This window comes from Sorangium sp. So ce1036, from assembly GCF_051369805.1.
GTDB lineage: Bacteria > Myxococcota_A > Polyangia > Polyangiales > Polyangiaceae > Sorangium > Sorangium cellulosum_F.
In genome coordinates this window covers 3,715,122-3,945,807 of record NZ_JBBMOX010000001.1, presented here as the reverse complement: position 1 = coordinate 3,945,807, position 230,686 = coordinate 3,715,122, and the positions used below count along the sequence as shown (strand labels likewise).

Genomic DNA, 230,686 nt, shown 5'->3' with positions numbered 1-230,686 from the left:
ATCAGGTGATCGCCTCGCGCATCTCCGCCGGTCAAAAGGCGAAGGCGAGCCTCCAGTTCGCGGTGCGCTGGGCCACGGGCAAATCCCACGGCCTGCTGTCGCCGATCAACGCCGTCAATTTCGAGAGCAAGGCGCCCTACAGCCCGATCCCGCCGCGCCTCGATCCGGTCGAGATCTTCACCGAGCTCTTCGGCACGCTGAACCCCGACGCGAAGGACGACGCCGCCCTGCGCCTCGCGCGAAAGCAATCGATCCTCGACTTCCTCGACCGGCGCTACGCTTCCCTGTCGGCGCGGCTCGGCGCCGCCGACAGGCAGAAGATCGACCAGCACCTGACGAAGATCCGCGAGATCGAGGAGAGCCTCAGCAAGACGCCGGTCACGACGAGCGCTTGCCGGGCGCCGATGATGGTCGACACGTCCGACTACAACCCGCGCACGGGGCTCCACGCGGACGACAACGGCGCGGTCAAGGACACCTCGACCGACGCGGCGATCCCCAAGGTCGGCAAGCTCATGATGGACATGATGGTGATGGCGCTCGCCTGCGACATCACCGCGGTCGGCACCTTGCAGTGGAGCGACACGGAGGCGAAGCACACCTTCCCGTGGCTGAACCTGAGCGAGCACCACCACTTCTACCAGCACGACGGCGGCTTCCGGCCGGCCGAGTGCGAGCGCATCTGCAACTGGTATTCGAAGCAGCACGCCTATCTCCTGCAGGAGATGGAGAAGGTCGACATGGGCGGCCACTCGCTGCTCGACGAGAGCGTCGTCTTCTTCGGCTCCGAGCTCTCGGATCCGCCGAGCCACAGGAAGAACAACATGCCGTTCTTGCTGGCCGGCGGCGGCGGGGGCCTGCGCGCCGGACGCTGGGTCCGGTACCCGAACCTCCCGCACAACAACCTGCTCGTCTCGATCCTGAACCTGTTCGGCGACGGCCGGACCACGTTCGGCGACCCGAGCCACTGCACCGGGCCGCTCACGAACTTGACGTAGCACGGAGCGACCCGTCTTCTCCACCGGCTCGATGCGACCGACGACCGCGCCGCGACCCCCTGCGTAGGCCCGGTGGCCGAGCGCGTCGTCGGCGGGAGTCGCGGACGGGCGAGGCCATGCGTCCTCCTCGGTCAGGAGGAACGCCAGCCGGTCGCGGATGCGCTGCTGGCCCTCGACCGCCTCCTGCGCCGTGAGCTCGCGGAGCACCCCGAGCACGATGACGCTCTCCCAGTCGGCGAGGCGCTGGATGGGGTCGACCTGGAAGCAGACCTCCGGGTTCTCGCGCATCATCCTGACCTTGGCGCCTTCCGCCGAGCGCAGGGTGTGCCCGTGGCGGCCCATCACGATGAGCTGGGCGTCGTCCTCTTCCGCGCACCGGAGGATCTCTTCCGCGGGAGACCCCACCCGGACGAGCGGGACGACGCGGGCCGCGTCGCCGAGCTTTGCCGGTGTGCGGCGGCGCCCGCAGCGGGCGGCGGAGCCGCCGCGTGACCTGAACATCGCCGCCGCTCGGCGCCATGGCCCGAGACATGGATGGCGCAGGATCGGTCACGAGCAGGGCCCACGCCGGCGGGCGGACCGGCGAAGCTCTACGGCGCTGGCGCCTGCCCGGCCAGGATCCCATCGAGGCGCCGGAGCACCACTTCGAGCCGCTCGATCGCCGCTTTCAGATACGCCCGGTACTCTCGATCGTCGGTGTGAACCAGCTCTTCTCTCATTCCCACGAGCCGGATCGACAGGGCGGTCCTCATGTCTTTCGCTTCGCGCTCATCGAGCTCGAAAATGAGCATCGATCTCTCCCTGGGACGGGGCGGAGCACGCTCCGTACCGCGCAGCGAGCCGCACAGGCGGCCTCCCTGGCCTCGCCCTCCTTCGCCTCGGCCGCCCTCCTGCGCGACACCCCGGCCTCGTGGCACATCACCTGCTTCGACGGCGGGGAGGGTGGGTATCGTGCGCGCCGCCGACTGGCAGGGATCTCACGCATGAGCGCGGCGGCGCCGGCAGGGGTGGCGCCCTCCGCGCGCGAGGAGGCGCGCCGCCGGATCGGGCGCTATGCCGCGCGATCCGGGTCCACGACCACCTCTACGATGTGCTCGATCGCCCGGTCATCTCGGACGCCGAGTACGATCGCCGGCGCGACGAGCTGAAGCGGCTGGAGCGACTGGACCCCAACGTGAGAGCCAGGCGGGAACCCGACGGGAACCGAGGGGCGCATGGAAAACATCGACATCGCTCGCGTCTTCGAGGAGGTGGCGGACCTGCTCGAAATCCAGGACGAGAGCCCGTTCCGCGTGCGGGCCTACCGCACCGCGGCGCGCACCCTCGGGGCGCTCGGCGAGCCCGTCGCGGGGCTCGTCGAGCGCGAGGGCGCGGGCGCGCTCACCGCCTTGCCCGGGATCGGCAAGGACCTCGCGGGCAAGATCGTCGAGCTCCTCGAGACCGGCGAGCTGTCGCTGCTGAAGGAGCTGACGGCGAAGACCCCCGAGAGCCTCGTCGGGATGATGCGGATCCCGTCGCTCGGGCCGAAGCGCGCGCGCCTGCTCCACGACAGCCTCGGCGTCGCGACGGTCGACGAGCTCGAGGAGGCCGCGCGGTCGGGTCGCCTCGTCGGCGTGCGCGGCTTCGGCGAGAAGCTCGCCGCGACGATCCTCGACGGCTGCCTGAAGCGGCGGGCGACCGCCGGGCGCGTGCGGCTCGCGGACGCCGAGGCGCAGGTCGAGCCGCTGCTCCGGCACCTCAGGGCGGCGCGCGAGGCCCTGGTCGTCGAGGTGGCCGGCAGCCTCCGGCGCCGCAAGGAGACGGTGGGCGACGTCGACATCCTCGTGTCCGCGCGGCGCGGAGAGCCGGTCGCGGCGCGCCTCCTTTCGTATCCGGAGATCAAGCAGGTGCTCGCCCGCGGCGCGACGAAGTGCTCGGTCGTGCTGCGGTCCGGGCTCCAGATCGACCTCCGCGTCGTGCCGCCGGCGTCCTACGGCGCGGCCCTCCACTACTTCACCGGCTCGAAGGCCCACAACATCGCCGTCCGCACGCTGGGCGTGGGCCGCGGGCTGAAGATCAACGAATACGGGGTCTTCCGGGGCGACCGGCGGATCGGGGGCCAGGCGGAGGAGGACGTCTTCCGCGCGGTCGGGCTGCCCTGGATCCCGCCCGAGCTGCGCGAGGACGCCGGCGAGATCGAGGCCGCGCGCGCGCGGCGGCTCCCCGAGCTCGTCGAGGTCGGCGCCATCCGGGGCGACCTCCACGTGCACACGACGTACACTGACGGGCGCGACGAGCTCGAGGCGATGGTCGAGGCGTGCGTGGCCCGCGGGTACGACTACGTGGCCATCACCGACCCCACGCGGGCGGTCCGCGTGGCGGGCGGGCTCGACGCGTCGGGGCTCCGCAGGCAGGCGCGGGCCATCGACCGGCTCCGCCGGACGATCGGCGGGATCACGATCCTGCACGGGGCCGAGGTCGACATCCTCGAGGACGGAGCGCTCGACCTCGACGACGCGGCGCTGGCGGCGCTCGATTACGTCGTCGCCAGCGTGCGCTCGAAGCTGACGATGGCGGAGCCCGACATGACGCGCCGTGTCCTCCGCGCGCTCGAGAGCCCGTTCGTGACGGCGCTCGGCCACCCGACCGGGCGCCTCCTCGGCAAGCGCGAGCCGTACGCGCTCGACCTGCCGCGGATCGCGCGCGCCGCGCGCGATCTCGGCGTGCTGCTCGAGATCAACGCGCAGCCCGAGCGCCTGGACCTCTGCGACGTCCACATCCGCCTCGCGCGAGAGGCCGGCGCGAAGCTCGTGGTCGCCACCGACGCGCACGCCGTGGCCGAGCTCGACTTCATGCGCCACGGGATCGATCAGGCGCGGCGGGGCTGGTGCGCCGCGGCCGACATCGCGAACACGGCGCCCCTCGCGGAGTTCCTGGAGCTCATCGGCAGGCGCAGGCGCGCGGCGACCGCCGCCGCGAGATCGCGCCCGGCCAGGAGCGCCGCCAGCGCGTAGGCCCCCGGAGCGGCGGCCCGAGCCGAGGCCGCAAGCGCGCGAGGCGCGCCGGCGCTCCTGGGCGTGCGCCCTCTACCGATCCAGCCCCTTGTCCTCGCACGCGCGGCCCCGGTCCAGAGGCTCGCCGTGCTCCTCTTCCTCTTCTTCCCGCGGCTCTTCGAGCGCTCCCGGGGAGAGGCCCTCGTCCGCCTGGCGACGGGAGGTTTTGAGAGGTGCTCCAGGGGGAATAGGAGGGGGAAATGCTGGGACGGCCCTCCCCCTCTCCTCTTGGCGGCCTCGGCGGCTTGGCGGTTCTTCTGCTGATCCGGGGCAACTCCCCGCAATCGTGCTAGGGCGCGCCGGTCCAGCGCAGATCGGCGATCATGGGGAGGTGGTCCGAGCCGAGGTCCGGCCCGACCCACGCGCGCTCGCTCGTCCAGCCCGGTCCGACGAGCACGTGGTCGATGCGAACACCGAACCAGCGCGTCCGCTTCGTCGCGCCGAAGCCCAGCCCGGCGCGGGAGAACGCGTTCTCGAAGCCTGCCCAGAAGCGCCGGTAGATGGCGCTGTCGACCGGCATGTTGAAGTCGCCGACGATGACCGCCGGATAGGGCGCCTCGTCGACCCACTGCCTCGCGAGCTCCGATTCCCAGGTGCGCAGCGCGATGTTCCTGTCATGCTCCTCCGCCTGCTTCCATCCGCCGTGGATCAGCGCCTCGATCGCGTCCCGCGGTGTCTCGAGGTGCAGGTGGATGAGGGAGAAGGCGCGACCCCCGGCCGGCTGCACGCTCGACGGCTCGGGTGAAGGCGCGCCCGCCGCCGCGCCGGCGCTGCGGCCGGAGGAGCTGGCCGAAGCGGCAGCGGCCGCGCGGTCCGGCAGCGCGATCGCATAGCGGAGGATGGCGCCGTGGCCGCCGGCACGCCAGACGTCGCTGCGATCCCTGGATTCGATCTTCTGGAGAGGATGCCGGCTCAGAAGGCACATCCCGCGCTCGGTGTGGACGAACCACGCCGGAAAGGCTTCTTCCAGCGACCGCGCCGGAATGCTGCACTCCTGCAGCGCGAACACGTCGGGTCGGGCCTCGGCGACGAAGCGCCCGAGGCGCCCCGGATCGAGCGCACGAGCCCCCATGTTGAAGGAGGCCACGCGCAGATCGCTCTCGCCCGTCGCCCCGACGAGCGCGCGGGGCGAGACCGAGAGCCCCAGGATGGGCCCGACCACGATCACGGACGCGACGGAGAGCGGGAGGAGGGCCCGGCGCCGCGCCGCGAGCGCGGCGGGCACGAGCACGAGGAGGGGGAGAGCGAGGAGCGCGCGCGGGCCGAAGAGGAAGAGCGTCCCGGGCCAGAAGCGGTCGCCCACGACCGGCAGGGCGAGCCAGATCGCGACGACCCCGAGGAGGTAGAGCACGGCGCCGGCGAGCACGAGCCGCCGGAGCAGCCGCCAGCGCGGCGCAGGAGCAGTAGGCCGCGCAGCAGGTGCTTGCGGCTCCGATGTCGCTCCCCTCCCCTGGTCCCTGAGCCGCATGGCTGTCCGTTCGCGGGCGTGAAGACGCCGTCTCGACGAGGAGCGGCATAGTTCACATCAGCGGCAGGCGCAACCGCCACCACTGGATAATCTGAAAGCTATCCATCGACGCCGGCGGACACGCGTCAAGCGCTGTCGGCGCCGGTGACCATGGTCGGAATCCGTGGTGGCCCGCGGTCCCCTACCCCGCGCCCTGCGATCTCGCGGAGTCCCTCCGGACCTCGGCGCCGAGGCGCCTCCGGACAGATCGGCCCCTGGAGCACCAGAGGCGCTGTCCGATACCAGACGACCGGATTCGTCGCGTCGTGACGACGCTCTCCCGCTCCGAGGCGCCCTCCAGGGCGGACCCGGACGCGGGAGGCACGATCGCCCCCATCCCGCATGCGCGCTCCTGTATAGTGGGGGCCTCACGGGAAATTCGCATGTTCTCCCTCGACAATCGTGTTCAGGAATATGCCTGGGGCTCGCGGACGGCCATCGCGGCGCTGCTCGGACAGCCGCCTTCCGACAGGCCACAGGCCGAGCTGTGGATGGGCGCCCACCCGGCCGCCTCCTCGTGCGTCGAGATCGACGGGCGGAAGGAGCGCCTGATCGACGCCATCGCCGGGCGCGCGGAGGCCTTCCTCGGCGAGCCGGTCCGCGCGCGCTTCGGCGCGCAGCTCCCGTTCCTGCTCAAGGTGCTCGCGGCCGATCAGCCGCTGTCGCTCCAGGCGCACCCGGACGAGGCGCAGGCGCGGCGCGGGTTCGACGCGGAGAACGCGGCCGGCATCCCGCTCGACGCGCCCGGGCGCACCTACCGCGATCCGCACCACAAGCCCGAGCTGCTCTGCGCGCTCACCCCGTTCGACGCGCTCTGCGGCTTCAGGCCGGCCGAGGCCCTGCGCGAGGTGCTCGAGCTCGTCGCCGGGGGCCCGGGGGACGCGCTCGTCCCGCGCGTCGCCGCGCCGATCGACGCGGCCGCGGTCGCGGGGCTCGTCCGGGGCCTGCTGGCGCTCGACCCGGCGGCGCGGCGGGAGCTCGTCGCCTCGGTGGTCGAGGCCTGCCAGACGCGCGCCCGGGGGGGCGGGTGGCTCGCGAGGCCGTGCGGCTGGGCGCTGCGCCTGCACGAGCTCTACCCGGGGGATATCGGCGTCGTCATCGCCCTGCTGCTCAACGATGTGCACCTCGAGCCGGGCGAGGCGCTGTACCTGCCGCCGCGCCGGCTGCACGCGTACGTGCGAGGGGTGGGGATCGAGATCATGGCGAGCTCCGACAACGTGCTCCGCGGCGGGCTCACGCCGAAGCACGTCGACGTCGACGAGCTCCTGCGGGTGCTCGATTTCGCGCCGTGGCGCGTGGATCCCGTCACGCCGCGCCGGGTCGGCGACGAGCTCTTCTACGACACCCCGGCGCCGGAGTTCCGGCTCTCGCGCGTCGAGCTCGAACCAGGGAGCGCGTGGCGGAGCAGCGAGCGGCGCGGGCCGGAGATCGTGCTGTGCACCCGGGGAGAGGCGACGGTGGTCGATGCGCGGGGGACTGCCCGGGATCTCCGCCAGGGCGGCTCGATCTTCGTCCCGTTCGCGTCGGGGAGCTACTCCATCGAGGGAGGTGGCCAGTTCTTCCGGGCCACCGTGGGTGGTTGAGCAGCCCCTCCGGTGAACCCCCGAAGGGCCGCACCCCCGGGGTCGTGCCGGGGCGCCGGCGCTGCTCCATCGTGCGCCGATCACCGACCTCACCAGCGCAGGGTCGCTGGGCTCACCGAAAATAGGTGAGCCACTCGAGCCCTCGATCTCCACTGCCAGGGGGACCTCTTCATGAATGGAGGACCCCTCGATGAAGATTGCGGAGTACGCTCGGCTGGCTGCGCACGTTGTCCTCGTCGCTCTCCCGCTCGCGGCGCTGGGCTGCGGACCGGATCCGGAAAAGGTCGGAGACGAGTGCGATCCTGACGATGGCTGCCCCAGCGGGCTTGTGTGTGCGCAGGGAGGCGAGCACCCTATCTGCCATGCACCCCCCGGCGCCGCCTGCGACCCAGCCGGCGCCGACTACTGCCTCGGCGATACCACCTGTGGCGAGGACGGCACATGCCGGATTCCGCTCGGAGGCTCCTGCGCCGCGGAGCTCGAGGGCTTCTGCGCGGCCGACGCCGTATGCGGCGCGGACGGCACCTGCCAGATCCCGCCGGGCGGCGCATGCGATCCAGCGGGTCCGGATCACTGCCTCGACGATGCGGTCTGCGGCAAGACGCGGGACGGCAAGGGGCTCTGCGGCATCGCCGAGGGCGGCGAGTGCGATCCGCAGCAGCCCCTGTGCGCCGGCGGGCTCACCTGCGCCGAGCTGGTCGCGGGCGGCCACGCGTGTTATCCACCCGTGCTGGCCAAGGGGGATGTGTTCGACGCGGAGACCACCTCGGGCATCGAGGGCGCGCGCGTGCTCGCGCTCGACGACCAGGCGACCGCCCTCACCGACGTGGCGACCACCGACGCCGCGGGGAGCTACGTGCTCGAGGTGCCCGTGCCCCGCACGGAGGACGGAGCGCCGATCGGCGACGTCGTCTTCACCTTGCGGGCGAGCGCGCAGGACTACCAGCCTTTCCCCGGCGGGCTCCGCACCGCGCTGCCGATCACCTCGAGCGAGGCGATATCCGGGGAGGACGGGTGGAGCATCGAGACCACGCTGACGGATATCGCGCTGATCGTGCTGCCCGAGGAGCAACGCGGGCTGCCGAGCATCTCGGGCACGGTGCTCGCGGACGAGCAATCCGGCGGCGTGCTCGTGGTGGCCGAGGACGGCAGCGGCCACGGGTTCAGCGCCGTGACGGATCGCGGCGGGGCCTACACCATCTTCAACGTGCCAGGCGGCAGTTACTCGGTGAGCGGCTACGCGGCTGGCCTGGCGCTCTCTCCGGCGAGCGCGGAGGTGGGCGACGCGGCGCTGACGGGCGTGGATCTGACGCGCTCGGAGGCGGCGCTGGGCACCCTCTCCGGCACCATCAACATCGTCGACGCGCCGGGCGGCGCGACCACCAGCGTCGTGCTCGCGGTGGCGTCCACGTTCAACGATACCTTCGTGCGAGGGGAGGTGCCGCGCGGGCTGCGCACGCCGCTCAGCGGGCCGCCCAGCGTGAGCGGCGAGTTCAGCATCTCCGGCGTCCCCGCGGGGAAGTACGTGGTGCTGGCCGCGTTCGAGAACGACGATCTGGTGCGCGATCCCGACCCCAACATCGCCGGCACGCAGCTCGTCACCATCGAGATGCCGGGCCCCGGCGAGGACATCGCTTTGCCCACCTCGTTCAAGATCACCGAAGCGCTGCGGGTGATCGGCCCGGGCGCGACGGATGCCGAGGCGGTGACGAGCGCGCCCACGCTCCGGTGGGAAGACGATGCCAGCGAGGACTTCTATACCGTGGTCGTCTACAACGCCTACGGTGAGCTCGTATGGTGCCTGGCGGACGACGAGGGGTGCGCCGGACCGAGCATCCCGGGCGCGAGCGGCGGGGGCGAGATCTCGGTCGAGTATGGCGGCCCGCTGGATCCGGGCATGTATTACCAGTTCCGCGTGACCTCGTGGCGCGCCCCGGGCGGAAGCCCGGGACCGATCTCGACGACCGAGGATCTGCGGGGCGTGTTCTACGTCGCGGGCCAATAATCACGGTCATTCCGCTCGCTCGACCTCGGCGTCGCCCGGCATTCCGGCGCCGGCGATCCGCGCGACGGTCCGAGGTCGACCGGGGCCACGTCGAAATCGTGCGCGGGAGCCCCGTGATGCCCGCCGGCGAGCGCTGGCACCAGCGGCGGCCTGATCTGGCCATCTCCAGCAGGGATCCATCGCCCAATGTCGCTCGCAGCCGAGTGGGGCTCGGCCGGAACACCCGGTGCCCCATCTCGGCTGCGCCGCCGGCTCGGGCGACCGCGTCCTCGTGGCGCGCCTCGGCAGCGCGCGCGAACGCTGAACGGGCGGAGCCAGCGATCGCTCTCCGCGCCTTGGGCTCGGAGATGGCCGCATCGGACGCACACCAAAACGTGACGCAACCGTCGCACGGTCGCGCGCTGGTGCACGATAGCACCCCTCGCCGCCATCACGCACACGCCATGACCGTCCTGGCGGCAAGGAGCAATGATTCCGATGAGATCCGCTCGATTCGCCTTCATTCCAGCCTCGCTGTTGTCCCTGGCCACCGGGTGCTCGCAGCACGGCACCGAGGTCGTGCACGCGCTGTCGCAGGCGACGTCCGGGCCGCCGATCGTCGACGCGCGCGTCGAGACGGCCGCGCTGCACAGCTACGACGATGCTCCTCGCACGCCGGACTCGGATGACCCTGCCATCTGGGTGAGCCCCGACGATCCGGGCGACAGCCTCGTCATCGGGGTGCTGAAGGACGCCGGCCTCCAGGTCCATGACCTGCAAGGGAACGTCCTGCAAACGATCCTGCCGCCGAACCGGCCGGCGGTCACCGCGCAAGATCCGCCGGCGCCCGGCCCCCACCCCGAGAGCGGGACCACGGCGTGCCCTGACAGCGCGTCGGGCGAGACCTACGGTCGCTTCAACAACGTCGACGTGCAGTACGGCTTCAAGCTGATCAAGGAGAGCGGCGCGAAGGAGAAGATCGACATCGCCGTGGTCACCGACCGGGGTTGCGACCGGCTCCGGATCTATGCCATCAAGCCGACGAGCCCGGGCGGTCCCCTCATCGACATCACGGCATCGGCCGCGCCGCGCGTCTTCCCGAGCCAGCTCGTCCAGCCGTCCTCGCTCCAGCCAACCGGCGTGTCGCCCGGGGTGTACAGCAACGATCTCGACGACCAGAACACCGCCTACGGCCTCACGCTCTACCGCCCCGAGGACAGCGACGATGGATACCGCGCCTTCGTGAGCCAGCGCAATCGCAGCGCGGTCGCCGAGCTCGAGCTGTACGCCGCCGGAGACGGCAAGGTCTCGTACAGCAGGGTGCGCGAGTACCGGTTCAACCCGGTCTTCACCATCCCCGGGACGAGCCCCTGGAGCCCGCCGATCCAGTGGACGCCCTGCCGCGAGGAGCCCGAGAGCGATCCGCAGTTCGAGGGGCTGGTCGTCGATCAGCAACGGGGCGTGCTGTTCGCCGCGCAGGAGGTGGTCGGCGTCTGGCGCGTGCCGCTCAGCGATGCGCTGCCCGCGACCGTCAACGTATCGCCGACCCGGTTGATCGAGGAGGTCCGCTCGTTCGGCGCGCCGTGGTGGGCTGTCCCCGACGACGGCGAGTACGCCTGCGAGGACTCGGCGCCCGGTACCCCGGTCTCCGGGACGATCGCGGCGCCCGGCAACCCCTGGGCGGGAGGGAGCCACCTGGAGAGGGACGTCGAGGGTCTCGCGATCTACTATGGCGACGACGAGGACGGGTATCTGCTCGTCTCGAGCCAGGGAGACGACACGTTTCATGCCTACGACCGGAGCGACCCGTCGGATCACGTCGCCGCGTTCCAGGTCGAGGACACGGGCGAGACCGACGGCCACGACGTCGTGAACGTGCCTCTCGGCGGCGACTTCCCGTACGGTCTCTTCGTGGTGCAGAACGGGAAGGCGGGCGGACCCGCGTCGGAGGCCCCGATCAACGGCTTCGACTATGACGGCTCTACCCAGTTCAAGCTCCTCGGCTGGGAGGACCTCGCGGACGAGCTCGATCTCGACGTGGACGAGGACGACTACGATCCTCGCGACCCGCACGACGACTGACGCGCGACCCGACCCAGGTTGACGACCCGACCCAGGTTGACGGCGACCTGACCCAGGTTGAGGAGTCGGCAGCGGATGGGCAGCGGCGACCCGACCCAGTTGGCGGCGGGGGGGGGCGACCCGACCCAGGTTGGCGGCGGGCGGCGAGCCGACCCAGGTTGGTCCGCCTCGCACGGCTTCGCGCGCGCTCTCGATCGGATTCACCTGATCCATGCTCCCAGGCGACGCCGAGGCTCCGCATACAAACTTGTCCGACTCCGGCCAACCAGCCGCGGCTCCCCGACAGCCCGAGGCTCGCGAGGTGATTACGCGAGGACTGCGCTCTCCTCGACACGAACCCCATGGAGCACGCGCATACACCAAGTACCAACAGGAAACACGGCGCTGCGCACACCCGCACGCCAGCTCGCGAGCGCGTCGCGGTATGCCGCACGAAAGGCGCGTACCGCGTCAGCGGCAAGCTGCCATGCCTCCGGCTGCTGCCGACCCACGGCGAACGTGGGGTTGCGCTCGCGCGCCGGCTCGAAGCTCGTCGCACGGCGGTAGGGCGAGACCTCGCCCGCGCGCACGGGACCGAGGACGCCCGAGCCCTGCCGTTGCATCGCCATGCGCGCCTGCTCCTCCTGTCCCTCGAGCTCCACAGCCACCTCCTCGCGGAAGCGGTCAGCGTCCTCCTGGGCGATTCCCGGTGGTAGCGTGAGCGCAAGCGTCGCCTCGTCCGGCCACCGGGGGTTGGTCGGGTCGAAGTACACGTCGGGGCGCATGGCGCGCAGCACCCCGCAGCCCAGCTCGTCCACAAGCACCTTGGCGCCCGACCAGTCGCACGCTCGACTGACCAGCCCCGCGACGACCGGATTGGCCAGGGTGTAGGCGACCTTCTCCACCACGGCCGCTGGCGTCATCAGGCGCACAACGCTGGTTGGTTCGTGATCCCACACCGGACCCTCCCAGGCGCGCAGCACCTTGGTACCGAGCGCGACGAGGCGATGGAAAAATTGCAAGAAGCGCGGAAGAACGCCGTCGACGTCGGTGATGACAAGGTGAAGGTGAGTGGACATGACACACAGCGCGTGGACCTGGACACCGAAGCGGCGCGCCGAGACGGCGAGTGAATACAGCACGAGCTGGGAGATGGCGGCGTCGGGACGCAAGAGCATGTGCCGGCGCAGAGCGCGGCGGGTGAGTAGGTAGGTGGCGCCGGGGACGATCGAGCGGGGCTGGCTCATGGTCCACGGGTATCAACAAACGCTGTGCCAGATGCGGACGGCTGGGATTTCGGCAACTTGAGCGCCGAGGGACGTGGCGGCCGCCACCCGCTCGCCAGGCAACCGCCAGCCATAGTCAAGTTGGGTCACCCTGCCGCGCGGGTCACCCAACCTCGCGGGTCACCCAACCTCGGTCGGGTCACCCAACCTCGGTCGCGTGGTCACCCAACCAGGGTCAACACGCAACCATGGTCGTTCGCTTCCAACCACGGTCAGGTCCGGTCAACCACGGTCGGGTCCGGATCGCCAACCAACGGTCGGGTCCGGATCGCCAACCACGGTCGGACGCCCACCAACCACGGTCGGGTCGGGACGCCGGACGCCCCAACCACGGTCGGGTCGGGACGCCGGTCGGTCGGGTCGGGACGCCGGTCGACGGTCGGGTCGGGACGCCGGTCGGGTCGGGACGCCGGTCGCCGTGGCCGAGCGGCACGCGCGGTGTCCTGGGCCGCAAAGGCCGCCGGCCGGAAATGCTATCCTCGCCCCGTGCTGCCCTCCTACGATCTCACCGCCATCACGGCCCGCCTCGCAGGGCGCGACGCCGCGCTCGACGCGCTCACGCAGGAGCGCCAGGCCGCGGTCGCGGCGATCCTGCGCGCGCCGGCCCGGCCTCCGGGCGCGGGGCGAACGCCCGCGGTGCAGGTGCGGCCCGGGGAAGCCGAGCTCCTCCTGATCCGCCGGGCCGAACGCCGCGGCGACCCGTGGTCGGGGCACATGGCCCTCCCGGGCGGGCGGCGCGACCCGGTGGACGAGCACCTGCTCGCCACCGCGATCCGCGAGACGCACGAGGAGGTGGGGATCGACCTCGTCGAGAATGGTACTCTGCTCACGCGCCTGCCCGACGTCCCCGCCGTCGTGCGCGGGCGGCGCGTCGGGATGATCATCGCCCCCTTCGTGTTCGCCCTGCGCTCCACGCCCGAGCTCACCCTGAGCGACGAGGTGGCCGAGGCGCTCTGGACACCGCTCGGGCCGCTCGCTCGTGGCGAGTGTTCGTCGACCTACAGGTACACGCACGAGGGGAATGTCCTCGATCTACCGTGCTTGCTCGTGGACGAGCGGATCGTCTGGGGGCTGACCTATCTCATGCTGGAGCAGCTCTTCGACGTGCTCCACGCGTGAGCGGCCATGCGCCAGCGACTCGCCGGAATACCCCATCGGTCGTGACGACACCGCCCGCGCCGACCTACTTTCCCCCTTGCCCGGCTCGATCGCGCCATGATAGGTCTCGGCGACCTGGGGCTCGGGGGTGGGCCGGCTGCGCGACAGGCCGAGGCATGCTGTCCGCCATCCTGCGTCTGTCCCCATCTTCCACGGTCAGCCCTCGTCGTCGCACGGCTGTTGCCCCGCTCCGCCCTCGTCCGTACGGTCGAGGAGGGGCGCTCTCCGTCTCGTGCGCCAGCCCGCCTGCCGGCGCGGCGCTCTCTCGACATCGGCGATGCTCACCCTACCCAGCTACCACTCCGTCATCCATTTCGACACGAGGGGCGACTCCGCCCGCTACCGCGCCATTCGCGCGAGCGACGGCGCCCCGGTCATGCTCAAGGTGCTCGACGCCGGCGCCTCGCGCGTCGTGGATCGCGCCCGCCTCAAGCACGAGTACAAGCACATCGCGCGCATCGAGTCCGAGCGCGTCGTCAAGGTCCATGGCGTGGAGGAGCACGACGGGGGCCTCGTCCTGGTCCTCGAGGACACGACCGGAGAGGAGCTCGGGTGCTTCCTCGCGGCGCGCGGCAGGCTCGATGTCGCGAGGTGCCTCGATCTCGTGGTCTCCATGGCCGAGGCCGTGCGCGTGCTGCACGGGCACGCGATCGTGCACGGCGCCATCGGGCCGAAGAGCTTCCTCGTCACCGGCGACGATCAAGCCCGGATCCTGAACTACGGGGTCGACGCCGCGGTCACGCACGAGGTCGAGTCGCTCTACAGCGATGCGGTCGTGTCCGACGTGCTCCCCTACCGCTCGCCCGAGCAGACCGGCCGGATGAACCGCAGCGTCGACCACCGCTCGGATCTCTACTCGCTCGGCGTGCTGTTCTACCGGATGCTCACCGGGCGGCTGCCCTTCGAGGCGATCGACCCGCTCGAGCTCATCCACGCCCACATCGCCCTCATCCCCGAGCACCCCACGTCGCGGCGCGCCGACGTGCCCGCCCCGCTCGGCGATGTGGTCATGAAGCTGCTCGAGAAGAACGCGGAGGATCGTTATCAGTCCGCGAGCGGCCTCCTCGCCGATCTGCACGAGTGCAAGCGGCGCCTCGCCGAAGGCCGCCTCGACCGCTTCGAGCTCGGCCAGCGCGACGCCGCGTACCTGCTCCAGATCCACCAGAAGCTCTACGGTCGCGAGGAGAGCATCCAGCGCCTCACGGACGCCTTTCTCGGCGTCCTCCGCGGCGCGCGCAAGGTCGTCCTCGTCTCCGGCTACTCGGGCATCGGCAAGTCGTCCCTGGTGCAGGAGATCCTGAAGCCCCTCGCGCGCGAGAAGGGCTATTACATCAGCGGCAAGTACGACCAGTACAACCGGGACCGGCCCCTCGGCCCGGTGCTCCAGGCGTTCGACGCGCTGCTCCGGCAGATCCTGTCCGAGAGCGAGGAGCGGATCGCCCGCTGGCGAGCGGCGATGCTCCAGGGGCTCGGGAGCAACGCGCAGGTCGTCTGCGAGGTCCTCCCGGCGCTCGAGTACCTCATCGGCGCGCAGCCGCCCGTGCCCGCCCTCGGCCCCGTCGAGGCGCAGAACCGCCTGAACCTCACCTTCCAGCGCTTCGTCTCGGTCTTCACGGGGCAAGGGCGCCCCATCGTCCTCTTCCTCGACGATCTCCAGTGGATCGACGCCGCGAGCCTGAGCCTCGTCAACGCGCTGCTCGAGGGCGACGGGCTCGGGGCCTTCTTCTTCTGCGGCGCCTACCGCGACAACGAGGTGAGCTCCGCCCACCCCTTCATCCGCGCCGTCGACGACCTCCGCAAGGGCGGCGTCGAGATCGAGCCGATCGTGCTCGACGCGCTGGAGCTCCCGCACGTCACGGCGCTCATCCAGGACAGCCTCGGGCGCTCGGACGGCGGGCAGCTCGCGGCGCTCGTCCTGAAGAAGACCGGCGGGAACCCGTTCTTCATCAAGCGCTTCCTCAAATCGATCCACGACAGCGGCGCGCTCTCCTTCGACGAGGCCGGCCGCTGGTCGTGGGACCTCGCCGCGATAAGCGCCCTCGAGTACACCGATAACGTCCTCGACCTCATGGCGAGCAACATCCGCCGCCTGCCCGCGCCCACGCAGGACGCGCTCCGGCTCGCGGCGGCCCTCGGCAACCGCTTCGATCTGGGCACGCTCTCGACCATCAGCGGGTGCTCCGTCGACGAGCTCTATGGGCGCGTCGAGCCGGCGCTCAAGGAAGAGCTCATCGCGAGCGACGGCGCGTGCCACCGCTTCGTCCACGACAAGATCCAGGAGGCCGCCTACTCGATGATCCCCGTCGAGGAGCGGCCGGGCCTCCACCACCGCATCGGCGTGCTCCTGCGCGACGCGCTCGGGGCCGACGCGCAGGCGCTCTTCGACGTCGTGAACCACCTGAACCGCGCCGGCGACCTCATCCGCGATCCCAAAGAGCGCCTCGAGCTCTCGCGGATGAACCTCCGCGCGGCCGAGCGGGCCGAGGAGAGCGCCGCCTTCGACGCCGCGGCCAAGTACCTGACCGAGGGCATCGCGCGGCTCCCGGACGAGCCCTGGGCGACCGAGTACGATCTCGCCTTCGCGCTCATCACGAAGATGGGCCTCATGCAGGCGCTCACCGGCCGCCCCGACGACGCCCTCGCCACGCTGGCCCAGGCCGTCGTCCACGCGAGGAGCCGGATCGACGCGACCCGGGCCCACCGGCTCAAGGTCAAGGTGCATATCCTCAAGGCCGATCTGCACGCCGCCCTCGCCGAGGGGCTCGTGGCGTTGCGCGCCTTCGGGATCGATCTCCCGCCCTTCCCCTCGGACGAGGCGGTCGCCGGCGACGTCGAGGCGACGCTGAGGTTCCTCGGGGACCGCTCGATGGAGTCGCTCTGCGATCTCCCCCGCCTCGAGGACCCCGAGCTCGCCGTCCTGCACAGCGTGCTCGAGGAGATGATCTCGTCCTGCTACTTCCTCGCGAGCAACAACTTCGGCTTCTGCGTGATGAAGATCCTCCGGGACACCGTGCAATACGGCGTCTCGCAGAGCTCGGTCTTCGCCTATGTCTGCTTCGGCCAGATGCTGTGCGTCAGCGGCCGCATCGAGCTCGGGTACGCCTTCGGCGAGGCCGCGGTCGAGCTCAACCGGCGCTATCCGGACAGGCGGAACGATCCCATCCTCGCCTGCATGTGGGGCGCCTTCGTCCAGCACTGGAGGACGAGCTACGCGAAGGGGCGAGAGATCCTGCTCTCCGGCATCCACGCCGGCGTGGAGACGGGGCAGTACGTCTGGACCTTCTACTGCATGACCAACGCGAACACGGCCAGCCTCCTCCTCGGCTTGCCCCTCGCCGAGATCAAGGCTGAGTCGCGCTCGCTCCTCCCCCTGCGGAGGTACGACCGGTGGAACATCATCACCTGGATGGTCACCGCCGTCGGTCAGCTCTGCGAGCACCTCATGAGCCCGGATCCGGGCCCGACGCACCTCGCCGGCGAGTGGATCCAGATCGACGAGATCATCGACGCCGCGGTCCAGATCAACAACCAGGCCTCGCTCTTCTTCACCATCTTTTACCGCCTCCTCCTGCGCCTGTTCCAGGGCGATTACCCGGCGGCGGCGGCGCTCGCCTACGACGCGAACCCCAGCATCATGGGCATCGCGGGCTGGCACGGCAATCCTCCGTTCCACTTCTACGGGGGTGTCGCCCTGCTCCAGGCGGCCGACAGCGTGGACGCGGAGACCCGGGCGAGGTACCTCGAGAAGGCCCGCGCATTCGGCGAGCGGGTCGCCTTCTGGGCCAGCCACGCGCCCGACAACATGAGGCACCGCGACCTCCTGCTCGCGGCCGAGCTCGCGCGCGTGAGCGGCGACGTGCGGAGGGCCGTGGACCTCTACGACGAGGGCATCCGCGCGGCGGACCAGGGCGGCTACCTGCACGACGTCGCGCTCGGCAACGAGCTCTGCGCGCGCTGCTACCTCGGCCTCGGGAGGACCACGATCGCGCGCGCCTACATGATCGAGGCCCACGCCCGGTATGCGCGCTGGGGCGCGACGAGCGCCATGACCCGCCTCGAGCGCGCCTATCCCGATCTCCTGCGGCGCGAGGCGCCGGCCGTCTCCAGCGCGCCGCGGGTCGTCCGGGAGGACCTCGACCTCCGCAGCGTGCTCAAGGCCTCCCAGGCCCTCGCCGGGGAGATCGTCCTGCCCCGGCTGCTCGAGGCGCTGATGCGCATCATGCTCGAGAACGCCGGCGCGCGCCGCGGCTTCCTGATCCTGAAGAGCGAGGGTCGCCTCACCATCGAGGCCGCCGGCGACGTCGCGGGCGACCGCATCGAGCGGATCGACTCGGCGCCCCTGGGCTCCCGCGCCGATCTGGCCGCCAGCGTGATCCAGTATGTCGCGCGGACCGAGGAGAGCGTCGTCATCGACGACGCCCCGAGCCACCCCTCCTTCGCCTCCGACCCCTATGTCCGGGCCGCGCAGCCGAGGTCGCTGCTCGCCTCGCCCATCCATCATCAGGGGCGGGTCATCGGGATCGTGTACCTGGAGAACGCGCTCACCTGCGCGGCCTTCACGCGCGATCGCGTCGAGCTCATCGGGCTGCTCTCGTCCCAGGTCGCCGTCTCGCTGGAGAACGCCCGCCTCTTCGCGCAGCTCGAGGAGAAGGTGGAGGCCCGCACGGCCGAGCTCCGCGCGGCGCACGCCGAGCTCGGCCAGCTCTACGCCGCGCGGGAGCGCGAGCAGGAGGAGCGGATGCTGGAGCAGCGCGCCCTCATCGAGCAGCAGCGCGAGATGATCCACGCCCTCTCCGCCCCCATCCTCCAGGTCTGGGACGGCGTCCTGGCCGTGCCGCTCATCGGCGCCCTGGACCGCGGGCGCGCGGACGAGCTGATGCACAGCCTGCTGCAGGCCGTCGCGCGCGGCGAGGTCCGCTTCGCCCTGCTCGACACGACGGGCGTGGAGACCATCGACGAGGCCGTGGCCGATCACCTCGTCCGCATCGTGCGCGCCGTCGAGCTGCTGGGTGTGCGGGCGATCATCACCGGGATCCGCCCTGCGGTCGCCCGGACCATGACCTCGCTCGACATCGACCTGCGCGCGCTCGGCACGCACGCCACCCTGCGCGAGGCGCTCAAGTTCTGCATGCGGAGCCTCGCGGCCAGGCCGGGGTGACCGGCGGGGCGCCCGCGCTCTCGCGACCGCGACCACGAGGAGGAGCTGCCCATCTCGACGCGCGCAGCACGCGTGAGGAGGCGTCCACCCGGTCAGGCGTTGTCACGTGACATGTCACCCCATGTCACGTGACAACCGTGACAGGTCACGATAGCCCCGATGCCGCCTCGACCTGCGGGACGCGCGCTGAGCGCCTCGTCCTCGCCCGTGCCTCGCGCGACCGGCGCGGCACAGGGCTTGCCGTGCGCCGCCTGACCGGCGGCCCGCCCCCGCGCGGGCGTACGGCTGGACATCCCCTGGAAACTCAACACGGAGAGGCACGGTTCCAATGCAAAGCATCCTCCTGAAAACAGGCGTTGCGGCCTTCCTTTGCCTGGCGGCGTCGGGCTGCGTCGTGGCCGAGGGCGGCGAGCCCGAGGACGACGAGGACCTGGGCACGGCGAGCGCGGCGCAGATCGACATTGGATACAAGAAGAAGTGGCGGCTCTACACGGCGACGTTCTCGAACGGGCAGCCTTTCTTTCGCGTGCTCGCGATCGGGGGGAGCGACGTGGGCCCGTACCAGGCCAACACGGAGTACTGGTATGTGACGAGTGCGAACCTGGGCTACCTCGGCCAGAACAGCGTGGTCTTCAGCCACGTCGACGGCGACGACACGCCGCCGAAGCAGAGCGGCTCGGCGCAGTTCCAGACGCCCTGGCTCGTGCCCTGGACGTCGTTCTCGAACGACCCGGTGAGCGGCGGCTACCGCTACGACAACGGCAGCGTGCACCTGCGCATCGCCGTCAACGGCGGCGAGATCTCGGGGCTGACCTGGTACCAGACGATCCCGGCGGCGCAGACTCCGACCAACATCGCGCTGAACGGCACGTTCACGGTCGGCTCCGGATCCGTGGTGGTCCCGCAGGGGAGCGTCGGCTACTACGTGAACAGCGCGATCCCGTGATGCCCCCGGGCCTGTGTCCCCGGGGCCCACGTTGACCGGGCGCCGCCGTCCTCGGGGCCGGCGCGGCGCCGGCGGCCGCGAGGGGCGCCGGCGCTCGCTCAGAACCCGCCCTCGATCGCGATCCCTGGCATCGTGATGGGCCCCACCGTCTGGGGTGTACACCCGCGCTCGTCGCAGCTCACGTCGAACACCTCCTTGGCCAGCGTCGCGTTCTGCAGATCGAGCACCAGCCCGAGGTAGCCGCGCGCGCCGAGCGACCAGCGCTTCGACACGCGCATGTCGAGCCGGTAGAACGGGCGGACGCGCTCCGGGTCCGCGCGCGGTGGGCGGCCCTCGACGATCTCGTCGGCAGGGAAGCCCGTGTAGAAGACGTGCCGGATGCCGGCGCGAACGCCGCGGCCGAGGTCGTAGAGCAGCGCGACGTGCGCGACGTGCGTGCGGTCGTAGGCGGACGGGAGCGTCGCCTTGCCGCGCGTGCGCGTGGCGCGCGAGAGCGTGTACGACGCGAGGAAGAACAGGTCGCGGCGAAGCGCGCCGCGCGCGCCGAGCTCCAGGCCGTAGGTGTCGCCGAGGCTGCGCGTCAGGAAGCGCTCGGTGCTGAGGGTCGTGCCGCGGCCGGTGCCGATCGGATCGCTCAGGCCGAGGGTCGCCTGGCGGAACGCCGCGCCGCTGAAGCGGACCGGGCCGGCGTCGACCTCGACGCCGAAGCTCGCCTGCAGGCTCCGCTGGAGGCCGCCCGGGATGCCGCCGATCTGGAGCGCCGGCAGCGGGGCGAGGCCGGGGAGCTGCGACGCGAGGCCGAACGCGGGGATGAGCCGCACGTGATCGCCGACGCCGAAGCGACCGACGATCCTCGGATCCACGGCGAGCGCGGTCTTGCCGAGGGAGGTGTAATGGTCGACGCGCACGCCGGGCGTGAGGGTCGAGCGCTCGTCGAGGACGAGCAGCGCGTCGGCCCACGCGCCCACGGCGAGGTCGAGCCGGCTGCGGAAGAGCTCGGGGAAGCTCTCGTCGAGCTGGGCCGTGCCCTCGGCGGGCTTGGCGTCGGGCTCGCCGTCGGGCGAGCCGGGGCGCGGCGCGACGGCGCGCGGGGTGACGTCGTAGCGGTCGATCGCGGCGTCGACCCCGGCGCGCAGGAGCGCGCGCCCCCCGAGGGCGGGACGGGCGAGGCTCATGCGCGCGTTGAGCTTGAAGGCCCGGGCGCTCTCGACGCCGACCCCGCGCGACTGGTCGAGCCCGAGGGTGAGCGCCGCCCGGACGCGGGCCCCGGAGGCGTCGTCGCGGTCGTAGCGCAGGTCGAGGCGGTGGAAGTCGCTGTCGAGCAGGACGTTGGTCGTCTCGGCGCCGTCCTCCTGGCCGAGGGTCGCGAGGTAGTCGTACGCGCCGAACGCGAACACGGTGAAGCGCGCGTCCGGCCCGAGGCGGTAGGCGACGCGAGCCTGGTAGTCGGCGTAGCCCACGTCGACGCTCGGCACGAGCGCCGAGGTGAGCGCCGCGCCGGCGGCATAATGGCCCCCGAGGAGGACGTGGGTGTCCCTGTCGACCGGCCCCTCGACCACGCCGCCGACGTCGACGAACCGGAAAGCCCCCTCCCCGCGCCAGACGTCGGAGGGCGGCGCGCTCTCGGCCTCGATCGCCGCGCCCGCGAGCCGCCCGATGTCGGCCGGATAGGGCCCGAGGTGCATCTCGAGGCGCTGGACGATGGAGGCCGGGATGACGCCGGGGCCAGCGCCCACGTGAAAGAGGAGCGGGACCTGGATGCCGTTGAAGAAGTAGCCGACGTTCCCCGGCGGCGCGCCGCGGATGTAGTAGTACGGCATGCCGCTCGCGATGGTGGTCACGCCCGGCTGCACCTCGATGGCGCGGAACGGGTCGCCGAGGGCGCCGGGCATCTCGCGGATGTCGCGCCGCGAGAGCGACACGGAGCCGGGCGGGGCCCGGCTGCCCTCGACGGTCACCTCGATGCCCGCGGGGGCGGCGGGCGCCTCCGCCGGGGGCGGCGGGGCGGCCTCGTGCGGCGGGGCGGCGCCCTCCGGGGACGGGGGCGCGGCGGCCGGTGACGCAGGCTGCGGGCGCGCCTCGCCCGGGGGGAGGCCTGCCACGCTGGCGAGCGCGAAGGCGAGGATGGCGGTGGGGGATCTCACACGGCTGCCGCGGGTGCGCCGCTCGGGACAGGAAAGGACAGCACCGCGGCGCGCTACCCGCTCGGCGGGTTAGCAAATCCTGCCGCGCAGCGAAAGGCGGCGCTCTCCAGCATCGGCGCCCTCCGTGGGAGGTTTCCGTCCCGGGCTTCCGTCCCAGGTTGGCAGGCTTCCGTCCCAGGTTGGGGACCCCTCACGCCTCACACCTCCGACCCAGGTTGGGGAGGTCTCCCCCCCCCCATCCGACCCAGGTTGGGGACGCCTCCCCCATCCGACCCAGGTTGGGGACGCCTCCCCCATCCGACCCAGGTTGGGGACGCCTCCCCCATCCGACCCAGGTTGGGGACGCCTCCCCCCATCCGACCCAGGTTGGGGAGGTCTCCCCCCCTCCCCCATCCGACCCAGGTTGGGGACGCCTCCCCCATCCGACCCAGGTTGGGGAGGTCTCCGAGGTTGGGGAGGTCTCCGTCCAGGTTGGGGAGGTCTCCGTCCCAGGTCGGATGGAGTCCGCGCTTGACAAGCACGGCTCCGCATCATATTTAACCAACAGGCTAATTAACCATATGGTTCAATTCAGATGCCGACCGATCCGCTGAGCACCACCTTCGCCGCCCTGGCGGACCCGACACGTCGGGCGATCCTGGCCCGTCTCGCCTCGGGCGAATGCTCGGTCACCGAGCTCGCCGAGCCCTTCGACATGAGCATGCCCGCCGTCTCGAAGCACCTCCGGGTGCTCGAGCGCGCGGGGCTCATCACGCGGAGACGTGACGCGCAGTGGCGGTGGTGCCGGATCGAGGCGGCGCCCCTGAAGGAAGTGGCCGACTGGGCCGAGCACTACCGGCAGCTCTGGGAAGGGCGGCTCGATCGTCTGGACGTGTATCTACAGGAACTGCAAGCGAAAGAGAGGAATCATGGCGGTGGGCAGCACGGCAAATAAGGATAGCTTCAAGGTCATGACGCCGTCGGAGCACGAGATCTGCTTGACGCGCGTGTTCAATGCGCCGAGGCACCTCGTGTTCGAGGCGATGACGCGACCCGAGCACGTGCGGCGATGGTGGGGCTGCCTGAGCGAGGGCTACTCGGTGCCCGTCTGCGAGATCGACCTCCGCCCGGGCGGCGCGTGGCGCTTCGTGAACCGCTTCCCCGGGGGCGAGGCCGCCTTCCACGGCGAGTACCGCGAGATCACGCCGCCGAGCCGGCTCGTGTTCACCGAGATCTTCGAGCAGTACCCGGACGTCGTCTCGGTGGTGACATCGGTCTTCACCGAGGAGGGCGGCAAGACGCGATTGACGGTCACGATCCGCTATCCGTCGCTGGAAGTGCGCGACGCGGTCCTCGCGTCCGGCATGGACAAGGGCGCGGCCCTCAGCTACGACCGCCTCGAGGATCTCGTCGGAGAGCTGCAGCGGTCGTGAGCGCCGGGTAATCAGCGGGCTACACGCAGGCCGCCGCGAGCGCCTCACCGAAGATCCGCGCCACCTCGTCGATCTGCGCCGCGGTGATGACGAGCGGCGGCAGGAACCGCACCACGCTGCCGTGGCGGCCGCCGAGCTCCACGATCATCCCCCGCCGCAGGCACTCGCGCTGCACGCGCGCCGCGAGCTCGCGGTGGGCAGGGCGCGCCCCGAGCGCGTCGGGCAAGGCCGCCGCGTCCACCAGCTCCACGCCGATCATCAGGCCGCGCCCCCGCACGTCGCCGATGCACGCGTGCTCCTCGCCGAGCGCGGCGAGCCGCTCCCTCAGCCGCGCGCCGAGCTCCGCGGCCGCGGCGTCCAGGCGCTCCGCGCGCAGCACCGAGAGCGTGGCCGAGCCCGCGGCCATGGCGAGCTGGTTGCCGCGGAACGTGCCCGCGTGGGCCCCCGGGCGCCAGGCGTCGAAGCGCTCGTGATACACCACCACCGAGAGCGGCAGCCCGCCGCCGAGCGCCTTCGACAGGACCAGCACGTCCGGCTCGATGCCCGCGTGCTCGAACGCGAACATGCGCCCGGTGCGGCCAAAGCCCGTCTGCACCTCGTCGAGGATCAAGGGGATATCATGGCGCGTCGCCAGCCCCCGCAGCCCCTTCAGCCAGGCGACGGGCGCCGGGATCACGCCCCCCTCGCCCTGCACCGCCTCGACGATGATGGCCGCCGGCCTGGGCACGCCGCCCTCCGGGTCGGACAGCAGGTTGTCGATGGTCGCGAGCGAGGCCGCGACACCGGCGTCGCCGCCGAGCCCGAACGGGCAGCGGTACTCGTACGGATACGGCAGGAACTGCACGCCGTGCAGACTGCCGCCGAGCGCCACCTTGGGCCCGAGGTTGCCCATCAGGGTGAGCGCGCCCTGCGTCATGCCGTGATACGCGCCCTGAAAAGCGAGCACCGTGCCGCGCCCGGTGACGGTCTTGACCAGCTTCAGCGCAGCTTCCACCGCGTCGGCCCCGGTGGGGCCGCAGAACTGGATGCGCGCATGGCGGGCGAAGGGCGCCGGCAGCACGCCGAGCACGTCCTGCATGAAGCGGTCTTTGACCGGCGTGGTGATGTCGAGCGTGTGCAGCGGCAGCCCGGAGTGCAGCGTCCGCATCAGGACGTCGGTGACCGCCGGGTGGTTGTGCCCGAGCGCCAGGGTGCCGGCCCCGGCCAGACAGTCGAGGAACACGCGCCCCTCGACGTCCTCCACATACACGCCCTGCGCGCGCGCGAGCGCCAGCGGCAGCCGCCGCGGGTACGAGCGGGCGTTCGACTCGCGCTGCCGCTGCCGCTCGAGCAAGGGGTGATCCCCCAGCTCGTACAGCGCGCGCCGCCGGTGACGCTCGCCGAGCTCGGCGGCGAGCCCCGCGTGCAGCGGCGGCCTGGGGGCCGCGGGGACCTGATCCGAAACAGGGATACTGGAAGCTGCGGACAGATTCATGGGGACTCCCTGGTGAGGGTTGTTCGCTCCGCGCGCTCCGGGGCGCGCTCCGCGGGGTCGAGGACCTCCAGGGTCTCGCGTACGCGCGCATGCGCGTCGGCCCCCTTCACTGCGGCGATGTGATCGCCGGGAAGAATCGCTGTGTGCACCGCGCCCGCCGTGAACGGCTGCCAGTCGACGGGCGGGCCGCCGTGGCGCGCGATGGTCTCGGCGCTCCACCACACGTGGATCGGCGCCGCGACGCACAGCGGCGGCAGATCCCTCGTGAGCAGGGCCGCGCCTCGGAGCAGCGCGTACCGGTGGTGGTAGGCGGCGGGCGGGATGTCGCGCGACGCGAAGCCGCGGGCCTGCGCCCAGCGCACCGCCTCCGCCACGCGATCGCCGTCGCGCAGCCCCCTCAGCCGCTCCCGCAGCGCGTCGAGCTCCGCCGGCGGGAGCGCGAGCAGCGCCGCGCTCCGGTCCTGATCGACGTACGCGGCCAGCTCCTCGACGACATCCGGCTCGCCCCCCGCATAGAGCCGCGTGCGCGGCTGCGCGTCCAGCATGCCGAGGAAGGCGACCCGCTCGCCCTGCGCCTCCAGCGTCCGGGCGATGGCGAGCGCCAGCACGCCGCCGACAGACCACCCGAGGAGGTGGTACGGCCCGCGCGCCTGCCGCTCCCGGATCTCGCGCGAGAGCTGCTCGACGATCCGGGGGAGCGAGAGCGCCCCGGCCTCCCGCGCGAGCGACGGGCCCAGATCGAGCCCGAGCACCGGCCGCTCCTCGCCCATGGCCGCGGCGAGGCCCTGGTAGGCCATGACGTGCAGGCCCGAGGAGTCCACGCAGAAGAGCGGCGGGCGCGCGCCGCCCGCGCGCAGCACGACGACGCTCGACGCCGGGCGCTCGGCCGCGAGCAGCCGGGCGAGCCCCGCGACCGTCGGCGCCTCGAAGATCGCCATCAACGACAGGGAGCCGCCGAGCGCCTGCTGGATCCGGTGCATCAGCGGGATCGCCATCAGCGAGTGCCCGCCGAGGTCGAAGAAGTCGTCCTCGACGCCCACCTGCGGGCGCCCCAGCACGTCGGCCCAGATCGCCGCGAGCGCCTCCTCGACCGGCGTCCGCGGCGCGACGTGCTCGCGCCGCCGCCGCGCGGCAGGGCTGGGCAGCGCCCTCCGATCCACCTTCCCGTTCGCGGTCAGCGGCAGCGCGCGCAGCAGCACGACGTCGCTCGGGTGCATGTGCTCGGGGAGCCGATCCTTGAGGAACGCGCGCAGCGAGGCCTCGTCGAGCGCCCCCTCCCGGGGGACGACGTACGCGACGATCTTCGGCCCGCCCGCGCCGTCCTCGCGCGCGGCGGCGACGACGACGACCGCCTGCCCGACCGCGGGGTGCTCCCGGACCCGCGCCTCGATCTCGCCGAGCTCCACGCGGTAGCCGCGGATCTTCACCTGGTGATCGCGCCGGCCCATGAACTCGATGGCGCCGTCGGGTCGGTACCGCGCCCGATCGCCCGTCCGGTAGAGGCGCGCGCCCACGCCGAAGGGGTGCGGCACGAACCGCTCCGCGGTCAGATCCGGCTGCCCGAGGTACCCGCGCGACAGGCCCGCGCCGCCCAGGTACAGCTCGCCGACCGTGCCCGCCGGCGCCGGCTCCAGGCGCTCGTCGAGCACGTACGCCTCCGCGCTGGCCAGCGGGCGGCCGATCGGCACCGACGCGCACCCGCGGGGATCGCGCAGCGCGCGCAGCGGCTGCACCAGCGCGCCCACCGTCGTCTCGGTCGGCCCGTAGTGGTTCGCCACCGCGCAGCCGCTCGAGAGCGCCGCGATCCGCTCGACGAGGGCGAGCGGCAGCGCCTCTCCGCCGAGCACGAGGAGCCGCCGCGGCAGCACCGCCGCCCCCGCGCCCGTGTCGAGCAGCGCGCTCAGGTGCGACGGCACGATCTTCAGCACGTCGATCGGCCAGCGCCGGGTGTACTCCGAGAAGCGCCGGCCGTCGGTCGCCGTCTCGTAGCCGATCACGTGCAGGCACCCGCCCGAGGCGAGCGCGCCGAAGATGCTCGTGTTGCCGAGATCGGCGCTCAGCGTCGAGACGGTCGCGAAGTGCAGCCCGGCCTCGATCCCGAGCGCCTCGCACACCGACCGGGTGTAGCTGGCGATGCCCCGGTGCGTCACGCCGACGCCCTTGGGCTCGCCGGTCGAGCCCGAGGTGAAGACGACGGACGCGAGATCGTCGGGCAGCACCGGCACGGCAGGGTCGCCGTCGGGCTCGCCGTGCTCGCCGTGGAAGAGCGCCGCGTCGTCCAGGGAGAGGACGGCGCAATCGGTGTCCGACAGGTCCGGCAGCCGGGCGCGGACGGCCGCGCTCGTGAGCAGGACGGAGAGATCCGCGCGCCGGATCTGCTGGGCGAGCCGCTGCACGGGGGCGTGCGGGTCGAGCGGCACGTAGGCGCCTCCGGCCTTCAGGACGCCGAGGAGCCCCGCGATCATGTCGACGGATCGTTCGCCGCAGAGGCCGACCGGGCTGCCGCCGCCGACGCCGCGCCGGCGGAGGTGGTGGGCGAGCCGGTTGGCCTGCCGGCTCAGCTCGCCGTAGGTCAGCCGCCGATCGCCCGCGACCACGGCCAGCGCGTCGGGCTGCCGCGCCGCGTGCTCCTCGAACATGGCGTGGAGGCACGGCGGGGGCGCGGCGTCGTTCGTCGCCCCGCCCGCCCCGCGGCCCTCCGAGAGCCGGCGCGCCCGCTCCGCGGGGCCGAGCAGGCCGAGGCGCGCGGCGGGCGCCGACCAGGCCTCGGCCGCGCTGCCGAGCAGCGCCCGGTATTGCTCGGCCATCCCCAGCACCCCCTCCGCCCCGAACCGGCGCGCGTCGTACCAGAACGACAGGCGCACGCGGCCCGGGCCGCGCTGGGCCGAGAGCGCGAGCTTGAGCCCGCCCGCGCCCGTGCACCGGCGCTCGACGCGCCACGCGAGGCCCCCCGCCACCCGGGGCTCCGGGAGCGCGGAGAGCTCGAAGCCGACGGTGCCCCCGGTCCCCCCGCCGTCCGCCGGCTGGTCGGGGTTCCAGCGCTCCTCCTCCTCGGTCGCCTCCTCGACGCCGGCCTGCGCCCGGAGCACCAGCTCCGCGAACCGCTGCGCGTCGTCCACGCGGCACGGCACCGGGAGCCACTTGGCCACCGGGCCCATGACCTCCTGGACGTCCTCGATCCTCCGCCCCGGCGAGGCGACGGCGACGACGAGCTCCCGCGCCCCGGTGAGGCGCGCGAGGTGCACCTGGAAGGCCGCGAGCAGGACCGACGAGAGCGCGGCGCCCTCGCCGCGCGCCAGCGACTCCAGCCGGTCGAGCAGCGCCGCGTCGACCTCGATCTCGACGACCTCGCCGGAAGCGCCGCCCTCTCCGGCGGCGCCCTCGAACGGGAGGACGACGGGCCCCCCCGCGGGCGGCGGGGCGCTCTCCGCCGCGCCGACGAGCTCGTTCTGCCACTCGGAGAACTGGGCATACTGCAGCGGCTCCGCCGCGGGCTCCCGCCGATCGCCGACGCCGGCGTAGGCCTCGGCCAGCTCGCCGAACAGGAGGTCCAGCGTCCACGCGTCCGCGCAGAGCGCGGGCGCGGCGACGAGCAGGTCGTGCAGCCGCCCGGCGCGGCGCACCAGCCACACATGGAGCAGCGGCCCGCGCTCGAGGTCGACCGTGAGCCGCGCGGCCTCGCGCCAGAGCGCCTCGACGCGCGCCTCCTGCTCGCCCGCCGCGCGCCCGCCCAGATCCACCCGGCGCCACGCGGGAGGCGCCCCGGAGGCGGCCTGCAGCGGGAACTTGAGGCGCGGATCCCGGCGGAACGCCGTCCTCAGGATCTCGTGGCGCGCGACGACCTCGCCGAGGGCGCCGGCCAGCCGCGCGGGATCGAGGTCCCCCTCCAGCCGGATCAGCCCGCGCGTGACCACCGTCGTCCCGCTCCGGTGGAGCGCCCACAGGCGCCGCTGCTGCGGCGACAGGCGCACGCCCTGGAGGCTCGGCCCCATCTCGGTGACCTGCGTCGTCATGACGCCACCGCGCCCTGGGCCGCCTGCTCCGCCCGCTCGGCGCCCTGGGCCGCCTGCTCCGTCCGCTCGGCCGTCATCATCTCGCCCATGGCCACCACGATCTTCCGCGGGCCGGAGAACGGATCGCGGCCGTGGGCCACGAGCATGTTGTCGAGCAGGAGGATGTCGCCCTCCTGCCACGGGAACCGCACGGCGCAGCGCTCGTAGGCCTCGCCGAGCGCGCGGGTCGTCTCGACCTCGATCGGCGCGCCGTCGCCGTAGGTGACGTTGCGGGGCAGCCACTCCTCGCCGACCATGGCCAGGAGCGACGCGCGCACCGGCGCGTCCAGGTACGCCGGGTGGTGGAGCTGGATCTGGTTGAAGAACACCGGCTCCCCCGTCTTCGGGTGCGCGAGCACCGCCGGCCCGCGCTGGCTGATCCGCAGCCGGCCGCCCGCGAGCCACTCGCACCGCATGCCGCCCGCGCGGCAGCGCTCCTCCACGACCGCGGGATCGGTGGTGTGGAAGAAGTCCTGCCAGCCCACGTCGAAGCCCGGCGTGAAGTTCCGCACGTAGAGCAGCCCCGACCGCCGGAAGCGCTCGCGGACGTCGGGCGCGAGCGCCCCGAGGAGCCTCCGGCAGTCCACGATCGGCGTCGCGCCGCCCTCCGGCGCGGCCTGCACGCAGAAGAACCACTGCTTGAGCGGCCAGCGCGGCAGGTGCGAGCTCTCGTTGTGGAACAGGATGGCCTTGTCGGCCGGATAGGGCGTCGAGCCGTAGATGTGCCGCCCGGTCTTCTCCCGCGGGAGATCCCCGTACTCGCCGAACAGCTCGCCACAGACGGCCTGCGCGACCTGCTCGAACTCCTGCACGGTCCGGATCGAAAAGCCGCGGAACAGGACGGCCCCGTGCCGGAGGAGCTGCGCCTCGACGAACGCCCGCTCCTCGCGGGCCCAGGCCGCGAGCTCCACGTCGTCGACCGCCGGCCTCACGACCAGCGGCAGCGGCCCGTCGCCCAGCGTGCCGGTCGCGACCAGGGCGCTCGGGCCGACGTCCACCTTGCGGGGGGTGATGCGCTTGAGGCTCCGGAGCCGGCCCTCGTCACGCGCGCGTCCTTCCACGGTGCGTCCCTTCCTCTCCGCTGCCGCGAGCGCCGTCACGCGGCGGTCGGGGTCGTCCACGATGGCCCGCAGCACGGCCATGAAGTGGGCCGCCATCGCTGCGATGGTCGGCGGCTCGAACAGATCGGCGCGGTACTTCCACGCGCACGTGAGCCCCTCGTCGCCCTCCTCGACGAACACGCCGAGGTCGAACCGCGACACCTCCCGGTCGAGCTCCACCGGGCTGAAGCGCACCCCGGGCAGCGAGATCTCGGACGCCGGCACGTTCTGCAGCACGAACAGCGCCTGCACGAGGGGGTGGCGGCCGGGCTCGCGGGCCGGCCGCACGGCGTCGACCACCTGCTCGAACGGCAGATCCTGGTGCGCGTACGCGTCGAGCGTGACCTCGCGGACCCGCCGGAGGAGCTCCCGGAACGTGGGCAGGCCGCCGAGATCCGTGCGCAGGACCAGCAGGTTGACGAAGAAGCCGATGAGCCCCTCGGTCTCCGCGCGGTTGCGGCCCGCGACGTCGGTCCCGACGAGGAGGTCGGTCTGGCCCGTGCGCCCGAGGAGCACGACCTGGAACGCCGCGAGCAGCGTCATGAACAGGGTGGCGCCCTCGCGCCGGCCGAGCGCGCGCAGCGCCTCGGACAGCGCGCGGTCCACCGCGATCGTGTGGCGCCCGCCGCGGTAGCTCGACGCGGCGGACCGGGGGTGATCCGGGCGCAGATCGAGCGCCGGCGGGGGCCCGGCGAGCCGCTCGCGAAGGGCGCCGAGCAGCGCCTCGCGGGTCGCGCCCTGCATCCACCGCCGCTGCCAGACCGCGAAGTCCGCGTACTGGACCGGCAGCGGCCGCAGCGCCGGCGGCCGCCCGGCCCTCGCCGCCGCGTACAGCTCGGCCAGGTCCGCGACCAGCACGCCCATGGTCCAGCCGTCCGCCACGATGTGGTGGACGACGACGACCAGCACGAGCTCGTCGTCGCGCAGCCGGATCGCGGTCACCCGCAGGAGCGGGCCGCGGCCGAGGTCGAACGGCCGCTCCGCGCGGTCCGCGGCCAGGCGCTGGACCTGCGCGCCGCGCTCCGCGGCGGGCGTCGCCGACAGGTCCACCACCTCGAAATCCGGCGCGCCGTCGGGCGCGATCACCTGCACCGGCTCGCCGGAGGCCACGCCGAACGTGGTCCGCAGCGACTCGTGGCGCCGGACGAGCGCGACGAGGCTCTCCCGGAGCAGCGCGAGGTCGAGCTCCCCCTCGACGCGCACGGCCGCGGTCATGTTGTACCCGGCGCTGTCGGGCTCGAGCTGCGCCAGAAACCACAGGCGCTGCTGGGCGAACGAGAGCGGCAGCGGCCCCTGCCGCGGCACCGGGACGAGCGGCGGCGGCATCGCGCCGCGCTGCTGCTCTTCGGCCTCGTCCACGGCGCCGGCGAGCTGCGCCACGGTCGGGTGATCGAAGATCGACCTGAGCGGCAGCTCCACCTGGAACGCGCCGCGGATGCGGGAGATCGCGCGGGTGGCCAGGAGCGAGTGCCCTCCGAGCTCGAAGAAGCTCTCGTGCACGCCGACGGCCTCGAGGCCGAGCACCTCGGCCCAGATCGCCGCCACGATCTCCTCCGTCGCGGTGCGGGGCCGCGCGCGCTGCTCGCGCGCGACGAGCCCCGGCGCGGGCAGGGCCTTCCGGTTCACCTTGCCGTTCGGCGTCAGCGGCAGCTCGTCGAGCCACACGTAGGCCGAGGGCACCATGTGGTCGGGCAGCCGCTCCTTCAGCCACGCGCGCAGCCCATCGGCGGTGAGCGCCGCGCTCCGCGCCGGGATGACGTACGCGGCGAGGCGCGGCGTCCCCGCGTCCTCGCGGGCCACGACCACCGCGTCGCGCACATCCGGGCAGGCCCGCAGCTGCGCTTCGATCTCGCCCAGCTCGATCCGGAAGCCGCGGATCTTGACCTGGTGGTCGCGCCGCCCGAGGAACTCCAGGGTGCCGTCGCGCCGGAACCGCGCCAGGTCGCCGGTCCTGTACAGGCGGCGGCCCGGCTCCGGGCTGAACGGATCCGGGATGAAGCGATCGGCCGTCAGATCGGGGTGATCGAGGTACCCTCGCGCGAGGCCAGCGCCCCCGATGCAGAGCTCGCCGGCCACGCCGAGGGGCGCCGGGTAGAGCTGCCGATCGAGCACGTGAAGCTCGGTGTCGGCGATCGGGGTCCCCAGCGGGATCGGCCCGTCGCCTGCGGTCACGCGGTGGAGGCTCGACCAGACGGTGGTCTCCGTCGGCCCGTAGAGGTTCCAGGGGGCCACGCCCGCCTCGAGGAGCTGGCGCGCCAGCTCCCGCGGGAAGGCCTCGCCGCCGCACAGCACGGCCAGGCCGGCGAGCCGGGGCCGGCCGTTCTCCAGCAGCGTCTTCCAGCCGGTCGGCGTCGCCTGCATCAGCGTCGCGCCGGACGCGCGGAGCAGCGCCGAGAGGCGCTCGCCGTCCGCCACGTCCTCGCGGCGGGCGAGCTCCACCCGCCCGCCCGTGAGCAGCGGCAGGAACAGCTCCAGCGCGGCGATATCGAAGGAGATGGACGTGGTGGCGAGCACCACGACGTCCCGCGGGGGCGAGAGGTGCTCCTGCATGGAGAGGAGGAAGTTCGTCAGCCCTCCATGGCGGACCATGACGCCCTTGGGCCGGCCCGTGGACCCGGACGTGTAGATGACGTAGGCCAGGCTCTCCTCATCGAGGAGCGGCGTCGGATCCCGATCGGGCTCACCGGCGATCGAGGGCCAGTCCCGATCCAGGCAGATCGCGCGCGCGCCGGCGTCGGGCAAGGCGTGGAGCAGGCTCTCCTGCGTGAGGAGGAGCGGCAGCCGGGAGTCCTCCAGCATGGCGCGGAGCCGCTCGCGCGGATAGGCGGGATCCAGCGGGACGTAGGCGCCGCCCGACTTCAGGATGCCCAGCAAGCCCACCATCATCTCCAGCGAGCGCTCGACGCAGAGCCCCACCAGCGTCTCCGGGCCGACCCCGCGCCGCCGCAGGGCGTGCGCGAGCCGGTTGGCGCGGGCGTTCAGCGCTCCGTAGGTCAGGCGCTCTCGCCCGCACGTCACCGCGACGGCGTCGGGGGTCCGCGCCGCCTGCGCCGCGAGCATCTCCGGCAGGCAGGGTTGCGATCGACGGTCCCGCCGCGTCGCGCGCTGCGTCGCGGCGGGCGGCTCCTGCTCCGGATCGCTGAGGGGCGCGAGCCCGCCGAGCCGCGCCTCGGGCTGGCCCGCCATGCGCTCGAGCAACGCGCACATCGCGGCCGCCATGCGGGCGACGGTGCCCTCATCGAGGCGCCGCGCGTCGAACGAGAGCGTCAGCGCGAGCTCGCTGCCGGGGACGACGTAGATCGTGAGCGGGTAGCTCGTCCAGGCCTCCGCCGTGCTCACCTCGATCCCGAGGGCCCGCCGGTGCTCGTCGACGGCCTGGTCCACGGGGTAGTTCTGGAACACGAGGAGCGAGTCGAAGAGCGGCGCGCCCGGCGCCACCTCGCTCCATCGCTGCACCTGCACCAGCGGGCTGTACTCGTACTGCCGCAGCTCCAGGTTGAGCGCCTGGATCTGCTGCAGCCAGTCCGCGAGCCGCGCGGCCGGTGGGACGCGCAGGCGCAGGGGGAGCGAGTTGATGAACGCGCCCATGATGGAGCCGGCCTCGGGCAGGTCGGCGGGGCGGCCGGCCACGGTGATCCCGAAGAGCACGTCCGACTCGCCGCTGTAGCGGGCGAGGAGCAGCGCCCACGCGGCCTGCACGACGGTGTTGAGCGTGACCCCCTGCGCCTGCGCGAACGCCTGGAGCGCCCTCGTCGCGTCCGGCGAGAGCAGCGCCCGGCGCTCGCGGAAGCCGGCGTGGCCCGGCGCCTGCGGGGCCTCGGTGGGCTCCGGCAGCCGGGTCGGCGCCGTCAGCCCCTTCAGGTGAGCCCGGAAGAAGGCCTCGGCGGCCGCCATGTCCTGCCGCCCGAGCCACGCGATGTAGCTCCGGTAGGGGGGCGCCGGTTCGCGCTCCCCGAGCGCGCCGCGCCGCGCCTCCTCGTAGAGCGTCAGCCACTCCTCGAGGACGAGCCCCTGACACCAGCCGTCGAGCAGCGCGTGATGAACGCTCCAGACGACCCGGTCGACGCGCTCCGAGAGGCGCATCACCGCGACCCGCATGAGCGGCGGCTCCTCGAACCGGAAGCCCCGCCGGCGATCGTCCCGGAGGTAGCGCTCGAGCGCCGCCGCCCGCTCGGCGCCCGAGAGCTCCCGCCAGTCGAGGACCTCGATCGGCAGGCGCACGGCCCGCCGCACGACCTGGTGGGGCTCCGCGACGCCGGTGAGGAAGCCTGTCCGCAAGATCGCGTGACGCGCGCTGAGGACCTCGAAGGTCCGCGCGAACGCCTCGAGGTCCAGGCCCCGCGCGAACGTGCAGACGATCTGGTTGAAGTACGGGCTCGCCTCCGGCGTCAGGAGCGAGTGGAAGAGCATGCCCTGCTGCACCGGGGACGCGGGGAGCACGTCCTCGATGCCGTCATCGGCCTGCAGCAGGGCGTCGAGCTGCGCCCGCTCCAGCCGGGCGAGCTGGAAGGGCTCGATCGCGGGCGGCGGAGGCGGGGCCGGCGGCGCCGGCGCGGCCGGCGCCTCGGCCAGATCGCCCGCGAGCGCGGCGATCGTCCGGTGCGCGAAGATCTGCTTGGGCGAGAGGCGCAGCCCTTCCCGGTTGGCGCGGGCGATGATCTGCAGGCTCATGATGGAGTCGCCGCCCATCGCGAAGAAGTCGTCGTGGACGCCCACCGGCCCGCGGCGCAGGACCTCGGCCCAGATCCGGGCGAGCGTCGCCTCCACGTCGGTGCGCGGCGCGACGTGCCCGTCGCTGCGCGGCGCGCGGGCCGCGTCGGGCTCCGGCAGCGCCGCGCGGTCGATCTTGCCGTTCGCGGTCAGCGGCAGCGCCGGCAGCGGCACGATCGCGCTCGGCACCAGGGTGTCCGGCAAGCGCTGCGCGAGCCGCGCGAGCAGCGCGGCCGCGTCGAGGACCGCCCCCTCGCGGCCCACCACGTAGGCCACGAGGCGCTTCGTCCCCTCGTGGTCCCGCGCCACGACGACCGCCTCGCGCACCTCGGGCTGCTCGCGCAGGCAGGCCTCGATCTCGCCGAGCTCGACGCGGTGGCCGCGCAGCTTGATCTGGTGGTCGGTGCGCCCGAGGAACTCGATCGCGCCGTCCGCGAGCCGGCGCGCCCGATCCCCGGTGCGGTACAGCCGGCCCCCCGGGACGCCCCCGAACGGATCCGGGACGAAGCGCTCCGCCGTCAGCTCCGGGCGCGCGTGGTAGCCGCGCGCCACGGAAGCCCCGCCCAGGTAGAGCTCCCCGGGCACGCCCACCGGCACCGGATCGAAATTTACACCAAGAACGTACGCCTGCGTGCGGGGGAGCGGCCGGCCGATGGGCACGGTCGCCCCGGAGCGGCCGGCCGCGGGGTCGATCTGCCACGTGAGCGAGCCAACGGTCGCCTCGGTGGGGCCGTAGTGGTTCACGACGGTGCAGCCCGGCGCGAGCGTGCGGATCCGCTCGACGAGCTCCCAGCTCGAGGCCTCTCCGCCGAGCACGAGGCAGCGCGCCGGCAGCACGCGCTCGGGCCGCGCCGCCTCGAGGAGCGCGGCGAGGTGGCTGGGGACGATCTTGAGCGCGTCGACCCCGTGGCGGCTCATGTACTCGGCGGTGGCGTCGGGATCGAAGATCCGCGCCTCGGACAGGACGTGCAGCGCGCGGCCCGAGCAGAGCGCGCCGAAGAGCGACGTGTGCCCGAGGTCCGCGGCCACGGTCGAGACCAGCGCCATGCCGCCGCCCTCGGCGAGGGGCAGCCGCGCGAGCACGCCGCGCACGTAGCTCACGAGGTGGCGGTGCTCGACGGCCACGCCCTTCGGGCGCCCGGTCGAGCCCGAGGTGTAGACGAGGTAGGCCAGGTTGTCGGGCCGGGCCGTTTGTCCAAGCGGCGCGTCCGATTCGGCCGCGAGGGCGCCCGCGTCGCGGTCCAGGAAGAGCAGCGCGGGCCCCGGCCCGTCGAACGCGCCGGCCCACCGCTGCTGCGTGACCACGACGCGCGCGCCGCTGTCCTCCACCACGGCACGGAGCCGCGCGCGCGGGAACTTCGGGTCGACGGGCACGTACGCGGCGCCCGCCTTGAGCACGCCGAGCAGCGCGACGACCATCTCCGCCGAGCGCTCGATGCACAGGACGACCCGGTCCTCGGGCCCCACGCCGAGCGCCCGCAGCCGCCGCGCGAGCTGGTTCGTCCTCCGGTCGAGCTCCCGGTAGGTCAGCGCCGTCTCCTCGCAGACGACCGCGGGCGCGTCGGGCCGCGCGGCGGCGTGCGCCTCGAAGAGCTCGTGGACGCAGGCCGCCGGCGCGGAGGCCGTGGCCGTCGCGTTCCAGGCGGTGAGCAGGCGCCGCCGCTCCGCGCCGCTCACGAGGGGCAGCTCGGCCAGGCGGGCGCCCGGCCGCGCCGCCATCGCCTCGAGCAGCGCGCGGCACTGGCCGAGCAGGCTGGCCGCGGCCTCGTGCGCGAGGCGGCGGCGCTCGTAGCTCAGGAGGAGCCCGAGCTCGCTCGACGGCTCGACGATGAGCGACACCGGGTAGTTGTTGCGCCCGGCGGTGAGCAGGGCGTCGCCGACGCGCCCGCCGCCGGGGCGCGGGAGGGCACGGACGCGCACGTCGCGCACGGCAGATTGCGCGCCGCTCACGTCCTCCTCGGGGTAGCTGTCGAACACCACGAGGGTGTCGAAGAGCGACCGCCCGCCCGGCACCTCGCTCCAGCGCTGGACGCTGGACAGGGGGGTCCACTCGTGCTGGCGTAGCTCGCTGTTCCGGTCCTGCAGCCGCGAGAGCCACGCGGCGAGCGGCTCGTGCTCGTCCACGCGGACCCGCACCGGCAGGGTGTTGATCAACACGCCGACGATGGCCTCGGCGCCGGGGAGGTCCGGGGGCCGGCCCGACACCGTGGCGCCGAAGACCACGTCGCGCTCTCCGCCGTGCCGGGAGAGCAGGAGGGCCCACGCGCCCTGCACGAGGGTGTTCAGCGTGACGCGCAGGCGGCGCGCGCAGGCCGCGAGCGCCTCCGTCTCCGCCCGCGAGAAGCGCAGCGCCTGCTCGGCGCAGGGGAACGCGCCGTCGCCCGCCGCGGCCGCCGCCGGGCCGGCCTCCATCGGGAGCGGCGTCGGCGCCCGGAACCCGGCCAGCGCGCCGCGGAAGAACCGCTCGGCCGCGCCCTCGTCCTGGGCCTGCACCCAGCTCAGGTACTCCCGGTACGGGCGCGCCCGCGGCAGCTCGGGAACCGTTCCCCGCGCGAGCGCCCGATAGACGAGCAGCGCCTCGCGCAGCAGCAGCGCGAAGCTCCACCCATCCAGCAAGAGGTGGTGATGGCTGTTGATGAAATAAAAGGCCTCCTCCCCGGCCTGGGCCACCGTGAGCCGCATGAGGGGCGCCTTCAGCAGGTCGAAGCCGGCGCGCCGGTCCGCGGCCAGGAGCGCGGAGAGGGCCTCCTCGCGCTCGCCGGCCGCGAGCCCGCGCAGGTCGTGGCGCGCCACGGGGATCGCCGCCCGTGGTCGGACCACCTGCACGGGCCTCGTGACGCCCTCCCAGACGAAGCCGGTGCGCAGGATGGGGTGCCGCTCCGCGAGCGCCTGCCAGGCGCGCTCGAAGGCGTCGAGATCGAGCCGCCCCTCCAGAAGGAAGGCCGTCTGGACGAAGTACGGGTCGGCGGACCGGTCCGAGATCGCGTGAAAGAGCAATCCCTGCTGGAGCGGGGAGAGGTAGTGAATCGACTCGACGTCTTTCTTCTTGTTCGTCATGGCCTCAGTCCAAAGCTTCCAGGATGGAGTCCAGCTCGTCCGGCGCGAGCGCGACGTCCGTGAAGTCCGACGGCGTGTAGCCGCCGGCCTCGGGTGACAGGCAGTGCGCGATCAGCTCCCTCAGCGCGTCGCGCCACAGCGCGCCGAGCGCCGCGACCGTCTCCTGCCGGCAACGCGCGGCGCTGTAACGGAAGGTCGCCTCGAGCCGGCCGTCGTACACGGCCGCGTCGATCTCGATCTCGTACGCGAGCGGGCTGCGCGGGTCGTGCTCGGCGCCGGGCGACTCCGCGGCCAGCGAGAACCGCGCGCCGGCGCCGACCACCTGATCCCACTGGCCCAGGTAGTTGAACGCGACGCCCGGCGTCGGCAGGCGGCGCAGCCGGTCGGCGATCGCCCCCGCGCCGAGCTCCCGCACCGCGCCGTAGGGGAGGCCGCGCCGCGGGACGCGGCGGAGCTGCTCCTTCACCGCCTTGACCGCGTCGCCCGGCGCCGCGTCCCCCGCGACCTCGAGCAGCACCGGGTAGGCGCTCGTGAACCAGCCGACGGTGCGCGACAGGTCCAGGTCCTCGCCGTCGAGCGCCTCGCGCCCGTGGCCCTCGACCTCGATCGCCGCCACGCCCTGGCCGGTCCACCGCGCCAGCGCGAGGGCCAGCCCGGCCAGCAAGAGCTCGTCGACGCGCGTCCGGTACGCGTCCGACACGGCCTCCAGCAGCGACCGCGTCTCGGCCCCGCTCAGGCCCGCCTTGAGCGTGGCCATGGCCACCTCCGCGCGATCCCCCGCCGGCGTATCGACCGGCAGCGGCGCCACCCGGTCCCAGGGGAGCCCGAGCCAGTAGGCCGCTTCTTCCTGGAGGGCGGCGCCCTGCGCCGCGGCCTCGAGGCGCTCCGCCCACCGCTTGAACGAGGTGGTCCTGTCGGGCAGCGCGGCCGGCGCCCCGCGACGGGCCTGGTCGTAGGCGGTCTGCAGGTCGTCGAGGAGGATCCGCCACGACACGCCGTCGACGACGAGGTGGTGCGCGGCCAGGAGCAGCCGCCCCGGCCGGCCGGCGCCGAGGTCGAAGCCGACCACGCGGAGCACCGGCCCCGCCGTCAGGTCGAGGCTCGCCTGCCACCGGGACGCGTGCGCCTCGATCGCCCGCGGCAGGTCGGCCTCGGGCACCCGGGAGAGGTCCGCCCGGTGCGCGACGGCCTCGGGCTCGCCGGGCGCGTGCGTCTGGCGATAGCCGCCCCCCTCCGGCACGTAGCGCAGCCGCAGGGCGTCGTGGTGGCCGACGAGCGCCTGCACCGCCGCCTGCAGGGCCGGCCAGTCGAGCGGCTCGGCGACCGTGAGCAGGAGCGCCTGGTTCCAGTGATGGGGGTTCGGCAGATCGCGCGCGAAGAACCGCCGCTGGATCGGGGTCAGGGGGACGTCGCCCGTCGCCGGCCCCTCCCCCGCCGGCCCCTCCCCCGCCGACGCCGCGGCCGAGGCGACGCCCGCGGCCGCCGCGAGCGCCGCGAGGGTCTGGTGCTGGAACATCTGGCGCGCCGTCAGGCGGAGGCCCGCCTGCTTCGCGCGGGACACGACCTGCAGGCTCAGGATCGAGTCGCCGCCCAGCTCGAAGAAGTTGTCGTGGCGGCCGACGCGCTCGCGGCCCAGCACCGCGGCCCAGATCCGCGCGAGCTCCGCCTCGACGTCCGTGGCCGGCGCGGCGTCCTGCGCCGCGGCGCGAGGCGCGCCTCCCGCGCCGGGGGGCGGCGCCACCTCGAGGGCCGCGCCCGCGCGCTCCGCCGCCTCGGGCGGCTCGGGCAGCGCCGGGGCCGCCGCCTCGGGCAGCGCCGGGGCCGGCGCCTCGGGCAGCGGGAGCTCGCCGAGCCGCGCGGTCGGCCGCGCCACGATCGCCTCCAGCAGGGCGCGGAGGTCGTCCGCCATGCGGCGGATCGTGGGCGCCTCGAAGAGCTCCGTGCTGTACTCGAACGAGCCGCTCAGCCCCTCCGGCGCGGTCGCCATGTGCAGCGAGAGGTCGAACTGGGCGCTGCCCGGATCCACCTCGACGGGCCGGAGCTCGAGGTCGGCGAGGGGGAGCGCGCGCCGCGAGGCCTCCTGGAGCGAGAACATCACCTGGAACAGCGGGGTGCTCCCGAGATCCCGCGCCGGCCGGAGCGCCTTCACGAGCTGCTCGAACGGCAGATCCTGGTGCGCCTGCGCGGCCAGCACCTCTTCCCGCGTCCGCGCGAGGAGATCCGTGAAGCGCGGGTCCCCCGCGAGGTCCGCCCGCAGCACGAGCGTGTTGACGAACAGCCCGATGAGGTCCTCGAGCTCGACGCGCGTGCGGCCCGCGATCGGCGTGCCGACGCAGAAGTCGGTCTGACCGCTCCTCCGCGCGATCAGCGCCTGGAACGCGGCGAGGAGCAGCATGAACGCGGTGACGCCCTGGCCGCGGGCGAGCGCGCCGAGCGCGGCGGAGAGCTCGCGCGGGAGCGCGAAGTTGTGGCGGGCGCCCCGGTAGGTCCGCGCGGCGGGGCGCGGCCTGTCGGTGGGCAGCCGCAGGACGGGCGGCTCCGCGGAGAGCCGCTGCCGGAAGTGCGCGAGGTGCTGGTCGAGCGCCGCCCCCGCGAGCCACGCGCGCTGCCAGCTCGCGTAGTCGGCGTACTGGATCGGGAGCGCCGGGAGCGCCGCGGCGCGGCCCTCCGCGTCGGCGGCGTAGAGCTCCGCCACCTCGCGGACGAGGACGTTCATCGACCACCCGTCCGACACGATGTGGTGGAGGACGACGAGCAAGAGGTGCTCGCGCTCGCCGAGGCGCACGAGCGCGATCCGGAGCAGCGGCCCGCCGCGGAGATCGAACGGCCGGCGGGCCTCCTCCTCGAGCCGCCGCAGCGCCTCCGCCTCGCGCGCCTCGCCGGGCGCGCCGCGGACGTCCCCGAGGGCGAGCGCCACCGGCCGCTCGGCGTGGACGAGCGCCACGGCCCGGCCGTCGCGCTCCTCGAACGTGGTGCGCAGCGGGTCGTGGCGGCGGACCACCGCGGCGAAGCTGCGCTCGAGCCGGGCCACGTCGAGCGGCCCGAGCAGGCGCACCGCCGCCGGGATGTTGTAGGACGCCGCGGTCTCCTCGAGCGCCGCGAGGAACCACAGGCGCTCCTGCGCGAAGGAGAGCGGCGGCGGGCCGCTCCGCGGCGCGGCGACGAGCGGCGGCGCCGGGGGAGCCAGGGGGCCTCGCCGGGCCGCCTCGACGGCGCGCGCCTGGGCGGCCACCGTCGGCGTCTCGAAGAGCGCGCGCAGCGGGAGCTCGACGTCGAGCACGCGGCGCACGCGCGAGAGGACCTGCGTCAGCAGCAGCGAGTGGCCGCCGAGGTCGAAGAACGAGTCCTCCACGGAGACCCGCTCCACGCCCAGCACCTCGGCCCAGATCCCGGCGAGCAGCTCCTCGGTCGCCGTGCGCGGCCCGACGTGGCGCCGCGCGTCGCCGGACCCGGGGGCGGGCAGCGCGCGCCGGTCGACCTTGCCGTTCGCCGTGCGGGGGAGCGCCGGCAGGAGCACGAAGGCCGACGGCACCATGTACTCGGGCAGGCGCTCCGCGAGCCACGCGCGCAGCGCCTCCGCGGGCGGCGCTGGAGCGCCCGCGGCCACGTCAGCGCAAGCGGCCGCGTAGGCGACCAGCCGCCGCACGCCCGGCCGGTCCTCGCGGACGAGCACCGCGGCCTCCCGCACGGCGGGGTGCTCGGCGAGCCGCGCCTCGATCTCGCCGAGCTCGATGCGGTAGCCCCGCAGCTTGACCTGGTGGTCGCGCCGCCCGGCGAACTCGATGGTGCCGTCGTCGCGGTAGCGACCGAGATCCCCGGTCCGGTAGAGCCTCCGCCCCGGCGCCTGGCTGAAGGGGTCGGGCAGGAACGCGGCGGCGGTCCGGCCCGGCTCGCCCAGGTAGCCGCGCCCGACGCCGACGCCGCCCACGTAGAGCTCGCCGGTCACGCCGACCGGCGACGGGGCGAGCAGGTGATCCAGGACGTAGAGCCGCAGGCCGTCCACCGGCCGCCCGATCGGGACCTGCGCCTCGTTCGACGCCGGCGGCGCGGTGATCGCGTGCAGCGCCACGTCGTCCGAGCACTCCGCGGGCCCGTAGGCGTTCATGAGGGGCACCGCCGGGTAGCGGTCGAGCCACGCCGCGGCGAGCGCGGCGGGGAGCGCCTCGCCGGTCGGCAGGATCCAGCGCAGCCGCCCGAGGGCCGGCGGCGCGGGGCGCTCGAGGGCCGCGTCCAGCATGCCCTGGAGCACGGCGGGGACGACCTCGGCGACGGCGATCCCCCGGCGCTCGATGTGGTCGAGCAGGCGGCCCGGATCGCGCGTGATCTCGTCGGGCACGATGTCGACCGTGCCGCCGAAGAGCAGGGCGGTGAGGAGCTGCCAGACCGAGATGTCGAAGCACGGCGACGCCGTCTGCGCGATGACGTCGCCCGCCGCGAGGCCGAGCCGCGGGATCTTGCTCAGCATGTTGTTGAGCATCCCGCGCCGCTCGACCATCGCGCCCTTGGGCACCCCGGTGGAGCCGCTCGTGGTGATGACGTAGGCGAGGTGCCCCGGTCCGCCGCGCTCCTCCGGGTCCTCGTCGGACGAGGCCTCGTCGAGGGCGCGCTCGATGGTGGCGATCGCCGGCCGGCGCGCCTCGGGCAGCGACGCGATGGCGCTCTCCAGGGCGCCGCGGTGCCGCTCGCGCGTCAGCACGACGCGGGGCGCGCTCGACGCGAGGATCTGCGCCACGCGCTCGGCCGGGTAGGCGGGGTCGATCGGCACGTAGGCCCCGCCCGCCTTGAACACGGCGAGGATCATGGTGAGCAGCGGGATGCCCCGGTCGTCGAGCAGCGCCACCCGCTGCTCGGGACCGACGCCGCGCGCGCGCAGCGCGTGCGCCGCGCGGTTCGCGTCGCGGTTCAGCGCGGCGTAGGTCAGCCGCGCGTCCCCGCAGGTCACGGCGACGGCCTCGGGCGTCCGCGCGACCTGGGCGCGGAAGCGCGCGGCGTAGGACGAGAGATCCTCCTCGACGGCGGGCGTCGTGTTCCACGCGACGAGCGCCTGCGCCCGCTCGGCCGGCGTGAGCAGCGGCAGCTCGCCGAGGCGCGCGCCGGGCCGCGCGGCCATGCCCTCGAGGAGGGCGCGGAGGTGCCCGAGCAGGCGCGCGGCGAGCTCGGGCCGGACGCGCGACCTGTCGTAGGAGAGCTTGAGGGGCAGCTCGGCGTCGGGCCACGACATGAGCGTGAGCGGGTAGTTCGTGTGGACGCGGTCGCGGACGCCCCCGACCCGGAAGACGATGCGCCCCTCGCGGAGCGCGGGGTCGACCGGCGCGTTCTCGAACACGAGGAGGCTCTGGAACAGCGGCTGTCCGCGCTCGATCTCGCTCCAGCGCTGGATGTCCACGAGCGGCGTGTGCTCGTGCTGCCGCAGCTTCAGGTTCTGATCGAGCAGCGCGGCGAGCCACGGCAGGAGCGGCCTGTCCGCGGGGACCGGGACGCGCAGGGGCAGCGTGTTGATGAAGAGGCCCAGGATGGACTCGACCCCTGGCAGCTCCGGCGGGCGCCCGGCGACGGTGACGCCGAAGAGCACCTCGGGCTCGCCGCTGTAATGGCTGAGGAGCAGGGCCCAGGCGCCCTGCACGATCGTGTTGAGCGTGAGGCGATGGCGCTGCGCGAGCGCGCGCAGCGCGGCCGTGGGCGCCGCGCCGAGCCGGAGCTCGAGGTCGTCGATCTCGGCGTGATCCGCGGCCGCCGCGCCCTCGGCGCGCTCCTCGAACCCGAGCGGCGTCGGGGCCCCGAAGCCCTCGAGGGCGCCCCGCCAGAACGCCTCCGCGGCCTTCACGTCCCGCCGCCCGAGCCAGTCGATGTAATCGCGGTAGGGGCGCGCGGGCGGGGGGCGCGACGCGTCGCCCCGGACCAGCGCCTCGTAGTGAGCGAGGAAGTCCATCATCAGGAGCGACGTGCACCACTCGTCGAGGAGGATGTGGTGGAAGCTGTGGATCAACTCGTACGTCCGGTCGCCCAGCCGGACGAGGCGCAGGCGCATCACCGGCGCCTTGCCGAAGTCGAGCCCTCGGTCGAGCTCGTCGCGGAGCTCCGCCGCGATGCGCGCCTCCTGCGCCTCTCCGGTGAGGCCCCGGTAGTCGAGCACCTGGAACGGCAGCTCCACGGACTTGTGGACGACCTGGAGCGGGCGCTTCTGGCTCCTCCAGACGAAGGAGGTGCGCAGGATCGCGTGCCGCGCCACCACCTCTCGAAAGCCCCGCTCGAACGCGTCGAGCTGCAGATCGCCCTCGATGCGATAGCGGTTCTGCATGAGGTAGACGCCCGAGGACGGGCGGAGCAGCGTGTGGAACAGCATCCCCTCCTGCATGGGTGAGAGGGGATAGACGCCTTCGATGTTGGCAGAGGGATCAGGCTTGGTAGACACGGTTCACCTTTGGAGCTCGTCCAGGAGATCGCTCCACTCTTCCGCGGAGAGGCCGGCGTCAGGGGTCCCGGGCGCAGGCGGCGGCGCGGGCGGCGCCTCCACGGGCGCGGCCTCCACGGTGAGCCGCGCCGCGGCCTCGGCGACGGTCGGGTGCTCGAACAGCAGCTTGGGCGAGAGGCGCAGCCCCCGCCGGGCGGCGCGCGCGATGACCTGCAACGTCACGATCGAGTCGCCGCCCAGCTCGAAGAAGTCGTCCTCGACGCCGACCTCTGCGCGGTGCAGCACCTCGGCCCAGACCTCCGCGAGGATCCGCTCCGCCTCGGTCCGGGGCGCGACGTAGGGGCGATGGCCGAGCGCCGCCGCCTCGGGCGCGGGCAGGGCGCGGCGGTCGACCTTGCCGTTCGGGGAGAGCGGCAGCCGCTCCAGCACGACGATCGGCGCAGGCACCATGTACGCCGGGAGCGCCTCGCCGACCCACCCGCGCAGCGCCTCCGGCTCGGGCGCGGCGCCGCCGTGGCCGGCCACGTAGGCGACGAGGCGCTTGCCGCCGTGCGCCTCGTCGCGCGCGACCACGACGGCCTCCTGGACCTCCGGGTGCTGGAGCAGGCGCGCCTCGATCTCGCCGAGCTCGACGCGCAGGCCGCGGATCTTGACCTGGTGGTCGAGGCGGCCGAGGAACTCGATGGCGCCGTCGGGCCTGTGGCGCGCCAGATCCCCTGTCCGGTACAGCCGCCCTCCGGGCGCGGCGCCGAACGGATCGGGCACGAAGCGCTCGGCGGTCAGGTCGGGCCTCCGGTGATAGCCGCGCGCGAGGCCGACGCCGCCGATGTGGAGCTCGCCGGCGACGCCGGCCGGCACCGGCTGGCCGTGGCGATCGAGCAGGTAGATCTGCGTGTTGGCGATCGGGTGTCCGATGGGCACCGAGGCCGAGGTGTCGCCTCGCCGGCAAACCCAGGACGTCACATCGATGGAGGCCTCGGTCGGGCCATAGAGGTTGTGGAGCTCGGCCCCCGAGAGCCGCTCGAAGAACCGCCGCGCGAGCTCCGAAGGCAGCGCCTCGCCGCTGCAGATGACCCGCCGGAGCGAGGCGCACGAGGCGACGCCGGGCGTCTCCAGGAACGCCTGGAGCATGGGCGGGACGAAGTGCAGCGTGGTGACCCCGTGCCGCGTGATGAGCTCCACGAGCCGCTCGCCGTCGCGGTGGTCGCCGGGCCTCGCGACGACGAGGCAGGCGCCCGTCATGAGCGGCCAGAAGAGCTCCCAGACCGAGACGTCGAAGCTGAAGGGCGTCTTCTGGAGCACCCGGTCTCCGGCGGTGAGCCCGTAGCGCTCCTGCATCCACTGGAGCCGGTTGAGCAGGCCCCGGTGGCTGTTGCCGGCGCCCTTGGGCCGCCCGGTCGAGCCCGAGGTGTAGATGGTGTACGCGAGGTTGTCCGGCGACAGCGGGGTCGCGAGGTTGCCTGTCGGCTCCCGGTCGATCTCGGCGCGATCCGCGTCCAGACACAGCACCTCGGCGCCGTGCGCCGGGAGGCGCGACGCCACGGGCCACTGGCTCAGCAGGACCGGCGCGGCGGCGTCCTCGAGCATGAAGGCGATCCGGTCCGCGGGATACTCCGGGTCGATCGGCACGTAGGCGCCGCCGGCCTTGAGGACGCCGAGCAGCCCGACGACCAGCTCGACCGAGCGCTCCGCGGCGACGGCCACGAGCACGTCGGGGCCGACGCCGCGGCGCCGGAGGGCGTGCGCGACCTGGTTGGCGCGCGCGTCGAGCTCTCGATAGCTCAGCCGCTGCTCGCCGAAGACGAGGGCCACGGCGTCCGGCGCCCGCTCGGCCTCTGCCTCGAACAGCTCGTGCACGAGCCGCTCGCCCGGATACGCCCGCTCCGTCGCGTTCCACGCGGTCACGACGCGCCGGCGCTCGGGCTCGCCGAGGAGCGACAGCTCCCCCACCCGCGCCTCCGGGCGGCTGACGAGCTGCCTCAGCGCCGCCTCCACGAGGCCGAGCAGGCGGGACGCGGTCTCGTCGTCGAACCGCCGCCGGTCGTAGGACAGGCGGAGCTCGAGCTGCTCGCCCGGCAGGACGGCCAGGGTGAGCGGGTAGTTGGTCTGGTCCGCGAACGCGACGTCGCGGACCCCGAGCTCGGCCAGCCCCTCCTGGGTCCGGGGATCGGTGGGGTAGTTCTCGAAGACGAGCAGGCTCTCGAAGAGCGGCTGTCCCGCCGGGATCGCGCTGAAGGCGCGCGCCTGGGCCAGCGGCGTGTGCTCGTGCGGGCCGAGCTCGGTGGTCGTCCTCAGGAGATCGCGCAGCCACGCGGCGACGGTGGCGGCCTGCGGGACGGCCACGCGCAGCGGCAGGGTGTTGATGAAGAGCCCCACCATGGCGTCGACGCTGGCGAGCGGGGCCGATCGCCCGGCCACCGTGATGCCGAAGAGCACGTCGTCGCTCCGGGCAGCCCGGCTGAGCAGCAGCGCCCACGCGGCCTGGACGAGCGTGCTCGCCGTCACGCGGTGCTGCTGCGCGAAGCGCTGGAGGCGCGCCGTGGCCGATCCCGACAGCGCGATCATCCTCGCCCCGTGGCCGCCGGCCCCCTCGGCCGACGCCTCGCGCGGCGCGCGCTCCAGGGGCAGCGGCGTCGCCGCGCGGAAGCCCGCGAGGGCGCCCCGCCAGAACGGCTCGTCCGCGCCCGCGTCCCGCCCGCGCAGCCAGGCGATGTACTCGCGGTAAGGCCGGCGGGCCGGCAGCGCGATCGGCCGGCCGGCGCGCAGGGCGTCGTAGGCCGCGAAGGCGTCCTGCAGCACGAGGGACGCCGCCCACCCGTCGAGGAGGAGGTGATGGTGGCTCCAGAGCACGTGGTGGGCCTCGTCGCCCACGCGCGCGAGCCACAGGCGCATCAGCGGGCCCCGGGCCAGATCGAAGCCCCGCGCGCGATCCGCGTCGACGAGGGCGGCGATCCTCGCGCGCTGCGCCTCGGCCCCGGCGCCGCGGAGGTCCTCGATCGCGAGCTCCACCGGCCCCATCGACCCCGCGCGCCGCACGATCTGGAGCGGCTCGTCGGCGCCCTCCCACGCGAAGGTCGTGCGCAGGACGCCGTGGTGCAGGGCGACGGCCTCCCAGGCCCGGCGGAACGCGTCGACGTCGAGCGCCCCCTCCAGCCGGCACGTCACCTGCTCGACGTAGACGCCGGAGCCGGGCTCCCACAGGCTGTGGAAGAGCAGCCCCTGCTGGAGCGGGCTCAGGGGATAGACGTCCTCGACGTCGCGGCCGGGCGGCAGCAGGCGGTCCAGCCTGGCCTGGTCGAGCCGCGCCAGGGGGAAGTCCGAGGGCGTGTACCCCCCGCTGTCCGGCGCGAGGCAGTGCGCGACGAGGGCGCGCAGCCGCGCCGCGAAATCCTCGCTGAGCCGCGCCATGGTCCCGGGCCGGTAGCGGGCGCCGCTGTAGCTCCACATCACGCGGAGGCGCCCGCCGACGATGGCCGCGTCGACCTCCAGCTCGTAGGCTCGCGGCGTGCGCGGATCGTGGTCGCGCCCGACGTCGCCCTCGGCGTGCGCGAACAGCGGGCTCGACGCGAAGAGGTCGTCCCACTGCCCGAGGTAGTTGAAGCTCACCTGCGGCGCCGCGTGCTCCCGGAGCCGCGCCGCGCGCTCGCCCTCGCCGAGGTACCGGAGCACGCCGTACGTGGCGCCGCCCCGGGGCACGGCGCGGAGCTGCTCCTTCGTCGCCTTGAGCGCGCCGCCGGGCGCCGCGTCGGCCGGGACCTCCAGCCGGACGGGGTAGATGCTCGTGAACCACCCGACCGTCCGCGAGAGATCCACGTCGTCGAGCGCGTCGCGCCCGTGGCCTTCCAGGTCGATGCGGACGGCCGGATCGCCCGTCCACCGCGCGAGCGCCCCGGCGAAGGCCGCGAGCAGGATCTCGTCCACGCGCATCCGGTACGCGGGCGTCGCCTGCAGCAGCGCGCGCGTGTCCTCGGCGCCGAGGAGCTGGATCAACGAGACGGTCTCCGCCTCGAGCGACCCGCCGGCCGGATCGTCCGCGGGCAGCGCCGCCGTGGGGCGGCTCGCGGCGAGCCACGCCTCGGCCTGCTGCGCCACGTCCTCGGATCGGGCGTGCGCGCACAGGCGCCGGGCCCACGCGCCGAAGGAGACGCTCTCGTCCGGGAGCCGGATCGCCTCGCCGCCGTCGTGCTGCTGGGTTGCGGTCTGGAGATCCTCGATCAGGATCCGCCAGGAGACCGCGTCGACCACGAGGTGGTGCGCGATGAGGAGGAGGCGGCCCGGGCGGTCCGGGCCCAGGTCGAACAGCACCGCGCGGAGGAGCGGCCCCTCGGTCAGGTGGAGCTGCGCCTGGTGCTCCCCGGCTGCCCTGGCCAGCGCCTCGGCCTGCGCCCCGGCGGGGAGGTCCGACAGGTCGACCCGCGCGACCGCCGCGCCGGCCGAGCCCGCGTAGCGCTGGCGCCATCCGCCCGCCCCGCGCGTGAACCGCAGCCGCAGCGCGCCGTGATGCTCGGCCGTGGCCCGGACCGCGGCCGTGAGCGCCTCCACGGAGATCCGCCGCCGCAGCTCGAGCAGCACGGTCTGGTTCCAGTGGTGCGGGTTCGGCCCGCCGAGCTCGAAGAACCAGCGCTGGATCGGCGTGAGCGGCGCGTCGCCGGCGGCCGGCGCCGCCGCGACCGGCGCCGGGGCCGACGCCGCCGCCGCGGCCAGATCGGCGATGGTCTGGTGCTGGAAGATCTGCCGGGGCGTGAGCGAGAGGCCCGCGGCCCGCGCGCGGGAGACGACCTGGAGCGCGAGGATCGAGTCGCCGCCGAGCTCGAAGAAGTTCTCCTGGACCCCGACCGCCGGCCGCCCCAGCAGCTCCGCCCAGATCCCCGCGAGCGCCGCCTCGGCCTCCGTGCGCGGCGCCGCGGCCTGGCCGCTCGGCGCGGCAGGCAGAGGCAGCGCGCGCCGGTCGATCTTGCCGTACGGCGTGTGGGGCAGCTCCTCCAGCACCACGAACGCCGAGGGCACCATGTAGTCCGGCACCTGCGCCTTGAGCGCGCGCCGGAGCTCCTCCGGCGAGACGTCCGCGCCGGCCGCGACGTACGCCACGAGGCGCCGCTCCTCCGGCCGGTCCTGCCGCACGATCACGACCGCCTCGCGCACGCCGGGCTGCTCGCCGAGCCGCGCCTCGATCTCGCCGGGCTCGATCCGGAAGCCGCGCAGCTTTACCTGGTGATCCACGCGGCCGGCGAACTCGAGCTGCCCGTCCGCGCGCCACCGCGCCCGGTCCCCGGTCCGGTAGAGCCGCTCTCCGGGCCGGTCCGCGAACGGATCGGGGACGAAGCGCTCCGCGGTCAGATCCGGGCGCGCCCAGTACCCGCGCGCGAGCCCCTGGCCGCCGAGGTACAGCTCTCCGACGACGCCGACCGGCACCGGCTGCCCGGCGGGATCGAGCACGTACGCGCGCGTGTTCGCGAGCGGCCGGCCGATGGGGACCGCCCACGCGTCGCGCGGGTCCGCGGCGGCCGACAGGTGGCTCACCGTGGCGGTCACGGTGGTCTCGGTCGGGCCGTAGGCGTTCAGCAGGCGGACGCGCGCGGCCTCGGGCGACGCGCGCCAGGCGCTCACCCGCTCGGGCAAGGCCGCCTCGCCGGTGATGACGATCTGCCGGAGGCACGGCGGCAGCGCCGCGCCCTCGCCGAGCCCCGCGACGATGCGGTGCCAGTACATGGTCGGCAGCACCGCCGAGGTCACGCCCCACGCGCCGCACGCCGCGAGGAACCCGGGCACGGACTCGAGCATCGCCTCGGTGCGCAGCACGAGCGTCGCGCCCCGCGCGAGGCACGGGAAGATCTCCTCCGCGCTCGCGTCGAAGCTCAGCGACGCGAACTGCAGCACCCGGTCGCGCGGCGAGATCTCGTAGACCCCCGCCGCGACGTCGACGAAGCTCGCGATCGCCCGGTGCGGGACCACGACGCCCTTGGGCGCCCCCGTCGAGCCGGAGGTGTACAGGATGTAGGCCGCCTGCTCGGGCGCCGGCTCGGCCTCGGCCTCGCGCGGCGCGGCGGGCTCGCTTCGCGCGCACGTGAAGGCGGCGTCGAGCTGGAGGACCGCCACGCCGGCGGGCAGGTCGGCCGCCGCGCCCTCCAGGGCGATCACGGTGCGGATCCCGGCGTCGTCGATCATCGCGGAGAGCCGCTCCCCGGGGAGGTTGGGATCGAGCGGGACGTAGGCGCCGCCCGCCTTCAGCACGCCGAGCAAGGCGGCGATCATCTCGATCGAGCGCGGCAGGCAGAGGCCCACGCGGACCTCCGGCCCCACCCCGCGCCGCCGGAGGAGCTGCGCGAGCTGGTTGGCCCGCCGGTCGAGCTCGCCGTACGTGATCTGCCGCTCCTCGTGGACGACGGCCGTCGCCCCGGGCGCGCGCGCGGCCTGCTCCTCGAACCTCCGGTGAACGGCGCGCGGGGCGCTGCGGCGCGCCCCGGTCGTCCTCCACCCGAGCACCTGCCGCTGCTCCTCGGCCGCGAGCATCGGCAGCTCCGACAGGCGCGCCCCGGGGCTCGCCGCCGCGCCCGCGAGCAGGCGCAGGAGGTGGTCGGCCATCCGCGCGACCGTGGCCTCGTCGAACAGGTCGGTGTCGTACTCGAAGGCGGCCGAGAGCCCGTCCCCGTCGGGCGCGACGTCGAGCGACAGATCGAACTGGGCGCCCCCCACGTCCAGATCGAGGAGGCGCACCCCGAGGCCCGGGATCTCCACGGGCTGCCGGAGCACCGGCTGGAGCGCGAACATCACCTGGCAGAGCGGCGCGTGGCTCAGGTCCCGGACCGGGCTCACGGCCTCCACCACCTGGTCGAACGGCACCTCCTGGTGCGACTGCGCCTCGCGCACGGTCCGCGTGACCCGGGCGAGGAGCGCCGCGAACGACGGATCCCCTTCGATCTCGGTGCGGATCACGACGGTGTTGGCGAAGCAGCCGACGAGCCCCTCCAGCTCGGCCCGGCTGCGGTTCGTCACCGGCGTGCCCACGCTGACATCGGACGTCCCCGCGTGGCGGGCGAGGAGGACCTGGAACGCCGTCATCAGCACCGCGAACAGCGTCGTCTCCTCGCGCCGCGCCAGGGCAGCGAGCGCCTCGGCGAGCGCGCCGGGCACGCGGAAGGAGCGCCGCGCGCCCTGGTAGCGCTGGGTCGCCGGCCGGGGGCGATCCGTGGGCAGCTCCAGCACCCCCGGCTGCCCCGCGAGCTGCCTCGTCCAGTAGGCGAGCTGGGCGTCGAGCAGCCCGCCCTCGACGCGCTGGCGCTGCCAGTGCGCGAAGTCCGCGTACTGGAGCGCCGGGTCGGCGAGCGGGGCGGGCCGGCCCGCGACGAACGCCGTGTACAGCGCGGCGAACTCGCCGAGGACCAGGCTCGTGGACCACCCGTCGAAGACGATGTGATGGACCCCCCAGAGGAGGACGTGCTCCTCCGATCCGAGCCGCAGGAGCGTGAGCCGGAGGAGCGGGCCGCTCGTGAGGTCGAACGGCCGCCGCGCCTCCCGCTCGATCACGCGCCGGACCTCGGCGTCCCGCTGCGCCGGCGGCAGGACGCCGAGATCGAGCCGCTCGAGCCGCGCCGCCCCGTCGGGCTGGACGACCTGGGACGGCTGGCCGTCGACGACGGCGAACGTCGTGCGCAGGATCTCGTGCCGGCGCACGATCTCGGAGAGGCACCGCTCCACCGCGGCGACGTCGAGCGATCCGGTGAGCCGCACGGCCGTGGCCAGGTTGTAAGAGGCGCTCTCCGGCTCGAGCTGGGCGAGGAACCACAGCCGCTCCTGGGCGAAGCTCATCGGAAAAACGAACACATCCTCACGCATGAATGAACCTCAGGAGGCCTTGGCCCGGTACGGCTCGGCCATGGCGACAAGGACCTTGCGCGGGCCGCGGAAGGGCGCGCGCCCGTGGGCGACCAGCATGTTGTCCGCGAGGAGCACGTCGCCCTCTCGCCAGGCGAACTCCACGGCGAGCTGCCTGTACACCTCGCGGATCTCGTCGAGCGCGGCGCCCTCGATGGGCGATCCGTCCCCGTACAGCGCGTTGCGGGGCAGGTCCTCCTCGGCGAAGATCGAGAGGAGCGCCTCTCGCGCGGCCGGCTCCAGGTTGGAGACGTGGAACAGGTGGGCCTGGTTGAACCACACCGGCTCTCCGGTGCGCGGGTGGGCGGCCACGGCCTGGCACACCTGGCGCGTGCGCAGCTCGCCGTCGGCCTTCCACACGCACTCGATGCCTGCGGCCCGGCAGAAGCGCTCGACCTCGGCCCGGTCGCTCGTGCCGAAGACCTTCTGCCACGGCAGGTCCAGGCCGTTGCCGTAGTTGCGCACGTACATCACCCTCTTCGCCGCGAAGCGCTCGCGCAGGCGCGCCGGGATGCGCCGGAAGACCTCGCGGCTGTCGGCGAGCGGGGTGCTGCCGCCCTCGATCGCGGCCTCGGCGCAGTGAAACCAGATCTTGAGCGGCCAATCGAGGGTGTACGACTGCTCGTTGTGGAGGGGGATGTGCTGGTGAGCGGGGTACTCCGTCGACGTGTAGATGCGGTCCTGCACGTGGGAGCGCGGCGTCGACCCGAACGTGTAGTCGAGGAGCTCCGGCGTCACGCGCCGGACGAAGGCGTGGAAGTCGGCGAGCGATCGGACCGGGAAGCCGCGGAACAGGATCGCTCCGTGCCGGGAGAGCTCCTCTTCCGCGCACGCCCGGATGGCCGCGCCGAGCGCGGGGACGCCGGCGACGTCCCCGCGGCCGTTCGGGCTCACGACGAGCGGCAGCGGGCCGCCGGGGAGGCAGGAGCGCACGAGGCCCGCCGCCTCGCCCCGCGCGGCGTCCTCCGGCGTCTCTCGCGGCGACTCCCGCGTTGCCTCTCGCGTGGACAGAGCGCTCGAGTCGCTCACGACCGCTCTCCCCCCTCCATCTGCTTGCGGAGGCTGAGCGGCCGCATGTCGGTCCAGACCTCCTTGATGTGATCGAGGCACTCGGCCTTCGTCCCGGTCTTGCCCGCGTCGCGCCAGCCGAGGGGGTTCTCCCGGTACTCGGGCCATATCGAGTACTGCTCCTCGTGGTTCACGACGACTTTGTAAACCGTGTTGTCTTCATGCTCTTCGTTTGCCATGGGGCTCCTCCGTTCGAGATGCGCTGCGAGATGGGGTGGGGTGAAAGCCGTTATGGGCGCTCGGGGACGAGCGTGAGCGCGCGCGCGGCCGGGCCTGCCAGCAGCGGCAGCGGGCGCCCGTCGACCCAGGCGCGCTGCTGATCGCGGTAGTGGGGCGACATCGGATCGCCCGATTGCCCGGCCGGCATGTGCAGGATCCCTTCGGGCTCGCGCCCCGGCGAGACCACGAGCCGCTCGCTCGCCGCGAGCGTGTCGCTCACCAGGCGCACGCAGACGTCGCACCCCGGCAGCGGCTCGTCGGGCATGTTGAGGCGCGCGGCGAGCTCCGGCGTCACGCCGAGCGGGTGCGCGATCCGCACCCGGCTCACCGCGCCCCACGCGATCTGGTCGACGGGCCGCCCGCCGTGCTCCTCCTTGACCGCGGCGACGGCCTCCTCCAGCGCCGCGAGGACGAAGGCGTCCCAGCCGCCCTCCGGCGCCGGCACGAGATCGGCCGAGCGCTCGCTCAGCGCGCGCTGCAAGGGCGTGTCGATGTCGGGCAGCTCGAGCTCCAGGGTCGGCTCCGCGGCGCGGCTCGCGCCGAGCCACGCGGCGAACACCTCGCGGGCCAGGGCGCCGCGGAACCGATCGAGGAGCGGCAGGCCGACGCTCGACGCGTCCGCCCGGCCGTCCCACGCCGCCACCGCGCGCCGCGCCTCGGCGAGCGAGGGCCGCCTCGACACGGCCTCTCCGGTGAGCGCCCGCAGCGCGAGGTCGCGGTAGAAGCCGTAGAACTCGGCCCGCGTATCGAGCTGGAGCGAGAGCATGTCCGCCTCGGTGACCTCCCGCGCCTCGCGCAGGCGCTCGGTGATGCGGTAGGCGCGGTAGCCGTTCGCGTAGTCCCGGCCGAGCGCCGGCGCGCCCTCGCCGCGCGGCATGCGGTGGTTGGCGTTGACGACGAACCCCGACGGCGGATCCACGACGCGCGGCAGCGCGGCGGGCGGCAGGTATCCTTCCCAGCCCGCGCGCCCGTCCGCCCACGAGACGCTGACCGCGCCGTCGAAGCCGCGGCGCCGGGGCAAGCGCCCGGTCACCGTCCACGCGACGCGGCCGCTCCGGTCGGCGAGCAGGACGTTGCACCCGGGCCCGCCGGCGGTGTTCATCACGAGGGCCGCCTCGTCGACGCTCCGGGCCCGATCCATCTCGAGGAGGCCGAGGTCGACCCCCTCGGGATCGAGCGCCGTCCAGCGGATCGCGACCTTCGCGCCGAGGAGCGGCCGCGGCGCGACGGGTCCCCAGATCGTCCTCTGGGCCGTGACGGTGACGTCGGGCTCGCCGCGGACCTCGATCGTCTCCTCCGCGACCTCGAACCGCCTCCACCCCGAGGGCGTCCGGTACTCGTCGGGGCGCCCGGGGTGGACCTCGATCTGGACGAGATCCATCACGTCGCCGTCGAGGTTGGTCATCCCCCAGGCGACATGGCGGTTGGTCCCCACGATGACCATGGGCACGCCGGGCAGCACGACGCCCGCGACCTCGCTGTCGTCATAGCGGAGCTCCGCGCGATACCAGATGTTGGGGACGCCGAGCTCCAGGTGCATGTCGTTCGCGAGCAGGGCGCGGCCGTCGCGCGTCCTCTGGCCGGCCACCGCCCAGCCGTTCGAGCCGACCGGCGCCTCGCCGGAGGCCGCGCTGAGCACCCCGCCGCGCCACGCGTGCGCCCTCCGGCTCCGGGCCACGAGCGCCCGCAGCTCCTCGGCGGGCAGCGGCGGCGCCGCGGGCGCCTGCGCGCCGAGCAGCGCCCTCGTGTAAGGGTCGATGTCCTCGAGCAGGAAGGACGTCACGCCCTCCGGGAGGCTGCGCGAGAGGACCGTGCGCGTCCGCTCCAGGTCCTCGCTGACGCTGAGCGCGTCGAACATCCCCAGCACGACGAGGACGCTGTCCTCCGGGCGCCACGGCTCGGGCCGATAGCCCAGCTCCCGGAACTCGACGGGCAGCGTCTCCGCGCTCCGGAGGACCGCGTTGACGCCCTCGGCGTACGCGTCGAGCGCGGCGCGCTGGCGCTCCGGGAGGCGCGCGAGGATCGCCGACGCGGCCCGAGGAACGCCGTACAGCCGCTGCCGGGTATCGGCCGCCAGCAGATCGCGCCCGAGGATCTCCGCGAGCCGCCCTCCGCTGCTCCGGCGGAGCAGGTCGAGCTGGAACAGCCGGTCGCGCGCCGTGACGACGCCGAGGGCCCGGAGGGCGTCCTGCCGCGAGGCGGCGCGGATCGTGGGGATCCCCAGACGATCGAACGTGACCGTCACCGCGCTCTCCAGGCCCGGCACGGCCATCGCGCCGCCGGCGCCGGCCATCGCGCCGCCGGCGCGCGGCGCCGGGGCGCGGGCGCCGCCCTGGGGCCCGTCCGCGCAGCCGGCGATCGTCAGCGAGGCGAGCGCCGAGAGGAGGAGTGATTGGACTCTGCGGCTCATACCTCTTGCTCCACCGCCTTGAGGGCCTCGTGGCCGTGGGCGCCGGCGTGCTCTGCCCGCGCCGGTCGCCGCTCCGCGCCGCGCGCGGGCAGCTGCGTCAGCCGGCCGAAATCGAGCCGCAGGCAGCGATCCGCGAGCGCGAAGTACTGGTCGTCGTGGGTGATGACGAGGGCGGTCTTGCCCCGCGCCCGGAGCTCCGGGAGGAGCTCCGTGTAGAAGATCTTCCGGAACTGCGGGTCCTGGTCGGACGCCCACTCGTCGAAGACGTAGAACGGCCGATCCTCGAGGTAGGCGGTGACCAGGGCGAGGCGCTTGCGCTGCCCCTGCGACAGCCCGCTCACGCGGAGGGCGCCGCCCTCGACGCGCACCCGGCGATCGAGCTGCAGCCGCTCGATGTAGCGCCGCGCGCGCTCGTCGAGGTCGGGGCCGCTCAGGCCGAGCAGGTGCTCGAAGAGGTGGTATTCCCCGAAGACGACCGAGAAGAGCTGTCGATACTGGTCGCGGCTCGCGTCGTCGACGGGCGCGCCGTCGAGCCGTATCTCGCCGGACTCCGGCGCGTAGAGCCCGAGGAGCAGGAGCGCCAGCGTCGTCTTGCCGCTGCCGTTGCCGCCCACGAGGAACACGAGCTCGCCGGGCTCGAAGGTCAGATCGATGGGCCCGAGCTGGAAGCTCCCTTCCTCCTTCTCCCGGTAATAACGGTGCGTGACGCCGGAGAGCGTGATGCGCTGCCACGCGCGCGCGCCCTCCGCGCCGCCTGCGCGCGGCGGCGCCTCGTCCGGCGCGATCGTCGCCTCCGGCGTCAGCGAGAGCCCGAGCTCGCTCGCCTTCGCGAGCGCGACGCTGGCGCGCCCGACCGACGGCAGGAGCTCGATCGTCTGCGCGAACGGCGTCAGCAGGAAGAGCATCGCCAGCACCACGCCGGACACCGCCGGCGGCGTCAGCCCTGCCCAGCCCGGCAGGACGAACAGGGCGAGCCCGAGGACGGCGTAGAAGAGCAGCGTGCCCCAGCCCATCGCGATGGCGTACTGGGTGGTGCCCGCCACGAACTCCCGCCCGTAGGTCGCGACGCTCCCGCGGAGGACGTCGGCCAGGAACGCGCGGCTGCGCCCGCGGTGCATCTTGAGCTCCTTGATCCCGCCCGTCAGCCCGCGGAAGTGCTGGAACAGGGCGTCGCTCGTCTCGCGGGCGCGCCGGAAGGCGCCGATCGCGCGCGCCTCGTGGGCCCGGAAGAGCACGGCGCCGACCGCCATGGCGCCCAGCACGGTCGCGAGCGCCCACCACGAGATCCGCCCGATGTACGCCAGGCAGCCGAGGACGGTGGCCACGTTGACGCACAGGAGGGGCAGGAAGACGTACGCCTGGGTGATGACGGCCGGATCGTCGTTGAGCGCCGCCAGGAGCCGGTGGGGGCCGAGCTGCTCGATGTGGCGCAGCGGCGCCTCGAGGATGCGCTGGCTGAGCTGCATCCGGAGCTCCGCGATCATGGCCTGTCCCAGGCGGGTCAGGAGCACCTGGGACACGGCCCTGCTCAGCACGGCGAGGACGGCGAGCCCCGCGAAGGCCCACGCGAGCCACGCCGCGGGGCGGCCGTCCGCGGAGAGCGCCTCCTGGACGAGCGCGATGAGGCCGGCGCTCGAGAGCCCGCTGATCACGCCGGCGGCGATGGCGAGGAGCAGGGGCCGGCGCGCGCGGCGCACGAGGAAGGAGAGCACCCTCATCGTCCCTTCTCCTTCGAGGGGGCCGGCTCGCCCTTCGGGGGGGCCGGCTCGCCCTTCGGGGGGGTCGGCTCGCCGTCCGCGCGCGCCGGCGCGCGCGAGCTCCCCGCGCCGGGGAGCCGCCGCGCGGCCCGGGGCAGCGCGACCAGGGCCGGCTCGGGGCTCGCGGGCGCCTGTTGCCCTCGCGCCTCGTGGATGCGCTCCGCGAGCGCGGCCACGGTCGGCCGCTCGAAGAACTCGCGGAGCGGCACCTCCACCTGGAACGTCTCCCGGACGCGGTTGAGGATCTGCAAGGCCAGGAGCGACTCGCCGCCGAGGGCGAAGAAGTCCCTCTTCGGGTCGATGGGATCGAGGCCGAACGCCCGCGCCCAGATCGCGGTCACCTGCGCCGTGATCGCCTCGGGTGAGAGGCGCTCTGCGCCGGCGGCCGCGGCCTCGTCGCGCCCGCGCGGCGCCTCGCTGCCGGCGGCCGCGGCGGCGTCGCCGGCGCCGAGCCGCCGCGCCAGGGCGGCGCCCTCGTCGTCGCTGGGCAGGCCGTGGAGCGGGCGGACCGAGACGATCACCTGCGGCAGCGCGGCCTGGCTCAGGACGCGGTGGAAGACCTGCTGCCCCTCTTCCGGGCGCATCCCGTCGAGGATCACGTCGTCGATCCCGAGGGCCAGGAGGCGCGCCTCGGCGCGGGCCGCCATGCCGACGTTGCGCCAGCGATCGAGGTTGATGGAGACCGTGTACGGGCCTGCGCGGCGCGCGCACGCCTGCGCGTACGCGTCGAGGAACGCGTTCGCGGCCGCGTAGCCTGCGCGGGCGAGGCCGCCGCTCAGCGCGGTGATCGAGGAGCAGAGCAGGACGAAATCCGGCGCGTGGGCGCGGGCGATCTCGTCGATCGACAGCGCGCCGAGCGCCTTGGGGGCGAGCTCCGCGTCCAGGGCGTCCGCGGTCAGCCGGTCGATGAGCCCGCCGGCGGCGACCCCGGCCGCGTGGATCACGCCGTGCAGGGCGCCGAACCGGTCGAGCGCCTCGCGCGCGGCGGCGCGCATCTGGGAGGCGTCGGCGGCGTCGGCGCGCAGCGCGACGACCTCGGCGCCGGCCTGCTCGAGCGCGAGGAGCCGCGCGCGTTGCTCGTCGGTCGGCGCGGAGCGACCCGTGAGGAGGAGGCGCGCGCGCACGGTGCGGGCGAGGTAGTCCGCGAGCCAGAGGCCGATGCCTCCCAGCCCGCCGGTGATGAGGTAGACGCCGCGTTCTCGCAGCAAGGGGGGCGCCGCTTGCGCTGGCCTGAGCGGGAGCGGCTCGACGGCGGGCACCCAGCGGTGGTGGCCGCGGTAGGCGACCACGGTGTCGCCGGCGTCGGATCGCGCCTCCGCGAGGATCCGCTCGACGAGGCGATCGGCTTCGGCGGCGTCCGGGTCGGCGGCCTCGAGATCGAGCACCCGGCAGCGGACGTGCGGGTACTCCAGCGGGATGCTCCTGCAGACGCCGAGCAGCGGGGCGTGCTCGGGGCGCAGGGCTTCCCGGCCGGTCAGGTCGTGCAGGCCGCTGGCGAGCGCGACGAGGTGGGCGCCGCCGGGCTGCCTGGCCAGCGCCCGTGCCAGCCAGAGCAGGCTGGCCGAGCCGCGGCGCTGCGCTTCGCGAAATGTGTCCGGGTCGAGCTGCGTCTCGCGCGTGCCGTCGCGGCGGTCACCCGCGTCGCCAAGGCTGAAGGCGTGCACGATGCGTGTGGGCCGCGCCGCGCTTGCGTCGAGCGCGCGGAGCAGCGCGGCGTAGTCGTCTGGCTGGTCCGGGCGGAGCGTGAAGGCGCGCTCCGCGAGGCGCTCGAAGCGCTCGCCGCGCCGGACGCGGGTGACGCGCTGGCCGGCGCGCTCGAGCCGCGCCGCGAGCCGGAGGCCGAGCGCCTCCTCGTCTGCGAGGACGAGCCAGTGCGCCTCGTCGGGTCCGGTCGCGAGCGCCAGCGGCTCCAGAGGGGCGCGCTTCCACGAAGGGATGTAGAATATTCCGTCCAAACAGGACGACCCGACCCAGGTTGAAGTGGGCGACCCGACCCAGGTTGAGGTCCGCCCGACCGAGGTTGAGGTCGCCCCGACCCAGGTTGAGGTCCGCCCGACCGAGGTTGAGGTCGCCCCGACCGAGGTTGAGGTCGCCCCGACCCAGGTTGAGGTCGCCCCGACCGTCCTCGCCTCGGGGCGCTCCATCCAGTACCGCTGTCGCTCGAACGGGGTTGCTGGCAACGCGACGCGCCGCCGGCGCCGCCCCGCTTGCAGACCTCCCCAGTCCACCGCAGCGCCGGCCACCCAGATCTGCCCGACCGCGTCGAGCAGCGCCGCGCCCGCCCCTCCCGGCTCGCGCACCGCGGGCAGCGACGCCAGCGCGAGCGCCCCCGCTGCGAGCTGCCGGCTCAGCGCCGTGAGCGTTTGTCCAGGCCCGACCTCCAGAAAGATCCGTTCCCCCTGCTCCCGCAACGCCTTCACCCCGTCGGCGAAGCGGACCGCGCTGCGGAGGTGCCGGACCCAGTACCCGGGCTCCTGCGCCTCGGCCGCGGTGATCCAGGTCCCGGTGACGTTCGAGACCCACGGGATCCGCGGCGCGCGCAGCGTGACCCTGCCCACCGCCTCACGGAACGCCGCGAGCGCGCCGTCCATCAGGTGGGAGTGGAACGCCCGCGCCGTGCGCAGCCGGCGCGCCTCGATCCCGCGGTTGGCGAGCTCCTGCTCGACCCGCTGGATCGCCGCCACCGTGCCGGCCAGCACGCACTGCCGCGGCCCATTGACGGCGGCCAGCGCGACCTCATCGCCGCTCCAGCCCGCGACCTCCGACTCGGACGCAAACACCGCGAGCATCGCGCCTTCCGGCGTCGCCTCCATCAGCCGCCCCCGCGCCGCCACCAGCGCCAGGGCGTCCTCGAGCGACAGGCACCCCGCGAGGCAGGCGGCCACGTATTCGCCCACGCTGTGCCCGAGCATCGCGTCGGGCGTCACGCCCCACGCCATCCACAACCGGGCGAGCGCATACTCCACGACGAAGAGCGCCGGCTGCGTCATCGACGTCCGATCGAGGCGCCTCGCGGCGTCCTCGACGTCCGCGGGCGCGGGGAACAGCAGCGCCCGCAGGTCCGCGCCCAGGTGGCGCTGGAGCAGCGCAGCGCAGGCGTCGACCTCGGCCCGGAACACGGGCTCGGTCTCGTAGAGATCGCGGCCCATGTTGGGGCGCTGGGTGCCCTGCCCGGGGAACAGGAACGCGACCGGCCGCGCCCCGGCCACGGGCCCGCCGGAGCGCACCGCGTCGCCGCGATCGCGGAGCGCGCGCGCGGCCTCCTCGCGCGAGCGGCCCACCACCGCGCGGCGGTACCCGAACGCCCGGCGCCCGGTCTGCTGCGTGAACGCCACGTCGCCGAGATCGAGGTCGGCGTGGTCCTCCAGGTGCTCCGCGAGCGCGTCGGTCAGGCGCTCGAGCGACGCGCTCGACCGGGCCGACAGCACGAGCAGCTCGCACGGGCGCGGCGGATCCGCCGCCGGCCGGGGCGGCGCCTCTTCGAGCACGACGTGCGCGTTGGTGCCGCCGATGCCGAAGGAGCTCACGCCGGCGCGGCGCGGCGCGCCCGTGGGCGCCCACGCCGCGAGCTCGGTGGCCACGCGGAAGGGGCTGTCCTCGAGCTCGAGCGCGGGGTTCGGCGCGCGGAAGTGCAGGCTCGGCGGGATGCGCCCGTGCGCCACGGCGAGCGCCGCCTTGATCAGCCCGGTGACCCCTGCGGCCGCGTCCAGGTGCCCGACGTTGGTCTTCACCGACCCGATGGCGCAGAAGCCCCTCCGGTCGGTCGTCGCGCGGAAGACCTGGCTCAGCGCGGCGATCTCGATCGGATCGCCGAGCGGCGTCCCGGTGCCGTGCGCCTCCACGTAGGCGATGGAGTCCGCGTCGACGCCCGCGGCCGCGTGGGCGGCGCGGATCACGCCGGCCTGGCCCTCGACGCGCGGCGCGGTGTAGCCGACCTTGGCCCGGCCGTCGTTGTTGACGGCGGACCCCTTGATCACCGCGACGATCGCGTCCCGATCCGCGATGGCGTCGTCGAGCCGCTTGAGGAGGACCACGCCCACGCCGCTGCCGCCGACGGTGCCGCGGGCCCCCGCGTCGAACGCGCGGCAGTGGCCGTCGGGCGACGCGATCGCGCCTTCCTGGTAGAGGTACCCGATCTTCTGAGGGACGCTGACGGAGGCGCCGCCCGCCAGCGCCAGATCGCACTCGCCGGTGAGCAGCCCCTGGCAGGCCAGGTGCACGGCGACGAGCGACGTGGAGCACGCCGTCTGCACCGCGAGGCTCGGCCCCTGCAGGTTCAGCTTGTACGACACGCGGGTCGCGAGGAAGTCCTTGTCGAGCGAGAGGAGCGCCGCGACGTCGGCCGCCGACTGCAGCCGCGGCCCGTCGGGGAACAGGTGGGCCAGGTACCCGCTCAGGCTCGATCCGGCGTAGACGCCGACCGGCCCGCCCGCGCGCTCCGGGTCGATCCCGGCGTTCTCGAACGCCTCCCACGCGCACTCCAGGAACAGCCGGTGCTGCGGGTCCAGGGCCGCGGCCTCGCGCGGCGTGAACCCGAAGAGCTCCGCGTCGAACAGGTCGATGTCGTCGAGCACCGCCCGCGCCCGCACGTACTCGGGCCGCGCGATCAGCGCCGGATCCACGCCCGCGGCGACGAGCTCCTCCTCGGTGAGGATCGCGACGGACTCGACGCCCGCGCAGAGGTTTCGCCAGAACGCCGCCACGTCCCGCGCGCCCGGGAAGCGCCCGGCCATGCCGAGGATCGCGACGTCCAGGCCCGGGCGGGGCTCTCCGCTGCTCGCTGTGGTCATTTCTTGGTCTCCGGTCCGCCGCGCCGCCGCGCGAAGATCTCTCCGCGCCGCTGCTGCGCGGCCCTCGCCCGCTCGCCGTCCCGCTCGCCGGCCTGGGGCGCCGGCGAGGCGCTCGGGTCCTGGCTCAAGGCCTCTGCGAGCGAGGCGATGGTGGGGTGTTGAAACAGGACCAGCATCGGCAGCGCGCGGCCCACCTCCTCGCGCAGGCGGCTGTGGACCTTGGCCAGCAAGAGCGAGTGTCCGCCCAGATCGAAGAAGTTGTCGTGAATGCCGACCTGCGGGACCGAGAGCACGTCTCGCCAGAGCGCCGCGATGGTGCGCTCGAGGTCGGTTCGCGGCGGCGTCGCGGCCCTCACGGGCGCCTCGAGCTGCTCGGGCGCGGGCAGGGCGCGCCGGTCGACCTTGCCGCTCGGCGACAGCGGCATCCGCTCGAGCACGAGGATCGGCGCGGGCACCATGTAGGCCGGCAGGGCCTCGGCGAGCCACGCGCGGATCGACCTCGGCTCGGGGGCGGCGCCGCCGGCGCGGCCGGCGACGTAGGCGACGAGGCGCTTTCCGCCGTGGGCCTCGTCGCGCGCGACGACGACGGCCTCGCCGACGCCGGGGTGCTGGAGCAAGCGCGCCTCGATCTCGCCGAGCTCGACGCGCAGGCCGCGGATCTTGACCTGGTGATCGAGGCGGCCGAGGAACTCGATGGATCCATCGGGCCTGTGGCGCGCCAGATCGCCTGTCCTGTACAGCCGCCCTCCGGGGGCTGAGCCGAACGGATCGGGCACGAAGCGCTCTGCGGTCAGGTCGGGCCTCCGGTGATAGCCGCGGGCGAGGCCGACGCCGCCAATGTGGAGCTCGCCGGCGACGCCGACCGGCACCGGCTGACCGTGGCGGTCGAGCAGGTAGATCTGCGTGTTGGCGATCGGGTGTCCGATGGGCACCGAAGCGGAGGTTTCGCCTCGCGAGCAGGCCCAGGAGGTCACATCGATGGATGCCTCGGTCGGGCCATAGAGGTTGTGGAGCTCGGCATGCTCCAGCCGCTGGAAGCACCGGCGCGCGAGCTCCGCGGGCAGCGCCTCGCCGCTGCAGAGGATCCGGCGCAGCGACCTGCAGGACGGCGCGCCGGGGGTCTCCAGGAAGGCCTGGAGCATGGGCGGGACGAAGTGCACTGTGGTGACGCCGTGCCGCGTGACGAGCTCCACGAGCCGCTCGCCGTCGCGGTGGTCGCCGGGCCTGGCGACGACGAGGCCGGCGCCGGTGATCAAGGGCCAGAAGAGCTCCCAGACCGAGACATCGAAGCTGAAGGGCGTCTTCTGCAGCACCCGGTCCTCCGGGGTGAGCCCGTAGCGCTCCTGCATCCACTGCAGCCGGTTGAGCAGGCCACGGTGGCTGTTGCCGGCGCCCTTGGGCCGCCCGGTCGACCCCGAGGTGTAGATGGTGTACGCGAGGTTGTCCGGCGACAGCGGGGTCGCGAGGTTGTCTGTCGGCTCCCCGTCGATCTGGGCGCGATCCGCGTCCAGGCACAGCACCTCGGCGCCGTGCGCCGAGAGGCGCGACGCCACGGGCCACTGGCTCAGCAGGATTTGTGCCCCCGCGTCCTCGAGCATGAAGGCGACGCGGTCCGCGGGATACTCCGGGTCGATCGGCACGTAGGCGCCGCCGGCCTTGAGGACGCCGAGCAGCCCGACGACCAGCTCGACGGAGCGCTCGGCCGCGATGGCCACGAGCACGTCCGGCCCCACGCCGCGCTTCCTGAGCGCATGTGCCACCTGGTTGGCGCGCTCGTTCAGCGCTCGATAGCTCAGCCGCTTCTCCTCGAAAATCACCGCCACGGCGTCCGGCGTCCGCTCCGCCTGCGCCTCAAAGAGCTCGTGGACGCGCCGCTCGCCCGGATACGCGCGCTCGGTCGCGTTCCAGCCGGCGAGGACCTTGCCCCGCTCGGCCGCACTCATCATCGGCAGATCGGCCAGCCGGCTCTCTGGACTGGCGACCATGCCCTCGAGGAGGGCGAGGAGGTGCCGTGTCATCCGCGCGACCGTCGCGGCGTCGAAGAGATCGGTGTTGTATTCCCAGGCGCCCCGCGCTCCCCGGCCGTCCAGGGCCAGGTTGAGCACCAGATCGAACTGGGCTGTCCCGGTGTCCACCCGTTGCGCGTCGATCGACAGACCGGGGATCTCCGGCGCCGGCTCGGGCGTCGGATCCATGGCGAGCATCACATTGAACAGCGGCGTGTGGCCGAGGCTCCGCTCGATGGACAGCGCCTCAAGCACCCGCTCGAACGGCACCTCCTGGTGCGCTTGCCCCTCCGTGACCGCCGCGCGGACGCGGGCGAGGAGCTCCACGACGCTGAGATTCCCTGCGATGTCGACGCGCAGCGCCAGCGTGTTGAGAAAGCACCCGACGACGCCCTCGAGGGCCGCCCGCGACCGCGTGGCGACCGGCGTGCCGATGCAGACGTCGCTCTGGCCCGTGTACCGGTGCAGCAGCGCGAACAGCCCCGCCGCCACCGTCGTGAACAGGGTCGTGCCTGCCCGCCGTCCGAGGGCGCCGAGCCGCGCCACGAGCTCCGGCGGCAGCGCGAGCTCCTCGCGCGCGCCCGCGTAGGTCTGGACCGAGGGCCTCGGCCTGTCGGTGGGGAGCGCGAGGGGCGGCACCGGCCCCTTCAGCCGCTCGCGCCAGTAAGCGAGCTCCCGCTCGCGCGTCGCGGTCTGTTCATTACGGCGCTGCCACAGCGCGTGATCCGCCTGCTGGAGCGAGAGCTTCGCGAGCTCCGGCGAGCGCCCCGCGGAGAGCGCGCCGTAGAGCAGCGAGAGCTCCCGCAGGAGCACGTTCATCGACCAGCCGTCCGCGATCAGGTGATGGCAGGTGACCGCCAGCACGTGCTCCCGCTCGCCCTTGCGGAGCAGCGCCCAGCGCACGGGCGGCGCCTCGGCCAGGTCGAACGCGCGCCGCGCCCCCTCGCGGAGGAGCGCTCGCAGCGCCGGCTCCCGGTCCTCCTCGGCGAGGGCGCTCAGGTCCTGGACCGGCAGCGCGACCGGCGCGGGCCGCGCGATCTCCTGGACGGGCTGCCCCGCGACGGAGGGGAAGCTCGTGCGCAGCGCCTCGTGGCGGGCCACGAGCGCCGTCACCGCCTGCTCCAGGGCGCTCGTATCGAGGGCTCCGGAGAGCCGCAGCGCCGCCGCGATGTGGTAGACGGGCGCGCCTGCGACGAGCTGTTCCAGGAACCAGAGGCGCTCCTGCACGAGGGACAGCGGCAGCCGCTCCGGCCGCTCCACCTGTGTCCTCGGCGCGGCCCCGCCCGCCGCGCCGCCCGCGGGCGCGCCGGCCTGCCTCGCCTCGATCCAGGCCGCGAGCGCCGCGATCGTCGTCGACTCGAAGAGCTGCGCCGGCCCCACGTCGACGCCGAGGGCCTCGCTCACCCGGCCGCTCACCTGCATGGCCCGCAGCGAGTCGCCGCCCAGGCTCAGGAACTCCTCGTCCCGGCCGACCCGCGCGCGCCCCAGCACCTCGGCCCAGATGCCTGCCAGCGCGCCCTCCAGCGCCGACCGCGGCGGCTCCGCGCTCTCGGCCTCCACGCCCGCGCGCGCGCCGCTCGTCGACCGCCACACGGCGTCCAGAGACCCGTCCAGGAACCGGCCGCGGCACGCCCTCCGCTGCACCTTGCCGCTCGTGGTCCGCGGCAGGCTCCCCGGCTTGATGAGCACGACCGCGTGGACCGCGACCTCGTGCCGGTCGGCCACGGCGCGCTCGATCGCCGCGCCGAGCTCCGCCGGATCCGGAGGCGCCGACGCGCGCCGGCCGAGCTCCTGGACGACGACGACGCGCTCCTCGCCGTCGACCTCCACCGAGAACGCCGCGCCGCCGCCGGCGCGGAGGCCCGGGTGGCTCTCCTCCGCGGTGAGCTCGATGTCCTGCGGGTAGAGGTTGCGCCCGCGGACGATGATCAGGTCCTTGAGCCGGCCCGTCACGTACAGCTCGCCGCGCGAGAAGAACCCGAGATCGCCGGTCCGCAGGAACGGCCCCTCCCCCGTCGCCAGCCGCGCCTCGAACGTCGCCGCCGTGTCCTCCGGCCGCTCCCAGTAGCCCTGGGCCACGCTCGCGCCGGCCACCCAGATCTCCCCGACGCGCTCGTCCTCGCAGGTCCGGAGCGCCTCGGGATCGACGATCCGCACCTCGTCGCCGGCCGGCGATCCCCCGCAGCCCACGAGGGAGACGCCGGCCTCCGGATCGCGCGGGTCGAACGCCGCGCGCCCCCCTGCCAGCGCGGCGCGGTCGACGGCGCGCACGATCGGCGGCGCGTCGGCCGCTCCGCCGGTCACGAGCAGCGTCGCCTCGGCCAGGCCGTAGCAGGGATAGAACGCGTCGCGCCGGAAGCCCGCCGGCGCGAACGCCTCGGCGAAGCGGTCGAGCGTCGCCGCCCGGATCGGCTCGGCCCCGTTGAAGGCCACCTTCCATGAGCTGAGGTCGAGCCCTCCCCGCTGCTCCGGCGGGATCTTGCGGATGCACAGCTCGTAGGCGAAGTTCGGCCCGCCGCTCGTCGTGGCCCGGTAGCGCGAGATCGCGTCCAGCCAGCGCCGCGGCCTCATGAGGAACTGGTCGGGCGAGAGCTGGACGCACGGCACGCCCACGTAGAGCGGCTGCAGGATGTTGCCGATGAGCCCCATGTCGTGGTGCGGCGGCAGCCACCCGACGATCACGCTCTCCTCGGAGTGCGCGAACGCGCGCCGGATCACGAGCTCGTTGCGCAGCAGGTTGCCGTGCGTGAGCACCACGCCCTTGGGCGTCCCGGTGGAGCCCGAGGTGTACTGGAGGAACGCCACGGTCTCGGCCGTCACGCGCGGCGCTCGCCACGCGTCTCCCTGGCCGTCCCGGACCGTGTCGACGGCCACGCAGCGCAGGTGGCTCAGCTCGGCGAGGCTCGGATCGTCGCGGAGCGCCGCCACGGCGCCCAGGAACGCCTCGGTGGTGAGCACGACGCTCGGCCGGCAGTCGCGCACGATGGCCAGCACGCGGAGCAGCCCGCGCTTGCGCTGCGGCAGCGGGACGGGCACCGCGACGAGCCCCGCGTAGAGGCAGCCGAAGAAGGCGGCGATGAAGTCGAGCCCAGGCGGCAAAAGGAGGAGCGCGCGCTCCCCCGCTCGCGCGCAGCCCTCCAGCTCCGCGGCGAGCGCGCGCGCCCGGAGGTCCAGCTCGCCGTAGGACATCGAGCGCGCGTCCGTCTCCCCGTCGAGCAGGAAGGTGTAGGCGTGCCCGGACGGGCGCTGCTCCGCGCGGCGCCGGAGCAGCGCGACCAGCGTCGCGGGCTCGGCCGCGCCGCGATCGCTGATCGCGCGCGCATCGGATCGGTTCGACTCCATCGCCACCTCAGCCTCAGCTCGGAAAAAGCCCGACCACGGGCACGGCCCCGCTCACCGGGTCCTGGGCCCGAGCCCATGACGCACTGCGTCCAAGCGCAACGCGCCAGGCGCTCGCTGCGCCCGCGCGTCCGCTGGGCTCTACATGTTGAAAATGAAAATGATGATCAAGTTCTAGATGGCGGTGATATGGAACACGTGCACAAGGCGAGTCAAGAAAAAAATCTTTCCTGAACGCCGGTTCCTGGAACCAAAGATGAAATTGATTTTGGTTTTCAGGTGAGATACCGGAGTCTTCCGGACATGGCCGCCCGCCCGCTTTTCCCGCCTCGCCACGCGCCGAAGCGCGCCCCAGACCGAGGGTTGATACGGTGACGCGACGCCCTCTCGCGCTGCGGGGTTTGCTTGCGGGCGCGCTGGCTTTCCTGCTGCCCGGCGTGCCTGCGTCAGCGCACGCTCAGGACGGCAGCGCGCCGGGCGGCCTCGAGCGCGGCGGTCTCGGGGAGCGCGATCGTGACGCGAGCGCGCGCGACCCTTCTGCGGGCGCGACGGCGCCTGCGGCCAGCTCCCCGGGCGGCGAGCGCGCTCCGCCCGGGGCGGGAGACGCGCGCGTCGAGCCGCCGCGGCTCGTCGAGGGCGTGGAGCCCGAGTATCCGCCGGAGGCTCGAGCGGCACGACGGGAGGGCACGGTCGTGCTGAAGCTCCTGATCGACGCGTCGGGACGCGTGACCGAGGCCGAGATCGCGACCCCCGCGGGCCACGGCTTCGACGAGGCGGCGCGCGCGGCGGCGCGGCGGTTCCGCTTCATGCCGGCGCGCCGGGGCGGCACGCCGGTCGCCTCGCGCATCCTCTACGGCTACGACTTCCGGCTCCCCGAGGAGCCGAACGCCGAGCCCCCCTCGGCGACGGGGGGAAGCGGGGTCACGGCCACGGGCACGGCAGCGACCGCTCCCCCGCCGGCCGGGGGGCCCGACCGGGCGAACAACGCAGCTCCCCCGCCGGCCAGGGAACCTGGCCAGACGAGCACCGCCGCGCCCATCGCGGTGACCGTGCGCGGCGCCGAGGCCGAGCGCCTCCGGCAGTCCGCGCAGGCGATCACGGTCATCGAGACCGAGGAGGCGCGGCGGAGGACCGCCGACATGGGCGAGGTGCTCGCCCGCACCCAGGGCGTCGGCGTGCGGCGAAGCGCGGGGCTCGGCTCGTGGTCGCGCCTCTCGCTGAACGGCCTCACCGACGATCAGATCCGCTTCTTCCTCGACGGCGTGCCGATCGAGCTCGCCGGCTACCCGTTCGGCGTCGCGAACGTGCCCGTGAACCTGGTCGAGCGCGTCGAGATCTACCGCGGCGTGGTCCCGGTGCACTTCGGCGCCGACGCGCTGGGCGGGGCCGTCAACCTGGTCACGGATCGGGACGTCCGCGGCACCCACGGCGCGGCGTCGTACGAGATCGGCTCCTACGACACCCACCGGCTCACGCTCTCGGCGCGGCACCTGCACGAGCCGAGCGGCTTCTTCACCCGCCTGAGCGGCTTCTTCGACTACGCGAAGAACGACTACCCCGTGGACGTCGTGGTGCCGAACGAGAACACCGGGCGCGAGCAGCCCGCCCGCGCCTACCGCTTCCACGACGCCTACCGGGCGGCGGGCGGGAGCGCCGAGCTCGGCTTCGTGAACCGGCCCTGGGCGCGGCGGCTGCTCTTGCGCGCCTTCGTCACCGACCACGACAAGGAGCACCAGCACAAGTTCGGCGTCATGAAGGTGCCCTATGGGGAGGTCACGAACGGCGAGACCGCGCCGGGCGCGACGCTCCAGTACGAGCAACGGCTCGGCCGAGGCGTCGCCCTCGAAGCGCTCCTCGGGTACACGTACGGGCGCGCCACCTTCCTCGACGTCAGCGACTGCAACTACGACTGGTTCGGCCGCTGCGTCCGCAAGCGCCCCAGGCCAGGCGAGGACGAGTCGCCCCCCCGGGATCGGGTGTTCCAGGAGCACAGCGGCCTCGGCCGCCTGAGCCTCCGTTACCGGCCCCACCCGGAGCACGCGCTGCAGCTCTCCGTGTCTCCGACGTTCATCACGCGCACGGCAGAGGAGCGCAGGCAGGACAACCCGCAGGCCCGCGAGCAGCTCAGGGGCGAGCACAGCCTCTTCACCTGGGTGCACGGCGTCGAGCACCAGCTCAACCTGCTCGACGATCGCCTGGAGAACCGCTTCTTCGTGAAGGACTACGTGCAGCTGCTCCGCATGAGGGGGCGCCTCCCGGGGCTCCACGGGCGCTTCGACCGGCGGGAGCGCGACACCCATCGCCTCGGCGTCGGCGACGGCCTCCGCTATCGCCTCTCCGGGTGGCTCTACGCCAAGGCGTCGTACGAGTGGGCGACGCGGCTCCCGCGGCCCGTCGAGGTGTTCGGCGACGGGGCGATGATCGTCGCCAACCTCGCGCTCAAGCCCGAGACGAGCCACAACGGGAACCTCGGCTTCACGATCGACGCGCGCGACACCGCGTCGGGCGCGTGGCGGCTCGACGCGAACGGCTTCGTCCGCGCGGTCGAGCGGCTCATCGTGCTGAACAACCGCACGGACTCGATCCAGTACATCCACGTCTCGGGGGCCCGGTCGCTGGGCGTCGAGGCCGCCGCGGGCTGGACGTCGCCGGGAGAGCACGTCGCCCTCGACGGCAACATCACCTACGACGATTTTCGCAAGACGTCCGACGAGGGGAACTTCGCCCGCTCCGAGGGCGAACGGATGCCGAACCGCCCGTGGCTCTTCGCCAACGGCTCGGCGCGCGTGCAGCTCCAGGAGGTCGTCGCGCCGCGCGACACGCTCTCGCTCACCTGGGACACGCGCTACGTGCACGGGTTCTACCTCGGCTTCGCGAACTGGGGGCGGGTCGAGTCCAAGGCCAGGGTGCCCTCGCAGCTCCTGCACTCGATCGCGCTCACCTACGTCGCGCGCGACGAGCCGCGCTCGGTGAGCTTCACCCTCGAGGCCCACAACCTCACCGACGAGCGGGCCTCCGATTTCTACGGTATCCAGCGCCCCGGGCGGACGTTGTTCTCCAAGGCGACGCTGGAGATGTGACGACGACGATGTCGAGGCGAGCCCCGTCGCGCGCACGACAGGAGAGAACACGGATGAGTGTGGTTCAGCGGAAGCAGCGATCATCGAACCGAACGAGCGCGACGGCCTTCGCGCTCGTGCTCCTGACCGGCGCGCCCTCCGGCGGCTGCGCGGCCGACGAGGCGTCGAGCCCCGTCGACCAGCGCGGTAGCGACGGCGGCGACGCGTTCGTGGTCGCCACGCGCGTCTGGGACGACACCGCGACCAACTCCTACTTTCACGTGCTGCCGTCGATCGATCCGGGCACGGAGGTCGACCCGTCCCAGGCGCTCGAGGTCCCCGGATCGGCACGGCTGTTCGCGTTCGAGGGGCTGGGCTGGTTCGGCATCGGGGAGGCCCAGGCGCCGACGATCTCGCGTTACACGCTCGAAGGCGGCGCGCTCGTCAAGGGAGACGCGATCAGCTTCCAGCCCTTCGGCGTGAAGAGCCTCTGGCCCACGAATTACGTCATCTCTCCGGCGAAGGTCTATCATCCGGATCGCGCGGGCGAGCAGATCGTCGTGTGGAACCCCACGACGATGGAGGTAGAAGGGACGATCCCGCTGCCGGACACGCACCGCGAGGGCTACCTGGCGCTGTACGGATACGGGGCCGTCCTGCGCGGCAAGACGCTGCTCGTCTCGGTGGGGTGGGTCGACTGGAGCACGACCGACACCATCCTCCCGGAGACCGGGCTCGTCGCGATCGACACCGAGACGGACACCGTCGTGCGGTTCGACGTCGACGACCGGTGCGGCGGGATCACGCAGCCCGTCGAGACGGCCTCTGGCGACGCCTACTTCGTGAGCTCGGGCCTCGCGGGGGCGGCCCATCACCTCGAGCGCCTGGACACCGAGCCCTGCGCGCTGCGCGTCCTGAAGGACGCGGACGCCTTCGATCCGGACTTCGCCCTGCTCCTCGGCGAGCTGACGGGCGGCGCGATCGCGGGCGATCCCATCCCCGCGGGCGGGAACAGCCTCTTCCTCCGGGTGTTCGACGAGGGCCTCGCCACGATCGGCGAGGAGACCAAGATGTCCGAGGTCACGGGCCAGCCGGCGTGGCGCTGGTGGCGGTGGGACACCGCGACGAACGAGGCCGCCGCGATCCCGGAGCTGGCCCCCTCGCCCGCGAACGTCTCCTTCTTCGATGTCGACGGCCGGGTCTTCACGATCGACGAGGAGAGCGGCTCCACGGAGAGCACGCTGATCGAGCTCACGGCCGAGGGCGGCCCGAAGCTCGGCCTGACGACGCCGGGCTACCTGCACGGCCTGGCGAAGGTGCGATAGCGCGCGCGGCGCGCAGCGCTCCGCGCGAGGGGACAGGGTGACCCGCGATGGCCAGGAAGCTCTCCCGACATGCCTTCACGACCTTCTGGGACGTGCACGCCTGGGCCGGCGTGCTCGGTGGGCTCTTGCTCTACGTGATGTTCCTGTCGGGGGGGATCACGCTCTTCCGGAGGCAGCTCGCGGTGTGGGAGGAGCCCCTGACCCAGCAGCGCTCCTCGATCGAGCGGACGGGGCTCCAGGCCGTGCTCGATCGGGGGATCGCCGCCGCGGGCACGACGCCCGAGCAGATCTGGCTCGATCTGCCGGAGGGGGGGCTGGGCGCCGCGCGGATCCAGTACCACGCGCAGGGCGAGGCGGTCTCGTCGTGGGTCCACGAGGAGGTCGTGCCCGAGCGCGAGCGGCTGTCCGACTTCCTCTATGATCTGCACTATCTCTGGCACAGGGCGACCGGCGATTGGCTGTTCTATCTCGGCGGCCTCCTGTGCGTCGCGCTCCTGCTCGCGCTGGCGACCGGCGTGCTCATCCACCTGAAGGACATCGTCCGGCAGCTTCATCAGTTCCGGCCGGACAAGCGGCGCCGTGTCCTGTGGTCGGACATGCACAAGGTGCTCGGCGTGATGGGCTTGCCGTTTCAGGTCCTGTACGCATACACCGGCGCGTTCTTCGTGTTCCTGGGGGTGCTCGTCCAGGTGTTCACGGGTCCCGTGTTCGGTGGAGACGCCGCGCGGGCGGACCTCTCGGCCTGGGGGGCGTCGTTCGCGGACGAGCCGGCGCGCGGGGCGCCCGCTCGCGGCCTGACGCTGGACGAGCTCGCGGCGCGCGCGCGCGCGGCGGAGCCCCGCCTCGTGCCCGAGAGGCTCCGTATCCGGCACCATGGCCTCGACAGCGGGACCGTCGAGCTCCGCGGATCGATCGAGGGCGTCCCGTTCGCGCGCGGCGTCGTGCGCCTGCGGGCGATCGACGGCGCGGTCCTCTCGCTCGACGCGCCGGGCGCCGAGGGCGCGCGCAGCGGCGCGCTCCGGTGGATGTATGGCCTCCATTACGCCGATTTCGGCGGCATCACGCTCCGGATCCTGTTCTTCGTGCTCGCCCTGGCGACGTGCGCCACGATCCTCACCGGCAACTGGATCTGGCTCGCTCGACGGGAGGCGCGGCGCGAGAGCCTCGGCAACCGCCTCCTCGCGCGGCTCACCGTGGGCTTGGGCGCGGGGACCGTCGTCGCGATCGCGGCGCTCTTCCTCTCGAGCCGGGCGTTCCCGCTCGACTGGAGCGCCCGCGCGGCGGCCGAGGATCTCACGTTCGTCGTGGTGCTCGGGCTCTGCGTCGCGTGGGCGCTCGCCGCGCGTGACGGCGGGCGCCTCTTCTGGCAGCAGCTCGGGCTCGCGGGGCTCTTGCTGCTGCCGGTCCCCGCGCTCGCGGCGCGCTGGTCCGGCGCGGGGCTCTTCGGCGCGGGGCAGAAGCTCGGCGCCGTGGTGGCCGTCGACGTCGCGCTCCTCTTGACCGCCGCGGCGCTCTGCGCCTCGACCTGGGCGCTCCGCCGGGCGGCCCTGCGGCACGCGGCGCCGCCGCAGGCGACGCGGGGCGGGGCGCCGGCGCCGCTCTCGGCCGGGGCGCCTGCGCCGCTCTCGCACGGCGGGGCGGGGCTCATGGCCAGGCGCCAGACGGCGTCCCATGGTTGAGGCCGCGTCGGTGCTGGCGGCGTATCTCGCCTTCGCCTTGCTGCACGCGGCGCGGCCCGAGCGCATCCCGTTCGGCGTCGCGACGCGGCTGCGCGGCAGGCGCGCGTGGCGCGTCGCGGCCCGGATCCTGGCGGTCGCCTCCTTCTCGCTGTCGGTCGCGCTCTGGGGCCGGGTGGAGGGGGGCCCCGCGGCGTTCCTCGTCGCCCTCGCGGCGCTGATGGTCGCGGCCACCCTCTTCGTCCTGCTCGCGCCGATCTGGCCGCGCGCCGTCTTTGGCCTCGCCCTGCTGTGCCCGCCGGCGATCGTCGCGCTCTCGCTCCTCGGAGCGCGCCATGGCTAGCCCCCGGCTCGCCCGCCTCGAGGCCCCGCTGCGCGTCGCCGCGGCGCTGGTCGGGACCCTGCCGGTCGCCGTCCTGTCGGCCGTGTGCCTCGCGCGGCTCGTCCCGCTCTCCGAGGGCGCGCGGGGCGCCCTCGGCTTCTCGCTCGCGGTTCCGCTGTGGGTCGCGGCGATGTGCGTCGCCTTCCTGGCCCGCAGCGCGGCGCGGGCGTGGGGGGTCTGCGCGGCGCTCACCGCCGCGCTCGCCGCGATCGCGTACGGCGTCCCGCTGTGACCGGGCACGCTCACGAGGCCACGCAACGGACCCACGCGCAAACGAGTTGTTCCAGCCCGGACAGACGCAAACGTCCGCGCGTCCTCGCGCCGCACCACAAACGTTCCCGTCGTCACCGCTTCCCCGCATAATCGGCCACCACATGACCACCGCTCCCCCCGACCTGCGCGGGAAGACCGTGCTCATCACCGGCGCGAACCAGGGCATCGGAAAGGCCGCCGCCGTGGAGCTCGCCAGGAAGGGCGCGAAGCTCGTCCTGCTCTGCCGCAACCCCGAGAAGGCGCGGGCGGCGATGGCGGACATCCAGGCGGCGTCTGGCAACCGCGACATCTCCCTGATCCTGGCCGATCTCTCCTCGCTCGAGGAGACGCGCCGGGCCGCCGCCGAGCTCCTCGACCGGCACGACCGGCTCGACGTCCTCCTCAACAACGCCGGCGTCATCACCACCTCGCGCCGGCTGAGCGCGGACGGCCACGAGCTCACCTTCGCGACCAACCACCTCGGCGCCTTCCTGCTCACGAAGCTCCTGCTCGACAGGCTCAAGGCGAGCCCGTCGGGCCGGATCGTCAACGTGAGCTCCGAGGCGCACCGGCGCGGCCAGATCCACTTCGACGATCTCCAGCTCACGAGCAACTGGAGCTCCTTCCGGGCGTATTGCCAGTCGAAGCTCGCCAACATCCTGTTCACGTCCGAGCTCGCCCGCCGCCTCGATGGCACGAGCGTGACGGCCAACAGCCTCCACCCCGGCGTGGTCGCCTCCGGCTTCGGCAGGGGCGAGGGGGGCGCCTTCGCGCTCCTCGTGAAGCTCGCGGGCTTCTTCATGATCAGCCCCGAGAAGGGCGCGATCACCTCGGTGTACCTCTGCTCTTCCCCCGAGGTCGCCGGCGTCAGCGGGAAGTACTTCGACAAGTGCAAGGAGCGCTCCCCCTCGGTCGCCGCGCAGAGCCAGGGCGACGCCAAGCGCCTCTGGGACCTCAGCGAAGAGCTCACGGCCTAGCACGACCGCCGCACGCCGCGGGACCTCCGCGAGCTCCGATGAGCGGGCGGACGCCGAGACCTCGTTCCTTTCCTGGCGCCTCGACGGCTGGGATGCCTGCTCTCTTCAGGCGGCTTCAACCCGCCTGTCGCTGGCGTCGAGGCGCCCGAGGCTCACCCCCCGTCCCGCAACGACCACGGCGGGCCCTCGGAGGGTGATGCTCGTCGCGCGCGCCGCCCGCCTTGTCGAGCCCGGCCGCGCCTGCTAATGAACACGTTCAGTGAACGCGTTCGGCGAAAAGAGGCCCCCGAGGCCGGCGAGGAAGCGCGACGCGCAGAAGGAGGAGACGCGCGCGCGGATCCTGGAGGTCGCGCGCGCCCACTTCGAGCGCGACGGCTTCGACGGGGCGAGCGTCCGCGCGATCGCGGCGGGCGCGGGCGTCGCCGCCGGCACGGTGCTCCTCCACTTCGAGGACAAGCGCGATCTGCTCCACGCGGCGCTGTTCGACGACCTCGAGGCCATGATCGAGCGCGCCCTCGCGGCGCGCGGGAGGGGTCGGCTCGAGGCCCGCCTCCGCGCCCTGGCGCGCCCGTTCTTCGCGTACTACGCGGCGCGGCCGGCGCTCTCGAAGGCGCTCCTCCGGGAGGCGCTGCTCGCCGACTCGCCCTGGCGCGAGCGGTTCACCGCGCAGGTCGCGCGCGTGCACGCGCGCATCGTCGGCCTCGCCGAGGCCGCCAGGGCGCGCGGGGAGATCGCGGCGGACACCGACGCCGCGCTGCTCGGGGCCGCGTTCTTTTCCTTCTACTACTTCGCGCTGATCGGCTGGGTGCAGGGTGCGCTCGCCGATCCCGAGCCGCTCTTCGAGCGGCTCCTGTCCGAGCACATGCGCGGCGTCGCCCGAGGGGCCGCGCGGAGACGGAGGAGGCCCGATGACGACGATGTTCCGTGACGAGCAGGCGCGCGCGACGATCGAGGCGGCTTACGAGCGCTTCCGCGCGCGCGTCCCGGGGACGAGCGCCCGCACCGTGGCGACGCGCTTCGGCGACACGCACGTCCTCCTGGCGGGCCGCGCGGACGCGCCGCCCCTCGTGGTGCTGCACGGCGCCCTCGCGAGCTCCGCGCACGTCATGGGCGAGCTCGGGCCGCTCCGCGACCGCTTCCGCGTGATCGCGCCCGACGTCATCGGCCAGTCGGTGAAGAGCGCGGACGCGCGGCTGCCCCTCGACGGGCCCGCGTACGGCGAGTGGCTGGTCGACGTGCTCGACGCGCTCGGCCTCGCGCGCCCGCACGTCTACGGCGTGAGCTGGGGCGGCTTCGTCGCGCGCAAGCTCGCGGAGCTCGCGCCGGAGCGCATCGACCGGCTCGTGCTGCTCGTGCCCGCCGGGGTCGTCGCGGGCTCGGCGTGGAGGGGGTTCATCGAGGTCGGCATCCCGATGGCCCTCTACCGCGCGTTCCCGAGCGAGGCCCGCCTGCGCCGCCTCGCTCGACCGCTGTTCACGACGACCGACGACGGCTGGGTCCCCTACTTCGGCGAGGCGATCCGGAGCTACCGGCTCGACTTCCGCGTGCCGCCGCTCGCGACGCCCGGGCCGCTCGCGAGGTTCACGCGGCCGACGCTCGTGTTCGGCGCGAGCGACGATCTCAGCTTTCCGGGCCAGGCGCTGCTCGCGCGGGTGAGGGCGCTGATCCCGCACGCCGAGACGGAGCTGCTCGAGGGGAGCCGGCACGCGCCGCCCACCGACGACGCGTTCCGGCGCCGGCTCGGCGACCGCATCACGCGGTTCCTCTTGGCCGGCGGCGCGGCCGAGCTCGCCGCGCCGGCGGGGGCGTGAGCTCTCGCCGGCGCACCTGAGGAGCCGGCGCATCGCCGGCTCCTCAGGTGCGCCGCGCCCTCCCTCGTGCGTGACCGCGCGATCCCGACTTGCGTCCTCGCGCACTCCCACGCTCGACGCCAGCCCCTCCACGCCCTCTCGCACGCGGCGCCGGGGCTCGCGCCCGCGATGCGCTGATTGACAGGAACATGTCAACATGGCAGAACCCTGCGCATGGCGAGGCTCACGCCGGCGGCGGCCGCGTTCAGCGAGCTCCTGATCGAGGTGTTCCGGCTCAACGGCCTGGCGCTCGAGGCCGGGGATCGCCTGGCGAAGCCGGCGGGGCTCACGAGCGCGCGCTGGCAGGTGCTCGGCGTGGTGGATCACGGCCCGGCGCCGGTCTCGAACGTCGCGCGGACGATGGGGCTACGGCGGCAGAGCGTGCAGCAGGTCGCGGACGCGCTGGAGCGCGACGGCTTCATCGAGTACGTGGACAACCCGCACCACCGCACGGCCCGGCTCATCGCGCTGACGGCGGCGGGGCGCGCGGCGCTGCGCGAGGTCGAGGCGCGCCACGCCACGTGGGCGAACCGGCTGGGCAAGCGGCTCGACCTGGAGGGCCTGCGCGCGGCGGTGGACGCGCTGCGCGGGGCCCGGCGGGCGCTCGGGGAAGAGGAGGCGCCGTCGCCCCGGCGGCGGGCTCGAAAGGGGTGACTTCATGGGCGAGGTGACGATGATTCCCGTGCTCCCGTGCGTGTCGATGGCCGAGACGCTGGCCTTCTATCGACGGCTCGGCTTCGAGGTCACCCACGAGCAGACGTCGCCGAACGTGTACGCGGCGACGCGCCGCGGCGACATCCATCTGCACTTCATGGGGCTCAAGAAGCTGGATCCCGGCCCGTCGTACAGCACGTGCCTGGCGCTCGTCCCCGAGGTCGAGGGCCTGCACCAGGCGTTCGCGGACGGCCTGCGACAGGCCTACGGCAAGCTGCCGCTCACCGGCGTTCCCCGGATCACGCGCATGAGGAAGGGCCAGAGTCGCTTCACCGTGGTCGACGTCGCCGGCAACTCGGTGATCTTCATCAAGCGGGACGCGCCGGAGGAGGACGACGAGGGCGCCTCCGGGTCGCGCTCGAACACCAGGCTGGGCCGGGCGCTCCGCGCGGCGGCGCGCCTGCGCGACTTCAAGAACGACGACGCCGCGGCCGCCAAGGTCCTCGACGTGGCGCTGGCCCACGACGAGCCCGCCGCCCCGCTCGAGCGCGCCCACGCCCTCGCGGCCCGGCTCGAGCTCGCGGTCGTGCTGGGGGAAGAGGCGCGCGCGCGCTCCCTGCGCGCCGAGCTCGACGGGGTGCCGCTCTCCGAGGAGGAGCGGGCGCAGATCCGGGGCGCGCTGGACGACCTGGACGCGCTCGATCCGGCCCGGCGTTGACGCCCCGGTGGCACGCGCGCCGGCGGTGCGCCAGCCTGCGTCGAGGGCAGCGGGCGCCAGGCGCCGCAGCCCCCTGGGTGCTCACCGGGCGCCGGCGCGCCGATTCCCTGCATCCATCCGCCCCGATCCCCGTCCTTCCAGGGGAGGAGACCCGAGATGACCGACCGAACCACCGATCCGACCCGCGAGGAGCCCCGGGCATGATCGACGCGAACGCGCGCGGCGCCTGGCAAGAGCTCGAGGCGCGCCTCCGTCCCTTCATCGTGCGCCGCGTCCCCACCCCCGCCGACGTCGACGACGTCGTGCAGGACGTGTTCCTGCGCATGCAGCGGGGCGTGGGTGGGCTGCGCGACGACGAGCGCTTCGGCCCCTGGGTCTACCAGGTCGCCCGGAGCGCCATCGCCGAGCACCACCGGGCCCGCGCGCGGCACGTGCTGGCTGACGGCGACGTCCCCGAGCCGGAGGCCGAGCCCCCGCGCGGCGAGGGCGGGGCCGCCGAGCTGCTCGCCCTGGCGATCGGCCCGCTCGTCGCCATGCTCCCGACGCCCTACCGCGAGGCCCTCACGCTCACCGAGCTCGAAGGCCTCTCCCAGAAGGCCGCGGCCGACATGCTCGGGATCTCGCTCCCCGCGATGAAGTCCCGTGTCCAGCGCGGCCGGGAGAAGCTGCGCGCGCTCGTGGAGCAGTGCTGCGAGGTGGCCCTGGACGCGCGCGGGCACGTCATCGACTGCGTGCCGCGCATCCCGGGCAACCCGTCCCGCTGCTCCTGCGGCTGACGCGCCGCGCGCGGCCGGCGCTCGCGCCGCGCCGCCCCACGGGCCCCCTCGCCAGAGGGCCTGCCGCACCCCTGATTCCCCCCACACGGACCGCGGTCCCTCTCCCGCCCCACGAGCACCCTGTCCGGACGTCCACGCCTGCCCGAGCGATCCTCCGATCTCCGGCGGTCGATTTCCGGCGTCCTCGTCGCCCGACCCCCGTCTTCACCGGCGGAGATCACCGACATGAACGAGATCGCATCCATCCTGCTCGCCGTTTACGCCGTCGCCGGCGCGATCGACGGGATCTATCTGCACCTCTGGAAATACCGCCTCTTTGCTCATGAAGCCTCGCGCCGCGAGCACCACCTGCACACGATCCACACCGTGCTCTTCACGATCGTCGTGGGCACGCTTTACGTCGCCCCGAGCGCCGGGCTCCTCCTCTGGGCCGGCGTGGGCGCCCTCGCCGCCTCCTTCGTCGTCGCCGTGCTCGACGTGCTCGAGGAGCGGGACGCCCGCGCGAGCCTCGGCGGGCTGACCCCGCGCGAGTACGCGCTCCACGTCGGGCTCACCGCGCTCAACGCCGCCTCGGTCGCGCTCGTCCTCGCCGCGCGCCCCGCCGCCGCCTGGTCGCTCGACGCGCCCGTGCTCCTCGACGCCGCGCTCCCGGAGCTGTCGCGCACCATCGCGCTGAACCTCTTGCCCGGCGCCGTGCTCACGGCGCTCGCGCACGTCGTGCTCGGGCTGCGCCCGGTCGCCATCCGCTTCGCGCGGCCGGGCCTCGCCTGAGCCCGCGGCGCTACGCGACCTTGCCCGGGCGGTACCAGTCGAGGTTGTTGGGGAACGGGAAGCTGTTGATCCCGAGGCTGATGCTGACGTCGAGCGCGCGGACGTGGTGCCACCAGCCGACCGGGATGAAGAGCGCCTCGCCCGGCTCGAGCACCACGTCCTTCACGAGCACCGGCTCCATCGACCCCTGCTCCGGATCGCGGCCCGCGTACATCGCGCGCGCCCCCTCGAACAGCGACGTCTCGAACGGCGCGATCATGCGATAGCGCTTCCGGCCGTACACCTGGCCGAAGAGGATGTTGGACGTGTCGTGATGCAGGGGCGTGACGGTCCCGGCGGGGCCGAGCCACAGCGCCGAGCTGCCCAGGGCCCGCTGCATGGCGCAATAGCCCTCCGGGAGCGCCACGTCGTCGAGCAGCGCGCCGAGCCTGGTCCGCTCGAGGACGCGGTTCCTGGCGACCATGTAGAAGTCGTTCGTCCCGGCGCGCGCGGCCTCGATGCGCGCGACGAAGTCGCGCAGCGAGGTGCTCTGCGTATGTCGCTCCGCGTGCATGTCGTAGTCGGGGTCGCCCTCGCGTCCCGTCGTGACGTCCACCACGACGTCGCCGAAGTGCTCGGCGAGGTAGGCCGGGGTCCACCGGCCGAACGCGGGCCAGCGGGTCACGACGTCGGTGAGGATCACCGGGATGTTCCCGGCGATGAAGACGTCCCGGAGCTCGGCGGCGGACACGCCGGAGCGCCGTGGGATGCCCGCCGGGTCGCACGCGGCGCGCGCCATTCGCTGTTGCAGCCGGGCCAGCATCTCGTGCTGCCGCGCGGCCCGGGCGAACGGCCGGGCGGCGGCGAAGATGGGCGATCGCACGATCGCGGAGAGGAGCTCGCTGGCTCGCGCGCGGCCCACGCCCGCGGCCTGGAGCCGCTCGACGATCTGCCCCTCGGGCACGCCGCGCAAGAGGTTCTCGGTGGCCCAGCGCCACCACGCGGGAGCGACTTCCAGCTCGCGATCCTGTTCGCCCATCGTCAGACCTCATGGCGCCGGGGGAGGCGCCGGCGCGACCAGCGACCGTATCACTCGCACGGGGGAGGCACGGGGGGAGGCATCGGCGGGATGATCTCGCCCTCCTCCTCATCCGGCGGCGGCATCGGCGGGATGATCTCGCCCTCCTCCTCATCCGGCGGCGGCATCGGCGGGATGATCTCGCCCTCCTCCTCATCCGGCGGCGGCATCGGCGGGATGATCTCGCACCCCTCTCCCTCATCCGGCGGCGGCATCGGCGGGATGATCTCGCACCCCTCTCCCTCATCCGGCGGCGGCATCGGCGGAATGATCTCGCCCTCTTCGTCTCGCGGCGGCGGCATCGGCGGGATCGGATCTCCTCCGCCACGGGCCTCTTCCTCCGGATCCTGGGTGGTAACGGGATCCCCCTCCTTCCCTTCCTGCCCGACGCCCGGCGCGCTGCACGAGATCGCGAGGATCGCGACGGTCGCAGCGGCAGCGCGGGACACCCCCCGGATCAGGGCTGCCGTCTGCGGCGGCGGCGTGGGCCGCGGCGACAGCAGGTCAGCGTCGTCGGAGCGTGAGATACGCGACATGAGAACCTCCGACACCATGACCTGCAGGACATGTGCCAGCGCTCCACCATCGAGATGCCGCTCGAGATCTCGTCCTCCGCAGCGATCGCACCCCGGTAACCCCCCTTCCCCTCTGGCCCAGAATGGCCCACCGTCCGAGAGACCGCCGCGCGATCGATTTCGCGCATCGAGCGCAGCGCGCGTGAGCCTGTGGCCAGGTCGCCCGCCTCGTCGTCCCGGGGCCGGAGCCCTCGGCCTCAGTCCTCCCACACGTCGACCCGCGGCAGCCCGCGCGCGTCCCGGGCGCGATCCACGATCGACTGGATGAGCGCCGTCTTGGCCTTCGTGTACGCCAGGCCGTCGCGGCGGTGCTCGCGGGCGAGCCGCTGCTTCAGCGCGCCGTAGGCGCGCGCGTCCTCCGGATGCGCCCGGAGGTGATCGCGGAGCAGCCGCTCGTTTCGCTCGTGCCAGGTCGCCTGCCCGACGATGTGCAGGTGGAAGGCGCAGGCATCGCCTGGCGTGCGCTTGCGGAGGAAGAGGCGATCGCGCATCCCTGTCGGCGTGAGCTGGTACCCGATCTCGCCGAGGCGCCCGAGCGCCGCGGAGGCGTCGGCCAGCCGCAGCACGGCGGCCATGATGTCGATCACCGGCTTGGCCTCCAGCCCGGGGACGGCCGTGCTCCCGATGTGCTCGATCGCGACGAGGAGCGAGCCGGTCGCCCCGAGCAGCGCCTCGCGCTCTGCGCCACACCTCTCGGGCCACGCCGGATCGTGGGGCACGACGAGGATGTCCGGCGCGGGCGTCTGTGAAGATGCGGTCATGGGCGGGGTCCTCCCGGAACTGATAACCTAGAGTACCGATCGCGCTGAGCTCCGACAAGCAACCACAGAGACACAGAGGGCACAGAGGAGAGAAAGAAAGAATCTTCTCTCTGTGCCCACTTTGCCTCTGTGGCTCGAGTCCCTCTCATTTCCTCGTGGTTTCAACCTGTTCGGTGCTCTAGAAGAGACGCCATGGGCCGCACCTTCTCCGAGCTGAACGAGCACCTCACCGGCTTCCTCGCCGAGCAGCACCTGTTCTTCGTCGCCTCCGCGCCCTCGGGCAGCGGCGGACACGTCAACGTGTCGCCGAAAGGACACGACACCTTCCGCATCCTCGACCCTCGGACCGTGGCCTACCTCGACCTGACCGGCAGCGGCGTCGAGACCATCGCGCACCTGCGCGACAACGGCCGGATCACGCTGATGTTCTGCGCCTTCATCGGCCCGCCCAGCATCGTGCGCCTCTATGGCCGCGGCGAGCCCATCTTCCCCGCCGATCCGCGCTTCGACGCGCTGGTGGGCCTCTTTGCGCCGCCAAAGGGCGTTCGGGCGGTGATCCGCGTCGAGCTCGAGCGCGTCGCGACCTCGTGCGGCTACGCCGTGCCGTTCATGGCCTACGAGGGCGAGCGCGACACGTTGATGAAATGGGCCGATCGCAAGGGCCCCGAGGGCATCGCGCAGTACCAGCTCGAGAGGAACGCGACCAGCATCGACGGCCTGCCAGGCCTGCCTGCGCCCCCCGAGGCGGAAGCTCCGGTGCGATCCGGCGCGGCCGTGGACGGCCGACCCGAGGCCGCCCAGGATCTCGTCAGGCCTCCGCCTCGCAACAAGATCTGAGAATTTCGTCCGGCCAACCGGAATGGCAGCGTGCGCTGCATTCATCGAGGCCGCCCCCAGATCGGGCTTCCCACTCCTGGCGAGTCCGGGTAGGAAATCGGCCTGCGTGAGCTCCTCTGCTCCGGCTCGACGCTGGCGTGGCGCGCCCCGGGTGGGCCGCCTCGTCCGCGTGCTCGAGCCAGCAGCGGGGTCGGAGAGGCGGCGCGGCGGGAGCCGGCGCCGCGCGGTGGCATCCTGTCCGAGCGCGGACCGGAGCAACGCCAGGGAAGATCCATGAGCAAGAAGAAGAAGCATCGAGTTGCCATCGCGCTCGCCGTCGCGGTCCTCGGGAGTTTCGCCGGCTGCTGGACGGGCGGAATGGTCGACGTGTCCGACTGCGACATGCTGTGCTACGGCCTGGACCCCTTCGAGTGTGATGACCGTTGCGAGGTGTGCAGGGGCGGCTGCATGGAGATACCGCCCCTCGGCTTCGCCGATCCCATCCTGCTCTGGATGGGCGACGCGAGCGACGAGGCGGACGTGCCCGAGTGCCCGGCGGAGGCCCCGGAGATCGTGTTCGACGGCTACGGCGGCTTCACCGGCGAGCACGCGTGTCCGTCGTGCCGGTGCGCCGCGCCCTCGTGCGAGCTGCCATCGGCCCTGACGGGGAGCGCGTCCCCGGCGTGCGACGGGCAGGATCCCACGTCGTTCAGCGCCCCTCCGGGCTGGGCCGGCGCGTGCACGGCGCCCGCCGCCGTGCCCTCGGGCGCGCTCGGCTCGCTGCTCATCCCGGCGCCGACCGTGAGCGCGTGCGAGCCGACGCTCGATCCGGCGGCCGAGCCGCTCGGGCTGCCGGCGCCCTGGGGCCGGCGGGCGCGCGGCTGCGGCGGCTCCGAGGCGAAGCACACCTGCCGAGATCCCTCCCTGATGTGCATCGCGTCCCCCGTGCCGCAGCCGGAGGAGTTCTCGATGTGCGTGCTTTATCTCCGCAAGGGCGTCCCGCGCTGCCCCGAGGAGTACCCCGAGCTGCACGAGTTTCACCGGGGCGTCGACGACACGCGCGGCTGCACGCCGTGCGCGTGCGGCCCGGCCGAGGGCAGCGCGTGCACCGCGCTCGTGTCGGCCTACGAGGACGGCGGCTGCGCGCGGCTCCTCGGCGCGGAGACGGTGACGCTGGCCAGGCCCGGGTGCGTGACGGGGCCGGACATACGGCTGGCGAGCTGGGACGCGCAGTGGATCGAGGACGAGCCAGGCGCGTGCGCCCCGAGCGGTGGAGCTCCGACGGGCGCGGTAACGCCGGAGGATCCCGCGTATTTCTGCTGCCTGCCGAACGAGGTCCCCGTCCTTCACTGACGGCCTCGTCCGCCGCGGCTCACGCCGCATCGACCGTTCCGCGCGGCCGAGCACGCCGCGCTTCCGCGCTGCTGCGCTGCCCACAGAGCGCTGGAGACGGCCCGCTGCCCGGCGCCGAGCTCTTCCGGCGAATCGGGCTGCTGGCCGTGCGCTTCGCGGTATAAAGGGATCACGTGAGCGCGAGGGGACGAGCTCACGTGAAGGGGCAGCCATGCAGATCGCACGATGGGGCTTGTTGCTCGCGCTCGCTGCGGGCGGCTGCAGCGCGTCCGAGGGCGGAACACGGCCGCCGGGCGACGGCGGGGGCGGCGTGGATGGCGTGGGTGGCACGGGCGGGGCGGGCGACCTGGACGATACGTTCGCCGTCGGGGTCGGCGGCAGCGGGAGCGGCGGGGGCGCGGACGGCGGGTGCAGCGAGCGAGCGGCGCTCGTGTACGTGCTCTCGCAGGACAACGAGCTCTACAGCTTCAGGCCCGATCGCAAGGAGCTCACGCGGGTCGGACGGCTCGACTGCCCGACCGCCATGGAGCCGAACTCGATGGCGATCGACCGCGACGCGGTCGCATGGGTCAACTACGTGGAGGCGGACGCCGATGGCGATGTCGCCGGGACGCTGTTCAAGGTCAGCACCGAGGACGCGCGCTGCGAGCCCACCTCCATCGCGCTCCGGGGCGGCTGGTCCCGGCTCGGCATGGGCTTCTCGAGCGACGCCTCGAACCCCTCGGCGGAGCAGCTCTTCGTGGCCAGCGCCGTGACCGGGCAGAGCCTGGGGCTCGGCAGGCTCGACGGCACGTCGATCACGCCGCTCGGCGAGTTCAGCGGCTCGCTCCGCGGCGCCTACGCGGAGCTCACCGGCACCGGAGACGGACGGCTCTTCGGCTTCTTCACCACATCGCCGGTCCAGCTCGCGGAGCTCGGCAAGGGCACCGGCGAGATCCTCTCGTCCACGCCCCTGCCCGGCATCGAGACCCCGAGCGCGTGGGCGTTCTCGTTCTGGGGTGGGGACTTCTACGTCTACACCGCCCCGAGCCAGGCGGAGTTCCCGTCCCGGACGACGAACGTGACTCGCTATCGGCCGTCGGACGGATCCATCGACCCCTCCTACATGACCAACATCGGATTCCGCATCGTCGGCGCTGGCGTCTCGACGTGCGCTCCGGTCGAGCCGCTCCGCTGAGGCGCCCAGGTGTCACGCTGGGTGTGTCCAGTGGCATGGTGGGTGTGCCCGATGGACCGTGGATCGAGGTCGTGATGTGGATGAGGCTGCTCCCTGTGCTCTCTCTGGCGCTCGCCGGGTGCGGGCCGGCTCCGGAGGCGGGGGCTCCGGCGCACGACGACATCTTCAGCGCCGCCGGGCCGAGCGAGCTCATCGTGCTCACGGCCCGGGGCGAGCTCGTCAGCGCCGATTTCGAGCCTGAGCGTGTCCTTGGCCCGGACGTGAGCCTGAGCCTGCACGATCGGGACGACGGGCGCGCCGGGCGCGCGATCCGGGGCATCGCCTTCGGCCGCACCGTGAGCGTCACCGCGGACGACCAGGGCGCGACCGGCGTCGTCGGCGCCGCGCCGCTGGCTCTCTCGGTCACCCGGGCGGACACGGGGCTGCGCGCGCGCGGCCTCGTGGCCGGCGACCTCTCCGATTACCGGCTGGACGAGCGGCAGCTCACCGGCGTCATCGGTCGCTGCAGCTACGAGCTCACCCGGGTGGGACGGGTCTACGAGGGATCGCGCCGCTGCGGAGACCAGCCCCACCGGGTGACCGTCCTCCTGCCCCGCGCGCTGCCCTCGTGGAGCGACGCCGCCCGCGCGGCCACGCTGGCGCTGCTGCTCGGCATGTGAGCGGCTGCTGGCCGCGCCGGCGGGAGGTGCGGCCCCTTGGGGGCTCACCTCCGGGGCTTGCGTTCCGGCGAGCCCCTTTTGTGGCTCGCCTGCACTTCAGCCGCTCCGGTGAGCCCCCAAGGGGCCGCACCTCCCGCCGGAGAGCTCCTCGACGCCACACCTTCAAGCGGGGCAGGTGGCGTCACTTCGCCGGAGGCAGGTTTCCCGTGCTGACGCCGAAGGTGAGCAGGAGGTTGTTCTGCACCTGGAACCTGTCGATGAGCTGAGGCTCCCGGACCGCCCGGAGCTCGTAGTCGAGAGACGCCCACTCGACGAGCTTGAACGAGAGCGCGCCCACGAGGGCGATGTTGGTGAGCTCGAGCGCGCCCCGATCGTCGCCGGGAGGGAGGGCGCTGCGGGCGATGGGGATCATGGCCTCCGCGCTGGCGCGGTAGAGCACCCGCTTCTCGGAGAGCGCGCCCCAGGCTTCGGCCGTCACCTCGGCGCCGAGCTGGTACACGTTATCGAGCTCGGAGACCTCGATCGTGGGCGTACTCGCGTCGTCGGAGATCGCCAGCTCGCCCCTCGCGACCGTCTCGCGGCCTCCGGCGCCGGCGCGGAGCTCGACGTTCACCGCGTCCTGCGTGACGGGGCGGTAGAAGGCGCCGAGCGACTGCTTCAGCATGAGCGGCTGGAACGGGCTGGTCAGCGCGAGCCGGTCGCCGGCGCGCGTGTCCGTCGTGCCGTCACGGCGCTGGATGAGGTACGTCGCCGGCTCCGGCCGCACGTCGGCGCCGCGGAACACCGTCGTCTCCAGGACGAGGCGCGCGAACGGGCCGAGCGTGGGGATGAGGTGATAAAGATAGATGCTCTCGACGCTGAGCGCGTCGCGCGACTTCACGAGCTCATCGATGAGCGGGGTCCGCGCGACGCCCGCGCCCAGGGCGACGGTGTTCCTCCACTCGTGCTCGGCGTGGTTGTAGCTGAAGAGCCCGTCCAGCTTAATTCCGAGGATGAGCGTCGAGCCGTCCGGTTGCCCGACGACCGACGCATTGTTGGTGAAGCTGATCGTCGCCCCGCTGCTCAGCTGCCAGTCGAGGCCTTGCCGCCGCCCGTCGCTCTCCGTCGGCGTGATGACATACTCCTGCTTCGGGGCCTCAAGCTCGGCCGTCTCATCCGCCGCTGCAGCCCGGGGGAGCGCGAGCGCCGCGATGGCGAGAGCGAACATCGTACAGTAGCTGCGATTCACCCAGTAGCTGCGATTCACCCGATCCTCCATTGTACAGAACATGACGAGAAAGTGCCCCGACACGCACCGAAGCCGCGCATCCCGGGGGGCGGGATGGGACTCGTGCCGTTGCGCGCGGCGGAAGGTATTCGCATTCTGGCCGTCGGGCCAGCGACACGTGCACGCGGACGCACGCGCGATGCTCGGGGAGCGGCGTCGAACCAAATTGGCACGACACTTGCTTAGAATCACTGAAACTTGCTGACGCCTCGGCGCCTCCTCGCCCTGCGATCGGGCTCGCTTCGCCTGCGCGCCCGCTGGGGGCGAGCATCCGCTATCCTGCTTGTCGCCGTCGGCAAGCCCTGATATCGCGCATCCATGAGGGCCGCCCAGCGGGAGCAGTATGGTTCGCCCGACGTCGTTCATGTCCGAGATGTCGCGGTGCCCACGCCCGCGGACGATGAGCTGCTGGTCAAGGTTCACGCAGCCACGGTGAGCCGCACCGACTGCGCGTTGCTCGCGGCCCGACCGCCCATCATGCGCCTCACGACGGGTCTTCGCAGGCCCAGGATCATGACCCTGGGCACCGACTTCGCGGGCCGGGTGGAGGCGGTCGGCGCGCGGGTGAGCCACTTTCGGGTGGGTGACAGCGTCTGGGGAATCAACGATATGGGGGCGAGGTCTCACGCAGAGTACCTCGTCATCTCGAAGGACGACGCGGTCGCGCCCATGCCCGCCGGCCTGAGCTTCGAGGACGCCGCGGCCTGCCTCGAGGGCGGCTGGTATGCCTACAGCGTCGTCGACAAGGTCGAGCTCGGGGAGGGTAAGCGCGTCCTCATCAACGGAGCCACGGGGGCGATCGGGTCCGCGTTGCTCCAGCTCTCGGTCCACCGCGGCGCCACGGTCACCGCGGTGGGAAACACCAGGAACCTCGGCCTGTTGAGGTCGCTGGGCGCTCACCGCGTCATTGACTACGAGCAAACGGATTTCACCACGGACGACCGGGTCTACGACTACATCTTCGACGCGGTGGGAAAGAGCACGTTTGGTGCCTGCAAGCACCTGCTGGCGCCCGACGGGGTGTACGTCTCCACGGAGCTCGGCCCCGGCTGTCAGAACGTGCTCCTGGCGCTCGTCACCCCCGCTCTCAGGAAAAAGAGGGTCATCTTCCCGATCCCGATCGACCGCAAGAGGTTCCTCGAGGCCATGGGCCCGCTCGCCGCCGGGCGCCATTTTCGGCCCGTGACCGATCGCACCTTCACCCTCGATACAATCCGGGAGGCCTATACCTACGTGGCTTCCGGACAGAAGACAGGCAGCGTCCTGCTGAAACTCTAGGGCGACTAACGGGTTGAAACCGCCTGAAAAGTGCAGAAACTCGAACCGCCAAGGCGCCGCCAAGAACTGGTTCTCTCCTTGGCGTCCTTGGCGCCTTGGCGGTTGAGCTCTCGCTTGTTCAACATGATCGGTGCTCTAGCACGACTGCGGGAGGTCGGGCCGCAGTGGCTCAGCGAGCGCCGCGCGCTCGCGTACGACACGCCGCTCCGCGCCTCGCTCCTGCGCGTCCTTACGCGCCCGAAGCGGACCAGCCGGCCGTGGGAGATCCGGTGACGCGGGGACGGAGCCTCGGCGGGCTGCCGGCACACCAGCAGCCCCGCCGAGGAGGCGGCGTCACTCGTCGGCGGGATCCGTGCACACGCTCTCGGCGCTGCACTCGTCCAGCGCGGCGATCGCGTCGAAGATGCTCTCGGAGCAGGCGACCGCCTTTGCGCGCTCTTCGCAGACGTCGTAGCGGCTCTCGTTGATCTGTCCCGAGCCGCACTCGCTCGCGGGCCAGAGGTTGGCCGCGCGCTCCTCGAAATCGCGCTGGCAGTCCCCTTCCGTTGCATAGGTCTGCTCGTCGCCGGCGCCGTAACCGGGGCAGCCCGCCTCGGTGTCGGCGTACCTGTCGCACGCCGCCTCGGCGATCTGCGTTATGCGCGCCTCGCGCGACGCCTCGCCGGGCAGCGCGTCGTTCACCGTGTCCGCGGCATCGTCACAGCCGGCGGCCCCAACCAGGAAGATCGTCGTAGCCAAAGAAGCCCAGAGACACTTTTGCATCATCGTTTCCTCTCTCGCAGCTCGCCAGGGTGTCTGATGGCGGCCTCACGCGTGGCCCGCTTCGCAGCCATGCGCCGCGGGCTCGCTACCACGCACGACGCCTCAAGCACCGGCCATGCCAGGGCGCTCTGCGCCGCTTCCACGGACGCTCGGAGGCGCGCTGCGCCGCGGATCGCACGTGTCCGCTCCGGCGCGCGGCCACGCGCCAGGCGCACGCTTGTGGCAGATTGCGACGGTGCGTGCGCGCGCGTCCCAGGAGGGTTTACGCGCCGACGCGGCCCATCAGGGCGGCCCGTCCCCCTCTCGCGTACGCGGCGGCGAGCCGTCGAGATCGGCCATCTTCCCCTCTCGCTCCAGTCGCCAGATGTCCTCGTCGGTGACGAACTCCCGCGCGAGGAGCTCCCGCGCCCGCTTGATCTTGGCGAGGAGGACGGGCTCCGTGACCGGGATGCTCGACTCCCTGGTGGGCATGGGCGGCGGCTTCATGAGCGAGAACGTCCCGCGCGCCGCTCCCCCCTCCGCCGTCTCTCCCTCGAGGAAGTACGTGATCGTGAAGACATCCGGCTCGCTCACCGCGTCGAAGCTCACCTCCACATCGACCCCCTGCCCCGGCGGGATCTCGACCAGGCCGAGCGAGACCTCCTCGCGCGGTGAGCTGTCCCTCGCCGACATGTAGTGCCGCACCGCCGAGACCGAATCGATCCGGACCGGCGCGTCGCCGTGATGCCAGAGGCGGAACGCCTGCCGGACCACGCCGTCGCCGTCCTGCCGGGGAAAGCGAGGCGTCGGCGTCGCCATGAGGGTCACGATCCCCCGCTCGGTGAGGTTCTGAAAGACGATGTTCGGGATCTGGAGCAGGGCGCGGCCGGTGAGCTTCTCGCCCGCCTCGCCCCGGACCTCCACCCGGATCAGAAACTCGGAGACGAGCGTGGTCTGTGGACGGCGCTCGTAGCTGTGCGTCACGAACGGCGCCCTCGTGCTCTCCGATTCGCCGTCGTCGAACACCCAGGCATAGCTCGCTGGCTTGAACGGCCTCGCGTGCGGATCGTCCTTGACCCCGACGTCGAGGATCCGCGCCGTGAGCTCGTACTCGGCGGCCGTGTTGGGCAGGAGCCTCTGGGTGATGGCGACGATCCGCTCCGGCTTGCAGTCGTTGACCTTGTACCGCGGGACCTCGACCTGGCGCACCACGTTGTTCCGCCCGAACACGGAGATGGTGGGCATCTCGTACGAGCCGTCCTGATCGGGCCAGATGCGGAGCGGCACCCGCGACCCCGTGTGCCTGCCAATGACGGTGTGGAGATACTCATCTGTCCCGTTCGTGGTATGGGAGCGCACGGTGATGAGGTTCTCCTCGCCGGCGCACACCTCCGGCTTCTCGACCTCGACCCCGTCGATGATGGGCGCCGGCTCCGGATCCGCCGCGGGCGCCCTCGTGCGCGCTGCGGTGACGCCCGCCGCGCGCCGCGCGCCCGGCGGCGGCGCCTCGGGCGCGCCCGCCTTCCGCGCCGCCTGAACGGGCTCGGGGACCCTGGGAGCGCGGAGGGACCAGATCAAGAGCCCCAGCGCGGCGGCGAGCACCGCCACGAGGGCCCATCGCGCCCTCGACCGATGCGCGCCGATCTTGGTCGTCATGGCCTGAGCTCCTCGCCTGCGCGAGCGCAAGCGCTCTCGTCAGTACCAGCACCCGTAGACGTTGCCTGCGGAGTTCCACTGGACATTGTGGTTGATATCGGCGGACCAGACGGTCGCGCCGGCTTGCGTCCCCCAGGGGTGCCCGCTCCAGCCGCCGATGCGGTCGGGGCTGATGGACACGGCGACGGTGCTCGGGTCGTCACGGACCCCTCTCCACAGGCTGCTGCTGCTGGTGTCGCACCTGTGCGAGGCCATGCAGTTCGCGACCTGATCGGCGGCCTCTGTGCAGATGCTTGCAAAGCAGACGATCGAGGTGCCGAGCTCGCCCCAGAACCCCAGGCTCTGCTCGCAGTCACCCCTCACCCCGGCGTGGAGGGCGTTGGCCGCGCTGGCGAGCTTGGCGTGGTTGTACGTGTACGGGGGGATGACGCCCTGGCCGTCGGCATAGTGCGCGTAGGCCAGAAAGGTAGAGCAGACCATGCCGTTGTTCCACGCCGGCTCGCCGGTCGGGGTGCCCTCGGTGGTGCGGTACTGGTAGAATGAGTAGGGCACCCGGCCGCCGCGGATCTGCGGTCGCGCGATCTCGGCTCCTCCGTCGACGCTCGAGCGATCGGTGTAGTAAGGCACGGTATACCAGATGTGGTCGCCGATCGACGCGGCCCTCTTCGGATCTCCGACCTGATACGTCAGCGCGGTCGGGCCGCTCCCGCCGCTTCCGTGAAGGAAACGGTAGATCCCCCCCTGGTTGACCTGCTCGAGCCCAGGATAGCCGCCTATCAGGTCGCTGGGCGTGATGGGTGTGCTGCAGACCGCAGGCCAGGAGTTCTCGGTGGGCTGCTTCATCGTGGCGTGCGTCACCCACCTGCCGGCACCATGGGAGAGCATGGAGTGCGTCCGGAGCTCGCCGACGGCATTGAGGACGTCGCCGATCGGCCCCGAGCCGGCGCTGAACACGGCCGCGCCGTTCGGCGCATTCCAGCCGGCGCTGGAGTACCCGCACGCCTGCTCGGTGGCGGCAGCGGCGGAGGCGATGCACGACGACACGACGACGAGCGGCAGGACGATCGCTGGCTTCACGGGCGCACCTCCGATCGACAGCATGGCTGTCGAGACACGACGCAGTGACGCGGGCGCGTGGAGCGCCCCGGGCTCGGGCGTACGAACATCGCGAGCGGCCCGAGCCGGCGGGCGTGCTCGCTCGGACACGGAAGGATCCCTCGCCCGCTCGCCCCGGGCTCGGATCGCTCGAGATGTTCGTCCGTCAGAGCCTGTGGTTCGCAGGGTCGAGCAGAAGGAGTTTCAGAGGCGCTCGCGCGGTCCCCCCGATCCCAGGAGATAGTGTGGTCTCAAGAAACCGCGGGCAAGCAGAAAATGGACGTGGGATTACCCTCTACCGCCGCGGTCAAGCGCGCCGCATGATCAGGCTTTACGGACGTTCAGGACGGATTTGTCGGACCTTAGAGCACCTCGGCCAGGCGCAGCGCACGGCGAACGGCTGGACGCATGACCAGGGTATCGTGAACCCCGACCGGGCGGCCGCGATGCTGATGCCCGGATGCCCGCAGGACCGTTCGCCGGCGCGGACGGCGGCGCCGCCTCCGTCGCGCGACGCCCGCGGGCGGCGCGGGCCGTGTACCCGCTAGTTGGAGCAGACGATATCGGTGACGCCGCTGACCCCGCAGAAGGTCCCCCAGCTCCACTCGATCGCATTCTGGGTGAAGAACAGGTGGCAGTTGTCGAGCTCGGTGCACGGCGCGCCCGCCCCGTGCGACACGAGCTGGGAGTAGCCGTTGATCTCGCACGCCCAGAGAGCGCACGTGGCCGCGTCGCCGCAGCCGTTCCAGCCGTCGCACGAGCCATGGTGCCCGTAGGCCTCCCCCGGCTCGGTGATCATCACGCCCACCGGCGGACATGCGGCGCAGGGACCGCCGCAGTCGACGCCGGACTCCCCCTGGTTCTGGATCCCGTCATCGCAGGTCGGCGCCGTGTAGCAGACGCTCAGCATCGGGCGCCTGGCCGCGATCGGCTCGTCGCTGCTCCTGAACTCGGTGTTCAAGACCAGGTCTTCCTCGAGCGCGATGCCGTGGTTGTCCCCGGCGTCGGACCAGCCCTGAACGACCGCCGTCAGATCGGCCGTGACGACGCTGGTGAGCTCGTTCCGGGCCAGAATCGTGGCCACGACGGCTGCGTCGTAGCTGCCGGCGGCGCTCGCCCACGTCGCGGTGGCCTCGGACCAGGGCGCGGTGACCTTGTGCACGCGCACCGTGCTCTCGCCGCCGGTCCGCCAGACTTGATAGAGCTTCAACGTGGCCGAGTCGATGACCGAACCCGCGGGGATGAAGCCGAGATCGAACTTGAGCAGCGAGCGCCTCTCGCTGCCGTTCCCCAGGCCGGTGTAGAACGCAATGGCGGCGCCGTCCGAGTAGCTCGGCGCCGATGCGTCGAGACACGTGTCCTCGACCGTGCTGCCGGAGAGGCCGCGCTGGACGTCCACGCACACCGAGAGCGCCTGCTTGGCCCGCCCGGTCTGCTCGCGAGGCTCGCCGCTGAAATCGGTCGTCTCCGCCGTGGTGGGCGCGCTGCATCCGGCGAGGCCGAGCATCGCAGGAATCACGAAGATCGCGGTCGCAATCGTCTCCTTCATCTCATTCTCCTTCAAAGAACCCATGAGGGTGGATCTATCCCTCGATGCTCCCGTCCGTCACCCGGAGCCGATCAACCGATGGCGTCGCGCGACACCGATCACCAAGAATCGCGATCAGAAGCCCCCGCGGCAACCGCGCACTGGACAGGGATCGAGCCGCAATGTCAACAAGCAACTCAGGATCGGCGATGGCTGTCGCGATGTAAAGCCGATCGCAAGAAGCGGACGGTTCGTCGAGGTCGAGATCCGGTCGTCCGCGGAGAGCAGGGCCGACAGGGGTCCTCGCATCGTGGCGTATCGGGTGGACGCGGGCCCCCCCGGGACGCTGTCACCGAGGCGCCGTGGCGCTCCAGCCGGGCGTCGGCGGCGGGACGACGCAGGCGTGGGCCGGGGCCACCGGGCGAGGAGACGTCACCGACACGCGTTCGGGCGAGCACGGAGAGTTGCAGGCCACGCGCCGCCGCCGCCTTGCCGCACGCGAGGGCTCAGGTCTCTAGCATCCAGCAAACAGCGGGCCAGCCGACGCGGCGGCGAAATCGTGCGCCCGGCAAGCCGAAACACGGCGGACGGGGAGGTGGTCGCCGCGCGCTTGCGCATCCCTGAACGGCGCCTGGACACGCCGGAGCCGCTTCTGGACACGCCGGAGCCGCTCCCTGCCGCCCGAGCGCGCCGCTGTCCGTCCCGTCGTGTAGCGAATGACAGGCCGCGCGGTGGCTGCTAGAGCACGGGGCGTATCGGCACCATGAAAGCCGAAAACCCGCCGGGCACGGAAGGGCCGAGCCGCTCGAAACCCCCGCGCCCCGGCGGTTTTTCGTTCGCGCCTCGCGCGCCGCACCATCCCCCGATTCCGTGACGAAGCCCAGATCCGATGGCAACGCGCCGGGCAAACCGGTCGCCGCCGCTTCAGCCCCCCTCCTCGAGGGGCGCTCCACGCCCATCCCCGTCGGGCCGCGGCTCGAGGCCGTGCTCGAGCTCGCCTACCGCGCCCGGCGCCCGGTGCTGCTCGAGGGGCCCACCGGGATCGGCAAGAGCGAGGTCGTCCGGCAGCTCGCCGAGCGGCTCGGCATCGCCACCGTCGTCCTCGACCTGAGCCTGCTCGAGCCCCCCGACCTCGTGGGCCTGCCGACCATCCGGGACGGCCGCACCGTCTACGCGGCGCCGTCGGTGCTGCCGCAGGACGGCGCCGGCATCCTGATGCTGGAGGAGCTGAACCGGGCGGAGCGGTACATCCAGCAGCCCGCGCTCCAGCTCCTCAGCGCCCGGCGCCTGCACGAGTACGAGCTGCCCGCCGGCTGGGTCTGCTTCGCCGCCGTGAACCCCGAGTCCGCCGACTACCAGGTCACGCCCCTCGACCGCGCGCTCCGCGCCCGGTTCCTCAACCTGCACGTCCGCGCCGACCGGGCCTCGTGGCTCGCCTGGGCGCAGGTGAACGGGATCCACCCGGGCGTGATCGCCCTCGCGCAGGCGCACGAGCGCATCCTGGAGGAGGTCCCGCCGCGCACCTGGACCTATGCGTCGCACGTGCTCGGCGCGCTCCGCCCCGAGGAGCTCGCCGACGGCGTGCTCCTGCGCGACGCGCTCGGCGGCTACCTGCCCCCGAGCTGGGTCGAGCTCCTGCTCGCGTCGAAGGACACCTGGTCGGCGCGGCTGCCGTTCGACCTGCGCGCCCTGCTCGCCGACTACGGCCCGACCTCGCCCGCGGGCAAGGCGCTCCGGGCGGCGCGCGAGCGCGGGGAGACCGACCGCTTCGACGAGGTGACGACGCGGCTCGCGCCGCTGCTGGAAGGCCCGGAGGTCGGCGTGCTGGCCGCGCAGCGGAGGCTGTCGCTCGCGGCGTTCGAGGCGCTCCTCTCCGATCTGCCCGGCGATCACCGCGAGCGCCTGCAGGACGCGCTCGGCGGCAACGCGACCGCGACGCAGCTCATCGACGTGCGCCCCGAGGAGCTGCTCCAGAACTACGCCGGCAGCGCCGCCGAGCAGAAGGTGCTCGCGTGGCGCGCCGACCCGCTGCGGCAGCACCGGGTGGGCCTGGTCGTGACCGCGCTGTCGGCGCACCTCGCCCAGCAGGCGAAGCTCGTCGAGGTGCGGCGGAGCAACGTGGCGCGGGCGTGCCTCGGGCAGCTGCTCACGCAGCTCCCGGAGCGCTGGGCCCTCCGCCTGGCGGGCACGCTGAAGAAGCACGGCGTCACGCCGATACGGCCGCAATGAAGGCGAAGGCGCCGGCGAGCCGGGGCGGGGTGAAGGGAACGGCCGGGGGGCCCGAGGCCCCCGGCGGCGCGGAGGCGGCCGGGCGAACGGCGGCGGTCGCGGGCGGCGAGGCGCGCGAGGACGCGCTCGCGGCGTGGCTCGACGCGTTCGTGCGCGATCCGGGGTTTCTGGAGCGGTATCCCTGCTATGCGGCGATCCTCGCGCGGCTCGCGCCGGTCGCGGACCCCTCGGTCAAGCGCATGGCGGTCTCGCTGTTCGAGGGCCGCTTCTTCCTCCACGTCAACGTGGAGTCGTTCCTGCGCGAGCCCGAGTACCTCCGGGGCGTGCTCCTGCACGAGGTCCACCACGTGGCGCTCGGCCACCTCTGTCACCCCAGGTTCGCGGAGGCGGACGAGCCCGAGCTCATGGACCTCGCCCTGGAGATGTCGGCCAACGAGTACATCGAGGAGCCGCTGCCCGATCCGATCCGCTGGCAGCCGTACGCCCCGCTCGGCCTGCGCGGCGGCCAGAGCACGCTCGAGCGCTACGATCTGCTCGTGCGCGCGTCGCGCGAGGGCAAGCTCCCGCAGCGGGGCGGCGAGGCGGTCGACGACCACCGCGTGCTGCGCCGGCCGTCGCGGGAGCCGGGCGCGGTGGAGCAGACGCGGCAGCTCCTGCTCCACGCCGCCGAGGAGGCGAGCGCGCTCGCGGGCGACGGGAGCCCGCGCGAGCTGCCCGGCCGGCTGGTCGCGGGGAAGACGCCCGGCCGGCTGATCGAGGAGCTCACCGACGTGCTGGGCCCGCGCGCGTGCCCGCTCGACTGGAAGACCGCGCTGCGGATGTTCGTGGCGCGGGAGCGGGCCCCGGTGCACACGTATGCGCGGCCGAACCGGCGCTTCCCGGGCCGCGTCGGCGAGGTGCCCGGCAGGACGTACGCGCCGCGGACGGTCACGAAACCGTCGCTGCTCGTGGCGATCGACACGTCGATGAGCATGCGTCGCGACGAGCTGGAAGAGATCGCGCGGCAGCTCCAGGCGATGAGCGAGGTGGCCAGCATCACCGTGGCCGAGTGCGACACGGAGATCGGGCGCGTCTATCCGTGGAGCGGGCGCCTCGGGGACGTGGCCGGCCGCGGCGGCACGGATCTGCGGCCGGTGTTCGCGCCGGAGTTCCTCTCGGCGCGCCGGGTCGCCGGCGTGGTGTACTTCACCGACGGCGCCGGGCCGACGCCGCCCGCGCCGCCGCCGGTGCCGGTGCTGTGGATCCTGACGAAGCCGCTGGAGTTCGCGTGCCCCTGGGGCCAGCGGGCGTGGCTCGAGAGGAAGCCGCGACGCGGGGTGGTGTGATCAGCCAGGGCGTGGGCTCAGTGTCTGTCCTGGATTCCTCTTCTGCCCGACGCTGTCGTTCACACGCGGCCGGAGGTCGTCAGGGGCAATGCCTTGTTGAACGAAACCGCCACCCGTCAGGAGAGCACTTCGGTAGCCGTCTTCGCCCCGAGGACGTTATCGATCCAGCGGTCGAGGGTCGCGATGTCCGAGCATGCCTGGATGCGCGCGCTCTCGTTTTCGGCGAGCACGATTCCTGAGCGCGCCAGCAACCGCAGGAGGGTTTCCCTCCTGCCCTTGAGCTCGCCCTCGCGCATACCCTCGAGCTTGCCCTCTCGCATGCCCTCGAGCTTGCCCTCTCGCATGCCCTTGAGCTCGCCCTCTCGCATGCCCTCGAGCTTGCCGCGATCGATGAGCCTCTGCACGAACGGGGGGAGAGTCGCCGCGCCTTCGATCTGCCGTTCCATGATCAACGCCTCCAGAGCCTGCTGCATGGGTTCGCGCAACCCGTCCCAGATGAGCTGAAAATAGACCATCGCGTGTTCCTGGTCGAGCCGGCCCAGGGCCGCGAGCGCCGCCTGGAGCACGGTGAGCCCGTTCGGCCCGTTGCCGTGCGCCACCGCCGACAGCACGGCGAGCTCCGTCTCCTTCTCGGCGTCGGCCGGGTCGGTGATCTCGGGGACGACGGCCGGACCGAGCACCAGCGGCTCGACGTGACCTCGGCCCAGGCCGAGGTCGATGCTCTCCGCCGCCCAGGCGGCCACGCCGGCGTCCGGCGCGACCACGAGGACGACCGTGTCGCAGCGCCTCCTGGCGCGCACGCCCGTGACGTACGTCGGCCACGAGAACTTCTTGTCCGGGTCCACGTCGCGCTGGACCTCGAGGACGATCGCCAGCACGAGCGCGCCGTTCGCGTCGCGCAGCTCGAGCACCAGGTCCGCGCGGAACTCCGCGGGGATGAGCTGGTCGAGCGACGACTCGACCACCGCGACCGAGGCGTGCGGCGGCACCTCGACCTGGAAGAGCGTCGCGAGGACATGGGGCGCGAGCTCCGGGCGCTCACGGAACATCTCGACGAGGGCGTTGTGCTCGAGCGTCGGCATGACACCGGCCTTGAGCACGCCCCATGCCGACGCGAAACGACGGCAGATCGCGAGGAGAAAGGCAGCTCAGGGGTGGCGGCGCCATGGCGGAGAGGGGCGGCCATCATGCCCCCCCTCCATGGTTCGCCGGCCCAACGTCCTGCCGCTCTGGCCGCGTCGCGCGGCGCCGCCGGCAGCAGCGGCCTGCCGGGCGGGATGCAGCCGAGGCCAGAGCTCGTCATCGTCCCAGGACCACGTCGATTCCGCTCAGCACGAGGGAGAGTTTTCGCCGGGAAAGCTCACCAACGCGTGCGCCTGGAGACGTTCTGCCGAGTGCGATGATCGGAGACCCATTGGCGGGAGACCGCTTGGGCAGGCCGGAACCTCGCGGCTCAAGCCGCAAATCACGTGCGATCGCCCGCCAGCCCGCTCGCCACGTCAGATCGCATCTGCCTCGAACGTCAGGCGAATCCACTCCGTGGCGGCCTCACGCGTCTCGAACACGCCGAAATGGTCGCCACGGCGCTCCTCGGCCAGGAGCTCCCCGAACCGGCTGCTGAACTGCACGCTCCCCGACGGGCACACCACGGCGAGCCGGATCCGGTAGTTTCGCAGCTTCTGCAAGATCGCCCCCGCCTCTCCCGAGCTGAGATCGAAGAACGCAGCCGTCAAGTTCTCCGCATAGAGGAGGGCACACCGGACCCTGGCCGCGAAGCAGGCCTCGAGCACACGATCGGCATCCCGGACGCGCGACATGAACCCCTGGCCCGGAGGGCCTTCCACGAACTTCGCGCCGCTCTCGTCGGCCACCGTCAGATCCGTCGCTGCCATGGGATGCCGCTCCTGCGCCTCCGGTCGAGATCCTTGATCCGCTGCGCCCGCGCCCATGGTAACCCGGAACGAGGGCCGCCCGTCAAACGCGGCAGCGCGGCGCGCGCCGGCCTCTCCAGCCGCTACGGCGCGCGGCGCAGCGTGGCCACGCCCTTCCACGGCGGCGTCTGCGCGTGGACGACGAGCTCGCCGTCGCCCGAGAACTGGCATATCGCCTCGTAGGCGACCCCCGCCTCGTCGTAGGAGACCAGCTTGAACCGGTCCCACGCGGGATCGCGGATCTCGTAGGCGCGGTCGACGTGGAGGCCGGGCGAATCCGCGAGGATGCGCCGGCCGTCGAAGCGGATGACCAGGTGCGCGTACTGGAACTCGAGCATCGACGCCAGCATCGGCTCGAGCGGGACCTCGGGGTCGAAGCGGACGAGCCGGAAGCTGCCGCGCAGGCGCGCGTCGATCGACGCGATCGCCGCGGCGGTCGTCTCGGGGCCCTGGGACGCCCCGGCGCCGCAGCCTGTGCCCTCCGCCGCGAGGACGGCGGCCGCCGCGACGAGGAGCAGCCGGGGGGCACGAGGTGCCCTGGATCGACGCAACGAGGGACGGCTCGCCGGGCGCGGCATGGGGCGGAGCTTAGGGCCGGCCGGCGAGCGGCGCAAAGCGCCTCTTTGCCCTCCTGTCGGACACGGCACCTCACCTCCCCGGGCGCTTCGCGAAGAGGGGCAGTTGCTGCTCCAGCACCTGGGTCCGCCACGCGAGCAGCGTCTGCGCGCGCCGGCGCGCCGTCTCCTTCCCGAGGCCGGCCGTGAAGCGGTAAATGCGCCGCGCGAGCGCCTCGCGGGTGGGCGCCGCCGGCTCGAGGAGATCGGGCGCGATCTCCTTCACGACGAGGCACGCGGCGATCGCGCGCCTGAGGAGCGCCCGCTCGTCGGGGGAGCCGGGCGGGACGCCGAGCAGCGCGCGGCCGGCCGGCGTGACCGCGGCGCCGTCCTCGCCGAGAAAGCCGAGGACGCGGGCCGCGGCGAGCGCGTAACCGACGTGGCGCAGCGAGATGCCCGTCTGCTCCGAGATCTGCTCGTTCGCGGTCGCGCCGCCCGAGAGCGCCTCGAGCACGCGCCGCACGTTCGCGAGGCTGTCGGCCTGGGGGATCTCGGCGCTGCGCAGCAGGCGGGTCGGCGGCATGGCGGCGGGGCCCCGGCCCCGGCCGGGAGACCGCACCATAGCGCAGCGACGGCCCGGCGGCGCGGCCGCGGCCGCCGGCCTGCGCGGAACTTGGCCCTCCCGCGCGGCGCCTGGCATCTCGGCGCGGTGCGAACGCGTCTCTCCCTAGCGCTCGCCGCCGCGGTCGCCGTCTGGGTCGCGCCGGCGACGGCCTCCAGCGCGCCGCCCGGCGTCCGTCACCTCCACGTCGAAGACGGCGCGGTCCACGCCACGGTCGGCGCGGGCAAGCAGGTGCGCCTCACGCTCGACCCCGCGCTCCAGCGCGCCGCCGAGCGCCTCCTCGCCCGCTCCGGCGCCCCGGAGGGCGCGATCGTCGCCTCCGACGTCCGCACCGGCCGCATCCTGGTCTGGGCGAGCCGCGGCCCGCGCGACTTCGTGGCCACCCCGCTCGCCCCGAGCGCCAGCCTGTTCAAGATCGTCACCGCGTCGGCGCTCCTCGAGGCCGGCAAGGTGAGCCCCGCGACGCGCGTCTGCTACACCGGCGGCGCGAGCGCGATCACCGCGCGCGATCTCGAGGGGCGCGGCGCCACCTGCACCGTGTTCGGCGAGGCGCTCGGCCGCAGCATCAACGGCGTCTTCGCCCGCCTCGCCGGAAAGCACCTCACGCCCGACGATCTGCGCCGCAAGGCCGGCGATCTCGGCTTCGACGGCGAAGTGCCCATCGACGTCCCGGTCGCGCCGAGCGCGGTCCGCGTCCCGACCGACGATCTCGGCCTCGCCCGCGCCGCCGCGGGCTTCTGGAGCGGGCGCCTCAGCCCGCTCGGCGCGCTCTTCGCGATGCAGACCATCGCCAACGACGGCGAGCGCGTCCGGCTCACGCTGCTCGCGCCCCAGGGCACCCCGCCCCGCGGGGCCAAGGGCCCGCCCACGCCCCGGATCACGGACGGGCGCGCGCTCCGGCCGGAGGTCGCGCGCACGCTCCGGTCCATGCTCGAGGTCACGACGCGGCGGGGCACCTGCGCCAAGGCGTTCCGGAAGCCGGACGGCACCCGCGCGCTCGGCGCGATGCGCGTCGCCGCCAAGACCGGCACGCTCGTGGGCGGCAAGCCGGCGCGGATGTTCTCCTGGTTCGCCTCGTTCGCGCCGTCCGACCGCCCCGAGATCGCCGTCTCCGTGATGCTCGCCAACGACCTCGCGTGGCGCACCAAGGCGAACCTCGTCGGCCGCGAGCTGCTCGAGATCTACTTCGGCCGGAGGCCCTCGCGCCTCGTGGCCAAGCGGCGCTGACGCGGCGGGCGCCATCCGGGGTATCCTGCGACGCCCCATGAACACCCAGGAACGCGTGCCCCTCCTCCTCCAGCGCCTGCGCGAGGCCTACCCCGACGCGCGCTACGAGCTCGACTGGACGACGCCGCTCGACCTGCTCGTCGCGACCATCCTCGCCGCGCAGTGCACCGACGAGCGCGTCAACCGGGTCACGGCCACGCTCTTCAAGAAGTACCCCACGGCGCAGGCCTACGCCGACGCGGCGATCGAGGTGCTCGAGGAGGAGATCCGGCCGACCGGCTTCTACCGGCAGAAGGCGAGGACGGTCCAGGCCGCCTGCCGCGAGCTCGTCGCGCGCTTCGGCGGCGAGGTGCCAAAGACCATGGCCGAGCTCACGTCGCTCCCGGGCGTGGCCAGGAAGACCGCGAACGTCGTGCTGAACACGGCGTTCGGCCTCCCCTCGGGCATCATCGTCGACACCCACGTCGCCCGCCTCGGCGGCCGGCTCGGCCTCTCGAAGCGCGACAAGCCCGAGCAGATCGAGGAAGACCTCATGAAGCTCGTCCCCAGGGCCGAGTGGACCTTCTTCGGCCCCGCCATGGTCCTGCACGGCCGCGCGACCTGCGTCGCCAGGAAGCCCCGGTGCGCCGCGTGCCGCATGAGCGACCTCTGCCCGAAGGAAGGGGTCTGAGCGCGCGATGAAGATCGACCTGCCCGCCTCGTGGCGCCGCGAGCTCGCCGCGGAGCTCGAGCAGCCCTACTTCCAGAAGCTCGCGCGCTTCCTGGAGGCCGAGCGCAAAGCACACCGGGTCTTCCCGGCCGAGGACGACGTCTTCGCGGCGTTCCAGCTCACGCCGTACGAGGACGTCCGCGTGCTGCTGCTCGGCCAGGACCCGTACCACGACGAGGGGCAGGCCCACGGGCTGTGCTTCTCCGTGCGCCCGGGCGTCCCGCCGCCCCCGTCGCTCGCCAACATGTACAAGGAGGCGCTCGCGGACGTGCCGGGCTTCGCGGTCCCGAAGCACGGCTGCCTCACCGCCTGGGCGCGGCAGGGCGTGCTGCTCCTGAACACCGTGCTCACCGTCCGGGCGCACACGCCGAACTCGCACCGGAACCAGGGCTGGGAGACGTTCACCGACGCCGTGATCCGCAAGGTCAACGGCCGGCCCGACGGGGTGGTGTTCGTGCTCTGGGGCGGCCACGCGCAGAAGAAGGCGAAGCTCATCGACGCGCGCCGCCACACCGTCCTCAAGGCGGCCCACCCCTCGCCGCTGTCGGCGCGGAACGGCTTCTTCGGCAGCAAACCGTTCTCGTCCATCAACGCCGCCCTCCGCGCCCGCGGCGCGAAGGAGATCGACTGGCGGCTGCCCGAGACGGCGTCCCTCGACGGCGCGGCGCGGGGATGAGCAAGCGGAGGCGCTCGCTCCCGCTCGCCCCGACCCGGTACACCCCCGCCGTGCTCGAGGGCATCGCCGACGGCGAGCGCGCCGCGCTCGCGCCCTCGCTCGCCGCCCGCACCGAGGCCTCTGCCGTCGCGGCCGCGGGCGCCGCGCTCGCGCGCGCCGAGGCGCTGGAGCAGGCCGCGGTCATGGCCGAGCCGCCCGATCGCCCCATCGCCTGCCGGGCCGGCTGCTCGACCTGCTGCGTCAGCAAGGTGCTCGTGATGGCGCCGGAGGTCCTCCGCATCGCGGCCCACCTGCGCGCGTCCCGGAGCGAGGCCGAGATCGCCGCGCTGCTCGACCGGGTCCGCGCCGCCGACGCCGCGACCCGCGGCCTCTCCCGCCTCGAGCGCGCGGAGGCCAGGGTCCCCTGCCCGCTCCTCGACGAGCGCGGCGCGTGCTCGGTCCACGCCGTGCGCCCCATCGTGTGCGCGGGCTGGAGCTCCCTCGACGCCGCGGCGTGCGAGCGCCACTTCGCCGCGCCCGACGCCGTCCCCACGGCGCCCATGCACCGCCCGAGCTACGAGGTCGCGAACGCCGTGCTCGCCGGCCTGGGCTGGGCCGCGAAGGAGCGAGGCCTCGACGCCGCGCCGCTCGAGCTCATCGCCGCGCTGCGCATCGCGCTCGAGCGCCCGAACGCCGGCGCGCGGTGGCTCGCGCGCTTGCCCGTCTTCGCCGCGGCGCGCGACGCCGAGTGGCAGGAGGCGCGCCGCCGCGAGGCCTCATCGCGCCGCGGAGCCTGAGCGCGCGTCGCCGCGAGGCCTCATCGCGCCGCGGAGCCTGAGCGCGCGTCGCCGCGAGGCCTCATCGCGCCGCGGAGCCTGAGCGCGCGCCGCCGCCGGACCGCCGCCATCCGGCCGTTGGCAGGACGAGAAATCCGCCTACGCTAACGCGCCGCAAGGGGCCGCCGCGGGGCGGCCGCCGCGCCACAGGACATCGGTCAAGGAGACGCCATGAAGCTTTACGGACATCCCATGAGCACGTGCACGCGCAAGGTGCTGACGGTGCTCGCCGAGAAGGGTCACGAGGCGGAGTTCGTGCTCGTCGACCTGATGAAGGGCGAGCAGAAGAGCCCCGAGAACCTCGCGCGCAACCCCTTCGGCGTGGTCCCGACGCTCGAGGACGACGACTTCACGATCTACGAGTCGAGGGCGATCATCCGCTACCTCGACCAGCGGCTCCCGGGCACGCCGCTGACGCCCACCGAGCTCAGGGCCCGGGGGCGCATGGAGCAGTGGATCAGCGTCGAGCAGTCGTATCTCTCCACGCCGGCCGTCACCATCATGCTGCAGCGGCTCTTCATGCCGATGCGCGGCCAGCAGACCGACGAGGAGAAGGTCAAGGCGGCCAGCGCCGAGGTCGCGAGGACGCTCGACGTCGTGGACAGGGCGCTGGCCAGCCAGGACTACCTCGCCGGCTCGAGCTACTCGCTCGCCGACATCTCCTGGATGCCGTACCTCCACGCCCTCGCGGTGGCGAAGGCCGGTGAGCTCATCACCGCTCGGCCGCACGTCGCGGCCTGGTGGAAGCGCCTCAGCGAGCGCCCGTCCTGGGTCAAGGTGGCGTCCTGACCGCGGCCGGGGGCTCGAGGGTCTGAAGGATCCGCAGGAGGAAGTCCTCACCGGCCGACAGGACCGCCGGGACCCGGAACGACCTCCACCCGCGCGCGAGCAGCGCGGCCTCCTTCGCCGCCGCGCCCGCGTCGCGCCGGTACACACGCAGCACGCGGTCGGGCCCGAGGCGCACGTTCACGTTGGCGAGCCCGCCGGAGAGCACCTCGACATCGCCGGGCGGCGCGCCGACGCGCCGCTCGATCTCGGCGAGGGACAGGGCCTCCAGGTGCGCGGCGCGATGCCAGGCGCGCTCGGGGTTCGGGAGGATCGTCATGCGATCTCTCCATGCACGAGGCGCGCAGCACGTCGAGCGCGCCTCGGCGGGCAGGCGGGGCCCATCGACCGGCCGGCGGCCTCGGAGTACGATGTCGCATGCCCGTGTACCGCTCCTCCACCGCGGAGCGCGCCGCGTCGATCGCCCTCGCGGCGCGGACCGACGTGGGGCGCAGCCGGGAGCACAACGAGGACACCTTCCTGATCAGCGACCTCGCGCGCGGGCTCGCGTACGGGCCCGCGGCCGCGCAGGCCGCCCAGGTATCCGTGGAGCCGCCGCTCGCCCTCGCGCTCGGCGTCTTCGACGGATCCGGGGGCGCCTCGTCCCCCGACGCGGCGAGCCGGCTCGCGGCGCGCACGATCCACGCGGTCCTCTCCCGGTCCTCCTCGCGGACCAGCGACGATCTCGGGCGGTGGCTGCTCGACGCGATCGCCGAGGCCGGGCGCGCCGTCCTCGACAACGCCCGCCGGAGCGCGCAGCACCGCAGCAGCGGCTCCACCGCCACCGTGGCCGCGCTCTGCGACGAGCGCCTGCTCGTCGCGCAGGTCGGCGACAGCCGGGCCTACCTCCTCCGCGGCGGCGCGCTCACGCAGCTCACCCGCGACCAGACCCTCCTCCAGTCGCTGCTCGACAGCGGCAAGCTGAGGCCCGAGGAGGCCACGACGTTCGCGCACCGGGGCGTGATGCTCCAGGCGCTCGGGCTGCGCGAGCACCTCTGCGTCGCGCTCTCCGCCGTGGAGCTCCGCCGCGACGACACGCTGCTGCTCTGCACCGACGGGCTGAGCGACCTCGTCGACCCGCGGCAGATCGCCTCGGCGCTCGGCGCCCACCCCGACCCCGCGGCGGCCGCCCGCGCGCTGATCGACGGCGCGCTCAGCGCCGGCGGCGGCGACAACGTGACCGTGCTGGTCGCGCGCTTCGACGGCCCGTGGCTCGCCCCGCCGGCGGGCGACGACGGGCCTCAAATAATCGATATTATCCGGTTTTTCGACGAACAGCCCCGCTGGCGTCCCCACGTCCGCCGCGCAGGGTCACGGTAGCGCGCGCCGCCGCCGGCGCGCCGCGACAGCCCCCAGCGCGGCGAGCGCCAGCGCAGCCGGCGCCGGGGCGCCTCCCGCCCCGCCGAAGCTGCACCCCCCGTCGTCCCCGCCCGACCCCGGGCCGGAGCCGCCGACGCCCTCCTCGCCCGCGCCGGTCGCGGCGCTGCTGCTCGAGGACGTCGCAGCGCCCCCGCCCGCCCCGGTCGCGGCGCTGCTGCTCGAGGACGTCGCAGCGCCCCCGCCCGACCCGGTCGCGGCGCCGCTGCTCGAGGACGTCGCAGCGCCCCCGCCCGCCCCGGTCGCCGCGCCCCCGCCCGCGCCGGCGCTCGAGCTGCTCGTGGCCGCGCCCGGATCCTCGCCGGACGACCTGAGCGCCAGATCCGCGCAGGCATAGTACAGGGTGGCCGGCTTCCTGTCGGTCATCACCTGGATGAGCTGAAGCGTGCAGTGCTCGCACTCGATCTCGGGAAGCGTGACCTGCACCGAATACGATCCCCCTCGCTTGTCCTCGATTCCGTCCAGCAGGCAGCCCTGATCCACCCCCGGCTCGCAGAGGTCGAATTCGTCCGCCGGTTCCGGGAAATCGTCGAATCCGTCGTCGTCAAACATGATCCGGAAATGCCCCGGGTGATCGATCGTCTCGTCCCACGCCACCGTGATGGTCTCGCCCGGCTCGAACACGGTGACGGCCTCGCCCCGCGCGTCGCCCCGGGCCCCGCAGGGCGAGACCTTCTGCTGATCCGGGCCGTGCCTCGGCGCAGGCGACGTGAGCGTGATGTGCGCACGACCCGCCCCGGCGAACGACACCACGGCGGCGAACACGAACGATCCGATCAGCAAGCGGCGCATCGATCCATCTCCTCCAGGCTCGTGCCGGCGAATCTACACAGCCGCTCACCGGCTGTCTGCGTCGTCCTCGAGCGAGGAATTTTCTGTCATGATGGCGCCGGGGGACCGGAGCACCGCAATCGACCGGGCTCTGCGCGGGGCGCGCCCGGGCTTGCTTTTCACGAGGGGCTCAGCGATCCCAGACAGGGCGGAGGCTCTCCTCGGACGAGGAGGGGAGCGCGTGCCGTCCTCGAACGAGTGGAAGCGGAGGGACATCGTTCTATGGAGCAACGCGAGCTCGGTTTCACGAAGATCCGGCTCCCGGTCGTCGGCCAGGGCACCTGGCAGATGGAGGAGGCCGACGAGGCCGCCTGCATCGACGCGATCCGGCGGGGGATCGACGCGGGCATGACGCACATCGACACGGCCGAGATGTACGGCGCGGGCGAGGTCGAGTCGCTCGTCGGCAAGGCCATCGAAGGGCGCCGCGACGAGGTGTTCCTCGTCTCGAAGGTGCTGCCGTCGAACGCGAGCTACGCCGGCGCGCTCGCCGCCTGCGAGCGCAGCCTGGAGCGCCTGCGCACCGACCGGCTCGACCTCTACCTGCTCCACTGGCCCGGCCCGGAGCCGCTCGAGGAGACCCTCCGCGCCTTCAAGGACCTCCGGGCCCAGGGCAAGATCCGCCACTTCGGCGTCAGCAACTTCGACCAGGCGGAGCTCTCGCGGGCGATCGCGCTCGCCGGACCGAACGAGATCGCCTGCAACCAGGTGTTCTATCACCTGCTCGAGCGGGCCATCGAGCACCGGGTGCTGCCGCTCTGCGAGCGGCACGGCATCGCGGTCGTCGCCTACAGCCCCTTCGGCTCGGGGCGCTTCCCGGCGCCGGACAGCATGGGGGGCAAGGTGCTCGCGTCGATCGCGGCCGCCCACGGCGCGACGCCGCGGCAGGTCGCGCTGCGCTTCCTGCTCCGCCGCCAGCCGGTCTTCGTGATCCCCAAGGCCGCGCGCGCCGAGCACGCGCTCGACAATGCGGCCGCCGGCGATCTGCGCCTCACCAGCGAGGACCTCGCCCGGATCGACACGGCGTTCCCGCTCGGCCCGGATCGCGGCGTGCTCCCGACGCTGTAGGGCGCGGAAGCTCGCCCGCCGCCCAGGTGCCATGGCATGGTCCGCCCATGAACCGCGCTCTCCTGGGCTCCCTTCTCCTCGGGTTCCTCCTCGCCGCCTGCGGCAGCACCGACGACCCCTCGCCTGGCAGCGGAGGAGCGCCGGGCGAGGGCGCCGGGGGCGAGGGCGGCGAGGGCGGCGGGGCGCCCGTCGCCTGCGGCGGCAGCGAGGAGGCGGCCTGCGGCGAGATGGAGCTCTGCGAGCACCCCGACGGGAGCTGCGGCGCCGGCGCCGAGCAGGGCCAGTGCGTGGCCCGTCCCGCGCCGCGGAGCTGCCCCGAGCGGTGCACGCCCGTGTGCGGGTGCGACAGCAAGGTTTATTGCAACGAGTGCCTCGCCCACGCGGCCGGCGTGAACGTCTCGAACGAGACCACGTGCATCCACGCGTACTACGAGACGGGCGGGAGCGACGCGCTCTCGTTGTTCAAGGCGGATGTGGAGGACAACCGGTGCACGCGGCTCGTGCTCGTGTCGCCGCACGAGAACGAGCCGAACGAGGACGTCGCGCTCCCGGTGAGCTGGGGCGTGAGCAGGTTGAACTTCACGGGACGGGCGGCGGACTGCGGCTTCCCGTTCCCCGACGACGCCAGGCTCCTGTCCGCGGACGTGGACCGCCTCGACGGGAGCGTGTCGTGGGATGACAGCCCCACCGTCGGGATCCCTTGCACCCTCGACGTGGACATCACCATCACGTTCGCGGACGGCGTCGAGGACCATCACCTGCGCGCCACCAGCGTGCCCATCTACAACGGGTGCCTGTGACCGCCGTCGCGGCAGCGCGCGCCCGCGCGCGTCGCGGCGAGCGCTCGACGCTCCCCCCCGGCGCCCCGATATGGCACGATGCGGCCATGCGCCGCGCCCTTCCTTCGCTCCTCGCTGCCATCCTCCTCGCCGCCTGCGGCGGCACCGTCGACGCCCCGTCCGGCGGCGGCGGCGCCGGCGGCGCGGACGCCGCCCAGAGCGCCAGCGCGACCGGGGCCGGCGGCGGGGCGCCGCGCGTCTGCGGCGGGCGCAGCGGCGGCACCTGCGGCCCGGCGGAGCTCTGCGATTACCCGGACGACTCGTGCGGGCACTTCGACAGCGAGGGCCGGTGCACCGCCCGGCCCGGGGGCTGCCCGGAGGATTGCCCGGGGGTCTGCGGGTGCGATCGCAAGTTCTATTGCAACGCGTGCGCCGCGCACCAGGCCGGGGTGGATGTCCTGGAAGGCGCCTCGTGCAGCGCGCCCTGGGAGACCGAGCTCGAGATCGCCGACTAGCACCGCGTCGCCCGGGGGCACGCCGACGAGCGGATCACTGGAACCGGATGTGGACCGCTGAAGCGCGCCCTCCCGGGGAGCGGCGCCGCGAGCCGCCTCAGCGCCGCTTCTTCCCGCGCTGCGCCTTCTCGGCCTCCGCGAGCCGCCGGCGCGCGTCGTCCAGCGCCGCCTTACTGGCTTGCCCCTTCGGGAGCGCCTCGTACCCGGCCACCTCCTCGCGCAGCGTCGCGAGCTGCTCCGCGCCGCGCCCGAGCTTCTGCTGGATCTCGCCGCGGAGCTTCAGGTAGCGCAGCCGGCGCGGGCCGTAGCCGCGCGCGATCGCGCGCTCCACCGCGGACAGCGCCTCCTCGTCGCGGCCCATCGCGTGGAGCACCTGCGCGAGCCGCGCCGGCGGCTCGTAGGCCGCGGGCATCTGGGCCTCGCGCTGCTCCAGCATCGCGACCGCCTCCTCGCCGCGCGAGAGCGAAAGGTACGCCATTGCCCGGCCGTAGTCGTACGCGGCGGCCGCATCGGGCGTCCTCGCCTCCTTCGCGGCCCGCTCCAGCACCGCGAGCTTCGCCTCGTTCGCCGCGCGGGCCCGGTCCACCGCGCCGAGCGCCGCCAGGCCCTGGGCGAGCAGGCCCCAGGCGTCGGCCCGGTCGTCCGCGCTCGAGTCGGCGGGCGGGCGCTCGACGATCGACCGGAGCCGGGCCACCGCCGCCTCGCGCGCGGCCCGCTGGGCGGACGGGTCCGGGTGCGCCGCCGCGCAGGACAGGAGGAGGCTCGCGAAGTCGGCGGGCAGCGCCGCGCCTTGCACCTCGCCCACGTGCGCCTCGCCGAGCGCCACGCACGCCGCCGCGTCCTTCTTGCGGTAGAGCGTCGACAGCAGGCCGAGCAGCGCGTCGCTCCGCCGCGACCAGTCCCTCCCTCCCCCCGAGAGGGCGCGCTCGTAGGCGGCCACCGCGGCGGCGTAGGCGCCGGCGCTCTGCGCCCGCTTCGCCTCCACCAGCAGCCGGTCCGGAGCGTCCGCCGGCAGCGCCGAGGCGGCCTGCGCGTCCATCAGCTGCAGCGCGTCGCGGATCACGTCGCGCAGCTCCTGCACCGAGGCCGCGCCCCGCCAGAGCCCGATCACCTCCCCCTTCACCGGATCGAGCAGGAAGAACGTCGGCCACACCGTCACCTCGTGCTGCTCGAGGAATGGCGCGTTCTCCGGCCGGTCCGTGTCGATCTCGGCGAACACCACCCGATCGGCGAACGGGCGGAGCGACGGATCGATCAGCACGTGGTGCTTCATGCTCAGGCAGGTGTGGCACCACGGCGCCCACGCATCGACGAACAGCGCCTTGCCCTCGGCGCGGGCCTTCTCGCGCGCCCGGGGCAGGTCGTCGCGGATGAACTCGAGCGGCGGCCGCGCCGGGGCCGGCTCCGGCCTCGGGGCCGGCTGCGCGGCGGCGGCGGGCGGGGGCGACGTGGCGGCCGTGCGGGCCGGCGCGCGCGGCGGCGGCGCGGGGGCGCAGGCGGCGAGGGCGAGCGCGGCCGGGACGAGGACAGCGGGGGCGAGGACGCGGAGCGGGGCCGGGTGACGCACGCCGGCAGCGTAGCCCGGCCGCGGCGGACGCGACAGGACCGGGTGGGCGGCCGGCGCCGCGCTGTGTTCGGGCCGCGCAGCGGCCAGCGCCGCGCTGTGTTCGGGCCGCGCAGCGGCCGGCGCCGCAGGATCAGCTCACGGGCACGCGGTCTCCTCGTTCGAGGTGCTGCACTCGAGCGGGCCTGTGGCGATGTCCTCGAAGGTGTTCGCGCACCACGCCGCCGTGTCGCACGCGCCGCTGGTCTTGATCGCGGTCCCCGCGCTGTGCCGGAACACGCTGTTCGTGATCCGGGCCGACGGCGGCGCCCAGAGCAAGGTCGGCTCCTTCGCCCCCGAGCAGCCCTCCCCGTTGCCGCCGTACTCGATGACGGCGTGCTCGATGGTCGGCGTGATCTCGCTCGCGCTGCTGTAAACCAGGCACCCCCAGTCCCCGGCCTGCGGCGACGCCTGGGCCGACGTGATCACCACGGGCTCTTCCTCCGTGCCGGCGAGGTTCAACGTGGCGGCGAACGCGTCGATGCTGCCGCCGGTGAGCTCGATCCGCGTCCCCGCCTCGACGGTGACCTCGCTGTCCGCGTCGATCTGGAAGCCGGACGAGCGGAACGGCACGGCCTGCTTGCGCCAGGTGCCCTCGGCCTCGAGGGCGAATTTGCTGTCGATCTCGATGAAGTCGCCCTCATCGGAGAACGTGTTCGGCGCCCCGAGGCTCAGCACCTGCGGGAGCGCCACGTGGATCGACGCCTTGCCGTTGCCGGAGAACGTGTTCTCCTCGAACGCGCGCACGCCGGCGTCAGGCCCGATGAGGACGCCGTGACTCTGGCTGTCCTCGACCGTGACATGCGCGATCCGGCGCACCGGCGCCATGACGATGACGGCCGCCTCGAGGTCCTCCCCCGTCGCCGTGCACGGCTGCCCGCCGTGCGCGAACGTCGCGTATTCGAGCTCGGACGCGCTGGCCCCGGCGCCCAGGTAAATGCACTGCCAGTCGCCCGGCGCGGGCGTGTCCGCGCCCGACTCGAAGGCGATGGGCTCGTCCTCCGTGCCCTTGGCGACGAGGGTCGAGCCGCTCTCGCCGCTCAGCGACAGGTAGCCCGACGGCTCGACCAGGACCGTCGTCCCGGGGGCGATCGTCAGGGTCGCGCCCTCCACCGTGGTGCGATCGAGGCGCACGCACCCCGGGCCGACGGCCGTGTCCGTGTCGATGATCTCGGGGAGGAGCTCGCACTCGCCGCCGCCACCGCCGCCGGCGGTGCCGCTCGAGGTGCCCGTCGCGGTGGTGCCGCCGGCGCCCGACGACGTCGTGTCCTCACCGGACGAGCCGCAGGCGACGAGCGCGGCGGCGACAAGATGGGAAGAAACCAGGGCAAGCACGTGGGTTCTCATCGATCGACTCCAGGGATTTCTCTCGCGCAATCACGCGAGGATGAATAGGGTGCAAGGACCGCCAGGCACGTTATCATACGAGCTCGCTCGCCTGCCCCGGGGGAGCGCTCGCTCGCCTGCCCCGGAACGGCCGAGGACCGCGCCGGGGCGCGACGGTCCCCCCGGCCCTCACCCCCTGGCGGCGCGGCGTGGCGCTGGCCCGGCTCGCGGCGGCGTCGGCGCGCGGGGCGGCCACAACGGGCCCCCGGCCGCCCGCGAAGCTGGTACACTGCCGCCAACGTGAGCGATTACGCGGGCCGGTGCGGAAGCTGCGCGGCGTACACCCGGGTCCATGAGGATCCCACGCGCGGCCGCGTCGGCGAGTGCGCCCTCGAGGTGTACCCGCCGCCGATCAAGGCGACCGCGACGTGCGCCCGCTACCGGCCGAAAGGCGCGCCGCCGCCCCCGCCGCCGCCCCGGGCCGCAGGCCAGCCGCGCGGCTCCGGCAGGATGCCGCGCCCGCCCGAGCGCGCGCCGTCGCCCGAGCGCCGGCCCGGCGCGCAGCCAGAGCCGTCCCGCAAGCCGCTTCCAAGGGAGATCGACATCGACATGGATATCGACGAGTTCCGCCGTGTGCTGCGCGAGGTGCTGTCCGAGGAGCTCGGCGTCGGGCGCGCGGAGATGATGGGGGGCCGCTGGGAGGGCGGAGAGATCGTGCTCCGGCCGGGCAAGGAGGGCACGGCCGAGAAGCGCATCCCGCTCGACGTGTTCTTCCACAAGATCGTCATGCTCCGCGACAAGCTCCGCGTCCTGGAGCAGAAGATCAACGCGCACGAGGGGCTCAGCGACGCGGAGAAGGTCCAGCTCCAGGCGTACATCACCGGCTGTTACGGGACCCTCACCACGTTCAACGTCCTCTTCGCGCGCCGGGAGGATGGCTTCACCGGCAGCGGCCGGGACAGCGATTGAGGATCTCCGGAAACAAGCCCACGCTCGGGAGGCGCGGCCCTGTGGAGGCTCACCGGAGGGGCTGAAGCGCGGGCGAGCCGCCCACGGGGCTCTCCGGAACGCGAGCCCCTCCGGTGAGCCTCCACAGGGCCGCGCCTCCCGCGCCGCGCGGTGAGGCGCCCCGCCGGCCGCCTCGAGCCGGCCGAAGAGCGGCGCGGCAGAGCGCCCCACCATGGTACAAGGCGCGCGGAGGTCGCCGCGCCATGGCCATCAAGCAGCTCACGCCCGAGCAGGTCCACGCCATGTCCCTCGAGGAGAAGGACACATGGTGGCGGAAGAACGTTTACCGCGGCGACATGCCCCAGCTCACGTGGCGCTCGGCGATCACGGGCATGCTCCTCGGCGCCTTCCTGTCGCTCACGAACCTGTACATCGGCGCGCGCACCGGCTGGTCCCTGGGCGTCGGCATCACGAGCGTGATCCTGGCCTTCGCGCTCTTCAAGGTCGTGTCCAGGCTGGGCCTCGGGCGGGACATGACCGTGCTCGAGAACAACGCGATGCAATCCATCGCGACCTCGGCCGGATACATGAACAGCCCGCTCTTCACGAGCCTCGCGGCCTACTCGATGGTCACGAGCTCGATCATCCCGATGGGCCAGGCGATGATCTGGATGTTCATCCTCGCCCTGCTCGGCGTGCTCTTCGCCTTCCCGCTGAAGAAGCGGTTCATCAACGACGAGCAGCTCCCCTTCCCCGAGGGGATGGCCACCGGCGTCGTCATGGATGCGCTGCACGAGAGCGACGAGAAGGAGGGCCTCTTCAAGGCGAAGCTCCTCGTGGGCGGCGGCCTCCTGAGCGCCGCCGTCGAGCTCTTGCGCGACGACAAGGTGATGCGCGCGCTGTTCGCGCTGAAGAGCATCCCCCACGCTTACGACGAGATCCTCTATCACGGCCGCCTCGCCGATCTGCTCAAGCGATGGGGCCTGTCCCCGGCCATCCGGGGGGTCCCCCTGAACGAGCTCACGATCCGCTTCGACACGAGCCTCATCTTCGTCGCCACGGGCGGACTCATGGGCATCCGGACCGGCGCCTCGCTCCTCCTCGGCGGGATCCTCAACTACTGGATCCTCGCCCCCCTCCTCATCGAACAGGGCATCATCCTGCCGAGGAACGGGCACTACGGCTTCGGGCAGATCACCCTCTGGGCGCTGTGGGGCGGCGTCGCGTGCATGACGACGTCCTCGCTCTATGCCTTCTTCTCCAAGCCCAAGGTGATCCTCGACGCCTTCCGGGGCCTCGCCAGGAAGGGCGCGAGCAAGGACGTGCTCGCGGACATCGAGCTGCCGATGAAGCTGTCGATCGTCGGCGTCCCCGTCCTCAGCGTCGTCGTCGTCGCGCTCGGGCACCTCTGGTTCGGTATCGCGTGGTGGCTCGGGGCGCTCGCGATCCCGCTCGTCTTCGTCTTCTCTATCATCGCCGTCAACGCGACGGCCCTCACCGGGATCACCCCCATATCGGCCCTCGGCAAGCTGACGCAGCTCTCGTACGGGTTCCTCGCGCCGAAGAACATCACGACCAACCTCATGACCGCCGGGATCACGGCGGAGGTCACGAGCAACACCGCCAACCTGCTCATGGACATCAAGCCGGGCTACATGCTCGGCGGCAAGCCGCGCCACCAGGCGATGGGGCACGCGCTCGGGGCGATCGCGGGCCTCGTGCTGTCGGTGCCCGTCTGGTATCTCGTGCTCGTCCAGGGGGATATCGGCCGTTACGGGACGGAGCAGATGCCCGTCCCGTCCGCGCTCACGTGGAAGGCCGTCGCCGAGGTGCTGATGAAGGGGCTCGACTTCCTGCACCCGACGGCCAAGTCCGCGGTGGTGGTCGGCGCGATCCTCGGCGTCGTCGTCGAGGTCACGAGGCAGGTCACGAAGAACCGATTCCCCCTGTCCGCGGTCGCCCTCGGCCTCGCCTTCATCCTGAGCTTCTCGGACATCTGGGCGATGTTCCTCGGATCGTTCCTGTTCTGGCTGCTCGAGCGGAACGCCGCGCGGTGGCAGCGGCGCCAGGAGAGGGAGTCGCGGCTCGACGAGACCGCGCCGAGCGGGCTCGACGCGCCGCCGCGCCCGCCGGTCGAGCGGCCCTGGTTCGCGCGCGCCGCCGAGAACACCGAGGCCATCTGCGCCGGCGTCATCGCCGGCGGCTCGCTGATGGGCATCGGCCTGAGCGTGCTCGGCGTGCTGGTGCTGCCCGACGTGCTCGAGGCCGCGAGCTTCACGAAGCTGGTCGAAGCGATCCTCGACGGGCGGCCGAGGTGAGCCGTCGCCGGCCGGCGCCGGGCGGCCACCTCGCCCCGGTGTGACAGGAATGCGCGCCCCTCCGGCCCGGGCGAGCCGCCCGGGGGGCGGCGTGTCGCCCCGCCGGACCGCTCTGCGCGGGAGCGCCTCTGGCGCAGTTCATGCAGCCCGGATCGCGCCGCGTCAACACGAGCCCAGGAGACGACGCGCACGGAACGATGCGCGCGGAAAGGAGCAAGGATGCCGGTGAGCCCGCCACCGTCCCGACGAACGCCCCGTCCTCCGCCGGCCAAAGATCCCGGGACGGAGCCGCCGGTGCGGGATCCGGAGCCGTCCGGGCCGCCGCGCCGCGATCCCGAGCCGGACGAGCCGCCGCGTCGGGATCCGCCGCCCCCTGCTCCTGAGCCCGGAGAGCGCCCGCCGAAGATCAAGGACCCTCCGGCGCCGGGGCAGCCGCCGAAGGATCCTGGCGTGATCGTGCAGGCCGGCCGCGCCGGCCTCGCGGCGTGACGGCCCCCCTAGACCATCGAGAGGTTCCCATGAACACGTGTGATTCCTGCGGCAACAGCTACGACAAGGCGTTCCAGATCACGGTGGGCGGCACGACCCACACCTTCGACTGCTTCGAGTGCGCGATTCACAAGCTGGCGCCCGTGTGCGCGCACTGCGGCAATCGGATCATCGGTCACGGCATCGAGGCCAGCGGGAAGTTCTACTGCTGCGCCCACTGCTCGAAGCAGGAGGGCATCCAGGGCGCGATCGATCGCGTCGCGTGAGGCCGCCGCCCGCGCCGCACGGGGCGCCGGCGCTCACATCGCGGTGTCGTGGATCGGCAGCGCGAGGACGGCGTCCGTCGGGAGCACGTCGGCGAAGCGGTCGGCGAGCGCCGCGAGCGACGCCTCGTGCACGGTCCGGTGGTCGAGCAGGCGCGCGCCCGCGGCGCCCGGCAGGTCGCGGCTCGCCGACGCGTCCGCCGGGAGCAGGACGCGGTAGCCGAGCACGAGCCCGTCCCTCACGGTCGAGTCGACCGCGAGGTGGGTCATGAGGCCGCTCACGATGATCGTGTCGATCCCGCGGCGCCGGAGCGCGGCGTCGAGATCGGTCTTCGTGAACCCGCCGGCCATCGATTTCGTGATCACGATCTCGCCGTCGCGCGGCCGCGCCGCCGGCACGAAGTCGACGCGGGGGCCGTCCGCGGCGAAGAGCCGCGCCCCGGGCGCGCCGACGTTCCTCACGTGCGCTACCGTGACGCCTCGCTCCCGCGCCCAGGCGAGGAGCCGTGTCGCGTTCTTTAGCGCCGCGCGCGCGTCGGGCAGCGCGAGCCCCCCCGAGAAGAACTCCTCCTGGAAGTCGACGAGCACGAGCGCCGTGCGCGCCCGGTGCAACCGGTCGATCTGCCCGAGGCCGTACAGCCTGCGCAGCGTGGTCGGCGCGCCCTCGGCCAGCGCGGTCTCGGCCGGCGAACGGGGCGGCGCCACGAGGTGCTCTGCGGCCAGGGTAGAGAGCAGGGCCAGGGACAAGAACGCAGCGCCCCTGTGGCCGTGAGCCAGCGTGAGCATGGACTCCTCCTTTGCTGCGAGGCGTCCGCCTCGCGCTCCTGGAGACTAGACACGGCGAAGGCCCATGATAAGCCTGGTCGGCCGACGAGGATTGCGTCGCGGAAGGAACGAACGGGATGGATCCGGCGGGCGGTCATCTGGGCGAGATGGTGGCGTTCCTCGAGGTCGCGAGGCGACAGAGCTTCTCGGCGGCGGCGAGGGCGCTCGGCGTCACGTCGTCGTCCGTCAGCAAGCAGGTCGCGCGGCTCGAGGAGCGCCTGCACGTCCAGCTCCTCCGGCGCACGACGCGCCGGGTGAGCGTCACGGCGGCGGGGCAGATCTATGCCGAGCGCGCGGGCCGCATCCTCGCGGACATCGAGGAGGCGGCGCGCGCGGTCGCGGATCTCGACGGGACGCCGCGGGGGACGCTGCGGATCTCGGCGCCGATCGTCCTCGGCCAGTTCCGCGTCTCGCCCGCCGTGCTGGCCTGCCGCGCGAGGCACCCGGAGCTCCGCATCGAGCTCGATCTCAGCGACCGGGTCGTCGACCTGGTCGCCGAGCGCATCGACGTGGCGGTGCGCGTGGCGGTCGAGGTCTCCCCTGCCTCGCTGGTCGCGCGGCGGCTCGCCAGCGACGTGCGCGTGCTCTGCGCGAGCCCGCGGTACCTGCGCCGCCACGGGACGCCGCGGCGCCTCGAGGATCTGGCCGATCACGACTGCCTCACGCTGAACTTCGAGCCGTTCTCCCGGTGGATGCTGGTGGGCCCCGAGGGGGAGCGGGTCATCCAGGTGAACGGCTCGCTCCGCGCCAGCGATACGCTGACCCTGCGCGAGGCCGCGATCGCCGGCCTCGGCCTCGCCAACCTCCCGGACTACGTCGTCCGCGATCAGCTCGAAGGCGGCTCGCTGCGGCGCGTGCTGCCGGAATACGGCGCCTCGAAGCGCGCCATCTTCGCGGTCCACGCGGCGCCCGCGCGCGCCGCGGTCCGCGTGTTCGTCGAGGCGCTGGCCCGGGAAATGGCGGGCCCTGGCGGGGCGCCAGCGTCGCGGGAAGCGGCGCGCCGCGGCTGATCCGGCGGCGTCCTACCGCAGCAGCGGCGCGCCCGCGGGCGCGCTCGCCGCGCGCTCCTTGCTCATCTGCCGGATGCAGTGCTGGAGCGCCGCCCGCAGGTTGCCCAGCGTGGTGATGTCGGCCAGGTCGAGCCCGAGGGCCACGATCGTCTGGGCCACGTTCGACCGGATGCCCGCGACGATGCCCTCCGCGCCGAGGAGCCGTATCGCGCGGACGAGCTCGATGAGGTAGCCCGCGGTCTTCGTGTCCACCATCTCGACGCCGGTGAGGTCGAGGATCGCGAAGCGCGCGCGCGTGCGGGCGACCGCCTCGAGCAGCGAGTCCATCACCTGGGCGGTCCTCGCGCTGTCGACCACGCCGATCATCGGCAAGGTCAGCACGCCGTCCCAGACCTGGATGATGGGGGTCGACAGGTCGCGGATGACCTGCTGCTGTCGCTCGATCAGATCCAGCCGGGTCCGGAGCTCCTGCTCGGTGCGCTTCGCCTCGGTGATATCGAGCGTGAAGCCGACGACGCCATACACCTCGCCGCGCTCGTCACGGACCGGGATCTGCCAGTTCTCCCAGGACAGCCCGTGCACCGACGTGAGCGAGTGGCCCGGCTCGCCCGCGAGCGCCCGCAGCAGCACCTCGTGCCCCTCGACCTGTCCGTCGTCCTTCGCCTGGTAGACCTCGAACGCGTTCCTGCCGACGTGCTGGATCTTCTCGATCCCCGCCTGCTGGGCCGCCTTGCCCTCGTGGAACGTGAAGATCGCGTTGCGATCGACGGCCCAGACGATGATCGGGAGAGTCCGCGTGATCGCGCCGAGGATCTGCGCCTTCTCCTCGAGGCCGCGCAGGTGCTCGACTCGCTCCGTCACGTCGTGCCCGAAGACCCCGACGCCGATCACCTCCCCGCGCTCGTCCAGGAGGCGCCCGTGGTTCCACTCGATGCTCACCGCGCCGCCGTCCTTGCGGGCGTGGCTCCACACGCGGGCCCTCGGGTCGTCGTCATCGAGGAGCCGCCGCCAGGCGTCGGGATCGCCGGACACCGGCAGCAGCTCGTCCACGCGCCGGCCGAGCGCCTCCTCCCGCGTGTAGCCGAGCAGGCGCTCGGCCGCATCGTTCCAGTCCTCGATCGCGAGCTCCGGGCCGTACTCGACGATCGCGATCCGCGCCTGATCGAGGAGCCGTGCGCGCCTGCCCGCGCGCTGTTCGATCTCGACGCTCTCCTGTGACGCGACGGCAACGTTCATGGTGAGAAGTTCTATCCTGAACGTACATCTCCCGTCGAGAGGGCATGCCTGCCATCCCACGTGCACATCGCCGAGGGTCGGACGACCGGCCGCGCCCGGCTGTAGACAGGGCCGCTCGGAGCGCACCAGGTAGGACTCTGCCGACCACGATGCACATTCCGTATCCTGATTACACTTTTCCTGCCATGAGGGCGCCGCGCCGTGGGCGAGGCGGATGGGCAGGAGAGGGACTCCGCTGGATCCTGTCGAGCGCGCGGTGGAGCCCGACGAGGCACGGGGAGGTGCGCCGGGACAACCCTCGTTGTGCGCCGCGGGGAGGAGCGATGACCGGGCCCGATGGCCCTCGCGCCCCATGCTTTGCCAGGGAGCGTGGCGTCGACGATACTGCCGCGCATGCACATCGTGGATCCCGCCCGGCTCGGACAGGTGAGGCTGCCTGATGGCCGGGCGCTGGGCTGGGCGGAGTGGGGCCCGGAGGACGGCACCCCCGTGCTGCTGTGCTCCGGGGCAGCGACGAGCCGCTGGCTCGGCTTCGGCGGTGATGTCGTGGGTCCGCTCGGGATCCGCTTGATCACCGTCGACCGCCCGGGGCTCGGCGCGTCGGATCCCGCGCCGGGGCGGACGCTCGACGGCTGGGCGCAGGACGTCCGGCGCCTCGCCGCAGCGCAGGGGCTGCCCTCGCTGGCGGTCCTCGGGTACTCGCAGGGTGCGCCGTTCGCGCTCGCCTGCGCGGCGGCGGGAATCGCGACCCGGGCGGCCGTGGTCGCCGGCACCGACGAGCTCGCCCACCCTGACTTCAGGGACACGCTCGCGCCCGAGGTGCGGCGGATGGTGGAGGCCGTGGAGGCCGATCCTGCCGGCGCCGAGGCGTTCTTCCGCGGGTTCGGCAGCGCCGAGGCGCTGTGGGACCTGGTCCTCGCCATGAGCGGCGACGAGGACCGCAGCGTCTACACCGAGCCGGGGTTCGCGCGCGCTTACCGCCGCGCGATGGCCGAGGCGTTCGCGCAGGGACCGGACGGCTACGCGCGCGACACGGTGCTGGCGATGGGCCGCTGGCCGTTCGATCCAGCCGCCATCACCGCCCCGGTCGACCTCTGGTACGGCGCGCGGGACACGAGCGCCGTGCACTCGCCCGATCTCGGCGCGACCCTCTCGCGGCGGATCCCCTCCGCGCGCAGGCACGTCCTCCCGGACGCCGGGGGCGCGCTGCTGTGGACCCACGCCGAGGCCGTGCTCCGCGCGCTGCTCGAGCGCACGAGGCCGTGAACGCCGCCCCGCCGGTCGGGTGGGGCGCGCCTCAGGGCACCGGCATCTCGAACGACACGGCGTAGTTCGGCTGCGCCGCGCGCGTGGTCGTTCCGACGAACGGATCGGAGTCACGGAGGTGGCCCCAGGTGGAGAACCCGTTCGGCCGGGGCGCGCCGTTGCTGGTGATCGCGTATCCGACGGTGACGCCGCTCGCGGGCAGATCGCCGGCGCACGTGATCTTCACCGAGTCCCCGGAGATCTCGACGGAGCTGATCTCGATCTTCGTGTCCCCCTGGCGGACCTCGAAGCCGCGCCCGTTCGGCCAGGCCGTAGGCGCGGGCATCTCGTCGTCCCACGCGAGCGGCGGCACGGGCACGTGGAACTGCACGGTGATCACGCGACCGCTGCGCTCGACGCGGATCGGCTGCAGCGGCTGCCAGTCGCGGCCCACCACGACCCGCTCGTGGTAGATCTGCCCGTACTTCTCGCCGAGCTGCTGATAGCCGGCCGCCGTCAGGTGGAGGCCGTCGCCAGCGCCCGGGAGATGATACTTCGGGCCGGTGCACACGACGTCGCCGGGATGCTCGAGCCCGATCCTCCACTGCGCCAGCGTGGAGGCGGCCCGCTGGCCTGCGCCGAACGGGAGGCCGTGCTGCTGCGAGACGAACATCGGGATCTTCTCCGTCTGCCCGGTGATCGCCGAGAGATCGGCGTTGTAGTCCCGCCAGAGCTGGACCATCTCTTCCTGATAGGTCGCGCGCGCGAAGTCGGTCTCGCCGTGCGTCAAGAAGATGGCGCCGATACCGTACGTCTTGCCGGCAGCCTTGGCGAGGCGGGTGATCGCGGCAGCCTCGAACAGCGTCGCCGCGTAAGATCGGCCCGTGGTGCCGGTGTCCGTGGCGCCCTTCTTGATGACCGACATCGCCTGCCCGCTCTCACCGACGACGGTGTGGACGGTGACGTAATCGAGGCCTGTCGCCTCGCGGACCTGGGACGTGATCTGATGGGCCATCGCCGAGTGCGGCGTTTCGCCGTCGATGTTGTCCGGGTAGGAGGGAAACGAAGGGCCGTTCTCCATCGGGCGGATGGGCTCGACGAGCGGCACCAGCGAGAGCGCGTCGTGGTCCGGATCCCAGGGGGGCACGCTCGCGCCGCCCAGCGAGAGCATGAGGTTGTTGAAGGGCTGCGTGGTCGAGGTGGCCGGCGCCGCGCCGACGGCCAGGCTCTGACCGGCGCCGACGATCCCGACCAGGTCCCACGGGATCCTGACCTGATCCCCCGCCGAGCCGCCCTCGCCGCCCTCGCCGCCCTCGCCGCCCGTCGCCGCCGAGCCGCCCTCGCCGCCCGTCGCCGCCGAGCCGCCCTCGCCCCCTGCGCTGCCCGCGCTGGCCGAGCCGCCCTCGCCCCCGCTGCCCGTGGTGGCCGACCCGCCCTCGCCCCCGCTGCCCGTGGTGGCGGCGCTTTGATCATCTCCGCCCTGGGTCGAGCCGCTGTCGCTCGATGATCCGCAGCCCGCCAGGGCGAGCAGGAAGGTGGCAACAAGACCGCTTACTGAAAGGATTCGCAAGGACGCTCCGGGGCTGGGTTCAATTATCGGGTGACGAGTCCTTCGTCCGCAGAGACGATATCACCGTGCGCCCGGGGAAATACACTCCTGCGAGCGAGGTGAGCGAGCCTGCGGGATTCGCTACACGCTGGGGCCCGTCAACGCCGCGACGATGCGCTCGATCGACCAATAGCCCGCCATCCCGCCCATCGCGTACACCAAACCGCGCCGCACCGTCGCTGGTCGCACGGGGACCCGCGCCGCAACGAGGCGCAGCGCGACCATCAGCGCAATCACGCCTAGCTGACCGATCTCGACGCCCACGTTGAAGAACAAGAGCGCGGTCGGCACATGCGCTTCCGGCAGTCCGATGTCGAGCAGCGACGACGCGAACCCGAGCCCGTGGAGCAGTCCAAACGCGAACGTGACGGCCCACGGCGCCCGGCGAGCAAGCGAGTCGGTCGGCCGTATGCACTCGCCGCAGAGCAGTACGATCGAGAGCGCGATGGCCGCTTCGACCGGCGGGGCCGGCAACGTCAACCAGCCGAGCACGGCGCAGGCCAGAGTCAGGCTGTGCGCGACCGTGAACGCCGTGACGGCGCCGAGCAGCTTCCGACCGCCGCGCACGAGCAGCGTGAGCGCAACGACGAAGAGGAGATGGTCGAACCCGGCCAGGATGTGCTCGATGCCGAGCCGCGTGTAGTCGACCACGATCGGCCTCAGCGCGCGGAGCCCGGCGGAAGCGGGGATGCCGTAGACCACCAGGCTCGGGTCGCTGCCGGTCAACACCCGCAGAAGCCGGCTTCCGCTCCGCCACTCGATCACCACCATCACGTGGGTCTCGGTCCCCTCGAGCCAAGGAAGCTCGATGGTGCCGACCAAGCCGTCGTGACCGCAGTCGAGAAATGCTCCATCGACCTTGCAGGGCGGCGGGAACACGGCGGGCGTCGCGAGCTCGGACGCGAGCGTGGACGAGCTCGCCTCCCAGCGCAAGCGGAACCGCCCCTCGTGCCCTTCCACCTCCGTCAGCGAGAGAAACGCTGAGTTGAGCTCGTGGCCACGCGCGGGGGCGGACGCCAGAAATACGGCCAGCAACAGCGGCAAAAACAGAGCCAGCCGGGGCAGACACGAACGGGTCAAGGATTCTCCTCGAATCGGTACCGCGCGAGGACGCTCTCGACGAAGTCGTCGACGGCTCGCCTCTTCATCGCGGCGACCCATTCAGCGGTGAGGGTCGGGCGTAACTCCTCGCGGCTGGGCAGCCCCCCACCTATCCGGTTGACCCGCACGAGCAGCAGGCTGTCCTCGGTCTCCAGGGCCTGCCACGTTGCGAGCGGCGCGCTGCATATGCGCTCGGAGACCGCAGGTCCGAACTTGGCGGCGAGGTCATCTCGGGTGAGGTTGCCACCCATGATCGGACGACCGAGCGTGCTCGGGTCTGCGCCGTCGGCCAGCGCAAGTCGATACTTCGACCGCTGCTCCTCTGCAGCCGGATCGCTCCTGGGGAAAGCTACGACCTCGAAATCGTACCGTCGCGGCGTCTCGTATCGGCTCCGGTGGGCGGCCAGCCACGCGTCCAGCTCGGCGTCCGTCGGCTCCCGCGCCGAAACTGGCTGAGCCGCCCGTGCCCGCAGCTTGTCCGCCAGCACGGTCCGCACCGTCGCATCCTGCCGATCGAGCCCCTCCCGCAGCGCCTCACGATAGAGCACCTCTTCCCGCTTCCACCCGTCGAGCGCCGCCTTCAGCTCGGCCTCCGTCGGCGCCCGCCCCGTCCGATCGCGGAGCTGTCGTTCCAGGTCCGCCTTCAGCCCCGCGCTGACGACGACCACCCTCGGATCGCCGACGATGTGCCTGTGGGCGATAAACAACAGCGCGCCGATGAGGAGGAAATGAATGACCGGCTCGCGGAGCAACCGGGCGCAGCTCGCCATGGCTCTCCCTCTGGTGTCAGGCATGAGACGCGCCCTCGCTGGGGGGAGAAGGGAATCCAAACATCTCGGAAACGTCAAGCCCCAACGGTGGGACCTGCCCCGGGTCGACAGAACGTTCTTCTAGGCGACTCGATGCCCCAGAAAAAGCGACGCCATATCAACAACTTATCGATGCATCGAGGGGCCGCCTCTCCACGGCCCGCGGGGGACCGGCGTGGGAGCGCGATCCGGCGCGCCCGCGGCGCTTCGAGCCGCGCTCGCACCCGCGCGGCCTGCGCCGGATCGCCGGTGGTTGCGCGTGGCCGCCACCCTGACCTGAGCGGGCGGGGGGGGGCGGATCCGCCCGAAGCCGCGCCGGTGACGGCGCGGGGCTTCGGGCGGCTCGCGTCACGGCGACAGCGTGACGGACTCCGGGTCGAGCGCCACTTCGTAGTAGCCGTGCGGATCCCAGGCGAGCGGGACGCCGTTCTGCTTGAGCGTGCCGCCGGTGACCGTCACGCGCACGTACTTGCCCGGCGGGAAGTGGTCGGGGAGCTTCCACGTGAAGGTCGTGTCACTGCCGGACTTCATGCTGGTGCCGGAGGTGACCGCCTTCTGGCCCAGCCAGTAGGCGCCGACGTTGACCATGCTGTCGATCCACATATCGCCGAGCTTCTTGGTGTTCTCGACGTGGTCGAGGAAGGCCTGGAGCGGGATGGGCTGATACGCGCCGTCATTGCCGCCGGTGAAGCCGTGGATACAGAAGGTGCGCCACCCCTTCTGCTGCCGCGCCTCGTTGATCTGCTGGTCCATCGCCGACGCGGAGGCGCCCGTCGGGGGAATGTAGGTGGGCAGCGTGAACGGATCGGTATTGTCGTTCGGGGCGATCACCTTGTTGGACACGCCGCGATTGATGAGGAAGCGCGTCCTGGCGATGCCCGTGTACACCCCCGCGCCGTTCGGAGCCGCCATCGTGTACGGGTCGATGCCGAACGTTTGCTGGATGAATTGCGTCGCGGCGTCCGTATCGGAGCCGTTGTCGTTGCTCGAGTGGCTCTTCGTGTGGTTGCCGAGCTCGTGCCCGTCCTCCAGCGCCTTCTTCCACACCGGATCGTTCGCTTCGCGCTTGCCGGTCTGGACGTAGAAGGTGAACCGCACGCCGAGCGCGTTCATCTTGTCGTAATTCTGGATCTGGGTCGAGTTCGAGTCGTCGAAGCTGTACGACACCGCGCCCGTGAAGCCGGCCCAGTCGATGACCTTGAACCCGCCGGCTGCGCCGGACGGCTGGGGCACGTTGCCGGCGCCAGGGGGGACCGGGAGACCCGATCTGGAAGGCTCGCCGCCGCCCGTGCCCGTCGTCGCGCCCCCGCCCGTGCCCGTCGTCGCGTCGCCGCCGCCCGTGCCCGTCGTCGCGTCGCCGCCGCCCGTGCCCGTCGTCGCGCCCCCGCCCGTGCCCGTCGCGTCCCCGCCCGTGCCCGTCGTCGCGCCCCCGCCCGTGCCCGTCGCGCCGCCGCCCGTGCCCGTCGCGCCGCCGCCCGTGCCCGTGGTCGCCCCCGTGCCCGTCGTCTCGCTGCTGGACCCACCGCCGGTCGTCGCGCCGGTGCTCGGATCGTCCTCCCCGTCCCCGCCGCCGCAGCTCGCGAGGAAGATCGCGCAGATACCTGCCAATATACGCGGAATACGCATGCTAACTCCTGCTGACGTAAGAATCTTCTATCATCGCTGCTCGGCCGTGATCATGAGACCCGGCCGAGCTCCCGGCAATTCTTTCTGGGCCATGCGGGCCGATGGGACGGCCCCGGAGGGGTGATCGGCTCCGGCCGTCAAGCGGCGTCGCGCTCGAGCTCGTCCCAGAGGCGCACGTCGCTCCGCTCCTTCAGGAAGATCCCGCCGACGACCACAGTGATGAGCGCCACCCCGATCGGGTAGGCGAGGCCCGCGTAGATGTTGCCGGTCGCGACCGTCACGGAGGAGGCGATGAGCGGCAAGAGCCCGCCGAACACGCCGTTGCCGAGGTGGTACGGGATGGACAGCGAGGTGTAACGCACCTTGGCCGGGAAGGCCTCGACCAGGTAGGCCGCGATCGGGCCGTAGACCATCGTGACGAAGATCACGAGCACGAACACGAGCGCGGTGAGCGTGACCGGGCTGTCCGCGTTCTGCTTCATCGCCCAGAACACGGGGTAGAAGCAGACCGCGGCGAGCAGGTTGCCCGCGAGCATGATCTTCTTCCGGCCGATGCGGTCCGAGAGCGCGCCGAAGAACACGAAGAACGGCATGCCGAGGGCGAGCGCGACGGCGATCACAATCGTGGCCGTGATGAACGGGACCTTCAGGGTGTTCTGCAGGAAGTAGAGGGCGTAGAACTGCCCCGTGTACCAGATCACGCCCTGGCCCGCCGTGGCCCCGAACAGGGCGATCAGGATCACCTTCCAGTTGCGCTTGTTGCCGAGGCTGTCCTTGATGGGCGCGGCCGAGGTCTTCCCCGCGGCCTTGAGCTTGGCGAAGATGGGGGACTCGTGCAGGCGAGAGCGCACGTAGAACGACACCGCCACGAGGAGGACCGACAGGAGGAACGGGACGCGCCAGCCCCAGTCCTTGAAGGCGTCCTCGCCGAGCAGCATGCGGGTCCCGAGGATCACCGCCAGCGAGACGAACAGGCCGAGCGTCGCCGTGATCTGGATGAACGAGGTGTAGAAGCCGCGCCGCTCGTCGGGCGAGTGCTCGGCGACGTACACCGCCGCGCCGCCGTACTCGCCCCCGAGCGCCAGCCCCTGCACGAGGCGGATCAGGACGAGCGCGAGCGGGGCGGCGAGCCCGATCTTCTCGTACGTGGGCAGGATGCCGATGAGCGCCGTCGCGCCGCCCATCAGCAGCAGCGTCACGAGGAACGCGTACTTCCGGCCGACGATGTCGCCGATGCGCCCGAACACGAGCGCGCCGAACGGGCGGACGACGAAGCCCGTGGCGAAGGTGCCCAGCGTCATGAGGAAGCCCGCTGTCGGGTTGTCCTTCGGGAAGAAGTGGGTGGAGATGATCGCGGCGAGACTTCCGAAGATGTAGAAGTCGTACCACTCGATCATCGTCCCGCCCGCAGACGCGAAGATGACCTTCCAGAGCGTGGAGCTGCTGACGACCTCGCGCCCGCTCTCGCGGGAGGGGCTCTCGATCGCCACGTCGAGTGTTCCGGGAGATGTCTGTGCCATGGGCTCGGTCCCTCGATGAGGAATTCCAACGCCTGTCGAGCTGGCTGAAGGCAGGCCTCCGGCCGACGTCGGGCCGCGGGACAGGGAGCCACGGCGTGTTCCATGACCCCTCTCTCCGTGCGAGCACCGGTGTCGCGGTCGCGGCGCGCCGGGCGGCGCGCATCGACGACTTGCACCACACGCGTCGTATGCTGATCTGCGCGATCTGAATACCACGCCAGGTGGGCGCGAGAATACCCGTTCCGCCTCCAGCAGAGCGCGCGGGCTGCCTCGATCGGCGGCATCGCGCTACGATCGGTAACACGTCGGGACGTCGCGCTACGATCGGTAACACGTGGACCGCGGGCGCGCGCCTGTCCCGGCCCGGGCGCGCGCGCCGCGCCGCGCCGCGTCGCGTTGCGCCTCGGCTCAGGTGCGCGGCCGGGGTATCCCGAGCCGCTGCCGGCGCTCCCACAGCGCCTTCCGGCTGATGCCGAGGCGACGGGCGATCTCCGTCTCCGTGAGCTCGTGCTGGTGCTCGAGGACGAAGCGGCGGAAATAGCCCTCGAGCGAGTCGGACAGGGGCTCTCCTTCGCGCGCGGCCGGCGCGGAGGCGGGCGAGGACGGCTGCGGGGGCTCGTCGAGCCCGAGCAGGGCCTCGCCGATCTCGCCGGCGTCGGCGAGGACCAGGGCGCGGTGGATGGCGTTCTCCAGCTCCCGGACGTTGCCCGGCCAGCGGGCCGCCGCGATGGCGGCGCGCGCCTCCGGCGACAGCGTGAGCGGCAGCCGCCCCGTCGCCCGCGCGTGCCGCTCGAGCAGCGACTCCGCGATGCGCACGGCGTCGCCCGCGCGCTCGCGCAGCGGCGGCAGGCGGATCTCGAGGACCCGCAGCCGGAAGTAGAGATCGCTCCGGAACGACCCCTCGCGCACCATCGCCACGAGATCCCGGTGCGTCGCGGCGATGAGGCGCACGTCGACGCGCCGGGCGCGGCTCGCGCCCACGCGCCGCACCTCGCCGGTCTGGAGGAAGCGGAGCAGCCGCGCCTGGACCCTCGACGGCAGCTCGCCGATCTCGTCGAGCAGGAGCGTCCCGCCCTCCGCGGCCTCGCAGAGCCCCGCGCGCGCCGAGGGCGCGCCAGGGATGGCGCCGCGCTCGTACCCGAAGAGCTCGGCCTCGATCAGCTCCTCGGGGATGGCCGCGCAGTGGACCGGGACGAACGGGAGGTGCCGCCGCGGGCTCAGCCGGTGCACGGCGCGGGCGAGCGTCTCCTTGCCGGTGCCGCTCTCGCCGAGGACGAGCAGCGTCGCCTCGCTCGGCGCGACCTTGCGCGCCTGCGCGAACACCTCCCGCATGGCCGCGGAGCCGCCGATCATGCCCTCGAGCACGTCGTCGTCGGGCGGGGGCGGCGCGAGCGACCCGGGCGAGGGCGCGCGCGGCGCGGCGGCCTCGGGCGGCGCGCCCCGCCCGGGCCGCGCGCTGGCGAGGTGGCGCTCGACGAGGGCGACGAGCTCGTCGTGATCGAACGGCTTCGACAGGTAATCCGCGGCGCCGCGCTTCACGGCGTCCACGGCCGCCTTCACGGTCGCGTAGCTCGTCATGAGCACGACCGGCGCGCCCCCGCACCGCCCGACGAGATCCGTGCCCGGCGCGCCGGGCAGGCGCACGTCGGCCAGCACCAGATCGAACGCGCCGAGATCGTGGTCCGCCGCGGCCTCGGCGACCGACCCCGCCTCGACGACGTCGTGCCCGTGGCGGGTCAATAACCGCCGGAGCTCCGCCCGGATGATGACCTCGTCCTCGACCAGCAGGATCCGGCTCATGGCTCCGCCTCGTGTCCTCGCCGCCCCTCGCCCGCGCCCGCGTCCGCGAGCGGGAGCCGGACGATGACCGTTGTTCCCTGCCCCACCGCGCTCCGCAGCGCGAGGGTCCCGCCGTGATCCTGGACGATCGAGCGCGAGAGCGGAAGGCCGAGCCCCGTGCCGCTCGGGTCGCGCTTCGTCGTCACGAACGGCTCCAGCACCACGGCGAGGAGCTCCTCGGGGATGCCGCTGCCGTGGTCCTCGACCTCGACCACGATCTGGCCCGCCTCGATCCGGCCCCGGACGGCGACGGTCGCGCCGTCCTCCGAGGCGTCGCGGGCGTTGGCGAGCAGGTTGACGAAGACCTGCACGAGCTCGCGCCGCTCCCCGATGACGACGAGCGACTCCGGGCAGTCCTGCTCCACGCGGATGCGCGGCGCCGCGCGGTCGAGCCGGATCAGCCGCTCGGCCTCGGCGATCACCTGGGCGAGCGGCACGCGCCCGACCCGCGCGCGCGGGATCTCGCCGGGCGACGGAACGGCGCCGGTGCGGCTGTGCTCGAGGAGCGATCGCAGGATGGCCTCGATGCGCGCCGCCTCGCCGACGATGAGGCCCGCCCGCGCGCGGATCTCGTCGCTCTCGGCCTCGGCGCGGAGGTTCTGCGCGACGCAGGCGATGCCGGTGAGCGGGTTGCCGATCTCGTGGGCCACGCCGGCGGCGAGGCGGCCGAGCTGGGCCAGGCGGTCGCGGTGGGCGAGCTCCGCCTCGAGCGCGCGCCGCTCGGTGCGATCCTCCACGAGGAGGACCACGCCCCCCGAGGCGGCGCGCGCGTCGATCGGGTCGAGCGCGGCGCGGTGCACGCGCAGCGCGCGCACGCGCCCGGCCACGGGCGCCTCGATCTCGTCGGCGCCGGCGTCGCCGGCGGAGGCCGCGGTGGCGGCGCGGGCGAAGAGCTCCGCGAACGGGGCGGGCAGCCGGTCGAGCGGCGCCCCGACGAGGTCGCGCTCCTCGACGCCGACGAGCGCCTCGAGGCGCCGGTTCACGAGGCTCACCGCGCCGTCGGGGCCCACGGCGCACACCCCGAGGGGGAGCTGCGCGAGCACCGAGCGGAGCCACCGCCGCAGGAGGTCGAGCTCCTTCGCCGCGCCGACGAGGCGCGTCTCGCCGCTCGCGAGGCGCCGCTCCAGCCACCTGAGCTCCTCGGTGAGCGCGCCGCGCGCCCCCGCGCCCTCGGCGGGGGCGCGCGCCTCGGCGACCGCCCGCGCGAGCACCGGGCCGACCAGCGGCGAGAGGTTGCGGTGCAGCCGCTCCTGGAGCGCGTGGAGCTCGGTGGGGCGCGTCTCGTCGCTGCGGATGTCGAGCTCCAGCCGCGCGCGCGTCACCTCGACGCCGGCCGCCTCGCGGCCGAGCAGCCGCGCGAGCCGCTCCTCCAGCGCGCTCACGCTCGGCGCCACGGTCGCGCGCTCGACCGACGGGCCGATCTCGCGCCGCCTGCACAGGCGCGCCGCCTCGCGCTCCTCGCGGGCCGGCGGGCGCAGGAGGGAGACCAGCCCGAGCGTCCCGCAGTTGACGACGAGCGACACGAACGTCGGCAGCGACCAGGTGTCCGCGGGCGCGGCGGGCGCCGCGACGCCCCCGACGCCCGCTGCGTCCGCGCCCCCGCGCAGCAGGAGCTGGAGCCACCCCGGATCGATGCCGGACACCTCGGGCAGGAGCGGCGCGAGGCACATGGCCGTCCACGCCGCGATGCCGGCCAGGAGCCCGGCGAGGAACCCCGCGCGCGTCGCGCGCTCCCAGAAGAGCACGGCGAAGAGCCCTGGCAGGAACTGCGCGAACGCCACGAACGACACGATACCGCTCTCGACGAGCAGCCCGTGGTGCGATTGCGCGCGGTGGAAGAGCCACCCGCCCACGAGGATGGCGGTCAGGAGCCCGCGCCGCAGCCACAGCACGCGCGCGTAGACGTTGCGGCGCAGGGTCCTCCGGGCGAGCGGCAGGAGCAGGTGCGTCGCGCTCATGTTCGCGAGGGCGACGGCGGTGACCATGGCCATGGCGCTCGCCGCGGAGATGCCGCCGATGAACGCGGCGAGCGCGAGCCAGCGCTGCCCGAGCAGCTGCGGCACGAGCAGCACGTAGCTGTCGGCGGGCTCCGCCGGGGCGAGGCGGGTCCCGGCCCACAGGACGGGCAGCACGGGGAGGTTGAGCGCGAGCAGGAAGAGCGGGAAGGCCCAGGCCGCGGTGGCGAGCGCCCGGACGCCGGCGCCGGTGGCGAAGGCCATGTGCCACTGCCTCGGCAGCAGGAAGGCCGCGGCGAAGCTGATGACGAGCATCGACGTCCAGCCGCTGTCGTCGCGCACGGGGCGGCCGAGCGCCTCGACCTCGGCCGCGTGCGCGCGGAGCCAGGCCGTGAGCCCGCCCGCCCCGCCGAACGCCCCGAGCACGGCGACGAGGCCCACGACCGCGAGCACGACGAGCTTCGCCGCGGACTCGAACGCGACGGCCGTCGAGAGGCCGTCCTCGCGCCCCTGCTCGGCGGACGGGCGGGCGCCGAAGAACGCCGTGAAGAGCGCGAGCAGCGCGCAGAAGGTGGCGCCCACGGCCTCCTCGTGCCCCGGCCCCGAGAGCACGCGGACGGACTGCTCGGTCGCGCGGAACTGCTGCGCGATGTAGGGCACGCTGGCGATGACGGAGAAGGCGGCGACGATCGCCCCCGCGGCGGGGCTCTGGAAGCGGAAGGCGAGGAGGTCGGCGAGCGAGGAGAGGCGCTGCTCGCGCGTGATGCGCAGGACGCGCGACCAGAGGAGCGGCGCGGCGATGCACGCGAGGGTCGGGCCCAGGTAGACGGCGAGGAAGACGAGCCCGTGGCGCTGCGCGAAGCCGACGCCGCCGTAGTAGGTCCACGACGAGGCGTAGACGCCGAGCGAGAGGGCGAGCACGAGCGGGTGCCGCGGGAGCGCGCGGGGGAGCCGCTCGCGCTGCGCGGCGAGCGCGATGGCGGCGAGCGCGGCCAGCCAGGCCACCGTGGCGAGCAGGAGGACGCGCACGTCGATCATGGCGGCGGCCCCCGATCACGGCGGTCCTCCTCGCCGCGGTCCCCGTCGCCGCGGCCCACGCGCGTCGCGAGCGCGGCGAGCGCGATCAGCGCGACCCACACCGCGAAGATCGCCGCGACCGCGAGCAGGCCGCGGGCCCAGAGCAGGCGCGCCGGCGACACGAGGAGGACCGTGCCCAGCAGCACGAGCACGAGCGCGCGGTCCACCGCGCCGGCCTCGGTGTCGTGTCCTCCGCTCATGGGGTGAGGCGACGCATCATAGGAGAAGGGTGCTCGGGCCCGCAGCGGCGAAACACGCGCGGACGCACAGCGCGACGCGTCACCGCGGGGCCGGGGCGCCGCGATCCGGGGCGCGGCGCCGGTCCCGGGGAGATCTCAGCGCACGCACCGCACCCAGGCGGCCGTGAAATGGTTCCACGAGCCGCTCGCGCCGGCGTTGAACCCGGTGAAGCCGTCGTCGAAGTTGAGCGCCCAGGCGACCTGAGCGTCCCTCGCGGCCGCCTCGGCGGCCCAGTACCCGTTGTCGCTGCGGGCGCCGTACTTCGTGTCGGGGAGCATCGCCCGGTGGATCGACGGCGCCACCTGGGCCTCATCGACCCGGGTCGAGAGCTCTCGAATGCTCGGCAGGCGAAAGGCGTGGCCGTTGAGATCGAGCGTCGCGCAGGAGCGCTTCGCGTCGGCCCGGCTCATCGTGGTCGAGGAAGTGGCCTGCTGCCATATCAACCCCGTGTAGTTGTCCCTCACCTCGCCGGGGAACACGACGGTGTACTGGTCGGGCGGCGCGACGGCCGGGCTGCTCGGCGCCTCCCCCTCGCCGTTGCCCCGCACGCAGCGCAGGCTCGCCGCCGTCGCCTTGGAGTAGGCGTTGCTGACGATCCCGTCGCTCACGTGAGGGACCTGCTGGGCGGCGCGCTACGCCCGGCCGATGAGCACGGGCCGATCCGGCACGGATTGACAGAGGACCTCGAGCTCAGATGCCAAAGAGCTCCTGGAGAAACACGCCGCCCTTTCCGGCCCCTGCATGCGTGAAGAACAGGCGCCCCGCCCCGAAGCCGCCCCCGTCCGCGACCCACTCGGCCGCGTGCGCGCGCAGCCGGGCGATGGGGCGCGGCGGGAACGCGAACGGCGAGCGCGAGCGGTAGACGAACGTGGCGTCTTCGTGGACTGGATAGCTCGTGACCGTCAGGTAAAACCATCCCCCCCGCGCGAACACGAACGGCGACTCGGTATGACCGCTGTTGTGCATCGCGGTCTCCGGCCCGAGCGTGAGCGCCATGGCCGGCGGGCTCCAGTGGGCGAGATCCAGCGACGTGCGGTAAGCGACGCCGCTCAGGCGCAATTCCCGCGAGGCGCAGCGCGTGTAATACACCACCCACAGATCGCCCAGCCGGACGAGCATCGGATCGCGGGCGACGCAGATGTCCTCGAAGAGCGTCCTCCCGTGGCGGGCCCAGGCACGACCGTCGCGCGAGCGCGCGATCCGGAAGCCGGACCGGTCGGGATCGGGCGTGCCCACGTGGAAGATCATGACCAGGCTGCCGTCTCGATCCCGGACCACGTGGGGGGCCCAGATCCAGCGCTCGTCGGCGAGGGCGTGGGTGGAGAAGCGCTCCGGGGCGAGCGCGAAGCTCGGTGAGGCGGCCTCGACCCAGCGCGCCGGCCCGGGCCCAGGCGCCGTGGCCAGGACGAACGCCCGCTCGGTGTCCGGCCGATACGGCTCGGGGTTGAAGATGCCCGTGAGCATCCAGCGGCCGTCGGGGAGCTGGATCATCGAATGATCGTTCACGTAGAACGGGCCCCCGGGGAGGCCCTCGGTGTCGAAGATCTCCACCGCGGGGCCCTGCCTGAGCTGCGGCGCGGGAGGCCCGGAGAAGAACCGCAGCGTGTAGCCGCCCTCGCTCCAGGGCGCGGGGGAGCTCGTCGCGTCGATCTCGAGGGCCGGGCGCCTGCCCGCGCCGCATTGACCGGGGGGCAAGTCGATCCAGAGCGCGTCCTCCGCGAACGAGCGGACCGGGTTTGCCTGCATCTCGTGGATCGTGCCGACGTCCCGCCCATCGAGCCTCACGCGCGCCGTCTGGGGGGCCTTCGCCGCGGAGTACGCGCGGAGGAGCAGGAGCCCGCGCGCCTCGGGCGGGCATTCGACCTCGATCCGGGTGATCCCGCGGCCCTCGCGGGACAGCATGAGCCGCCGGGGCGAGGAGCGCTCGGCGTCGACGGCGGAGTGCGCGCGGCGCCCCTCCCCGCGCACGGGGATCGGCTGCTCACCGAGCACGCGATACTCCGGGAATGCGTAGGAGAGCCCCAGCGAGCGCACCCGCAGCGGCGTGTAGGCGCCGGTCGGTCCGGCTTCCATGCCGAAGCGCAGGCCGGAGCGGCTCACGATGGGGTCGGCCACGTGCAGGCGGTACAGGGAATGGGAGAACCGGGCTCCTCTCCCCCCGTCCTCGGGATTGTCGACGAGGAAGCGGAGCTGGCCGCTGAAGGCGTTGCTGTGCGGGCCCAGGAAATAGAAGCCGCCGTTGAAATAGTCCTCGGTGCCGGTCCCGATCTGCAGCGGGTACGACATCCCGTCGGTCCGGATCATCTCGTCGCCCTCGAGGTACGTCCGGTCGTCGGGGCGGCCGCCGCGGATCTGCTCGATGAGGGCGACGACCTGGAGCGGCTCATCGCTCTCGACGAGGGGCATCGTCGTCTCCCGCCCGGGGGCCGTCTGGTCGCGGTACTGCGCGAGGAGCCGCACGCCGGGGCGCGCGGGCGCGAGGTCGACGGCCGCCTCGATGCCCGCGATGGCCGCTCCGGGCGCGGCCTCGAGCGCGAGCGACTCCCCTTCGGCGAGCGGGATGGGCAGCCGCGTCGCGAGCCGGCCGGCTCCCGCGCCATCGGGCGCCCAGGCGGCGTGCAGCGCGCTCCGGAAGGTGGTCCATCCGCCGTCAACCTCGGTGCCCGTGCTGGCCAGGCCGAAGAAGAAGGACGCGGGCACGGGCGGCTGCCCACCGATCCTCACCGCCAGGTCTCTCAGGCTCCCGGCGGGGATCCGGATGTCGAGGCCCGCCACGGTCGCGGGGCCTGCCGCCAGGAGCAGCGGGGCGCCGGGGCGCAGGGCCTCCCGGGGAGACGGGGCGGGCAGGGTGGCGGTCCAGTCCTCGGCCATGAAGCGCTCGAGCTGCTCGGGCGTCGGACCCGACGCGGCGCCGGGGCCCTCGCGGTAGGTGATCTGATAATAGACGGGGACGCCCCGGAAGCGGACCTTGGCCTCGCTGGACCAGGCGAAAGGGACGTAGCTCGTGAAGGCTCCCGAGCTCGCCTCGACGCCGAGCGCGAGGGGCGATCTCCAGGGGCCCCTGCCCTCGAAGAAGTCGTGGGGCGATCCGCGGAAGGCCGTGCGTCCGTCGATCTCGATCCAGAGCTCCTGGTCGGGTTTATCGAGCTCCGCGCGCGGGGCAGTCATCCAGATCCGCGTGATTCTCCCCTCACCGCGGGCGTGGAACAGGACCTGGTGATCGCCTTCGCGGGCGATCCCCGGGCGATAGCCGTCGTCATTGCCGCCTGCGGGGTCGTGCGTGGTCACGCTCCGGGTGATCCACCCGGGGTGAAAGGAGAGGAGATCTTCCAGCACCGGCGCGATGGACGCCGCGCCCGGCGCCATGGCGAGGGACGCCCCGAGGAGGTGGCGAATCGCGCGGGAGACAAAGAGGTCCAGGCGTGCGCCCGCGGCGCGCACGTTGTGGGTTCCGGCGTGCATGAGCGCAACCTAAGGGCGCGGACGGCGCCGAGGGAGCGGGCGCGGCCAGGTATCTCGCTTGCACCACCGCGGGGAGAGACCACGCGCGACGCTCCGGGCGCGCATTCGAGGGGTAATCCATGCGCACTCGAGACGATCGACGCGCCGTCGGAGGGCCGATCCGCATCGGGCTCTCCGCGCGCGCTCGCGGGCTGCTCCTCTCGCTCCTCGCGCTCTCCCCGCTGGCGGGCGCTGGCGGCCGCGCGCCGGGCTGCGCGTTCGCCGAGCCCGTGGAGCAACGGGCCCCGCCGGGAATGCCCGGAAGGACGCGGCCGCGGCTCGATCGCGCGGCGTATGCCGAGCGGCTCCGTGCGATGTGGGTTGGCGCGTGCATCGCCAACTGGACGGGGCTGCGGACGGAGGGCGTCCGCATCGAGCGCCCCTTCTTCACCGACGCCGACTGGGGGAAACCCCTGGGCCGCGACGGGGCGCGGATCGACTTCGTGCTCCTCGACCCCTGCCCAGCCGACGACGACACCGACATCGAATATGTCTACCTGCACCTCATGACCGAGGCCGGGAAGCTCTTTCTCTCTCCCGAGGAGATCCGGGACGGGTGGCGCGCGCATATCCGTGATTTCATATGGGTCTCCAACCGGAGGGCGCGCGACCTCCTGGAGCGAGGCGTGCTGCCCCCGGCGACGAGCCATCCGGCGCTCAATCCGTACGCGCTCCACATCGACGCACAGCTCACGACGGAGATCTTCGGCGCCCTCGCGCCCGGCATGCCGGGGCTCGCGCTGCGGATGGCCGACCTCCCCATCCGGACCACGGCCCGCGATCACGCCGCGCACGCGGCGCAGTTCCATGTCCTCCTCTTCTCGCTCGCCGCGACCGTCGATCCGGAGAAGCCGCGGCAGGAGGAGCTCGTGCGCATCGTCCGGGAGGCCAGGGGTCATCTGCCGGACGGGTCGAAGGCCGCCGATGTCATCGATTTCGTGGTGTCCGCGTATCTATCGACCGAGGATCGCGATGATTGGGAGAGCGTTCGCGACGCCATCGCGCATCGCTACCAGGAACGGGCCTGGGCGCACGGCTTCGTGTACCGGGGGTTCACGGAATCGGCGATCAACCTGGCGACCGGGACGATGGCCCTGCTTTTCGGCGGGGGGAACTTCCTGCGTACCGTGCAGATCGGCACCCTGTCCGGATGGGACTCGGACAACGGCACAGCGACGATGGGCGCGCTCGTGGCGCTCATCGGCGGGATGGAGGAGCTGCGCCGATCCTTCCCGGGGGCACGTGTTTCCGAGCGCTACCACGTCCACCGCACGCGGCCCACGCTCCCGGACCGGCTGCCGGAGGATCGCGAGGCCGAGGACACCTTCACGGCGATCTCGACGAGGATGGTCGCGCTGGTGGATCGCGCCGTCCAGGAGGAGGGCGGCCAGGTCGAGTCGACCCGGTGGGTGCTCCCTGGCTCTCGATCCGACCCGGGTTGGCTCTGCGACCCGACCCGGGTTGGGTTCTCGTCGTCGTCGACCCCGACCCGGGTTGGGTTCTCGTCGACCCCGACCCGGGTTGTGGTTCTCCGCCGACCCGGGTTGTAACCTTCCCCTGTTGTAGTTCTCCTTGACGAGTTGGCAGAAATTCCGTTCGGATCGAGGGCATGGAAGAGCCGTTCTCCCCAGCGATCCTGATACCGCGGGCGGGTCGTGCGCTGGCCGCGAGAGCCGTTCCGGGCGAGGACCCGTCCCGACGGCTTTGTGCTCGAGAGTCCATGGTCACGAGAGAAAGATGCACACTTGAGCATAGCGCCGAGGCGAGCGCCACATGACGGACGCCTTATCTTGGAGGCGAAGTATGTCGATGTTGAGGATAAGCACAATACTCTTGTTCATCGGTCTCATCTGTGCGAGCTGCACCTTGAGCGAGGAGGAGGCTCGGGAGAAGTTCGACGCGATCGTGGCCGAATCGAACGCATGCAACGATGTCTCTGAATGCGTTTATGCGTCTGCCGGCTGCCCGCTCGGGTGTGTCGTGGCCGTGAACAGCGCAAGACAAACGGAGGTAGAGGAAGAGGCGCGCGCGCTCATCGAGGACTACGAGCGCGGTGGGCGGTCGTGCGCGTACGACTGCGCAGTACCGGGTCCGCTCGAGTGCATCGGGGGCCGCTGTCAGGAGGGCGCCTCACCCTGACGAGCGCCTCGCCACGAGCCGATCGTGGAGACCCATCCGACCGCACGCTCCCCGACGACGCGTCGAGGCCGTCTCACCATCGCGCTCCCGCGCGCGGTTCTATACCGCGAGCACCGCGTCGTCCACGCTGACGCCATGAAACGTGCGCATCCACCATGTCCCCACCGGGAACAGGACGCTACGCACACCAGAACACCATCGTTCGAGCGCCGCCTTGTACGACGCGCGGAACGCGCGCACAGCGGCAGCAGCCGTTCGCCGCGCGTCGCCCTGGTCACGGCCGACGGCGAACGTCGGATTGCGCACACGCAGCCCCTCGAAGCTCGTAGCTCGCTCGTAAGGGGAGACCTCACTGGCCCGCTCGGCTCCTAGGAAGCCACGTCCTTGCCCCTCCAATTCCGCATGGGCCTGCGCTTCCTGGCGTTCGAGCTCGGCAGCGACCTCATGACGGAAGCCCTCTGCGTTCTCCTGTTCGATGCCCGGCGGCAGCGCGAGCGGGAGCGTCGCTTCCTCGGCCCACTGAGGATTCTTGGGGTCGAGGTACGCCGACGGACGCGTCGCGTGGAGCGCGCCACGGCCGAGCTCCCCCACCTCCACCTTGGCGCCCGGCCATTCCCTCGCATGCCGAACCAGTCCGGCCGCCACCGGGTTCGCGAGCACGTACGCGATCTTCTCCACCACCGCCGTCTGCGTCAGCAGCCGTACCACGCTCGTGGCCTCATGGTCCCAGACCGGACCTTCCCACTTGCGCAGCACCTTCGTGCCCAGCGCGACGATGCGGTGGAAGAACTGCAAGAAGCGCGGTAGCACACCCTGCATATCAGTCACGACCAGGTGCAGATGTGTCGACATCGCGCAAAGGGCATGAACTTCGACGCCGTAGCGGCGGGCCGAGACAGCGAGGGCGTAGACCAACAGCTGGTTGATGGCCGCATCTGGGCGCAGCAGCAGGTGCCGGCGCAGGACCCGACGGGTGAGCAGGTAGGTCGCGCCTGGAACGATCTCGCGTGGCTGGCTCATGGCCGGAGCGTAGAGACAAGCGTCGTGCCGTGAGTCGGCGTGAATCATTTCAGTGGGTTACCCCGCTCGGAGGGTGGCGGCCGCCGGCTTCCGCCAGATTCCGCCACACTTGCCGGAGCGCGCTGCGCTGGTCCAGCCCGGGCTGCTCGGCCAATCGTTGGGCAGCGGGTCGCACAAAACCCGCCCCAACCTGGGTCGGGGTCGCCCCAACCTGGGTCGGGCCTCCCCAACCTGGGTCGGGCCTCCCGGGTCGCGCCTCCCCCCCCACCCCAACCTGGGTCGGGCCTCCCGGGTCGGGTCGCGCCTCCCCCCCCCACCCACCCCAACCTGGGTCGGGCCTCCCCCCCCAACCTGGGTCGGGCCTCCCCACCCCCAACCTGGGTCGGGCGTCCCCCTGGGTCGGGCCTCCCCCAACCTGGGTCGGGCCTCCCCACCCAACCTGCGAACCCCGTCGCCCCGGGCCGAGGCATGTGATATCTGGAGCGGGTGACCGAGCCCGTATCCGATCTTATTCCCACCCTCGTCGGTCGCTCGAGCTCCCATTTCACGCGCGTCACGCGCATCTTCGCCGCGGAGCTCGAGGTCGCATACGCCTTCGAGGTTGTCCCCGACCTGCGATCCATGAACGCCGCGGATTTCGCGGGCAACCCCGCGCTGCGCTTGCCAATCCTGCGAACCGGGGCGACCACGTGGCTCGGCACGCTCAACATCTGCCGCGAGCTCGCGCGCCGGGCACCGGTGCAGCGGCCCGTAGTCTGGCCCGAGCACCTCACCGCCGCCCTGGCGGCGAACGCGCAGGAGCTCGTCGTGCAAGCCATGGCCACCGAAGTCTCGCTGATCATGAGTCAGCTCGCGGGCACGCCCAGGGACGACGCGCATCTCACCAAGCAGCAGCAGAGCCTGCTCAACATGCTCACCTGGCTCGACGACAACGTCCAGGCGGTACGCGCCGGCCTGCCCCAGGATCGCGCCCTCAGTTACCTGGAGGTCTGCATGTTCTGCCTCGTCACGCACCTCGAGTTCCGGAGTATGCTGGCCACGAGCGGCTACCGGGCCCTCGCGGCCTTCTGCGAGGAGTACGGCCAGCGCGCATCGACCCAGGCAACCACGTATCGCTTCGACACTCCGTGAGTCCGCCCGGCGTATCGCCTCCAGCGCCGAGGGGCGCCGTGCGGCATGGCAGGCGCGTAACGCTCTGGCCGCACATTTGCCCGACGGCCCTGCGGCCCGGGCACCGTCAGTCCTGATTCGTAGAATGCAAAGAGGAGCCCACATGAACCCCCGACCCACTGGCCGCGTCCGAAACACAGCGACAGGCGCCGATCTCGTGATCACCCGCAGCTTTCGCGCTCCCATCGAGGACGTCTGGCGTAGCCTCACCGCCTCCGAGAGCACGGCGCGCTGGATCGGCCCATGGGAGGGGGGAGCGGGGCCCGGCACGACGGTGCGCCTCCAGATGGCATTCGAGAAAGGTGCGCCTTCGTGCGACATCTCGATCGACGCTTGCGAGCCGCCGCATCGCCTCGCGGTCTCGATGAAGGATGATCACGGCGACTGGCGGATCGAGGTCTCGCTCACGACACAGGGCGAAACCACCGAGCTCATGTTCGTCCAGCACCTCACCGATCCGGCGCTCGCCGGCGACGCCGGGCCGGGCTGGGAGTATTACCTGGACATGCTCGCCGCCTCCCGCCTCGGCGAGCCGCTGCCCGACTTCGCCGACTATTATCCGGCGCAGCGTGCTTACTACCTGGGCGACGCACGCGCGCAGGAGTAGCCAGCGCCGGCGCGCGAAGGCTCGGCCCACGCGCGAGAGCGCAACTCCTCGTCCATGGGCCTGGGCAACGGCTGGCCGACGCGAGCTGCGACACGATGTCCAGCGGCCATCTCCAGCACATCAACGGCATCGCGGACGGCAACGGCATCGCGTCATCTCGTCGCGCCGCTCGGACGGCAGCGGCTCCATCCTGGATCGGCACAGCCCCCGCGCGGCGTTCGTCAACAACGTCGGCTCTCGCAACGGCGGGCCTCGCATTCGCCTGATCCGCAGCCCCGATGCCGTGATCGTGAGCGACACCCGCGAGGGCTGCCCGCGCGCCGCGGCGCCGGGCTCAGCGCTCGCCCGCGAGCGCGCGCGAGAGCTCGCGCAGGAGCGCCGCCCCGTCGCCCTCGTAGGCCTGTCCGTGCATGCAGGCGAGCACGCGGGGAGACGTGGCCGCCAGCTTCTCGAGGAGCCGGGGCGCGTCGCGGCCGTGCGCGTAGTAATCCATCGACCGGCGCATCGCCTCGCTCGGCGCGAGGATGTCGTCGCGCGTGAGCGCGGGGCGGCCCCCGCCGGGCTGCGTGAACAGGTCGCCGCAGAGCAGCGTCCCGGTCGACTCCTCGAACAGGTACCCGCACTCCCAGCCGTGCGGCAGGTGGGGCGCGTCGAGCCAGCGCACGCGGCGCTCCCCGAGCGCGAGGACCTCGCCGTCCTGGAGCGCCCGCGGCGCGCGATCGAACAGGTCCGCGTCGACCATCGCGGCGACCCGCCCGCACACCGGCACCGCCTGCGGGGCGGCGTCGAGCAGCGCGTTCATGGCGCCGCACTCGTCCGCCTCGCAATGGGAGAACGCCACGTAGCGCAGCCGCTCGACCGGCATCACCCGCGCGATCGCCGCGCGCACCGCCGGAAACAGGCGGCGCGGGCCGGTGTGGAACAGCAGCGGGGCGTCGTCGAGCAGGAGATACTGGTTGAACGAGAACGCGGTCTCGCCGGTCCCCATCGGCGTGTGCAGCTGGTAAATCCCGTGGGCCACCTCGGTGACCCGGGTCTCCGTCAAGGGATCCGTCATCTCTCCTCCTCTCCGGCCGCGCCGATCAGCTCGCCGCGGCGGCCTGCTGCGCCTCCGCGCGCGCGCGGAGGCGCTGCCTCGCGGAGGGGCCGCCCGGGTGGCGCACCGAGGCGACGGCGCGAGCCATCGCGTCGCGCCAGTAGCGGGCGACGTCCTCGCGCTCCGTGAGCAGGGCGTCGATGGCCCCGTGGTCGGTCTCGAGCTCGACCGAGAAGCGGTCGCCGCGGGGCACCACGTGGATGCCGTGGACCTCCCCCGCGGAGATCGCGGCGCCGAGCCGGCCCTCGGGCCGCAGATCGATGGCGCCGGCGCGGCTCACCCACGGCGCGACGACGAAGCGGCCCTGCGCGAACCACGCGACCGGCGCCGAGCGCGCCGCGTACCTGGACGAGAACCTCGCCACGCCGAGGAACGCGTAGCCCGCGAGCGAGAGCAGCGCGGCGGCGCTGCCGACGCCGATCGCGATGCCGCTGTCGCCCGCCGAGGCGCTCCGCATCACCTGGATCCAGAGCGCGAGCGCGCCGAGCAGCAGCGCGGCCCCGATGAGCCCGTTGCGGGCCGCGGACGAGCGCGGCCCCCGGCTCGCGTGGTCTCGCAGCACGAGCAGCTCCCCCTCGCTGCGGAGCGCGAACCGCGAGAGCGCCGCGGCCGTGAGCGGCGGCGCGGGCTCGGGCGCGGGCTCGGGCAGCGACCGCGGCGCGATGGCGTCCGGCGGCTCGGTCGCCCGCGCGGTCTCGAGCGGGACGCGCAGCGAGGCGGCCAGCGGCGCGGCCACCGCCTCGACGAGCGCCTCCGCCCGCGCGGCCTCGAGATCCTGCGCCTCGGCCACGAGCAGGCGCTGCGCTGCCCCGGCGCGCCCCGCCGAGGGCTCCTTCGGCGCGAGCGCGAGCCAGGCGGCGGCGAGGGTCCGCTCGCGGCCGCACGTGGCCGCGCCGCAGCACGGGCGCTGCGCCGTGGTCACCTCGACGCGCACGGCCTCGCGCGGCTCGACCGCGCCCTCGCCCGCCGCCCCGGCGCCGCCCTCCCCGGATCGCGCCCCCTCACCGCCGGCGAGCCGCAGCGGCGCGATCCGGACGACGCTCGCGCCGCGCTCGATCCGGAGCCACACGGGATCGCGCGGCGCCGGGCCGAAGGGGGTGTCCTTGTCGCGCGTCGGCGCGCCGAGCTCGGGCGCCGCGCGCAGGAGCAGCGGCGCTCCGCCGTCCGCCGCGAGGGCGCGCGCCGCGCCGGCCGGATCGCCCAGCGGGTCGAGGGCGGCATCGGCGCTGTTGACCCCAAGGGCGCGGAGGGCGTGCGCGACCTCCGCGTCGAACGCTGCACTGCTCGACTCGGGCATGGCGGCACGTTTGCCCCGGCTGCGCTGGGTTGTAAAGCGGGCCCGTCCGCGCCGGCACATCCACGACGCGCCCAGCATGGCGAGCAGCAGGGCTCCTCCGACGCCCCGCGGCCGCCCCCCCGCCGCGCAGGAGCAGCCCGCGCCGCGCTCGCCCTCTCCCACGCCGTCGCGCCCTGACCCCTCCCCGGCCCCACCCCCTGCCCCCGGCGCGGCGCCGCCCGCGCCGCCCGCGTCCTCGACGCCGCCGCCCGCGGCCGCCGTCGGGCCCGCCCCCGGGCCGCCGCCCGAGCTCGCCGCCGTCGTCCCGCCGATCGGGTAGAGCGCGCAGACCCCCTCGATGTCATCGCTCTCGAGCGATCGCATCGTGGTCCCCCCCGGATAGAACCCCAGCATCGTCGCGTCGCGCGCGTTCGTGTGGCCGAGGCCGAGGAAGTGCCCTCCCTCGTGGGTGGCGATCGACTGCACGTCGACGCAGCCCCCCTCCCCGCTGTCGTTCCAGCAGAAGCCCACGTCGTTGAACGCCATGTCCGCGTCGTCGATGACGTCATCCGGCCCCCACACCGGCGTCGTGATCGCGAGGATCGCCTCCGCGTCGCCGAACGCGTCCGGCCAGCGGTCGCTGATCCAGAGGATCACGTTGTCGCCGTCGTCGAAGTCGTATCCCGCGTCCGTGTCACCGAGGTGCACGGCCTGCCACGCCGTGCAGCCCGGGCTCGACCAGGCGGCGAACCCGGCCTCGACGGCGGCGACCACGACCCCGGAGAGCGGCTCCGGGATCGTCTTCCGGTGGATGTGGTAGCGGACCGGCAGCTCCCCCCAGCGGGGGACGACCTCGAGGTCGAGCGGCGCCCACGCGGCGGCCTCGCGGGCCCCGGCGAGCAGCGCCGGCCCGGCGGCGAGCGCGGCCGCCAGGGCGAGCGCGGCCCTCGAGCGTCCCTTCATCCTCCCGTCATTTTCGCCCTCTCACCGGCCCTCCACCAGCACCTCGAGCTCCTCGGGCTCCGCGCCCCCCTCGAGGGGCAGCCGCACCTCGACCCCCTCGTGGACGGGCAGGATCGCCGGGATGGGCCAGGCGCGCGGCGCGCGGCCCTCGTCCGCCGCGACCTCGCGGAGCGTGACGCCGCGCTGCGGGGCCACGCTGCCGTTGAAGAGGCAGGCGCGCAGCCGCCCCTCCTCCACCCGGACCGAGCAGGGGACGACCTCGGCCGTCGCGCGCCGGATCCGCGAGAGCGTCGCCTCCTCCTCGGGCGCGGCGGGCAGGAGCGACAGCAGCGCCTCGTGGGCGCGCGGATCCCGGTGCCACGCGAGCATCATCGCCGCGTGGATGCGCACGACGCGGTAACGCGCGCGCGTCAGCTCGAAGAACGCGTCCGGCGGCGCCGGCGCGATCCGGCCGCCGAGCATGCCCGTCACCTCCGGCTCGATCTGCACCTCCGTGCCGGGCGCCTCGACGTGCCACTTCACCGCGCGCCCGGGCGCGAGCTCGCCCTCCCAGAACAGCCCGCGCTCGGTGATCCCGGCGCGCTCGCCGCGGTGGTTGCGCCGCGCGAACGTGAGCAGCACGCGAAAATCGCTGAGGGGCTCGGCGCTGTTGTTGACGACCGCGAGCTCGAACTTGTACCGGCCGCGCGCCGGCCGCCGCGCGGCCCTGCCCCCGTCGCCCTCCTCGCCCCCCCCGCCGTACCGCCTGAGGATCGGCGCGATCACCCCCGCGCCGTCCTCTGGCCCGGTCGCCCCGAGCACGCTGAGGATCGGCACCCCCTGCTTCCAGAGCGGCGAATCCGCGCGGTCGCAGAGGCAGTGCGCGAGCGACAGCTCGGCGCGCTCCCGGCGCTCGCTCTCGAGGACCGCGGCCGACGCGCCGCGCGCCGCCGGCCCGAGGCCGCGCGCCGCCGGCTGCCCGGTCGGGGGCAGATCCCGGGGCGTCGCGAAGCGCTTCACGAACGCCATCGTCCCCACGATGCCGACCACGGCGAGCGCCGCGGGCACGAGCACGCGGGCCCGGAGCGGGAGCGCGTCGGCCCCCTCCTCGGCGCCGCGGGACGGTGGCGCCGGCGGCGCGGCGAGCGGCGTCGGCCGGGGCGCGAAGGCGGGCGCCGGGGCGCCGGCGTCCGGGCCCGCGAGCCGGTCCGGCGCGAAGCCCATGCGGCGCGACAGCTCCGCCATGAGCGCGTCGCGCAGGCGGTCCGAGGGGGGCCCGCCCCAGGCCGCGAGCCGCGCGGCGAAGCGCAGCGCGAGCCAGATCGCGAGCGCGACGAGGAGCGCGAACGACGCGGTCCCGAGCGGGCCGCTCGCGAGGTCATCCGGGGACAGCGCCGCGGCGAGCACGCCGACCGGCGCCGGCGCGACCCAGCTCGCCAGGCGGGCGCGCTGGCGCGCGCGGTACGCGCTCTCCATGGCCTCCATCGCCGCGGGCGAGGTCACGCCGGGCGCGCCGGGCAGGTCGCCCTCGAACCGCGCGAGCACGAAGCAGTTGTGCGGCGCGCACGCGGACGGATCGAGCGCGACGCACAGCGACTTGCCGCGCCGGAAGAGGCCGCGGACCGCGGTGTAGGGCACCGCGAAGCGGACCGGGGCGGCCACGGCGCCCAGGGCGAACCCCTCGGCGTAGCCGGCGACGTGGACGAGCTCCACCTCCAGCTCCGTCTCGGCGCAGGTGAAGCGCACCGCACCGACGGCATTGGCGCCCCCCTCGGCGATCGCCAGGGCAGCGACGGAGAACGCGCGGGCCAAGGTGGGCGCAACCTAACCGCGCGGGCCGGAGCGCTGCAACGGAAACCCGGCCCTCCGGGGCGCCCGGGCGCGGGCCGTGACCGTTGATCGCCCCGCTCCGGGTGCGTAAGACGTGCGCCATGAAGCTCACCCAACTGGTCCTCGCCGTCTCCTTCGCCGTCGTCCTCGGCCCGGCCGCGGGTTGCGAGGAGAAGGTCCCCGAGCCGGAGCTGCCGCCGGGCAGCGCCGTGCCCGCCGTGAAGCCCCCCGAGCCGGAGCCCGCCGACCTGATCAAGGAAGACGTCACCGTGGGCACCGGCGCCGAGGCGAAGGACGGCGACCGGGTCCGCGTCCACTACACGGGGCGGCTGCTGAAGAACAACGCCGAGTTCGACTCGTCCGTCGGCAAGGAGCCGTTCGAGTTCACGATCGGCGAGGCCGAGGTCATCAAGGGCTGGGATCTGGGCGTGGTCGGGATGAAGGTGGGCGGCAAGCGCAAGCTCACGATCCCCTCGCGCCTCGCCTACGGCGAGGCCGGCTCCCCGCCGAAGATCCCGGGCAAGGCGACGCTCGTCTTCGACATCGAGCTGCTCGGCGTCGGCGACGAGGGCAAGGACGAGGGCAAGGGCGACAAGGCCGGCGCCGCGGCGGCCGGGAAGAAGGGCGCGCCCAAGGCGGCGAAGTGATCCGGGGCCGCCGCGCTCAGACGACGCGCGCGAGCGCCTCGAGGAAGATCTCGTAGACCTCGAGCGGGTACTCGCCCATGTGGAAGATCCTGAACAGCCTGTCCGACAGCTTCCCCTGGGCCGCGTAGATCTCGAACACGTGCCCCTCGACCGGCTCGCTGGCGAGCCGGCTCGCCATCTCGTCATAGGTCCTCCCGGCGGGGATGTGCAGCGCGGTCCCGATCGACTGGAGCGGCATGCCCGGCCAGCGCGCGATCGTCAGCCCGAGCCGCTCGTAGCCCGGGCGCAGGATCGCGCAGCGCGCCTGGTACACGGCGTGTCGCCCGGCGACGCCGCCCGTCGCGGCGAGGTGGTCCAAGGCCGCGATCACCTGGCAGAGGCTCATCGGATCGATCGTGTAGGGGTGCGCGCCGCCCTGCTGGGCGCGCCAGGTCTTGTGCAGCTCGAGGCTGGGGACGCGGGCGGGGATGCGCTCCATCTCGGCGAGCAGGTCCTTGCGGACGAGCGCCACGGTCAGGTTCGGGTGGCTGTGGAGGCCCTTGTTGCAGGAGCCCATGACGGCGGAGACGCCGGAGCCCTCGAGGTCCATCGGCTCGACGAAGAGCGCGCTGATGCCGTCGACGAGCAGCTTCTTGCCGTATTTCCTGGCGAGCGCGCCGACCTCGGCCACGGGGTTCAGCGTGCACGTCGACGTGCCCCCGTACACGATGGCCACCGCGTCGGCCTCGTCCGCGGCGAGGACGGCCTCGATCTTCGCGAGGTCCGGGCGCTCGCCGTACGGGAGGCACAGGTCGACCACCGGCTGGCCGAGCGTCCCGGCGAACTCGAAGATCCGGTCGCCGTACGCGCCGTTCCGGACGACGAGGAGCCGCTCGTCACGGCGCAGGCAGGAGCCGAGCACGGCGGCCATCGACGTCGAGCCCGAGCCCGTCAGGAGGACGGCCTCGTAGCTCGGCGCGCCGAGCGCCTCGACGATGCCGCGGCGGGCCCGGTCGAGCAGCGGCCGGAGGCGCGGTCCGCGCGGGACGATCGGGCTCTCGCCGTAGGTGCGAGAGACCTGGTTCACCGCGTCCGGCAGGTGGAACACCGCGGGCGTGAGCGAGACGACGCGTGGTGAGGCGGCGGTCATGCCGCGAGGTGTAGCCCGAGAGCCGCGCGCGACGCAGCGGGGATCGCGCTACGGCCAGCGGAGCTGCTGCAGGTCGTCCCAGACCTCGCGCGCGGAGTGATAGCGGTACGCGTCGCGGCGGCGCAGCAGCTTGGCGATGACCTGGCTCAGCGGCGTGCCGAGCGCCTCGGCCTTCTGCCGCGGGGCGCCCTCGGCGATCTGCCGAGTGATCTCCTCGTAGGGGGCCTCCACGTCGATGGCCGGCAGGCCGGTGTGCATCTGGTACATGAGCAGCCCGAGCTGGTAGAGGTCGCTCTGCGTCGTCGTGTACCCCGCCGTCACGAGCTCCGGCACGAGGATCTTCGGGTTGGCGACCTGCGGGCGGAACCAGCGGGTGGTGCCGTCGAGCTGGTGGGCCACGCCGAAGTCGGTGAGCTTGACGAGCGGCCTGTGGTCGAGCTGGGAGATGAGCACATTGCCCGCGTGCAGGTCCGCGTGCACGACGCCGTTGTCGTGCAGGTACTGGAGCGTCATCAAGAGCTGGCGCGAGAGCTCCACGAGCAGCGACGGCTGGAACGGGGTGCCGAGCAGCGCCCTGAGGCTCGTGTCGCACCGCTCGAGCGCCAGGTAGAACAGGTAGTTCACCTCGAACGCGTCGTGGATGTAGACGATGTTCGGGTGGCGGAAGCTCTCCAGGCGGAGCATCTCGCGCGACCACTCCTCCTTGACGACCTGGTACGGCTTGTTCGCCGGTCGCAGCATCTTCAGGGCGTACGGCTGGCCGAACGGCCCGATGCACTCGTACACCGAGCCGTACTGGCCATCGCCGATGAGCGCTCCGATCACGTAGGTCCCCCGGGTCGAGGTCAGCGCGGTGCCCGGGACCGGGAACGGGATCAGGAACGAGCCGGTGGAGGACCAGGTCACGGCGCCGCCATCGTAACCGAAAACGACGGCGCGGGTTCACCCTGCGGCGCGCGCCCCGGGGCCCGTCAGCGCGGCGGCCCGCGGCGGCCGGCCGCTCACGAGGCGGCGAGCTTCCGCAGGACGTCCGCGGCCTCGGCCTGATCGAGCTCGAGGGCCTCGGCGACCTGGAGCAGGAGATCGCGCTCGCTGTCCCGAACGATGCCGTCCGCGACCACGACCTGGGCGGCCAGGGAGAAGGCGACCTTCCGGGCGGGCGGGGTGGCGAGCCGCTCCTTGAGCGCCGCGAGCCGGGCGGCGCGGCCCTCCTGCTGGAGCTGCGCCACGACGCGCTGGATGAGCTCGTCCATCGTGCTCTGGGGGATGCGGCGGTCCGTGAGCGACTCGACGCTGCGGGAGAAGTGCAGCTTCTCCTCCTGGCTGAACTCGCCGTCGGCGAACGCCGCGAGGAACATCAGCTCGATGAGCGCCTCCAGGTTGGGCTCATCCAGCGTCCGGAGCGGAGGAGGGCTCATGAGAGGCATGGGAAGGGTTTACACCGGGGCCTGGCGGGGCACTAGCCCGGAGCTCGGCCGCCAGACGCGACCGGGGCGGATGCGCCTCGCGCCCGGGGCAGGCGCCCCGTGCGCCCGGAGCAGACGGACCTGGGCGCGTTGGGGGAAGTCGATCGGTGTGTCATGAGTTCGAGCATGCACGTGCGCGAGCTCACCCCGGCGCTCCTCACCGCGCTCCTCCTCTGCGGTTGCGGCGGGACCGCCGCGAGCGCGCCGCGCCACGCCGCGTCGCCCGCGCGACCCGCCCCCGCAGCCGCGCCGGTCGTCGCGGCTCCGCCGGCGGAGGCGCCCCCGCCGAGGTTGCGGCTGCCTTGCGGGGACGACGATCTCGTCGGCTGCACGAACGGCTGCATCGACCACCAGATCGAGGATTGCGTGACGCTGGGGACGATGTACCTGAGCGGCGCGCGCGTCTCGATCGACGTGGAGCGGGCGCTCGGGTTGTTCAAGGCCGCCTGCGCGGAGGGGAGCGCGCGCGGCTGCCTGCGGCTGGGCGACGCCTACCACGAGAAGCTCGCGCGCGGCGACAGCGGCGAGGAGGCGGCGCTCTACGGGCGCGCCTGCGACGCGGGCGCGAACCTCGGATGCCTCGCCGCCGGCAGGGCCTACCTCCGCGGCGAGGGCGTGAGCGCCGACCCCGGGCGCGCGGCCGCGCTCTTCCGGCGCGTCTGCGAGCGCGGCAACGCCCCCGCCTGTGTCGAGCTCGGCGACCTCCACGCGCAGGGAGAAGGCGTGCCGCGCGACCCCGAGAAGGCGACCGAGCTGTTCACGAAGGCGTGCAAGCTCGGCTTCGACGAGGGGTGTCTCCGGGCGAGCCGCACCGGGGACGTCCTCCCGCCGCGCGACTGACGCGGCGGCCGCCGCGCAGCCCGCTGCCCGCCTCGCCGCGCAGCCCGCTGTCCGCCTCGCCGCGCAGCCCGCTCCCTGCCCGGTCCGCGCGCTGCCTCGCTTCCGCTCAGTCGGCCCGGCGGCGCTGCGCGATGTCCAGCGCCGCGGTGATCATCGCGGTGAGCTGCGTATCCGTGACGTTCTCGGACGGGAGGATCACGAGCTCCGCGCCGATGCGCCGCGAGAGCTCGACGAACCCCTCCGGATCGAACGCCCGCACGTCCTGGGTCATCACGATCGCGAGCGGGTTGAGCCAGGCCGCGCTCCCGCGGAGCGACACGAGGTCGCAGGCGAGCAGGTCGGCGCCCTCGACGAAGACCAGCCGGCGGCAACGCTCCGCGAGCTGCTCGCTCGCGCTCACGAGCAGCACGACCGAGGCTGACGTCGTCCGCTTGCTACGCCCCGCGGGGCGTGTCGGTAGTTCTCGCGCGCTCATCGTGCAGGCTCGTCAGCGCGCGAGGAGCGGGCGCCCGTACGAGCGCGCGAGGAGCGGACGCCCGTACGGGATCGGGCCCGCGCCCTGGGCCCGGGCCTGCGCGCGCGCCTCGTCATCCAGCGCGAGGTCCATGACGAAAGAGCCGAACGTCAGGCGGAAATCCCGGTCGTCCGGCCTGGCCGCGTGGAGCGCGAGCAGCGACAGCACGCTCCCGATCTGCGCCGCGGCCGGATCGTCCTTGCACGCGGCGAAGCGGTCCGCCAGCGCGCAGAGCCGCTGGAACAGCGGGCCGCCCGGGTGCGGGCCGGGACCGCACATGGCGAGGGTGCCGCTGCCGCGATACCCGAGCTTCCGGCGCTTCCTGGCGGTGGTGCGGGACGGAGGTACCATCGTCATGAGGTTTTGCCCATGTCGCGTGTGAAGGTTACATCTCTCCCCGCAGGGCCTGCGCATGCCGCGGGACGCTCTCCACATCACTAAAGACCCGCCGCAACAGAGTCAATCAGAGAGGACAGGCCGCCCAGGACCGCGCGCGGACATGCGGAATGGTCCCCCATCCGGGCGACGCGTAGGTATACGTCCCCGCATGAAGGCAGTCGTGCTCGCCGGCGGCAAAGGTTCCCGGCTCCGCCCCTACACCGCCCTGATCCCCAAGCCGCTGATGCCGATCGGCGATCGCACGATCGTCGAGATCCTCCTCCGGCAGCTGGCCCGCGCCGGCGTCACCGAGGTGGTGATGTGCATCGGCCACCAGGCCGCGCTCATCGAGGCCGTCCTCGGCGACGGGAGCCGGTACGGGCTGCGGATCACCTACCAGCGCGAGGAGACGCCGCTCGGGACGGTGGGCCCGCTGAGGCTCGTCGAGGCGGCCCTCCCGGAGCGCTTCCTCGTGATGAACGGCGATATCCTCTGCGACCTCGACTTCGCCGCGCTCCACGGCGCCGGCGAGGCGTCCGGGGCGCCGCTCACCGTCGCGGTCTGCGAGCGCGCCTCGAAGATCGACCTCGGGGTGCTCGACCTCGACCCCGCCGGGCGTGTCGTCGGGTTCCGCGAGAAGCCCACGTTCACGTTCTGGGTCAGCATGGGCATCTACGCCATGAGCCGGAGCGTGCTGCGCTTCATCCCGGAGGGCCGCCCCTTCGGGTTCGACGACCTCATGCACGCGCTGCTCGCGGCCGGCGAGCCGGTGGCCACCCTCCCCTTCCGGGGCCACTGGCTCGACATCGGCAGGAGCGACGACTTCGCCGACGCGCAGGACGAGTTCGAGAGGAACCGGCAGCGCTACCTACCGGAGTGAGGCGGCGAGCGCGTCGCACACCGCGTCGACGTCCTCGTCCTGCATGCGCGGGTGGAGCGGCAGCGTGAGCTCGCGGGCCGCGATCGCGTCCGTCCGCGCGAGCCCCTCCTTGCGCACCCGGGCCTCGGCGCCGTGGTGCGAGAAGCGGTGGATCGGCGTGTAGTGCACGCTCGTCTGGACGCCGCGCGCCTTCATCGCCTCCATCACGGCCGGGCGCGAGGCGCCCTCGGGCAGGAGCACCGGCATGAGGTGGTGCGCGCTCTCCCCCAGCCCGCGCGCGTAGAAGTCGCGGTACGGGAGCCCCACGCCGCGCGCCGCGGCGAGGCGCTCGTGGTAGCGCGCCGCGAGCGCCCGCCGCCGCGCGTTGCCCGCCGCGAGGCGGCCGAGCTGCACGAGGCCGATGGCGCTCCGGATCTCGTCGATGCGGTAGTTCATGCCCGCGTCCACGACGTCGTACGTGAACGCGTGCCCCTTGTGCCGGTCGAGGGTGAGCGTCGTCATCCCGTGCGCCCGGAGCAGCCGCATGCGCGCGAGGAGCGCGTCGTCCCTCGCGATCACGGCGCCCCCCTCGCCGACCGCGAGGTTCTTGTTCGAGAAGAAGCTCAGGCAGCCGACGTCCCCCAGCGTCCCGAGCGCCCTGCCCCGGTACGTCGCGAGCGGCGCGTGCGCCGCGTCCTCGATCACCGCGAGCCCTCGCTCGGCCGCGATCGCGGAGATCGCGTCCATGTCGCAGGGGTACCCGGCGTAGTGGACGACCGTGATCGCCCTCGTCCTCGGGGTGATCTTGCGGGCGACGTCGGCCGGGTCGACGCCGAGATCGCCCTCGCCGACGACGTCGGCGAGCACCACGGTCGCGCCGCACAGGAGCGCCGCGTTGGCGGTCGCCACGAACGTCAGGCTCGGGCAGATCACCTCGTCGCCCGGGCCGATGGAGAGCGCCACGCACGCGAGGTGGAGCGCCGCGGTGCAGTTCGTCACGGCCAGGACCCGCGGGGTGCCGAGCGCCTCGCCGAGCCGCTGCTCGAACAGCGCCGTGCGCTCCCCCATGGTCAGCCAGCCCGACGCGACCACCTGCCGCGCGGCCTCGGCTTCTTCAGGCCCGAACGAGAGATCGCTGAGAGGTATCTTCCACATGGCGTTCCATCCGGCCGGCGGGCGCGGGCGCGCGGGGCGCGCCGCCGTCGCGCGGCGTCGTGCGTCAGATCGCGTACTCGCGCGGCCGGTAGTCGGCGAGGTGCCGCTCGACGTATGCGTACGTGCGCGCGAGGCCCTCCTCGAGCGTCACCCGGGGCGCGTAGCCGACGAGCTCCGCGGCGCGGCGGTAGTCCGCGAGCAGCACCATGACCTCGCTCGCGTCGGGGCGCACCCGGGCCTCGTCGGTCACGAGCTCCGCGCGCTTGCCCGTCACCTCGAAGATGAGCCGGACGAGATCGCCGATCGAGACGGCGCGGCCGCTCCCCACGTTGAGCGTCTGCCCCACGGCCCGCGCGCTCGCGCCGACGAGGAGGAAGCCCGCGACCGTGTCGGCGACGAAGTTGAGGTCCCGCACCGGCGCGGTGCTCCCGATGCGGATCTCGGCGCACCCGGCGGCGAGCTGCTGCATCACGCTCGGGATGATCGCGCGCGACGACTGCCGCGGGCCGTAGGTGTTGAACGGCCGGATGGTCGCGACCTCGAGGCCGAAGGCGAGGTGGTAGCTCTCGGCGAGCTTGTCGGCGCCGATCTTCGTGGCCGAGTAGGGGGACTGGCCCGTCAGCGGGTGCGCCTCGTCGATGGGCGTGTACCGCGCCGTGCCGTAGGTCTCGCTCGTCGAGGTGTGGACCACGCGCGCGCCGTGCTCGCGCGCCGCCTCGAGCACGTTCAGCGTGCCCTGCACGTTCGTCGCCACGTACTGCTGCGGGGCCACGTACGAGTACGGGATCCCGATCAGCGCCGCGAGGTGGAACACGACGTCGGCGCCGCGCACGAGCGACCGGACCGCGCCCGCGTCCTCCACGTTGCCGGGGACGACCTCCACCTCGGCGAGCGCGTCCTCGGGGAGCCGGTCGAGGTGCCCGCGCCGCGAGCTCGAGGTGTACCGGACGAGCGCCCGCACGCGCGCGCCCTCCCGGACCAGCGCCTCGACGAGATGGCTGCCGATGAACCCGCCGGCGCCGGTCACCACGGCGCGCTTTCCCCGATAGAAGCCTTCGCTCACGGCCGCGTCCGTGACCCCTTGGGGGTCGCGCGTCAAGCGCGGACCGCCTCGCCGCGCCGGATCGCGCGGGCGGCGCGGCGCGCCGGATCGCGCGGGCGGCGCGGCGCGCCGGGCGGCGGGCGCCCCTCCGTGGAGCGCGCCCGCCGCGGCGCGCTCACTGGATCTGGATCTGATCGGTGGGCGTTGCGCCCGCCCCCTCCGTCGTGCCGAGCTCGCGGTGCACGCACAGCCCCTGCTTGCAGTACGACTCCGGCGGGCTCTTGCACTCGACCTGCGGCTCCTCGCACTTGCCGGTCTTGTAGCGCTCGGCCATGGGCTTGATCTTCTCGAAGGTCGCCTGGCTGACGGGCTTCGCGCAGCCCGGCCACTCGCTCTGGCGGCAGTCGGCGTCCGTGTTGCAGTGCTGCGCCTTGTTCACGAGCTCGAAGGCGTCGCCGCGGATCGTGTCGCACTCCTTGGGCTCCATCTTGCTCTCGCAGCCGGCGAGCAGCGCGAGCAGCGCGGGCAGGAGGAGGCTCGTGGGCAGGCGGAGCGGGGATCGAGATCGGAAGGAGGCCGATTCCGGCCGCCACCTTCGAGGGGCACACGCGATCATCCAGGTATCTCCCGGTCAGGGTCGCCCTTCCACGCTGGAGGGGCGACGGCTTGCGTCGTGTCCTTCGTATCACGGGCTGGATTCGGACGTGCAGCTGGCGTAGCCCCTCGGCATGGAACGTCCTCGAGAAGGCTCCGGGCCCCGGGGCTCCCTGCAGAGCAGCTCCGGCATCATCGTCCGCCAGTCCCTGCGCGTGCTCACCCTGAACATCTGGAACCGCCAGGGCCCCTGGGAGACCCGCCTCGCCCTCATCCGCAAGGGGCTCGTCGATCTCGCGCCCGACCTCATCGGCCTGCAGGAGGTGCTCGCGCACGACGGCCAGTCGCTGGCCGACATGATCGCCGAGGGGCTCGGCTACGAGGTCGCCTTCGGCGCGGCGCACGACCTCGGCGGCGGGGTGCTCTTCGGCAACGCGGTGCTGTCGCGCTGGCCGATCGCGCGGACCCAGGTGTTCCCCCTGCCCACGGGCGACACCGACGAGCGGCGCTCGATCCTGTTCGCCGAGATCGGCTCGCCGCACGGCGCGCTCCCGTTCTTCGTCACCCACCTGAACTGGAAGTTCCACCACGGCGCCGTGCGCGAGGCGCAGGTCGTCGCCGTGGCCGACGTCGTCATGCGCGAGGCGCCGATGGAGGGCCTGCCGCCCGTCGTGGTCGGCGACTTCAACGCGCAGCCCGAGTCCACCGAGATCCGGTTCCTGAAGGGCCTGCACGCCCTGAACCAGAAGAGCGTGTACTTCGCGGACACGTTCGATCAGACGGGCGCGGGCCCGGGCTTCACCTACGATCCCGCGCAGAACCCGTTCGCGGCGATCACGCACGAGTACCCGCGCCGCATCGACTACATCTTCGTGCGCGGCCCGGACAAGCGGGTCCGGGGCAAGCCGCTCTCGTCGAGGGTCGTCTTCGACGAGGTCGTGGACGGCGTGGCCGCCTCGGATCATTACGGCGTCTTCTCGGAGATCTCGATTTAGAGCGCGCCGCCCGGCCGCGTGTACACTGGACGCGATGTCATCCCCTGGAGTCCTGGGCATCGGCCCCTCGTGCGCGCAGGAGCCGCACGGCGAGGGCTCATCTACCGAGCCGGCGGCTCCGGTCCGCGTCGGCCCGGTCGTGCCCGACGCGCTGTCGCTCATCGGGGGCACGCCGCTCGTCCGGCTCGCCCGGGTGTCCCCCGAGGGGGGCGGCGTCCTGTACGGCAAGCTCGAGGCCATGAACCCGGGCGGCAGCGTCAAGGACAGGGCGGCGCTCGGCATGGTGCTCTGCGCCGAGCGCGAGGGGGCGCTGACGAAGGGGTCGACCATCGTCGAGGCGACGAGCGGCAACACCGGCATCAGCCTCGCGATGATCGCCGCGGTGCGCGGCTACCGCTGCGTGGTGGTGATGCCCGAGGACATGAGCGTCGAGCGCCGGCACATCCTGCGCGCGTACGGCGCCGAGATCGTCCTCACGCCCGAGCGCGAGGGCATGGCGGGCGCGGTCGCCCGCGCGGTCGAGATCTGCGAGGCGACGCCGGGCGCCTGGACGAGCCGCCAGTTCCAGAACCCGGCGAACCCCGACGCGCACGCGCGCGCGACCGGCGTCGAGATCCTCGCGCAGACGGGCGGCGACGTCGCGGCCTTCGTCGCGGGCGTGGGCACCGGCGGCACGCTGACCGGCTGCGGGCGCGTGCTCCGGGAGCAGCTCGGCGGCGCGGTCCGCATCTGCGCCGTCGAGCCGGCGAAGAGCGCGGTGCTCTCGGGGCGCGGCCCCGGCCCCCACGGCATCCAGGGCCTCGGCGCGGGCTTCGTGCCGGCGATCCTGGATCGCTCGCTCATCGACGAGGTCCTCGCGGTGACCGACGCGGCCGCGACCCGCATGGTGCGGCGCCTCGCCCGCGAGGAGGGGCTCCTCGTCGGGCCGAGCTCCGGCGCCAACGTCCACGCGGCCGTGGAGATCGCGCGCAGGGTGCGCGGGACGATCGTCACGGTGCTGCCCGACTCGGGCGAGCGCTACCTGCTCTGAGCGCGCGGCGCCGCGGGTGGATGCGCGACCGCGATGCCGACCGGGCGCGGGGTGGTCGCGCGGATCAGGCGGGCCGCTCGCCGCGCTTGGCCTCGTCCCAGTAGCCGTCGAGCTCTTCCAGCGTGAGCGTGTCGCCCGCGGCGGTCGTGGGCCAGCCGCCGTGTCGCTCGACGACCCGCCGCTCGACGTGCTCGAAGCGCCGGGTGAACTTGTCGATGGTGCGGCGCAGCGCCCCCTCCGCGTCGACGCCGGCGTGGCGCGCCAGGTTCCCGAGCGCGAACAGCACGTCGCCGAGCTCCTCCTCGATGGCGCCGTGGTCGCCGCTCGCGAACGCCCGGTCGAGCTCGCCGAGCTCCTCGTCCAGCTTGGCGCGCGAGCCCCGCGCGTCCGGCCAGTCGAAGCCGACGCGCGCGACCTTCTCACCCACCCGCTGCGCGCGCGTCAGCGCCGGCAGGCTGCGCGGGACGCCGCCCAGGACGCCGCGGTCCTTGCCCTGCTGGGCGCGCTCCGCCGCCTTGATGCGCTCCCAGTTCTGGAGCACCTCGTCGGTGTTCTCGGCGCGCTCGTCCGCGAACACGTGGGGGTGGCGCCGCACGAGCTTCTGGCAGATCGCGGCGATCACGTCGTCGGGGCCGAAGGCCCCCTCGGCCCGCGCGAGCTCGGCCTGGAACACCACCTGGAGCAGGAGGTCCCCGAGCTCCGCGCACAGCTCCTTGCGGTCGCCGCCGTCGATCGCGTCGATGACCTCGCAGGCCTCCTCGAGCACGTAGCGCCGCAGGGTGGCGAAGGTCTGCTCGCGGTCCCACGGGCACCCGTCGGGCGCGAGGAGCCGCTGCATCAGCTCGATCAGGCGCGGAAACGTGCGGCCGGCCTGCTCTGCGAGCGGCGGCGCCTCCACGGGCTCGAAGGGGCGAGGCATGCGGAGCTACCTAGCGCAAACCGCCCCCGCGGAGGAAGATCGGGCGGCGCGCCACAACGCAAAGCGTCATCCTGGTCATGCAGCCCGTGGCATGAGAAAAGTGCAGAGGTCGCCGGAAATGCGGCGCACGGGTCACCGAGGTTGCGGCGCAGAGGTCACCGAGGTTGCTGCGCAGGGGTCACCGGGGTTGCGTCGGCACGGCAAGGACGGGCATGAAGAGCGCAGGCTATGTGGTGCTGTTCACAATCGTCGGCTGCTCGCAGGGGGTGTGTCGGGGCGTGGGGAGCGCGCCGGGCACGGCGGGCCCAGCGGGCATGGTGACGAGCCCTGGGCAGGCCGAGGTGGACGCCGGGGCAGCGGAGGCCGGGGCGGCGGCGCAGCCTGACGGGGCCGAGCAGGCGGCGCTGGACGAGCAGCTCGGGTCGCTGCGGAAGGGCGGGCGCCACCTCGTCGCGGCGCCGCCGGACGACGCGGAGGCGCGGTCGTACGGCGCGTGGGTCGCGGCGGCGGCGCGAGCTGCGCAGGAGCGGCAGGCGCCGCCGGCCGCGCCGGCCGGGTTCGCGCTGCGGGTGCTCCCCGGCCGCGACCTCTGGGTGCTCTTCGAGGACGGCGCGCGCCGCCGCGGCGCGGTCGCGGTGGTGCTGCGGGTGGGGCCGGCGGCGCCGCTGCTCGTGGAGGCGCCGCACACGTTCTTCGACCAGGGGACGCTGCCCCTGGCGCTCGCCGTGTTCGAGGCGCAGCGGGCGCGCGCGTTGCTCATCAACACCTCGCACCGGTACGGCGGGCGGCCCAGGCCGGGCAGCGGCGCGCCGGATGAAGAGGGCGGCGCCGAGGGCGAGAGCACGAACGAGGGAGGCGGGGGCGGCGGCGGTGGGCCGCGGGCCGCGGGGGATGCGGGGCAAGATGGGGGCGGAGGCGCGCGCGCCGCGGCGGATGCCAAGCAGGATGGGGGCAGCGGCGCGCGCGCCGCGGCGGATGCCAAGCGGGATGGGCGGCGGGCCGCGCGTGCGAAGGGAGGCGGGGCGCGCGCCGCGGGGGGCGGGGAGCGTGCCGCGGGCCAGGGAGCCCAGGCCGATGGCGGTGGGACGCGGGAAGAGAGCGTAGAAGCGCGCGCGCGCGCGGCCGCGGCGCTCGCCTTCGCGGACGTGGCGCACGCCGAGCGCTCGTTCTTCCTGTCGGCGCACCGGGCGCTGCTCCAGGGCTTCCCCGGCATGCCCACGGTGCAACTGCACGGCTTCCAGGACAGCTCGGCGCCGGACGCCGCCGTCATCGGCAGCGCCGTCGGTCAGGGCGCCGATCTCGACCGGCTGCTCGACCCGCTGCGGGCGGTCCTCCGCGACGGGAAGATCCAGGGAAAGGTCCTCGCCTTCCCGGCCGACATCGACAAGCTCGGCGGCGCCACGAACGTGCAGGCGCGCTGGTCACGGCAGGTGGGCGCGCCGTTCTATCACCTCGAGCTGTCGCGATCGTTGCGTGACAAGCTGATCGAGGACGCCGACCTCCGGCGCCGCTTCGCCGGCGCGTTCGCGCAGGTCGCGGCTGGAGCGAGCCGGACGGGCGGCGCGGGCTGCGCTTCGAGCGAGGCGCGCTGACGGAGGCGGTGAAACCGCCCCTCTCGCGACGCGAGCGACGCCCCGCGGGCGGTCCCACCGCCCCTCTCGCGACGCGAGCGACGCCCCGCGGGCGGTCCCACCGCCCCTCTCGCGACGCGAGCGACGCCCCGCGGGCGGTCCCACCGCCCCTCTCGCGACGCGAGCGACGCCCCGCGGGCGGTCCCACCGCCCCTCTCGCGACGCGAGCGACGCCCCGCGGGCGGTCCAATCGCCCCTCCGGGCGAGGCTCCCGATGGGCCGGTTGTCCTCACCGCCGTGTCGGCCTACTCTTGTGCGCAGGCGATGCTGCTCGGACGCGACGCGCTGAGGAACCTCTGCCGGGCGCGGGACCTGCTCTCCGAGGTGCACGACTCGAAGCTGTCGATCGAGGACGTGGCGCGGGCGGCGGCGATCTCTCCCTATCACTTCATCCGGCAGTTCGAGGCGGTGTTCGGCGTGACCCCGCACCAGTACCGCATCCGGCGGCGCCTCGATCTGGCCAAGGAGCTCCTCGCGGCCGGGCAGCACTCGGTGACCGATGTGTGCATGGAGGTCGGGTTCTCCAGCCTCGGCAGCTTCAGCGCCCTCTTCGCGCAGCGGATCGGCGTGCCGCCTTCGGCGTACCGGCGGCGGCTGCGTGCGATGGTCCAGGTGCCGGGGAAGCTCCCGTGGGAGCTCGTCCCGGGGTGCCTCACCCTGATGGGACGGCTGCCGCCCGATGCGTTTCGCAGTTTTCGAGAAGCCTGAGCCGGGCGGCCCTGACAGACTCGGCCTCGAACCATCCGTTCAGCGAGGAGATCGATGAAGATCAAGCTCAACAGCATCATGGTCGAGGACCAGGACCGAGCGCTGAAGTTCTACACCGAGGTGCTCGGCTTCAAGAAGAAGCACGACATCCCTGTCGGGGAGTACCGGTGGATCACCGTGGTCTCGCCGGAGGGCCCCGACGACGTCGAGCTCGTGCTGGAGCCGAACGCCAACCCGGCGGCGAAGACGTTCCAGCAGGCGATGTTCACACAGGGCATCCCGCTCACCGCGTTCGAGGTGACGGATCTCCAGGCCGAGTTCACGCGCCTGAAGGAGCGCCAGGTCGCCTTCACCCAGGAGCCCACGCCCGCGGGCCCGGTCATGATCGCGGTGTTCTCGGACACCTGCGGGAACCTGATCCAGCTCTATCAACCCCTCTAGAGCGGTTCCCCTCCGCCTCCGGCACAAGCGCCGCAGCGAGGCGGTCACCTGCACAGGAGACGGGCCCAGATCGGCGTTTTCGGCGCGCAAGCGCACTCCTGTGCGCTGAGCACCGAAAACGTCGAGACGGGCCCAGATCCGAAGCGGGTGACCGCCTCGCTCAGTCGCACACGACCGGTGGCAGGTCGTTCAGCGGCGCGACACCGTGGTTGTCGAGCAGCGTGGCATTGCTCGAGGGCACCACCGTCTCACCGCAAAACACGTTTCGAACGAACGCGCCCGCGTTGCCCGTGATGCTGACATTCCCTCGGACGACCGAGAAGCTGATGCCGAAATCGTTGCCCCTCGACGCGAGATCGCCCGTGATCGTCAGGCCTCGCAGCCGCACCGCCTCGCCTTGCACCGTGATGCCGCCGTCGATGACCACCGCGCGCTCGAGGAACCCCTCGCCGTACAGGAGCGTGCCCCTGCCGGTGATCGTGATGCTGCCGACGTACCTGCCTGGGCGCAGCACGACGACCCGATCGTCCTCGGCCAGGCGAGCCTCGAGATCGGCCATGGGCACCGACGGATCGAGGAAGATCGCGCCCGACGCCTCGCTGACGGCGTAGCGGATGGGCGTGTTGTCGAAGAACGCCGCAGCGGAGCCGGAGAAGGCGATCGGCGCGTCCACCACGTCCCCCTCCGCCTGGATCGTGTGCGAGAGGGTGGCGCCCGCGACATCGAGCTCGACGCCGCCGGCCGGCGCGCCCACGACCGCGATGCCGTCCGCCGTGATGTCGCGGCCGCCCGGCGTGGCGGCCACGACGATCCCGTCGCGCGCGTCCCCGAGCTCGGCGGGCACCCCCGTGCTGTGCGGCTCGTTCACCACCGGATTGAGGATCGCCACGACGGCCGTGGCGCCGGCCGAAACGTCGACGTCCTCGGGAGTACCCGTGGTGTCGTCGCCGCCGCAGCCGACAGCGCCGGCGCACGCGAGCGCGAGCAGGGCGCATCGCACAGGGCGAGCGCTGGACGGTATCCGGCGGCCGAGGCCAGCCTGTGGCTCACACGCATCGCTTCTTTTCATCATCGTGAGAGGCTCCTGTGAATGAGGTCCTTCATAGAGAGATCGCGCACACGGGGCTCCTCGGACGGGCCGTTACGCAGATTGCATTCACCATCTCCTGAAGCGCCATCTGCCCTTCCCCTTTCCCTTGTGAATGACGAGGACCCGGCCGCCGTCGTCATCGTCGTCGTGCACCACCACCGTCGGCCTGGCGCGGACCTTCACGGCCCACGCGGTGGCCACCAGGATGCCGATCACGGGCGCGCTCGGGCCGACCACGATCACCGAGCCCGGACGATGATTGCAGAGCACCACGTCCGTGCGGCCGCCGTGCTTCAGCACCACCGTGATCTTGGTCGGGTTGACCTTCACGGCCAGCTTGCCGGTGAAATAGCGCCGATCGGGCCCGGGCGCGAGCACGAGGGCAGCACCCCGTTGAGCGCCGCGCCCTTCACCTTGAACTCGTAGCTGACCTCCGTGAGGTCATCCTCGAGCGCCGGGATCTTGGCCAGCAGCACTCCCCCCGCCCTGGGCTGCGGCACGAGCTCTGCGATCACCGGCGCTCCGCCCTTGCCAGGCACCTTGACGGTGACCCTGCCCGAGACGCCCTCCTCGATGGGCTTGCCGTCGCGGTCCTTCACCAGCACCGACACCTGCCCATCCTGGGCCACGGTCATGACGACCGAGCCGGGCTCGTGCTGCTCGGTCAGCGCCCAGTTGTCCTCGATGCTCTCCGCCGTGATCTGCGGCGATCTGCTGCAGGCGGGCACGGCGAGCGCCGTGGCGAGCGCGACGAGCATGGCTCGGAGACAGCCCTGGATTCGCATACATCCCTCTCTGGCAAAGCCTGGATCGCGGTCGTTGAAGCCACGGGGTCAGCCCCGCGCGGCGACAGCTCGAAGCGCAAGGGCGCGCTGCGAGCGGGCTGAAGAGATTCCGCATCTGCCCTCGGGCTCACGGGTCCCCCGCAGCACGATGCCCTCGGGCTCACGAGCCCTTCCGCAGCACGATGCCCTCGGCGCAGGCTGCCAAGGTGGCGTTCGCCCGCGCGGTAGCGCTGCCCGCCATGAGCACACCTCCCCCACCCACGAAGATCATCCGAAGCTGCAGTCGCGCCGCGGTCCGTCGGCGGCTCAAGAATCGAACGGCCGACGACCCCGGTGCGCCGAGCGAGCGATCCGGCCGCATGCGGCTCCGGAGCGCCGAAATCACACAGGATCGCGCGCTGGGCGGCAGCGAGTGTTGCAGCAACCTCTGCGCGCGCAGGGGCAACGGCGTGTCGGTCTGCGTCCGCGCAGGGGGGTGTGCGACCCGGTAGGCGAGGCGTGGGACGGCCCGGCTCAGTGCTGCTCGAACGCGTGTATCGAGATCGCCCCCGGCGCCGTGTTCTGCCAGTCCATCGGCGGCAGCACGCCTACCGGCGAGCTCTGCGCGCGCCGGGCAGCCCGCCCCGACGCGGCGCGCTCAGGCCTCTCGGGGGCTGGTGCGCGTCTCCTTCAGCATCACGTCGTGGACGCCGCCCTCGCGGATGCTGACCGCCGAGGCGACGGTCAGGCGCGCGCGCATGTACAGATCGCGGAGCGTCAGGGCGCCGCAGTTGCACATCGTCGAGCGCACCTTGGCGAGCGTGACGTCGAGGTTGTCCTTCAGCTTGCCCGCGTACGGCACGTAGCTGTCGACCCCCTCCTCGAACTCGAGCTGGTCCTTCTTCTTGGCGGTGTCGCCGTGGTCGTAGCGCTGCCAGTTGCGCGCGCGGTTGCTCCCCTCCCCCCAGTACTCCTTCACGAACTGGTTGTTCACGCGCACCTTGCGCCCCGGCGCCTCGTCGAACCGCGCGAAGTAGCGGCCCATCATGATGAAATCGGCGCCCATCGCGAGCGCGATCGTGATGTGGTAATCCTGGCTGATACCGCCGTCGGAGCAGATCGGCACGTAGATGCCCGTCTTCCGGAAGTACTCGTCGCGCGCCTTGGCCACCTCGATCACGGCCGACGCCTGGCCGCGACCGATGCCCTTCTGCTCGCGCGTGATGCAGATCGAGCCGCCGCCGATGCCCACCTTGACGAAGTCGGCGCCGGCCTCGACCAGGTAGAGGAACCCCTCGCGATCGACCACGTTGCCGGCGCCGATGTAGCCGTGCGGGTATCTCGACTTCACGAACGCGATGGTGTCGCGCTGCCACTCCGAGTAGCCGTCCGACGAGTCGATGCAGAGCACGTCCGCGCCCGCTTCCATCAGCGCCGGCACGCGCTCCTCGTGATCGCGCGAGTTGATGCCGGCGCCGACGATCAGCCGCTTCTCGCGGTCCACGTTCTCGAGCGGGTGCTCCTGGTGCGACTCGTAGTCCTTGCGGAACACCAGGTAGTGCAGGTGCTGGCGCTCGTCGATCACCGGCAGGGTGTTGAGCTTGTGGCGCCAGATGAGCTCGTTCGCCTCCTCCAGGTCGATGCCGACCTTGCCGCAGTGGATCGAGCGGAACGGCGTCATGATCTCGCGCACCGGCGTGCCGAGCGGCGTCTTGCCGAGCCGGTAGTCGCGGCTCGTGATGATGCCGACGAACTTGCCCGTGGGCGTGCCGTCCTCCGTGATCGCGATCGTGGAGTGCCCCGTGCGCTCGGTCAGCGCGAGCACGTCGCCCAGCGTCGCGTCGGGGCGCAGGTTCGAGTCGCTCACGACGAACCCGGCCTTGTAGTTCTTCACGCGCCGCACCATGGCGGCCTCTTCCTCGATGCCCTGCGAGCCGTAGATGAACGACAGCCCGCCGCAGCGCGCGAGCGCGATCGCGAGCTCGGCGCCCGAGACCGACTGCATCAGCGCGCTGGTGACGGGCACGTTGATCGTGAGCGGCGCCTGCCTCGGGTCCGGTGGGCTCGCGCTCGGATCGGCCTTGAACCGGACGACGGGGGCCGTGAGGTCGACGTTGGCGGGGACGCAGTCTTTCGTCGTCAGGTTCGGGACGAGCAGGTACTCGCCGAAGGTCCTGCTCGGCTCATCGTAGATGAATGCCATGTCGGCTAGTAGTGCGGCCTTCCCGGACTGTCAACGCGACCGGCCAGGCGCCGCGGGGCCCGGCCGCACGGCGCGCGCCGCCCGGGTGAGCGGACAGGGTGAGCTGGATGGGGGGCAGGAGGGGCGCGACGCGCGCCGGTGGGGCCTCCGCGGAGGCCCTGGAGGACGTGGGGCGCGGGCGGCGAGGGCGCGGGGCCGGCGTCGGTCGACGCCTGGGACGCCTGGCCCCGCGCGCCCGCTCGCGCCGGGCTACCGCGGGATGCCGTCGCGCTGGCAGGTCACGCTGCAGCCGTCGCCGCTCTTGCGGTTCCCGTCGTCGCACGCCTCGTAGGGGCTCTGCACCTTGCCGTCGCCGCAGAACGGGCCGTAGACGCAGCCCGGCGCGCACTTGCCGTAGCCGCCGGTGTTGTGGCCGTCACCGTCGTCGCACTGCTCCTCGCCGTTGCGGATGCCGTCGCCGCAGCGCGGACCGAGCTGGCAGCGCGGACCGCACTCGCCGTAACCGCCGTCGTTCTCGCCGTCGTCGCACTGCTCGCCGGCCTGGACCACGCCGTCGCCGCACTGGGCGCCGAGGCGGCAGTTGTTGCTGCAGCCCGCGGCCTCGTTCGGGGGGTCGCACTGCTCGCCCCACTCCTCGTCCACGCGCCGGTCACCGCACTTGGCCGCCGGCGTGCAGTCGGGCATGCAGCTCCCGTAGAAGCCGTCGTTCACGCCGTCGTCGCAGGTCTCCGCGCCGTTCATGATGCCGTCGCCGCAGTACGGCCCGTACTGGCAGAGGACGTCGCACCCGCCGTACTCGCCGGTGTTCTTCCCGTCGCCGAGATCGCAGTCCTCCTCGCCCGGCTGGACGATGCCGTCGCCGCACCGCGGCCCGTACACGCACCCGGGGCCGCACTGCCCGTACCCGCCGTCGTTGATGCCGTCGTCGCACTCCTCGTTGAACTGCGGCTGCGGCACCCCGTCGCCGCAGTGCGCGGTGAACCGGCAGTTCACGCAGCTCGGGTCGTTCGCGACGTCGCACTCCTCGCCCCAGTCCGCGTCGACGCGGTTGTCGCCGCAGCGCGGGGCCGGCGTGCAGCCCGGGCTGCAGGTGCCGTAGGTGCCGTCGTTCGCGCCGTCGTCGCACGCCTCGGGGCCGTTCGTCACGCCGTCGCCGCAGTACGGCGCGTACTCGCAGGCGGCGTCGCACCCGCCGTACTCGCCGGTGTTGTTCCCGTCGCCGAGATCGCAGCTCTCCTCGCCGGGCTGGACGATGCCGTCGCCGCACCGCGGCCCGTACACGCACGAGGGGCCGCACTGCCCGTACCCGCCGTCGTTCACGCCGTCGTCGCACTCCTCGTTGAACTGCGGCTGCGTGATCCCGTCGCCGCAGTGCGTGGCGATCCGGCAGTTCACGCAGCTCGGGTCGTTCGCGACGTCGCACTCCTCGCCCCAGTCCGCGTCGACGCTGCCGTCGCCGCAGCGCGGGGCCGGCGTGCAGCCCGGGTTGCAGGTGCCGTAGGAGCCGTCGTTCACGCCGTCGTCGCACGCCTCGGGGCCGTTCGTCACGCCGTCGCCGCAGTACGGCGCGTACTTGCAGAGGGCGTCGCACCCGCCGTACTCGCCGGTGTTCCTCCCGTCGCCGAGGTCGCAGTTCTCCTCGCCGGGCTGGACGATGCCGTCGCCGCACCGCGGCCCGTACACGCACGAGGGGCCGCACTGCCCGTACCCGCCGTCGTTCACGCCGTCGTCGCACTCCTCGTTGAACTGCGGCTGCGTGATCCCGTCGCCGCAGTGCGTGGCGATCCGGCAGTTCACGCAGCTCGGGTCGTTCGCGACGTCGCACTCCTCGCCCCAGTCCGCGTCGACGCGGTTGTCGCCGCAGCGCGGGGCCGGCGTGCAGCTCGGGCCGCAGGTGCCGTAGGAGCCGTCGTTCACGCCGTCGTCGCACGCCTCGGGGCCGTTCGTCACGCCGTCGCCGCAGTACGGCGCGTACTTGCAGAGGGCGTCGCACCCGCCGTACTCACCGGTGTTCCTCCCGTCGCCGAGATCGCAGCTCTCCTCGCCGGGCTGGACGATGCCGTCGCCGCACCGCGGCCCGGACACGCACCCGGGGCCGCACTGCCCGTACCCGCCGTCGTTCACGCCGTCGTCGCACTCCTCGCCGTACTCCGTCTGCGTGATCCCGTCGCCGCAGTGCTCGCCGATCCGGCAATGCACGCAGCTCGGGTCGTTCGCGGCGTCGCACTCCTCGCCCCACTCCGCGTCGACGCGGTTGTCGCCGCAGCGCGGGGCGTCCGTGCAGTCCGGGTTGCAGGTGCCGTAGGCGCCGTCGTTGATGCCGTCGTCGCACTCCTCGCCGCCGTTGACGATGCCGTCGCCGCACGACGGCCCGATCTCGCACGAGGTCGTGCAGCCGTTGTACCCGGTCTCCGTGTTGCCGGCGCCGAGGTCGCACGCCTCGTACGGCGCGTTCACCTGGCCGTCGCCGCACCGGGGCGGCTCCACGCACCCGGGCGCGCAGGCGCCGGACGCGTTGGCGTACGTGCTGTTGTTGACGCCGTTGTCGCAGGCCTCGGGGCCGTTCGTCACGCCGTCGCCGCAGTAGGGCCCGAGCCGGCAGTCATTGCACTGGCCGTAGCCGTCCCCGTTCCTGCTGCCATCGTCGCACTCCTCGCCCGGCGTCACGACCGGCGGGTCCTCCCCGCACTCGGGCGTGCAGACCGAGGTGCCGGCGCTGAAGCCCCCGAGCGTGAGCCGGTAGTTCGACCCGGTGACGTGGCGCTCGGCCTGGAAGACCGCGATCTCGTAGACCCTGCCGTGCTCGAGGTTCAGGTTGACGGTGTAGGGGTTGCGCCGTGGGCAGTTGTTCTCGGCGCAGGGGGTCACCAGGGCCGTGCCGTCGTCGCGGATGGTCACGCTCTCCTGGTTGCGCTGGTGGATGCCGCCGATGTCCGCGGTCAGCGTGTTGTTGATGAACACCCAGACGTCGTCGTCACCGTAGAACGTGAGCACCGGGTCGGCCGTCCCGGGGTCCGAGTTGAACTGGAACCAGTAACGGACCTCGCTCGTGAAGTAGAAGTTGTGCCTCCCGCCTCCGTCTCCGTTCTGCGCCAGCTCCAGGTTGCTGGCGACCAGGCTCTCCAGCGCGGGATCCCCGCCGGCCGGGTTGGGGTCCAGCGGCCAGAACGGCTCCCGCTCGTAGGCGAAGGTGCCAGGGCTCGTCTCGACCAGGTCGATGGTGGTGACGAACGTCCGGTTGTAGTTCGGGTTGTCCCGGTACCACCACCGGAAGTTGTCCTGCCCGGAGGTCCAGCCGTTCGCGCTCGACGGCGTGAAGAAGCCGTTCCCGCGGGCGTTCACCGGCTTGCCGTCGGCGTCGAGCGTCGTCAGGACGGTGCCGTCGATCTGCGCGCCGTCCGGATTGATCTCGAAGTCGAAATGCCCCCTGATCCCGTCGCGCTGGTTGGCGTCGCACGCGCCGTTGGCCGTGGAGCTGAAGGTGTAGTCCTGCGGGCACCAGCCGATGAAGTCGCGCAGGACCATCGGCAGCCGCATCTCGGTGGGCTGCGTGGTGCAGACGTAGCCGGCCTCGATCACGCACTCGTCGGAGCAGCCGTCGCCGCTCTCGCTGTTGCCGTCGTCGCACTCCTCGGTGGGGTCGCCGGGCAGGAGGATGCCGTCGCCGCACCGCGAGGTGCACGCGCCGGCCGAGCAGTCCGGCTCGGACTTGCAGTCCGGCGTGCAGCCGTCGCGCCAGTCGCCGTTGCCGTCGTCGCAGACCTCGGTGCCCTCCCGGATGCCGTCGCCGCAGACCGAGAAGCCCGTGCAGTCCTGGGGCTCGCCGTCGTCGCACACCCGGCCGAGCTCGATCCGGCACGACGCGTCGCAGCCGTCGCCGGGGAACTCGTTGCCGTCGTCGCACTGCTCGGCGCCGCGCTTGAGCCCGTCGCCGCACATCGTCTTGCAGGGGAACCCGACGCGCGAGCAGTCCCAGCCCTCCTCGAGCTCGCAAGCCGCGCTGCAGCCGTCGCCGTCGAGCGGAGCCTGGCCGTCGTCGCACTGCTCGGCGCCGCCGATCACGCCGTCGCCGCACTCGGGCGGCGCGGGCGGGGTGCAGGGGCCGCCGGACGTCGGGCACGTCCAGCCGAGCTCGATCCGGCACTGCGCCGTGCAGCCGTCGCCGCCCGCGGTGTTGCCGTCATCGCACTGCTCGCCGGACTGCACCGCGCCGTCGCCGCAGTAGGTCCGCTCGGTGCACGGCCGGCCCGGCCTGCAGACCCAGCCCTCCTCGAGCTGGCAGCCGGCCGAGCAGCCGTCGCCGCTCACGGTGTTGCCGTCGTCGCACACGTCGCTGCCGTTCACGCGGCCGTCACCGCACGCGAAGAGGCGGTCGCAGGGCTGGCCCGGATCGGGGCACACGAACGACGGATCCACCGCCTTGCAGTCGGCGCTGCAGCCGTCGCCGCCCACGGCGTTGCCGTCGTCGCAGACCTCGCCCGGGTGGATCACGCCGTCGCCGCACCGGATCTGCAGCTCGCAGGGCTGCCCCGGGGTCGAGCAGGTGTAGAACGCCTCCTGCCGGCACAGGCTCGAGCAGCCGTCGCCGCCCGCGGTGTTGCCGTCGTCGCACTGCTCGCCGCTCTCCCTCTGCCCGTTGCCGCAGACCGGCACGCGCGTGCACGGCTGCCCGGGCCGGGTGCACACGAAGCCCGGCTCGCGCATGCAGTCCGCGCTGCAGCCGTCGCCGGACGCCGGCGGGTCGTCCCCGTCCTCGCACTCCTCGTCGAGGTTCACGCGGCCGTCGCCGCACCACTGGAGGACGTTGCAGGGCTGCCCCGCGATGGGGCACCCGTGATTGGGCTCCACCGCCTTGCAGTCGGCGCTGCAGCCGTCGCCGCCCACGGCGTTGCCGTCGTCGCAGACCTCGCCGGGGTCGATCACGCCGTCACCGCACCGGATCTGCAGCTCGCAGGGCTGCCCCGGGGTCGAGCAGGTGTAGAACGCCTCCTGCCGGCACAGGCTCGAGCAGCCGTCGCCGCCCGCGGTGTTGCCGTCGTCGCACTGCTCGCCGCTCTCCCTCTGCCCGTTGCCGCAGACCGGCACGCGCGTGCACGGCTGCCCGGGCCGGGTGCACACGAAGCCCGGCTCGCGCATGCAGTCCGCGCTGCAGCCGTCGCCGGAGACCGGCGGGTTGCCCCCGTCCTCGCACTCCTCGTCGAGGTTCACGCGGCCGTCGCCGCACCACTGGAGGACGTTGCAGGGCTGCCCCGCGACGGGGCACCCGTGATTGGGCTCCACCATCTTGCAGTCGGCGCTGCAGCCGTCGCCGCTCACGTTGTTGCGGTCGTCGCAGACCTCGCCCGGATTCACCACGCCGTCGCCGCACCGGAACTGCAGCTCGCAGGGCTGCCCCGGGATCGGGCAGCTGTAGAGCGCCTCCTGCCGGCACAGGCTCGAGCAGCCGTCGCCGCTCGCGGTGTTGCCGTCGTCGCACTGCTCGCCGCGCTCCTGGAGCCCGTTGCCGCAGACCGGCAGGCGCGTGCACGGCAGCCCGGGCCGGGAGCACTCGAAGCCCGGCTCACGCATGCAGTCCGCGCTGCAGCCGTCGCCGGAGACCGGCGGGTCGTCGCCGTCCTCGCACTGCTCGCCGCCGTTCACGCGACCGTCGCCGCACCGGTAGAGGAGGAGGCAGGGCTTCCCCTCCTCGGGGCACACGTACAGCGGATCCACCACCTTGCAAGCGTCGCTGCAGCCGTCGCCGCTCATGGTGTTGCCGTCGTCGCAGACCTCGCCGGGGTCGATCACGCCGTCGCCGCACCGGATCAGCAGCTCGCAGGGCTGCCCCGGGATCGCGCAGTCGTAGAACGACTCCTGCCGGCAGAGGCTCGAGCAGCCGTCGCCGCTCACGGCGTTGCCGTCGTCGCACTGCTCGCCGGGCTCCCTGTCTCCGTTGCCGCAGACCGGCAGGCGCGAGCACGGCTGCCCGGGCCTCGGGCACACGAAGCCCGCCTCGCGCTTGCACGTCGCGTCGCAGCCGTCGCCGGACACCTCGTTCCGGTCGTCGCACTCCTCCGAGCCGTTCACGCGGCCATCGCCGCAGTCGTAGAGCAGGGTGCAGGGCTCGCCCGGCGTCGGGCAGACGTACGAGGGGTCGACGACGTAGCAGTCGGCGCTGCACCCGTCGCCGTCCACGGTATTGCCGTCGTCGCAGAACTCGCCCGGATCCAGCACGCCATCGCCGCACGCGATGGTGAGGACGCACGGCTCACCGGGCGTCGGGCACTCGCAGTAGGGCTCGATCTCGCAGAGGCCGGAACAGCAGTCGCCAGGCACGCTGTTGCCGTCGTCGCACGCCTCGCTGGCCTGGTTGATCTTGCCGTCGCCGCAGGCGGGCTCCTGCGGCAAGGCGCACTCGGGGGGCGGATCCTCGCCGGCGCACGGGTCCGGCGCGCCGCCCTGCCCGCCGACGCCGGCGCCGACGCCGACGCTCAGACCGAACTCGCCATCGCCGCCGCTGCCGCCCTCTCCGCCGGAGCTCATGTCGCCCCCCGCGCCGCCCGCGCCGGGGTCGCCGACCAGGGTGGAGGAGGGTCCCCCGCCGCAGGCGGCTGCCACGTGCAGCAATCCCACCGCCAAAGCCAGATAAGACGATCTCAAACTCACGACACACCTCGACGAGCGCGGGCCCACGCGCTCGGGCCAAAAGGTCGACGCCCCTGTTTTCAGGGTAACTCAAACGCCCTTCGCACATCCAGACGAAAATGGGCCCACCCTGCTCTACTCAGCCCCACTCGGCTCCACTCGGGGCCTCCCCGCGACATCTCATTTCGTGAATTCCACCGGAGCAGCTCCGTGGATCGATGACGCGCATTGCGCAATGCAGCGAAGGGGGCGTTGTGGCGCCGCCGTGACAGCGCCTGAGGCCACCCGGGCGAGAGGCGGGTTTCGTGAGGCCACCCGGGCGGGCGCCGGGGCTCACAGCCTGGTCGGGCCTTGACTTCTGCGTTTTCTCCGGGGATCGCCGGCATCGAGGCGCCGAGCGGCGCTGCGGCCGCGATCACGCATCCGCGGGTGGCCCGCGCCGCAAAGCGCGCTCACGAGCCGGCGGGCACTCGTGCCTTCATCTCCTCGGCCAGCGCGAGATCGCCGTGCCGCCCGGTCTCGCGCAGGGCCTCCATCACGCGCTGGCGGTCGCCCGGCGCGCGGTTTTGACTCAGCTTGAACTTTCCTTCCAGGCGCTCCACCGGCATGCGGAGGCCGACGATGTGGCGCTCCCTCTCCTGGCGGTAGTCCTCCGGCAATCCCTCGTATTTCCACGCGGCGCGCGCGCCGCCCCCCTCGAACGCGGCCGCCTGCCGGGCCATGAGATCGGAGAGGGCGGCCGCGTCGTCGATCACCCTGGGGCGCCCGCAGGCGTGCACGGCCGCGTAGTTCCACGTCGGCACCGACGGCGCCTCCTCGTACCAGCTCGCGGAGACATAGCCGTGCGCTCCGAGGAACACCGCCAGCGCCTGCGCCGCGCCGTCGAAGGCCCGCCAGTGCGGATTCGCTCGCGCCATGTGCCCGTACAACACCGGCTGACCGTGCTCGCGGACCAGCAGCAGCGGAATGTGCGTCGCGAACAGCTCGCCGCGCAGCATGCTGGTGAGGGTAGCGAAGGGGTTCTCGGCGACGAAGGCGTCCAGGGTCGCCGGATCTTCGACACGAAAATTGGACGGGATGTACATGATTCAATCCTCTGCGTGGTGCGCCATCACGGCCGGCGAGGAGCGTATCAGGCCGCAACTCGGATCCTGCCTGGCCTGGAGCGCCGGTCGTCGCCAGCGGGTGAGTTGATCCGTCGAGTCCGGGCGCGCCTCGACCTGCCCGGCGTCCTGGCCTCGTCCCTGGCCCCGCGCCGCTCCGGCCGAGAGCGAGCGCGGTCGCCGCGCCGGGCGGGGGCGAGCCCCGTCCGGATGAACCAAGAGAGGCAACGGTAGGCGCGCGGAGGGGGATGCGCGTCGGGCGCTCCGGGAAGCAGGCCGATGGCCGAGTAAAATACGAGCGGCAACGGTACGACGGCAGCGCGTCCCCGGGTAGGATCCCTGGAAGGAGAAAACCATGCGCTTGCTTGTCTCGATCGATTCCTGGGCTGCGAGGTTGCTCTCGGTGATGGCGCTCGCGCCGGCCGTGGGCTGCGATGGCAACATCACATCGGGGGAGACCTCGAGCGGGAGCGCGGGAGGGACCTCCGTGGGGGGCGCCGGCGGCTCGTCCAGCTCGGGAGCGATCTCCGCGGGGGGCGCCGGCGGCTCGTCCAGCTCGGGAGCGACCTCCGTGGGGGGCGCCGGCGGCTCGTCCAGCTCGGGAGCGACCTCCGTGGGGAGCGCCGGCGGCTCGTCGAGCGGGGACGCTCCGTTCCCGTGCGATGACCCCGAGCCGATCGTCGTCGCGGGCCAGGACACCGGGTATGTCCGCTGCGCCGGCGGCTGGATGCACCGCGCCGAGGTCGTCACCTGTCCCAGCGCGATCCCGCGCGCCACGGCGTGCCAGGACAAGGACCCGAGCGGCGCCCCCGGGAGCTGCTCCACCGACGCCGACTGCACCGACCAGCCGAACGGTTACTGCAAGAGCGCCGAGGGGGGAGAGGCGCTGCCAGGGTGCTTCTGCGCCTACGGATGCACGACCGACGCCGACTGCGGTGAGGGGCAGATCTGCCTGTGCGGCGATCCGGTCGGGCAGTGCGTCCCCGCCTCGTGCGAGAGCGACAAGGACTGCGGCTCGCTGCTCTGCTCGAGCCATGTCCTCCTCCCCGGGTGCGGCGGGACCGGCTTCGCGTGCCAGACGCCCTCGGACGAGTGCGCCAGCGATGAGGACTGCGCCGGCGACATGCAATGCTCGCTGGAGGCCGGAAAGCACGCCTGCTCGGAGCAGATCTGCGCGATCGGCCGGCCGTTCCTGGTCGACGGGGTCGTGCGCACCGCCGCGCCCGCCGCGCGCGACGACTGGCGGGCAGGGCCGGCGGCCGACCTGGGGGCGCCGCCTCGCCTGGACGCGCTCTCGGCCGGGCAGCGGGCGGCGCTCGCCGAGCACTGGACGCGTGCCGCGCTCCTCGAGCACGCGTCGATCGCCGCGTTCGCGCGCTTCGCGCTGCAGCTCCTCTCGCTCGGCGCGCCGCCCGGGCTCGTCGCCGCGACCCAGGCCGCGATGGGCGACGAGGCCGAGCACGCCCGCCTGTGCTTCGAGCTGGCCAGCGCGTTCGGCGGCCGCGACGTCGGCCCGGGTCCGCTCGCCATCGACGGCGCGCTCGGCGGCGCGGACGCGCGCGAGATCCTGGTGACCGCCGTCCGCGAGGGGTGCATCGGCGAGACGGTCGCCGCGATCGAGGCCGCGGAGGCCGCCCTCCATGCGACCGACCCGGCCGTCCGGCGCGCGCTCGAGAAGATCGCGGAGGACGAGTCACGGCACGCAGAGCTCGCCTTCCGGTTCGCCGCCTGGGCGATCGAGCGCGACCCCGCGCTGGCGAGCGTGCTCCTCGAGGAGATCGCCTCCGCCACGGGCGCGCCCGCCGCGGGCGAGGCCGAGGACGGCGGCCCCCTGCTCGGCTTCGGCGTGCTCTCGCCGTGGCAGCGGCGCGCGATCCGGGAGCGCGCGCTGTCGCAGGTCGTCGCGCCGTGCGCGCGGGCGTTGCTCGCGCGCGCGTCGCACGGCGGAGGCCGCCGCGCCCCGCGGCCGCCGGCCGGCCCTCGGCGCGAGGAGGGCGATCTGCGCGAGGAGGATCAGCGCGAGGAGATCGAGAGCTTCGCGACGAAGAGCTGACCGTCTCCGGCCTCGACCGGGCAGTTCAGGAGCTCGAAGTCGGCGTCGGAGCGGCCCGCGAGGAAGATGTCCGTTTCGGAGACGGCGAGCGCCTGGAGCCGCTGGCCCTCCGGGCCGCCGAGCCCGCCGAGCCACGCGATCGCGCCGTCCTCGCCCCCGAGCCGCCCGAGGTAGATGTCCTCGTCGGCCGCGCCGGTGAGCGCCGTGTCCCCGCCGAGGGACATCCGCCCCTCGAAGTGCCCGGCGACGACCACGTCCCCGTCGCTGTCGGCCTCGACGAACGCCACCGACTGATCCGCGGCGCCCCCGAGCTGCCTGGCCCACCGGAGGCCGCCCTCCCCGTCGAGGTGCGCGAGGAACCCGTCCGCTCCGCTGGAGACGAGCCGGCCTCCGGGCTCGCCCGAGACATCGATCTCGCCCTCGAACGAGCCGCCCAGGACGACGCCGCCGTCGCGCAGCGCGACGGCGCTGGCGCGCTGATCGCCCGGGAGCGAGGAGTAGTGTCGATGCCGGAGGCGCCCGCCGCCGTCGCTCGATCCATCGCAGATCCAGGCCGCCGGGAACGAGGCAAGGAACGAGTCGACCCCCATCGCGGGCGCGCCGCCGGGCGGCAACGCGTCCCGGGGGCTGGAGAACCCGAGCTCGATCCGACCCTGGAACTCGGCGACGACGAACGCCTCGCCCGCGGACACGCGGAGCCCGCGGGGCGCGAGGCGCCCGCCGTCCAGGCCCGGAAACGCGCCGTGGCAAGGGCGCGTGAGGGTCTGTCCATCGAAGCTGGAGAGCCCCATCCTCGCCCCTCCCTGCAGCGACGTCAGGACGACGACGCGATCGCCGTCCACGGCGACGGCCCTCGCCGTGTCCCTGCCGTTCTCGCCGTGCGTCGCGCACGCCGTGAGGCCGCCCGGATCGCGCCTGTCGAGCTTCGCCACGAACAGCGCACCGCCCCCGGCGTGGGCCGGAAGCGGGCAGTCCGCGCCGAAGGACAGGCTGCCCGTGAAGTCGCCCGCCACATAGACGCCGAGCTCGCCCACGGCGACCGCGGTCGCCTGGTGCGTGCGCGTCGCGGCGTCGTTCGCCGCGTTCCCGAAGCGCTCGCTGAAGAGGTGGTTCCCGTCGCGCGCCAGGTGCGCCACGAAGACGTCCGTGCCCGCGCCTCCCGCCGTGAGCGGCGCGCCCCCCGCGACGGCGATGTCCCCCTTGAAGCCGCCCGCGAGCCACAAGGTGCCGTCGCCGTCGGCCGCGATCCCGCCGAGCGTGGTGTCGGCGTCCCCGAAGGACAGCGCCCACTGGCACGTGTAGCCGGGCCCGCTGAACGAGCCGCCCCCGGCGCCCTGCTCGTCGATGTACCGCAGTCCGGCGATCTCCGCGCAACCCGCGCCGCCCGCCGCGATGAGGGCGCTCGAGAGCAGGAGCCGCCGCTCGAAGCGGAGCCTCGTCATCAGAACACCCCGACGACGGAGCCGCCGAGCATGCCCGGCACGATCTGCACACGCGGGCCCGCGCCCGGGGAATCCGGCGGCACCGTCAACCAGAGGACCGTCGTGCCGGCGAGCGCCGCCCCCGCGGCGATGAACGAGAAGTTGGAGATGGTCGCGTACGACATCGCCCTCCTCGCGAGCTGGGGCACCGGCCGCGCGCACCCCTGGTAACGCGCTGGGTTGCTGCACGACGTCCCCGCGGTCCGCTCGACCTCGTTCCACGTCGTGATCGCGAGGCCCCCGAACGTGCTGCCGAGCGCGATGCCCGCCAGCGTGAGCCCGCCCGTGACCCACATCAGGTTTCGATGGAGCGGATCGGGCCTCGTGCCGAGCGGTGTCGGCCAGGGGCGCCCGAGGGAAGACGATGCGGGCACCTCCTCGTCGAGGCCGCCCGCAGCGATGGCGATGCGGGCGTGCTCGCCTGGCGGGCTCACCGCGCCACCGCGCGCGTCATCGGCCCGGACCGCGACCGCCGGCGCCGAGGCGGCCAGGGCGGCGAGGAGCCCAAGCGCGGCGCGGCCGGCCACACCACGCCCGGAGCCGCGATGCGCCGCGCGCCCCGCGCCGCGCAGGTCGACGGGGCGGCGGGCTCCTCCTCTGCAGGTCTCCTCGAGCATCGAGTTCCCTGGATGGTCGGCGAGCGGCATCGGTTTCGGATCTCCGGCGCTGGACCGCGACGACCGATATCAGGGCACCGCGGCGATGGCCAGGACGAAAGGCGCCGCTGGGTGATGGTCGCGTCTGGACAGCTCACCTCCGGGGCTTGCGCTCCGGCGAGCCTCGAGACAGCGCGCGGCGAGCCGCGAGACAGCGCGCGGCGCGCCGCGAGACAGCGCGCGGCGCGCCGCGCGGCGCCCGCCTGCCGGCCGCGTTCCGCTTCGACCGACGCGGCCTTTGCGCTAGCTTTCTGCCCTCCGCTTTTGCTCTCGTCCGCTCGCTCCAGGGCCGCCGAGCGCCCTGGCGAACAGGTGCCCCGATGTCCTCCGTGCCAGCCGTCAAGAAGAAGCGCTCCAGGAAGGGCGAGCCCCCCCTGCCCCGCCGGGACGAGGCGTGGATCGGCGGCTTCTTCTCCCTGCGCGCGTTCGTCCGCGAGGGCGACGACGCGTACCGCCCCGAGGCGGTCGTCTGGATGACCGATCGCGGCCTCGTCCTGAGCTGCACCACGCTCCGCCCCGGCGACGTCGTGGCGTGCGCGGTCGACAGCTTCGAGTCCACGGCCCGCGAGCCCCGGGAGGGGGAGCCCGGCCTGCCCGCGCGCGTGCGCGTGGCCTCGCCCGCGCTCGCCGACGCGCTGCGCGCGCGGCTCGGGCCCGGGTTCGACGTCCGCGTCGCGCCCACGCCCGAGATCGACGCCGTGGCCGAGGACCTGGAGGCGCACCTCGGCGCGGGCGACGGCGGCCCCTCGCCGAGCTTCCTCGGCGGTGGAATCGAGGCGCCCGCGATGGCCTCCTTCTTCCGCGCGGCGGCCGCGCTCCACCGCGCGGCGCCCTGGGAGGCCGTGCCGAGCGACACCGATGTCCTGTCGCTGTCGATCCCCTCGCTCGGCGCGCGCGATCTCGCGCTCTGCGTGCTCGGGCAGGCCGGCCAGGGCCACGGCGTGCTCCTCTTCGAGAGCGCGCAGGGGTTCGCGCTCCACCTCGCGGCGATCGAGGCGCCCCGGGACAGGCCCCCCACGTCGCTGCCGGCGGGCTTCTTCTCGCTGAGCTTCGACCGCGCGAGCGACCTGCACCCCGCGCTGCGCGCCGAGATCGCCGAGCAGCGCTGGGAGCTGGTCGGGCCCGACGCGGTTCCCACGCTCGCGATGGTCGACGAGGACCTGCTCGGCCGCAAGCCGACGCCGCAGGAGCTCACGGCCTCCGAGGCGCTCGCGCTCGGCCTGGTCGAGCTGATGAAGCGGCGCGACGAGCTCGCGCAGGCCTTCCGCGGCGGCGCCCCCGTCGAGGAGAGCTACGTCGTGGAGACGCACGGCGGCCCGGTGGAGGTGATGTTCCGCGCGCCTCACCCGGAGCGGGGCTGATCGCCGGCCGCGCGGGGCACGCCGCGCCGGCGCGCGCTCGCCTCAGCGGGCGGCGAGCCGGTAGATATCGGCGCTCACGATGAGCTCGCAGACGACGTTGCCGAGCTGCAGGATGTCGCCGCTCTGCAGCGGCACGCCGTCCCCGGCCGGCGAGACCAGCCGGTCGTTCAGGAACGTCCCGTTGGTGCTCTTCCGGGCGTGGAGCGTCGGGGCGTCCGGGCTGAGCACCGAGATGTGGGCGTGGACCTTGGAGACGGACGGGTCGCGGAGGACGATATCGCTGTTGAGGGCGCGGCCGATCAGGATGCGATCTTGCCAGGGGCTGTCCGGGCGCTTCGTCACCGGCAAGAGCTCGCAGCGCTCGAACGAGGCGGCGGTCATCGCCGAGGAGATCCGGTGACGGAGCTGCGTCGGCTGGCAGCTCGTGCCAGGCGAGGTGCAGCCGAAAGCGGTCTTGAAGCAGGGAGCGCCAAGCTCGTCCGTGCTGGCCTCACGGAGCAACCAGGCGTGGGGATACCTTCGCTCGAACGCCATCTGTGAGAGCGCCCGACACTGGGTGACGAGGGTCGCAAAGGTCAGCATGGCATGCCCTTTCCCGTGTGTTCTGCGCCTCCCCGATCGAGCGCGACGGAGCGCAGCGCGGACGGCGCTCCGCCTTCGTCCTGGCGTGGCCCGGAGGGCTCGCGGTGGGGCGCGACCGGCCCTGATGCCCCTCATGGTACCAGAGATCCCCGGCCCGCATCGCGGCGCGCGGCCGGCGAGGAGCGCGCCGGAGCGCGGCGGCTACATCGTCACTCGCCGCCTCACCCGTCGCGCGCGGTCGCCTCCCGGGGCGAGCGCATGTATGTTGGCGGCGTGAGCTCTTCCTACAACGTCCAGCACGCGCCGGTCGGCGCCTTTGCCTCCTTCACGCTCGGCAGCCATCACCGTCGGGGCGGCTTTGCCTCCCAGGTGGGCCGCCCGGGACAATCCAACCTCTACATCGGCTACCGCGAGGGTGAGGGCGACCTCTGCTGCCTTCCCTACTTCGAGGCGACCCACGATCCGAGCACGGTCCCGTTCGGGGTCACCCTGGAGCGCCCCAAGCGGCCGCGCCGTGTCTTCGACGATCAGGACATCCGCCGCGAGCTCGGGTGGGCCAGCGACACGATCCGCGCCGGGCGGCTCACGCTGGCCATCTTCTCGCCGTTCGGCCCGATCCCGGATCCGCGCACGGCGCCGGCCGCCGAGGTCGCGCTGCGGTCCTGCCCGGCGGTCCTCGCGCGCCTCGAGCTCGACAACACCGGCGGGACCGAGCCGCTGACAGGCTTCTTCGCGCTCGACGCGGCGAGCCTGCGCGACCTCGAGTCGACGAGCGACGGCCGTTTGATCGGCGTCGCGCACGGCCGCCGCTGGGGCTTCGCCAGCCGCCCCGAGCCGGGCGTCCGGGCCTTCCAGGCCTTCTCGATCGAGAACGCGTTCGACGGCTCCGCCGATCGGCTCTTCCGCCTCGGCAAGGTCGGCGGCCTGCTCGTGGAGGTCCCCCCGGGCGCGCGGCGCGAGGTCTGGATCGCGCTCGGGTTCCACGACGCCGGGGTGATCACCACCGGCATCGAGGCGCGCTACGCCTATACCCGCCATCACCGCGGGCTCGAGGAGGTTCTCGCGTTCGCGCTCGATCACCGCGAGGCGCTCCTCCGCGAGGCGGCGCAGCGGGACGAGGAGCTCTCGCGCGCGCCGCTCAGCCCCGCCCAGAGGTGGCTGCTCGCCCAGGCCACGCACAGCTACTTCGGGTCGACCCAGTGGCTGGACACGGCGCTCGAGGACGGCGCGCCGCCCGCGCCCCTGTGGAACGTGAACGAGGGCGAGTACGAGATGATGAACACCTTCGATCTCGCGATCGATCATCTCTTCTTCGAGCTGCGTTACGCGCCCTGGGCCGTGCGCAACGTCCTCGATCTCTACGTCGATCGGTACAGCTACCGCGACGGGGTGAAGCGCCCCGGCGCCCCGGGCGAGCTCCTCCCCGGCGGGGTGTCGTTCACCCACGACATGGGCGTCAGCAATCACTTCTCGCCGCCCGGTTACTCCAGCTACGAGCGCCCGAACCTCGACGCCGCGTGCTTCAGCTACATGACGTACGAGCAGCTCACCAACTGGATCTGCTGCGCGGGCGTGTACGTCGCGCGCACCGGCGACGAGGGCTTCCTCGCGCGCCACAGGGGCCTGCTCGCCGAGCTCCTCACGAGCCTCCTCCACCGCGACGCGCCCGAGCCCGACGCGCGCGGGGGCGTGATGGCGCTCGACAGCAGCCGCTGCGGCGCAGGCGCCGAGATCACGACCTACGACTCGCTGGATCACTCGCTGGGGCGCGCGCGCAGCAACCTGTACCTGGCCGGCAAGTCGTGGGCGTCGTACGTCATCCTCGCGCACCTCCTCGAGCGCTGCGGCGACGCCGCGCTCGCCGCGGAGGCCTCGGCCGCGAGCCGGAAGGCGGCGCGCGCCATCACGTCGGCCCTCCACGGGCCGTCCGGGTACATCCCCGCCTTGCTCGACGGGAGCTGCACGAGCGCGATCATCCCCGCGATCGAGGGGCTCCTCTACCCCCACGCCATGGGCCTCCTCTCGAGCGACGCCGCGGAGGGCGAGCACGGCGAGCTCCTCCGGGTGCTCCGCCGCCACCTCCAGGCGGTGCTCAAGCCCGGGCTCTGCCTGTTCCCCGAGGGCGGGTGGAAGCTCTCGAGCAGCAGCGACAACTCCTGGATGAGCAAGATCGCGCTCTGCCAGCACATCGCGCGCGCCATCCTGAAGGTCGAGGAGCCCGACGCCGGGCGCCACGACGAGGCCCATGTCCGCTGGCAGATCGAGGGCTCCGGCTACTGGGCCTTCTCCGATCAGATGCAGCGCGGGGTGCCCGTCGGGAGCCGCTATTACCCGCGCGGCGTGACCGCCATCCTCTGGCTGGACGAGCCCTCCCCGGCGCCCGGGGCGAAGGGGCGCTAGCGCGCTCGGTCAGAAGGAGCGCCTGGCCGGTCCCCTGGTCAGGCCGACGACCTGCCGCAGCGCGTCCGCGAGCGTCTGGTAGGTCCGGACGCCCGCGAACGAGTTCCCGAGCTCCACCATCGTCCGGGCGAGCTGCGGCGACAGCCCCACGACAGCGCACCGGGCGCCGAGCAGGCGCAGCGACGAGACGATCGCCGCGATCTGCCCGGTCGCCGCCGCGTCCACCTCGGACAGGCCCGTCAGGTCGAGCAGCACGTGCGTCGCCGACATCGAGGTCACCCGGTCGAGCAGCTCTTCGCAGATCGGCGCTGCCCTCTCCCGCGAGAGCACGCCGACGAGCGGCACCGCGAGGACGCCGTCCCACACCTGGAGGATGGGCGCCGACAGCGCCCGGATCAGGCGCTCCTTCTGCTCGACCTCCTCGTCCTTGCGCCGGAGCTCCAGGGCGGCCGCCGCCATGTGCTGCGTCAGCTCCTCTTGCCGGGCCCGCAGCCGGGCGAGCCTCAGCCGGTGGAGCTCGTCCTCGATGGTCCGATCCGAGGCGTGGACGCGAAACTCCACGACAGGCTCCGCGCCCTCCGAGACGATGTGCTCGTCGGCCCAGCACCGCTGTTCGAGCGCGTGGCCGAAGATCCCGATCACCTTGCCTTGCAGGAACGGGCACCCCCAGCGCATGCCGCCGGCCGCCTGCATCCGGAGCTCCCACGCGTTGCGCACCCGGACGGTGGCCGCGCACGCCGCGCGCTCGAAGGCCGGCAGCTCGAACGCGCCCCACCCGGCCATGCTCACGAGGCGCCCCCAGGAGAGAAAGCCCTGCTCGAACGTCTCGCCCAGCTTCACGACATCGCGATAGTCCTCCTCGGTCCCCAGGCTCGAGGACCGCGCCACGAGCAACCGGAACAGGTCGGTCCCGATCTCCTCCACGAGGGGCGACAGCATCCTGAAGAGCGATGGATTCGCCCAGAACAAGACGGACGACAGCCCCCCGAAGAGCAGGTCGCCGTCGTCGAAGCGCCAGGCGATCGGGACATCATCGATCGTGAGCGATGGGCGAGATTGGGTCATGGCTCCTCGGACAAGGACAGGGTTGTCACCGGCCGCGCGCCGCCGACGCGCGCGCCGCACCCGATGCCGGCCAGCGGGGCGACACCTGGGATCGCGAGCAGCGCGGCATCGCTCAGTCTCGCACGAGGCGCGGGCCGCGCGCGACTGCCGAGCTCGCGATCGCGGGGGCCTTATCCCGATCTCGCCTGTCCGCTGCGCCGCTGGACCCCTGTGCCGCGCAGCGTGGACATCGCGCCTTCTTCGCCCGCGACACCCGACAACCGCTCTGGACATGAGGGCGCCCCGCGCCTCCCGGGACGACCGTGGGGTGCTGCGCTCTGAGCACCCCACGCGGCCGCGGCGCGGTCGATTGCGCTGTTGCGCTCTACGTCGATGACGCGGCGGGGCGCGCGTGGTCCTGGGCGCGGAAGAACACGCCGTGGACCTCGCCGTCGACCAGCGCCGGCACGAGCGCGCCGGGGAGGACGGACTCCACGGCGTTCGGCGCCCGCGGGCCACCGAGGTCGGTGCGCAGCCAGCCCGGGTCGAGCAGGTTCATGAGCACCCCGGTGCCGCGCAGCGAAGGGACCGTGTCGCGAACGAACTTGTCGAGCGCGGCCTTGGACGCAGCATAGGCCATCAGCTCCGGCTGGTCCTGGATACCGGAGGTCACCTGGACGATCCGACCCCAGCGGCGCTCCAGCATGGTCGGCAGGAGCCGGTAGGTGATGCGGATCGGGCTGATGACGTTCACCTCGAAGCTCAGCCGGAAATCCTCGGCCGGCGTCTCGATGTACGACGCACGGAACGGCGTCATGATGGCCGCGTTGTTATAAAGGATGTCGATACCGCCCGAGACGGTGATGGCGCTGTCCAGCATCCGATCGACCGCCGCCTGCTCGGACAGCTCGCCCGAGACGGAGCTCACCCGGACCCCCTGGCCGGCGAGCTCCGCTTCGAGCTCCCGTGTGTGCGCCGCATCACGGCTGTGCAGGACGAGGTTGCAGCCGAGCCCCGCGAGCCCCCGGGCGATCTGCTTCCCCACACCGCGGCTCGCGCCGGTGACCAGCGCCCATTTTCCTCGAAGCTCTGTCGTCATGAGACGGGCCTTATGGCAGAGCCCGACCTGCATGGCACCAGAAAACATCCCCCTCGCCGGCGCGGCGGAGCCCTGTTTGTCCGGCGAGGCGTGATGGCGACGCGCCGCTTCAAGCGAAGCAGCCGTGGAGTCGCGGGTCGGTCCGGAGGATCGACTCGACCTCCGGGACGCAGTCGCGGGAGGAGAGGACGGTGTAAACCCCGTGCTTGATCTCCGGCGCGACGCGGACCGCCGCGAGCCATTCGTCGAGCGAGAACGGGTCTGCCCGGATCGCGTCCCAGAAGCGCGTGGCGTCGAGGACCGCGGCGATGGGGTCCGTGTCCCGCCCTTGGAGCCGGCTGACGACGTAGGCGGCGGTGCCGACCTGCAGGCCGTGGAGCCGCGGTCGCCTCCCGGTCTGGTCGAGCGCGTGGGAGATGAGGTGCTCGCTGCCGCTCGCCGGGCGGGACGAGCCGGCGATCTCCATGGCGATGCCGTTCAGCATGAGCGCCGTCGCGAGCAGGCGCATGCCCTCGAGATCGCGCTCGGGGCGCGCCATGAACTGGAACACGGTCGCGTCCGAGAGCAGGGCGGCGAAGTCGTTGACCGGCTCGCCGCGCGCGTGGAACGCGAGCTTCCAGTCGTGCACCGCCGTCACCTTGGCCACGAGGTCCCCCACGCCGGACAGCCACAGGATCTCCGGCGCGCGCAGGCACACCTCGGTGTCGACCACGACGCCGAAGGGGACGGCGCAGGGGAGCGAGCGGCGCCTTCCGCCGACGGTGAGGCTGGCGGACGGGCTGCAAAAGCCGTCGTTCGAGAGCGACGTGGGCGCCGCGAGGAACGGCAGCCTGGCGAGGAACGCGAGGTACTTGGCGATGTCGAGGGCGCGGCCGCCGCCGAGGCCGACGACGGCGTCGCAGCGGCCGGGGAGCGCGGGCAGGAGCGCGGCGGCCTCCTCGAAGCTCGCCGCGCGGACCTCGCGCCGGGCGACGACCTCGATTCCCTGTTTTTCCAGCCCTTCCTGCATCGCGGCCGCGATGGCGGGAGGCATCGCCTCGCTCGAGAGGAGCGCGATCCGGCGGTACGCCGCGCGCGCGAGGTAGAGGCCGGTCCGCGCGAGCGCCCCGGGCTTGATGCGCACCAGCGTGGGGATGCCGATCTGGGTGGCGGCGAGCATGGGGGAACTCTCGCTTCCTTGTCCCGGATTGCAACCCGTCCGGTGCCCGGGACCCGACCCAGGTTGCCCGGACCCGACCCAGGTTGCCCGGACCCGACCCAGGTTGCCCGGACCCGACCCAGGTTGCCCGGACCCGACCCAGGTTGCCCGGACCCGACCCAGGTTGCCCGGACCCGACCCAGGTTGCCCGGACCCGACCCAGGTTGCCCGGACCCGACCCAGGTTGCCCGGACCCGACCCAGGTTGCCCGGACCCGACCCAGGTTGCCCGGACCCGACCCAGGTTGCCCGGACCCGACCCAGGTTGCCCGGACCCGACCCAGGTTGCCCGGACCCGACCCAGGTTGCGCGGCGCTGCGCGGCGCTAGGCCCGTTGCCTCGCCGTGGACCGCTCGCGGCTGGCCTCCAGACCGTGGCCCAGGCTGCGCAGGACGAGCAACCCGTCGGTGAGGTCGGCGTGCACGAGCGCGCGGGCGACCTCCGGCCGGACCCCCGTGAGGATCGGCCGGGCGCCGAGCAGCGCGATCGCGCGCGAGAGCCGCTCCAGGGCGGCGGCGCCGTCGGGGTCGAGCGCGTCCGCGCCGGTGACGTCGAGCACCACGTGCGACGCCCGCCGCGCGACGATGGCGGGCAGGAGCCGCTCGCCGAGCTCGTCGCCGCGCTCCGCGTCGAGGCGCCCGATGAGCGGCACGGCGAGCGTGCCGCAGCCGACGTCGAGGATCGGCGCGGAGAGCGTCAGGATCTGCCGTCGTTGCTCCTCCACCAGGGCGAGCGAGCGGTTCAGCTCCTCGATGAGCCGACCCTGCTCCTCGACCTGCCCCTCGGCGCGCCGCTGGGCCGAGACGTCGAGCTGCTGCACGAGCACCGCGGGCGCACCGGAGACCGGGTCGGTCGTGCGACGCGCCTCCACCTGGTGCCGGCGCTCGCCGCCCGTCGTGTGGACCCGGACCTCCCCCGTCCAGGGCTCCTCGGCCGCGATCACCCCGCGGATCGCGGCGCCCACGGCCTCGTCCGGGAACGCCGCGTCGATCCGGGGCGCGTCGCCGAGCGCGCGCAAGGCCGCCGGGTTGTGGAAGAGCACCGTCCCCTCCCCGTCGACGAGGCTGACCAGGACCGACGAGTGGCGGACCGCCTCCACGCCGCGCACCATGGACGCGTCGACGCCGGGCTGCCGCGGGAGCGCCTGGAACAGGATGGCGAGCCGCCCATCGTCGAGGCGGATCCCCTGGCCGTCGAGCGTCACGGTGACGGGCGCCCCGCGCGGATAGAGCGTCCAGTCCTCCACGACCGTGCCGCCCTCCGCGACCACGCGCAGGTAGCCGTCGAGCCGCGCCCGGGTGGATCCGGAGATGTCCGAGAGATCGCGGGAGAGCAGCTCATCGCGATCCGACGCGCGCCAGAACTCCATCGCCTTCGCGTTGGCCCACCGGAACCGGTACGCGTCATGGTCGTAGACCCAGGTCGGCAGGATGGACAGCTCGAGGGCCGCGAGACGCTGGTCGAGGGACATCATGTCGTGGCGGTGTCTCTTACGACGGTACAGACCGTCCCGCACGCATTGATATCTGACGCCAATGACGAAATTTCAGCGAACCATGACGCGCCTCGGGCCCCGGAGAGGCGTCCCTCAAACATCCCCGCTCAAAAATTCCAACGACACAGCCGGTCTCCTGGACAGGGGCGCTGCCCGTGGACAGCCCCCCTCTTCACCGGCTCATCGCGTGATGGCCCATAAGAGATCGCGCAGCTCCTGCACGGCGGTGCGCCGGGCCTCCCAGGTCGAGGCGGTGACAACGAAGCTCGCCCGCTTCGCGGTATCCCTCTCGATCTCCGCTTGCCGGCGCGCGCGCGCCTCTTCCTCGAGCTGCTCCTGCCGCGCGCGCGCGGTGCCGCCGGACGCGGCGAACGAGAGGAGCTCGGGGAGCTCGCCGCGGTCGAACCAGGTGCCGTGATCCCTGCAGATGTCGACGATGACGCCGCTCTTGCCGGCGAAGTTCTTGCGGTTCATCACGCCGCCGCAGATCGGGCAGCGGACATAGCGCACGCGGACGTCGACGCGCGGGCGCGGCGGGGGCCTCGGGGCGCTCGCTCCATAGGACTCCCGGTGCGAGAGGAGGTCTCGCAGGAGCGCGTGCTCGACGAGCTGGCCGCCGCATCGACGGCAGTCGCGCAGCAGGCCGGCCGGGGCGCGGAACACGGCGAACGGCTCGTCGCAGTCCAGACAGCGGCGCGTGTCGGGCTCCGCGATCGGCTCCAGACCGAGCTCGTGCCCGCAGCCGGCGCAGCGCTCCGCATCGGGCGCGTTCGCGAGGTAGCAGCCGCCGCAGCGCAGCATCAGCGCCCTTTGGCCGAGCGCGCCGGCGGGCGCGTGCTCCGGGCAGGCCCGCCCGGCAGCAGGCTGATGCGGCTCGCCCGCGCTCCGAGCACCTCGGCGAGGAACGCCATGGCGGCGTCCTCGTCATGATAGACGACGACATTGTCGCTGTGCGTCTCGCGCACGAGCCGCTTCACCTGCAAGGCGCCGACCGCGGTCCGCACCACGAGGGCGACGGCGGCGAAGTCCTGAACGAGCATGCCGCGGATGCGCTGCGTCGCCGCCTCGAACGCCGGGTCGTTGTTCATGGGGACCTGGCGGAGGTCGACCAGGTGGCCGAGGCGCCCGCGGACGAGCGATTCGTAGATCTGGAGCGCCTCGGTGTGGACGCGGATGAACTCGTCGGGCGATGGGAGAGCGATCTCCGAACGCGTGGTCCGGACGAGCGAGCGGTCCGGATCGGCGGTCACCGTCAGGTACTCGTTCTGAAGCAGGACCGTCATCCCATGACAGGATAGCGACCCGCCGGCGAGACTGCACAGAAAAGCTGGCAGGCGCGGGGGGCTTCATGCCGGGCTTTCGCCCACACGGAACGACCCGAGCGCCGCGCTCGATCCCCAGGGAAAAGCGCCATGATCGCGGGGGCGTGGGGTTCCCGTTGCCCGGCTGCGGCACGGGCGACTAGGCTACCACACCGTGGTCAAGCTGAAGCGCCTCAAGATCCATCGCTACCGCAACGTGGAGCCATGCGAGCTCATCTTTGGCGACCGCCGCAACGTCCTGCTCGGCCCGAACGGCGCCGGCAAGACGACGCTCCTGTCCTTCATCTCCAAGATCCTCAGGACGAACCTGAACGATCCAGACGATCCGTTCTCGATCGAGATCGAGCTCACGCTTCCTCAGGGCTCGCTGACTGCGAAGATCTCGAGCCGGGAGCCGGAGGTCGAGCCGGTGGAGCTCTTGAACCTGCCATCGATGGCCCGCGCGGCACACGAGAGTGCGTATGCCACCCCGGAAACACCGGACTTCGAATGCACGCTAAGCCTATCGAACCGGCGATCAACAACCTCGCTCCGCCACTCAAAGGATCATTTTGCCATCCACGGAACAAATATCGACCACAAGTCAGCAGAAAATTTCATAACAAAGGGACCACCAGGACTCCTCACAAAGCTCGTCACCATCGGAACCATAACCCTCGAACGGAACACTCCACACGAAATCGCACCCGATCTCCGCAATGCCTACCGATTCGACGAATCGTTAGACATGTTCCACGCACTCACAACAAGAGAAGACAGCATCAATCCACCAAAGAACGACCTACAGCCACGCTTCCATTTTCATCGATTCAAAAACACAACACAATTCGCCCTTCGCTCCCCCGGGAGCCCTGGCCAGGGGATAACAACAAATGAAATTCTTAATGCAATAAAGCTCGGAATACCCGACGAATCAACCGAACACTCCATAAGCGAAAAACAACTCACCTTTCTCTCCGAATCGGTCCGACTCCTGGGCTTACGCTCGGCCGTTGCAAAATTGGAGCTCATCAACAAGGACACAACAACCAAGTTCGTAGAACACTTCGAGTTCGGCAACCTCAAATTCTGGTTCACCCGCCGCGACGGCTCGATCTTCCAGGACCAGCACCTGAGCTACGGCCAGAAGCGCCTGCTCACCTTCCTCTACTACCTCGACGCGAACCCCAGCTTCGTCATCGCCGACGAGCTGGTGAACGGCCTCCACCACGCGTGGATCGAGGAGTGCATGAACGCCATCGGCGACCGGCAGGCGTTCCTCACCAGCCAGAACCCGCTCCTGCTCGACTACCTGTCCTTCGAGTCCGTCGAGCAGGTCAAGGAGAGCTTCATCCTCTGCCGCAACCAGGCCGACGGCGATCGCGAGCGGATGACCTGGCGCAACATGACCGACGACGAGGCCGACATGTTCTATCGCGCCTATCAGGTCGGCATCGAGCACGTCGGCGAGATCCTGAGGACGCGGGGGCTCTGGTGAGCGTCGCCCGCTGCTCGATCCTGGTGCTCACCGAGGACTCGGCCGAGGGCGCGCACGACACGCTGGTCGCGCTCACCAAGAAGATCCTGCGCCTGGTCGACGACAGCTACGACTGGCAGCATGTCCGCTTCGAGCCGCCGGAGGGCGAGAGCGTGCGCAAGGCCCTCCGCGGCAACCTCTGGAAGAGCCGGGAGCCGCGGGATCACCGCGCTCGACGCGACCTCATCGGGTACATCGCCACGAAGCTCCTCGAGAGCGATCGCGCCTTCGTGGTCTACCACATCGACGGCGACCGTCCCTGGGCGGAGCGCGAGGCGAGCGACAACGTCGCGAAGTTCCGCAGCTTCATCGAGACCGACGTCCGCCAGTTCGTCGAGCATCGGCGCCTCCAGAGCGGTCGCGCTCCGGCCGGCGATCTGGCGCTGACTCAGCTCCTCCTCCTCGTGCCCCACTACAGCGTCGAAGCCTGGCTCTTCCAGAACACCCGCGCCGGGGTCCGCTTCTGCGAGGAAAATCCTGCGTGTCGGGGGAAGCACGCCTCCACCTTCCAGGCGTGGGCCAACGATCGCGGCGCGCTCGACGAGGTGTCGAAGCCCAAGGAGCAGATCTGCTTCAAGGGCCGGCACAACCGCCAGCTGGCCGAGGGCCTCGACGTGGATGTCATCTACTACGCCGGGAAATCCCTCCACCACGCCGTGGACGAGCTCCTCCGGAACACGGCGCTCCTCGCCGCCCTCGCCGCCACCCGACCAGGCTGACCGGGCCCCCTCCTCCGCTCCCCCCCGGCCCGCGGCTCACTCGAACCGCAGCGCCTCCACCGGATCGAGCCGCGCGGCGCGCCGCGCCGGCCCCACGCCGAACGTGATCCCGATGAGGACCGACACGCCGAGCGCCAGCCCGATGGCGTACGGCGGCACGATGGTCGCCCACTCCCCGAACCGCGACAGCAGGATCGCCGCCGCGTAGCCGAGCCCGACGCCGGCCACCCCGCCCGCGAGCGAGACGACCACGGCCTCGACCAGGAACTGCCGCAGGATGTCCCGCCGGCGCGCCCCGACCGCCATGCGCACCCCGATCTCCCGTGTCCGCTCCCGGACCGAGACCAGCATGATGTTCATGATCCCGATGCCGCCCACGATCAGCGACACCGCCGCCACGCTGCCGAGCAGCGTCGTGAACGTGCCCGTGATCTGGCCCATCGTCGCCAGCATCTCGGCCTGCGACCGCACGTCGAAATCGTCCTCCTGATCCGCGCGCAGCCGGTGGCGCAGGCGCAGGAGCTGCGTGAGCTGCGCGATCACCTGGTCCGCCTGGTCCTCCCGCTCGAGCTGCAGCGAGATGGTCGAGAGGAAATCCTGCCCGAACAGGGACGACTGGTGCGTCGACAGCGGCACGAACACGCCGTCGTCCGGCGAGCCCATGCCCGACCCCTTCTCCGCGAGCACCCCGACCACGCGGAACGCGCTCCCGTTGATCTGGAGGCGCGTGCCGAGCGGCGACATCCCCGGGTAGAGCTGCCTCGCGACGTTCGCGCCGATCAGCGCCACGCGCGCGCGCTGCTGCTCGTCGAGATCGCTGAACGACACCCCGCTCGCCACCGAGATCGAGCGGACCTCCAGGTACGCCGGCGTGATGCCGGTCACCGACGCGTTCAGGTTGTTCGCCATGTACCTTAGCTGCGCGCTGCCGCTCGCCTCGGGCGCCACCGCGGCCACGCCCTGGAGCGCCTCGAGCGCCTCCGCGTCCTTCCGCGTCAGCGTCCGGACCGAGCCGGAGCGGACCCCGCCCGCGGACGCGTACGACGGGCGGACCATGAGCAGGTTCGCGCCGAGCGACCGGATCCGCCCCTCGACGCTGCTGCGCGCGCCCTCCCCGATGCCGAGCACCGCGACGACCGCGGCCGTCCCGATGATCATGCCGAGCATCGTGAGCAGCGTGCGCAGCCGGTTGCTCGCGAGCGAGCGCCACGCGCTCCTGGCCGTCTCCCGGATCAGCACGCCGCCTCCATCTCGCTCGCGTGGAACGCCGCCACCACGGCGCCCGCCGGGCCGTCGGCCACGATGCGGCCGTCCTTCATGTGGATCGCGCGCGAGAGCGACCGCGCGACGCCGAGGTCGTGGGTCACCATGACCAGCGTCGTCCCGTCCGCGTTCAGCGACAGGAGCAGCTCCAGCACGTCGCGCCCGGTGCGGCTGTCGAGCGCGCCCGTCGGCTCGTCGCACAGCAGGATCGACGGCCGCGTGACGATCGCCCGCGCGATCGCCACGCGCTGCCGCTGCCCGCCGGACAGCTCGGCCGGCAGGTGCCGCTCGCGCGCGGCGAGCCCGACGCGGGCCAGCGCGCGCTGCGCGAGCGCGCGGCTGTCCTTCACCGCCCCGTAGAGCAGCGGCAGCTCCACGTTCTCCACCGCCGTCATCCGCGGCAGCAGGTTGAAGCTCTGGAACACGAACCCGATGTGGCGGTTGCGCAGCCCGGCCAGCTCGTCGTCGTCGAGCTCCGCCATGTCGCGGCCCCCCAGCCGGTACGTGCCCTCCGTCGGCCGATCCAGGCACCCGAGGATGTTCAGCAGGCTCGACTTCCCGCACCCGGACGGCCCGATGATCGCGACGGACTCGCCGCGGCGCACCTCGAAGCTGATGCGATCGACGGCCCGGACCGCGAGGTCCTCGCGATCGGCGTGGTAGACCTTGGAGAGGCCCTCGACCTTTACAGGGATATCCATCTCACCGCCCTCCCCGGGGGGCGCCCATGCGCATGCCGCGCATCGGGTTCTGCCCGCCCCGCGGCCCCTGCGGGCCCGACTCGGTCACCGCGGGCGCGCTCGCGAGGACGTCGTCGCCCTCGCTGAGCCCCTCGAGTACGACCATGTGCGTCCCGTCCGTCGCCCCGGTCCGGATCGTGCGCTCCTCGCCGCTCTCGAGCCGCACGAACCGCCGCTTGCCCTGGGATTGCACGGCCAGCAGCGGCACGAGGAGCACGTCCTTCTGCTCGGCGGTCACGATCTCGACGTCCGCGCTCATCCCCGAGCGCAGCAGCGACGCGTCCTTGTCCTTGACGACGATCTCGACGTCGAAGGTCACCACGCTCGACGCCTCCTTGCCGAGGGGGCTCACGCGGTCGACCACGCCCTGGAACACCCGGTCGCCGTACGCGTCCACGCGGATCTCGACCCGCTGCCCCGGGGCGACGCGGCCGATCTGCGCCTCGTCGATCGCGCCGATGATGCGCAGGTTCGACAGGTCGGCGAGCGTCATCACGGCGCTCCCGCCGCTCACGTTGGTGAGCGCCGACGAGACGAGCGTGCCCTTCTCCACCGCCACGTCGAGCACCGTGCCGGCGATCGGCGCGTAGATCTGCATCTCCTTCAGGCGCGTCTCGGCGTCCTGCACGGCGAACTCGGCCACCTTGAGCTGCGCCTGCGCCGCGCCGAGCTGCGCCCGACGGAGCGTCAGGTTCGCGGCCGCGACGCTCGTCGTGTGCGCCGCCGTGCGGGCCGCGTCGGTCGAGCCCAGGCCGAGCTCGGCGCTCCGCTCGGCGACCTCCTGGCTCACCTCGTTGTTCTTGCGCTCGAGCTCGGCCGCCTTGAGCGACGCCTGCGCCGCGGCGAGATCGGCCCTCACCCGGTCGCGCGTCACGCGCGCCTCGGCGAGGGCGCGCTCGGCGTCCGTCGGATCGAGGCGGACCAGGAGCTGCCCGGCCTCGACCGTGTCGCCCTCCTGCACGAGCACCTCGATGACCTGGCCCGAGGCGCGCGACTTCACCTCGACCTGCACGTCGGGCTCGATCTTCCCGGACGCGGCGGCGGTCTCGGTCAGGCTCCCGCGCCGGATCTCGACCGTGGGGCCGGCCGGCGCCTTCGAGGGCTCCCGGTACCAGGCGTACCCGCCGATCGCGAACGTCGCGACGATCGCCGCGGCCACCGCGGCCATCACCTGGCGTCTCCTGTTCCTGTTCATGACGACCTCCTGGGGAGCACCGAAGCGAAGCGCTCGAGGAGCGCGCCCGCGGCGTGCTCGAGCTGGAAGCGCGACGTGAGCTCTGACACCGCCGCCCGCAGTTTACGCAGCTCCGCCTCGCGGAGCGTCTGTTCCGCCTTCACCACATCGGCCGACGTCGACGTCCCGAGCAGGAGCCGTTGCCGCTCGGCCTCGGCCAGCTCGCCGGCCATGCGCGCCGTCTCCGAGGCCAGCGCGACCTGGTCGGCGGACGCGTCGAGGTTCACGCGGAGCGCGCTGATCTGGGCCGTGATCGCGTCGAGGCGCGCCCTGTAGCGGGCCTCGGCGGCCGCGAGCTGCGCGCGCGCGCGCGCCGCGTCGGCGGCCGCGCGCCCCCCGCCGAACGGCAGCTCCAGATCGAGCCCGCCCAGCGCGCTGAACGCGGGCTGCATGCCGGGGAGCGAGCGCCCCGTCAGCAGATCGTTCCCCCACTCCGTGCCCGCGGAGGCGGTGGCGAACACGTCGAGGCGGACCTGGTCGGCGTCCTCCGCCGCGCCCACCCGCGCGCGTAGCGCGTCGAGATCGGCGCGCATCGCGGCGAGCTCCTGGGAGCGCTCGGCCGCCGCGCGCGCCAGCGCGGCGGCCGGGGGCGCGGGCCCGAGGGACGGCGGCGCGCCGGTCGCGCGCAGCGAGGCGGCGCGCGCGGGGTCCATGCCGAGCGCGCGCCCGAGCTCGATCGCCCGCTCCGTGCGCGCCGCGCGGGCCTGCGACAGCGCGTCCGCGATCGACGCGGCCGCGGTCGAGAACTGGAGGACGTCGACCCGCGTGCCGGTGCCGAGGGTCTCGGCGCGCGTCCTCGCGTCGTTCACCTGCCGCTCGGCGGCCGCGAGCGCCTGCTCCTGCACCGCGACGGCCCGCTCCGCGTACCAGAGCTCCCAGTACGCCTGGAGCACCTCCAGCGCGATCTGGCTCGCCGCGAGCTCGCGCTCCCGCTCCACGGCGACCGCCTGTGCCTGCGCCTGCGCGGCGGGCGCGAGCACGGCGTCGGTCCCGGCCCCGCGGAGGAGCGGCTGCCGCGCGGAGACGTACGCCCTCGCGCCGTAGGCCGGCCCGAGGGTCCGGTCCTCCGCGAGGTTCCACCTGGAGTCCGCCGACGTGCCCACCTCCAGGGCGGTGCCGACGTCGGTCGTGTACCGCAGGGCCACGCTCGACTCCACGGACGCGCTGCCCGCGCGCGGGGTCTGGGCGTCGAGGGTCTTCGCGTACTGCCCCGTCACCGAGGCCGCGAGCGCGGGCCTCCTCGCGCCCTCCTCGGCGGCGACGGCCTGCCGCGCGGCCGTGACCTCGAGCAGGGCCGCGCGCAGCGACGGGTTCTGGGAGGCCGCGCGGCCGACGGCCTCCTCCGCGGAGAGCGTCTCGGCGCGCGCCGCGCTGCTCAGCGAGCACGCGGCGATGAGCGCCAGGGACGCCAGCCACGGCAGGGGAACGGAGCGAGTGAGCGTCATGAGCCCGAGGCTAGGGAGGCGCGTCTCAAGAGGTGTCCGGTTCATGTAAGGATTCGTAAAGGACGCTTTGACCAGGCCTTACACGGCGCCGCGCGCGGCCGCGCTACAGTCCCCGGCATGGCGGATCCCCCTCAGATCCTGGTCATCGACGACGACGCCGAGCTCTGCGAGCTCCTGGCCGAGCTCCTCGGTCAGGAGGGGTACGCCGTCGAGAGCGCGCGCGACGCGGCCACAGGCCTCGCGCGCGCGCAGGAGCGCTCGTTCACGCTCGTGGTGCTCGACGTGATGCTCCCGGGGATGAACGGGTTCGAGGTGCTCACGCGGCTCCGGCAGAGCTCGCGGGTGCCGGTGCTCATGCTGACCGCGCGCGGGGAGGACGTCGACCGCATCGTCGGCCTGGAGATGGGGGCCGACGACTACCTGCCGAAGCCGTTCAACCCGCGCGAGCTCGTGGCCCGCGTGCGCGCGCTCCACCGCCGCGCGATGGCGACGGCGGCGCCGGGCCCGGCGGACGCGCAGAGCGTCCTGACGGTCGACGATCTCGAGCTCCTGCCCTCCGCGCGGCGCGTCCGCGTCCGCGGCGAGGACGTCCGGCTCACCACGGCCGAGTACGACCTGCTCGAGGTGCTGGTCCGGCAGGCGGGGGCGGTCGTCTCGCGCGAGGAGCTCGCGCGGCGCGTGCTCGGCCGGCGGCTCGCGGCGTACGACCGCGGCATCGACATGCACGTCTCGAACCTCCGCAAGAAGCTCGGGCCCGGCCCGAGCGGCGGCGAGCGCATCAAGACGGTCCGGAGCGCGGGCTACATCCTCGCGCGGGAGCGCCCGTGAGGAGCCTGTTCCTTCGCCTGCTCGTCTCCCTGTGGCTCGCGATGGCGCTGCTCGGCGGCCTGTTCGCGGTGATCCACGCGCGGGCGTTCCCCGCCGAGGCGAGCTCGCTGCGCCGCCGCCTGAGCCTGCGCACCATCGAGCTCCGCGCCGAGCGCGCGCTCGCCTGCGCCGAGGACGGGCGCGCCGGCTGCGACGAGATCCTCGCGCCGATCGACCCGCGGGATCAGCGCGTCGCGGTCTACCGGGCGGGCGAGCTCGCGGCCGGGAAGCCGATCGAGGGCGCGCGCGGCGTCGCGGAGCAGGCGCGGCGCGCGGGCGACGGCGTCGCCGTGGAGGTCGGCGAGCAGGAGCTCACGGCCGTGGTCCTGCGCCGCGACCCCGCCCTCGCCGCCGTGGCCGTCGGTCCGGTCCGGTCGCCATGGATGTTCTTCATCATGCCGGAGACGCTGCCGTACCGGCTCCTCGCGATCATCACGGTGACCGGCCTCGTCGCGGTCGTGCTCGCGCGCTACCTGTCCCGCCCCATCCGCGTGCTGCGCGGCGCCACGCAGCGGATGGCGGCGGGCGATCTCTCGGTCCGCGTCGCGCAGCGGCTCACGGGCGCCGACAGCGAGACGCTCGCGCTCGGGCGCGACATGGACCGGATGGCCGAGCGCATCGAGGAGCTGCTCGAGACCCAGCGCAGGCTCCTCTGCGACGTCTCGCACGAGCTCCGGTCGCCGCTCGCGCGGCTCAACATCGCGCTGGAGCTGGTCCGCCGGCGCTCCCCGCCCGACGTCGAGCCCGCGTTCGACCGCATCGAGCGGGAGACGGAGCGGCTCAACGGGATGATCGGCGAGCTGCTCACGCTGAGCCGGCTGGAGTCCGGCCGGCCGATGGAGCGCACCGAGCGGATCGATCTCCTGTCGCTCGTGGAGCAGGTCGTCGAGGACGCGGCGTTCGAGGCGGAGCAGCGGGGGTGCGGCGTCGCGCTGGGGGCGCGGCGCGCGTGCTCGCTGGACGGGAACGAGGAGCTGCTCCGGCGCGCGATCGAGAACGTGCTGCGCAACGCGGTGCGCTTCACCGAGGCCGGGACCACGGTCGAGGTCGATCTCGAGCGCGCGGGCGACGCGGCGGAGCTCCGCGTCCGCGACCGCGGGCCGGGCGTGCCGGAGGCGGCCCTGGACGACATCTTCAAGCCGTTCTACCGCGTCGACGACCACCGCGCGCGCGGCGCGGGCGGCACCGGCATCGGGCTCGCGATCACGCACCAGGCGGTGCTGCTGCACGGCGGCGAGGTCGGCGCGCGGAACGCGGAGGGCGGCGGGCTCGTCGTGACGCTGCGGCTGCCGGTCGTCGGGGAGGGGTGAGCGGCGCGCGGGGCGGAGCGCCTGGCGGGCCCTGGGGGGCGGAGCTCGCGGATCGTCCCCCCGCGGCCGTTGGGCTATACAGTGCGGCGGCTCCCGAGAAGGCACGGACACGCGGCTCACCGCCGGCGGCGACCTCATGATCCAGCAGGTCTCGTTCACCAACTTCAAGTCCCTGCGCAGGGTCGACGCTCACCTCGGGCGCTTCACCATCGTCGTCGGCCCGAACGGCTCCGGAAAGACGAGCCTCCTCGACGGCCTGCATTACCTGGCGCAGGCCACGCAAAGGCCGCTCAAGCAGCTCATGAGCGGGGTGTTCGCCCCTCCCAACCTGACGAGCCGCGGCGCCACGGGGGTCATGCGGCTCGCGGCCACGGGGAGCTTCCAGGAGGTGAGCGCCGAGGTCGAGATCGTCGTCGCGTGCGAGGACGACGCGAACGGAAGCGCTGGCTGGAGCGGCACCGTCACGCGGCGCTGGGGGGATGTCTCCGAGGCAACCTCCGAGACGAGGGCGGGATGGAGGCTCGCCGTGCCGGACGCGCCGCCGGCGGCGATCGATAGCATCGAACGACACCACTCCGGCCCGGAGATGGCGGCGCTTGCCCGGGAGCTCGGCTCCGCGCGCAAGCTCCGGCTGAACGCCGAGGTGCTCGCGGCGCCCTCGTACAGCGAGGAGGAGATGCCTTGCCTGGCCACGGACGGCGGCGATCTTGCCTCGGTGCTGGCCGACGCGGCCGGCCGCATGCCCGAGGCATTCCAGGCGCTCCAGGACGCAGCGCGCCGGGTTATTCCGGCGCTCGATCGGATCCGCACGCGTCGCGCCAAGGTACGGAGGCGTGAGCGGCAGGAAATCCTCATCGGCGACGAGCCGATCCAGCACGCCGTGGCTCGCGTCTACTGGGGCCAGCAGCTCGTGCTCGATTTCAAGGGCGCCCCGGATGTCCCGGCGCCGCTCGCGAGCGAGGGCACCCTGCTCGTCATCGGCCTCTTGACCGCGCTGTGGATGGAGCCCAGGCCCCGGCTGCTGCTCCTCGACGACATCGACAAGGCGCTGCACCCGCGCGCGCAGGGGGAGCTGGTCGCGCAGATCCGGGCCATCCTGGAGATGACGCCGGATCTCCAGGTCGTCGCCACCAGCCACTCGCCTTACCTCCTGGATCATTTCGATGCGCAGGACGTCCTCCTCACGGCGCTCTTGCCCGACGGCTCCACCGCCTGCGCGCGGCTCGCCGATCACCCCGATTACGAGCGCTGGAAGCGCACGACGCGCTCCGGCGAGTTCTGGAGCTTCGTGGGCGAGGACTGGGTCGCGCAGCAGGCGAGCGCCGTGCAGGGCCGAGGATGAGCGTGGCCCCTCCTCTCCTCGGGCTGGTGGTCGAAGGGCCGGCCGACGGGAGGACGGTGCCTGGTCTCGTCGATCGGGTCCTCGAGGACGCGGTGCCCGTCGTCGCAGGCAAGCTCGGACAGATTCGAGCTTATTGCGGGATCAACCCAGGCGCGTTGTTCCTCGCGTGGAGCGCGGTCCACGAGGAAGCCAGGTCACGCGTGCCGCCGAGACACGGGCATTTCGGCGGCAAGCCGGCCATCGAGGACGCGCGCACGGCCGAGCTCGCGCTCCGTTGCTTCCAGGCGCTGGAGCCGCAACCGGCCGCGGTGCTGATGGTGCGCGACAGCGACCGGAAGCCGAAGGAGCGCCGGAGAGGGCTGGAGCAGGCACGGGAGGAGTCCGACTGGCCTTTCCAGGTACTCCTTGGCGTGGCCCACCCGATGCGGGAGTGCTGGGTGCTCGCCGGCTTCGTCCCGGAGACCAGGCCAGAGGTGGCCGCGCTCGACGCCCTCCGGAAGGAGCTCGGCTTCGATCCTACCGCGCGATCGCACGAGCTCGACGCATCCAGCAAGACGGCGAAACGGAGCCCGAAGCGCGTTCTCGAGCGCCTCACCGGGGGCGAGGTCGATCGTGAGGCGCGGTGCTGGACGGAGCCGGATCTCGATCATCTGCGCCAGCGCGGAAGGGACAACGGCCTCGCTGCGTTCCTGAGCGAGGTCGAGGAGCGCCTGGCACCTGCCCTCTCGAGCTCCTTTGCCGCCGAGAGCACCGCGCTCGATCTCGGGTGCCCTCCCGTGAAGGAGGACGACACCGGCTCCAGCGCCCCCGAGCGCTGAGCCGGCGCCTTCCTCGGATCGGGATCGATCTGCCCCCCCTTCCGAGGCCGTCCGTTTCGATCTCGGATCGACCCGCCCCCCCTTCCGAGGCCGTCCGTTTCGATCTCGGATCGACCCGCCCCCCCTTCCGAGGCCGCTCTGCCACGTCTCGACCTCTCCGGCCCCCCTTCCGAGGCCGCTCTGCCACGTCTCGACCTCTCCGGCCCCCCTTCCGAGGCCGCTCTGCCACGTCTCGACCTCTCCGGCCCCCCTTCCGAGGCCGCTCTGCCACGTCTCGACCTCTCCGGCCCCCCTTCCGAGGCCGCTCTGCCACGTCTCGACCTCTCCTGTCCCTCCTCCGAGGCCACCCTGCCAGGTCACGACCTCTCCGGCCCTCCTCCGGGGTGGTGGGGTACCTTGGCTGAAGGAGAGGTCTTTTGAACCGCCAAGGCGCCGAGGACGCCAAGAAAAACACAAATATCTTGGCGTCTTATGGCGCCTTGGCGGTTCCGGTGTCCCCGCAGGGTGGGGCAAGTCCCCCCTCCGAGGCCGCTCTGCCAGGTCGCGACCTCTCCGCGTCGGCTCCGGCGCGCCAAGGCGACGGCCCGCTCAGAAGCAGATCCCGAACCCGGAGTAGCCGACGTCGCTGCAAACCCCGCCGCTCGCGCAAGGCGCCCCGAGGATCTCCGCCGGACAGAGCTCGACGCAGACGCCAGCATTCTCTTCGGGCGAGCCGGCGCACAGCGCACCGGACATGCACCCCGGGTACGCGTCCAAGGAGCAGGCGCCGCCGATGGGGATGTCGCCTCCCGGGGCGCAGATCGGCGCTCCTCCGACCAGCTCTCCAGGGACGCACCACGCGCCCTCTCCGCAGCCGGCGCCGAGCGGCGTGCACTCGCCGCCGCCCGCCTCGATCACCTCGATGGAGATGTCGAGCTGACCGTTCCCGATGGCGATGATCGCGCCGTCGGTCTGGAACCGATAGGCCAGCTCCGTGGTGGATCCGTCGGAGATCGTGAACGCGGCGGGATTGGGAGAGACGAGGGTCGCCTGCACGGGCACGAACGCGCCCCCCTCGTAGCGCTCCAGGACCCAGCCCGGCTCCAGCACGCCCAGGTAATCGCCGACGGGCAAGGCCGCGGTGAGCACCGTCGCGCCCGGACTCTCCGAGCTGCTGAGATACGTCTGGACCGGCCCCTGGATCGCGAAGAGCGCGTTGCTCAGCCGGTACACACGTCCGTTGGTCTCCGCCACGAGCGACAGGCTCGCGCGTCCGGTGGACTCCGCCGCTTCCGTGCCGTCCGCGCCGCCGATGCACGCCGGGAGCAGCGGCGCCGCCGCGAGGAACGCGGCGAAACCGATCCTGACAAACGCTGATCGCCTCATGCTGAGCCTCCTGAGATGGAAAGGACAGCCGAGCATAACGCACGGCGAGACGCGCGCGGCGCGCGACGCAGAGGACCGATCTCGTGACCAACGCCATGACATCGACGTCGGGATCGCTCCCCCGTGCTGGCGTGAACGGCCATACGCCGTCCACCTGCCATGGCCTGTCGTCGCTAGCCGGCTCAGCCCTCCTCGTCGCTGACCGGCTCAGCCCTCCTCGTCGCTGGCCGGCTCAGCCCTCCATCTGGGTGAACGCGTACCACCACCCCGTCGCCAGCGCGACGAGCAGCAGAAAGCGCACGACATGGAACGCGAGAGGGAACTGGCGCGGACGCGCGCCGGGCACCTCCATGAGCCGGTCGCACACGACGACGTCCCCGATCCGGCCGAGGTGGGCGAAGATCTCGCTCACCTTGCCGGCGCGGCGCGCGTCCGTGAGCGCGCCGAGGAGCCCCGGGCTCATCTTCACGGGCAGGACGTGGCCTCCCGAGGCGAGCTTCGCGCCGTTCGGCCCGTCGACCACCTCCGCGCGCACGAAGCCGCGCACCTCGCCGCGCATCGCCGCGTCGAGCGGCACGACCGGCGGCGGATCGCGCGGCAGATCGAGCCCGGGAATCAGGCGCAGGCACACGCCGCGCCCGCCGACGCCGACCATGCCGGCGAACCACGCGATCCCCCCGCCCGCCTGCCCGGCGCCGAGCACCGAGAAGGAGATCTGGCCGACCGCGACGACGCCGATCGCGACCTGGCCGATCGCGATGAACCCGCGCGCGAACTGGCCGAACGCGAAGATCCCGTGCGCGAACTGCCCGACGCTGACGACGCCTATCTCGGACGGGTCGGTGGAGATGAGCTTCACCGGGCGATGCTATCACGCGGCGCGCTCACCCCTCCGGGCCATCCGGGCCGACGGCGCCGCCCGCCAGCAACGGAGCCGCCCACCAGGAAGCGACGCCACGAAGACCCCGGCACGGGACGCCACCGAGGCCGCTGATCGGGGCGCCACCGAGGCCGCTGATTGGGGCGCCACCGAGGCCGCTGATCGGGGCGCCACCGAGGCCGCTGATTGGGGCGCCACCGAGGCCCTCGCCCGCAGTAGGATGGCCGGCCATGACCAGCGTTTCGCCCTCATGGAGCGGCGCGTCCCCCCACGGCGCAGCGGTGTGCAGCGGCTGCGGCGTCGTCGCCCCGGCGCGGGGCACGAGTTGCGCGGTCTGCCGCCGGGCGCTCGCCGCCTCGCGCGTCGTCGCGCCCCCTTTCGGCGACGTCACCTGGGTGGCATTGCGCTGCGCGATCACGTGCCGCTCCTGCGGGTTCCCCTCGCCGCTCGAGGGCATCGAGCTCGACCAGGGCGTCGACTGCGCGCAGTGCGGCTCGTTCCAGCGGTTCGACAAGGGCGACTGGCGCAAGGCGCTCGCCTTCGCGCACGCCGTCGGCGACCTCGCCGGCCCGCGGCCCGAGGGCCGCTTCCCGAGCGCCGACGTGTGGATCGGCGACGTGAACCCGCACCGCGCCGTGGGCGAGACGCTGACCTTCGCCGAGTCCAAGGCCGGCAAGATGCACGTCGAGGCGGCGCCGGGCCACCCCGTCTGCGCGCGCTGCGCCGCGCTCGTCGAGATCCAGTTCCTCGGCATGCGGCTCGCGACGCGGTGCCCCCGCTGCACCTCGACCGCGCAGTACGAGCTGCCGTCGGAGGCGCTGCACCACGCGGGCGCCCTGCGCGCCGCCGTGGCCAGCGAGCAGCGGGTCGACCGCGCCGTCGTCCGCGTGCAGCACACCCAGGCCGGGCTCCTCTCGCTGACGTGCCCGCAGTGCGGGGCCGGCGTGCGGCCCACCGACGCGCAGACGGTCGAGTGCGCCTACTGCAAGACGGTGGCGTTCATGCCCGCCCGCGGGCGCCCGCGGGCGGGCGGCCGCGTCGTCGAGCCGATCGTGTTCTGGGTGGCCTTTCAAGGCCCGTCGCCGGAGCGCGCCGCCCTGGAGCGGCCGAGCGCGCCGAAGCCGCCGCCGGCCGCCGCCGACAAGCTCCACTTCCTCAAGCGCGGGCTGAGCCCCCTGCCCGGCATCGAGCTCGCGCCCGCGCGGCCGGGCCTCGACCTGCGACAGCTCGGCCTGACCACGGCGCTGACCCTGCTCGCGCTCGGGCTCGGGCTCGCCCTCCTCGTGTTCGGCTCCGACGCGAAGCTCTTCTGACACCCCCGCGCGCCGGGCCCGAGCCTCGGCGTGCCGCGCCCCCTGGGCGCGCGGGAGGTGGGCACCGAGAGCGCCCCAGCTCCCCCCCCCGCGCGCGGGCTCACGCGCAGCCGCCGACCGCGAACCGACCGGACCTGCCGCCCGGGTCGCCCCGGCCCGCGCGCTCCGCCGGCGGCGCGACCCACGCCGGAGCTTGTCGCAGGCGGTTGACCGCGGACGCGACGGCGGCGAGCGAGGCCATGACGGCGCTCGCGTGCGTCCCCACCCCGAAAGTCCGCTCGCGCCCGCTGGCGACGGCCACATACGCCACGGACCCGGCGCCCGCGCCCTCGGGGCGCGCGTGCGCGGCGTGCTCCTCGACCGCGATCGCGATCCCGGCGTGGCGCGCGAGCGCCCCCGCGAAGGCGTCGATGGGGCCCTCCCCGGCGGCGCCCAGCACGTGCGGGATCCCGTGGATCTGCACGTGGATCTCGTGCCGCTCGCCCGCGCCCTCCCCGCTCCGCCCGTACCCGGTGACGCGCAGCGGGGCGCTCCGGTTCACGTACTCGCGCTCGAACATCGCGAGGATCGCGGCCGTGCCCACCTCGCCCTCGGTGCGCTCCGCCTCGCGCTGGACGGCCTGGCTCAGCTCGATCGCGAGCGCCCTCGGCACCGCGTAGCCGTGGTCGCGCTCGAGCACGTAGGCCACGCCGCTCTTGCCGGACTGGCTGTTCACGCGGATCACCGCCTCGTAGCTGCGCCCGACGTCCTCGGGATCGATGGGCAGATAGGGCACCTCCCAGAGCGCGCCCCCGCCCTCGCGCAGGGCCTTGAAGCCCTTCCGGATCGCGTCCTGGTGCGAGCCCGAGAAGGCGGTGTACACGAGCTCGCCGACGTACGGGTGGCGCGGGTGGACCGGCAGGCGGTTGCAGTGCTCGACGGTCTCCTTGATCGACTGGACGTCGCGGATCTCGAGCCCCGGATCGACGCCCTGGGAGAACAGGTTGAGCGCCAGCGTGATCAGGTCGACGTTCCCCGTGCGCTCGCCGTTCCCGAACAGCGTGCCCTCGACGCGATCGGCGCCCGCCATCACGGCGAGCTCCGCCGCGGCGACGGCGGTGCCGCGGTCGTTGTGCGGGTGCACGCTGAGCACGATGCTGTCGCGCTGCTCGAGGTTCCTGTGCATCCACTCGATCTGGTCCGCGTACACGTTGGGCGTGGCCATCTCGACGGTCGCCGGCAGGTTCAGGATGATCTTCCGTGACGGCGTGGGTCGCCACACGTCCATCACGGCCTCGCAGATCTCCTTCGCGAAGTCGAGCTCGGTGCCCGTGAAGCTCTCGGGCGAGTACTCGAGCACGATCTCGGTCTCGGGCATGCGCGCCGCGAGCGCCTTCACGAGCTCGGCGCCGCGCACGGCGATCTCGACGATGCCCGCGCGATCCAGGCCGAACACCACGCGCCGCTGGAGCGTGGAGGTGGAGTTGTACAGGTGAACGACGGCGCGGCGCGCCCCGCGGAGCGCCTCGAAGGTGCGCTCGATCAGCTCGGCGCGCGCCTGCGTGAGCACCTGGATGGTCACGTCGTCCGGGATGAGCCCCTGCTCGATGAGCTGGCGCACGAAATCGAAATCGGGCTGCGACGCGCTCGGGAAGCCCACCTCGATCTCCTTGAAGCCCATGCGGAGCAGCTCGCGCCACATGCGGAGCTTGCGCTCGGGGCCCATGGGCTCGACGAGGGCCTGGTTGCCGTCGCGCAGGTCGACGCTGCACCAGCGCGGCGCCTTGTCGATCACGCGGCCGGGCCAGCGCCGATCGGGCAGGTGGATGGGCTGAAACGGCTTGTACTTGTGGACGGGCATCGTGGACATGACAGGACTCCCTGAAGCCAGGATGGGAGCCGTCGCGGCGACGATGCGAGAACCCCCATCGGGACCATGATCCGAGAGGGGGTGCGAACCGCGCGTATCGACGTCGTCAGCAGCGCGCGCAGAGCCCCCTGGGCGCAAGGCCTAGGCGGCTGTGGAGCGAACGCGCATTCACGACAGACATCGAGCCGACAATGTAGCGGGCCCTCGCTCGCCTGTCCAGACCGCGCGGGCTCGGAGGGTGAGGGAGCGCGGGGTGCTCACCTCCGGGGCTCGCGCTCCGGCGAGCCCTTTTCATGGCTCGCCTGCACTCCAGCCCCTCCGGTGAGCACCCCGCGCTCCCTCACCCTCCGAGAGCCACCGTCGCTCGACCTCCAGCGTGGCCACGTTGTCCGGCACGTTGCCGAGGAACCGCCCGCGCCACACCGGATCGCGGATCTTCATCGCCCGCGAGAGCAGGCTGTCCCGCGCCGACGCGATCGCCATCATCGCTTCCCGCTGGTGACCGCACGCGGCGAGCGCCTCGGCGTGCGCGAGGCGCACCAGCGACTCGCCCGTCTCGGCGCCCACCGACTCGAGCAGGCAGAACGCCTCGGTCGTGGCGGCGAGCGCGTCCGCCGCCTGCCCCGCGTCGAGCAGCGCGCGCCCGAGGACCGCGTACGCGAACGCGCGGAACGGCGGCGCGCCGTACAGGGTGGCGACCGCGGCGCGCGCCTCGCGCTCGGCGCCCGCGAGGTCGCCCGACAGGAGCAGGATCCTCGCCAGGTAGGTCCGCGCCGCGCCCTCCATGCGCGCGTCGCCGACGCGCTGGGACGTCGCGATCGCCTCCTCCTCGGCCCGCCGCGCCTCCTCGACGAGCCCGCGGTGCGCGAGGACCGGGCCCAGGTTGTGGAGCACCCCGAGCCGCGCGTCCGAGAGCCCCATCCGCTCCGCGTCCGACAGCGCCGCGCGCAGCGCCGCCTCGGCGCCCTCGAAGTCGCCGAGCTCCGCGTAGCAGAAGCCCAGGTTGTTCCTCGCCCAGCAGGCGTTGCGCCGGTCGCCGGCCTGCTCGAACGCCGCGAGCGCCGCCTCGAACCCCGCGAGGCAGGCGCCGGGGTCGCCGCCCGCCATCGCCCGGTACGCGCGCGCCTGCGAGAGCCGCGCCAGCACCTCGGCGTCCTGCTCCGCCGCCTCGACCTCCTGCTCGATCGCGTCGAACAGCGCGTCCGCGAGCTGGTAGCGCCCGCCGAAGACGAGCCGCCCCGCGCCCGCGCACAGGCACACGCTCCGCGCGGGCCGCGCCGCCGCCGACGCCGGCTCGGTGCCCTGCGCCGCGCGCACCCAGCGCTCGACCTGATCGTGGTTGCCGCGCTTCGACGCCGCGATCACGAGCTGCGTGAGCGCCGAGAACCACGGGGCGGACCCGGGCGCGAGCCGCTCCAGCGCCTCCGCCCCGCGCCGCTCCGCGAGCGCGAGCTCGCCGCGCCAGAGGTGCGCCTCGGCCTGGCAGAGCCGGAGCGCGCCCGCCGTCGCCCGCGCCGGGCCGCAGGCGACGCCGCGCTCGACGCGCTCGATCGCCGCGCCGAGATCGTCGCCGAACAGCGCCTGCTCGGCCGCGCGCAGGTACCACGTCGCCGCCCGCACCGGCTCGCCGCCGCGCTCGAAGTGCTCGGCCAGCGCCATCGCGTCCGCCCCGCCCGTCCGCTCGAGCCAGGCGCCCGCGAGCCGGTGGCCGAGGCGGCGATCGTGATCGGTCAGCATCCCGTACGCCGCCTCGCGCACGAGCGCGTGCCGGAACCGGTACTCGCCCGCGTCCGCCGCGCCCTCCGCCGCGCGCCGGACGATGAGCTCCCGCGCCTCGAGCTGGGCGAAGAGCGGCTCGACCTCCGCCTTGCCGACCAGCGAGAGGACCCCGCCCCGCGAGAAGCTCTCGCCGAAGATCGCGCCCGCGCGCAGGAGCCGCCGCGCGCCCGTGTCGAGCGCGTCGAGCTCCGCCTGCACCATCGAGAGCACCGTCTCCGGCAGGTCCGCCCCCTTGCCGGCCGCCGCCGCGCGGATCTGCTCCTCGAGGTAGAACACGTTGCCGTCCGCGCGCTCCACCAGGGTCGAGACGAGCTCCGGGCGCTCGCCCTCGCCGAGCACCTGCCGCACGAGCCGCTCGCTCGCGCGGCGCGAGATCCCCGCGAGGCGGAGCTTGTGCCCGCGCCGCTCGTCCCACAGCTTCGGGAAGAGCTCGTGCACCTCGGGGCGGCCGAGCGCCATCACCATGAACGGCCGGTCCTTGAGGTTCCGGAGCGCGGCGTCGACCATCGTGACCGTGGGCAGATCGCCCCAGTGCAGGTCCTCGAGCACGAGCAGGATCGGCTGCACCGCGCACTCGGCGCGCAGGAAATCCTCCCAGGCGAGGCGGAGCTGGTCGCCCATGAGCATCGGGTTCCGCCGCGCGGCCCGGAGCTGGACGTCGTCGTCCGGGAACGGCGCGCCGACGAGCTCGCCGAGGAACGTCGTGACCCGCCCCGCGTCGAGCCCCGCGTGCTGCTCGACCCGCGCCCGCACCTTGCGCCGGCGCTCCTCGATCGAGTCGGCGTCCGACAGGCCGATGACCCGCCGCAGCGCGTGCGCGAGCAGGCCGAACGCCGACCCGGCGCTCATCGGATCGACCTGCCCGAGCCACACGTCGATGGGCTCGCCCTCCTCGCGGATCATGCGGACGAGCTCGTGCCGCAGCCGCGACTTGCCGATGCCCGCCGGGCCCGTCACGAGCACCACGCTCGGGCTCGACTCCTCGACGCAGCGGGCGAGCTCGTCCCGGATCAGCGCGAGCTCGCGCTCGCGGCCGACGCACGGCGTGGCCCTGCCGAGCAGGTGCGGCGGCGCCTCCGGCTCCTCGCGCGCGCCGTGGAGCCAGGGGCCGCCCTCGTCGGCGGCGATCTCGAACCGCGTCCCGAGCAGCCCCGCCGTCACCTCGTCGATGCGGATCGCCGCGCGCGAGGGGGCGCGGGTCTCCGGGAGCAGGTGGACCACGCGGTCGATGAGGTCGCCGACCGGCAGGCGCGACGCGATCTCCGCCCTGCCCGTGACGACCGCGACCGGCGCGCCGCCGAGGAGCGCCTGCACGGCGAGCGCGCAGCGGGCCGCCCGCGCCGCGAGGTCGGTCGTGGCGCCGGCGCCGGAGAGCACCACGAGCGGCAGCCGCGCCTCGATGAGCTCGAGCTGCCCCCGGTAGCGCGCGGCCGTGGCCGAGAGCGCCTGCGCGCGCGCCTGCTCGTCGACCTCGGCGGAGGCCGGATCGGCCGCGGCCGGGGCGAGCCCGTCGCGCGCGAGCACGAGGCACATCACCTTGCGCTCGCCCGTCGTGAGCTCGGGCGGGCGCAGGGACGACGCCGGCGGGCGGAGGGTGGTCCCGGTGGCGCCCGACAGCGCGGCGAGCTCGGCGGCGACCTCGTGGCCGTCGCGCGGCCGCCCCTCCGGCGACTTCGACAGCATCCGCCGGACCAGATCGTCGAGCGGCTCGGGCACCTCCTCGCAGAGCCACCGGAGCGACGGGGGCTCCTCGATCAGCACCTTGACGAGCACGGCGAGCCCGCGCGCGCCGCGGAACGGCGCGCGCCCCGAGATGCACTTGTAGAGCACGCAGCCGAGCGCGAAGACGTCCGCGCGCGGATCGACCTGCGCCTCGCCGCGCGCCTGCTCCGGGGCCATGTAGCCGGGCGTGCCGAGGATGGCCCCGGGCATGGTGAGCTGCTGGTCGAGGCCGGACATCCGGACCACGCCGAAGTCGATGAGCGTGACGCGATCGATGGCGCCGTCGACGAGGAGCAGGTTGCTCGGCTTGAGGTCGCGGTGGACGACGCCGAGCCGGTGCACGGCCCCGAGGGTGGTCGCGACGCGCCGGCCGAGCGCGAGGCTCTCGTCGAGGGTGAACGCCCTGCGGGCGAGGCGCTGGGAGAGGGTCTCGCCGGTGAGCCACTCCATGGCGAGGTAGGGGTGGCCGAGCTCGGTGAGGCCGTGGGCGATGTACCGCACCACGCCGGGCAGCCGCAGGGTGGCGAGCGCCTGCGCCTCGCGCGCGAGGCGGCTCGAGTCCTGGGACGCGGCGTTCTGGAGGACCTTGAGGGCGACGATCTCGCCGGTCTCCCGGTCGCGCGAGCGGAAGACGTGGCCCATGCCGCCGGCGCCCGCGAGCTCCACGATCTCGAACCGGCCGTCGATGACGTTTCCCGCGCGCATTGCCCCTGCCGCCGCTCCCCGATCGACGGATCCCCGTCCTGTGAGGGAGCTACGCGAAGTTGACGTGAATGGCCAGAGCGGGTCGGGGTCGCAGGCGTTTCACGAGACGTGGGGCGCCGAGAGGCCTCGGCGTCCCTTCAGGCGCTCACCGCCGATCACCGCGCGTCATCCTGCATCGTCGCCAGAGAGCGAGGCGCGTGGCAACTCCACGGCGCCGAAAAGGCCGGCGAGCGCGGCCTCCGCGCCGGATCCGCCGCGCCGCGCGGCGCGCGCCGCGTCACCGATGCGTCCAGGCGAGCTCTGGCTTCGCGCGGCCCGACGGTGCGGGGCGCGAAGTGTGGGAGCGCGCCGCTTCTTCGCGGCGCGCGGCGCGCGGCGCTTCCTCCCCCGCGCACGCGTGATAAATGAGCTTGTCTCGGGACTGGGGGGAGGCGACCGGAACGCGCTGGGCCCCCTTTGTCAAGCGAAGGAGGCCGCTCTTGTCAATCGTGCCCGGAACCGTTCTGCTCCAGCGCTACCGCGTGCTGCGTCACCTGCGCCGCGAGGGCCTCGGTGAGGTGTTCAGCGCCGAGGACGCGAGCACTGGCCGCCGGGTGGCGGTGAAGGTGCTCGGCGATCCCCCGGAGCGCCTGGACCCGACGAAGGTGCTCGGCGCGCCGGAGCGCATGGCGAAGGCGGAGGCCGCGGCGCGCTTCGGGCACGAGGCGATCGCGTGCGCGCGGCTGCGGGGGCCGCACACGCTCCCGTCGCTCGACGGCGGCGAGGATCCCGAGCACGGCCCGCTGATCGTGTTCGAGCTGCGCGAGGGGGAGCTCCTCGGCGACCGCCTCGCCCGGCAGGGGCCGATCCCGTTCAGCGTCCTGCACCCGCTGGTCGAGCAGCTCTGGCTGGCGCTCGCCGAGCTCCACGAGATGGGCATCGTCCACCGCGACATCAGCTCCATGAAGGTGCTCGTCGATCGGGGGCCCGACGGCGAGCGGGTGACGCTGCTCGACCTCGGCTCGTGCAAGCTGCCTCCCGCGCTCTGCGACGAGGAGCCGAGCGTCTCGGACCGGCGCCTCGGCGACATCCGGTTCGTGCCCCCCGAGCAGCTCGGCGACGCGAAGGCGGTGGATCACCGGGCCGATCTCTACGCGGCCACCACCGTGGTCTTCCAGGCGCTCACGGGCGAGCTGCCGTACGCCGCGCGCAATCTCATGATGCTCGCCGACCTCAAGACGAGGACGGCGCCGCGCCGGCTCGGCACCATGATGCCCCCGCCGGTCGACCGGCGACTCGAGGTGTTCGTGAACCGGGGCCTGGCCCACAACCCGGACCGCCGCTTCGCGGGCATCGCCGACGCGCTCGAAGGCTGGCGGGCGCTGCGCCCCACCGCCTGACCGTCGCGACGGCCCCCGCGCGGCCCCGCTCGCCTGGCCGTCGCGACGGCCCTCGCGCGGCCCCGCTCGCCTGATCGTCGCGACGGCTCCCGGTGCCTCCGCTCGCCTGAACGTCGCGACGGCTCCCGCGCGACGCCCCCGCCGCGCCTGCCTGGACACCCCGGCCGGCCAGGCGACCTGATGCTGTCGATTGTCCGGCGATCTTGCTGGGAAGGGGGGAATCCCTCCCGTAGCGGATCCAGCAGCCCCGCGTCCAGCGACCCCTCGGGGAGGCCGCCGGCGCGGCCGCTCGCGCCGCGCCACATCCGGGTCCGGGCCGCAACGCGCGTTGCGCAGGGGCGCGGCGTTGCGGCGGCGTTTCGCGAGCGCTGCTCCGGCGCCATGGAGCAGGGCCGCCCTTCCGGACTCCGTTCGGCCGGCGGCGCGGACTGCCATTGCAACAGCGCGCTCGATTTTCTCATCAACGCTCCCAACACCCCCTTACGGACGGGTCGATCACTTTGCTGCACGATCGACAGGCACCCGGCATGTCTTCCTGATGAGCGCCGCCGCATCTCGTTCAGTTTACGATTTACGGCCCGTCGTCATCATGGGATCAGTCCGGGCCTTACCACCTACGGCCCTGACGAGGAATACGCACCTTCAGTCCAGAAACCGCATCTCACAGGATTGCAGAGCGTCAGCACGCATGTTAATCCGGGGTTCGCTCGCTCGCCGCCGCGCCCACTCGCGCGGCGTCAGGGCAACCGGAGCGACGTGCAGATCCCTCTTGCGCGGGTGTCCGCGAGCCCCGCTTCGACGTTGCTGGGCGCCTCCGCGCCTCGGCGTCGGCGCGGTGTTCGCGGAGCCGGGCTCATCCGGGATCGGCTCGTCTTCTGGGCTCTCTCAACCCTCGCCGCCACCACGTTATGACGACACCTACCTACCGTTATGTCTTCCTGGGACTCTCCATCACGTCTTCGTGGGGCAACGGCCACGCCACGACGTACAGAGCGCTCCTCCGGGCGCTCGCGTCCCGCGGCCACCAGGTGCTCTTTCTGGAGCGGAGCCTCTCCATCTATGACCAGCACCGCGATCTGCCCAACCCGCCTTATGGCGCGACCGAGCGCTACTCGAGCATTGCCGAGCTCCGCGACAGATTCTCCCGCGCCGTGCGCGAGGCCGATCTCGTGGTCGTGGGCTCCTTCGTCCCGGAAGGGGCGACCGTCGGCGCGTGGATCACGGAGGAAGCGCGCGGCAAGGCCGCGTTCTACGACCTCGACACGCCGGTCACGCTGGGCCGGCTGGCGCACGGCGACCACGCGTACCTCACGCCGGCGCTGATCCCGCGGTATGATCTGTACCTCTCGGCGACGGGCGGCCCGACGCTGGAGCGGCTGGAGCGCGGCCACGGCGCGGTGCGCGCGCGGGCGCTCTACTGCGCGGCCGACACCGACGTCTACTATCCCCAGCCGACGCCGATGCGCTGGGACCTCGGCTACCTCGGCACCTACAGCGACGATCGGCAGGCGTCGGTCGAGCGGCTCCTGCTCGAGCCGGCGCGGCGCATGCGCCGCGGGCGCTTCGCCGTGGCGGGCGCGCAGTATCCGGCGTCGCTCGCGTGGCCCGAGAACGTCTCCCGGACAGAGCACCTGCCGCCGGACGAGCACCGGATCTTCTACAACGCCCAGCGGTTCACGCTGAACCTGACCCGCCGGGCGATGGTCGAGTCCGGCTGGTCGCCGAGCGCGCGCCTGTTCGAGGCGGCCGCGTGCGGGACCCCTGTCCTGAGCGACACCTGGCCGGGGATCGAGACGTTCTTCCAGCCGGGCGAGGAGATCCTCCTCGTCCGCTCGCCGGAGGACGTGCTCCGGAAGCTCCGGGAGATGAAGGAGGACAAGCGCCTGACCGTGGGCCAGCGCGCGCGGCAGCGCGTCTTCGCCGAGCACACGGCGATGCACCGGGCCGAGGCGCTCGAGCGCTACACGCGCGAGGTGCTCGACGCCGCGAGCCGGGCGCGGGCGCGCCGCGAGCGCGACGGGCAGACCACGGCCTCTCCCCAGAGCGGCTGACCTTCGCCCGCCGCGCTCCTGCTCCCCTTGCCGCTCGGGGCGGCGCGCATTAGGCCACGGCGGTGCGCTCCACCCCGCTTCACCCCGTCGCCCGCCTGCCTGAAGAGTGGTCGGCCTCCCTGGCCGCCCGCGGAGAGCGGTCGTTCACGGCGAAGCAGGTGTTCCACTGGATCCATCGCCGTGGCGTCCTGGATCCGGCCGCGATGACGAACCTCCCGGCGCGGCTGCGCGAGCACCTCGCCGCGGAGGGCCTCGGCGAGGTGGTGACGCCCGAGCGGGTTCATCGCTCCGAGGACGGCACGCGCAAGCTGCTCCTGCGCCTCCGCGACGGCGCCACGATCGAGACGGTCCTGCTCCCGTCGGTGTCGGGCCCCGGCTCGCAGGCGCAGCTCGACGCGGATGCGGCGGCGGCCGACGAGGAGGACGACGACGAGGCGGAGGTGGGCGCGGCGCCGCGCACCCGCGTCACCCAGTGCATCTCCACGCAGGTCGGCTGCGCCATGGGCTGCAGCTTCTGCGCGAGCGGCGTGGCGGGGCTCAAGCGCCACCTCGGGCCCGAGGAGATCGCGGGCCAGGTGCTCCTCGGGCGGGCGATGCTCGACGAAGGGGAGGAGCTCCGCAACGTCGTCTACATGGGCATGGGCGAGCCGCTGCACAACTACGAGGCGACCGCGCGCTCGCTGCGCCTGCTCACGCACCCGGAGGGGATCCACCTCTCGACGCGGCGGGTCACGGTGTCGACGTCCGGCCTCGTCCCGGAGATCGCGCGGCTGGGCGCCGATTTCGGCGGGCAGATCGCGCTGGCGATCTCGCTGCACGCCTCGGACGACGCGACCCGCTCGGCGCTGATGCCCATCAACCGCAAGTACCCGCTCGACGAGCTGCTCGCGGCGCTGCGCGCCTACCCGCTGCCACGGCGCCGGCGCATCACCATCGAGTACACGCTCGTGGCCGGGCAGAACGACGATCCGGCCGAGGCCCGCCGGCTGGCGAAGCTCCTGCGCGGGATCCCGGTGAAGATCAACCTCATCCCGATGAACCCGATCGAGGCCTCCACGCTGGGGCCGCCCGGCGCCGACCGGGTGGCGGCGTTCCAGGCCGTGCTCACCCAGGCGGGTTACTCGTGCTTCGTGCGGCGCCGGCGCGGGGACGACGTGTCGGCCGCGTGCGGGCAGCTCGTGCTGCTCGGGGCCAGGCCGAAGGTGCGCCGCGCGCTCGGCTGATCCGCGCAGCCCCCCGCCCGGGTGGTGGTCGCGCCGGGGGTGCTCGCCGGAGGGGCTGGAGTGCAGGCGGGCCACGACAGGGGCCCGCCGGAACGCAAGCGCCGGAGGTGAGCCCCCCCGGCGCGACCACCACCCGGGCGGGCCGCGAGCGCCTTGACTCCCCGCCATGCGGCGGCGTAGCTGTCCCTCGTGCTGAAGAAGATCCTCGTCGCCAACCGTGGAGAGATCGCCTGCCGTGTTCTCCGGACCTGCAAGCGGCTCGGGATCGCGACGGTCGCCGTGTACTCGGACGCGGACGCGGGCGCGCCGCACGTCGCCCTGGCCGACGAGGCCGTGCGCATCGGGCCGCCGCCGGTCCGGGAGAGCTACCTCGTCATGCACGCGATCATCGACGCCGCCCGCGCGACGGGCGCCGACGGGATCCACCCCGGCTACGGGCTGCTCAGCGAGAACGAGGCGTTCGCCGAGGCCGTCCTCGAGGCCGGGCTCACCTTCATCGGCCCGCCGCCCGCCGTGCTCCACGCCTTCGGCGACAAGCTCCGCGCGCGCGACGTCGCGCGCGCGGCCGACGTCTTCCCGCCGCCGGGCACGGGCGGCCCCGTCGATCCGTCCGACGTCGAGGCCGCCCATCGCGCCGCCGAGACCGTCGGCTTCCCGCTGCTCGTCAAGGCCGCGGGCGGCGGCGGGGGCATCGGCATGCAGATCGTCACCGATCCGGGCAAGCTCCCCCGCGCCCTCACGGCGTGCTCCGACCGCGGCCGCGCCGCGTTCGGGGACCCGCGCGTGTACATGGAGCGGTACATCGAGCGCCCGCGCCACATCGAGGTGCAGGTGCTGTGCGACGGGAGGGGCGGCGCCGTGGCGCTCGGCGAGCGCGAGTGCAGCGTCCAGCGCAGGCACCAGAAGATCATCGAGGAGACCCCGTCGCCCGCCGCGTTCTTCCAGGGGGACGCGGGCGAGGCCCGCAGGAACACGCTCCACGAGAGCGCCCTGCGCGTCGTGACCGCCGCCGGCTACGTCGGCGCCGGCACCGTCGAGTTCGTCGCCGCGGAGAGCGGCGAGCTCTACTTCCTCGAGGTGAACGCCCGGCTCCAGGTCGAGCACTGCGTGACCGAGATGTGCGCCGGGCTCGATCTGGTCGAGCACCAGATCCGCATCGCCTCGGGCGAGCCGCTCGCGCCGGAGGTGCTGGGCGCCTCGCGCCGCGGCCACTCCATCGAGGCGCGCCTCTACGCGGAGGACCCGGCGAAGAGGTTCGCCCCGCAGCCCGGCCGCGTCACGACGCTCCGCTGGCCCGCGGCCGGGGAGGACCTGCGGATCGAGACCGGCATCGCCGAGGGGCTCGAGGTGACGCCGTACTACGACCCGCTGCTCGCCAAGATCGTCGCCCACGGGCCCACGCGCGAGGCGGCGATCGCGCGCCTCGACCGGGCGCTCGCCGAGACGACGCTCGAGCTCACCGGCCCGGCCGGGCCCGCCGCGACGAACCTCGCCTTCCTGCGCCGGATCCTGGCGGACGGCGACTTCCGGGCCGGGCAGTACGACACGCACCTCGCCGAGGCGCTCGCCGCGGGCAAGAGGGCCGGGTGACTGCGGCCGGGATGAATTAAAAATGAGGTCGTGAGCCACGACCTGATCCTCGAGCCCGCCGAGCGCTGGCTCGCCCACGACCCCGATCCCGAGACCCAGAGCGAGCTGCGCCGCCTCATCGACGCGGCCAGGGCGGGCGAAGAGGGCGTCCGCGCCGAGCTCGCCGAGCGCTTCGCCGGCCCCCTCGAGTTCGGCACCGCGGGCCTCCGCGGGGTCCTCGGGGCCGGCGAGAGCCGGATGAACCGGGCCGTCGTCCTGCGCACCACCGCGGGGCTCGCCCGCTATCTCCTCGGCGCGCTCGGCGACAGGGCGCGGAGCGCCGGCGTCGTCATCGGCTACGACGGCCGCCGGAGGAGCCGCGAGTTCGCGGAGGACATCGCCTGCGCGCTCGCCGCCGCGGGCATCCCGGGGCACCTCTCCCCTGCCCCCTGCCCCACCCCGGTGGCCGCGTTCGCGGTCCTCCACCTCGGCGCGGCCGCGGGCGTGATGGTGACGGCCAGCCACAACCCGCCCGAGTACAACGGCTACAAGGTGTACTGGGAGAACGGCGCCCAGATCATCCCGCCGCACGACACCGGCATCGCGACCGCCATCGACGCCGCGCCGCCGGCGGATCAGGTCCCCCGCCTCCCGCTCGACGAGGCGCGGGAGAACGGCCTCGTGCGCGACTTCCCCGAGGGGCTCGAGGAGGCGTACCTCCGGGCGATCGGCGGCCTCTCCGTGCGGAGCGACGGCGATCGCGGCCTGCGCATCGTGTACACGCCGCTGCACGGCGTGGGCGACCGCCTCGTCCGCGAGGCGCTCGCGCGGGCCGGCTTCACGCGCGTGACGAGCGTGCCCGAGCAGGCCGAGCCGGACGGCGCGTTCCCCACGGTCGCGTTCCCGAACCCCGAGGAGAAGGGCGCCATGGACCTCGCGTTCGCCCTCGCGAAGCGGGAAGACGCCGACCTCATCCTCGCCAACGATCCGGACGTCGACCGGCTCGCGGTGGCGGTGCGGCGCCCGGACGGCGGGCACGTGCAGCTCACGGGCAACCAGGTCGGCGTGCTCCTCGGCCATTACCTGCTCACCGCGGGGCAGGCCCAGGGCGACGCGGGCGCGGGCCGCGTGGTGCTGGCCTCCTGCGTCTCGACCCCGATGCTCGGCGCCATCGCCGCGGCGCTCCGGGTGCACTACGAGGAGACGCTCACCGGGTTCAAGTGGATCGCGAACCGGGCGATGGACATCGAGCGCTCGACCGGCGCCCGCTTCGTCTTCGGGTTCGAGGAGGCGCTCGGTTACACGATCGGCTCGGTCGTGCGCGACAAGGACGGCATCAGCGCCGCGGTGCTGCTCGCCGAGCTCGCGGCGGTGCGCAAGGCCGAGGGCAAGACGTTGCTCGATGAGCTCCAGGCGCTCACCCGCGCGTACGGCCTGTACGTGAGCGGGCAGCGCGCCTACACCCTGCGCGGCGTCGACGGCCTCGGGAGGATCTCCGCGATCATGGCCGCGCTCCGGAAGAGCCCGCCGGAGGAGATCGCCGGCGTGCCGGTCGTGGCGTGGCGCGACCTGAAGGCGCGCACGCGCACGACGCGCGACGGCCGGACCGAGCCGCTGATCCTGCCCGCGAGCAACGTGCTCGTGGTCGAGCTCGAGGGCGGCGGCCGGATCATCGCGCGCCCGAGCGGCACCGAGCCGAAGATCAAGTTCTACTTCGACGTGCGCGAGGCGGTCGCGGAGGGCGAGCCGCTGGCCGACGCCGAGGCCCGCGCGGCGGCGCGGCTCGACGCCTTCGCCCGGGCGTTCTCGGGCCTCGCCGGGATCGGCTGACCGCCGGCCCCGAGGGGGCGCCTCGCGGCGGCCGCGCCGGGGGCGCGACGCCACGCGGCGACGGCGCGCCCTGCCTCGGATCGCGCGGGCTCAGCGGCCAGGGTGGCGAGAGGCGACGCGGCCGACGAAGAACGGGCCCATCTGGCTGACGAACTCGGCGGTCTGGCGGGTCTTCCGCATCGACTGCACGATGTGCGACAGCGGGTGGAGCTCCTTGCCGACGAGCCCGATCACGAACTCGTTGTCGCGGGCGTCGAGGCCGTGGCACGCGAGGCGGATGTCGTGCGCGAGATCCTGCGCGCCGTAGGCCCGGCCGATGAGGCCGTGCTCGCGCAGGATGCTCCCCTGCTCGCGGCCGTCGAGCTTCGAGAACGCGCCGCTGCGGCGGAGCGGGTACCACACGGCCCACGACCATGCCGGGTTGAGGGCGGTCTCGGCCGGGCGCCGGAGCATCCAGTACTCGAGGTCCGGCTCGTAGCCGGTCGAGTACGAGCGCCCCAGCATCGTGAAATCGGGCTGGAGCTCCAGCGCGCGGAGCTCGCCGCGGTTCAGGGCGGGCCGGACCGTCTGGACGAAGAAGGCCGGGTCCTCGGCCCACGTGAGGACGCCGATCCCGCGCGGATCGTTGAGGTCCTCGTACACGACCGCGCCGACGCCCTGCTCCTCCAGGGCCCGGCCCGCCGCTCGGGTCAGCTCCGCCGGATCGCCGGCGCCTGCGCACCGGAAGACGAGCAGCTGCATGAACAGACGGCGGTCGAGGATCTGCGGCCGCCCATCGCGCGGCGCTCCGCGCTCGGCGACATCGATGTGCGGCAGCTCGGGCTCCGCGTGCCCGGCGGCGGCCGGGCGACCCGTCGTGGATTCGCTCATGGCGTAGGGGTACCGAGGTTCGCGGTGGACGGCAACAGCAAGGCGGGGCACCGCCCCGCGCGCCCGTACGCTGCGGAGCCCCTGCGCGTGCGCATGCCCACGTGACACTCGTTACAGTTGCTCCCGTACCCCGCGCCGCGACCCCCCCGCAGACGCGGGGAATCGCGTGACACCCATTACAATTGTGCCCATACCGGAGCCGAGGCGCGCAGCGTGCTCGCGGGAGGACGGCGCTGGACACCCGGGTTCACGCCTGTCGACGGTCCGTGCGATCCGTGTCGCACGTCTGCTTCTTCGTAATCATCTCTTGCCATCCCGGCCGACTCACGCTCCCCTGCAATGTACAACCACGACCCCTGGAGTCGCCCCGATGAGGTGTGCCCGAGCAGGACTTCCCGCCCGACGTGGCACGCGCCGAGCCCGCGATCGGGCTCAGCATCGTCGAGGCCTTCTCGCCGTAGGTTCGCCGAGATGAAGACGTACGACACGAAGAGCAAAATCTCGACCCCCGCCGGCCGATGTAAAGGAACGTTGCTGGTCAACCTCCGATCGTTCATCACGACGAGCCGCGACGCTGGCGCCTGGGAGCGGCTCGTGACATCGCTGCCCAAGTCAGACCGGGACGTACTATGCCAGCCCCTGCTCGTGAGCAGCTGGTATCCGATCGGCGTCTGGAACCGGGCATTGCGAACGCACATTCGATCTGCGGGCGACCAGGCCGCCGAGATCAAGCGGGTGGCGCGTTACATCGCGGATCGCGACCTCAATACGGTGTTGAAGTTCGCGCTCTCGATCGCGATGCCCGACACGATCGTCGCCCGCACTGGAATGTTCTGGTCGCGCTACTTCGATTCCGGCAAGGTCTCGCCGCGGATGGTGAAGCCGCGCGAGTGGGTGCTGACCATCACGGGTCCGACCGGGGACGATGAGGGGCCTTCGGCGATGAACTGCGGAGAGGGTGTCTCCGGGTGGGTCGAGCAGGCGCTCCTGTTGTGCGGCGCGACCACGCCCAAGGTGACCCATCAGCGGTGCCGGTTCCGCGGCGCAACCGAGTGCCTGTCCGAGGTGGTATGGTGACCAACGTGAGCGGGGCCGGCCGTCCTGCTGGCCTCGCAGCGCCCTCGTTTGGCTATTGACTTGCTCCTTCGCCCCGATCAAGACTGGATGCAGGCGGGACACATGTACACGAAGCCTCCCAGAGTGAGGTCATCGTGCTGGCCCTCTTACCCTCCACGCTCAGGGGTCAGCATCATGTCCGCGTCGCGTACCGTCTCCTGACGGCCGCCTGGCTGGTCAGCCTGAGGGGGTAGCGATGGGGTGAGACCGGCAAGCAGTCACGAGGGAGATTGACCGAGCTCAACCTCCAGGTGCTTTCATGCTGTCACCTCGCTCGCAGCGGCACAAAGAAGTCAAGGATAGCCTCAAGGCAACGCCGCACCCGGTCTGGGTCGAGGACATGCTCGAGGCGTTGGCCGATCAGTGGAAGGCCGCGGTCTATGCGCCGCCGATCGCGCGCACGCTCACGGAGCCGATCGACCAGGAGACCTGGGGCCGGCTGATCAGGGAGTTCTTCTGTGTCGTCGAGGCGTTCCCCAAGTACATGGGGCTCAGCCTGGCGAAGACGACGTACGGCCAGACGCCGCGCGATTTTCTGGTGCGGGACTGGCTCATCGGCAACATCCGGGTCGAGGCGCTGCACGTGCGCTGGTACCTCGACTGGGCGGCGGGGCACGGGATCAGCACCTCGGAGGTCACGGGCCACCGCCCGTGCCCGGAGGTCGCCTCGCTCTTCGACTGGCTCTGGTCGGTGTCGTACCGCGGCTCTCTCGCGGAGGCGGTCGGGGCGGTCAACTACGCGATCGAGGGGATCACCGGGGAGTGGTCCCGCCTGGTGCTGCCGGCGTTCACCACGCTCTACGGCGAGGGGAGCAAGGCGCTGATGTGGCTCTCGGCGCACGCGAACTACGATGACGCCCATCCGCGCGAGGCGCTCGAGATCGTGAAGCTGGCGACCACGTCCGCGGAGGAGATCCGGCGCGTCCAGTCGAGCATTGCCCGATCGCTGGAGCTGTTCGAGCGCGCCTTCAGGGCGTGCAACGCGTCGGTCCGCGCGGGGAGCTAACGCGGGGGGGGGCGCCGCGCCGGCGGGTGGGGTCGCGCGCGCCGGCGTGGCGCGGGGGGCGCTCGCCATCCGCCAAGGCGGGGACGTTGGGGCTTGCGCAGGAGACACCGCCCGGCATGTCTCCCTTCGGGCCATGCCACCTGGGACGTTTCGTCGCGCGCCACACGAGGCGCGCCTGAAACCTCGAGCCCCCTTTGTCCTTATGGCTCCTCGGTCGGTGCTGGATCGCGCCCCCCGCGCCACGCCGGCGCGCGCGACCCCACCCGCCGGCGCTCACCGCTGGGGTATTTGAAAGAGAGGGCGGAGAGCCGTACGGGGGTGGTGGGATGGACCGCTGTCCGTGTGGGTAGGAGGCGGTCGGGCAGATGAGGATCTGCTCAGGACGCGCGGCCCACGTGGCCAGAACGGAGCGAGGCGCTAGCGGCCGTAGACCGCCTTGCGCACCTTCTTCTTGAGGTCGTCCAGCACGAACGGCTTCGTGATGTAGTGACGGGCGCCAGCCTGGATGCCGGCAATGACATCCATCGGATCGGACTTGGCCGTCAGGAAGATGATCGGCACCCGACGCGTCGGCTCGGTCTCGCGAAGGCGCTTCGTCATGCTCACCCCGTCGAGCTTCGGCATCATGACGTCCACAATCAGCAGGTCCGGCCGAGGTTCCTGCTGCGCGAGCGCCAGACCGTCGATCCCGTTCGTCGCAACCACCGTGTCAAACTCGTCGCCGAGGAACCGGGCGATCATCGCCGCCGTGTCCGCCTCGTCCTCCACCACCAGGACTCTCTTTTTTGTCGCGGTCACCATCTCCGCCTCGAAGGATAGCGCGATACAGACGGCTCGGGCGCAGACACTGGACTTTTTCCCTCAAAGGCTGGACCATCGTTGATTTTATCCGCCGTCAGCACAATCGCCGTTTGACCCGACGCGATGACAGGCGGGCCACGCGGTCGAGCCACGCCGCACCGGGCGGCAACAGCGCTGTTCAGGAGCGATGGTCTGCGCGACGAACGCCGGGCTCGCCGGCGATGCGCGCCGGTCTCCGGAGCTGCTCGGCAGGAAGACGGGGGGGCGACGCGGGGAAGCTCAGGCCGCGCCGGTCGCGGCGCGCTCCAGCAGCGACGCGAGGCGGTCGAGCGGCATCGGCTCCACGAACGTGCTGCCGATGTCGCGCATCAGCACCGCCCGGACCGACGAGCCGCGGCGCTTCTTGTCGAGCGACAGGTAGCGCAGGGCGGCCGAGACCGGCTCGTCCTCGATCCGCGTGGGCAGCCCGAGCCGGGCGAGCAGGCGCACCACCCGGTCCGCCGCGGCGCGGTCGGTCACGCCGAGCGCACAGCCGACCCGCAGCATCGCCACCATGCCGAGCGACACCGCCTCGCCGTGCGCCAGCCGGACGAACCCCCCCTCCGCCTCGAGCGCGTGCCCGAGCGTGTGGCCGAGGTTCAGCAGGGCGCGGTCGCCCGCCTCGCGCTCGTCGCGGGCGACGATGGCCGCCTTCACGGCGATCGAGCGGCGGATGATCTCGGCGAGCAGGCCGGGGTCGCGCGCGAGGACGCGGTCCGCCTCGCGCTCCAGCAGCGCGTGCAGCTCCGGGTCGCCGATGCAGGCCGACTTGACCACCTCGGCGAGCCCGCTCCGGAAGGCCCGATCGGTCTCGGTCGTGAGCGCCGACGGGCTCGCGACGACCGCGGACGGCTGGTGAAACGTGCCGACCGCGTTCTTCGCGAGGCCGAGGTCGACCCCGGTCTTGCCGCCGACCGAGGCGTCGACCATCGAGAGGAGCGTCGTCGGCGCCGCGATCCAGCGGACGCCGCGCAGGAGCGTGGACGCGGCGAAGCCGCCGATGTCGGTCACCACGCCGCCGCCGTGCGCGAGCACCACCGCGTCGCGATCGGCCCCCGCGTCGATCATCGCCGTGAGCGCCGCCTCGACCGCCGAGAGCCGCTTGTGCTCCTCGCCGGGCCGGAGCACCGTCACCGCGGCGGCCGGCTTGCCCCGCGCGGCGAGCGCGGCGAGCAGCGGCCCGCCCCAGAGCCGGCTCACGTTCTCGTCCGTCACCACGAAGACCGACGACGGCGCGAGCGACGCCACCGCGTCGGCCGCGGACGCCGCCCCGTCGGACGCGATGCGCACCGCGTAGCTCTTGTCGCCGAGCGGGACGAACAGCGGGCGATCGGCGTAGGCGCGCAGGACCCGGGCGGCGACCTCCTCCGGCGCCACGCCGTCCGTCACCACGCGGGCGTGGGCCTCCGCGTAGACCGGGGCGCGCGCGGCCAGGAGCTCGCGGATGCGCGCCTCCCGGTCGGGCGCGCCGTCGAGCAGCGGGCGGGCGCCCGACGGCGTGCGGGCGGCGATCGTGCGCGGGGTCGCGCTGAGCGCCACGACGCAGCCGCGCAGGAGCGCCTCGCCGCGGAGCGCGGGGTCGACCAGCGCGCCGCCGCCGAGGGCGATGACCCGCGGCCCCGGCGTCGCGAGGAGCCTGCGCAGGAGCGCCGCCTCGAGCGCGCGGAAGCCGGCCTCCCCGCGCGAGGCGAAGAGCGACGGGACGCTCTCGCCGGCCTCCGCCGCGATGGCCTCGTCGAGGTCGATGAACGGGAGGCCCGCGCGCGCCGCGGCGACGCGGCCCACGGTGGACTTGCCGGCCCCCATGAAGCCGGTGAGCAGGAGCGGAGGGGCGTCGGGGAGGATGTCCATGGCCTTCAGTAAGAGCGGACCTGCTGGAGGTAGCCGTCGAGGTTGCGCTGGAGCTCGGGGAGGCTGTCGCCGCCCAGCTTCTCGAGCAGGGCGCCGGCGAGCGTGATCGCCACCATCGCCTCGCCCACGACCGAGGCGGCCGCGACGGCGCAGATGTCGCTCCGCTCGAACGCCGCGTCGAACTGCTCCTTGGTCCGCACGTCGACCGACGGGAGCGCGCGCTTCAGCGTGGCGATGGGCTTCATGGCGGCCCGGCAGACGAGCGGCATGCCGTTCGTGATGCCACCCTCGAGGCCGCCCGCGCGGTTCGACGGCCGGGTGAACGCGTGCGCCCCGTCGTCGTACGCGATCGGATCGTGCACCGCGGAGCCCGGGACGCGCGCGGCCTCGAAGCCGATGCCGATCTCGACGCCCTTGATCGCCTGGATGCTCATCAGCGCCTGCGCGAGCCGGCCGTCGAGCTTGCGGTCCCACTGCACGTGGCTGCCGAGGCCGGGCGGCAGCCCGGTGGCGATCACCTCGAAGACGCCGCCGAGCGTGTCCCCCCGGTGCGAGGCCTCGTGGATCGCCTCGCGCATCGCCTGCGCGGCCGCGTCGTCGACGCACGCGAGATCGGAGGCGCGGGCGCGGGCGCGGAGGTCGGCGAGCGACAGCTCGCTCCCGGCCGAGGCCGCGGAGACGGGCGACTTCACCGCGCCGATCGAGAGCACGTGGGCGAACACCTCGACGCCGACCGCGCGGAGGAGCTTGCGGCAGACGGCGCCCACGGCGACGCGCGCCGCGGTCTCGCGCGCGCTCGCCCGCTCGAGCACGTCGCGCAGGTCCTTCCGGCCGTACTTCAGGCCGCCGGCCAGGTCCGCGTGCCCCGGGCGCGGGCGGGTCAGCGCCTCGGGCGTCTCGGGGAACGGCTCGGGGCCCATGCGGCCGGCCCAGCTCGCATGATCGCGGTTCTCGATCACCATGGCGATGGGGCCGCCGAGCGTCTCGCCGCCGCGCACGCCGGCGACGAGCCGGACGCGATCGGTCTCGATCTTCATCCGCCCGCCGCGCCCGTATCCGCGCTGGCGCCGCGCCAGATCCTCGTCGACGTCCGCCGCGAGGAGCGGCATGCCCGCCGGGATCCCCTCGACGGTCGCCACGAGCTCCGGGCCGTGCGACTCGCCGGCCGAAAGCCACCTGAGCTGCGTCATCGTGTGGAAAACCTCCTCTGCGCCCGGATCTCCGGGCCAAGACAGATGCCTCTTACAGGTCGATCTGCTCCACGTCGATGGCGTTGAGCGGGGAGCGGCCTGCGCCGTCCTGTCCGTCCTGTCCGGCTTGGGTCGAGGAGCGGTCCTCGCCGCCCAGCACCGGCTCCCCCAGGAACCGGGCCGCCACCGCGGCGAAGCTCTTCGGCAGGTCGGTGACCAGCAACGAGAGCCCGCCCGGCGCGCCGCGGGACGTCGCGAGCCCGCGCTCGGCAAGGAACGCCGCCGCGTCGTCCGCGGTCGCCGAGGCGCTGTCCACGATCGGGACGGGGCCGCCCGCGAGCGCCGCGGCCTCGGCCTCGATCGGGGCGCGGAGAAGCGGGAAATGGGTGCAACCGAGCACGATCGAGCGGGCGCCCGCGTGGATGAGCGGCTCCAGGTAGCGCCGCGCGACGAGCCGGGGGACCTCCCCCTCGACCCAGCCCTCCTCCGCCAGCGAGACGAGCAGCGGGGCCGCCTGCCCGGCGACCTCGGTGCGGGTGCTGAGCGACGCCACGGCGCGCGGGTACGCGCCCGACGCGATCGTCCCGGCCGTCCCGAGCACGCCGATCGTGGCGCCGCGCGACGCGGCGACGGCGGCGCGCGCGCCGGGCAGGATCACCCCGAGGACGGGCAGATCGAGCTCGACCCGGAGCATGTCGATCGCGACGGCGCTCACCGTGTTGCACGCGACGACGATCGCCTTGACGCCGCGCCGGATCAGCACGCGCGCGCAGCCGAGCGCGTAGCGGACCACCGTCTCCGGCGAGCGCGTGCCGTACGGGACGCGCGCCGTGTCGCCGAGATACACGATGTCCTCCGCCGGGCAGCGCCGGCGCAGCGCGCGCACGACGGTGAGCCCGCCGAGCCCCGAGTCGAACACGCCGAGCGGCGCGTCGCGGGCACCCGTCACGTCGCCTCGATGCGGAACAGGCGCACCGGCTCGCGGAGGAAGTGCTCGCGCGCGATCGCGTCGAGCGCGTTGCGCACGAGCCCCTCCTGCGCGTCGTGCGTGATGAGCACCACGTCGGCCGCCGGCTCGCGCGCGGTCCGGCCGCCCGCGGGCGCCGCGCCCTGTCCCTCGCGGGCGGGCTCCTGCTGCACGATCTGCTCGATGCTGACGCCGGCGTCCCCGAGCGCGCCGGCGAGGCGGCCCATGACGCCCGGGCGGTCCTCGACCACGAAGCGCAGGTAGTAGCGCGAGACGATCTCGCCGAGCGGGCGCACCGGCCGCGGCTTGATCGACATGCCGCGGCCCTGCATGCCGGCGACGCCCGAGGCGATCGAGCGCGCGACGTCGAGGATGTCGGAGACGACGCTGACCGCCGTCGGCAGATCGCCGGCGCCGCGGCCATAGACGAGCGCCGGCCCCACGGCGCGCCCCTCGAGGAGCACGGCGTTCAGCACGCCGGAGACGTTGGCGAGCACGCTCTGCTTCGGGATCAGCGTCGGGTGCACGCGCAGCTCGATGGAGCCGCCGAGATCGCGGCCGATCGCGAGGTGCTTGATGGTGTAGCCGAAGCGGTCGGCGTAGCGGTGGTCGGCCTCCTCGATGTTGCGGATGCCGGACGTGTGCACGCTCTCGCTGTCGACCTGCGCCCCGAAGGCGAGCATCGCGAGCACGATCAGCTTGTGCGCGGCGTCGTGGCCGTCGACGTCGAGCGTCGGGTCGGCCTCGGCGTAGCCGAGCTGCTGCGCCTCGCGCAGCGCGGCGTCGAACGACGCGCCCGTGTCGCGCATGCGCGTGAGGATGTAGTTGCAGGTGCCGTTCAGGATCGCGGTGACCGACGCGACCCAGTCGCTCGCGAGCGCGTCGCGCAGCGTCCGGATGATCGGGATGCCGCCGCCGACCGCGCCCTCGAACGCGAGGTCGACCTGACGCGCCGCGGCGCGCGCGAGGAGCGCGGGGCCGTGGGCGGCGAGCAGGAGCTTGTTCGCGGTGACGACGCCCTTGCCCTGGTCGATGGCGCGCTCGATCAGGGCGCGCGCGGGCGTCTCGCCGCCCATCACCTCGACGACGAGATCGATCGCGGGGTCGTCGACCACCTCCTCCGGCCGCGTGGTGAGCAGGCTGCGATCCAGGGCGGAGACGCGCTCCTTCTCCAGGTCGCGCACGACGACGCGCTTGACCACGAGGGGCACGCCGGCGCGCTCGGCCAGGTAGCCGGCGTTCTCGGCGAGGAGGCGGAGGACGCCGCCGCCGACCGTCCCGCAGCCGAGGAGGCCGATCTGGATCGGGGCACCACCGCGCAGGCGCTTGCGATCGCTCCCGGCGTGGGGTTCGGGGTTGAAGTTCAAGGGCGAGCCGCCTTCGGTCTTCATGCGCGCGGAGCTTAGCGCTTCTCGCGCCGCGGCGTGACGCCTATGCTGCGCGGCCCATGGCGGAAACGATCAAGGGCGTCTTGGGCGGGGAATTCAGGTTCCATGTGGGCGAGGACGGGGGCCCCGCGGAGCGGGGGCCGCTGCTCCCGCTCCGCGTGCTGGTGGTCGCCGATCTGATCCCGCGCGATCCGCACAACGCCGGGGCGAGCCCGCCGGCGGGCGCGATCCGGGTCGACGCGGGCCGGCTCGACGACCTGTTCGCGACGCTCCGGCCGCGGATCGCCGTCGAGGTGCCGAGCGTGCTCGCGGCGGGCCGGGCGGCGCGGGTCGATCTCGCGCCCGCCAGCCTGAAGAGCTTCCGGCCCGACGCGCTCTGCGCCGAGGTGCCGCTCCTGCGCTCCTTGCTCGACGGGCGGCGGGTCCTCGACCGGCTGCGCGACGGCTCGGCCACGGTGGAGCAGGCGCGGACCGAGCTCGATCGGCTCTGGGGCGGCTCCCCGCTCGTGCGCGACATCCTCGGGTTGCTCCCGGAGCGCGGGGGCCCCGCGCCCGCCCGGCCCGCCGCGCCCGCGGCCGAGCGGCCCGCCGCGCCGGCGCCCGCGGGGGGCAGCGACGTGGACGCGCTGCTCGCGATGGTCGATCTCGGCGGAGGCGACGGCGGGGGCGATGACCCGGCGCCGGCGGCGGCCCAGGGGAGCGCCCGCGAGGGAGCCGCGGAGGGGGGGCGGTTCTCGGAGATCCTCTCGGCCGTGGTGGCGAGCGCGGGCCAGCCCGCCCGCCCCGCCGAGGCGATCGCGCAGATCGAGCGCGCGATCGGCGCGCAGCTCGGCGCGATCCTGCAGCACCCGGAGGTGCGGCGGCTCGAGGAGGCGTGGCGCGGGCTGAGCCTGCTCGTCGACCGCGCGAAGGCGGCGGAGGGCGTCCGGATCGAGGTCGTCTGCGCGCGGCCGGACGAGGCGGCCGGCGCGCTCGCTCGGGCGCTCGCGCGGACGGCGACCACCGAGCCGCCCGCGTCGGTCGCGATCGTGGACGTCGCGATCGACGGCAGCGCCGCCGCCCTCGCACGCCTCGAGGAGATCGCGCGCGTTGCCGAGGCGCACGCGCTCCCGGCCGTGGTGAACGGCGCACCGGGGCTGCTCGGCGTCGACGATCTCCGCGGCGTCGATCGGCTCGACAACAAGGCCGCGCTGTTCCGGGCGCCGCACCGGGCGCCGTGGCGCGCCGCCGCGGCGCGGCCGTGCGCGCGCTGGGTCGCGATCGCCATGAACCGCGCGCTGGCCCGGCCGCCGTACGACCGGTCCACCTCGCGCATCCGGGAGGCGGCGATCGTCGAGCACCCGGGCGACGAGGGCGGCCGCGTCTGGATCGCGCCGGCGTACGTCGTCGGCGCGCTGATCGCGGCGAGCTTCCGCGAGACGGGGTGGCCCTGCCGCATCGCCGGCGGCAAGAGCGGCGGGGTGCTCGGGGATCTGCCGGTGCACGAGGTGAAGGGCGCGTACGAGGGGGACGAGGGCGTCGCGATCCCGACCGAGGCGTTCGTGTCCACGGACACGCAGCGCGAGCTCTCGAAGAGCGGCGTGCTCCTGCTCGCCTCGGCCCCGAACAGCGACGCGGTGTACGTCCTGAGCGCGCCGACGGCCTACGTCCCCCCGGAGAAGCTCACGTACGACAGCCCGACCGCCGAGCCCGAGCCGCGCTTCGATCGGGTCTCGCTCGGCGACCAGCTCTTCGTCGCGCGCGTCGTCCAGTTCCTGCGCGCGCTCTGCGCGAAGCTGCCCGCCGGCAGCGATCCGGCGGAGGTCCAGCCGGTGATCGAGGGGGCGCTGTGGGCCTTGTTCGAGGACGCGCCGCCCGCCAGCATCGAGCTCGCGGTCAAGGCCGGGCACGGCGAGGGCGGGGCGCAGGTCGCCGTCACGGTGCGCCCGCGCCGCTTCCTCGGGGTCGGGCTCGACGAGGTGTCGCTCGAGCTGCCGCTCGGCTGAGCGCGCCGGCCGCGGCCCGGGGCCGCGGCGCCGAGGAGAGCGATTGACGCGGCCCGGCTACACGAAGAGGATGCCGGGCATGCGGATCCACGTCGCGATCCTCATCGCTGTCCTGGCCACCCTGGTGACGACCTGCGAGCGGCCGGCCCCGCAGGCGCCGACGTCGGGCTGCAGCTGCCGCAAGAAGTAGACCGCCTTCCGCCCCCCTCACGCGCTGCTGCGCGCCGGGCGGAGCGCGAGCGGCGCGGTGCCGGCGAGCAGCCCCGCGGCGAGGGCGAGCACGCCGCCGAAGCCGACGCAGGCGCAGCCGAGCGCGCCGGTCAGGGCGGCGACGCCGCACGCCGAGGCCCACGAGGCCCCGAGCCGGTCCGACCGGCGCAGCGCGCCGGCGAGCAGCGCGCCGGCGGCGACCCCGCCCGCGAGGCAGGCCGGGACGCAGATCGACACGCACCCCTCCGGCGTGCACAGGTGGCCGTAGACGCGCGCCGCGTGCGCCGCGGCGAACGGCAAGAGCCCCGCCGCGACGCCCGGGAGCACGCCCTGCCCGAGCTGCCGCCCTCGCCAGGAGAGCAGCGCCGCGGCGGCGTACAGCGCGACGCCGATGAGCGCGGTGGTGAGCGGGCGGTCGCTCATCAACGTGGCCACGAGCCCCACCGCCAGGGTCGGGGCCGCTGTCCACGCCGCGTGGCGCGCCCTGCCGCGCTCGTAGGCGCGGCGGGCCTGCTCCTTCAGGCCGGTGAGCGCCTCAGGTTCCATAAATCCTCCTCCACGCCTCCCTGAGGCGGGCAAATGCGCGCTCGCGGCGCTTGCGGAACGCCGCGCCCGACACCGAGGGGTCGCCCCCGCTCTCCAGCACGGTCGCGCTCAGCGTCGCGCGGTCCGCCTCGGAGAGCGTGCCGAGCACCTCGCGCGCCGCGTCCTCCAGGTCCCGGGCGATCGCCTCGTCTTCCGGGGTGGGGGCGTCGGCCGCGACCGACCCGGCGTGCTCGTCCGGCGCTTCCCTGGACCGGGATCGCCGCCGCCGCACGGTGCGGCACTCCCACGCCGCGATGGCGAGCGCCCAGGTGAGCGCGTCCGCCTCGGGCTCGAAGGTGCTGGCGCGGTCGAAGACCTTGAGGAGCGCCTGCTGCGCGGCGTCCTCCGCGTCCGGTCCGTCCCGGAGCATGCGGAGGCAGAACGCGCCGATCGCGGGCCAGAGGGCCGCATAGACCGGCTCGAACGCCGCCCGATCGCCGTCGGCGAGGCGTCGCATCGACTCGTTGAGCCGCGATCGGGCGTGTGGTTGCAAGAAGCCGGATCCTCAGCCGCAGGGGCAGTCCGGGCAGGGGCAATCCGCGCAGGGGCAGCCGCTCGCGAGCTGCGTCCCCGCATAGGCCGCCGTGGGGATTCCGAGGACGGCCGCGATCAGGGTCACCTTGAGCCAACGACGCATGGGAGGTCTCCTTCCGGTTCTGGCCGGGGGTTCTCGCCGGCCTTCCTCCGCTCTAGGCGCGGGCGAGGGGGATCGTGACACCGGCGCGATCGAAAATCCGGCCCGTCCTCACCGGGAGGTGCGGCCCTCCGGGGGCTCACCTCCGGGGGGCCTCGAGAGGACGACGACGGGTGTCGCCGGATGGGCTGGAGTCCCCGGAGAACCGGGGTGTGGCGCGGGCGTGCCCTGGACGAGGGCACGTCCGCGCCGCCGGGATCAGCCGGTCACGTTGTCCCAGGCGATCTGGGTCGGTCCCAGGAGCGATCGGCCGTTGGTCGCGACGACCTGCTTGTACCAGGAGAACGAGTCCTTCGGGATCCGGCGCTGGGTCTTGTAGTCGACGTAGACGAGCCCGAAGCGATCCTTGTAGCCCTCGGCCCACTCGAAGTTGTCGAGGAGCGACCAGGCCCAGTACCCGAGCACCGGGACGCCCTCCTTGACCGCGCGCGAGAGGCCGAGCAGGTAGCGGTGCATGAAGTCGATGCGCTGGGGGTCGTGCACCTTGCCGTCGAGGAACACCTGGTCCCGGGTCGCGGTGCCGTTCTCGGTGATGCCGATGGGCAGCTTGTAGCGCTCCCAGAAGTACCTCGCGCCCCAGTACAGGGTGCTGGGCACCACCGCCAGCCAGTCGAGGCTCCCGCGCGGGTAGCCGGCCGGGAGGGTGAGGCGCTCGGGCTTGCCGTCCTGGCCGCGCCGCCACGTGCCGGCCGAGTACATGTTGAGGCCGAGGAAGTCGAGCGGCCGCTGGATCTCCTCGAAGTCCCTGGCGGCGAACGCGGGCACGTCGCCGCCGAAGAGCTCGAGGCCGCTCTCCGGATACCGCCCCTCGAGCACCGGGCCGATCCACCACGCGTTGTTCCAGGGGTGCCGCTCGTACACCGAGAAGATCGCCTCGCGCGCCGCCTCGACGTCCGCCGGGTCCTCGGTGGCCGGGCGCTGGACCTGGGTCGCGAGCACGTAGCCGATCTTGGCGGCCTTGACGGCGGCGCGCAGGGCGTCGACCTGCTTGCCGTGGGCCCGCATCGCGTTGTGGGCGGCGGTCAGGTACTCGGGGTACGGGAGCTTGAGCCCCGGGGCGAAGTGGCCCTCGAGGAGCGCGTTGCCGATGAAGGCCTGCGGCTCGTTCTGCGTCACCCAGAAGGGCACGCGGTCGCCGAGCCGCCGGGCCACGACGGTCGTGTAATCCGCGAACCACCCGGCGACGTCGCGCTGGAGGAACCCGCCGCGATCCTGGAGCGCCTGGGGAAAGTCCCAGTGGAACAGCGTGCACATGGGCACGATGCCGAGGCGGAGCAGCTCGTCGACGAGCCGGTCGTAGAAGTCGAGCCCCTTCGGGTTGACCTGGCCCGTGCCCTCCGGGATGACCCGCGTCCACGAGACGCTGAAGCGGTAGCTCTTGACCCCGAGCTCCGCGAGCAGGCCGAGATCCTCCTTGTACCGGTGGTAGTGATCGCACGCGACATCGCCCGTGTGCCCCTCGAAGACCGCGCCGGGCTTCTTCGAGAACACGTCCCACACGGAGGGGCCGCGGCCATCCTCGCTGGCGGCGCCCTCGATCTGGTAGGCCGCGGTGGCCGTGCCCCAGAGGAAGCCCTCGGGGAACGGCGCGGCCGTCGCGGCGCCGGGGGCACCGCTCTCCGAGGCGGCCTGCGGCGACGACGGGCCGGCGGCGGGCGCGGTGCGCGCGGGCGGGGCCGCCGCGGCCCCGGGCGCGGCCGGGGCGGACGAGGCGGGGTCTCGGGGAAGCGATGAGGAAGAAGAAGGATCGGACATGGATGCATCATCCACGACCGCCCGGCGACATCAAGGGGTCGCCCGCCCCCGGCGGCCTGGCGACGGAGTTCTTGCGAGGCGCCCTGAGGTGGTGGGCCTGCGCACAGGAGGTGTTCCTCCGCACTGGAGAGAGCGCGGCGGTCACCCGCACAGGAGACGGGCCCAGATCGGCGTTTTCGGCGCGCAGGGCACGAAAGGACGCTGAGCGCCGTCCCGCCGAACCTCACCCCGATGGCGTCGCCGATGCCTCGCAGACCGTGCCGCGCCCGCTCGCCATCGCGCCGCGGCACAAGTCGCAGCTGTCCGGCTGGTGATCGTGCGCCGACCTCAGTGACCGATGCGCCGCCGGATCGCGGTTCGTAGCTCTCGGATCTCCTGCGGCACCCGGTTCAGCGCGCGCTGGGCTCTGGCGATCTCCTGGACGAACGTGAGCCGGCATTGAGGATC

The 230,686-nt window shown here is 73.1% G+C and carries 165 protein-coding genes and 2 pseudogenes (2 of these 167 only partly in view); 76 read left to right on the top strand and 91 right to left on the bottom strand.

What is annotated here, in order from left to right:
* Positions 1–998 carry the 3' portion of a DUF1552 domain-containing protein gene (locus WMF31_RS15100; RefSeq protein WP_436602619.1) on the top strand. 379 nt of this gene lie to the left of the window's left edge, so 998 of the gene's 1,377 nt are visible here — the last part of the coding sequence; its start codon lies off the left edge, out of view; the stop codon is at positions 996–998.
* A gap of 375 nt (positions 999–1,373) precedes the next feature.
* On the opposite strand, the pseudogene WMF31_RS15095 reads toward WMF31_RS15100, so the two are convergent.
* Positions 1,374–1,499 (bottom strand): annotated as a pseudogene (locus tag WMF31_RS15095) (hypothetical protein); the annotation flags it as partial.
* Between the two features lie 89 nt (positions 1,500–1,588).
* Positions 1,589–1,789, bottom strand: a complete 201-nt coding sequence (locus tag WMF31_RS15090; protein WP_436602618.1) for a hypothetical protein — start codon at positions 1,787–1,789, stop codon at positions 1,589–1,591.
* Positions 1,790–1,908: 119 nt separating this feature from the next.
* Here WMF31_RS15090 and WMF31_RS15085 point away from each other — a divergent pair.
* Positions 1,909–2,160: pseudogene (locus WMF31_RS15085) on the top strand (DNA ligase LigA-related protein); the annotation flags it as partial.
* Between the two features lie 52 nt (positions 2,161–2,212).
* On the top strand, positions 2,213–3,991 hold the full coding sequence (polX, locus tag WMF31_RS15080; RefSeq protein WP_436602617.1) for a DNA polymerase/3'-5' exonuclease PolX: 1,779 nt from the start codon (positions 2,213–2,215) through the stop codon (positions 3,989–3,991).
* 328 nt (positions 3,992–4,319) lie between these two features.
* On the opposite strand, the gene WMF31_RS15075 is transcribed toward polX, so the two are convergent.
* Positions 4,320–5,498, bottom strand: coding sequence for an endonuclease/exonuclease/phosphatase family protein (locus WMF31_RS15075; protein WP_436602616.1), 1,179 nt, complete (start codon positions 5,496–5,498; stop codon positions 4,320–4,322).
* Positions 5,499–5,920: 422 nt separating this feature from the next.
* Here WMF31_RS15075 and manA point away from each other — a divergent pair, with 422 nt between their 5' ends.
* The 3 genes from manA (at position 5,921) to WMF31_RS15060 (ending at position 11,186) form a co-directional block, all read left to right on the top strand.
* Positions 5,921–7,120 carry a mannose-6-phosphate isomerase, class I gene (gene manA, locus WMF31_RS15070; protein ID WP_436602615.1) on the top strand — a complete coding sequence of 400 codons (1,200 nt, stop codon included), beginning with the start codon at positions 5,921–5,923 and terminating at the stop codon, positions 7,118–7,120.
* 190 nt (positions 7,121–7,310) lie between these two features.
* A complete protein-coding gene (locus tag WMF31_RS15065; protein ID WP_436602614.1) occupies positions 7,311–9,125 on the top strand; it encodes a hypothetical protein in 1,815 nt (604 codons plus the stop codon).
* A 477-nt stretch (positions 9,126–9,602) separates the two neighbouring features.
* The gene (locus WMF31_RS15060; protein ID WP_436602613.1) at positions 9,603–11,186 is read left to right on the top strand and encodes a phytase; all 1,584 of its coding nucleotides are present in this window, start codon (positions 9,603–9,605) and stop codon (positions 11,184–11,186) included.
* Positions 11,187–11,491: 305 nt separating this feature from the next.
* On the opposite strand, the gene WMF31_RS15055 is transcribed toward WMF31_RS15060, so the two are convergent.
* Positions 11,492–12,412, bottom strand: coding sequence for a transposase (locus WMF31_RS15055; protein WP_436602612.1), 921 nt, complete (start codon positions 12,410–12,412; stop codon positions 11,492–11,494).
* A 525-nt stretch (positions 12,413–12,937) separates the two neighbouring features.
* Here WMF31_RS15055 and WMF31_RS15050 point away from each other — a divergent pair.
* From WMF31_RS15050 to WMF31_RS15040, 3 genes are all read left to right on the top strand, one after another.
* Positions 12,938–13,570 carry an NUDIX hydrolase gene (locus WMF31_RS15050; RefSeq protein WP_436602611.1) on the top strand — a complete coding sequence of 211 codons (633 nt, stop codon included), beginning with the start codon at positions 12,938–12,940 and terminating at the stop codon, positions 13,568–13,570.
* A gap of 316 nt (positions 13,571–13,886) precedes the next feature.
* Positions 13,887–18,767, top strand: a complete 4,881-nt coding sequence (locus tag WMF31_RS15045; RefSeq protein ID WP_436602610.1) for an AAA family ATPase — start codon at positions 13,887–13,889, stop codon at positions 18,765–18,767.
* A 328-nt stretch (positions 18,768–19,095) separates the two neighbouring features.
* Complete coding sequence (locus WMF31_RS15040) at positions 19,096–19,713, top strand: hypothetical protein (protein WP_129349369.1); 618 nt, start codon at positions 19,096–19,098, stop codon at positions 19,711–19,713.
* Between the two features lie 98 nt (positions 19,714–19,811).
* Here WMF31_RS15040 and WMF31_RS15035 read toward each other — a convergent pair whose 3' ends face one another.
* Positions 19,812–21,857: a TonB-dependent receptor plug domain-containing protein gene (locus tag WMF31_RS15035; protein WP_436602609.1), complete on the bottom strand. Its 2,046-nt coding sequence runs from the start codon at positions 21,855–21,857 to the stop codon at positions 19,812–19,814.
* A 574-nt stretch (positions 21,858–22,431) separates the two neighbouring features.
* On the opposite strand from WMF31_RS15035, the gene WMF31_RS15030 reads away from it, so the two are divergent.
* Entirely contained in the window at positions 22,432–22,791 is a 360-nt protein-coding gene (locus tag WMF31_RS15030; protein WP_129349371.1) for an ArsR/SmtB family transcription factor, read from the top strand.
* Positions 22,766–23,269: an SRPBCC family protein gene (locus WMF31_RS15025; RefSeq protein WP_436602608.1), complete on the top strand. Its 504-nt coding sequence runs from the start codon at positions 22,766–22,768 to the stop codon at positions 23,267–23,269. Before WMF31_RS15030 ends, WMF31_RS15025 begins: the two co-directional genes overlap by 26 nt.
* Before the next feature lie 19 nt (positions 23,270–23,288).
* On the opposite strand, the gene WMF31_RS15020 is transcribed toward WMF31_RS15025, so the two are convergent.
* From WMF31_RS15020 to WMF31_RS14970, 11 genes are read right to left on the bottom strand one after another with little or no spacing between them, the layout of a single operon-like run.
* Positions 23,289–24,743: a diaminobutyrate--2-oxoglutarate transaminase gene (locus WMF31_RS15020; protein ID WP_436602607.1), complete on the bottom strand. Its 1,455-nt coding sequence runs from the start codon at positions 24,741–24,743 to the stop codon at positions 23,289–23,291.
* Positions 24,740–28,756, bottom strand: coding sequence for a non-ribosomal peptide synthetase (locus WMF31_RS15015; RefSeq protein WP_436602606.1), 4,017 nt, complete (start codon positions 28,754–28,756; stop codon positions 24,740–24,742). Before WMF31_RS15015 ends, WMF31_RS15020 begins: the two co-directional genes overlap by 4 nt.
* A complete protein-coding gene (locus tag WMF31_RS15010; protein WP_436602605.1) occupies positions 28,753–37,662 on the bottom strand; it encodes an amino acid adenylation domain-containing protein in 8,910 nt (2,969 codons plus the stop codon). Before WMF31_RS15010 ends, WMF31_RS15015 begins: the two co-directional genes overlap by 4 nt.
* A 4-nt stretch (positions 37,663–37,666) precedes the next feature.
* The gene (locus tag WMF31_RS15005; RefSeq protein ID WP_436602604.1) at positions 37,667–44,074 is read right to left on the bottom strand and encodes an amino acid adenylation domain-containing protein; all 6,408 of its coding nucleotides are present in this window, start codon (positions 44,072–44,074) and stop codon (positions 37,667–37,669) included.
* A gap of 3 nt (positions 44,075–44,077) precedes the next feature.
* On the bottom strand, positions 44,078–51,907 hold the full coding sequence (locus tag WMF31_RS15000) for an amino acid adenylation domain-containing protein (protein WP_436602603.1): 7,830 nt from the start codon (positions 51,905–51,907) through the stop codon (positions 44,078–44,080).
* A gap of 9 nt (positions 51,908–51,916) precedes the next feature.
* Positions 51,917–52,975: a TauD/TfdA family dioxygenase gene (locus WMF31_RS14995; RefSeq protein WP_436602602.1), complete on the bottom strand. Its 1,059-nt coding sequence runs from the start codon at positions 52,973–52,975 to the stop codon at positions 51,917–51,919.
* Positions 52,972–53,193, bottom strand: a complete 222-nt coding sequence (locus WMF31_RS14990; RefSeq protein WP_129349387.1) for an MbtH family protein — start codon at positions 53,191–53,193, stop codon at positions 52,972–52,974. Before WMF31_RS14990 ends, WMF31_RS14995 begins: the two co-directional genes overlap by 4 nt.
* Before the next feature lie 50 nt (positions 53,194–53,243).
* Entirely contained in the window at positions 53,244–55,643 is a 2,400-nt protein-coding gene (locus WMF31_RS14985; RefSeq protein WP_436602601.1) for a penicillin acylase family protein, read from the bottom strand.
* The gene (locus WMF31_RS14980; protein ID WP_436602600.1) at positions 55,640–57,361 is read right to left on the bottom strand and encodes a cyclic peptide export ABC transporter; all 1,722 of its coding nucleotides are present in this window, start codon (positions 57,359–57,361) and stop codon (positions 55,640–55,642) included. Before WMF31_RS14980 ends, WMF31_RS14985 begins: the two co-directional genes overlap by 4 nt.
* Positions 57,358–62,190 carry an SDR family NAD(P)-dependent oxidoreductase gene (locus tag WMF31_RS14975; RefSeq protein WP_436602599.1) on the bottom strand — a complete coding sequence of 1,611 codons (4,833 nt, stop codon included), beginning with the start codon at positions 62,188–62,190 and terminating at the stop codon, positions 57,358–57,360. The genes WMF31_RS14980 and WMF31_RS14975 overlap by 4 nt, the downstream gene beginning before the upstream one ends.
* Complete coding sequence (locus WMF31_RS14970) at positions 62,187–67,538, bottom strand: amino acid adenylation domain-containing protein (protein ID WP_436602598.1); 5,352 nt, start codon at positions 67,536–67,538, stop codon at positions 62,187–62,189. Before WMF31_RS14970 ends, WMF31_RS14975 begins: the two co-directional genes overlap by 4 nt.
* Before the next feature lie 368 nt (positions 67,539–67,906).
* Here WMF31_RS14970 and mxcH point away from each other — a divergent pair, with 368 nt between their 5' ends.
* From mxcH to WMF31_RS14910, 12 genes are all read left to right on the top strand, one after another.
* Positions 67,907–70,615 (top strand): TonB-dependent siderophore myxochelin receptor MxcH, encoded by a 2,709-nt coding sequence (mxcH, locus tag WMF31_RS14965; RefSeq protein WP_436602597.1) that lies wholly within the window; start codon positions 67,907–67,909, stop codon positions 70,613–70,615.
* A 53-nt stretch (positions 70,616–70,668) separates the two neighbouring features.
* The gene (locus WMF31_RS14960) at positions 70,669–71,919 is read left to right on the top strand and encodes a hypothetical protein (protein WP_436602596.1); all 1,251 of its coding nucleotides are present in this window, start codon (positions 70,669–70,671) and stop codon (positions 71,917–71,919) included.
* 47 nt (positions 71,920–71,966) lie between these two features.
* Entirely contained in the window at positions 71,967–73,598 is a 1,632-nt protein-coding gene (locus tag WMF31_RS14955; protein ID WP_436602595.1) for a PepSY-associated TM helix domain-containing protein, read from the top strand.
* Positions 73,591–73,938: a hypothetical protein gene (locus tag WMF31_RS14950; RefSeq protein ID WP_436602594.1), complete on the top strand. Its 348-nt coding sequence runs from the start codon at positions 73,591–73,593 to the stop codon at positions 73,936–73,938. Before WMF31_RS14955 ends, WMF31_RS14950 begins: the two co-directional genes overlap by 8 nt.
* The gene (locus tag WMF31_RS14945; RefSeq protein ID WP_436602593.1) at positions 73,931–74,209 is read left to right on the top strand and encodes a hypothetical protein; all 279 of its coding nucleotides are present in this window, start codon (positions 73,931–73,933) and stop codon (positions 74,207–74,209) included. Before WMF31_RS14950 ends, WMF31_RS14945 begins: the two co-directional genes overlap by 8 nt.
* A gap of 142 nt (positions 74,210–74,351) precedes the next feature.
* Positions 74,352–75,206, top strand: a complete 855-nt coding sequence (locus tag WMF31_RS14940) for an SDR family oxidoreductase (protein ID WP_436602592.1) — start codon at positions 74,352–74,354, stop codon at positions 75,204–75,206.
* A gap of 259 nt (positions 75,207–75,465) precedes the next feature.
* A complete protein-coding gene (locus WMF31_RS14935) occupies positions 75,466–76,134 on the top strand; it encodes a TetR/AcrR family transcriptional regulator (protein ID WP_436602591.1) in 669 nt (222 codons plus the stop codon).
* A complete protein-coding gene (locus WMF31_RS14930) occupies positions 76,115–77,017 on the top strand; it encodes an alpha/beta fold hydrolase (RefSeq protein WP_436602590.1) in 903 nt (300 codons plus the stop codon). The genes WMF31_RS14935 and WMF31_RS14930 overlap by 20 nt, the downstream gene beginning before the upstream one ends.
* Positions 77,018–77,230: 213 nt before the next feature.
* Positions 77,231–77,710, top strand: a complete 480-nt coding sequence (locus tag WMF31_RS14925) for a MarR family winged helix-turn-helix transcriptional regulator (protein ID WP_436602589.1) — start codon at positions 77,231–77,233, stop codon at positions 77,708–77,710.
* Positions 77,711–77,714: 4 nt separating this feature from the next.
* Complete coding sequence (locus WMF31_RS14920) at positions 77,715–78,428, top strand: hypothetical protein (RefSeq protein WP_436602588.1); 714 nt, start codon at positions 77,715–77,717, stop codon at positions 78,426–78,428.
* 200 nt (positions 78,429–78,628) lie between these two features.
* Complete coding sequence (locus tag WMF31_RS14915) at positions 78,629–79,204, top strand: sigma-70 family RNA polymerase sigma factor (RefSeq protein WP_436602587.1); 576 nt, start codon at positions 78,629–78,631, stop codon at positions 79,202–79,204.
* A 225-nt stretch (positions 79,205–79,429) separates the two neighbouring features.
* The gene (locus WMF31_RS14910) at positions 79,430–79,975 is read left to right on the top strand and encodes a hypothetical protein (RefSeq protein ID WP_436602586.1); all 546 of its coding nucleotides are present in this window, start codon (positions 79,430–79,432) and stop codon (positions 79,973–79,975) included.
* Positions 79,976–79,985: 10 nt separating this feature from the next.
* Here the strand turns inward: WMF31_RS14910 and WMF31_RS14905 are convergent, their stop codons facing one another.
* The 3 genes from WMF31_RS14905 to WMF31_RS14895 all read right to left on the bottom strand — a co-directional run bounded on the left by WMF31_RS14905 (position 79,986) and on the right by WMF31_RS14895 (position 82,368).
* Positions 79,986–80,993, bottom strand: a complete 1,008-nt coding sequence (locus WMF31_RS14905; RefSeq protein ID WP_436602585.1) for a cupin-like domain-containing protein — start codon at positions 80,991–80,993, stop codon at positions 79,986–79,988.
* A 50-nt stretch (positions 80,994–81,043) separates the two neighbouring features.
* Positions 81,044–81,568 carry a hypothetical protein gene (locus tag WMF31_RS14900; RefSeq protein ID WP_436602584.1) on the bottom strand — a complete coding sequence of 175 codons (525 nt, stop codon included), beginning with the start codon at positions 81,566–81,568 and terminating at the stop codon, positions 81,044–81,046.
* A 236-nt stretch (positions 81,569–81,804) separates the two neighbouring features.
* Positions 81,805–82,368 carry a GrpB family protein gene (locus tag WMF31_RS14895; RefSeq protein ID WP_436602583.1) on the bottom strand — a complete coding sequence of 188 codons (564 nt, stop codon included), beginning with the start codon at positions 82,366–82,368 and terminating at the stop codon, positions 81,805–81,807.
* A 192-nt stretch (positions 82,369–82,560) separates the two neighbouring features.
* Between WMF31_RS14895 and WMF31_RS14890 the strand changes: the two genes are divergently transcribed.
* The 4 genes from WMF31_RS14890 to WMF31_RS14875 all read left to right on the top strand — a co-directional run bounded on the left by WMF31_RS14890 (position 82,561) and on the right by WMF31_RS14875 (position 86,373).
* Positions 82,561–83,205, top strand: a complete 645-nt coding sequence (locus WMF31_RS14890) for a pyridoxamine 5'-phosphate oxidase family protein (protein ID WP_436602582.1) — start codon at positions 82,561–82,563, stop codon at positions 83,203–83,205.
* A 273-nt stretch (positions 83,206–83,478) separates the two neighbouring features.
* On the top strand, positions 83,479–84,537 hold the full coding sequence (locus WMF31_RS14885) for a hypothetical protein (protein WP_436602581.1): 1,059 nt from the start codon (positions 83,479–83,481) through the stop codon (positions 84,535–84,537).
* 211 nt (positions 84,538–84,748) lie between these two features.
* A complete protein-coding gene (locus WMF31_RS14880; protein ID WP_436602580.1) occupies positions 84,749–85,714 on the top strand; it encodes a hypothetical protein in 966 nt (321 codons plus the stop codon).
* A gap of 80 nt (positions 85,715–85,794) precedes the next feature.
* Complete coding sequence (locus WMF31_RS14875; protein WP_436602579.1) at positions 85,795–86,373, top strand: hypothetical protein; 579 nt, start codon at positions 85,795–85,797, stop codon at positions 86,371–86,373.
* A 181-nt stretch (positions 86,374–86,554) separates the two neighbouring features.
* Here the strand turns inward: WMF31_RS14875 and WMF31_RS14870 are convergent, their stop codons facing one another.
* Positions 86,555–87,619, bottom strand: coding sequence for a hypothetical protein (locus WMF31_RS14870; RefSeq protein ID WP_436602578.1), 1,065 nt, complete (start codon positions 87,617–87,619; stop codon positions 86,555–86,557).
* A 339-nt stretch (positions 87,620–87,958) separates the two neighbouring features.
* Between WMF31_RS14870 and WMF31_RS14865 the strand changes: the two genes are divergently transcribed.
* On the top strand, positions 87,959–88,918 hold the full coding sequence (locus WMF31_RS14865; RefSeq protein ID WP_436602577.1) for an NAD(P)-dependent alcohol dehydrogenase: 960 nt from the start codon (positions 87,959–87,961) through the stop codon (positions 88,916–88,918).
* 123 nt (positions 88,919–89,041) lie between these two features.
* Positions 89,042–89,191, top strand: a complete 150-nt coding sequence (locus WMF31_RS14860; RefSeq protein ID WP_436602576.1) for a hypothetical protein — start codon at positions 89,042–89,044, stop codon at positions 89,189–89,191.
* 60 nt (positions 89,192–89,251) lie between these two features.
* On the opposite strand, the gene WMF31_RS14855 is transcribed toward WMF31_RS14860, so the two are convergent.
* The 4 genes from WMF31_RS14855 to WMF31_RS14840 form a co-directional block, all read right to left on the bottom strand.
* The gene (locus WMF31_RS14855; RefSeq protein WP_436602575.1) at positions 89,252–89,683 is read right to left on the bottom strand and encodes a DUF6184 family natural product biosynthesis lipoprotein; all 432 of its coding nucleotides are present in this window, start codon (positions 89,681–89,683) and stop codon (positions 89,252–89,254) included.
* 279 nt (positions 89,684–89,962) lie between these two features.
* Positions 89,963–91,315, bottom strand: a complete 1,353-nt coding sequence (locus WMF31_RS14850) for a hypothetical protein (RefSeq protein WP_436602574.1) — start codon at positions 91,313–91,315, stop codon at positions 89,963–89,965.
* 39 nt (positions 91,316–91,354) lie between these two features.
* Positions 91,355–92,392 carry a hypothetical protein gene (locus WMF31_RS14845; protein WP_436602573.1) on the bottom strand — a complete coding sequence of 346 codons (1,038 nt, stop codon included), beginning with the start codon at positions 92,390–92,392 and terminating at the stop codon, positions 91,355–91,357.
* A gap of 562 nt (positions 92,393–92,954) precedes the next feature.
* Positions 92,955–93,959 (bottom strand): DNRLRE domain-containing protein, encoded by a 1,005-nt coding sequence (locus WMF31_RS14840; protein WP_436602572.1) that lies wholly within the window; start codon positions 93,957–93,959, stop codon positions 92,955–92,957.
* A gap of 849 nt (positions 93,960–94,808) precedes the next feature.
* Here WMF31_RS14840 and WMF31_RS14835 point away from each other — a divergent pair.
* Together WMF31_RS14835 and WMF31_RS14830 are read left to right on the top strand one after the other, a co-directional pair.
* Positions 94,809–96,167, top strand: a complete 1,359-nt coding sequence (locus WMF31_RS14835; protein WP_436602571.1) for an AAA family ATPase — start codon at positions 94,809–94,811, stop codon at positions 96,165–96,167.
* On the top strand, positions 96,164–97,492 hold the full coding sequence (locus WMF31_RS14830) for a vWA domain-containing protein (protein WP_436602570.1): 1,329 nt from the start codon (positions 96,164–96,166) through the stop codon (positions 97,490–97,492). The genes WMF31_RS14835 and WMF31_RS14830 overlap by 4 nt, the downstream gene beginning before the upstream one ends.
* 116 nt (positions 97,493–97,608) lie before the next feature.
* Here WMF31_RS14830 and WMF31_RS14825 read toward each other — a convergent pair whose 3' ends face one another.
* From WMF31_RS14825 to WMF31_RS14810, 4 genes are all read right to left on the bottom strand, one after another.
* On the bottom strand, positions 97,609–98,574 hold the full coding sequence (locus WMF31_RS14825) for a hypothetical protein (protein ID WP_436602569.1): 966 nt from the start codon (positions 98,572–98,574) through the stop codon (positions 97,609–97,611).
* Positions 98,575–98,991: 417 nt separating this feature from the next.
* Positions 98,992–99,384 carry a DUF4180 domain-containing protein gene (locus tag WMF31_RS14820; protein ID WP_436602568.1) on the bottom strand — a complete coding sequence of 131 codons (393 nt, stop codon included), beginning with the start codon at positions 99,382–99,384 and terminating at the stop codon, positions 98,992–98,994.
* A gap of 122 nt (positions 99,385–99,506) precedes the next feature.
* Entirely contained in the window at positions 99,507–99,974 is a 468-nt protein-coding gene (locus WMF31_RS14815) for a hypothetical protein (protein ID WP_436602567.1), read from the bottom strand.
* Between the two features lie 97 nt (positions 99,975–100,071).
* Entirely contained in the window at positions 100,072–100,560 is a 489-nt protein-coding gene (locus WMF31_RS14810) for a hypothetical protein (RefSeq protein ID WP_436602566.1), read from the bottom strand.
* Between the two features lie 126 nt (positions 100,561–100,686).
* On the opposite strand from WMF31_RS14810, the gene WMF31_RS14805 reads away from it, so the two are divergent.
* The 5 genes from WMF31_RS14805 to WMF31_RS14785 all read left to right on the top strand — a co-directional run bounded on the left by WMF31_RS14805 (position 100,687) and on the right by WMF31_RS14785 (position 104,815).
* On the top strand, positions 100,687–101,826 hold the full coding sequence (locus WMF31_RS14805; protein ID WP_436602565.1) for a penicillin-binding transpeptidase domain-containing protein: 1,140 nt from the start codon (positions 100,687–100,689) through the stop codon (positions 101,824–101,826).
* A 37-nt stretch (positions 101,827–101,863) separates the two neighbouring features.
* The gene (nth, locus tag WMF31_RS14800; RefSeq protein WP_436602564.1) at positions 101,864–102,496 is read left to right on the top strand and encodes an endonuclease III; all 633 of its coding nucleotides are present in this window, start codon (positions 101,864–101,866) and stop codon (positions 102,494–102,496) included.
* 7 nt (positions 102,497–102,503) lie between these two features.
* On the top strand, positions 102,504–103,211 hold the full coding sequence (ung, locus tag WMF31_RS14795) for a uracil-DNA glycosylase (protein WP_436602563.1): 708 nt from the start codon (positions 102,504–102,506) through the stop codon (positions 103,209–103,211).
* Positions 103,208–103,987 carry a YkgJ family cysteine cluster protein gene (locus WMF31_RS14790; RefSeq protein WP_436602562.1) on the top strand — a complete coding sequence of 260 codons (780 nt, stop codon included), beginning with the start codon at positions 103,208–103,210 and terminating at the stop codon, positions 103,985–103,987. Before ung ends, WMF31_RS14790 begins: the two co-directional genes overlap by 4 nt.
* 210 nt (positions 103,988–104,197) lie before the next feature.
* Positions 104,198–104,815, top strand: coding sequence for a glutathione S-transferase family protein (locus WMF31_RS14785; protein WP_436602561.1), 618 nt, complete (start codon positions 104,198–104,200; stop codon positions 104,813–104,815).
* Here WMF31_RS14785 and WMF31_RS14780 read toward each other — a convergent pair.
* Entirely contained in the window at positions 104,799–105,131 is a 333-nt protein-coding gene (locus tag WMF31_RS14780) for a hypothetical protein (protein ID WP_436602560.1), read from the bottom strand. The genes WMF31_RS14785 and WMF31_RS14780 overlap by 17 nt on opposite strands.
* Before the next feature lie 98 nt (positions 105,132–105,229).
* Here WMF31_RS14780 and WMF31_RS14775 point away from each other — a divergent pair, with 98 nt between their 5' ends.
* Positions 105,230–106,171, top strand: coding sequence for a PP2C family protein-serine/threonine phosphatase (locus tag WMF31_RS14775; protein WP_436602559.1), 942 nt, complete (start codon positions 105,230–105,232; stop codon positions 106,169–106,171).
* Here WMF31_RS14775 and WMF31_RS14770 read toward each other — a convergent pair.
* Positions 106,163–107,020, bottom strand: coding sequence for an SCE4755 family polysaccharide monooxygenase-like protein (locus tag WMF31_RS14770; protein WP_436602558.1), 858 nt, complete (start codon positions 107,018–107,020; stop codon positions 106,163–106,165). The two genes, WMF31_RS14775 and WMF31_RS14770, sit on opposite strands and share 9 nt — an antisense overlap.
* A 261-nt stretch (positions 107,021–107,281) precedes the next feature.
* Between WMF31_RS14770 and WMF31_RS14765 the strand changes: the two genes are divergently transcribed.
* The 3 genes from WMF31_RS14765 to WMF31_RS14755 all read left to right on the top strand — a co-directional run bounded on the left by WMF31_RS14765 (position 107,282) and on the right by WMF31_RS14755 (position 109,421).
* On the top strand, positions 107,282–108,127 hold the full coding sequence (locus WMF31_RS14765) for an aldo/keto reductase (RefSeq protein ID WP_436602557.1): 846 nt from the start codon (positions 107,282–107,284) through the stop codon (positions 108,125–108,127).
* Between the two features lie 47 nt (positions 108,128–108,174).
* Positions 108,175–108,927, top strand: coding sequence for a hypothetical protein (locus tag WMF31_RS14760; RefSeq protein WP_436602556.1), 753 nt, complete (start codon positions 108,175–108,177; stop codon positions 108,925–108,927).
* Between the two features lie 86 nt (positions 108,928–109,013).
* Entirely contained in the window at positions 109,014–109,421 is a 408-nt protein-coding gene (locus WMF31_RS14755) for a Kazal-type serine protease inhibitor family protein (RefSeq protein ID WP_436602555.1), read from the top strand.
* A 97-nt stretch (positions 109,422–109,518) separates the two neighbouring features.
* On the opposite strand, the gene WMF31_RS14750 is transcribed toward WMF31_RS14755, so the two are convergent.
* Positions 109,519–110,988 (bottom strand): thioredoxin family protein, encoded by a 1,470-nt coding sequence (locus tag WMF31_RS14750; protein ID WP_436602554.1) that lies wholly within the window; start codon positions 110,986–110,988, stop codon positions 109,519–109,521.
* 135 nt (positions 110,989–111,123) lie between these two features.
* Entirely contained in the window at positions 111,124–112,359 is a 1,236-nt protein-coding gene (locus WMF31_RS14745) for a hypothetical protein (protein WP_436602553.1), read from the bottom strand.
* 291 nt (positions 112,360–112,650) lie between these two features.
* Here WMF31_RS14745 and WMF31_RS14740 point away from each other — a divergent pair, with 291 nt between their 5' ends.
* The 4 genes from WMF31_RS14740 to WMF31_RS14725 all read left to right on the top strand — a co-directional run bounded on the left by WMF31_RS14740 (position 112,651) and on the right by WMF31_RS14725 (position 116,371).
* Positions 112,651–113,319: a hypothetical protein gene (locus WMF31_RS14740; protein WP_436602552.1), complete on the top strand. Its 669-nt coding sequence runs from the start codon at positions 112,651–112,653 to the stop codon at positions 113,317–113,319.
* 242 nt (positions 113,320–113,561) lie between these two features.
* A complete protein-coding gene (locus WMF31_RS14735) occupies positions 113,562–115,616 on the top strand; it encodes an OPT family oligopeptide transporter (protein ID WP_436602551.1) in 2,055 nt (684 codons plus the stop codon).
* Between the two features lie 294 nt (positions 115,617–115,910).
* Positions 115,911–116,105, top strand: a complete 195-nt coding sequence (locus WMF31_RS14730) for a hypothetical protein (RefSeq protein ID WP_436602550.1) — start codon at positions 115,911–115,913, stop codon at positions 116,103–116,105.
* Between the two features lie 29 nt (positions 116,106–116,134).
* Complete coding sequence (locus WMF31_RS14725; protein WP_436602549.1) at positions 116,135–116,371, top strand: hypothetical protein; 237 nt, start codon at positions 116,135–116,137, stop codon at positions 116,369–116,371.
* A gap of 33 nt (positions 116,372–116,404) precedes the next feature.
* Here WMF31_RS14725 and WMF31_RS14720 read toward each other — a convergent pair whose 3' ends face one another.
* Positions 116,405–117,154, bottom strand: a complete 750-nt coding sequence (locus tag WMF31_RS14720; protein WP_436602548.1) for a cysteine hydrolase family protein — start codon at positions 117,152–117,154, stop codon at positions 116,405–116,407.
* A 116-nt stretch (positions 117,155–117,270) separates the two neighbouring features.
* Between WMF31_RS14720 and WMF31_RS14715 the strand changes: the two genes are divergently transcribed.
* Complete coding sequence (locus WMF31_RS14715) at positions 117,271–118,203, top strand: LysR substrate-binding domain-containing protein (protein ID WP_436602547.1); 933 nt, start codon at positions 117,271–117,273, stop codon at positions 118,201–118,203.
* Positions 118,204–118,215: 12 nt separating this feature from the next.
* On the opposite strand, the gene WMF31_RS14710 is transcribed toward WMF31_RS14715, so the two are convergent.
* The gene (locus WMF31_RS14710) at positions 118,216–119,439 is read right to left on the bottom strand and encodes a PAS domain-containing protein (RefSeq protein ID WP_436602546.1); all 1,224 of its coding nucleotides are present in this window, start codon (positions 119,437–119,439) and stop codon (positions 118,216–118,218) included.
* Between the two features lie 393 nt (positions 119,440–119,832).
* On the opposite strand from WMF31_RS14710, the gene WMF31_RS14705 reads away from it, so the two are divergent.
* The gene (locus WMF31_RS14705; protein WP_436602545.1) at positions 119,833–120,705 is read left to right on the top strand and encodes an alpha/beta fold hydrolase; all 873 of its coding nucleotides are present in this window, start codon (positions 119,833–119,835) and stop codon (positions 120,703–120,705) included.
* 31 nt (positions 120,706–120,736) lie between these two features.
* Here the strand turns inward: WMF31_RS14705 and WMF31_RS14700 are convergent, their stop codons facing one another.
* The 10 genes from WMF31_RS14700 to WMF31_RS14655 form a co-directional block, all read right to left on the bottom strand.
* Positions 120,737–122,254, bottom strand: a complete 1,518-nt coding sequence (locus WMF31_RS14700; protein ID WP_436602544.1) for a dockerin — start codon at positions 122,252–122,254, stop codon at positions 120,737–120,739.
* A 120-nt stretch (positions 122,255–122,374) separates the two neighbouring features.
* Positions 122,375–123,115, bottom strand: a complete 741-nt coding sequence (locus tag WMF31_RS14695) for a HupE/UreJ family protein (protein ID WP_436602543.1) — start codon at positions 123,113–123,115, stop codon at positions 122,375–122,377.
* A 254-nt stretch (positions 123,116–123,369) separates the two neighbouring features.
* Entirely contained in the window at positions 123,370–124,146 is a 777-nt protein-coding gene (locus WMF31_RS14690; protein WP_436602542.1) for a peptidyl-prolyl cis-trans isomerase, read from the bottom strand.
* A 405-nt stretch (positions 124,147–124,551) separates the two neighbouring features.
* Positions 124,552–125,829 carry a polysaccharide deacetylase family protein gene (locus tag WMF31_RS14685; RefSeq protein ID WP_436602541.1) on the bottom strand — a complete coding sequence of 426 codons (1,278 nt, stop codon included), beginning with the start codon at positions 125,827–125,829 and terminating at the stop codon, positions 124,552–124,554.
* Between the two features lie 137 nt (positions 125,830–125,966).
* Complete coding sequence (locus tag WMF31_RS14680) at positions 125,967–127,349, bottom strand: MFS transporter (RefSeq protein WP_436602540.1); 1,383 nt, start codon at positions 127,347–127,349, stop codon at positions 125,967–125,969.
* A gap of 408 nt (positions 127,350–127,757) precedes the next feature.
* Positions 127,758–129,149 carry a sigma-54-dependent transcriptional regulator gene (locus WMF31_RS14675; protein WP_436602539.1) on the bottom strand — a complete coding sequence of 464 codons (1,392 nt, stop codon included), beginning with the start codon at positions 129,147–129,149 and terminating at the stop codon, positions 127,758–127,760.
* Complete coding sequence (locus tag WMF31_RS14670) at positions 129,146–132,181, bottom strand: ATP-binding protein (protein ID WP_436602538.1); 3,036 nt, start codon at positions 132,179–132,181, stop codon at positions 129,146–129,148. Before WMF31_RS14670 ends, WMF31_RS14675 begins: the two co-directional genes overlap by 4 nt.
* Entirely contained in the window at positions 132,178–132,420 is a 243-nt protein-coding gene (locus WMF31_RS14665; RefSeq protein ID WP_436602537.1) for a hypothetical protein, read from the bottom strand. Before WMF31_RS14665 ends, WMF31_RS14670 begins: the two co-directional genes overlap by 4 nt.
* 135 nt (positions 132,421–132,555) lie before the next feature.
* A complete protein-coding gene (locus WMF31_RS14660; RefSeq protein WP_436602536.1) occupies positions 132,556–133,068 on the bottom strand; it encodes a DUF1566 domain-containing protein in 513 nt (170 codons plus the stop codon).
* Positions 133,069–133,150: 82 nt separating this feature from the next.
* Entirely contained in the window at positions 133,151–135,922 is a 2,772-nt protein-coding gene (locus WMF31_RS14655; RefSeq protein ID WP_436602535.1) for a DUF2961 domain-containing protein, read from the bottom strand.
* 119 nt (positions 135,923–136,041) lie between these two features.
* Here WMF31_RS14655 and WMF31_RS14650 point away from each other — a divergent pair, with 119 nt between their 5' ends.
* Positions 136,042–137,511: an ADP-ribosylglycohydrolase family protein gene (locus WMF31_RS14650; RefSeq protein WP_436602534.1), complete on the top strand. Its 1,470-nt coding sequence runs from the start codon at positions 136,042–136,044 to the stop codon at positions 137,509–137,511.
* 253 nt (positions 137,512–137,764) lie between these two features.
* Positions 137,765–138,100, top strand: a complete 336-nt coding sequence (locus WMF31_RS14645) for a hypothetical protein (protein ID WP_436602533.1) — start codon at positions 137,765–137,767, stop codon at positions 138,098–138,100.
* A 99-nt stretch (positions 138,101–138,199) separates the two neighbouring features.
* Here WMF31_RS14645 and WMF31_RS14640 read toward each other — a convergent pair whose 3' ends face one another.
* Positions 138,200–139,120 (bottom strand): transposase, encoded by a 921-nt coding sequence (locus WMF31_RS14640; RefSeq protein WP_436602532.1) that lies wholly within the window; start codon positions 139,118–139,120, stop codon positions 138,200–138,202.
* A gap of 486 nt (positions 139,121–139,606) precedes the next feature.
* Between WMF31_RS14640 and WMF31_RS14635 the strand changes: the two genes are divergently transcribed.
* Together WMF31_RS14635 and WMF31_RS14630 are read left to right on the top strand one after the other, a co-directional pair.
* Positions 139,607–140,251, top strand: coding sequence for a glutathione S-transferase N-terminal domain-containing protein (locus WMF31_RS14635; RefSeq protein WP_436602531.1), 645 nt, complete (start codon positions 139,607–139,609; stop codon positions 140,249–140,251).
* Positions 140,252–140,393: 142 nt separating this feature from the next.
* Entirely contained in the window at positions 140,394–140,897 is a 504-nt protein-coding gene (locus WMF31_RS14630; RefSeq protein WP_129349531.1) for an SRPBCC family protein, read from the top strand.
* A gap of 334 nt (positions 140,898–141,231) precedes the next feature.
* Here WMF31_RS14630 and WMF31_RS14625 read toward each other — a convergent pair whose 3' ends face one another.
* Genes WMF31_RS14625 through WMF31_RS14615 form a run of 3 tightly spaced genes read right to left on the bottom strand, consistent with a single transcriptional unit; the run spans position 141,232 to position 146,023 of the window.
* Positions 141,232–141,954 (bottom strand): MBL fold metallo-hydrolase, encoded by a 723-nt coding sequence (locus WMF31_RS14625; RefSeq protein ID WP_436602530.1) that lies wholly within the window; start codon positions 141,952–141,954, stop codon positions 141,232–141,234.
* 25 nt (positions 141,955–141,979) lie between these two features.
* Positions 141,980–144,232 (bottom strand): matrixin family metalloprotease, encoded by a 2,253-nt coding sequence (locus WMF31_RS14620; RefSeq protein WP_436602529.1) that lies wholly within the window; start codon positions 144,230–144,232, stop codon positions 141,980–141,982.
* Between the two features lie 21 nt (positions 144,233–144,253).
* The gene (locus WMF31_RS14615; RefSeq protein ID WP_436602528.1) at positions 144,254–146,023 is read right to left on the bottom strand and encodes a hypothetical protein; all 1,770 of its coding nucleotides are present in this window, start codon (positions 146,021–146,023) and stop codon (positions 144,254–144,256) included.
* 119 nt (positions 146,024–146,142) lie between these two features.
* On the opposite strand from WMF31_RS14615, the gene WMF31_RS14610 reads away from it, so the two are divergent.
* Positions 146,143–146,688: an FKBP-type peptidyl-prolyl cis-trans isomerase gene (locus tag WMF31_RS14610; protein ID WP_436602527.1), complete on the top strand. Its 546-nt coding sequence runs from the start codon at positions 146,143–146,145 to the stop codon at positions 146,686–146,688.
* 16 nt (positions 146,689–146,704) lie between these two features.
* On the opposite strand, the gene WMF31_RS14605 is transcribed toward WMF31_RS14610, so the two are convergent.
* The 3 genes from WMF31_RS14605 to WMF31_RS14595 form a co-directional block, all read right to left on the bottom strand.
* A complete protein-coding gene (locus WMF31_RS14605; RefSeq protein WP_436602526.1) occupies positions 146,705–147,817 on the bottom strand; it encodes a pyridoxal-phosphate-dependent aminotransferase family protein in 1,113 nt (370 codons plus the stop codon).
* A 48-nt stretch (positions 147,818–147,865) separates the two neighbouring features.
* Entirely contained in the window at positions 147,866–148,723 is an 858-nt protein-coding gene (locus tag WMF31_RS14600; RefSeq protein ID WP_436602525.1) for a serine/threonine protein kinase, read from the bottom strand.
* A gap of 95 nt (positions 148,724–148,818) precedes the next feature.
* A complete protein-coding gene (locus WMF31_RS14595; protein WP_436602524.1) occupies positions 148,819–149,235 on the bottom strand; it encodes a tellurite resistance TerB family protein in 417 nt (138 codons plus the stop codon).
* 162 nt (positions 149,236–149,397) lie between these two features.
* On the opposite strand from WMF31_RS14595, the gene WMF31_RS14590 reads away from it, so the two are divergent.
* Positions 149,398–150,123 carry a tetratricopeptide repeat protein gene (locus tag WMF31_RS14590; RefSeq protein WP_436602523.1) on the top strand — a complete coding sequence of 242 codons (726 nt, stop codon included), beginning with the start codon at positions 149,398–149,400 and terminating at the stop codon, positions 150,121–150,123.
* A 106-nt stretch (positions 150,124–150,229) separates the two neighbouring features.
* Here WMF31_RS14590 and WMF31_RS14585 read toward each other — a convergent pair whose 3' ends face one another.
* Together WMF31_RS14585 and WMF31_RS14580 are read right to left on the bottom strand one after the other, a co-directional pair.
* A complete protein-coding gene (locus tag WMF31_RS14585) occupies positions 150,230–150,598 on the bottom strand; it encodes a hypothetical protein (protein ID WP_129349541.1) in 369 nt (122 codons plus the stop codon).
* Positions 150,599–150,610: 12 nt separating this feature from the next.
* Positions 150,611–150,994, bottom strand: a complete 384-nt coding sequence (locus WMF31_RS14580; protein WP_436602522.1) for a hypothetical protein — start codon at positions 150,992–150,994, stop codon at positions 150,611–150,613.
* 190 nt (positions 150,995–151,184) lie between these two features.
* On the opposite strand from WMF31_RS14580, the gene WMF31_RS14575 reads away from it, so the two are divergent.
* A complete protein-coding gene (locus WMF31_RS14575) occupies positions 151,185–151,895 on the top strand; it encodes a nucleotidyltransferase family protein (protein ID WP_436602521.1) in 711 nt (236 codons plus the stop codon).
* On the opposite strand, the gene WMF31_RS14570 is transcribed toward WMF31_RS14575, so the two are convergent.
* From WMF31_RS14570 to WMF31_RS14560, 3 genes are all read right to left on the bottom strand, one after another.
* Positions 151,884–153,029 carry a DegT/DnrJ/EryC1/StrS family aminotransferase gene (locus WMF31_RS14570; RefSeq protein ID WP_436602520.1) on the bottom strand — a complete coding sequence of 382 codons (1,146 nt, stop codon included), beginning with the start codon at positions 153,027–153,029 and terminating at the stop codon, positions 151,884–151,886. The genes WMF31_RS14575 and WMF31_RS14570 overlap by 12 nt on opposite strands.
* 64 nt (positions 153,030–153,093) lie before the next feature.
* On the bottom strand, positions 153,094–154,092 hold the full coding sequence (locus WMF31_RS14565) for an SDR family NAD(P)-dependent oxidoreductase (protein ID WP_436606562.1): 999 nt from the start codon (positions 154,090–154,092) through the stop codon (positions 153,094–153,096).
* Positions 154,093–154,246: 154 nt separating this feature from the next.
* Complete coding sequence (locus WMF31_RS14560; RefSeq protein ID WP_436602519.1) at positions 154,247–154,687, bottom strand: hypothetical protein; 441 nt, start codon at positions 154,685–154,687, stop codon at positions 154,247–154,249.
* A gap of 112 nt (positions 154,688–154,799) precedes the next feature.
* On the opposite strand from WMF31_RS14560, the gene WMF31_RS14555 reads away from it, so the two are divergent.
* Both WMF31_RS14555 and cysK read left to right on the top strand, forming a co-directional pair.
* A complete protein-coding gene (locus tag WMF31_RS14555) occupies positions 154,800–155,660 on the top strand; it encodes an endonuclease/exonuclease/phosphatase family protein (protein WP_436602518.1) in 861 nt (286 codons plus the stop codon).
* Between the two features lie 139 nt (positions 155,661–155,799).
* Complete coding sequence (gene cysK / locus WMF31_RS14550) at positions 155,800–156,690, top strand: cysteine synthase A (protein WP_436606561.1); 891 nt, start codon at positions 155,800–155,802, stop codon at positions 156,688–156,690.
* Positions 156,691–156,754: 64 nt separating this feature from the next.
* On the opposite strand, the gene mazG is transcribed toward cysK, so the two are convergent.
* Positions 156,755–157,609, bottom strand: coding sequence for a nucleoside triphosphate pyrophosphohydrolase (gene mazG, locus WMF31_RS14545; RefSeq protein ID WP_129349555.1), 855 nt, complete (start codon positions 157,607–157,609; stop codon positions 156,755–156,757).
* 212 nt (positions 157,610–157,821) lie between these two features.
* Between mazG and WMF31_RS14540 the strand changes: the two genes are divergently transcribed.
* The 3 genes from WMF31_RS14540 (at position 157,822) to WMF31_RS14530 (ending at position 160,389) form a co-directional block, all read left to right on the top strand.
* Entirely contained in the window at positions 157,822–159,201 is a 1,380-nt protein-coding gene (locus tag WMF31_RS14540) for a hypothetical protein (protein ID WP_436602517.1), read from the top strand.
* A gap of 303 nt (positions 159,202–159,504) precedes the next feature.
* Complete coding sequence (locus WMF31_RS14535; RefSeq protein WP_436602516.1) at positions 159,505–159,948, top strand: helix-turn-helix transcriptional regulator; 444 nt, start codon at positions 159,505–159,507, stop codon at positions 159,946–159,948.
* 54 nt (positions 159,949–160,002) lie between these two features.
* Complete coding sequence (locus tag WMF31_RS14530; RefSeq protein ID WP_436602515.1) at positions 160,003–160,389, top strand: VOC family protein; 387 nt, start codon at positions 160,003–160,005, stop codon at positions 160,387–160,389.
* A gap of 160 nt (positions 160,390–160,549) precedes the next feature.
* Here the strand turns inward: WMF31_RS14530 and WMF31_RS14525 are convergent, their stop codons facing one another.
* From WMF31_RS14525 to WMF31_RS14500, 6 genes are all read right to left on the bottom strand, one after another.
* The gene (locus WMF31_RS14525) at positions 160,550–161,389 is read right to left on the bottom strand and encodes a hypothetical protein (RefSeq protein WP_436602514.1); all 840 of its coding nucleotides are present in this window, start codon (positions 161,387–161,389) and stop codon (positions 160,550–160,552) included.
* A 156-nt stretch (positions 161,390–161,545) separates the two neighbouring features.
* Positions 161,546–161,809: a hypothetical protein gene (locus WMF31_RS14520; protein WP_436602513.1), complete on the bottom strand. Its 264-nt coding sequence runs from the start codon at positions 161,807–161,809 to the stop codon at positions 161,546–161,548.
* Positions 161,806–162,237, bottom strand: coding sequence for a hypothetical protein (locus WMF31_RS14515; RefSeq protein ID WP_436602512.1), 432 nt, complete (start codon positions 162,235–162,237; stop codon positions 161,806–161,808). Before WMF31_RS14515 ends, WMF31_RS14520 begins: the two co-directional genes overlap by 4 nt.
* Before the next feature lie 664 nt (positions 162,238–162,901).
* Complete coding sequence (locus tag WMF31_RS14510; RefSeq protein WP_436602511.1) at positions 162,902–164,446, bottom strand: IMP dehydrogenase; 1,545 nt, start codon at positions 164,444–164,446, stop codon at positions 162,902–162,904.
* A 249-nt stretch (positions 164,447–164,695) separates the two neighbouring features.
* Positions 164,696–171,058: a DUF4215 domain-containing protein gene (locus WMF31_RS14505; RefSeq protein ID WP_436602510.1), complete on the bottom strand. Its 6,363-nt coding sequence runs from the start codon at positions 171,056–171,058 to the stop codon at positions 164,696–164,698.
* 464 nt (positions 171,059–171,522) lie between these two features.
* Positions 171,523–172,155, bottom strand: a complete 633-nt coding sequence (locus tag WMF31_RS14500; protein WP_436602509.1) for an FMN-binding negative transcriptional regulator — start codon at positions 172,153–172,155, stop codon at positions 171,523–171,525.
* A gap of 373 nt (positions 172,156–172,528) precedes the next feature.
* Between WMF31_RS14500 and WMF31_RS14495 the strand changes: the two genes are divergently transcribed.
* Entirely contained in the window at positions 172,529–174,226 is a 1,698-nt protein-coding gene (locus tag WMF31_RS14495) for a ferritin-like domain-containing protein (RefSeq protein WP_436602508.1), read from the top strand.
* Here WMF31_RS14495 and WMF31_RS14490 read toward each other — a convergent pair.
* Both WMF31_RS14490 and WMF31_RS14485 read right to left on the bottom strand, forming a co-directional pair.
* Positions 174,187–175,668, bottom strand: coding sequence for a hypothetical protein (locus WMF31_RS14490; RefSeq protein WP_436602507.1), 1,482 nt, complete (start codon positions 175,666–175,668; stop codon positions 174,187–174,189). The genes WMF31_RS14495 and WMF31_RS14490 overlap by 40 nt on opposite strands.
* Complete coding sequence (locus WMF31_RS14485; protein ID WP_436602506.1) at positions 175,668–176,354, bottom strand: hypothetical protein; 687 nt, start codon at positions 176,352–176,354, stop codon at positions 175,668–175,670. The genes WMF31_RS14490 and WMF31_RS14485 overlap by 1 nt, the downstream gene beginning before the upstream one ends.
* Positions 176,355–176,683: 329 nt before the next feature.
* Between WMF31_RS14485 and WMF31_RS14480 the strand changes: the two genes are divergently transcribed.
* Entirely contained in the window at positions 176,684–177,724 is a 1,041-nt protein-coding gene (locus WMF31_RS14480; RefSeq protein ID WP_436602505.1) for a hypothetical protein, read from the top strand.
* 42 nt (positions 177,725–177,766) lie between these two features.
* Here the strand turns inward: WMF31_RS14480 and WMF31_RS14475 are convergent, their stop codons facing one another.
* Positions 177,767–178,306: an FHA domain-containing protein gene (locus WMF31_RS14475; protein WP_436602504.1), complete on the bottom strand. Its 540-nt coding sequence runs from the start codon at positions 178,304–178,306 to the stop codon at positions 177,767–177,769.
* 273 nt (positions 178,307–178,579) lie between these two features.
* Between WMF31_RS14475 and WMF31_RS14470 the strand changes: the two genes are divergently transcribed.
* Complete coding sequence (locus WMF31_RS14470) at positions 178,580–180,706, top strand: glycoside hydrolase family 52 protein (protein ID WP_436602503.1); 2,127 nt, start codon at positions 178,580–178,582, stop codon at positions 180,704–180,706.
* A 9-nt stretch (positions 180,707–180,715) separates the two neighbouring features.
* On the opposite strand, the gene WMF31_RS14465 is transcribed toward WMF31_RS14470, so the two are convergent.
* The 6 genes from WMF31_RS14465 to WMF31_RS14440 form a co-directional block, all read right to left on the bottom strand.
* A complete protein-coding gene (locus WMF31_RS14465) occupies positions 180,716–181,771 on the bottom strand; it encodes an STAS domain-containing protein (protein ID WP_436602502.1) in 1,056 nt (351 codons plus the stop codon).
* Positions 181,772–182,135: 364 nt separating this feature from the next.
* A complete protein-coding gene (locus WMF31_RS14460; RefSeq protein WP_436602501.1) occupies positions 182,136–182,849 on the bottom strand; it encodes an SDR family NAD(P)-dependent oxidoreductase in 714 nt (237 codons plus the stop codon).
* Positions 182,850–182,958: 109 nt separating this feature from the next.
* Positions 182,959–184,008: an iron-containing alcohol dehydrogenase family protein gene (locus WMF31_RS14455; RefSeq protein WP_436602500.1), complete on the bottom strand. Its 1,050-nt coding sequence runs from the start codon at positions 184,006–184,008 to the stop codon at positions 182,959–182,961.
* 363 nt (positions 184,009–184,371) lie between these two features.
* Positions 184,372–185,520, bottom strand: coding sequence for an STAS domain-containing protein (locus tag WMF31_RS14450; RefSeq protein ID WP_436602499.1), 1,149 nt, complete (start codon positions 185,518–185,520; stop codon positions 184,372–184,374).
* Positions 185,521–185,721: 201 nt separating this feature from the next.
* Positions 185,722–186,342, bottom strand: coding sequence for a zf-TFIIB domain-containing protein (locus tag WMF31_RS14445; protein ID WP_436602498.1), 621 nt, complete (start codon positions 186,340–186,342; stop codon positions 185,722–185,724).
* A complete protein-coding gene (locus WMF31_RS14440; RefSeq protein ID WP_436602497.1) occupies positions 186,342–186,824 on the bottom strand; it encodes a hypothetical protein in 483 nt (160 codons plus the stop codon). The genes WMF31_RS14445 and WMF31_RS14440 overlap by 1 nt, the downstream gene beginning before the upstream one ends.
* A gap of 193 nt (positions 186,825–187,017) precedes the next feature.
* On the opposite strand from WMF31_RS14440, the gene WMF31_RS14435 reads away from it, so the two are divergent.
* Positions 187,018–188,340 (top strand): AAA family ATPase, encoded by a 1,323-nt coding sequence (locus WMF31_RS14435; RefSeq protein WP_436602496.1) that lies wholly within the window; start codon positions 187,018–187,020, stop codon positions 188,338–188,340.
* Positions 188,337–189,098, top strand: coding sequence for a hypothetical protein (locus WMF31_RS14430; protein WP_436602495.1), 762 nt, complete (start codon positions 188,337–188,339; stop codon positions 189,096–189,098). Before WMF31_RS14435 ends, WMF31_RS14430 begins: the two co-directional genes overlap by 4 nt.
* A gap of 36 nt (positions 189,099–189,134) precedes the next feature.
* On the opposite strand, the gene WMF31_RS14425 is transcribed toward WMF31_RS14430, so the two are convergent.
* The 4 genes from WMF31_RS14425 to WMF31_RS14410 are packed head-to-tail and all read right to left on the bottom strand — an operon-like array spanning position 189,135 to position 193,780.
* Positions 189,135–190,337 (bottom strand): ABC transporter permease, encoded by a 1,203-nt coding sequence (locus tag WMF31_RS14425; RefSeq protein ID WP_436602494.1) that lies wholly within the window; start codon positions 190,335–190,337, stop codon positions 189,135–189,137.
* On the bottom strand, positions 190,331–191,062 hold the full coding sequence (locus WMF31_RS14420) for an ABC transporter ATP-binding protein (RefSeq protein ID WP_436602493.1): 732 nt from the start codon (positions 191,060–191,062) through the stop codon (positions 190,331–190,333). Before WMF31_RS14420 ends, WMF31_RS14425 begins: the two co-directional genes overlap by 7 nt.
* 1 nt (position 191,063) lies before the next feature.
* A complete protein-coding gene (locus tag WMF31_RS14415; RefSeq protein WP_436602492.1) occupies positions 191,064–192,296 on the bottom strand; it encodes an efflux RND transporter periplasmic adaptor subunit in 1,233 nt (410 codons plus the stop codon).
* Positions 192,293–193,780, bottom strand: coding sequence for a TolC family protein (locus WMF31_RS14410; protein WP_436602491.1), 1,488 nt, complete (start codon positions 193,778–193,780; stop codon positions 192,293–192,295). Before WMF31_RS14410 ends, WMF31_RS14415 begins: the two co-directional genes overlap by 4 nt.
* A gap of 117 nt (positions 193,781–193,897) precedes the next feature.
* On the opposite strand from WMF31_RS14410, the gene WMF31_RS14405 reads away from it, so the two are divergent.
* The 4 genes from WMF31_RS14405 to WMF31_RS14390 all read left to right on the top strand — a co-directional run bounded on the left by WMF31_RS14405 (position 193,898) and on the right by WMF31_RS14390 (position 198,117).
* On the top strand, positions 193,898–194,608 hold the full coding sequence (locus tag WMF31_RS14405; protein ID WP_436602490.1) for a response regulator transcription factor: 711 nt from the start codon (positions 193,898–193,900) through the stop codon (positions 194,606–194,608).
* A complete protein-coding gene (locus tag WMF31_RS14400) occupies positions 194,605–195,957 on the top strand; it encodes an ATP-binding protein (protein WP_436602489.1) in 1,353 nt (450 codons plus the stop codon). Before WMF31_RS14405 ends, WMF31_RS14400 begins: the two co-directional genes overlap by 4 nt.
* Before the next feature lie 136 nt (positions 195,958–196,093).
* Complete coding sequence (locus WMF31_RS14395; protein WP_436602488.1) at positions 196,094–197,299, top strand: AAA family ATPase; 1,206 nt, start codon at positions 196,094–196,096, stop codon at positions 197,297–197,299.
* Between the two features lie 2 nt (positions 197,300–197,301).
* Positions 197,302–198,117, top strand: coding sequence for a hypothetical protein (locus WMF31_RS14390; RefSeq protein WP_436602487.1), 816 nt, complete (start codon positions 197,302–197,304; stop codon positions 198,115–198,117).
* Positions 198,118–198,705: 588 nt separating this feature from the next.
* Here the strand turns inward: WMF31_RS14390 and WMF31_RS14385 are convergent.
* Both WMF31_RS14385 and WMF31_RS14380 read right to left on the bottom strand, forming a co-directional pair.
* On the bottom strand, positions 198,706–199,482 hold the full coding sequence (locus WMF31_RS14385) for a hypothetical protein (RefSeq protein WP_436602486.1): 777 nt from the start codon (positions 199,480–199,482) through the stop codon (positions 198,706–198,708).
* Between the two features lie 232 nt (positions 199,483–199,714).
* A complete protein-coding gene (locus WMF31_RS14380; protein ID WP_436602485.1) occupies positions 199,715–200,341 on the bottom strand; it encodes a hypothetical protein in 627 nt (208 codons plus the stop codon).
* 251 nt (positions 200,342–200,592) lie between these two features.
* On the opposite strand from WMF31_RS14380, the gene WMF31_RS14375 reads away from it, so the two are divergent.
* Positions 200,593–201,675 (top strand): hypothetical protein, encoded by a 1,083-nt coding sequence (locus WMF31_RS14375; RefSeq protein WP_436602484.1) that lies wholly within the window; start codon positions 200,593–200,595, stop codon positions 201,673–201,675.
* 100 nt (positions 201,676–201,775) lie between these two features.
* Here the strand turns inward: WMF31_RS14375 and leuA are convergent, their stop codons facing one another.
* Both leuA and WMF31_RS14365 read right to left on the bottom strand, forming a co-directional pair.
* Positions 201,776–203,524, bottom strand: coding sequence for a 2-isopropylmalate synthase (gene leuA, locus WMF31_RS14370; protein ID WP_436602483.1), 1,749 nt, complete (start codon positions 203,522–203,524; stop codon positions 201,776–201,778).
* A 291-nt stretch (positions 203,525–203,815) separates the two neighbouring features.
* Entirely contained in the window at positions 203,816–207,730 is a 3,915-nt protein-coding gene (locus tag WMF31_RS14365) for a serine/threonine-protein kinase (RefSeq protein WP_436602482.1), read from the bottom strand.
* 488 nt (positions 207,731–208,218) lie between these two features.
* On the opposite strand from WMF31_RS14365, the gene WMF31_RS14360 reads away from it, so the two are divergent.
* The 5 genes from WMF31_RS14360 to WMF31_RS14340 all read left to right on the top strand — a co-directional run bounded on the left by WMF31_RS14360 (position 208,219) and on the right by WMF31_RS14340 (position 215,782).
* Entirely contained in the window at positions 208,219–209,109 is an 891-nt protein-coding gene (locus WMF31_RS14360; protein WP_242516613.1) for a serine/threonine-protein kinase, read from the top strand.
* Between the two features lie 908 nt (positions 209,110–210,017).
* Entirely contained in the window at positions 210,018–211,160 is a 1,143-nt protein-coding gene (locus WMF31_RS14355; protein WP_436602481.1) for a CgeB family protein, read from the top strand.
* A gap of 62 nt (positions 211,161–211,222) precedes the next feature.
* Positions 211,223–212,383 (top strand): 23S rRNA (adenine(2503)-C(2))-methyltransferase RlmN, encoded by a 1,161-nt coding sequence (gene rlmN / locus WMF31_RS14350; protein ID WP_436602480.1) that lies wholly within the window; start codon positions 211,223–211,225, stop codon positions 212,381–212,383.
* Between the two features lie 189 nt (positions 212,384–212,572).
* Positions 212,573–213,973, top strand: a complete 1,401-nt coding sequence (locus tag WMF31_RS14345) for an acetyl-CoA carboxylase biotin carboxylase subunit (RefSeq protein ID WP_436602479.1) — start codon at positions 212,573–212,575, stop codon at positions 213,971–213,973.
* A gap of 30 nt (positions 213,974–214,003) precedes the next feature.
* Positions 214,004–215,782 carry a phospho-sugar mutase gene (locus WMF31_RS14340; protein ID WP_436602478.1) on the top strand — a complete coding sequence of 593 codons (1,779 nt, stop codon included), beginning with the start codon at positions 214,004–214,006 and terminating at the stop codon, positions 215,780–215,782.
* A 90-nt stretch (positions 215,783–215,872) separates the two neighbouring features.
* On the opposite strand, the gene WMF31_RS14335 is transcribed toward WMF31_RS14340, so the two are convergent.
* Positions 215,873–216,652: a chlorite dismutase family protein gene (locus WMF31_RS14335; RefSeq protein ID WP_436602477.1), complete on the bottom strand. Its 780-nt coding sequence runs from the start codon at positions 216,650–216,652 to the stop codon at positions 215,873–215,875.
* Positions 216,653–217,123: 471 nt separating this feature from the next.
* On the opposite strand from WMF31_RS14335, the gene WMF31_RS14330 reads away from it, so the two are divergent.
* On the top strand, positions 217,124–217,729 hold the full coding sequence (locus tag WMF31_RS14330; RefSeq protein WP_436602476.1) for a hypothetical protein: 606 nt from the start codon (positions 217,124–217,126) through the stop codon (positions 217,727–217,729).
* Between the two features lie 298 nt (positions 217,730–218,027).
* On the top strand, positions 218,028–218,774 hold the full coding sequence (locus WMF31_RS14325) for a TenA family transcriptional regulator (protein WP_436602475.1): 747 nt from the start codon (positions 218,028–218,030) through the stop codon (positions 218,772–218,774).
* Between the two features lie 417 nt (positions 218,775–219,191).
* Here the strand turns inward: WMF31_RS14325 and WMF31_RS14320 are convergent, their stop codons facing one another.
* The 5 genes from WMF31_RS14320 to WMF31_RS14300 all read right to left on the bottom strand — a co-directional run bounded on the left by WMF31_RS14320 (position 219,192) and on the right by WMF31_RS14300 (position 225,013).
* Positions 219,192–219,575, bottom strand: a complete 384-nt coding sequence (locus WMF31_RS14320) for a response regulator transcription factor (protein ID WP_242515141.1) — start codon at positions 219,573–219,575, stop codon at positions 219,192–219,194.
* 279 nt (positions 219,576–219,854) lie between these two features.
* Entirely contained in the window at positions 219,855–221,465 is a 1,611-nt protein-coding gene (gene aroB / locus WMF31_RS14315) for a 3-dehydroquinate synthase (RefSeq protein WP_436602474.1), read from the bottom strand.
* A gap of 5 nt (positions 221,466–221,470) precedes the next feature.
* Complete coding sequence (aroC, locus tag WMF31_RS14310) at positions 221,471–222,655, bottom strand: chorismate synthase (RefSeq protein WP_436602473.1); 1,185 nt, start codon at positions 222,653–222,655, stop codon at positions 221,471–221,473.
* 52 nt (positions 222,656–222,707) lie between these two features.
* Complete coding sequence (gene murI / locus WMF31_RS14305) at positions 222,708–223,604, bottom strand: glutamate racemase (RefSeq protein ID WP_436602472.1); 897 nt, start codon at positions 223,602–223,604, stop codon at positions 222,708–222,710.
* Complete coding sequence (locus WMF31_RS14300; RefSeq protein WP_129349637.1) at positions 223,601–225,013, bottom strand: homoserine dehydrogenase; 1,413 nt, start codon at positions 225,011–225,013, stop codon at positions 223,601–223,603. Before WMF31_RS14300 ends, murI begins: the two co-directional genes overlap by 4 nt.
* 56 nt (positions 225,014–225,069) lie before the next feature.
* Between WMF31_RS14300 and WMF31_RS14295 the strand changes: the two genes are divergently transcribed.
* Positions 225,070–226,995, top strand: a complete 1,926-nt coding sequence (locus tag WMF31_RS14295; protein ID WP_436602471.1) for a type VI secretion system contractile sheath domain-containing protein — start codon at positions 225,070–225,072, stop codon at positions 226,993–226,995.
* A 207-nt stretch (positions 226,996–227,202) separates the two neighbouring features.
* On the opposite strand, the gene WMF31_RS14290 is transcribed toward WMF31_RS14295, so the two are convergent.
* The 5 genes from WMF31_RS14290 to WMF31_RS14270 form a co-directional block, all read right to left on the bottom strand.
* Positions 227,203–227,751: a hypothetical protein gene (locus WMF31_RS14290; RefSeq protein WP_436602470.1), complete on the bottom strand. Its 549-nt coding sequence runs from the start codon at positions 227,749–227,751 to the stop codon at positions 227,203–227,205.
* On the bottom strand, positions 227,741–228,283 hold the full coding sequence (locus WMF31_RS14285) for an RNA polymerase sigma factor (protein ID WP_436602469.1): 543 nt from the start codon (positions 228,281–228,283) through the stop codon (positions 227,741–227,743). Before WMF31_RS14285 ends, WMF31_RS14290 begins: the two co-directional genes overlap by 11 nt.
* Before the next feature lie 12 nt (positions 228,284–228,295).
* Positions 228,296–228,427 carry a hypothetical protein gene (locus WMF31_RS14280; protein ID WP_275938628.1) on the bottom strand — a complete coding sequence of 44 codons (132 nt, stop codon included), beginning with the start codon at positions 228,425–228,427 and terminating at the stop codon, positions 228,296–228,298.
* Between the two features lie 255 nt (positions 228,428–228,682).
* Positions 228,683–230,239, bottom strand: a complete 1,557-nt coding sequence (locus WMF31_RS14275) for a GH1 family beta-glucosidase (protein ID WP_436602468.1) — start codon at positions 230,237–230,239, stop codon at positions 228,683–228,685.
* A 327-nt stretch (positions 230,240–230,566) separates the two neighbouring features.
* Positions 230,567–230,686, bottom strand: the final stretch of a protein-coding gene (locus WMF31_RS14270; RefSeq protein ID WP_436602467.1) for a hypothetical protein. Its footprint extends 717 nt past the window's final position; 120 of the gene's 837 nt are visible here — the last part of the coding sequence; its start codon lies beyond the right edge, outside the window; its stop codon occupies positions 230,567–230,569.

Coding starts and splice junctions, on each gene's coding strand:
- WMF31_RS15090 (WP_436602618.1), bottom strand. CDS start 1,789: ATGCTCATTTTCGAGCTCGATGAGCGCGAAGCGAAAGACATGAGGACC.
- polX (WP_436602617.1), top strand. CDS start 2,213: ATGGAAAACATCGACATCGCTCGCGTCTTCGAGGAGGTGGCGGACCTG.
- WMF31_RS15075 (WP_436602616.1), bottom strand. CDS start 5,498: ATGCGGCTCAGGGACCAGGGGAGGGGAGCGACATCGGAGCCGCAAGCA.
- manA (WP_436602615.1), top strand. CDS start 5,921: ATGTTCTCCCTCGACAATCGTGTTCAGGAATATGCCTGGGGCTCGCGG.
- WMF31_RS15065 (WP_436602614.1), top strand. CDS start 7,311: ATGAAGATTGCGGAGTACGCTCGGCTGGCTGCGCACGTTGTCCTCGTC.
- WMF31_RS15060 (WP_436602613.1), top strand. CDS start 9,603: ATGAGATCCGCTCGATTCGCCTTCATTCCAGCCTCGCTGTTGTCCCTG.
- WMF31_RS15055 (WP_436602612.1), bottom strand. CDS start 12,412: ATGAGCCAGCCCCGCTCGATCGTCCCCGGCGCCACCTACCTACTCACC.
- WMF31_RS15045 (WP_436602610.1), top strand. CDS start 13,887: ATGCTCACCCTACCCAGCTACCACTCCGTCATCCATTTCGACACGAGG.
- WMF31_RS15040 (WP_129349369.1), top strand. CDS start 19,096: ATGCAAAGCATCCTCCTGAAAACAGGCGTTGCGGCCTTCCTTTGCCTG.
- WMF31_RS15030 (WP_129349371.1), top strand. CDS start 22,432: ATGCCGACCGATCCGCTGAGCACCACCTTCGCCGCCCTGGCGGACCCG.
- WMF31_RS15025 (WP_436602608.1), top strand. CDS start 22,766: ATGGCGGTGGGCAGCACGGCAAATAAGGATAGCTTCAAGGTCATGACG.
- WMF31_RS15020 (WP_436602607.1), bottom strand. CDS start 24,743: ATGAATCTGTCCGCAGCTTCCAGTATCCCTGTTTCGGATCAGGTCCCC.
- WMF31_RS15015 (WP_436602606.1), bottom strand. CDS start 28,756: ATGACGACGCAGGTCACCGAGATGGGGCCGAGCCTCCAGGGCGTGCGC.
- WMF31_RS15010 (WP_436602605.1), bottom strand. CDS start 37,662: ATGACGAACAAGAAGAAAGACGTCGAGTCGATTCACTACCTCTCCCCG.
- WMF31_RS15000 (WP_436602603.1), bottom strand. CDS start 51,907: ATGCGTGAGGATGTGTTCGTTTTTCCGATGAGCTTCGCCCAGGAGCGG.
- WMF31_RS14990 (WP_129349387.1), bottom strand. CDS start 53,193: ATGGCAAACGAAGAGCATGAAGACAACACGGTTTACAAAGTCGTCGTG.
- WMF31_RS14985 (WP_436602601.1), bottom strand. CDS start 55,643: ATGAGCCGCAGAGTCCAATCACTCCTCCTCTCGGCGCTCGCCTCGCTG.
- WMF31_RS14980 (WP_436602600.1), bottom strand. CDS start 57,361: ATGAGGGTGCTCTCCTTCCTCGTGCGCCGCGCGCGCCGGCCCCTGCTC.
- WMF31_RS14975 (WP_436602599.1), bottom strand. CDS start 62,190: ATGACCACAGCGAGCAGCGGAGAGCCCCGCCCGGGCCTGGACGTCGCG.
- WMF31_RS14970 (WP_436602598.1), bottom strand. CDS start 67,538: ATGGAGTCGAACCGATCCGATGCGCGCGCGATCAGCGATCGCGGCGCG.
- WMF31_RS14960 (WP_436602596.1), top strand. CDS start 70,669: ATGAGTGTGGTTCAGCGGAAGCAGCGATCATCGAACCGAACGAGCGCG.
- WMF31_RS14955 (WP_436602595.1), top strand. CDS start 71,967: ATGGCCAGGAAGCTCTCCCGACATGCCTTCACGACCTTCTGGGACGTG.
- WMF31_RS14950 (WP_436602594.1), top strand. CDS start 73,591: ATGGTTGAGGCCGCGTCGGTGCTGGCGGCGTATCTCGCCTTCGCCTTG.
- WMF31_RS14945 (WP_436602593.1), top strand. CDS start 73,931: ATGGCTAGCCCCCGGCTCGCCCGCCTCGAGGCCCCGCTGCGCGTCGCC.
- WMF31_RS14940 (WP_436602592.1), top strand. CDS start 74,352: ATGACCACCGCTCCCCCCGACCTGCGCGGGAAGACCGTGCTCATCACC.
- WMF31_RS14930 (WP_436602590.1), top strand. CDS start 76,115: ATGACGACGATGTTCCGTGACGAGCAGGCGCGCGCGACGATCGAGGCG.
- WMF31_RS14925 (WP_436602589.1), top strand. CDS start 77,231: ATGGCGAGGCTCACGCCGGCGGCGGCCGCGTTCAGCGAGCTCCTGATC.
- WMF31_RS14920 (WP_436602588.1), top strand. CDS start 77,715: ATGGGCGAGGTGACGATGATTCCCGTGCTCCCGTGCGTGTCGATGGCC.
- WMF31_RS14915 (WP_436602587.1), top strand. CDS start 78,629: ATGATCGACGCGAACGCGCGCGGCGCCTGGCAAGAGCTCGAGGCGCGC.
- WMF31_RS14910 (WP_436602586.1), top strand. CDS start 79,430: ATGAACGAGATCGCATCCATCCTGCTCGCCGTTTACGCCGTCGCCGGC.
- WMF31_RS14905 (WP_436602585.1), bottom strand. CDS start 80,993: ATGGGCGAACAGGATCGCGAGCTGGAAGTCGCTCCCGCGTGGTGGCGC.
- WMF31_RS14900 (WP_436602584.1), bottom strand. CDS start 81,568: ATGTCGCGTATCTCACGCTCCGACGACGCTGACCTGCTGTCGCCGCGG.
- WMF31_RS14895 (WP_436602583.1), bottom strand. CDS start 82,368: ATGACCGCATCTTCACAGACGCCCGCGCCGGACATCCTCGTCGTGCCC.
- WMF31_RS14890 (WP_436602582.1), top strand. CDS start 82,561: ATGGGCCGCACCTTCTCCGAGCTGAACGAGCACCTCACCGGCTTCCTC.
- WMF31_RS14885 (WP_436602581.1), top strand. CDS start 83,479: ATGAGCAAGAAGAAGAAGCATCGAGTTGCCATCGCGCTCGCCGTCGCG.
- WMF31_RS14880 (WP_436602580.1), top strand. CDS start 84,749: ATGCAGATCGCACGATGGGGCTTGTTGCTCGCGCTCGCTGCGGGCGGC.
- WMF31_RS14875 (WP_436602579.1), top strand. CDS start 85,795: ATGAGGCTGCTCCCTGTGCTCTCTCTGGCGCTCGCCGGGTGCGGGCCG.
- WMF31_RS14865 (WP_436602577.1), top strand. CDS start 87,959: ATGAGGGCCGCCCAGCGGGAGCAGTATGGTTCGCCCGACGTCGTTCAT.
- WMF31_RS14860 (WP_436602576.1), top strand. CDS start 89,042: ATGATCGGTGCTCTAGCACGACTGCGGGAGGTCGGGCCGCAGTGGCTC.
- WMF31_RS14855 (WP_436602575.1), bottom strand. CDS start 89,683: ATGATGCAAAAGTGTCTCTGGGCTTCTTTGGCTACGACGATCTTCCTG.
- WMF31_RS14850 (WP_436602574.1), bottom strand. CDS start 91,315: ATGACGACCAAGATCGGCGCGCATCGGTCGAGGGCGCGATGGGCCCTC.
- WMF31_RS14840 (WP_436602572.1), bottom strand. CDS start 93,959: ATGAAGGAGACGATTGCGACCGCGATCTTCGTGATTCCTGCGATGCTC.
- WMF31_RS14830 (WP_436602570.1), top strand. CDS start 96,164: ATGAAGGCGAAGGCGCCGGCGAGCCGGGGCGGGGTGAAGGGAACGGCC.
- WMF31_RS14825 (WP_436602569.1), bottom strand. CDS start 98,574: ATGCCGACGCTCGAGCACAACGCCCTCGTCGAGATGTTCCGTGAGCGC.
- WMF31_RS14820 (WP_436602568.1), bottom strand. CDS start 99,384: ATGGCAGCGACGGATCTGACGGTGGCCGACGAGAGCGGCGCGAAGTTC.
- WMF31_RS14810 (WP_436602566.1), bottom strand. CDS start 100,560: ATGCCGCCGACCCGCCTGCTGCGCAGCGCCGAGATCCCCCAGGCCGAC.
- nth (WP_436602564.1), top strand. CDS start 101,864: ATGAACACCCAGGAACGCGTGCCCCTCCTCCTCCAGCGCCTGCGCGAG.
- ung (WP_436602563.1), top strand. CDS start 102,504: ATGAAGATCGACCTGCCCGCCTCGTGGCGCCGCGAGCTCGCCGCGGAG.
- WMF31_RS14790 (WP_436602562.1), top strand. CDS start 103,208: ATGAGCAAGCGGAGGCGCTCGCTCCCGCTCGCCCCGACCCGGTACACC.
- WMF31_RS14785 (WP_436602561.1), top strand. CDS start 104,198: ATGAAGCTTTACGGACATCCCATGAGCACGTGCACGCGCAAGGTGCTG.
- WMF31_RS14780 (WP_436602560.1), bottom strand. CDS start 105,131: ATGACGATCCTCCCGAACCCCGAGCGCGCCTGGCATCGCGCCGCGCAC.
- WMF31_RS14775 (WP_436602559.1), top strand. CDS start 105,230: ATGCCCGTGTACCGCTCCTCCACCGCGGAGCGCGCCGCGTCGATCGCC.
- WMF31_RS14770 (WP_436602558.1), bottom strand. CDS start 107,020: ATGCGCCGCTTGCTGATCGGATCGTTCGTGTTCGCCGCCGTGGTGTCG.
- WMF31_RS14765 (WP_436602557.1), top strand. CDS start 107,282: ATGGAGCAACGCGAGCTCGGTTTCACGAAGATCCGGCTCCCGGTCGTC.
- WMF31_RS14760 (WP_436602556.1), top strand. CDS start 108,175: ATGAACCGCGCTCTCCTGGGCTCCCTTCTCCTCGGGTTCCTCCTCGCC.
- WMF31_RS14755 (WP_436602555.1), top strand. CDS start 109,014: ATGCGCCGCGCCCTTCCTTCGCTCCTCGCTGCCATCCTCCTCGCCGCC.
- WMF31_RS14735 (WP_436602551.1), top strand. CDS start 113,562: ATGGCCATCAAGCAGCTCACGCCCGAGCAGGTCCACGCCATGTCCCTC.
- WMF31_RS14725 (WP_436602549.1), top strand. CDS start 116,135: ATGAACACGTGTGATTCCTGCGGCAACAGCTACGACAAGGCGTTCCAG.
- WMF31_RS14720 (WP_436602548.1), bottom strand. CDS start 117,154: ATGCTCACGCTGGCTCACGGCCACAGGGGCGCTGCGTTCTTGTCCCTG.
- WMF31_RS14715 (WP_436602547.1), top strand. CDS start 117,271: ATGGATCCGGCGGGCGGTCATCTGGGCGAGATGGTGGCGTTCCTCGAG.
- WMF31_RS14710 (WP_436602546.1), bottom strand. CDS start 119,439: ATGAACGTTGCCGTCGCGTCACAGGAGAGCGTCGAGATCGAACAGCGC.
- WMF31_RS14705 (WP_436602545.1), top strand. CDS start 119,833: ATGCACATCGTGGATCCCGCCCGGCTCGGACAGGTGAGGCTGCCTGAT.
- WMF31_RS14685 (WP_436602541.1), bottom strand. CDS start 125,829: ATGCGTATTCCGCGTATATTGGCAGGTATCTGCGCGATCTTCCTCGCG.
- WMF31_RS14680 (WP_436602540.1), bottom strand. CDS start 127,349: ATGGCACAGACATCTCCCGGAACACTCGACGTGGCGATCGAGAGCCCC.
- WMF31_RS14675 (WP_436602539.1), bottom strand. CDS start 129,149: ATGAGCCGGATCCTGCTGGTCGAGGACGAGGTCATCATCCGGGCGGAG.
- WMF31_RS14670 (WP_436602538.1), bottom strand. CDS start 132,181: ATGATCGACGTGCGCGTCCTCCTGCTCGCCACGGTGGCCTGGCTGGCC.
- WMF31_RS14665 (WP_436602537.1), bottom strand. CDS start 132,420: ATGAGCGGAGGACACGACACCGAGGCCGGCGCGGTGGACCGCGCGCTC.
- WMF31_RS14655 (WP_436602535.1), bottom strand. CDS start 135,922: ATGCACGCCGGAACCCACAACGTGCGCGCCGCGGGCGCACGCCTGGAC.
- WMF31_RS14650 (WP_436602534.1), top strand. CDS start 136,042: ATGCGCACTCGAGACGATCGACGCGCCGTCGGAGGGCCGATCCGCATC.
- WMF31_RS14645 (WP_436602533.1), top strand. CDS start 137,765: ATGTCGATGTTGAGGATAAGCACAATACTCTTGTTCATCGGTCTCATC.
- WMF31_RS14640 (WP_436602532.1), bottom strand. CDS start 139,120: ATGAGCCAGCCACGCGAGATCGTTCCAGGCGCGACCTACCTGCTCACC.
- WMF31_RS14630 (WP_129349531.1), top strand. CDS start 140,394: ATGAACCCCCGACCCACTGGCCGCGTCCGAAACACAGCGACAGGCGCC.
- WMF31_RS14625 (WP_436602530.1), bottom strand. CDS start 141,954: ATGACGGATCCCTTGACGGAGACCCGGGTCACCGAGGTGGCCCACGGG.
- WMF31_RS14620 (WP_436602529.1), bottom strand. CDS start 144,232: ATGAAGGGACGCTCGAGGGCCGCGCTCGCCCTGGCGGCCGCGCTCGCC.
- WMF31_RS14610 (WP_436602527.1), top strand. CDS start 146,143: ATGAAGCTCACCCAACTGGTCCTCGCCGTCTCCTTCGCCGTCGTCCTC.
- WMF31_RS14605 (WP_436602526.1), bottom strand. CDS start 147,817: ATGACCGCCGCCTCACCACGCGTCGTCTCGCTCACGCCCGCGGTGTTC.
- WMF31_RS14595 (WP_436602524.1), bottom strand. CDS start 149,235: ATGAGCCCTCCTCCGCTCCGGACGCTGGATGAGCCCAACCTGGAGGCG.
- WMF31_RS14590 (WP_436602523.1), top strand. CDS start 149,398: ATGAGTTCGAGCATGCACGTGCGCGAGCTCACCCCGGCGCTCCTCACC.
- WMF31_RS14585 (WP_129349541.1), bottom strand. CDS start 150,598: ATGAGCGCGCGAGAACTACCGACACGCCCCGCGGGGCGTAGCAAGCGG.
- WMF31_RS14580 (WP_436602522.1), bottom strand. CDS start 150,994: ATGACGATGGTACCTCCGTCCCGCACCACCGCCAGGAAGCGCCGGAAG.
- WMF31_RS14575 (WP_436602521.1), top strand. CDS start 151,185: ATGAAGGCAGTCGTGCTCGCCGGCGGCAAAGGTTCCCGGCTCCGCCCC.
- WMF31_RS14570 (WP_436602520.1), bottom strand. CDS start 153,029: ATGTGGAAGATACCTCTCAGCGATCTCTCGTTCGGGCCTGAAGAAGCC.
- WMF31_RS14560 (WP_436602519.1), bottom strand. CDS start 154,687: ATGATCGCGTGTGCCCCTCGAAGGTGGCGGCCGGAATCGGCCTCCTTC.
- WMF31_RS14555 (WP_436602518.1), top strand. CDS start 154,800: ATGGAACGTCCTCGAGAAGGCTCCGGGCCCCGGGGCTCCCTGCAGAGC.
- mazG (WP_129349555.1), bottom strand. CDS start 157,609: ATGCCTCGCCCCTTCGAGCCCGTGGAGGCGCCGCCGCTCGCAGAGCAG.
- WMF31_RS14540 (WP_436602517.1), top strand. CDS start 157,822: ATGAAGAGCGCAGGCTATGTGGTGCTGTTCACAATCGTCGGCTGCTCG.
- WMF31_RS14535 (WP_436602516.1), top strand. CDS start 159,505: ATGCTGCTCGGACGCGACGCGCTGAGGAACCTCTGCCGGGCGCGGGAC.
- WMF31_RS14530 (WP_436602515.1), top strand. CDS start 160,003: ATGAAGATCAAGCTCAACAGCATCATGGTCGAGGACCAGGACCGAGCG.
- WMF31_RS14515 (WP_436602512.1), bottom strand. CDS start 162,237: ATGCTCGTCGCGCTCGCCACGGCGCTCGCCGTGCCCGCCTGCAGCAGA.
- WMF31_RS14510 (WP_436602511.1), bottom strand. CDS start 164,446: ATGGCATTCATCTACGATGAGCCGAGCAGGACCTTCGGCGAGTACCTG.
- WMF31_RS14500 (WP_436602509.1), bottom strand. CDS start 172,155: ATGTACATCCCGTCCAATTTTCGTGTCGAAGATCCGGCGACCCTGGAC.
- WMF31_RS14495 (WP_436602508.1), top strand. CDS start 172,529: ATGCGCTTGCTTGTCTCGATCGATTCCTGGGCTGCGAGGTTGCTCTCG.
- WMF31_RS14490 (WP_436602507.1), bottom strand. CDS start 175,668: ATGACGAGGCTCCGCTTCGAGCGGCGGCTCCTGCTCTCGAGCGCCCTC.
- WMF31_RS14485 (WP_436602506.1), bottom strand. CDS start 176,354: ATGCCGCTCGCCGACCATCCAGGGAACTCGATGCTCGAGGAGACCTGC.
- WMF31_RS14480 (WP_436602505.1), top strand. CDS start 176,684: ATGTCCTCCGTGCCAGCCGTCAAGAAGAAGCGCTCCAGGAAGGGCGAG.
- WMF31_RS14475 (WP_436602504.1), bottom strand. CDS start 178,306: ATGCTGACCTTTGCGACCCTCGTCACCCAGTGTCGGGCGCTCTCACAG.
- WMF31_RS14465 (WP_436602502.1), bottom strand. CDS start 181,771: ATGACCCAATCTCGCCCATCGCTCACGATCGATGATGTCCCGATCGCC.
- WMF31_RS14460 (WP_436602501.1), bottom strand. CDS start 182,849: ATGACGACAGAGCTTCGAGGAAAATGGGCGCTGGTCACCGGCGCGAGC.
- WMF31_RS14455 (WP_436602500.1), bottom strand. CDS start 184,008: ATGCTCGCCGCCACCCAGATCGGCATCCCCACGCTGGTGCGCATCAAG.
- WMF31_RS14450 (WP_436602499.1), bottom strand. CDS start 185,520: ATGATGTCCCTCGACCAGCGTCTCGCGGCCCTCGAGCTGTCCATCCTG.
- WMF31_RS14445 (WP_436602498.1), bottom strand. CDS start 186,342: ATGCTGCGCTGCGGCGGCTGCTACCTCGCGAACGCGCCCGATGCGGAG.
- WMF31_RS14440 (WP_436602497.1), bottom strand. CDS start 186,824: ATGACGGTCCTGCTTCAGAACGAGTACCTGACGGTGACCGCCGATCCG.
- WMF31_RS14420 (WP_436602493.1), bottom strand. CDS start 191,062: ATGGATATCCCTGTAAAGGTCGAGGGCCTCTCCAAGGTCTACCACGCC.
- WMF31_RS14415 (WP_436602492.1), bottom strand. CDS start 192,296: ATGAACAGGAACAGGAGACGCCAGGTGATGGCCGCGGTGGCCGCGGCG.
- WMF31_RS14410 (WP_436602491.1), bottom strand. CDS start 193,780: ATGACGCTCACTCGCTCCGTTCCCCTGCCGTGGCTGGCGTCCCTGGCG.
- WMF31_RS14405 (WP_436602490.1), top strand. CDS start 193,898: ATGGCGGATCCCCCTCAGATCCTGGTCATCGACGACGACGCCGAGCTC.
- WMF31_RS14395 (WP_436602488.1), top strand. CDS start 196,094: ATGATCCAGCAGGTCTCGTTCACCAACTTCAAGTCCCTGCGCAGGGTC.
- WMF31_RS14385 (WP_436602486.1), bottom strand. CDS start 199,482: ATGAGGCGATCAGCGTTTGTCAGGATCGGTTTCGCCGCGTTCCTCGCG.
- WMF31_RS14375 (WP_436602484.1), top strand. CDS start 200,593: ATGACCAGCGTTTCGCCCTCATGGAGCGGCGCGTCCCCCCACGGCGCA.
- leuA (WP_436602483.1), bottom strand. CDS start 203,524: ATGTCCACGATGCCCGTCCACAAGTACAAGCCGTTTCAGCCCATCCAC.
- WMF31_RS14365 (WP_436602482.1), bottom strand. CDS start 207,730: ATGCGCGCGGGAAACGTCATCGACGGCCGGTTCGAGATCGTGGAGCTC.
- WMF31_RS14355 (WP_436602481.1), top strand. CDS start 210,018: ATGACGACACCTACCTACCGTTATGTCTTCCTGGGACTCTCCATCACG.
- WMF31_RS14335 (WP_436602477.1), bottom strand. CDS start 216,652: ATGAGCGAATCCACGACGGGTCGCCCGGCCGCCGCCGGGCACGCGGAG.
- WMF31_RS14330 (WP_436602476.1), top strand. CDS start 217,124: ATGAAGACGTACGACACGAAGAGCAAAATCTCGACCCCCGCCGGCCGA.
- WMF31_RS14325 (WP_436602475.1), top strand. CDS start 218,028: ATGCTGTCACCTCGCTCGCAGCGGCACAAAGAAGTCAAGGATAGCCTC.
- WMF31_RS14320 (WP_242515141.1), bottom strand. CDS start 219,575: ATGGTGACCGCGACAAAAAAGAGAGTCCTGGTGGTGGAGGACGAGGCG.
- aroB (WP_436602474.1), bottom strand. CDS start 221,465: ATGGACATCCTCCCCGACGCCCCTCCGCTCCTGCTCACCGGCTTCATG.
- aroC (WP_436602473.1), bottom strand. CDS start 222,655: ATGACGCAGCTCAGGTGGCTTTCGGCCGGCGAGTCGCACGGCCCGGAG.
- WMF31_RS14300 (WP_129349637.1), bottom strand. CDS start 225,013: ATGAAGACCGAAGGCGGCTCGCCCTTGAACTTCAACCCCGAACCCCAC.
- WMF31_RS14295 (WP_436602471.1), top strand. CDS start 225,070: ATGGCGGAAACGATCAAGGGCGTCTTGGGCGGGGAATTCAGGTTCCAT.
- WMF31_RS14290 (WP_436602470.1), bottom strand. CDS start 227,751: ATGGAACCTGAGGCGCTCACCGGCCTGAAGGAGCAGGCCCGCCGCGCC.
- WMF31_RS14280 (WP_275938628.1), bottom strand. CDS start 228,427: ATGCGTCGTTGGCTCAAGGTGACCCTGATCGCGGCCGTCCTCGGAATC.
- WMF31_RS14275 (WP_436602468.1), bottom strand. CDS start 230,239: ATGTCCGATCCTTCTTCTTCCTCATCGCTTCCCCGAGACCCCGCCTCG.